202 protein-coding genes (1 of these 202 cut by a window edge) are annotated in these 230686 nt (G+C 42.0%); 109 read left to right on the top strand and 93 right to left on the bottom strand.

All coding sequences use genetic code 11. From position 1 onward, the window contains the following. The 5 genes from BM378_RS09425 to BM378_RS09405 form a co-directional block, all read right to left on the bottom strand. Window positions 1-335: the 5' portion of an aspartate carbamoyltransferase gene (locus tag BM378_RS09425; RefSeq protein ID WP_036966441.1), read on the bottom strand. Its footprint begins 682 nt before the window's first position; 335 of the gene's 1017 nt are visible here — the first part of the coding sequence; its start codon is at window positions 333-335; the stop codon falls past the left edge of the window. A 105-nt stretch (window positions 336-440) separates the two neighbouring features. Beyond that, window positions 441-875: a CopD family protein gene (locus tag BM378_RS09420; RefSeq protein ID WP_036966443.1), complete on the bottom strand. Its 435-nt coding sequence runs from the start codon at window positions 873-875 to the stop codon at window positions 441-443. Between the two features lie 20 nt (window positions 876-895). Then, on the bottom strand, window positions 896-2578 hold the full coding sequence (locus BM378_RS09415) for a chloride channel protein (protein ID WP_036966445.1): 1683 nt from the start codon (window positions 2576-2578) through the stop codon (window positions 896-898). A 79-nt stretch (window positions 2579-2657) separates the two neighbouring features. Then, entirely contained in the window at window positions 2658-3887 is a 1230-nt protein-coding gene (locus BM378_RS09410) for a transporter substrate-binding domain-containing protein (protein WP_177222582.1), read from the bottom strand. Between the two features lie 205 nt (window positions 3888-4092). Continuing rightward, window positions 4093-6465, bottom strand: coding sequence for a diguanylate cyclase domain-containing protein (locus tag BM378_RS09405; protein WP_083422896.1), 2373 nt, complete (start codon window positions 6463-6465; stop codon window positions 4093-4095). A 179-nt stretch (window positions 6466-6644) separates the two neighbouring features. Here BM378_RS09405 and erpA point away from each other — a divergent pair, with 179 nt between their 5' ends. The 4 genes from erpA (at window position 6645) to BM378_RS09385 (ending at window position 12004) form a co-directional block, all read left to right on the top strand. Then, window positions 6645-6983 (top strand): iron-sulfur cluster insertion protein ErpA, encoded by a 339-nt coding sequence (erpA, locus tag BM378_RS09400; RefSeq protein ID WP_036966451.1) that lies wholly within the window; start codon window positions 6645-6647, stop codon window positions 6981-6983. A gap of 103 nt (window positions 6984-7086) precedes the next feature. Beyond that, window positions 7087-8184, top strand: a complete 1098-nt coding sequence (locus BM378_RS09395; RefSeq protein ID WP_074989044.1) for an efflux RND transporter periplasmic adaptor subunit — start codon at window positions 7087-7089, stop codon at window positions 8182-8184. A gap of 2 nt (window positions 8185-8186) precedes the next feature. Beyond that, complete coding sequence (locus BM378_RS09390; protein ID WP_065978657.1) at window positions 8187-11261, top strand: efflux RND transporter permease subunit; 3075 nt, start codon at window positions 8187-8189, stop codon at window positions 11259-11261. A 503-nt stretch (window positions 11262-11764) separates the two neighbouring features. After that, complete coding sequence (locus tag BM378_RS09385; RefSeq protein ID WP_036966461.1) at window positions 11765-12004, top strand: helix-turn-helix domain-containing protein; 240 nt, start codon at window positions 11765-11767, stop codon at window positions 12002-12004. Between the two features lie 117 nt (window positions 12005-12121). Here the strand turns inward: BM378_RS09385 and BM378_RS09380 are convergent, their stop codons facing one another. The 4 genes from BM378_RS09380 to BM378_RS09365 are packed head-to-tail and all read right to left on the bottom strand — an operon-like array spanning window position 12122 to window position 15860. Then, entirely contained in the window at window positions 12122-13501 is a 1380-nt protein-coding gene (locus tag BM378_RS09380) for an AmpG family muropeptide MFS transporter (protein WP_036966464.1), read from the bottom strand. Window positions 13502-13541: 40 nt separating this feature from the next. Continuing rightward, window positions 13542-14159 carry a peptidylprolyl isomerase gene (locus BM378_RS09375; protein WP_036966468.1) on the bottom strand — a complete coding sequence of 206 codons (618 nt, stop codon included), beginning with the start codon at window positions 14157-14159 and terminating at the stop codon, window positions 13542-13544. Between the two features lie 2 nt (window positions 14160-14161). Next, window positions 14162-14713, bottom strand: coding sequence for a YajG family lipoprotein (locus BM378_RS09370; protein ID WP_036966471.1), 552 nt, complete (start codon window positions 14711-14713; stop codon window positions 14162-14164). A 13-nt stretch (window positions 14714-14726) separates the two neighbouring features. After that, complete coding sequence (locus BM378_RS09365) at window positions 14727-15860, bottom strand: methyltransferase (RefSeq protein ID WP_074989066.1); 1134 nt, start codon at window positions 15858-15860, stop codon at window positions 14727-14729. Between the two features lie 42 nt (window positions 15861-15902). On the opposite strand from BM378_RS09365, the gene BM378_RS09360 reads away from it, so the two are divergent. From BM378_RS09360 to nqrM, 11 genes are all read left to right on the top strand, one after another. Further along, window positions 15903-16490 (top strand): alpha-ketoglutarate-dependent dioxygenase AlkB family protein, encoded by a 588-nt coding sequence (locus BM378_RS09360; protein ID WP_036966474.1) that lies wholly within the window; start codon window positions 15903-15905, stop codon window positions 16488-16490. Between the two features lie 71 nt (window positions 16491-16561). Then, complete coding sequence (locus BM378_RS09355; RefSeq protein WP_074989043.1) at window positions 16562-16873, top strand: BolA family protein; 312 nt, start codon at window positions 16562-16564, stop codon at window positions 16871-16873. Between the two features lie 109 nt (window positions 16874-16982). Continuing rightward, complete coding sequence (fabV, locus tag BM378_RS09350; RefSeq protein WP_065978656.1) at window positions 16983-18176, top strand: enoyl-ACP reductase FabV; 1194 nt, start codon at window positions 16983-16985, stop codon at window positions 18174-18176. Between the two features lie 349 nt (window positions 18177-18525). Continuing rightward, the gene (locus BM378_RS09345; protein WP_036969071.1) at window positions 18526-19869 is read left to right on the top strand and encodes a Na(+)-translocating NADH-quinone reductase subunit A; all 1344 of its coding nucleotides are present in this window, start codon (window positions 18526-18528) and stop codon (window positions 19867-19869) included. 4 nt (window positions 19870-19873) lie between these two features. Beyond that, window positions 19874-21076 (top strand): NADH:ubiquinone reductase (Na(+)-transporting) subunit B, encoded by a 1203-nt coding sequence (locus BM378_RS09340; RefSeq protein ID WP_036966483.1) that lies wholly within the window; start codon window positions 19874-19876, stop codon window positions 21074-21076. Continuing rightward, window positions 21069-21821: a Na(+)-translocating NADH-quinone reductase subunit C gene (locus tag BM378_RS09335; protein WP_036966485.1), complete on the top strand. Its 753-nt coding sequence runs from the start codon at window positions 21069-21071 to the stop codon at window positions 21819-21821. The genes BM378_RS09340 and BM378_RS09335 overlap by 8 nt, the downstream gene beginning before the upstream one ends. Further along, window positions 21821-22453 carry an NADH:ubiquinone reductase (Na(+)-transporting) subunit D gene (locus tag BM378_RS09330; protein ID WP_036966488.1) on the top strand — a complete coding sequence of 211 codons (633 nt, stop codon included), beginning with the start codon at window positions 21821-21823 and terminating at the stop codon, window positions 22451-22453. The genes BM378_RS09335 and BM378_RS09330 overlap by 1 nt, the downstream gene beginning before the upstream one ends. A 10-nt stretch (window positions 22454-22463) precedes the next feature. Further along, window positions 22464-23072, top strand: coding sequence for an NADH:ubiquinone reductase (Na(+)-transporting) subunit E (gene nqrE / locus BM378_RS09325; protein ID WP_016708692.1), 609 nt, complete (start codon window positions 22464-22466; stop codon window positions 23070-23072). A gap of 17 nt (window positions 23073-23089) precedes the next feature. After that, window positions 23090-24316, top strand: a complete 1227-nt coding sequence (gene nqrF, locus BM378_RS09320) for an NADH:ubiquinone reductase (Na(+)-transporting) subunit F (RefSeq protein WP_036966491.1) — start codon at window positions 23090-23092, stop codon at window positions 24314-24316. Between the two features lie 115 nt (window positions 24317-24431). After that, the gene (locus BM378_RS09315) at window positions 24432-25463 is read left to right on the top strand and encodes an FAD:protein FMN transferase (protein WP_036966495.1); all 1032 of its coding nucleotides are present in this window, start codon (window positions 24432-24434) and stop codon (window positions 25461-25463) included. A gap of 78 nt (window positions 25464-25541) precedes the next feature. Next, window positions 25542-25754 (top strand): (Na+)-NQR maturation NqrM, encoded by a 213-nt coding sequence (gene nqrM / locus BM378_RS09310; RefSeq protein WP_036966498.1) that lies wholly within the window; start codon window positions 25542-25544, stop codon window positions 25752-25754. A 66-nt stretch (window positions 25755-25820) separates the two neighbouring features. Here the strand turns inward: nqrM and BM378_RS09305 are convergent, their stop codons facing one another. Then, the gene (locus BM378_RS09305; RefSeq protein ID WP_074989042.1) at window positions 25821-27176 is read right to left on the bottom strand and encodes a M14 family zinc carboxypeptidase; all 1356 of its coding nucleotides are present in this window, start codon (window positions 27174-27176) and stop codon (window positions 25821-25823) included. Between the two features lie 415 nt (window positions 27177-27591). Between BM378_RS09305 and BM378_RS09300 the strand changes: the two genes are divergently transcribed. The 6 genes from BM378_RS09300 to cyoE all read left to right on the top strand — a co-directional run bounded on the left by BM378_RS09300 (window position 27592) and on the right by cyoE (window position 33175). Continuing rightward, window positions 27592-28011 carry a hypothetical protein gene (locus tag BM378_RS09300; protein ID WP_036966501.1) on the top strand — a complete coding sequence of 140 codons (420 nt, stop codon included), beginning with the start codon at window positions 27592-27594 and terminating at the stop codon, window positions 28009-28011. Window positions 28012-28247: 236 nt separating this feature from the next. Next, window positions 28248-29162: a ubiquinol oxidase subunit II gene (cyoA, locus tag BM378_RS09295; protein ID WP_065978653.1), complete on the top strand. Its 915-nt coding sequence runs from the start codon at window positions 28248-28250 to the stop codon at window positions 29160-29162. Between the two features lie 2 nt (window positions 29163-29164). After that, a complete protein-coding gene (gene cyoB / locus BM378_RS09290; RefSeq protein ID WP_036966505.1) occupies window positions 29165-31153 on the top strand; it encodes a cytochrome o ubiquinol oxidase subunit I in 1989 nt (662 codons plus the stop codon). Continuing rightward, window positions 31150-31785 carry a cytochrome o ubiquinol oxidase subunit III gene (gene cyoC / locus BM378_RS09285; RefSeq protein WP_036966507.1) on the top strand — a complete coding sequence of 212 codons (636 nt, stop codon included), beginning with the start codon at window positions 31150-31152 and terminating at the stop codon, window positions 31783-31785. Before cyoB ends, cyoC begins: the two co-directional genes overlap by 4 nt. Beyond that, window positions 31785-32144, top strand: coding sequence for a cytochrome o ubiquinol oxidase subunit IV (gene cyoD / locus BM378_RS09280; protein ID WP_065978652.1), 360 nt, complete (start codon window positions 31785-31787; stop codon window positions 32142-32144). Before cyoC ends, cyoD begins: the two co-directional genes overlap by 1 nt. A 146-nt stretch (window positions 32145-32290) precedes the next feature. Continuing rightward, window positions 32291-33175 carry a heme o synthase gene (cyoE, locus tag BM378_RS09275; RefSeq protein WP_065978651.1) on the top strand — a complete coding sequence of 295 codons (885 nt, stop codon included), beginning with the start codon at window positions 32291-32293 and terminating at the stop codon, window positions 33173-33175. A 152-nt stretch (window positions 33176-33327) separates the two neighbouring features. On the opposite strand, the gene BM378_RS09270 is transcribed toward cyoE, so the two are convergent. The 3 genes from BM378_RS09270 to ettA all read right to left on the bottom strand — a co-directional run bounded on the left by BM378_RS09270 (window position 33328) and on the right by ettA (window position 36478). Then, on the bottom strand, window positions 33328-34236 hold the full coding sequence (locus BM378_RS09270; RefSeq protein ID WP_036966517.1) for a histone deacetylase family protein: 909 nt from the start codon (window positions 34234-34236) through the stop codon (window positions 33328-33330). 53 nt (window positions 34237-34289) lie between these two features. After that, window positions 34290-34655, bottom strand: a complete 366-nt coding sequence (locus tag BM378_RS09265; RefSeq protein WP_036966520.1) for a PilZ domain-containing protein — start codon at window positions 34653-34655, stop codon at window positions 34290-34292. Window positions 34656-34804: 149 nt separating this feature from the next. Continuing rightward, complete coding sequence (gene ettA, locus BM378_RS09260) at window positions 34805-36478, bottom strand: energy-dependent translational throttle protein EttA (RefSeq protein ID WP_036966523.1); 1674 nt, start codon at window positions 36476-36478, stop codon at window positions 34805-34807. Window positions 36479-36930: 452 nt separating this feature from the next. Between ettA and metA the strand changes: the two genes are divergently transcribed. The 4 genes from metA to BM378_RS09240 all read left to right on the top strand — a co-directional run bounded on the left by metA (window position 36931) and on the right by BM378_RS09240 (window position 42842). Further along, complete coding sequence (gene metA, locus BM378_RS09255) at window positions 36931-37878, top strand: homoserine O-acetyltransferase MetA (RefSeq protein WP_036966526.1); 948 nt, start codon at window positions 36931-36933, stop codon at window positions 37876-37878. After that, a complete protein-coding gene (locus BM378_RS09250; RefSeq protein ID WP_065978650.1) occupies window positions 37868-38935 on the top strand; it encodes a homocysteine S-methyltransferase family protein in 1068 nt (355 codons plus the stop codon). Before metA ends, BM378_RS09250 begins: the two co-directional genes overlap by 11 nt. A gap of 10 nt (window positions 38936-38945) precedes the next feature. Further along, window positions 38946-41576, top strand: coding sequence for a methionine synthase (metH, locus tag BM378_RS09245; RefSeq protein WP_036966532.1), 2631 nt, complete (start codon window positions 38946-38948; stop codon window positions 41574-41576). A 225-nt stretch (window positions 41577-41801) separates the two neighbouring features. Further along, the gene (locus BM378_RS09240; protein WP_083422895.1) at window positions 41802-42842 is read left to right on the top strand and encodes a GGDEF domain-containing protein; all 1041 of its coding nucleotides are present in this window, start codon (window positions 41802-41804) and stop codon (window positions 42840-42842) included. A 78-nt stretch (window positions 42843-42920) separates the two neighbouring features. Here the strand turns inward: BM378_RS09240 and BM378_RS09235 are convergent, their stop codons facing one another. Next, on the bottom strand, window positions 42921-43118 hold the full coding sequence (locus BM378_RS09235; protein WP_036966535.1) for a CsbD family protein: 198 nt from the start codon (window positions 43116-43118) through the stop codon (window positions 42921-42923). Window positions 43119-43355: 237 nt separating this feature from the next. Between BM378_RS09235 and hrpB the strand changes: the two genes are divergently transcribed. The 8 genes from hrpB (at window position 43356) to BM378_RS09195 (ending at window position 53048) form a co-directional block, all read left to right on the top strand. Continuing rightward, the gene (hrpB, locus tag BM378_RS09230; RefSeq protein WP_074989064.1) at window positions 43356-45776 is read left to right on the top strand and encodes an ATP-dependent helicase HrpB; all 2421 of its coding nucleotides are present in this window, start codon (window positions 43356-43358) and stop codon (window positions 45774-45776) included. 157 nt (window positions 45777-45933) lie between these two features. Beyond that, entirely contained in the window at window positions 45934-46371 is a 438-nt protein-coding gene (locus BM378_RS09225) for an acyltransferase (RefSeq protein WP_074989063.1), read from the top strand. Window positions 46372-46496: 125 nt separating this feature from the next. Next, complete coding sequence (locus BM378_RS09220; protein WP_074989041.1) at window positions 46497-46964, top strand: nuclear transport factor 2 family protein; 468 nt, start codon at window positions 46497-46499, stop codon at window positions 46962-46964. A gap of 291 nt (window positions 46965-47255) precedes the next feature. Continuing rightward, entirely contained in the window at window positions 47256-47846 is a 591-nt protein-coding gene (gene betI, locus BM378_RS09215; protein ID WP_036966541.1) for a transcriptional regulator BetI, read from the top strand. A gap of 1 nt (window position 47847) precedes the next feature. Next, entirely contained in the window at window positions 47848-49311 is a 1464-nt protein-coding gene (gene betB / locus BM378_RS09210) for a betaine-aldehyde dehydrogenase (protein ID WP_074989040.1), read from the top strand. Then, window positions 49311-50981: a choline dehydrogenase gene (betA, locus tag BM378_RS09205; protein WP_036966546.1), complete on the top strand. Its 1671-nt coding sequence runs from the start codon at window positions 49311-49313 to the stop codon at window positions 50979-50981. The genes betB and betA overlap by 1 nt, the downstream gene beginning before the upstream one ends. A gap of 130 nt (window positions 50982-51111) precedes the next feature. Beyond that, window positions 51112-52329 carry a choline transporter gene (locus BM378_RS09200; protein WP_036966549.1) on the top strand — a complete coding sequence of 406 codons (1218 nt, stop codon included), beginning with the start codon at window positions 51112-51114 and terminating at the stop codon, window positions 52327-52329. A gap of 11 nt (window positions 52330-52340) precedes the next feature. Then, window positions 52341-53048: a TorF family putative porin gene (locus tag BM378_RS09195; protein ID WP_036966552.1), complete on the top strand. Its 708-nt coding sequence runs from the start codon at window positions 52341-52343 to the stop codon at window positions 53046-53048. Window positions 53049-53109: 61 nt separating this feature from the next. Here the strand turns inward: BM378_RS09195 and BM378_RS09190 are convergent, their stop codons facing one another. From BM378_RS09190 to BM378_RS09180, 3 genes are read right to left on the bottom strand one after another with little or no spacing between them, the layout of a single operon-like run. After that, the gene (locus tag BM378_RS09190) at window positions 53110-53325 is read right to left on the bottom strand and encodes a hypothetical protein (RefSeq protein ID WP_036966555.1); all 216 of its coding nucleotides are present in this window, start codon (window positions 53323-53325) and stop codon (window positions 53110-53112) included. A 49-nt stretch (window positions 53326-53374) separates the two neighbouring features. After that, the gene (locus tag BM378_RS09185; protein WP_036966557.1) at window positions 53375-54265 is read right to left on the bottom strand and encodes a dienelactone hydrolase family protein; all 891 of its coding nucleotides are present in this window, start codon (window positions 54263-54265) and stop codon (window positions 53375-53377) included. A 48-nt stretch (window positions 54266-54313) separates the two neighbouring features. Further along, complete coding sequence (locus BM378_RS09180; RefSeq protein WP_051501726.1) at window positions 54314-55465, bottom strand: hypothetical protein; 1152 nt, start codon at window positions 55463-55465, stop codon at window positions 54314-54316. Window positions 55466-55591: 126 nt separating this feature from the next. Between BM378_RS09180 and BM378_RS09175 the strand changes: the two genes are divergently transcribed. Continuing rightward, entirely contained in the window at window positions 55592-56056 is a 465-nt protein-coding gene (locus BM378_RS09175; protein ID WP_036966560.1) for a MarR family winged helix-turn-helix transcriptional regulator, read from the top strand. Between the two features lie 86 nt (window positions 56057-56142). Then, entirely contained in the window at window positions 56143-56892 is a 750-nt protein-coding gene (locus BM378_RS09170) for an RIO1 family regulatory kinase/ATPase domain-containing protein (protein ID WP_036966563.1), read from the top strand. A gap of 33 nt (window positions 56893-56925) precedes the next feature. On the opposite strand, the gene BM378_RS09165 is transcribed toward BM378_RS09170, so the two are convergent. From BM378_RS09165 to BM378_RS09135, 7 genes are all read right to left on the bottom strand, one after another. Then, window positions 56926-58338: a family 43 glycosylhydrolase gene (locus BM378_RS09165; RefSeq protein ID WP_036966567.1), complete on the bottom strand. Its 1413-nt coding sequence runs from the start codon at window positions 58336-58338 to the stop codon at window positions 56926-56928. Window positions 58339-58540: 202 nt separating this feature from the next. After that, the gene (locus tag BM378_RS09160) at window positions 58541-59011 is read right to left on the bottom strand and encodes a PA2404 family protein (protein ID WP_036966570.1); all 471 of its coding nucleotides are present in this window, start codon (window positions 59009-59011) and stop codon (window positions 58541-58543) included. After that, a complete protein-coding gene (locus BM378_RS09155; protein WP_036966573.1) occupies window positions 59011-60153 on the bottom strand; it encodes a PepSY-associated TM helix domain-containing protein in 1143 nt (380 codons plus the stop codon). Before BM378_RS09155 ends, BM378_RS09160 begins: the two co-directional genes overlap by 1 nt. A 106-nt stretch (window positions 60154-60259) precedes the next feature. Then, window positions 60260-61102, bottom strand: coding sequence for a mechanosensitive ion channel family protein (locus BM378_RS09150; protein ID WP_036966575.1), 843 nt, complete (start codon window positions 61100-61102; stop codon window positions 60260-60262). Between the two features lie 33 nt (window positions 61103-61135). Further along, complete coding sequence (locus BM378_RS09145; protein WP_036966578.1) at window positions 61136-61846, bottom strand: LrgB family protein; 711 nt, start codon at window positions 61844-61846, stop codon at window positions 61136-61138. After that, window positions 61836-62189 (bottom strand): CidA/LrgA family protein, encoded by a 354-nt coding sequence (locus BM378_RS09140; protein ID WP_036966581.1) that lies wholly within the window; start codon window positions 62187-62189, stop codon window positions 61836-61838. The genes BM378_RS09145 and BM378_RS09140 overlap by 11 nt, the downstream gene beginning before the upstream one ends. Before the next feature lie 71 nt (window positions 62190-62260). After that, entirely contained in the window at window positions 62261-63052 is a 792-nt protein-coding gene (locus BM378_RS09135) for a crotonase/enoyl-CoA hydratase family protein (protein WP_036966584.1), read from the bottom strand. A gap of 268 nt (window positions 63053-63320) precedes the next feature. Here BM378_RS09135 and BM378_RS09130 point away from each other — a divergent pair, with 268 nt between their 5' ends. The 5 genes from BM378_RS09130 (at window position 63321) to BM378_RS09110 (ending at window position 69434) form a co-directional block, all read left to right on the top strand. Then, on the top strand, window positions 63321-64520 hold the full coding sequence (locus BM378_RS09130) for an efflux RND transporter periplasmic adaptor subunit (protein ID WP_227006806.1): 1200 nt from the start codon (window positions 63321-63323) through the stop codon (window positions 64518-64520). A gap of 9 nt (window positions 64521-64529) precedes the next feature. Continuing rightward, a complete protein-coding gene (locus BM378_RS09125) occupies window positions 64530-67643 on the top strand; it encodes an efflux RND transporter permease subunit (RefSeq protein WP_036966587.1) in 3114 nt (1037 codons plus the stop codon). Between the two features lie 119 nt (window positions 67644-67762). After that, window positions 67763-68083, top strand: coding sequence for an HI1450 family dsDNA-mimic protein (locus BM378_RS09120; RefSeq protein WP_036966590.1), 321 nt, complete (start codon window positions 67763-67765; stop codon window positions 68081-68083). A gap of 11 nt (window positions 68084-68094) precedes the next feature. Then, on the top strand, window positions 68095-68937 hold the full coding sequence (locus BM378_RS09115) for a DUF481 domain-containing protein (RefSeq protein WP_118844560.1): 843 nt from the start codon (window positions 68095-68097) through the stop codon (window positions 68935-68937). 14 nt (window positions 68938-68951) lie between these two features. After that, window positions 68952-69434 (top strand): hypothetical protein, encoded by a 483-nt coding sequence (locus tag BM378_RS09110; RefSeq protein ID WP_074989039.1) that lies wholly within the window; start codon window positions 68952-68954, stop codon window positions 69432-69434. A gap of 54 nt (window positions 69435-69488) precedes the next feature. Here the strand turns inward: BM378_RS09110 and BM378_RS09105 are convergent, their stop codons facing one another. Both BM378_RS09105 and ygfZ read right to left on the bottom strand, forming a co-directional pair. Further along, window positions 69489-69974, bottom strand: coding sequence for an FKBP-type peptidyl-prolyl cis-trans isomerase (locus BM378_RS09105; RefSeq protein WP_036966596.1), 486 nt, complete (start codon window positions 69972-69974; stop codon window positions 69489-69491). A 12-nt stretch (window positions 69975-69986) separates the two neighbouring features. Then, a complete protein-coding gene (ygfZ, locus tag BM378_RS09100; RefSeq protein WP_074989038.1) occupies window positions 69987-70898 on the bottom strand; it encodes a tRNA-modifying protein YgfZ in 912 nt (303 codons plus the stop codon). 120 nt (window positions 70899-71018) lie between these two features. Between ygfZ and BM378_RS09095 the strand changes: the two genes are divergently transcribed. Both BM378_RS09095 and BM378_RS09090 read left to right on the top strand, forming a co-directional pair. Then, on the top strand, window positions 71019-71270 hold the full coding sequence (locus BM378_RS09095) for an FAD assembly factor SdhE (RefSeq protein WP_036966599.1): 252 nt from the start codon (window positions 71019-71021) through the stop codon (window positions 71268-71270). Beyond that, window positions 71263-71676, top strand: coding sequence for a hypothetical protein (locus BM378_RS09090; RefSeq protein WP_083422894.1), 414 nt, complete (start codon window positions 71263-71265; stop codon window positions 71674-71676). Before BM378_RS09095 ends, BM378_RS09090 begins: the two co-directional genes overlap by 8 nt. Here BM378_RS09090 and nadB read toward each other — a convergent pair. Then, window positions 71645-73267, bottom strand: coding sequence for an L-aspartate oxidase (nadB, locus tag BM378_RS09085; protein WP_036966601.1), 1623 nt, complete (start codon window positions 73265-73267; stop codon window positions 71645-71647). The genes BM378_RS09090 and nadB overlap by 32 nt on opposite strands. 404 nt (window positions 73268-73671) lie before the next feature. Here nadB and rpoE point away from each other — a divergent pair, with 404 nt between their 5' ends. The 10 genes from rpoE to pdxJ all read left to right on the top strand — a co-directional run bounded on the left by rpoE (window position 73672) and on the right by pdxJ (window position 82196). Beyond that, on the top strand, window positions 73672-74253 hold the full coding sequence (rpoE, locus tag BM378_RS09080; protein WP_036969086.1) for an RNA polymerase sigma factor RpoE: 582 nt from the start codon (window positions 73672-73674) through the stop codon (window positions 74251-74253). A 1-nt stretch (window position 74254) separates the two neighbouring features. After that, window positions 74255-74881 (top strand): sigma-E factor negative regulatory protein, encoded by a 627-nt coding sequence (locus tag BM378_RS09075; RefSeq protein WP_036966603.1) that lies wholly within the window; start codon window positions 74255-74257, stop codon window positions 74879-74881. A gap of 4 nt (window positions 74882-74885) precedes the next feature. Continuing rightward, complete coding sequence (locus tag BM378_RS09070) at window positions 74886-75842, top strand: MucB/RseB C-terminal domain-containing protein (RefSeq protein WP_036966604.1); 957 nt, start codon at window positions 74886-74888, stop codon at window positions 75840-75842. 3 nt (window positions 75843-75845) lie between these two features. After that, window positions 75846-76295: a SoxR reducing system RseC family protein gene (locus BM378_RS09065; protein WP_036966606.1), complete on the top strand. Its 450-nt coding sequence runs from the start codon at window positions 75846-75848 to the stop codon at window positions 76293-76295. A gap of 70 nt (window positions 76296-76365) precedes the next feature. Beyond that, a complete protein-coding gene (lepA, locus tag BM378_RS09060; protein WP_036966608.1) occupies window positions 76366-78153 on the top strand; it encodes a translation elongation factor 4 in 1788 nt (595 codons plus the stop codon). Window positions 78154-78179: 26 nt separating this feature from the next. Further along, the gene (gene lepB / locus BM378_RS09055; protein ID WP_036966610.1) at window positions 78180-79115 is read left to right on the top strand and encodes a signal peptidase I; all 936 of its coding nucleotides are present in this window, start codon (window positions 78180-78182) and stop codon (window positions 79113-79115) included. 2 nt (window positions 79116-79117) lie between these two features. Beyond that, the gene (rnc, locus tag BM378_RS09050; protein WP_036966612.1) at window positions 79118-79795 is read left to right on the top strand and encodes a ribonuclease III; all 678 of its coding nucleotides are present in this window, start codon (window positions 79118-79120) and stop codon (window positions 79793-79795) included. Beyond that, window positions 79785-80717 carry a GTPase Era gene (gene era / locus BM378_RS09045; protein WP_036966614.1) on the top strand — a complete coding sequence of 311 codons (933 nt, stop codon included), beginning with the start codon at window positions 79785-79787 and terminating at the stop codon, window positions 80715-80717. Before rnc ends, era begins: the two co-directional genes overlap by 11 nt. 17 nt (window positions 80718-80734) lie before the next feature. Then, the gene (gene recO, locus BM378_RS09040) at window positions 80735-81421 is read left to right on the top strand and encodes a DNA repair protein RecO (protein ID WP_074989037.1); all 687 of its coding nucleotides are present in this window, start codon (window positions 80735-80737) and stop codon (window positions 81419-81421) included. A 43-nt stretch (window positions 81422-81464) separates the two neighbouring features. Then, window positions 81465-82196 carry a pyridoxine 5'-phosphate synthase gene (gene pdxJ, locus BM378_RS09035; protein ID WP_036966619.1) on the top strand — a complete coding sequence of 244 codons (732 nt, stop codon included), beginning with the start codon at window positions 81465-81467 and terminating at the stop codon, window positions 82194-82196. A 71-nt stretch (window positions 82197-82267) separates the two neighbouring features. Here the strand turns inward: pdxJ and BM378_RS09030 are convergent, their stop codons facing one another. Genes BM378_RS09030 through barA form a run of 3 tightly spaced genes read right to left on the bottom strand, consistent with a single transcriptional unit; the run spans window position 82268 to window position 85888 of the window. Next, window positions 82268-82594 (bottom strand): hypothetical protein, encoded by a 327-nt coding sequence (locus BM378_RS09030; protein WP_074989036.1) that lies wholly within the window; start codon window positions 82592-82594, stop codon window positions 82268-82270. Between the two features lie 12 nt (window positions 82595-82606). Continuing rightward, the gene (locus BM378_RS09025; protein WP_074989035.1) at window positions 82607-83083 is read right to left on the bottom strand and encodes an energy transducer TonB; all 477 of its coding nucleotides are present in this window, start codon (window positions 83081-83083) and stop codon (window positions 82607-82609) included. Between the two features lie 36 nt (window positions 83084-83119). Beyond that, complete coding sequence (gene barA, locus BM378_RS09020) at window positions 83120-85888, bottom strand: two-component sensor histidine kinase BarA (protein WP_036969088.1); 2769 nt, start codon at window positions 85886-85888, stop codon at window positions 83120-83122. An 80-nt stretch (window positions 85889-85968) separates the two neighbouring features. Between barA and rlmD the strand changes: the two genes are divergently transcribed. From rlmD to eno, 5 genes are all read left to right on the top strand, one after another. After that, complete coding sequence (rlmD, locus tag BM378_RS09015; RefSeq protein ID WP_065978638.1) at window positions 85969-87294, top strand: 23S rRNA (uracil(1939)-C(5))-methyltransferase RlmD; 1326 nt, start codon at window positions 85969-85971, stop codon at window positions 87292-87294. 8 nt (window positions 87295-87302) lie between these two features. Beyond that, window positions 87303-89462 carry a GTP diphosphokinase gene (gene relA / locus BM378_RS09010; RefSeq protein ID WP_036966631.1) on the top strand — a complete coding sequence of 720 codons (2160 nt, stop codon included), beginning with the start codon at window positions 87303-87305 and terminating at the stop codon, window positions 89460-89462. Continuing rightward, window positions 89462-90262: a nucleoside triphosphate pyrophosphohydrolase gene (gene mazG, locus BM378_RS09005; protein ID WP_036966634.1), complete on the top strand. Its 801-nt coding sequence runs from the start codon at window positions 89462-89464 to the stop codon at window positions 90260-90262. Before relA ends, mazG begins: the two co-directional genes overlap by 1 nt. Before the next feature lie 146 nt (window positions 90263-90408). Beyond that, window positions 90409-92043: a CTP synthase gene (gene pyrG / locus BM378_RS09000; RefSeq protein WP_036966637.1), complete on the top strand. Its 1635-nt coding sequence runs from the start codon at window positions 90409-90411 to the stop codon at window positions 92041-92043. A gap of 102 nt (window positions 92044-92145) precedes the next feature. Beyond that, entirely contained in the window at window positions 92146-93444 is a 1299-nt protein-coding gene (gene eno / locus BM378_RS08995; protein ID WP_036966640.1) for a phosphopyruvate hydratase, read from the top strand. Window positions 93445-93582: 138 nt separating this feature from the next. Here eno and BM378_RS08990 read toward each other — a convergent pair whose 3' ends face one another. Both BM378_RS08990 and BM378_RS08985 read right to left on the bottom strand, forming a co-directional pair. Further along, on the bottom strand, window positions 93583-95733 hold the full coding sequence (locus BM378_RS08990; protein WP_036966643.1) for a TonB-dependent receptor family protein: 2151 nt from the start codon (window positions 95731-95733) through the stop codon (window positions 93583-93585). Between the two features lie 461 nt (window positions 95734-96194). Next, complete coding sequence (locus BM378_RS08985) at window positions 96195-97040, bottom strand: LysR family transcriptional regulator (RefSeq protein ID WP_036966646.1); 846 nt, start codon at window positions 97038-97040, stop codon at window positions 96195-96197. A 124-nt stretch (window positions 97041-97164) separates the two neighbouring features. Between BM378_RS08985 and BM378_RS08980 the strand changes: the two genes are divergently transcribed. From BM378_RS08980 to BM378_RS08945, 8 genes are all read left to right on the top strand, one after another. Beyond that, a complete protein-coding gene (locus BM378_RS08980; protein ID WP_036966649.1) occupies window positions 97165-97764 on the top strand; it encodes a hypothetical protein in 600 nt (199 codons plus the stop codon). 177 nt (window positions 97765-97941) lie between these two features. Then, the gene (gcvT, locus tag BM378_RS08975; RefSeq protein WP_036966652.1) at window positions 97942-99024 is read left to right on the top strand and encodes a glycine cleavage system aminomethyltransferase GcvT; all 1083 of its coding nucleotides are present in this window, start codon (window positions 97942-97944) and stop codon (window positions 99022-99024) included. 53 nt (window positions 99025-99077) lie between these two features. Further along, entirely contained in the window at window positions 99078-99467 is a 390-nt protein-coding gene (gcvH, locus tag BM378_RS08970; protein WP_036966655.1) for a glycine cleavage system protein GcvH, read from the top strand. A 199-nt stretch (window positions 99468-99666) separates the two neighbouring features. Further along, window positions 99667-102555 carry an aminomethyl-transferring glycine dehydrogenase gene (gene gcvP / locus BM378_RS08965; RefSeq protein WP_074989034.1) on the top strand — a complete coding sequence of 963 codons (2889 nt, stop codon included), beginning with the start codon at window positions 99667-99669 and terminating at the stop codon, window positions 102553-102555. A 585-nt stretch (window positions 102556-103140) separates the two neighbouring features. Beyond that, entirely contained in the window at window positions 103141-103506 is a 366-nt protein-coding gene (locus BM378_RS08960; protein ID WP_074989033.1) for a hypothetical protein, read from the top strand. Window positions 103507-103532: 26 nt separating this feature from the next. Further along, on the top strand, window positions 103533-104222 hold the full coding sequence (locus tag BM378_RS08955) for a hypothetical protein (protein WP_074989032.1): 690 nt from the start codon (window positions 103533-103535) through the stop codon (window positions 104220-104222). Between the two features lie 106 nt (window positions 104223-104328). Further along, a complete protein-coding gene (locus tag BM378_RS08950; RefSeq protein ID WP_074989031.1) occupies window positions 104329-104541 on the top strand; it encodes a hypothetical protein in 213 nt (70 codons plus the stop codon). Between the two features lie 22 nt (window positions 104542-104563). Next, entirely contained in the window at window positions 104564-104767 is a 204-nt protein-coding gene (locus BM378_RS08945) for an MbcA/ParS/Xre antitoxin family protein (RefSeq protein WP_074989030.1), read from the top strand. 365 nt (window positions 104768-105132) lie between these two features. On the opposite strand, the gene BM378_RS08940 is transcribed toward BM378_RS08945, so the two are convergent. Continuing rightward, complete coding sequence (locus tag BM378_RS08940) at window positions 105133-106614, bottom strand: hypothetical protein (protein WP_074989029.1); 1482 nt, start codon at window positions 106612-106614, stop codon at window positions 105133-105135. Further along, window positions 106607-107521 carry a hypothetical protein gene (locus BM378_RS08935; protein ID WP_074989028.1) on the bottom strand — a complete coding sequence of 305 codons (915 nt, stop codon included), beginning with the start codon at window positions 107519-107521 and terminating at the stop codon, window positions 106607-106609. Before BM378_RS08935 ends, BM378_RS08940 begins: the two co-directional genes overlap by 8 nt. A gap of 561 nt (window positions 107522-108082) precedes the next feature. Here BM378_RS08935 and BM378_RS08930 point away from each other — a divergent pair. Together BM378_RS08930 and BM378_RS08925 are read left to right on the top strand one after the other, a co-directional pair. Next, window positions 108083-108310, top strand: coding sequence for a TetR-like C-terminal domain-containing protein (locus BM378_RS08930; protein ID WP_074989027.1), 228 nt, complete (start codon window positions 108083-108085; stop codon window positions 108308-108310). A gap of 630 nt (window positions 108311-108940) precedes the next feature. Continuing rightward, window positions 108941-110530: a Na/Pi cotransporter family protein gene (locus tag BM378_RS08925; protein ID WP_074989026.1), complete on the top strand. Its 1590-nt coding sequence runs from the start codon at window positions 108941-108943 to the stop codon at window positions 110528-110530. A 148-nt stretch (window positions 110531-110678) separates the two neighbouring features. On the opposite strand, the gene BM378_RS08920 is transcribed toward BM378_RS08925, so the two are convergent. Then, window positions 110679-111368 carry an alpha/beta fold hydrolase gene (locus BM378_RS08920; protein WP_036966687.1) on the bottom strand — a complete coding sequence of 230 codons (690 nt, stop codon included), beginning with the start codon at window positions 111366-111368 and terminating at the stop codon, window positions 110679-110681. A gap of 319 nt (window positions 111369-111687) precedes the next feature. Between BM378_RS08920 and BM378_RS08915 the strand changes: the two genes are divergently transcribed. From BM378_RS08915 to BM378_RS08895, 5 genes are all read left to right on the top strand, one after another. Next, complete coding sequence (locus BM378_RS08915) at window positions 111688-112554, top strand: hypothetical protein (protein ID WP_074989025.1); 867 nt, start codon at window positions 111688-111690, stop codon at window positions 112552-112554. A gap of 10 nt (window positions 112555-112564) precedes the next feature. Then, the gene (locus BM378_RS08910) at window positions 112565-113650 is read left to right on the top strand and encodes a DUF4785 domain-containing protein (protein ID WP_074989024.1); all 1086 of its coding nucleotides are present in this window, start codon (window positions 112565-112567) and stop codon (window positions 113648-113650) included. Between the two features lie 272 nt (window positions 113651-113922). Beyond that, a complete protein-coding gene (locus tag BM378_RS08905; RefSeq protein WP_065978630.1) occupies window positions 113923-114669 on the top strand; it encodes a CPBP family glutamic-type intramembrane protease in 747 nt (248 codons plus the stop codon). Window positions 114670-114900: 231 nt separating this feature from the next. Next, window positions 114901-115488, top strand: coding sequence for an acyl carrier protein phosphodiesterase (locus BM378_RS08900; RefSeq protein ID WP_074989023.1), 588 nt, complete (start codon window positions 114901-114903; stop codon window positions 115486-115488). A gap of 370 nt (window positions 115489-115858) precedes the next feature. Beyond that, window positions 115859-117967, top strand: a complete 2109-nt coding sequence (locus BM378_RS08895) for a TonB-dependent siderophore receptor (protein WP_074989022.1) — start codon at window positions 115859-115861, stop codon at window positions 117965-117967. Between the two features lie 147 nt (window positions 117968-118114). Here the strand turns inward: BM378_RS08895 and BM378_RS08890 are convergent, their stop codons facing one another. Then, on the bottom strand, window positions 118115-118423 hold the full coding sequence (locus BM378_RS08890; protein ID WP_036966705.1) for a hypothetical protein: 309 nt from the start codon (window positions 118421-118423) through the stop codon (window positions 118115-118117). A 313-nt stretch (window positions 118424-118736) separates the two neighbouring features. Here BM378_RS08890 and BM378_RS08885 point away from each other — a divergent pair, with 313 nt between their 5' ends. Then, window positions 118737-119738: a family 43 glycosylhydrolase gene (locus tag BM378_RS08885; RefSeq protein ID WP_074989021.1), complete on the top strand. Its 1002-nt coding sequence runs from the start codon at window positions 118737-118739 to the stop codon at window positions 119736-119738. A gap of 55 nt (window positions 119739-119793) precedes the next feature. Here BM378_RS08885 and BM378_RS08880 read toward each other — a convergent pair whose 3' ends face one another. Further along, window positions 119794-120606: a DUF2306 domain-containing protein gene (locus BM378_RS08880; RefSeq protein WP_081759701.1), complete on the bottom strand. Its 813-nt coding sequence runs from the start codon at window positions 120604-120606 to the stop codon at window positions 119794-119796. A gap of 230 nt (window positions 120607-120836) precedes the next feature. On the opposite strand from BM378_RS08880, the gene BM378_RS08875 reads away from it, so the two are divergent. From BM378_RS08875 to BM378_RS08865, 3 genes are all read left to right on the top strand, one after another. Next, window positions 120837-121967 carry a helix-turn-helix domain-containing protein gene (locus BM378_RS08875; protein WP_227006805.1) on the top strand — a complete coding sequence of 377 codons (1131 nt, stop codon included), beginning with the start codon at window positions 120837-120839 and terminating at the stop codon, window positions 121965-121967. Window positions 121968-122391: 424 nt separating this feature from the next. Then, window positions 122392-123999, top strand: a complete 1608-nt coding sequence (locus BM378_RS08870; RefSeq protein WP_051501728.1) for a sensor domain-containing diguanylate cyclase — start codon at window positions 122392-122394, stop codon at window positions 123997-123999. A gap of 92 nt (window positions 124000-124091) precedes the next feature. Further along, a complete protein-coding gene (locus BM378_RS08865; protein ID WP_036966712.1) occupies window positions 124092-124457 on the top strand; it encodes a pectate lyase family protein in 366 nt (121 codons plus the stop codon). A 57-nt stretch (window positions 124458-124514) separates the two neighbouring features. Here the strand turns inward: BM378_RS08865 and BM378_RS08860 are convergent, their stop codons facing one another. From BM378_RS08860 to BM378_RS08850, 3 genes are all read right to left on the bottom strand, one after another. Continuing rightward, a complete protein-coding gene (locus BM378_RS08860; protein WP_036966715.1) occupies window positions 124515-125663 on the bottom strand; it encodes a PA0049 C-terminal domain-containing protein in 1149 nt (382 codons plus the stop codon). A gap of 126 nt (window positions 125664-125789) precedes the next feature. Beyond that, the gene (locus tag BM378_RS08855; protein ID WP_036969095.1) at window positions 125790-126560 is read right to left on the bottom strand and encodes an AraC family transcriptional regulator; all 771 of its coding nucleotides are present in this window, start codon (window positions 126558-126560) and stop codon (window positions 125790-125792) included. Next, entirely contained in the window at window positions 126553-126999 is a 447-nt protein-coding gene (locus tag BM378_RS08850) for a carboxymuconolactone decarboxylase family protein (protein WP_036966718.1), read from the bottom strand. Before BM378_RS08850 ends, BM378_RS08855 begins: the two co-directional genes overlap by 8 nt. A gap of 159 nt (window positions 127000-127158) precedes the next feature. On the opposite strand from BM378_RS08850, the gene BM378_RS08845 reads away from it, so the two are divergent. Further along, window positions 127159-127407 carry a hypothetical protein gene (locus tag BM378_RS08845; RefSeq protein ID WP_036966721.1) on the top strand — a complete coding sequence of 83 codons (249 nt, stop codon included), beginning with the start codon at window positions 127159-127161 and terminating at the stop codon, window positions 127405-127407. 95 nt (window positions 127408-127502) lie between these two features. Further along, window positions 127503-127733 (top strand): hypothetical protein, encoded by a 231-nt coding sequence (locus BM378_RS08840; RefSeq protein ID WP_036966724.1) that lies wholly within the window; start codon window positions 127503-127505, stop codon window positions 127731-127733. A gap of 66 nt (window positions 127734-127799) precedes the next feature. Here the strand turns inward: BM378_RS08840 and BM378_RS08835 are convergent, their stop codons facing one another. After that, entirely contained in the window at window positions 127800-130070 is a 2271-nt protein-coding gene (locus tag BM378_RS08835; protein WP_036966727.1) for a TonB-dependent receptor, read from the bottom strand. A gap of 396 nt (window positions 130071-130466) precedes the next feature. Between BM378_RS08835 and BM378_RS08830 the strand changes: the two genes are divergently transcribed. Both BM378_RS08830 and corA read left to right on the top strand, forming a co-directional pair. Next, the gene (locus BM378_RS08830) at window positions 130467-130853 is read left to right on the top strand and encodes a hypothetical protein (RefSeq protein WP_051501730.1); all 387 of its coding nucleotides are present in this window, start codon (window positions 130467-130469) and stop codon (window positions 130851-130853) included. Window positions 130854-131145: 292 nt separating this feature from the next. Then, complete coding sequence (gene corA, locus BM378_RS08825) at window positions 131146-132102, top strand: magnesium/cobalt transporter CorA (protein WP_036966730.1); 957 nt, start codon at window positions 131146-131148, stop codon at window positions 132100-132102. A gap of 67 nt (window positions 132103-132169) precedes the next feature. On the opposite strand, the gene dps is transcribed toward corA, so the two are convergent. Then, window positions 132170-132688 carry a DNA starvation/stationary phase protection protein Dps gene (gene dps, locus BM378_RS08820; protein ID WP_036966733.1) on the bottom strand — a complete coding sequence of 173 codons (519 nt, stop codon included), beginning with the start codon at window positions 132686-132688 and terminating at the stop codon, window positions 132170-132172. A gap of 248 nt (window positions 132689-132936) precedes the next feature. Then, window positions 132937-133356: a CBS domain-containing protein gene (locus BM378_RS08815; protein ID WP_036966736.1), complete on the bottom strand. Its 420-nt coding sequence runs from the start codon at window positions 133354-133356 to the stop codon at window positions 132937-132939. A 218-nt stretch (window positions 133357-133574) separates the two neighbouring features. Between BM378_RS08815 and BM378_RS08810 the strand changes: the two genes are divergently transcribed. Then, window positions 133575-134390, top strand: coding sequence for a LytR/AlgR family response regulator transcription factor (locus BM378_RS08810; protein ID WP_074989019.1), 816 nt, complete (start codon window positions 133575-133577; stop codon window positions 134388-134390). Between the two features lie 84 nt (window positions 134391-134474). Continuing rightward, a complete protein-coding gene (locus tag BM378_RS08805; protein WP_074989018.1) occupies window positions 134475-134996 on the top strand; it encodes a cytochrome b in 522 nt (173 codons plus the stop codon). Here the strand turns inward: BM378_RS08805 and BM378_RS08800 are convergent. From BM378_RS08800 to BM378_RS08785, 4 genes are all read right to left on the bottom strand, one after another. Further along, window positions 134993-136132, bottom strand: coding sequence for a GGDEF domain-containing protein (locus tag BM378_RS08800; protein ID WP_065978617.1), 1140 nt, complete (start codon window positions 136130-136132; stop codon window positions 134993-134995). The genes BM378_RS08805 and BM378_RS08800 overlap by 4 nt on opposite strands. A 76-nt stretch (window positions 136133-136208) precedes the next feature. After that, window positions 136209-136685, bottom strand: a complete 477-nt coding sequence (locus BM378_RS08795; RefSeq protein WP_074989016.1) for a CC0125/CC1285 family lipoprotein — start codon at window positions 136683-136685, stop codon at window positions 136209-136211. A gap of 11 nt (window positions 136686-136696) precedes the next feature. Beyond that, complete coding sequence (locus BM378_RS08790) at window positions 136697-137392, bottom strand: RT0821/Lpp0805 family surface protein (RefSeq protein WP_074989015.1); 696 nt, start codon at window positions 137390-137392, stop codon at window positions 136697-136699. Continuing rightward, window positions 137392-137883, bottom strand: a complete 492-nt coding sequence (locus BM378_RS08785) for an RNA polymerase sigma factor (protein WP_065978614.1) — start codon at window positions 137881-137883, stop codon at window positions 137392-137394. The genes BM378_RS08790 and BM378_RS08785 overlap by 1 nt, the downstream gene beginning before the upstream one ends. 174 nt (window positions 137884-138057) lie before the next feature. Between BM378_RS08785 and BM378_RS08780 the strand changes: the two genes are divergently transcribed. Beyond that, window positions 138058-139347: a S8 family serine peptidase gene (locus tag BM378_RS08780; protein ID WP_074989014.1), complete on the top strand. Its 1290-nt coding sequence runs from the start codon at window positions 138058-138060 to the stop codon at window positions 139345-139347. 3 nt (window positions 139348-139350) lie between these two features. Here BM378_RS08780 and BM378_RS08775 read toward each other — a convergent pair whose 3' ends face one another. The 7 genes from BM378_RS08775 to BM378_RS08745 form a co-directional block, all read right to left on the bottom strand. Beyond that, complete coding sequence (locus BM378_RS08775) at window positions 139351-140265, bottom strand: hypothetical protein (protein WP_074989013.1); 915 nt, start codon at window positions 140263-140265, stop codon at window positions 139351-139353. Window positions 140266-140314: 49 nt separating this feature from the next. After that, a complete protein-coding gene (locus tag BM378_RS08770; RefSeq protein ID WP_036966755.1) occupies window positions 140315-141076 on the bottom strand; it encodes a hypothetical protein in 762 nt (253 codons plus the stop codon). Between the two features lie 236 nt (window positions 141077-141312). Next, window positions 141313-143889, bottom strand: a complete 2577-nt coding sequence (locus BM378_RS08765) for a TonB-dependent receptor (protein ID WP_074989012.1) — start codon at window positions 143887-143889, stop codon at window positions 141313-141315. A gap of 109 nt (window positions 143890-143998) precedes the next feature. Beyond that, complete coding sequence (locus tag BM378_RS08760; protein WP_074989011.1) at window positions 143999-145597, bottom strand: glycoside hydrolase family 3 protein; 1599 nt, start codon at window positions 145595-145597, stop codon at window positions 143999-144001. Window positions 145598-145609: 12 nt separating this feature from the next. Next, window positions 145610-146383 carry an ATP-binding cassette domain-containing protein gene (locus BM378_RS08755; RefSeq protein WP_074989010.1) on the bottom strand — a complete coding sequence of 258 codons (774 nt, stop codon included), beginning with the start codon at window positions 146381-146383 and terminating at the stop codon, window positions 145610-145612. Then, a complete protein-coding gene (locus tag BM378_RS08750) occupies window positions 146376-147344 on the bottom strand; it encodes an ABC transporter permease (RefSeq protein ID WP_074989009.1) in 969 nt (322 codons plus the stop codon). The genes BM378_RS08755 and BM378_RS08750 overlap by 8 nt, the downstream gene beginning before the upstream one ends. Before the next feature lie 8 nt (window positions 147345-147352). After that, window positions 147353-148453 (bottom strand): substrate-binding domain-containing protein, encoded by a 1101-nt coding sequence (locus BM378_RS08745; RefSeq protein ID WP_074989008.1) that lies wholly within the window; start codon window positions 148451-148453, stop codon window positions 147353-147355. Between the two features lie 269 nt (window positions 148454-148722). Here BM378_RS08745 and BM378_RS08740 point away from each other — a divergent pair, with 269 nt between their 5' ends. Both BM378_RS08740 and BM378_RS08735 read left to right on the top strand, forming a co-directional pair. Continuing rightward, window positions 148723-149913, top strand: a complete 1191-nt coding sequence (locus BM378_RS08740) for an ROK family transcriptional regulator (protein ID WP_074989007.1) — start codon at window positions 148723-148725, stop codon at window positions 149911-149913. Window positions 149914-149946: 33 nt separating this feature from the next. Continuing rightward, window positions 149947-151128 carry a hypothetical protein gene (locus BM378_RS08735; protein WP_074989006.1) on the top strand — a complete coding sequence of 394 codons (1182 nt, stop codon included), beginning with the start codon at window positions 149947-149949 and terminating at the stop codon, window positions 151126-151128. Window positions 151129-151159: 31 nt separating this feature from the next. Here the strand turns inward: BM378_RS08735 and BM378_RS08730 are convergent, their stop codons facing one another. Continuing rightward, window positions 151160-151750, bottom strand: a complete 591-nt coding sequence (locus BM378_RS08730) for a LysE family translocator (protein ID WP_074989061.1) — start codon at window positions 151748-151750, stop codon at window positions 151160-151162. Window positions 151751-151848: 98 nt separating this feature from the next. Here BM378_RS08730 and BM378_RS08725 point away from each other — a divergent pair, with 98 nt between their 5' ends. From BM378_RS08725 to BM378_RS08710, 3 genes are all read left to right on the top strand, one after another. Then, window positions 151849-152298, top strand: coding sequence for an Lrp/AsnC family transcriptional regulator (locus BM378_RS08725; protein WP_036969104.1), 450 nt, complete (start codon window positions 151849-151851; stop codon window positions 152296-152298). A 456-nt stretch (window positions 152299-152754) separates the two neighbouring features. After that, entirely contained in the window at window positions 152755-153921 is a 1167-nt protein-coding gene (locus BM378_RS08715) for a GGDEF domain-containing protein (RefSeq protein WP_074989004.1), read from the top strand. Window positions 153922-154246: 325 nt separating this feature from the next. Next, the gene (locus BM378_RS08710) at window positions 154247-155614 is read left to right on the top strand and encodes an alkaline phosphatase PhoX (protein ID WP_074989003.1); all 1368 of its coding nucleotides are present in this window, start codon (window positions 154247-154249) and stop codon (window positions 155612-155614) included. Between the two features lie 47 nt (window positions 155615-155661). On the opposite strand, the gene BM378_RS08705 is transcribed toward BM378_RS08710, so the two are convergent. From BM378_RS08705 to BM378_RS08695, 3 genes are all read right to left on the bottom strand, one after another. Continuing rightward, a complete protein-coding gene (locus tag BM378_RS08705; protein WP_074989002.1) occupies window positions 155662-156570 on the bottom strand; it encodes an alpha/beta fold hydrolase in 909 nt (302 codons plus the stop codon). 131 nt (window positions 156571-156701) lie between these two features. After that, window positions 156702-159071 carry a TonB-dependent receptor domain-containing protein gene (locus tag BM378_RS08700; RefSeq protein ID WP_036966763.1) on the bottom strand — a complete coding sequence of 790 codons (2370 nt, stop codon included), beginning with the start codon at window positions 159069-159071 and terminating at the stop codon, window positions 156702-156704. Between the two features lie 461 nt (window positions 159072-159532). Continuing rightward, window positions 159533-160357 carry an alpha/beta hydrolase gene (locus BM378_RS08695; RefSeq protein WP_074989001.1) on the bottom strand — a complete coding sequence of 275 codons (825 nt, stop codon included), beginning with the start codon at window positions 160355-160357 and terminating at the stop codon, window positions 159533-159535. A gap of 223 nt (window positions 160358-160580) precedes the next feature. Here BM378_RS08695 and BM378_RS08690 point away from each other — a divergent pair, with 223 nt between their 5' ends. Continuing rightward, complete coding sequence (locus BM378_RS08690) at window positions 160581-164141, top strand: ImpA family metalloprotease (RefSeq protein ID WP_074989000.1); 3561 nt, start codon at window positions 160581-160583, stop codon at window positions 164139-164141. 124 nt (window positions 164142-164265) lie between these two features. Then, window positions 164266-164739, top strand: coding sequence for a VOC family protein (locus BM378_RS08685; RefSeq protein ID WP_074988999.1), 474 nt, complete (start codon window positions 164266-164268; stop codon window positions 164737-164739). Here the strand turns inward: BM378_RS08685 and BM378_RS08680 are convergent. After that, window positions 164736-166373 carry a BamA/TamA family outer membrane protein gene (locus BM378_RS08680; protein ID WP_074988998.1) on the bottom strand — a complete coding sequence of 546 codons (1638 nt, stop codon included), beginning with the start codon at window positions 166371-166373 and terminating at the stop codon, window positions 164736-164738. The genes BM378_RS08685 and BM378_RS08680 overlap by 4 nt on opposite strands. Window positions 166374-166617: 244 nt before the next feature. Between BM378_RS08680 and BM378_RS08675 the strand changes: the two genes are divergently transcribed. Both BM378_RS08675 and BM378_RS08670 read left to right on the top strand, forming a co-directional pair. Then, entirely contained in the window at window positions 166618-167934 is a 1317-nt protein-coding gene (locus BM378_RS08675; RefSeq protein ID WP_074988997.1) for a DASH family cryptochrome, read from the top strand. 112 nt (window positions 167935-168046) lie between these two features. Further along, on the top strand, window positions 168047-169729 hold the full coding sequence (locus BM378_RS08670) for a sensor domain-containing diguanylate cyclase (protein ID WP_074988996.1): 1683 nt from the start codon (window positions 168047-168049) through the stop codon (window positions 169727-169729). Here BM378_RS08670 and BM378_RS08665 read toward each other — a convergent pair. The 5 genes from BM378_RS08665 to fucP form a co-directional block, all read right to left on the bottom strand. Beyond that, window positions 169715-170284, bottom strand: coding sequence for a DUF2799 domain-containing protein (locus tag BM378_RS08665; RefSeq protein WP_083422892.1), 570 nt, complete (start codon window positions 170282-170284; stop codon window positions 169715-169717). The two genes, BM378_RS08670 and BM378_RS08665, sit on opposite strands and share 15 nt — an antisense overlap. A gap of 182 nt (window positions 170285-170466) precedes the next feature. After that, on the bottom strand, window positions 170467-172371 hold the full coding sequence (locus tag BM378_RS08660) for a propionyl-CoA synthetase (protein WP_256213656.1): 1905 nt from the start codon (window positions 172369-172371) through the stop codon (window positions 170467-170469). A 257-nt stretch (window positions 172372-172628) separates the two neighbouring features. Beyond that, on the bottom strand, window positions 172629-173009 hold the full coding sequence (locus tag BM378_RS08655; protein ID WP_074988994.1) for a hypothetical protein: 381 nt from the start codon (window positions 173007-173009) through the stop codon (window positions 172629-172631). Then, window positions 173006-173407 (bottom strand): hypothetical protein, encoded by a 402-nt coding sequence (locus BM378_RS08650; protein ID WP_051501736.1) that lies wholly within the window; start codon window positions 173405-173407, stop codon window positions 173006-173008. Before BM378_RS08650 ends, BM378_RS08655 begins: the two co-directional genes overlap by 4 nt. 151 nt (window positions 173408-173558) lie before the next feature. Then, window positions 173559-174839 carry an L-fucose:H+ symporter permease gene (fucP, locus tag BM378_RS08645; protein WP_036969114.1) on the bottom strand — a complete coding sequence of 427 codons (1281 nt, stop codon included), beginning with the start codon at window positions 174837-174839 and terminating at the stop codon, window positions 173559-173561. 153 nt (window positions 174840-174992) lie between these two features. On the opposite strand from fucP, the gene BM378_RS08640 reads away from it, so the two are divergent. After that, window positions 174993-176123, top strand: a complete 1131-nt coding sequence (locus BM378_RS08640; protein WP_036966807.1) for an ROK family transcriptional regulator — start codon at window positions 174993-174995, stop codon at window positions 176121-176123. Window positions 176124-176158: 35 nt separating this feature from the next. Here BM378_RS08640 and BM378_RS08635 read toward each other — a convergent pair whose 3' ends face one another. Beyond that, window positions 176159-178198, bottom strand: a complete 2040-nt coding sequence (locus tag BM378_RS08635) for a S9 family peptidase (protein ID WP_065978598.1) — start codon at window positions 178196-178198, stop codon at window positions 176159-176161. Window positions 178199-178278: 80 nt separating this feature from the next. Then, window positions 178279-179511, bottom strand: coding sequence for a TMEM143 family protein (locus tag BM378_RS08630; protein ID WP_074988993.1), 1233 nt, complete (start codon window positions 179509-179511; stop codon window positions 178279-178281). A 235-nt stretch (window positions 179512-179746) separates the two neighbouring features. Between BM378_RS08630 and BM378_RS08625 the strand changes: the two genes are divergently transcribed. The 3 genes from BM378_RS08625 (at window position 179747) to BM378_RS08615 (ending at window position 182958) form a co-directional block, all read left to right on the top strand. Next, window positions 179747-180655: a GGDEF domain-containing protein gene (locus BM378_RS08625; RefSeq protein WP_177222581.1), complete on the top strand. Its 909-nt coding sequence runs from the start codon at window positions 179747-179749 to the stop codon at window positions 180653-180655. Window positions 180656-180714: 59 nt separating this feature from the next. Then, on the top strand, window positions 180715-181299 hold the full coding sequence (locus BM378_RS08620; RefSeq protein ID WP_036966814.1) for a YqaA family protein: 585 nt from the start codon (window positions 180715-180717) through the stop codon (window positions 181297-181299). A 78-nt stretch (window positions 181300-181377) separates the two neighbouring features. Continuing rightward, the gene (locus BM378_RS08615; RefSeq protein WP_206770716.1) at window positions 181378-182958 is read left to right on the top strand and encodes an L-lactate permease; all 1581 of its coding nucleotides are present in this window, start codon (window positions 181378-181380) and stop codon (window positions 182956-182958) included. 78 nt (window positions 182959-183036) lie between these two features. Here BM378_RS08615 and BM378_RS08610 read toward each other — a convergent pair whose 3' ends face one another. Both BM378_RS08610 and BM378_RS08605 read right to left on the bottom strand, forming a co-directional pair. Further along, the gene (locus tag BM378_RS08610) at window positions 183037-184962 is read right to left on the bottom strand and encodes a phytase (RefSeq protein WP_074988991.1); all 1926 of its coding nucleotides are present in this window, start codon (window positions 184960-184962) and stop codon (window positions 183037-183039) included. Between the two features lie 58 nt (window positions 184963-185020). Next, entirely contained in the window at window positions 185021-187321 is a 2301-nt protein-coding gene (locus tag BM378_RS08605) for a TonB-dependent receptor plug domain-containing protein (protein ID WP_074988990.1), read from the bottom strand. Window positions 187322-187605: 284 nt separating this feature from the next. On the opposite strand from BM378_RS08605, the gene BM378_RS08600 reads away from it, so the two are divergent. The 4 genes from BM378_RS08600 (at window position 187606) to BM378_RS08585 (ending at window position 192202) form a co-directional block, all read left to right on the top strand. Next, the gene (locus BM378_RS08600; RefSeq protein ID WP_036966826.1) at window positions 187606-188523 is read left to right on the top strand and encodes a GGDEF domain-containing protein; all 918 of its coding nucleotides are present in this window, start codon (window positions 187606-187608) and stop codon (window positions 188521-188523) included. Further along, entirely contained in the window at window positions 188507-189505 is a 999-nt protein-coding gene (locus tag BM378_RS08595) for a helix-turn-helix transcriptional regulator (RefSeq protein WP_074988989.1), read from the top strand. The genes BM378_RS08600 and BM378_RS08595 overlap by 17 nt, the downstream gene beginning before the upstream one ends. 155 nt (window positions 189506-189660) lie before the next feature. Further along, the gene (locus BM378_RS08590) at window positions 189661-191013 is read left to right on the top strand and encodes a magnesium transporter (RefSeq protein ID WP_074988988.1); all 1353 of its coding nucleotides are present in this window, start codon (window positions 189661-189663) and stop codon (window positions 191011-191013) included. A gap of 286 nt (window positions 191014-191299) precedes the next feature. Continuing rightward, on the top strand, window positions 191300-192202 hold the full coding sequence (locus BM378_RS08585) for a tetratricopeptide repeat protein (RefSeq protein WP_074988987.1): 903 nt from the start codon (window positions 191300-191302) through the stop codon (window positions 192200-192202). Window positions 192203-192205: 3 nt separating this feature from the next. Here BM378_RS08585 and BM378_RS08580 read toward each other — a convergent pair whose 3' ends face one another. From BM378_RS08580 to BM378_RS08555, 6 genes are all read right to left on the bottom strand, one after another. After that, window positions 192206-192754 carry a hypothetical protein gene (locus tag BM378_RS08580; protein WP_074988986.1) on the bottom strand — a complete coding sequence of 183 codons (549 nt, stop codon included), beginning with the start codon at window positions 192752-192754 and terminating at the stop codon, window positions 192206-192208. Between the two features lie 139 nt (window positions 192755-192893). Next, a complete protein-coding gene (locus BM378_RS08575; RefSeq protein ID WP_074988985.1) occupies window positions 192894-195413 on the bottom strand; it encodes a TonB-dependent receptor plug domain-containing protein in 2520 nt (839 codons plus the stop codon). A 136-nt stretch (window positions 195414-195549) separates the two neighbouring features. Then, window positions 195550-196530 carry a GGDEF domain-containing protein gene (locus BM378_RS08570; RefSeq protein ID WP_074988984.1) on the bottom strand — a complete coding sequence of 327 codons (981 nt, stop codon included), beginning with the start codon at window positions 196528-196530 and terminating at the stop codon, window positions 195550-195552. Window positions 196531-196679: 149 nt separating this feature from the next. Next, window positions 196680-197057, bottom strand: a complete 378-nt coding sequence (locus BM378_RS08565) for a DP-EP family protein (protein WP_065978591.1) — start codon at window positions 197055-197057, stop codon at window positions 196680-196682. Between the two features lie 17 nt (window positions 197058-197074). Further along, the gene (locus BM378_RS08560) at window positions 197075-200329 is read right to left on the bottom strand and encodes an nSTAND1 domain-containing NTPase (protein WP_074988983.1); all 3255 of its coding nucleotides are present in this window, start codon (window positions 200327-200329) and stop codon (window positions 197075-197077) included. A 316-nt stretch (window positions 200330-200645) separates the two neighbouring features. Beyond that, complete coding sequence (locus BM378_RS08555) at window positions 200646-201836, bottom strand: MFS transporter (protein ID WP_065978589.1); 1191 nt, start codon at window positions 201834-201836, stop codon at window positions 200646-200648. 250 nt (window positions 201837-202086) lie between these two features. On the opposite strand from BM378_RS08555, the gene BM378_RS08550 reads away from it, so the two are divergent. Further along, on the top strand, window positions 202087-202938 hold the full coding sequence (locus BM378_RS08550) for a universal stress protein (protein ID WP_074988982.1): 852 nt from the start codon (window positions 202087-202089) through the stop codon (window positions 202936-202938). Window positions 202939-203065: 127 nt separating this feature from the next. Then, window positions 203066-205198, top strand: coding sequence for a TonB-dependent receptor plug domain-containing protein (locus BM378_RS08545; RefSeq protein WP_074988981.1), 2133 nt, complete (start codon window positions 203066-203068; stop codon window positions 205196-205198). Window positions 205199-205264: 66 nt separating this feature from the next. Here the strand turns inward: BM378_RS08545 and BM378_RS08540 are convergent, their stop codons facing one another. Then, window positions 205265-206122 (bottom strand): AraC family transcriptional regulator, encoded by an 858-nt coding sequence (locus tag BM378_RS08540; protein ID WP_065978586.1) that lies wholly within the window; start codon window positions 206120-206122, stop codon window positions 205265-205267. A gap of 231 nt (window positions 206123-206353) precedes the next feature. Next, the gene (locus BM378_RS08535) at window positions 206354-206494 is read right to left on the bottom strand and encodes a DUF2986 domain-containing protein (RefSeq protein WP_074988980.1); all 141 of its coding nucleotides are present in this window, start codon (window positions 206492-206494) and stop codon (window positions 206354-206356) included. Window positions 206495-206708: 214 nt separating this feature from the next. Here BM378_RS08535 and BM378_RS08530 point away from each other — a divergent pair, with 214 nt between their 5' ends. Beyond that, window positions 206709-208142 carry a dipeptidase gene (locus tag BM378_RS08530; RefSeq protein WP_230235588.1) on the top strand — a complete coding sequence of 478 codons (1434 nt, stop codon included), beginning with the start codon at window positions 206709-206711 and terminating at the stop codon, window positions 208140-208142. 51 nt (window positions 208143-208193) lie between these two features. Here the strand turns inward: BM378_RS08530 and BM378_RS08525 are convergent, their stop codons facing one another. From BM378_RS08525 to BM378_RS08505, 5 genes are all read right to left on the bottom strand, one after another. Beyond that, window positions 208194-208622, bottom strand: a complete 429-nt coding sequence (locus BM378_RS08525) for an OsmC family protein (RefSeq protein WP_074988979.1) — start codon at window positions 208620-208622, stop codon at window positions 208194-208196. A gap of 241 nt (window positions 208623-208863) precedes the next feature. Beyond that, the gene (locus BM378_RS08520; RefSeq protein WP_074988978.1) at window positions 208864-210006 is read right to left on the bottom strand and encodes a N(5)-(carboxyethyl)ornithine synthase; all 1143 of its coding nucleotides are present in this window, start codon (window positions 210004-210006) and stop codon (window positions 208864-208866) included. 253 nt (window positions 210007-210259) lie between these two features. Then, window positions 210260-210406 (bottom strand): DUF2256 domain-containing protein, encoded by a 147-nt coding sequence (locus tag BM378_RS08515; protein WP_074988977.1) that lies wholly within the window; start codon window positions 210404-210406, stop codon window positions 210260-210262. Continuing rightward, window positions 210396-211892: a cryptochrome/deoxyribodipyrimidine photo-lyase family protein gene (locus BM378_RS08510; RefSeq protein WP_074988976.1), complete on the bottom strand. Its 1497-nt coding sequence runs from the start codon at window positions 211890-211892 to the stop codon at window positions 210396-210398. Before BM378_RS08510 ends, BM378_RS08515 begins: the two co-directional genes overlap by 11 nt. A gap of 156 nt (window positions 211893-212048) precedes the next feature. Continuing rightward, window positions 212049-212648, bottom strand: a complete 600-nt coding sequence (locus BM378_RS08505; protein WP_036966872.1) for an FMN-dependent NADH-azoreductase — start codon at window positions 212646-212648, stop codon at window positions 212049-212051. A 187-nt stretch (window positions 212649-212835) separates the two neighbouring features. Here BM378_RS08505 and BM378_RS08500 point away from each other — a divergent pair, with 187 nt between their 5' ends. Next, a complete protein-coding gene (locus tag BM378_RS08500) occupies window positions 212836-214761 on the top strand; it encodes an alpha/beta hydrolase family protein (protein WP_074988975.1) in 1926 nt (641 codons plus the stop codon). A gap of 26 nt (window positions 214762-214787) precedes the next feature. Here BM378_RS08500 and BM378_RS08495 read toward each other — a convergent pair whose 3' ends face one another. The 3 genes from BM378_RS08495 to yghU are packed head-to-tail and all read right to left on the bottom strand — an operon-like array spanning window position 214788 to window position 217424. Further along, window positions 214788-215171: a putative periplasmic lipoprotein gene (locus tag BM378_RS08495; RefSeq protein WP_036966879.1), complete on the bottom strand. Its 384-nt coding sequence runs from the start codon at window positions 215169-215171 to the stop codon at window positions 214788-214790. Between the two features lie 59 nt (window positions 215172-215230). Continuing rightward, complete coding sequence (locus BM378_RS08490; RefSeq protein ID WP_036966882.1) at window positions 215231-216529, bottom strand: MFS transporter; 1299 nt, start codon at window positions 216527-216529, stop codon at window positions 215231-215233. Window positions 216530-216584: 55 nt separating this feature from the next. Continuing rightward, window positions 216585-217424: a glutathione-dependent disulfide-bond oxidoreductase gene (gene yghU, locus BM378_RS08485; protein ID WP_074988974.1), complete on the bottom strand. Its 840-nt coding sequence runs from the start codon at window positions 217422-217424 to the stop codon at window positions 216585-216587. Between the two features lie 178 nt (window positions 217425-217602). On the opposite strand from yghU, the gene BM378_RS08480 reads away from it, so the two are divergent. Together BM378_RS08480 and BM378_RS08475 are read left to right on the top strand one after the other, a co-directional pair. Further along, on the top strand, window positions 217603-217998 hold the full coding sequence (locus BM378_RS08480) for a SpoIIAA family protein (protein ID WP_036966888.1): 396 nt from the start codon (window positions 217603-217605) through the stop codon (window positions 217996-217998). Next, a complete protein-coding gene (locus BM378_RS08475; RefSeq protein WP_036966891.1) occupies window positions 217985-219004 on the top strand; it encodes an endonuclease/exonuclease/phosphatase family protein in 1020 nt (339 codons plus the stop codon). Before BM378_RS08480 ends, BM378_RS08475 begins: the two co-directional genes overlap by 14 nt. Window positions 219005-219022: 18 nt before the next feature. Here BM378_RS08475 and BM378_RS08470 read toward each other — a convergent pair whose 3' ends face one another. Both BM378_RS08470 and BM378_RS08465 read right to left on the bottom strand, forming a co-directional pair. Then, entirely contained in the window at window positions 219023-219607 is a 585-nt protein-coding gene (locus BM378_RS08470) for a rhomboid family intramembrane serine protease (protein ID WP_036966894.1), read from the bottom strand. A gap of 104 nt (window positions 219608-219711) precedes the next feature. After that, window positions 219712-220398 (bottom strand): type 1 glutamine amidotransferase domain-containing protein, encoded by a 687-nt coding sequence (locus tag BM378_RS08465; RefSeq protein ID WP_074988973.1) that lies wholly within the window; start codon window positions 220396-220398, stop codon window positions 219712-219714. Window positions 220399-220534: 136 nt separating this feature from the next. Here BM378_RS08465 and BM378_RS08460 point away from each other — a divergent pair, with 136 nt between their 5' ends. Next, window positions 220535-221446, top strand: coding sequence for a LysR family transcriptional regulator (locus BM378_RS08460; RefSeq protein ID WP_074988972.1), 912 nt, complete (start codon window positions 220535-220537; stop codon window positions 221444-221446). A gap of 10 nt (window positions 221447-221456) precedes the next feature. On the opposite strand, the gene BM378_RS08455 is transcribed toward BM378_RS08460, so the two are convergent. The 6 genes from BM378_RS08455 to BM378_RS08430 form a co-directional block, all read right to left on the bottom strand. Continuing rightward, entirely contained in the window at window positions 221457-222194 is a 738-nt protein-coding gene (locus BM378_RS08455; protein ID WP_074988971.1) for a dienelactone hydrolase family protein, read from the bottom strand. A gap of 87 nt (window positions 222195-222281) precedes the next feature. Continuing rightward, window positions 222282-223511 (bottom strand): glycerophosphodiester phosphodiesterase family protein, encoded by a 1230-nt coding sequence (locus tag BM378_RS08450; RefSeq protein WP_074988970.1) that lies wholly within the window; start codon window positions 223509-223511, stop codon window positions 222282-222284. Between the two features lie 38 nt (window positions 223512-223549). Beyond that, entirely contained in the window at window positions 223550-224404 is an 855-nt protein-coding gene (locus tag BM378_RS08445; protein WP_074988969.1) for a carboxylate/amino acid/amine transporter, read from the bottom strand. Window positions 224405-224502: 98 nt separating this feature from the next. Continuing rightward, a complete protein-coding gene (locus tag BM378_RS08440; RefSeq protein WP_074988968.1) occupies window positions 224503-225930 on the bottom strand; it encodes an amidohydrolase family protein in 1428 nt (475 codons plus the stop codon). Window positions 225931-226077: 147 nt separating this feature from the next. Then, the gene (locus tag BM378_RS08435; RefSeq protein ID WP_074988967.1) at window positions 226078-228216 is read right to left on the bottom strand and encodes a M3 family metallopeptidase; all 2139 of its coding nucleotides are present in this window, start codon (window positions 228214-228216) and stop codon (window positions 226078-226080) included. Between the two features lie 215 nt (window positions 228217-228431). Further along, the gene (locus BM378_RS08430) at window positions 228432-228641 is read right to left on the bottom strand and encodes a hypothetical protein (RefSeq protein WP_036966917.1); all 210 of its coding nucleotides are present in this window, start codon (window positions 228639-228641) and stop codon (window positions 228432-228434) included. A gap of 183 nt (window positions 228642-228824) precedes the next feature. On the opposite strand from BM378_RS08430, the gene BM378_RS08425 reads away from it, so the two are divergent. Further along, complete coding sequence (locus BM378_RS08425) at window positions 228825-229694, top strand: mechanosensitive ion channel family protein (RefSeq protein WP_036966919.1); 870 nt, start codon at window positions 228825-228827, stop codon at window positions 229692-229694. A 30-nt stretch (window positions 229695-229724) separates the two neighbouring features. On the opposite strand, the gene BM378_RS08420 is transcribed toward BM378_RS08425, so the two are convergent. After that, window positions 229725-230273, bottom strand: a complete 549-nt coding sequence (locus BM378_RS08420) for an HdeD family acid-resistance protein (protein ID WP_036966921.1) — start codon at window positions 230271-230273, stop codon at window positions 229725-229727. Window positions 230274-230471: 198 nt separating this feature from the next. Between BM378_RS08420 and BM378_RS08415 the strand changes: the two genes are divergently transcribed. Further along, window positions 230472-230686 (top strand): transposase family protein (locus BM378_RS08415; RefSeq protein WP_143104577.1); only part of this gene is annotated, 215 nt, incomplete at its 3' end.

Below are 230686 nucleotides of genomic sequence, written 5' to 3'. Positions count from 1 at the left end.
GCATCTGGGTGACGCATTGCAACGGCATCAGCATAAGCTGAAATAACACGTGCTGTGTCGTACAGTGATTCACCTTTGGCTAACGCTGAGCTTTGCATGCCCGTAGTTTCACGCACTAAACCACCGAGTAGATTAAAGGCGGTGCCAAAGCTGACACGTGTTCGCGTGCTTGGCTCGAAGAATAAATTAGCTAATATAGCGCCTTCTAACACATTGGTGCGCTTTTGCTTTTTAGCATAGGGCTCCATTTTCTTAGCAACTGCAAAAATACGTTCAATACAATCGCGATCAAGTTGATTGACCGACAGGATATTTTCACCTTGGAAACTTAACATGGGGCTTGTTCCTAATCACATTTATAAAGGCGCTGACACTCTGTATGGGAGGTCGCATAAATTTGCGCCGTACTATAGCAAATTTTTAGCGTACACAGCAGCAAATTATAAGCTAGGTTTAATAATTGCTAATGCGACAATCGCCAATAGAATCAGCACCGGAATTTCATTAAAAATGCGATAAAAACGATCGCTACGTGTGTTGCGATCATGCTTAAAATCAGCCAATAACTTAAAACAGTAGGCATGGTAGATATATAAGATAATAACGAGCACTAACTTATAGTGAAGCCACATGCTGTATTTGAACCATTCACGGCCATATTCAACAATTGTCAGTACCCCAAAAACCAGTGTTAATACCGCAAAAGGGGTAACGAATAACAGTAAGCGTCGCTCCATTACTTTTAACATTGAGTTACAGGCTTTTTCTTCGCTCATGGCGTGGTAAACAAATAATCGTGGTAAGTAGAAAATACCAGCGAACCAAGCAATCATAAAAAATACATGAAACGTTTTGTAAATTAATAGCGCACTCATTTATTGATCCATTTTAATTGTTATAACAGGCTATTGCGTATGGTCAGAATATGTCTAATTTGGTCCCAACGCAAAAGCCCCATAATTTGCTGATTATCAAGTAAGTTATATATATACACCGCACCGCTTCGTTTATCTTTAAGCAAGTCAAAGGCATCCGCGAGTGTGGCTTGGCTACTTAAACCTGCGAGACTGACATATTTAATATTACTGTTTTGATCTGACATCAAGCTCAAGTCATATTCTGCTAGGCGATAGCCATTTTCGTCATCGTGAACAATTAATGGTGTTTGACTGTCAATGGCATCGAGAGATGCTTTTATTTGTTCTTTATCATCGCTGTATAGCAGTTTGAAATGCTCATCCATTTCTTCCATCACACCCACTTTTTGCAACGCCTCGGTTGCTGGCGAAATTTGATATTCAAGTCCTTGGAAATCCAGTTGTTGCATAAAGATAGAGCGGTTACCAAAGAATTGCAGCGCGGTAACATACGCTGTTGAGATAACGAGCATGGCAGGCACAATAATCTCAGGACTTGAAGTTAGCTCCATCACGGTTGTAAGTGCGGCAAGCGGCGCATGTAAGGTGGCCGCAAGTAAGCCTGCCATTCCAAGCATGCTGTAAGTACCTGCAATATCAACCCCAGGGCTAATAAACTGCGCAAAAAATGCCATTAACGTGCCCATAAGTACGCCTAATCCAATCACGGGGCCAATAATACCACCGGGTATCCCCAAGCCAATAGCAAATAAAGTTGCTAATAGCTTGGCAATTAAAATGGTCGTCAAAAACTGCACATCATCGGGTGATTCAATGGCAATGGTAATTGCACTCATACCAGAGCCCATCGCATGCGGCACCATGTAGGCAATTAAACCTGCAATTAACCCTGCAAGTAATAAACGTGGAAACATGCTTAATGGTTTAAAAGTGCGAATGATCAACATTAAGTTTTGATTAAACGCATACGCAACTGCTCCCAGCGCCATACCAAATAAGATTAAAAATGGGTAATGCCAGCCACTGAGTGGGTTCATGGTAATAAGCGCCAGTTCAGATGCATCACCAAACACAAATTGGGTGGCGAGTGCGCCTGTCACCGCGGCAAGCATAATTGGCACAAATATGTGTACTTTGTATTCCCTAAGTACGACTTCCATTACAAAGATTACCGCAGCAAGTGGGGTATTGAATGAGGCTGCGATACCCGCTGCAACACCGCAGCCAGTCAGGGTTCTCATGGCATTGTGGGGTAAATGCAATTTATCGGCAAGCAAACTTGCACCCGTTGCTCCCATGTGGACAGAAGGACCTTCACGACCCACCGAAAAACCACTAATTAACGCCAACGCTCCACCAACAAATTGGTTAACGGTGTTGTACAGTGGCATTTGGCCATAATGCTTTTTGATTCGGTGAATTACAAAGGGGATCCCTAAACGGTAGTGTTTAAAACCCGTTAATGCGGCAAATAAAGCAATTAATAAGGCGGCGCCGACAGGGAGTAATACACGTTCAAGTGTGGGAAGAGTCGTAAAGTCGTCAGGTTTTTCTAAAAATAAGCTTTGGAAAAACATGATCGTGAGGCGAAATAATATGATCAACACTGCCGCAATTAGTCCCGCACTTACACCAAGTAAGCACAATTGCACAGATGTTTTAGGCTTTGCTAATCGACGCCTTAGCCTTTCAAGCCACATGCATTCTTCCTCACAGCACTTTTGAGCCTGAAGTTTAGCAAATCAAACTCGCTAAGTCGTTGGGATTTTATAAATTTATCTAGTTTTTGGGTAAATTTGACTGTTTTATGTTGTCTTTGTCTAGCTGCCTTTTTAATTCGGGTAGCCGTGCTTTAATTGCTTTTGAGAGTTCAGGTATCAGCGCTGCGTGTTTTTTATTTATCACGGTATTGACTGCTAACTGACGTAATACGATTACGTGAAATTCTTTTTTTAAAGAGGCAAGTTCATTTTCAAGTGCGGGATACAGAATATAATTTATTCGTTTTTTTCTTAATAAATCAAGGCTGTGATTGAGCGCTTCGTTGTGCGTAATACGCGCTTTAATATCAAACTCACTTAAAAGCTCAGTATTGCCAGTGGTGCTGATAATATTCTTGCTAGGATCGTACAATATTTCTCGACTGCAAGGTAACGTTTGTCGGCATAATAATACAATGTTTATCACGCTGAGACTTGGCTCTACGACAACGACATTTTCAAACTCTTTAATAATACTTTTAGCTCTGACAACGTCTGCATCAATGATCCCCGCGTTGAGCAACAAAAGCCCTCTTCGTGCTGGGGTTGCTTGTATTTGGGTTTTAATGCCAATGTCATCATATATTTGGCTAATGAACTCATTAAACGGTGAGATACTCGGTATGTCTATATAGGTTAATAGCAGCTTTTTTGGTTTTGTGTAGACCATCGTTTCGAGGTTATTGATGCTAAATAACGATTGTAACCGCGTGGCTTTTTCGCGGTTTTCAGGCGCATTACGAATGCCTATCACTAAAGGGGAATCGACAAACTGGCTAACAATATGGGGTTTAGACACATTTTTCTGCGTGGCAAAGTAGTTGAATACTTCAGGGGCTGCAATGGCAAAGTTTATTTGGTTTGTCTGAAGTAAGTGAAAAAGCTCTTCATCATTTGCGGCACGAATAATACTGCTTTCGTAAGCTTGAATGACTTTTTCAACTTCATCAGGGTAAATATAAGCACCAACGATACCCACTTTACTTTCATTAAAAAGTTGCTCAATGCTTTCAAAGTGTTGCACGCTACTTTGGCTGGTCATCACAGCAAGTTGTGAAGTTAAAATGGGGGATGAAGCAATAAACCCTGCTTGTATCTCAGAAAGCCACGCGGGATAGTAACCTAGATACCCCGGTTGCTCTGCTTTTTTTAGTGCATCTTGCCACGGTAAATATTCCACGCTTAGCGCTATCCCTTCTGCGGCAAGTGAGTCTCTTAATAAGGCGATTGCATCTCCGCCATTGGCCATTTTACTGCTCGCATAAGGTGGCCATTCTAACGAGATTATTTTCCATGTTTGTTGCTCATTAGCGCTCGTGAAAGCAGCATGAAATATGCAAAGCAGAAATAGAATGACAGATAAATAGGGTGCGCGCATGGAAAATATTTATTATTAATCGTTTAATAAGTATACGCAAAAAAACACGTTGCAGACATTTTATCTTTTTAATTATTCATTTGTACTGGGGTATGCTTTCATGGCTACTGCGTTTTTGTTTATACATGCGCTCATCGGCTTTATGAAGTAGTTCATCAAGTGATTTAGCATCATCAGGATAGATGGCATAGCCAACGCTCGTGGCAATATTTAAATAGCCAACTTCAGAGGCGATAGGAGCCGAAATAGCATTGATAAACCGTGTAAGTGCCCGTTTCACTTGGCTAAGGTTTTCGATATCGGTTATGACAACAACAAACTCATCGCCACCAATACGCGCGACACAATCTGTTTTACGAGCCGTATCTTGTAATCGTTTGGCTACTTCAACAAGAACAAAGTCACCCATTAAATGGCCGTGGGTATCATTAATAGGTTTAAACTTATCTAAGTCAAAGTATAAACATCCCACCTTTGCCCCGGTGCGTTCACTGCGATCAAATTCGTGTTTTATGAACTTACTGAGAGCATTTCGATTAGCAAGGCCTGTTAAATGATCTGTTTGTGCTAACTGCCTTATTTTCTTCTCTGCCATGACCCGTTTAGTAATGTCAAAGTTAACCCCAATCATACGGTTGCCATAAATACGTCCATCGGCATTTAGGTAACGAGTTTGCCCAGAGGGTAATACTATTTGAAACTCAGCATGAAACTCTTCGTTGTTTAATAGAGCAAGCTTGAGTTTATTGGTAACTCGCTCATATTCATCAGGGTGCAGAGTATTAGCCCATGTTGCGTAATCGCCTTTAAACTGTGACTTGGGTATTTCGAACAGGGTATGCATCCAGTCATCCCAAATTAATTCGTTGCTTTCAAAGTTCCACTCCCAAATACCAATGTGCGCTGCATCGGCAGCCATCGACATGCGTTGATGCAAGTTTTCAAGTTCTGTTTTGGCTTGTTTTAGCTCTGTCACGTCTTCTGACACATCGAGTAAATATCGTGCTTTTCCATTACTGTCTTTAATAGCCAGTTTACGAGTACGTAAGTAATGTGTTTTACCGTCAACCGTTACTGGCTTTTCATCTAATGTGATTATTCCGTCTTTATTAAGCACGTCTCGGTCTGTTTGGGCAAAGTTTGCAGCTTCGTCATTACTAAAAATATCAAAATCATTCAGACCTATTAATTGCTCTTTACGTCTGCCAAGCAGTTCTTCGCCAGCTTTATTTACATGGCTAAAACTTAAATGCTCAGCTTCTTTTACAAACAGCATGATGGGCAAGTTATCAAAAATGGTTTGTGTGAATGCTTCCTGATTTTGGATGTCACTTAAATCTTTAATCGTGGCGACATAAGGGCCTTTTTCTTGTTTGCCTATCGAGCTGATTGTGAGTGTGATGGGAAACAACTGTTTATTTGCTCTTTGTCCTTTTAACAGTCGACTTTTACTTTTTTTTGCGTTTGGTATGTTAAGTTGAGAGCCGTTAAATATATCGCTGAGTTCAGCTGATTTTTCAGGGATAAGAAGGTGAATATGTTTACCAATTAAATCATCGGACCGGTAGCCAAATACAGGTAACACGGCTGGATTCGCAAATTCTATAATTCCCGTGCTATTAAAGCTTATAACGACATCTTGAACAGTGTTAAGCACGGCTTTGAGTTTGGCGGATAATAAACTTCGGGCTCTTAATTCAACAATCCCCAGCACAAAAAGACTCAACGCTAATAAAACAGTCATCACAAGTTGTGCAAGGGTGGAGTTGTCGTGTGTGTTTATATATACGGTGTGCTCTGTTTCAAATACAGACATCGAAATCATACCAATATAATGCATGCCCGAAATAGCACTGCCCATTATAATTGCGCCAAGCAGATTAATGCGGGTGTGATGAATGCCTCGAGATTGTCTCAAATCGTTAATTTTTAAAGCAATACCCGAAAGAACAATGGCAACCAAAATAGACAAAGAGAATAACCAAGGCTCATAAGCCATATGAGCTGGCATCATCATGGCCATCATGCCAACAAAATGCATACAGCCGATCCCAGCCCCCATTAAAATACTTCTGAATATGAGTCTTCGACCGTGGCTAAGTGCTGGTGACAATACAATGTAGCTTGCAAATACACTGGGTAGTACCGAGAGTAAAGTAATGGTGGTGTTGTATTCAATGGCAATGGGGAGGGTATAAGCCAGCATACCAACAAAGTGCATGCCCCAAATGCCAATCCCTAAAAAGCAGGAAGCCAGTATTGTCCATATTAAGCTTTCGTTTTTTAAGTGTGAGCTTTTAATGCGACTAGATAGTAAAAAAGACACATACGATGCGAACACCGCAGTAAGTATCGAGGCAAAAACCAATAAACCATCATAGCTTGCGGGGATAACCGGTGCGCTATCTATATTGGCATTAATAAAATGGAGCCTTAAATGATCTATCACTATGATGATCCCTCATCGTTAAACTTTGCTTAATTCAAAAGTAGTACAAATAAACATTAGCTCAATGCTAATGGGTTGGCCAATTCGGTCTCGTAAAATATGATGACTTTGTGGCGATACTTGATTAAAACACTCGGGTATTAGATAATCGTCATATCATAGGTTTTGAGGGTTTTGGTATGTCAGATGAGTTGCCAATAAAGTTCAGCGATGCAGCAGCTGTTCGTGTTAAACAGTTAATCGAAGAAGAAGAGAATCCAGATCTAAAATTACGTGTTTATGTAACAGGTGGTGGTTGTTCGGGTTTCCAATATGGTTTTACTTTTGATGAAAAAGCCAACCCTGGCGATTTAGAAATTGTAAAAAACGGGGTGACCTTAGTTGTTGATCCAATGAGTATTCAATACCTTGTTGATGGCACAGTGGATTACACTGAAGGCCTTGAGGGAGCACGCTTTTTTGTCAACAACCCCAACGCAACAACAACCTGCGGTTGCGGCGCTAGCTTCAGCGTTTAAAAAATAATTTGAAAAAAGCCACTTGATGTGGCTTTTTTATTGCTTACACTTCCTAATTACCCCAGCCTAACTATACTTACGCATCATTAGAAGGAATTTTGCGTTGCTAAATCTAAGAACAGCACTCGAAAAGAAACCTTATATTTTAGCTATTTTTATTGTACTTGTGATTGTACTTTGGATGCTTTCTGGCATGACTGAGTCACCGGAAGTCGATGATGAAAATAATCACCAAGTTACAAATTCAGACCGAATTGCCAAAGTACAGGTGGTGCGGTTAACCGCACAAAATATAAATAAAAACCTTACTTTTTATGGTAAATCAGAGCCAGATAAAACTGCCAATATTAGTGCCAGACAAGCAGGCCAAGTAACTGAAATTTTGGTTGAAGAGGGGCAGTTTGTAAAACAAAATGAGATTATCTTACGGCTTGATAAATCAGATTTAAAAGCTCAAATAACCTCGGCCAAAGCGCTGGTTGCTCAATATGAAACTGAATATGAAGGCGCATTAAAACTGAATCAGCAAGGGCTGCAAAATAAAGTACAAACGATGCGTGCTCAAGCATTATTGCAACAAGCTAAAGCGGCGCTTGCGAGTTTAGAGCTGATGTATCAGCGCACAGATATTCGAGCGGCATTTGATGGTGTGATCAACAAACGCTTAGTGCAAATCGGTGATTATGTTGGCATTGGTGACCCAATTCTGCAATTGGTTGACCTAGACCCTCTGATAGTGAGAGCCGATGCGACACAAAAAGAAATTCAAGGTTTACAGGTCGGTCAAGCCACGTTTGCTCATGTTCTTAATGATAAAACCTACCCAGGAAAAATTCGTTATATCGCCTCCGTCGCAGATGAAAGCACAAATACATTCAGAGTGGAGGCTGCATTTGCGAACCCAGGTATGCACTACAAAGCCGGGTTTTCAACACAATTAAATATCGAGTTACCCGCAGAACCTGCCATGCTTTTAAGCCCTGCTTTTATGGCATTGGATGAGCAAGGCAATATCGGGGTAAAAATAGTCAATGATGATACTAGGGTAGAATTTAAATCGGTAAATTTAGCAAAAACTACCGAAGAAGGTGTGTGGTTGTGGGGCCTAGGTGAGCAAGCAAATGTGATAACTTTAGGGCAGGGCTTTGTCAGAGCAGGAGATAAAGTTGAGCCAGTATTTGCTGAGGTAGCGAGCAAGTAAGTATGAAAAACTTAATTGAGGCGTCGTTAACTCATACCCGCACGGTATTATCTATTTTTATTCTATTGTTGATATCGGGATGGGTGACTTATCAAACCATTCCAAAAGAAGCCAATCCAGATGTCACCATTCCTTTTATATATGTTTCGATTATTCATGATGGCATTTCGCCAGAAGATGCCGAGCGTCTGCTTGTAAGGCCTATGGAGATAGAGCTTCGCTCAATCGAAGGGGTTAAAGAGATGACAGCCGTGGCAAGCGAAGGCCATGCTTCGGTCACACTTGAGTTTCTTGCCGGTATGGACCCTAAAGAAGCGTTGGCAGATGTACGCGATAAAGTGAGTTTGGCAAAAGCGAAGTTACCCTCTGAATCAGAAGAGCCAGAAGTACATGAAATACTGATGGAAGATCAGCAACCAACCATTACTTTAACGTTGTCAGGTAATTCGCCAGAGCGAGGGTTACTCACATTAGCGCGAAACCTTAAAGATGAGCTTGAAAGTATTTCTAGTGTCCTTGAGGTCGATGTCGGTGGTGACCGAGAAGACATGGTTGAAATTGAAGTTGACCCATTAGCCATGATTTCATATGGGCTAGAACCAAGCGATATAATTCAACTGCTGTCGAATAATAACCGTTTGGTCGCAGCAGGAACCCTCGATACAGGCAAAGGTCGTTTTGCGGTAAAAATACCGTCGGTTTTCGAAACGATTCAAGATGTAATGGAGCAACCTGTCAAAGTCGTGGGTGACCGCGTTGTGCGCTTTATGGATGTCGCAAAAATTCGCAGAGCCTATAAAGATCCAACCTCAATAGCGCGGATTAATGGTCAACAGGCTGTTTCGTTAGAAGTTAAAAAGCGCGCAGGTGAAAATATTATTGATACCGTTGAGCAAGTTAAACATGTGGTTAATGAAGCTCAAAAGCGTTGGCCTGAGCATGTTCGTGTGGACTACACCGGTGATATGTCGAAAGACGTTAAAATGATGCTGTCAGATTTGCAAAACAACGTGCTTTCGGCCGTTTTGCTGGTGGTGATTGTTATTGTGGCTGTACTAGGTGCTCGTACCGCTTTTTTAGTTGGCATTGCTATCCCCGGTTCATTCCTCACCGGGATTTTGGTTATCTCCATGTTTGGCTTAACGGTAAATATTGTGGTGCTATTTGCACTTATTATGGCCGTGGGGATGCTGGTTGATGGTGCGATTGTGGTTAGTGAGTTTGCTGATCGGGAAATGAGTGAAGGAAAACCTCGCAAAATAGCCTACCGTCATGCAGCCGAGCGAATGGCTTGGCCTATTATCGCGTCAACAGCCACAACCTTAGCTGCATTTGCGCCATTGATTTTCTGGCCGGGAATGATGGGCGAGTTTATGAAATACTTACCAATTACATTAATTGCTACGTTATCGGCATCACTGTTAATGGCCCTTGTATTTGTTCCTACTATTGGCGGCTTAATTGGTAAAACGAGGCCATTATCTGCACAGCAAAAACTTGACTTGGCACTGGCTGAATCGGGCGATTTAACGCAAATAAAAGGGTTGCTTGGGCGTTATATCCGAATGCTTGACTTTGCTACGCAGCGACCGTGGTGGAGCTTAACTGCTGCGATTATATTCTCTGTTTTGGTGTTTTTTACTTTTGCCGTATCAAAATTAGGGGTTGAGTTTTTCCCCGATGTTGAACCTAATGGCGTCAATATTAAGGTGCGTTCGTACAGCGATTTATCTATTTATGAAAAAGATGTGATCATGAAAGAGATAGAATCAAGGATCTTAGAAGTCCCAGGTATAAAAACCTTGTATGCAAGGACTGGGGGCAAAGATCAGGTGGGGACGTTCAGAATGAATCTTAAAGAGTGGGATGAACGACCGCCAGCCGAGAATATTATTAGCCAAGTAACGGAAATAACAGCCGGTTTCGCAGGTGTTGAAATTGAACTACGCAAGGATGAAAACGGGCCCGGTGGCGGCAAAGCACTGAGTATTGAGCTAAGTTCAAAGTTTGTAGACGTATTAAATAGCGAGGCAAAAAGAGTGCGGCAAGCGATTGAAGATGACGGGGCGTTTCGTAATGTAGACGATACAGCGTCTAAGCCGGGGATTGAGTGGCAGCTTAAGCTCAATCGCTCAGATGCAGCGCGCTTTGGTGCCGATGCAAGTATGTTAGGTGCGAATGTGCAGCTTATTACAAATGGTTTGAAGCTCGGCGAGTACCGACCAGATGATGTCGATGATGAAATTGATATTCGAGTTCGTTTTCCTCACGATAAACGAGATTTAGGCCGCTTAGAAACGTTACGTGTCAAAACCATACACGGACAAGTGCCGATTAGTCATTTTGTTGAGCGCCAAGCCGCTCCTAAAGTTGATACAATTCGCCGAGTTGATTCACAGCGAGTAGTTACCGTTAATGCCGACATGAAGCCAGGTGAGCAGCTTGCCAAAGCGCTGCCACGCTTACAGGCGCAATTAGAAGAGCAAGGTCTCGACCCGCGAGTAAAAATTAAAGTGCGGGGTGAAACTGAAGATCAAGATGAGTCAGAGCTTTTTCTTGAGCAAGCATTTGTAGTTGCTTTGTTCGTGATGGGGATTATTTTAGTTACTCAGTTCAATAGTTTCTATCAGGCATTTTTAATTTTAAGTGCCGTGTTATTCTCAACTGTTGGTGTATTCTTAGGTTTAATTGTACTTCAACAGCCCTTTGGTATTGTTATGTCGGGTATTGGTGTAATTTCACTGGCAGGGATTGTCGTTAATAATAATATTGTGCTGATTGACACTTATAACGTGTTGCGTCAGCAGGGCTTGGCTGCAAAAGATGCAATCCTCAGAACAGGGGCACAGCGTTTACGGCCCGTACTGCTTACTACCGTTACGACAATTCTTGGCTTAATGCCGATGGTGCTACAGGTCAACATTGACTTATTTAATCGCCAAATCGACTTTGGGGCACCTTCTACGCAGTGGTGGGTGCAATTAGCAACGGCCGTAGCGGGCGGGTTAACATTTGCAACAGTTTTAACGCTGGTGTTAACACCCTGCTTGCTTATGCTACGAGATCGCGCGCGCTAGTTAATAGAAAGTGACCCTAGTGTTGGGTCACTTTAATCATTAGTAAGAAAAAGCCTAAAACCACTCCAGATATGATCAAAATATAGACGAACCCTTTTTTGCCTTGCTTAATTGGTACACGATTTTGTTTTAAAAAAAGGTACCACGCTACACAGAGTACAATTGGCAACAAAAATAATATACGAAACATTTCCTAGCCTTTTTCAGTATTTACATACACTTTAAGCATAAGTATGCAATTTTTAAAGTTATATTTTCAATTTTACAAGGTTCCAATTGAACGATTTTTTGGTACAGTTAAGCAACTAATAATAGAGCTTGTGCTTTAATTTTAGCTTAAACTTAGACTTGTTAACAAAAACGGTCTATACCTAAAAAGTGGACATTTGTATAATTAACCGTTCACAGAAAAAGTTATTAGTATATAATGTATCCAAGAGTGAGACGGGCAAAATTTCGCTCTAAATTTATTAACTTGAATCATCTAGTAGGAGATGTATTTTATGATGGGTAAAACAGTTTCTTCTGAAGAAAACTCAAAATTAACAAAATGGTTAAAAACTAAACGCCATGAGAAAGGCCATACAATGCGCAGCCTAGCACAGGTTTTAGGTACGCCGCATTCGTTCATTGGTAAAATTGAAAACCAAGAACGTCGTTTAGATGTAATCGAATTTATGCGCTATTGTGATGCGCTAGAAGTGGACCCATACGAAGGTCTTAACTTACTTAAAGAAGCTTAATTATTCATTACACGCAGGCAGCCCTTAGCGTGCGTGGTAATGCAAATAGTGCATGGATGCACTATTTAAGACCCCTCTAAATACAGGTTACATTTAATCACATACGTTCTTATTTTGTTAATTGCTCTTATGATAGTTGCTTTCTAATGCATAAAGTTTATGGCGTATTAAGAATAAAAATACCAGCGACGGAATAACCATAACGGCAGTAAGCACAAAAAACAGTGCCCAATTCCCTGATAACCAGTCATCAATCACCACACCACTGTAGCTTGAGAGTAGAGTTCGGCCTAAATTTCCTAATGAGGCAAGCAAGGCGTAGTGCGTTGCACTGAAGGCTCGGTCACAGAGCATTGATATAAACGCCACCATGGCAACGAGTGACCAAGCTTGTGTAAAGCCATCAACAATAATAGCAAACGCGTATAGGCTTAATTTAGGGCCTGCCACGGCAATCCACGCAAAGGCTAGGTTAGAAGCAGCCATTGCAATACCACTGATAAATAAGCCTTTTACAATGCCGTAGCGCTGATTGAATAGACTACCCACGAAAGTAAAAGCGATGGTAAGAAAAGCGGTACCCACTTTTGAGAAGGTAGCGATGTCGCTATTGCTAAAACCAATCTCTTTGTAAAACACGATAGACATGCGCCCTAAAAATGCTTCCCCTATTTTAAATAAGAAGATAAACGCTAGTAGCGCGAGCGCGGTTTTTACCCCGTTGCGTGCAAAGAAGGTTCTAAATGGATCAAAAACGGTTACCGCTAACCATGCAAGTACTTTGGCAAATCGCGTTTGCTGTCCCCCAGCGAGTTTTTGCTGGTAGGTGTGCTCAAGTTCAGCTTGGACAACTTCACGGTTTGATTCAGGCTCTTTTGCCCAAAACACACTGCTCATTAATAGCAGCATGACAACGGATAAGAAAAAATAAACTTGGGGCCAGTCAATGGATGGAATATCTGCCATATAAAAGGGCAGGGCACCTAACAGTGCGTAGCCACTCCACCAACCTGATGTCGCCATAGCGGCGGCTGCGGTCGCTTTATGGCTTTCATTTTCGCTTAACGTATCAATACGAAACGCATCAATGGCTATATCTTGAGTGGCAGAGGCAATGGCGATAACTAAACACAGTGCAGCAGCAAACCAAAGGTTCGCTTTGATATCTAGTCCTGCCAGTGAAAAGGTGCCTATAAAAATCACTGACTGACAAAGCAAAATCCAGCTGCGACGCTGGCCAAGCCATTTAAATAATACTGGCAACTTTACGCGGTCGACCAACGGAGACCATAAAAAGTTAATACTGTATGCACCAAACACAATGCCAAATAAGCCAATCATGCTGCGGCTTAACCCTTCATCTTTCAGCCATGCTGACATCACCGAGCCAATCAGTACCCAAGGAAAGCCACTGCTAATGCCGAAGATAAAAATATTGATCAGACGTTTGTCTTTGAAGTACGAAAAGTACTCTGAAATTGAAAGGGTTTTTGTCATAGTGTTGCCGTGTTTGTGGGGGCGCCAAGCCCCCTAATTATTATTGATTAGCTTCGAGTACTTTTACATTTAAAATAACGACAGGGGTTTTAGGCACAAAGCTGTAACCTATTTTTTCATTGAATGCAGTTTCAACACGCATGATTTTGTCTAAGGTCTCATAACCATCCATAACCATACCAAACACAGCAAATCCCCAATCACGGCCCGGATTCAAGTGATCGTTGTCATCCATGTTAAAGAAGAATTGACGTGTACCTGAGTGCGGTTTACGGTCTTGATAGGCCATGGCGATACTGTACATGTCATTTTTTAGACCGTTACCGCTCTCGTTGAAGATAGGGTCGTTCTCGTGCAGACCGTCGTAGTCTTTATCGTAACCCCCCCCTTGAATTACAAAGTCGCGTTCATTATCTTCATCACGTTCAACGCGATGAAACACGCTTCCTTGATAGCTGCCGTCGGCCACATAAGTTAAGAAGTTATTGACCGTTATAGGGGCGCGAGAGCGATCCATTTCAACAACAATACTTCCCAACGTGGTCACTATTTCGACCCGTGGAAACATGTTGTCTTTTTGAATAAATTTACCTTCAGTTGCCGCGAATGAACTGTGAGCAAATAATAAAATAAAACTAAGTAATAAAATGCGCTTCATAGTTAACCTTCTAAATAGGCGATTAATTCTGGGTCAGATACAATGCGGGTAATTAATTGTTCAGTCAACTTATTCAGCTGACTCTCAATTTTGGCTCGGTCATGGCTTAGAGGGCCTTCAAGGTTCGCATTGCCATGGTAGACTTTACTGAAGCTACTGTCGTTTCTGATAACTCGCACACCAAACTCGATGCTTGCGGCGCTGGTGTGAGTCATCATTTTTTCAGTGACCACTGCTTGTAATTTATGGATATCAATTTCGAAACGCGTGGTGGCAAGATTAGAAATACTGACACCATTGCGGCTCAACGCGCTATCAAGTGCACTTTTAACAGAGTCGGTAATACCTGGGCTTGCAAGCGTTTTGGTTTTATCTGATTCAATAATTTTTAACGTCACATTGTCACCACGTAAATCAATGACACTGGTGCTCACATTACTATTAATTTGAGTGATTTTACCGCTTTGATATACGGGGTTTAAAATTAACTGATTTGGTTGATTGCTGCACGCAGCCAGCAAAAGCACCGCACATAAAGGAAGTATTTTTCTCATTTATATTGCTCCATTAATTATTTTTAATCGCACTAAGCACGACAAACTTTTTATTAGAACCTAATAACTTACAGTTGCCGAACATACGCTTTAATTTTTCATGATAGTCTAAATGACGATTACCAATTATTCTTAACTCGCCGCCAGGTTTAAGCGTCTGTTTAGCTTGTTTAAACATCTGCCAAGCAATGTGGTCTGTGACAGCTTGTGCCTGATGAAAAGGTGGGTTGCATAACACCAGGTCAACACTATTCGCTGCAAAATCGGTTAAGCAGTCGTTTTGCACGAACTCACAGTGTGCTAGTTGTTCGGGTAAATTAGTTTCAACATTGAGTCGTGCTGACTCAACCGCCATATACGATTCATCAACAAACGTAAGCTGTGCTTTAGGGCAACGTTTTAAAGCCATTAAACCCACCACACCATTGCCACAACCTAAATCGATGATACTGCGCGCTTTACTGGTTTGTGGTAAATAGTTAAAGAAAAAGCGGGCGCCGATATCTAATGAATCGCGCGAGAAAACATTTGCGTGATTTTGAATTTCAAATTCGCTGCCCTCCAGTGGCCAGCTAACCGGAAATGCAGCGTGTTTATCTAATCCACTTGTTTTACTTATGACTAAGCGTGATTTTTTTACGGCTAAGCTGGTTGTTGTTTCACCGATAAACTGGCTAAACGCTTTAATTGTCGAGTTATGAATCTCTTTAGTTTTTCCCGCGGCTATTACATCAATACCAGCAGGTAATGCTGCACTAATCGCTGCTAATTGATGTTGCAAATAGCCTAAATTTCGTGGCACTTTTAAGATCACTAAATCAACGTGGTTTGGTAAACTCTCAAGTGAGTTTAAGCGCGTTAACGAATCCGCTTTTAACTCATTGGCGTTTAAATTATAAAGGGTGGCCTGATGGGCAATATACGAATCATTAACTGAATAAACGGTTAACTGGTTAAATGCACATGCCAATGCCCCAAAGCTGTCATTGAGAATAAGGACAGAATTTGCGTGTGAATGGTGTTCATGTACATAATCAATTAGGTACTCATCAGCAGAGTCCCAGGCCTGGAGGCTACGATTTTTTTGATCTAAAGGAAAACGTTCAAGGGTATAGGTGCTATCACCGAGCTGTGCTTGGGTGGTCATCATGTTTTTACGATAAGTATTTAAGTATAGGTAAATTCTAACATGCAACAGCCAAACGCCAACCCTAATCATCTACCAAATGGCTTTTCTTATCAGGCCCAAGCTCTTAGTGCCCAAAAAAGCCTCGACTTATTTTATTACTTAGAGCAAAACCTACATTGGCAACAGCCCGAAATTACGGTGTATGGCAAACGTCATGTTATCCCACGCTTGCAATGTTTTATTGCTGATGAAAACGTTAATTACGCTTACTCAGGATCAAAATTGATTGTTGAACCTTGGCCTGATGTACTGGATGCTATGCGAAAACGTTTAACGGCGCAGTTACAGATACCTTTTAATGCTTTATTGGTTAATTTGTATCGAGATGGCCACGACTGTATGGGGTGGCACAGTGATGATGAACCCGAACTTGGCAAGCAACCGACGATTGCGTCAATTTCGCTGGGGGCTGAGCGTGTGTTCAAAATAAAACATAAACACACCAATGAGCAACAGAGTATCGTGCTACAAAGTGGCAGTTGCTTAGTAATGAATGGCACAAGCCAACGGGATTATCTGCATAGTTTACCTAAGCAGCAAAAGCTTAAGCACCCACGAATTAACCTGACCTTTAGATCAATAATGTAAAATCATTGGAAAAATGAACCATCCCCTTGATATAGTAACGCTCAATTATTTTGCTAAAAGGTTTATGACAGATGTCAATGCAACAACAAATTGAGCAAAAGCTCGCCGCGGGTATTCAGTGCAAGCACCTGAATGTTGTTAATGAAAGTCATATGCATAGTCGCGGCACTGATTCACATTTTAAAGTGATTGTAGTGAGTGAAGAGTTCGCAGGTAAGCGCTTACTAGCCCGTCATCGTCAAATAAATGAGTTATTAAAAGATGAGCTTGCTAATCATATTCATGCTTTAGCGATACACACGTTTACGCCTGATGAATTTGCACAACATCAAGGGCAAGCGCCTGAATCACCTGCGTGTATGGGCGGTTCTAAGTTTGATTAATTGGATGGTGTGATCAGTTATATATTTTATATGACTGATCAGACCTGTATTTTTACTATTAGCCTTTAAACTAGCGCTAATTTTTATTGTGATAGATATAGGATGATCAATGGTCATTAAGCCTAAAATTCGTGGATTTATCTGCACTAACGCGCATCCAGTAGGGTGTGCTGAGCACGTACAAGAACAAATTAATTATGTGAAAGCGCAAGGACCACTAAGCAATGCACCTAAAAATGTATTAGTCATTGGTGCGTCAACAGGTTACGGCCTAGCATCACGTATTACGGCTGCATTTGGTGGCGGCGCAAACACCTTAGGTATCTTCTTCGAAAAAGAAGGGGCAGAACGTAAAACAGGGTCTGCTGGCTGGTACAACACCGCTGCATTTCAAGCCGCTGCGGAAGAAGCTGGTCTGTGGTCTAAAAACATCAATGGCGATGCGTTTTCAAATGAAATCAAGCAAAAAGCAATTGAGACTATCAAAGCAGACTTAGGTAAAGTTGATTTAGTTATCTACAGCTTAGCGTCACCACGTCGTACAGACCCAAATACGGGTGAGACATATTCGTCTACATTAAAGCCAATCGGTTCAGATATCACGACTAAAAACTTAAATACGTCTAAGCGTGTGATTGATGAAGTAACGGTTGAAGCGGCAAGCCAAGAAGACATCGACAATACAATTAAAGTAATGGGCGGTGAAGATTGGGAAATGTGGATTGATGCATTAAAAGAAGCCGATGTACTTGCTGATAACTTCAAAACAACAGCGTATACCTATATTGGTAAAGAGTTAACGTGGCCAATTTACGGTCATGCGACAATTGGTAAAGCAAAAGAAGACCTTGACCGTGCAACGCAAGCGATTAAAGAGTCAACAAAAGACTTAAATGGCGAAGCGTATGTGTCTTCTTTAAATGCTGTGGTAACGCAGGCAAGCTCGGCAATTCCAATTATGCCACTTTATATCTCTGCATTATTCAAAGTAATGAAAGCAGATGGTACGTACGAAGGCACCATTGAGCAAATTCACGCGCTATTTACTGAAAACCTTTACGGCGACACGCCTCGTTTTGATGACGGTGGTCATTTATTCCAAAACTACAAAGAGTTGGAAGACGATGTGCAAGCACGTGTACAACATGTTTGGGATACCGTTGATACAGAAACGATTGACGAATTAACCGATTACGTGGGTTACCATAATGAGTTTTTACGTTTATTCGGTTTTGGTATCGACAGCGTTGATTACGAGCAAGATGTGAATCCTGTTGTTGAAATTTCTCAGTTGATCGATTAATCGATAAAAAACGTTAAATTTATAAAAGTCGCTTTTTTAAGCGACTTTTTTGTTTTTTCTCTAAAATAAAACGGCATCAATAGCACTTTGGTCTATATTGAATTTTATTCAAATGGATTTTGTAGTCTAAATAATCACATCAGTCGTATAAATTTAATATTTGCTCTCGCATAGTCACCCTGATTGATGTTAAAATTCGGGCAATATATGTGAGGAGTTTACTGCGTTGCTTGTTTGGGGTGTTAAACAAGCTGTTCTTAGATACTAAGAATTTGACTTGAGCATATCAAAGAGCGACGTAGTTGGTACGATTTTTCAGTTTCTTTCCGTTAATGTAATGCAAGTGCGTATGATCAACATAAAAAAAGGTCTGGATTTACCGATAGAGGGCGCACCTCAGCAAGTTATTCATGATGGCTCTGCCGTCAAACGTGTAGCTGTGCTAGGTGAAGAATATATTGGTATGCGTCCAACCATGCATGTCCGCGTGGATGACCAAGTCAAAAAAGGCCAGGTACTTTTTGAAGACAAAAAGAACCCAGGCGTATTATTTACTGCACCAGCTTCTGGGGTAGTTAAAGAAATTAATCGTGGTGCTAAACGTGTGCTGCAATCTGTTGTTATTGAAGTTAATGGCAGTGAGCAAATCACCTTTGACTCTTTCAAGGCCGACGAGCTTTCGAGCTTAGACCGTGAAAAAGTGAAAGAAGTACTTGTTCAGTCAGGCCAATGGACAGCACTTCGTGCTCGCCCATTCAGCAGAATAGCTGCGTTGGATGCAAATCCTAGCTCTATTTTTGTAACGGCTATCGACACTAACCCGTTAGCTGCAGATCCTGCAGTTATTATTGCTGAGAATTCTGCAGCATTTGAAGCGGGTTTAGCGGTGGTATCTCGTTTAACTGACGGCAAAGTATTTGTTTGTAAACACGCTGGTAGCCAAGTGCCTAGTTCATCAATCCCTCAAGTAGAAGTACATGAGTTTGGTGGCAAACACCCGGCAGGCCTAGTGGGTACACACATTCATCACTTAGACCCAGTTTCTGCTAGCAAGCAGGTTTGGCACTTAGGTTACCAAGACGTTATTGCCTTTGGTAATTTATTCCTAACAGGTGAAATCTTCACAGATCGTGTTGTTTCGCTTGCAGGTCCTCGTGTTAAAAACCCACGCTTAGTGAAAACTCAGTTAGGTGCTTCTTTAGATGATTTAGTCGCTGGTGAATTAGAAGACGGTGATAACCGTGTTATTTCTGGTTCTGTTTTATCAGGTTCTATTTCACAAGGTCCACATGCGTTCTTAGGTCGTTACCATGTTCAAGTATCTGTATTACTTGAAGGTCGCGAAAAAGAATTGTTTGGTTGGATTGCGCCAGGTTCTGACAAGTTCTCAGTAACACGTACCTTCTTATCTCACCTAACGCCAAGCCGTCTATTCAACATGACGACTTCGACAGGTGGTTCTAAGCGTGCCATGGTTCCAATTGGTAGCTATGAGCGTGTTATGCCTTTAGACATCTTACCTACATTATTACTACGTGACTTAATTGCACGTGACCTTGATAGTGCTATAACGTTAGGTGCTCTAGAGCTTGATGAAGAAGATTTAGCGTTATGTACCTTCGTTTGTCCAGGTAAATACGAGTACGGTTCAATCCTACGCGATTGCTTGACTACGATCGAGAAGGAAGGCTAGAGAGATGGGTTTAAAGAAATTTCTAGAAGATATTGAGCCGCATTTTGAACCGGGTGGTAAACACGAAAAATGGTATGCGCTTTACGAAGCTGCAGCGACTATTTTTTACACGCCTGGTTACGTAAATAAAGGCAAAACACACGTTCGCGATAACATCGACCTAAAACGTATGATGATTTTAGTGTGGATGGCGACGTTCCCTGCTATGTTCTTTGGTATGTTCAACATCGGTCATCAGGCCGCAGGTGCGCTTGCACAAGGTTTTGAACTAGCAAACTCATGGCAAGTTGGTCTGTTCCAATTGTTTGGCGGTGAATTATCTGCTGAATCAGGTTGGGGCGCGAAAATGTTTTACGGTGCCTGCTTCTTCCTACCAATCTACGCGACAACATTTATTGTCGGTGGTTTCTGGGAAGTATTATTTGCTTCAGTGCGTAAGCACGAAGTAAATGAAGGTTTCTTCGTAACGTCTGTATTATTTGCACTAATCCTGCCTGCAACGATTCCACTATGGCAAGTTGCGCTAGGTATTACGTTTGGTGTTGTAATCGCTAAAGAGATCTTTGGTGGTACAGGTCGTAACTTCCTAAACCCTGCGCTTGCTGGTCGTGCGTTCTTATTCTTCGCATACCCTGCACAAATTTCAGGTGACACAGTATGGACAGCAGTAGATTCATTCTCTGGTGCAACTATGCTAGGTCAGGCAGTTGTTGGCTCACTTGATTACAGCAACATGGAACTATGGTGGAATGCATTCTACGGTTTCATTCAAGGTTCTGTTGGTGAAACATCAACACTTGCACTATTAATCGGTGGTTTATTCCTGATTTATGTGCGTATTGCTTCATGGCGTATCGTGCTAGGTGTTTTCCTAGGTATGGTTGCAACGTCATTCTTACTAAACACGGTTGGTTCTGAAACGAACGCTGTATTTGCTATGCCTTGGCACTGGCACTTAGTATTGGGTGGTTTTGCATTTGGTATGTTCTTCATGGCAACAGACCCAGTATCTGCATCATTCACAGACAAAGGTAAGTTCGCTTACGGTGCGTTAATCGGCTTTATGGTTGTAATGATCCGTGTTGTTAACCCGGCATTCCCAGAAGGTATGATGCTAGCAATCTTATTTGCTAACTTATTTGCGCCATTATTCGATCACTTTGTAGTGCAAGCTAATATCAAGCGGAGGTTGGCACGTAATGTCTAGTAATAACGAATCAATCGGCAAAACGCTAACCGTTGTTGTTGCACTATGTTTAGTGTGTGCAATCATCGTATCGTTTGCTTCAGTTCAGCTTCGTCCTTTACAGCAAGCTAACAAAACACAAGATATTCAGCGTAATATCTTAGCGGCTGCAGACATTGAAGTTTCGGGTACTGTTTCAGATACCTTCAACTCAAAAATTGAAGCACGCGTAGTAGACATGAGCACAGGTGAGTTTGTTGAAGGTGTTGATCCTAACTCATTTGATTTCGAGAAATCTAAATTCGACCAAGCGCGTAGCTTTGCGTTGAAAGCAGAAGGAATTAAAGACATCGCGGGTATCCAGCGTATGACGAAAAATTCACCTGTTTATATCTCGAAAAAAGCAGATGGTTCTACAGATGCAATCATTCTTCCTATCCAAGGTTACGGCCTTTGGGGTGTAATGTATGGCTTCTTAGCGCTTGAGAGCGATGGTGAAACTGTTAAGAACATCAATTTCTTCAAGCACAATGAAACGCCTGGTCTTGGTGGTGAGATTCAAAACCCACAATGGACTGCTAAATGGCAAGGTAAAGAGTTACCAATCAATATCATGAAGAGCGGTGCGAGCAATGAACATCAAATCGATGGTCTTTCAGGTGCAACGTTAACGTCAAACGGTGTTGATCATACAGTTGACTTCTGGACTGGCGAGCATGGCTTTGGTCCATTCCTTGCGAAAGTACGTGAAGGAGCGTTGAAATAATGGCTGATACTAAAGAAATGAAGTCGGTCCTATTTGGCCCGGTATTCGCAAATAACCCAATCGCACTTCAAGTACTTGGTATTTGTTCTGCGCTAGCGGTTACATCAAGCTTAAAAAATGCACTAATCATGTCAATCGCATTGACACTTGTAACTGCGTTTTCTAGCTTCTTTATCTCATGTATTCGTAACCAGATCCCATCATCTGTACGTATTATCGTGCAAATGACGATCATTGCGTCACTGGTAATCGTTGTTGACCAAGTTTTACAGGCATTCTCTTACGCAACTGCAAAAGAGCTATCTGTATTCGTTGGTCTAATCATTACTAACTGTATCGTAATGGGTCGTGCGGAAGCATACGCAATGAAATCACCACCACTGATGTCTTTCTTAGACGGTATCGGTAATGGTTTAGGCTACTCAGTCGTGCTATTAACGGTTGGTTTCATCCGTGAGTTATTCGGTAAAGGTTCACTATTCGGTGTTGATATTATCCCACTTGTACAAAATGGTGGCTGGTATCAACCAATGGGTCTATTGATTTTACCACCGAGTGCATTCTTCATTATTGGTTTATTCATTTGGGTACTTCGTACCGTTAAGAAAGACCAAGTAGAAGCAAAAGCGTAAGGGGCGAGCAGTGGAACATTATATTAGTTTATTTGTAAAAGCGGTTTTCATTGAAAACTTAGCTTTAGCCTTCTTCCTAGGTATGTGTACTTTCCTTGCAGTATCAAAGAAAGTAACTACATCAATCGGCCTAGGTGTGGCAGTTATCGTGGTATTGGGTATTTCAGTACCAGTAAATAACTTGGTTTACCACGCTGTTCTTGCACCGGGTGCATTAGAGTGGCTTGGCTACCCAGAAGCAGACCTTAGCTTCTTACGTTTCTTGACATTTATCGGTGTTATTGCAGCACTTGTACAAATTCTTGAAATGGCATTAGATAAGTTCTTCCCTGCACTATACAACGCGTTAGGTATCTTCTTACCTTTGATCACAGTTAACTGTGCAATCTTCGGTGCGGTATCTTTCATGGTTGAGCGTAACTATAACTTCGGCGAGTCTGTTGTTTATGGTATCGGTTCAGGTGTGGGCTGGGCACTAGCAATTACATTACTTGCTGGTATCCGTGAAAAAATGAAGTACTCAGACGTTCCTGATGGCTTACGTGGTTTAGGTATTACTTTCATCACTGTTGGTCTTATGGGTCTTGGCTTTATGTCATTCTCTGGTATTTCACTTTAAGGTAGCGAGGATAAATCATGAATGAGATTTTCTTAGGTGTTGGTGTTTTCATCGCTATCGTTGTACTACTAGTTTTAGTCATCATTGGTGCTAAATCTAAGTTAGTTGCAAGCGGCGATATCATCATCGGTATTAATGGCGACCCAGAAAAAGCTATTAAAACATCTGCAGGTAGCAAGCTATTAGGCGCGCTGTCTGATTCAGGTATTTTCGTATCATCTGCATGTGGTGGCGGTGGCTCATGTGGCCAGTGTCGTGTACACATTAAAGAAGGTGGCGGCGATATCTTACCAACAGAACTTGATCACATCTCTAAAGGTGAAGCCCGTGAAGGCTGCCGTTTAGCGTGTCAGGTTAATGTTAAAAACGACATGGAAATTGAACTTGAAGAGTCAATTTTCGGTGTTAAGAAGTGGGATTGTGAAGTTATCTCAAACGATAACAAAGCAACGTTTATCAAGGAACTTAAGTTACAAATTCCTGATGGCGAATCAGTTCCGTTCCGTGCCGGTGGTTATATTCAAATCGAAGCCCCTGCGCACCACGTTAAATACGCTGACTTCGATATTCCTGAAGAATATCGTGGCGACTGGAACCACTTTGGTTTCTTCGATCTGGAGTCTAAAGTAGACGACGAAACAATTCGTGCTTACTCAATGGCTAACTACCCAGAAGAAGAAGGCATTATTATGCTTAACGTGCGTATCGCTACGCCGCCGCCAAGAGACCTAAGCCTTCCATGTGGTAAAATGTCGTCGTACATTTGGTCACTTAAAGCAGGCGATAAGGTTACTATTTCTGGTCCATTCGGTGAATTCTTCGCGAAAGACACTGATGCAGAAATGGTATTCGTAGGTGGTGGTGCAGGTATGGCACCAATGCGTTCACATATCTTTGACCAACTTAAGCGCTTAAAATCTAAGCGTAAGATGAGTTTCTGGTATGGTGCGCGTTCTAAGCGTGAAATGTTCTATGTTGAAGATTTCGACGGCTTAGCAGCAGAAAATGATAACTTTGTATGGCATACAGCACTGTCTGATCCACAACCAGAAGATAACTGGGAAGGTTACACAGGCTTCATCCATAACGTACTTTATGAAAACTACTTGAAAGATCATGAAGCGCCAGAAGATTGTGAGTTCTACATGTGTGGTCCTCCAATGATGAATGCAGCTGTTATCAACATGCTTAAAGACTTAGGTGTAGAAGACGAAAACATCTTATTAGATGACTTCGGTGGCTAACACCCATACACAAAACAATTAGTTTTGGTTAGAATACAAGCCTCGTAGCACACCGTGTTACGAGGCTTTTTTATTTCTATACCACTGTCGATTGGTATCCAAAAGGTGAGTTGCTATGAATAAAGTGTTTTATCGCCAAGGCTTTGTGGCCTTTTTCCTACTAACTGTTACTTTACTCATGGCTGGTTGCAGCCAAGCAGATAAAGCCCAAGAGCTCTATCTTGAAGGTAAGACCATGGGAACGACATACCACATTAAAGTATTTGCTGAACCTTCTAAGCTAGAAGGGATTGATTTGCACCCTGAAATTAAGCAAGTGCTGAAAGAGGTTAATCAATCTATGTCGACGTATATTCCAGACTCAGAAATTAATCAATTTAATCGTTTGCCTGCAGGGCAGGTTATGCCGATCAGTGATGATTTTCGTCAGGTCGTTGCGGAGTCTATTCGTTTGGGTGAATCTACAAAAACCCTTGATGTGACGATGGGTCCACTAATTGATTTATGGGGCTTTGGTCCAGATAAGAAACCGACTAAACGCCCAAGCGATGAAGCGCTGGCTGATATGGTCGCGAAAATTGGTGTTGATAAGCTTCAGTTAAGCGATGCTGGTCTTCTGAAGACGGTGGATGGCTTAGAATTGTCATTTTCAGCAACAGCAAAAGGCTACGGTATTGATAAGGTTGCGCAAGTAATTGAAAGCCATGGCTTAGAAAATTATATGGTCGAAATTGGCGGCGAGCTTCGTGTGTCAGGTATCAAGCCAGATAATATCACCTGGAAAATCGCTATCGAACAACCCGACGCTGAGCCGGGTGTGCGCAAAGTACATAAAGTGATTGAGCCGGGCACGAATGGCATTGCAACGTCGGGTGATTATCGCATTTTCTACGAGATGGATGGGGTAACCTATAGCCACTTAATCGACCCTGTGACGGGGATGCCAAGCCGCCATGATTTGGTGTCTGTTACCGTATTGCACCCTTCGGCAATGACGGCTGATGGTTTAGCAACAGCACTGACGGTAATGGGAATGGAGCGGGCACAAAAATACGCTGAACAACATGACCTGCCAGTGTATTTAATTGCTAAGTCAGACAATGGCTTGGTCACTTATTCTAGCCCTGCCTTTAAACCATATTTGTAGCAGAGCAAGAAGCAGTTTATAATACGTGCAGCCCAGTCGACTGGGCTTGATTTAATTGCTGACGATAGGGGCAAAGCAATGTCACTTTTTCTTCTTACTTTTGGTCTACTTATTTTAATTGTGGCAGCGATGGCTGTGGGCATGATTGTGCAAAAGAAATCAATGGCCAGTAGCTGTGGTGGCTTAGGTGCCGTGGGTATCGATAAAGCCTGTGACTGTGATGATCCATGTGACAAGCGTAAAAAGCGCATGGCAAAAGAACAAGCGTGGAAAGAGAATCAAATTCTGTAACCACACAAAAAAGCGCCTAAGGGGCGCTTTTTTAATGCCCGCGATTTTTTATTCTCGAATAGGCACCTAGTTCAACCCAATTAATTTAGCACCCAGGACTGCATATTGATTTGCATGGTTTGCTGTTAGCAAAAAGGCTGCAGGAGCATGAAGTGTTGGAATCGAGGTGAACACTCTTGGACACGTATATATAGGCCATTGTGAGTTATTCGTGAGTTTATGCACCTGACCTGAGAAACAGCTATAGCCTTCTTTTAATAACGCCTTATAAGTGCTGTCAGTCAATGTGATTGGTTTCGTAATAATGTAGCTGTTGCCTATATTAAAGCTCAATTTGCTGGCATCTAATGTCTGGTAACCTTGGCGAATACTACTTATATCGCCGAGTTCTTTGATGGTAGGCAATCTACCCTTATCATTTATGGCAATATCAATCTGATAGTCACCCATCTCACTGTTTACCATCACATCATCAATGAGTAGGTCGACCCAATTATCTTTAGCATTAAATGGGATTGCATGATACTGCGCTACAGTGGCTTTTTTCCAATCACCCGTTACTAAAGAATCAATCGCCTTTTTATAAAGAACACGGTTAACTTTTCGCGCTACTTGACGGTTTGGATCCTGAGGGTAAGCACCCGATTCAATTAAAATAGTGCGAATCCCTTTTTCAGAAAACGTATCACCAAAACTGCGGTATGAGTAGCTGTCGTTGTATTTGCCTAAGTGGCCGGGGATCATGTTTTCTACCGTGGCTGCTAAATGGGCCGTAAACTGCATCGCTTCTGCACGCGTGGTATTAATTTCACGAGCTTCATTATAAGCCGGTGCGAGCACAGAGATGGTTGCTTGTTTGCCTTTTTTGCCAGCCCCATAATAGGCATTTTGATCGTGTAAGTTAAAGCCAAAATCAGGCTTAAATTGCGTTGCAGCCGTCATTAAAATTTGCCCTTCTTGGGTGCGCAGAGCTTTCGCATCACGATTAAGATCGATCCCTTGTGCATTGTGGCGCGTTTGAATGGCGGCACCGTCAGGGTTAACCATAGGAATAATGCGCAGTGTAAGCTTTGTTTGCCACTCTTTTAACCATGCCGCGTTTTCAGGCGCTGTGATAAAGGTTAAAAAATCCATTAGTGCTGCTGTTGCGGTGTTTTCGTCGCCATGCATTTGGCTCCACATCATTACTTTAATAGCGCCAGAGCCAATATCAAGTGCATTTATTGGTTGCCCTTGGTATGAGCTACCTAGCTGTTGCAAAGTAATTGCAGGGTGCATAGCAGCTTTTTTTAGTTGGGGTTCTATATCGCTGTAATAAATTGCTGGCTTATCGAATCCATGAACTCTGGTGTCTTCAATGCTGTTTGCAAATGCATGTGAACTGCTAAGTAATAGGGCGGTGGTAAGTGCATACTGGTACATATATAACTCTATTATTCTTAATCGTGTTTTAATAAAGAATATTATATTTTAGCTCTCTTGGCTAATCCTTGTTCAGTAACACAATACAAGTAGATACTGAGTAGGTATGTGTTTAAACGCCATTTTTATGCAATTTTCTTTTTAGGCATTGCTTTTTGCTATATTAAATACTCTAGCTTTTTTAAATGCTTAGCTTCATATTTTGGGTTTGTTTACATTTATTTATCAGTTGAATAAACGATGCTTAACGCAGTGCTGTTAAATTCTACTTGTACCGTACGTTGACTTTGTTATACTCCACATCGAAATTTCAGTAATTACTGAAACTTTATTGATGAAGATCAAGTTGCCGCGCTTAATTATAGGGTAGAGCGTCTACCTTTATTGCGGCCAAAGTTATAAAAAGGCATGTGTTTTGCGAGTAATTAATCCGTCACAAGGTGTTAAACAATCTAGTTTCGCTAGATTGCAATTAGCTGCGCGTGCGTTTTTTGCTGGCAAAGAACTGTTGTCTGTTTTAGCCTTGCTGATCATTAATTCAGCCATGCTAATTAACGGTGCGGTAGAAGATGCACATGAGTTAAGAAGTTTATTAAGCGAAGGTGCTTTGTATGAAACACCGTTACTTAATGTATTGAGCTTTTTAGCTTACCCAGTGGTGTCTTGCCAATTATTAATTGGCTTATGCTGGTTGGTCTTCCATTTCTTTCCTGCGCGTCGTGCAGGTGTCATTTTACGTAAAGCGGCCTTCGCTGCACGTGAAACGATAAAGTCTTTAGTAGTACACAGCGCACATGGCTGTCGTGCTCCTCCTCGTGTAAGTGGTTGTCTGTAAATAAGCTTTGCTGCTTAAGTTCAGCCATTTTAGTCGTTTTCTAAGTTGTCTTTACTAAGCACCTAGTGGGCTTTCTACGTCCAAATTTCAGTCAGCTAACCTAACTATTCCCTCTCTTAACGTGGCGATAAATTGTGCTCGTTATGTGGCTAGGGATATCTGTGGCCGTTCGTTGCTACAGAAAAGCGTCGTGTACTTATCGACAAGTGTTAACTTTTAGGTTGTAGGATATTCCTTTGTCAATTCGTAACCTTTGTAATATTGCTCTAGCGTCTTTAGTGCTGGCTTTGACTGGCTGTGAAGGCGGGGTACTTGATCCAAAAGGTCAAATTGGGGCCGACGAAAAGTATTTAATCATCGTAGCAACGGTATTAATGCTGATTGTTGTAATCCCAGTGATTGCCATGACAATTTATTTTGCATGGAAATACCGTGATGGACGAGACCAAGAAATTTATGCTCCTAAGTGGGCTCACTCTAACAAGATTGAAGCGGTGGTGTGGGCTATTCCTATTATCATCGTGGTTATTTTAGGTGTGATCACCTGGCAGTCAACGCAAGAGCTTGACCCTTATAAACCGCTAGAAGGGAAAGGTGAGCATCTCACTGTTGAAGTGGTGTCTTTAAATTGGAAATGGTTATTTATCTACCCTGAGCAAGGCATTGCGACAGTCAACGAGTTGGTGTTTCCCGCTAACGTGCCTGTTCAATACAAGATTACCTCAGAAAGCACCATGAACTCGTTTTTCATACCTCAGCTTGGTAGCCAAATTTATTCAATGGCAGGCATGGAAACCAAACTGCATCTAATAGCTGATGAACCGGGTACTTTTAAAGGTTTCTCTGCTAACTACAGTGGGGCAGGTTTCACAGGCATGAAGTTTAATGCCATCGCCACGCCAACCCAAGCAGACTTTGATGCATGGGTAAATAAGGTGAAAAATTCAGGGTCTGCGCTTACTAAAAAGACCTATGTTGAACTAGCTAAGCCAAGTGAATACGACCCAGTTAAATACTATGCCAGTGTAGACAAAGATATGTTTCATTCAATTGTAATGAAGTATATGCAAGCGCATGGCTCACACGGTGCAATGCAACACGCAATGCCTGAGCACTCTGCTCATAAAGGGCACGGCGAGGACGAGGAATAATCATGTCGTTGTTAGGTAAATTAACATTAGACGCAATCCCGTTTCATGAACCAATTATCATGGTTACCATGACGGTGGTTGCTGTCTTAGGCTTGCTAGTTGCAGGCTTAGTAACAAAATATAAAAAATGGGGCGTGCTTTGGCACGACTGGATCACGTCAATTGATCATAAGCGCTTAGGGGTTATGTACATCATTCTTGCGCTTATTATGTTATTCCGCGGCTTTGCTGATGCCATTATGATGCGATTACAATTAGCAATGGCTACGGGCGGTGCAAGTGGTTACTTACCACCTGAACATTACGACCAAATTTTTACGGCGCATGGGGTGATCATGATCATCTTTATGGCGATGCCGTTCATGATTGGTCTAATGAACATTATTTTGCCACTGCAAATTGGTGCGCGTGATGTTGCTTTCCCATTCTTAAATAATTTAAGTTTTTGGCTAACTGCTGGCGGTGCGATATTAATTAATATTTCACTGTTTTTCGGTGAGTTTGCAAAAACAGGCTGGGTTGCCTATCCACCATTATCCGAGTTGTCGTTTAGTCCGGGCGTGGGGGTCGATTATTATATCTGGGCCTTGCAAATATCCGGCTTAGGTACCTTGCTAACTTCGGTTAACTTCTTAGTGACAGTTTTCAAGATGCGTGCACCCGGCATGACCTTAATGAAAATGCCTATTTTTACGTGGGCATGTACGTGGGCAAATATCTTAATTGCAGCCTCGTTCCCAATTTTGACTGCTGTGCTTGCAATGCTGACACTTGACCGTTATCTCGATTTCCACTTTTTCACCAATGAATTAGGTGGTAACGCGATGATGTACATCAACTTATTCTGGGCGTGGGGTCACCCTGAAGTTTACATTCTCATTTTACCTGCGTTTGGTATTTTCTCAGAGGTTATCTCTACTTTCGCTGGTAAACGTTTGTTTGGCTACAAGTCGATGGTTTATGCAAGTGGTGCGATTTCTATTTTAGGTTTCATCGTATGGCTTCACCACTTCTTCACTATGGGGTCAAGTGCGAACGTTAATGCCTTCTTTGGTGTCATGACCATGGTGATTGCAGTGCCGACGGGTGTAAAACTCTTTAATTGGTTATTCACTATGTACCGTGGTCGTTTACGAATCACAGTGCCCGTACTTTGGACTCTGGGTTTCATGGTGACATTCACCATTGGTGGTATGACCGGTGTATTACTTGCAATCCCTGGTGCTGACTATGTATTACACAACAGCTTATTTTTAATCGCTCACTTTCATAACACCATTATTGGTGGTGCAGTGTTCGGTTACTTAGCAGGTTTCGCATTTTGGTTCCCTAAAGCAATGGGCTTCAAACTTGACGAACGCTGGGGAAGAAGATCTTTCTGGTGCTGGTTAATTGGTTTCTTTGTGGCATTCATGCCGTTATACGTGCTTGGTTTCTTAGGTATGACTCGTCGTTTAAACCACACAAATAACCCAGATTGGAACATGTGGTTATACATTGCAGCAGGCGGTGCGGTGATCATCATGTTCGGTATCTTGTTCCAAGTAGTACAACTTGTTGTGAGTTTTAAAAACCGCGAGCAATTAGATGATACAACAGGTGATCCATGGAATGGTCATACGCTTGAATGGGCGTCTGCATCACCTCCGCAGTACTACAACTTTGCAAAAATTCCCCATGTTGATGACATTGATGCATGGACTGACATGAAAGAAAAAGGCTTAGCTTACAAACAAGAAGCATCTTATAGCCCAATTCACATGCCAAAAAATACGCCAGCGGGTGTATTGATGAGCGGTGCATTAACAACGTTCTGTTTTGCCATGATTTGGCATATATGGTGGCTTGCAGCCTTCGGTTTACTGGGTGCTATCGCGATATTTATTAAACGTTGTTATACAACTGATGTTGATTATTACGTGCAACCAGATGAAATTGTTGAACTTGAAACGGCGCACAATACCGCCGCGACTAAAGGGGTGAATGCATGAGTACTATCACTGCAGATTTAAACACCTTAAGTAATGCTCAAGGTCATGTTGAAGCACATGATAGTGAGCATCACGACACAGGTGGCAACACGGTATTCGGTTTTTGGCTTTACTTAATGACCGACTGCTTATTATTTGCTTCTTTCTTTGCAACTTATGCCGTGCTGTTTATGAACACAGCCGGCGGCGTGTCAGGCAAAGACATTTTTGAACTTGATTTTGTCGCGGTTGAAACCGCGGCACTCCTACTAAGTAGTATTACATTTGGCTTTGCGATGATTTCTGCACATTCGCAGAAAAAGGCAGCAACATTGACCTGGTTACTTGTCACTTTTGCTTTTGGTGCTGTGTTTATTGGTATGGAAGTGTATGAGTTTCATCACCTAATTGCGCACGGTAATGGCCCGCAACACAGTGCCTTTTTAACGTCGTTTTTCTCTTTAGTCGGTTTACATGGTCTGCATGTAACAGCGGGTTTAATTTGGATGACAATCATGATGATCGAAGTTGTTCGTCGTGGTTTAAACCCGCAAACAGTGACACGCTTAAGTTGTTTAAGTTTGTTCTGGCACTTTTTAGATGTGGTGTGGATCTGTGTGTTTACCGTTGTTTATTTAATGGGAGCAATGTAATGAGTCACAGTGAATCGCATGTCATTAATAACTTAGAAGTACACGCACACGACACACAATCACATGGCAGTATGAAAGACTATTTTATTGGCTTTGTGTTGTCAGTGATTTTAACGGCTATTCCATTTTGGGCTGTGATGAGTGGGTCGTTTTCAAAACCAGCCACCGTCTGGTGCATTGTGACGATGGCGGTTGTGCAAATTTGGGTGCATTTAAAGTACTTCTTGCATTTAAGCTTTAAAACTGAAGACGGCAAAGCCAGCTCATTGTCATTTATCTTCAGCGCCATAATTATCGTGATGGTGGTTGGTTTGTCGGTGTGGATCATCTACGAATCGAACGCCATGATGATGTATTAAATAACAATTATTTTTATGTAATTGATATAAAGATTTACGAAAGGAGCTGGTTAGTTTGAGATTGTGTCTCCAGTTCTTACAGTCTGTTATTAGCTAGTTTCTTTCGTAATTTTGCGTTTGTGCAGAATATTAGAGGAGTCGAGGAAGTGTTTCGACGTTATTTAAATGTCACTAAACCTGGCATTATCATGGGCAATTTAATCTCTGTTGCGGGGGGATTCTTGCTAGCCTCTCGTGGCGATGTTGACCCATGGTTAATGGTCGCAACTTTGCTTGGGTTATCTTTAGTTGTGGCATCTGGATGCGCTATCAATAATGTGATTGATCGTGATATTGATGTTGCAATGGCGCGCACTCGCAAACGCGTCACAGTCACTGGCGAAATGTCAGCAAAGGCCGCTATGGCACATGGCATCGTGCTGGGTGTTTTTGGTTTCACATTATTAGCCGTTTATACCAACGTGGTGGCACTCTTATTTGCTACGTTTGGTTACGTCATTTACGTCGGTGTATACAGCTTATATATGAAACGTCGTTCTGTGTATGGCACCTTTGTCGGTAGTTTATCGGGCGCAGTTCCACCTGTGGTGGGCTATTGTGCGGTAACGGGACAGTTTGATGCCGGTGCTGTGATTTTATTGGTAATGTTTAGTTTATGGCAAATGCCTCATTCATATGCAATTGCAATCTTTCGTTATAACGACTACCAAGCGGCCAGAATTCCCGTGTTACCCGTAGCGCAAGGGATCGAAAAGGCAAAGCATCACATTGTTTTATATATCGCCGTGTATGCGTTGGTTGTGATGTTATTAACCATTAGTGGTTATACAGGTGTAGCTTTCATGGCTGTAGCTTGTACAACGAGTTTTTGGTGGTTGCTTATGGCGCTCAGAGGTTATCGTCGCAATATTGATGTAAGCGGTTGGGCGCGCCAAGTGTTTGCTTTTTCGATAGTAAATATTACGGTTTTGAGCATAGCGATGGCTTTAGATTACCACTCAGTAGCTCCTCAGCTACTGGTTTTAACTTAGAAAAAAGTTGCTAACATATCCCAATGTTACAGTAGCAAAGGCCCGGTTTTTTCTCCACCGGGCCTTTTTTCGTTTCGTTAGTTAATAAAACGAGTTAGACCAATTTTTTAACTAATCCCTCACTATCTTTCGTGTGACTACAAGTGATATCACTAAAACTGTGCAGCTTGCTCTACCACTATGCCATGACGAGCGGCTAAGCGGCGATGATCTTTATCATAGCCACCACCAATGACCGTTGCGACAGGCACATTGTGTTCAAGGCAACGCTTAAGGACTAAATGGTCGCGTTGTTCAATGCCTTGCCAGCTTATATCAAGTTTTCCTAAGCCATCTTGCTGCCATACATCAACACCTGCATCGTAAAGTACTAAATCTGGATTAAGGGTTTTTAGTAAGTAACTTAGCGTCTCATCAACGATGCCAACGTATTCTTTATCGCTAACACCTGGGTTTAAGCCAATATCGAGATCACTGGCTGATTTGCGAAATGGAAAGTTCTTCTCACAATGAATCGAGCACGTATACGCATAGGGTTGATGGGTGAGCATGGCTGCAGTGCCATCGCCTTGGTGAACATCTAAGTCAAAAATCAGCACATTGGTCACTTCGCCACTCTTTATCAGTGTTTCACTGGTGAACGCTAAATCGTTTACCATGCAATAACCCGAACCAAAATCATAATGGGCATGATGAGTGCCGCCAGCTAAGTGGCAGGCAAGCCCATGCTTTAAAGCGAGGCGAGCGGTTTGTAAGGTGCCAAGTGGGGCTGTGAATGTTCGTGCCATCAATTGTTCAGACCAAGGTAAACCAATTCGGCGCATGGCTTTTTCATCCAAGCGGTTATGCCACAGGTCATTAATGTAGTCATCGCAATGCACCAGTTCTAGTGGTGCGGGGCTGCCTAATATCGGCTGTACTAAATTATCACTGATCAGGCCAAGGCTTTGAACATGGTCATATAAATAAGCAAATTTACTCATTACAAAGCGATGGTTAGGATCGAAGCTAAAGGAATAATTAGGGTGATATACCAAGGGTAAGTGGGGGTTTAAGTACATAACTCATTTAATAACGGGATTTGCTACAGCATAGCGAATTTATTCGCCGTTGTTTACTCTGGCACGTGAATTAAGTGTGCTAACTCACGATGTAATAGGCCTTCATCGCCTAAGTTCAGCTCAATCAGGCGCTTCAAATGACTGATACTGTCGATATCAATATGTTCGCAAATAAGTCCAGCATGCTGCTGTTCTACATGGCACAACTCGACTTGCATTTTAATCTCTACAGTTGAGTCGGGTAGGGTAAACGATAAAACGGCTTTACTGTGGATAGGAACTAAAAATGAATCGCTTTTGGTTATAAGCGCACCATGCAAGGATAAATCAAGCAGTTGACATTGATACTTATACTCATCAATACAAAGCGTTGCAGGGCAAGAAAATAATACCCGAGAAAACTGTCTACGCTCATTCATGGTGTGATCCCCAAGTCATTGTCGTTTCATTAACTTAATTCGCTAAAATCATTATAGTTCAATATGCAAGGTGTGAGTGAAACGATTGCTGGTAAACCTTATCGGCTACAAAAAAGCCCCAAGAAGGGGCTTTTGAATAAGACGGTAAATTAACCAATCTTTTTATATTTAATACGCTTAGGCTGTGCGGCTTCTGCGCCTAAGGTTTTCTTCAACCACTCTTCGTATTCTGTGTAGTTACCATCGAAGAAGTTAATTTGGCCTTCGTCACGGTAATCAAGAATATGTGTAGCGATACGGTCAAGGAACCAACGGTCATGCGAGATACACATTACACAACCTGGGAACTCTAGAATTGCGTTCTCAAGTGCACGAAGTGTTTCAACATCAAGATCGTTAGTCGGCTCATCCAGTAGTAATACGTTACCACCCGCTTTTAATAGTTTTGCAAGGTGTAAACGGTTGCGCTCACCGCCTGATAAGTCTTTAACGAATTTTTGTTGGTCGTTACCTTTGAAGTTAAAGCGACCAACATAGGCGCGGCTTTGGAATTCAAAGTTACCAATTTTTAATACGTCTTGACCGTTAGAGATCTCTTGGAAAACGGTGTTGCTTTCATCCATGTCGCCACGGAACTGATCAACGGTAGCAAGCTCAACAGTTTCACCCACAAGGATTTCACCACTGTCTGGCTTTTCTTCACCGCTTAACATTTTGAATAAGGTTGATTTACCCGCACCATTGGCACCGATAATACCTACGATTGCACCTTTTGGCATAGCAAAGTTTAAGTCGTCGATTAAAACACGATCGCCAAAGCTCTTCTTAAGACCTTTTACTTCAATAACTTGGTCGCCTAAGCGTGGACCCGGTGGAATGAATAGCTCATTCGTTTCGTTACGTTTTTGGTAATCGTTCTGTTGTAGCTCAGAGAACTGTGCCATACGCGCTTTAGACTTAGCTTGACGGCCTTTCGGGTTTGAACGAACCCATTCAAGTTCTTGTGCAATTGATTTTTGACGAGCTTTTTCAGATTTTTGTTCTTGTTGTAAACGTAAATCTTTTTGCTCAAGCCATGATGAGTAGTTACCTTCCCACGGAATACCTTCACCACGGTCAAGTTCTAAAATCCACCCAGCAACGTTATCTAAGAAGTAACGGTCGTGGGTTACAGCGACCACAGTACCTTCGTAGTCGTGTAAGAAACGCTCTAACCATGCCACAGACTCTGCGTCTAAGTGGTTGGTTGGTTCGTCAAGAATCAGCATGTCTGGTTTTTCAAGCAGTAAACGACAGATGGCAACACGGCGACGCTCACCACCCGAAAGGTGTTCAATTTTAGCATCCCACGGTGGTAAACGAAGAGCATCTGCTGCGCGCTCTAATACGTTATCGATATTGTGACCGTCGTGTGCTTGGATAATTGCTTCAAGCTCGCCTTGCTCTTTTGCAAGTGCATCAAAGTCAGCATCTTCCATAGCATACTCGTTGTATACTTCATCAAGACGGTTTAGCGCATTTTTAACTTCGCTTACGGCTTCTTCAACGGTTTCGCGTACTGTTTTGTTTTCGTCTAAAACAGGCTCTTGCGGTAAGTAACCTATTTTTGTGCCAGGTTGTGGACGAGCTTCACCTTCAAAGTCTTGGTCAACACCTGCCATAATGCGAAGTAACGTCGATTTACCTGCGCCATTTAGACCAAGCACACCAATTTTTGCGCCCGGGAAAAAGTGTAAAGAGATATCTTTTAAGATAGTGCGCTTAGGCGGCACAACTTTAGAAACTCGACTCATCGAGAATATAAACTTATCTGGTAACACCATGAAAAGAGCCTTCAATTTATAAGAAAAATTAACAGCCACTATTGTATACCCAAACCACCTCAAAATACAGAATTCAGCGTTTATCAGGGGCTTAATATCATGGCACTGCTTTGCAAAAATAGCGCATGCATTTAAGGAGCATAAATGCAGAGTAAGCGCCTTATAAGCATTGCACAAAGGCTTAAAAGTCATTTTTACAGCGGTGTTGGCTTAAACACAGTAACAAGCCACTTTTTGAGATGCTTGCTCTTTTATCGTGATTAAACACAACCGTCATTCGTAGAGGCACTGCTTTTGGCAATTTAAGGGCCTGCGCATCAACGAAACTGGCTTCCTAAGAGATTGCTTTAGCACAAATAAAAAAATCATTTGGACATCTAAACATCTAGAGGTTGAAATTTCTAACTATCCGTTCATAATTAGCAGTCTAATAAGTATGCTCGGAGCCCACTATGCCCATTACAGTCAAAGATGAATTGCCCGCAATTGTAAAATTACGTCAAGAGAACGTATTTGTAATGCCTAAAAGTCGTGCGAAAACGCAAGAAATTCGTCCAATGCGTTTGGCCATCTTAAACTTAATGCCGAATAAAGTGGAAACCGAAGTGCAGTTTATTCGGTTGTTGGCTAATTCACCGTTGCAAGTGAATGTTGAGCTGCTGCGTTTAGACACACACCGAAGTAGCAGTACCTCAGAGCAACACCTCGATACGTTTTATCGTTATTTTTCTGAAGTAAAAGACAATAACTACGATGCCATGATCATCACAGGCGCGCCGCTTGCACATTTAGAGTATGACGATGTTGCTTACTGGGATGAGTTAAAAGTGATTTTAGACTGGGCTGAGCACCACGTTACGTCAACATTATTTTCATGTTGGGCGGCTCACGCAGGGCTTTATCATCACTATGGTTTAAAACGAGAGTTAATGCCTAATAAGCTCAGTGGCGTGTTTACGCACAAAAGTTATTTTGAGCATGCCGCGTTAACGCGCGGTTTTGATGATACCTTTTTAGTTCCGCACTCGCGCTATGGCCACATTGATATTGAAAAAATTAACAGCTGTGATGATTTAGTAGTATTAGCAGGGTCTGAGCGTGTTGGGGCGTATTTAATTAAGAATAAATCAGGCAGCCAAGTATATATAACGGGCCATCCTGAGTATGATGCGCATACATTAAAAGGGGAATATTTACGCGACTGCGAAAAGTCAGACGACGCGCCAAAACCAGAAAACTATTTCCCTGACGATAACCCAGATAACGAACCGTCGAAAACATGGCAAAGTCACGCCTTTTTATTGTTTTCGAATTGGTTAAACTACTACGTGTACCAAACAACACCGTATGATATTAACCTAGTTAGCCAAGACGTAAGGACTAACAACTATGCCGAGTAATGCAGTGAATAAACGCGAACAATTAACCGAGGCGCTCAAGCAGCGAATTTTGATCCTCGATGGCGCGATGGGCACCATGATCCAAGAACATAAATTAGAAGAACAAGACTATCGCGGTGAGCGTTTTAAAGACTGGCATGTCCTTATAAAAGGCAATAATGATTTATTAAGCCTTACTCAGCCAAAGATTATTGCTGATATTCACCGCGCATACCTTAATGCAGGTGCCGACATTATCGAAACCAATACGTTTAATGCCACCACTATTTCGATGGAAGATTACGACATGGCGAATTTAAGCCGTGAGATCAACCTAGAATCAGCCAAGCTTGCTCGAAGTGTCTGCGATGAATTTGAAGCAAAAGATCCAAGTAAACCTCGTTATGTGGCGGGGGTATTAGGGCCAACGTCAAAAACTTGTTCTATTTCGCCTGATGTCAATGACCCCGGTTATCGTAACATTAGCTTTGATAAGTTGGTGACAGCATACGTTGAATCAACCTTGGCACTGATGGAAGGGGGAGTTGATTTAATCTTAATCGAGACCATATTCGATACCTTAAATGCAAAAGCGGCCTCGTTCGCGGTAGAAGAAGCCTTTGAGCAAGCAGGGCGCACGTTGCCTGTCATGATCTCAGGCACCATTACTGATGCCTCAGGGCGAACTTTATCGGGGCAAACGACCGAAGCTTTTTATAATTCGATTCGTCATATTAAGCCGTTATCTATTGGTCTTAACTGCGCACTGGGTCCGGATTTATTACGCCAATATGTCGAAGAGTTATCACGCGTTTGTGAAACTTTTACCTCGGTTCACCCTAATGCAGGTTTACCCAATGAGTTTGGTGAGTACGATTTAGAAGCACCTGAAATGGCAGAAGAAATAATCGATTGGGGCAAGTCAGGCTTTATTAATATTGTTGGTGGTTGCTGTGGTACAACCCCTGCACACATTAAAGCCTTTGCCAAAGGCCTTGCAGGAGTTAAGCCTCGTCCATTGCCTGAGCTTGAAGTGCGTATGCGCTTATCGGGCCTTGAAGCGTGTAACTTAAACTAAGGTAGCCGAAATGACACAACAAATAGCAGTATTTACTAACGTCGGCGAACGTACCAATGTGACCGGTTCAGCCATGTTCAAGCGATTGATCATGGAAGAAGATTACGAAACCGCCCTTAATGTTGCCCGTGAACAAGTCGAAAATGGTGCACAGATCATTGATATCAACATGGATGAAGCCATGTTGGATTCAAAAGCCGCGATGGTGAAGTTTCTGAACTTGATTGCCTCTGAGCCAGATATTTCTAAAGTACCGATCATGATCGACTCATCAAAATGGGAAGTCATTGAAGCCGGCTTAAAATGTATTCAAGGCAAGGCGATTGTAAACTCAATTTCACTGAAAGAAGGTGAAGAGCCCTTTATTCGTCAGGCAAAGTTAATTAAACGTTTTGGTGCTGCCGCAGTCGTCATGGCGTTTGACACCGACGGACAAGCAGAAACCGCAGATCGTAAATTTGAAATTTGTGAGCGGAGTTACCGTATTCTAGTGGACGAGATTGGTTTTCCACCAGAAGACATTATCTTCGATCCGAATATATTTGCAGTAGCAACTGGGATTGAAGAGCACGACAACTATGCTGTTGAATTTATTGAAGGCACGCGCCGAATAAAGCAAAACCTACCGTACTGTAAAGTGTCGGGCGGGGTGTCAAACGTGTCGTTCTCGTTTCGTGGTAACAACCCCGTACGTGAAGCGATCCACTCAGTATTTTTATACCATGCCATTAAAGCGGGCATGGATATGGGGATTGTGAATGCAGGCCAGTTGGCTGTGTATGATGATATTCCGGCTGAGCTTAGAAAAGCCGTTGAAGACGTTATACTGAATACCGACCCCGGTGCGGGTGAGCGCCTTGTAGAGCTGGCTCCAAAATACTCAGGGATGGCGCAAGCTGAGCGAGTTGAAGATTTAGAGTGGCGTACATGGCCCGTTGAAAAGCGCCTAGAACATGCGCTTGTAAAAGGCATTACTGAGTATATCGACGAAGACACTGAAGAGTGCCGAGCTGCAGCTGATAAGCCTATTCATGTGATTGAAGGCCCGCTGATGGATGGCATGAATGTGGTGGGTGATTTATTTGGTGCAGGTAAAATGTTCTTACCGCAGGTGGTTAAATCGGCGCGCGTAATGAAACGCGCAGTGGCTTACCTAGACCCCTTTATCGAAGCAGAAAAAGAAGAAGGTGCCACGAACGGAAAAGTGGTTATGGCGACCGTTAAAGGCGATGTACACGACATTGGTAAAAACATTGTTGGCGTAGTACTGCAATGTAATAACTACGACGTGATCGATTTAGGTGTGATGGTGCCTGCGGAAAAAATTCTACAAACCGCGATTGACGAAAAAGCCGATATCATCGGTTTATCAGGCCTTATTACGCCGTCATTAGATGAAATGGTGCATGTTGCTAAAGAAATGACCCGTCGTGGTTTCGACTTACCCTTATTAATAGGGGGTGCTACTACTTCGAAAGCCCATACCGCAGTGAAAATTGAGCCACAGTACGATAAAGGTGTGGTGTATGTAAATAATGCCAGTCGTGCTGTTGGTGTGGTCTCTAACCTATTGTCTAAAGAGTTAAAACCTGCGTTTTTAGAAAAAACCAAAGCGGAGTACGAAAAAGTACGTGAACAGCAATCGCGTAAAAAACCACGCTCGAAGCCTGTCACCATTCAACGTGCTCGCGATAATGCCGCACAACTTGACTGGGATAACTACACCCCACCCGTGCCTAAAAAGCTCGGAGTGACAGAGTTTAAAAATGTCTCGATTGCCACGTTAAGACAGTACATCGATTGGACACCGTATTTCATGACATGGTCAATCGCAGGGAAGTATCCGCGTATTCTTAACGATGAAATTGTGGGTGAGCAAGCGCAAAGCTTATTTGCTGATGCCAATGCGATGCTCGACGATTTAGAGCAGTCAGGTGCGCTTCAACCACTGGGCGTGATAGGTTTATTCCCGGCAAACCGAGTGGGTGATGACATTGAAATTTACACCGATGAAACGCGTACAGACGTGTTAACAACCTCGTGCCATCTGCGTCAGCAAACAGAAAAAACCGATTTTGCGAATTATTGTTTAGCGGATTACATCGCACCCAAAGGAACCCCCGACTACTTTGGTGCCTTTGCCGTAACGGGAGGGCTTGAAGAAGACGACCTTGCTGATGCCTTCGATGCGAAACAAGATGACTATAACAAAATTATGGTTAAAGCCGTTGCAGACCGTTTAGCAGAGGCTTTTGCGGAATATTTGCATGAGCAGGTACGTAAAGAGTATTGGGGCTATGCAAGCGATGAAAACTTATCGAATGATGAGCTTATTCGCGAAAATTACCAAGGTATTCGTCCCGCACCGGGTTACCCTGCGTGCCCTGAGCACACAGAGAAAAAGAAAATCTGGCAGCTACTCGATACTGAAAATCGCATAGGTATGAAGTTGACGAGCTCTTACGCAATGTGGCCGGGAGCGGCGGTGTCTGGTTGGTATTTTTCTCACCCGGATTCTAAATACTATGCCGTGGCGCAGATTCAAAAAGATCAGGTTGAAGACTACGCTAAGCGCACCAACATGACGCTTGAAGAAGCAGAGCGCTGGTTATCGCCTAATTTAGGCTATGAGCCAGAGTAAAAAGCAATAACGTGCTATTCAAAATCACCGTAAGTACTTAACTTACGGTGCTTTTTTGTTTTTATTTAAGGTAAATTGCATTTCTACCTCCGTTAAAACGCGCTTTAAAATCATACTTTCTTCCTTTTAATCAGCATTTAGCATGTGAAATGAGGCCAATATCCTTCAAATTTAAATATTTGTGTTAAAGTTATTAGTGTAAAGCAAGGAAATTAGGGTAAAGGTGTGATTGATTCAAGCAGCGCAAGTGACAAAGATAAAGCGCTATTTTTACGCGTATTTGCATTTATTGGTGCCATTACTTCTTTTGTAATGTCGGTTACAAGTTACCAAGATGGCTACATAACGCTCAGTTTTTTACTGGTTATTGGCGGCTTTGTTTTTGTATCGCCCTTTGTCCTTAAAAATCGCGACCGAACTATTGCTGTGTTAATGCTTTATGCCTTGTACTCGATGATGTGCTTTTTGATAGTGTCTGGTGGTAATAATGGAACTGGGCCTTTGTGGTTATTTATTGTATCGCCTGTTACCTTTTTTATACGAGGTTTAAAACGCGGCGCATTAGACTTAATCATACTGGCTATTGTGATTTCAGTGCTGTTTTACTTCACCGATAAGCTTGGGTATTACAGCTATCCGAATCATTATTTTACGACCCGTGTCATGCTGTGTTTTTCGATTCTTTGTATTCTTGGTGGTTTCTACGAGTATTACCGTAATAAGTACAGTCGAGAGCTTATTGAGCAACTAAAAATAAATCAAAAATTAGCCCGTATTGATGCCATGACCGATTTGTTTAATCGCCGTTATGCTACGGAATGCTTGCAAGATGCGCGTTTTAACGAAGGGGCTGTCTTTTTGTTGATTGATGTAGATAACTTTAAACAAGTGAATGACACCTATGGTCATCAAATTGGTGATGATGTGCTCACTTTCATTGCTTCAATCCTCAAAAGTGTGAGTAGCGAAGAAGACATTGTTGCTCGCTGGGGCGGAGAAGAGTTCCTTATTGTGACCCCGCAAGGACATGAGCGTAGAGCAAGACAATTAGCTGAAAACATTCACCAGCAATTGGCGCAACATGCATTTCAACAAGGGGTTCATAATTTTAAAGTGACGCTGAGCATAGGGCTTCATCAGCGGGCTTCTAACGAGAGCATTGATCACTGTTTAAGTGTGGCAGATAAGTGTTTATACCTTGCTAAATCACACGGTAAAAACCAAACCGTTGCTGAGCTAGATAGTGAAACACATTCACCTGCTTAGGTAATAAAAAACCGCCAAAATGAAGTGACCCCCAATAGTTGGACATTCCAATTACTGGGGGTCTTTTTATGTGCAAAATTAGTGACTATTTTCAAAGTCACTAACTTCGCTCTCAGCTTCTTCTTTCGATTTGCCGTATTTTTGTTGGATTTTACCAACAAGCTCTTTACGGCTACCTTCAATTTTATCTAAATCGCCATCGGTAAGTTCACCCCATTTACGTTGTGCTTTACCTTTTAACTCTTTCCAATTGCCTTCTAAACGATCGCTGTTCATCATAATCTCCTTACTTTGTTAAACATTCACTTTAATAAGAGCAATCGTTATGCCATTCATGGTTTATATATAACCAACTGAATTACATCGTTTTTATTATTATGATTAGACATAGAGTGTTACATGCCTGCAATTTGTACTGGGTTTTAAGGAAAACCTTGTAATTCTTTCATTCAATGAGAGGCTGTTCATCGTTTTTTGATACAATGGGCAAAAAGAAAGTAAGAGATGCCAGACGTGCTGCCAGTTGAAGATATTTATCAATCCCTGCTAACAACAATAAAAAATAACCCTATGGCCTTATTACAAGCACCACCGGGCGCAGGTAAATCAACATGGCTGCCACTCACATTAATGCGTGAAGGGCACTTTAAACACATTGTCATGTTAGAGCCAAGACGTCTGGCTGCACGTAATATTGCCCAGTATTTGGCGAGCCAACAAAACGAAAAAGTCGGTGAAAGTGTCGGTTTGCGTATTCGAGGGGAGTCAAAAGTGAGCCCCGCCACTCGGCTTGAGATTGTCACCGAAGGTATGCTGACCCGTATGCTGCAAAACGATCCTGAGCTAAGTGGCGTTGATTTACTTATTTTTGATGAGTTTCATGAGCGTTCAATTGCTGCAGATACCGCGCTTGCCTTTGCCCTTGAAACGCAAGCGGCATTGAGAGACGACTTAACAATATTACTGATGTCGGCCACCTTAGACGGTGAGCGGTACAGTGAGTTTTTTGACTGCCCAATAATATCCTCTGAAGGGCGAAGTTACCCGATTGATGAAGTGTATATTCCACTCAAAGACGAAAGCCGATGGCTCGATGATATACCCGCAATTATTAAACAAGCGCTCAATGAGCAAGCTGGCAGCGCATTAGTTTTTTTACCCGGACAGCGCGAAATATTACGGGTGCAGCAAGCACTAAGCGACCTTGCAGATCAGTGCGAGGTGTTTACTTTATTTGGTGAACAAAACAAAGCAGAACAACAAGCTGCAATCGCCCCTGCAACGAAAGGGAAGCGTAAAGTTGTGTTGACCACCAATGTAGCTGAAACCAGTTTAACCATCGAAGGTATACGTATTGTAATTGACAGTGGTAAGCGCCGTGCAGCCAGCTTTAATTTAAAAACCGGTGTTACAGAGCTTATAACGCAAAATATTTCGCGCTCATCGGCGGTGCAGCGAGCCGGTCGCGCAGGGCGTATTGAACCGGGCGTGGTGTATCGCTTAGGGAGTAAGCAAACCTTTGAGCGTCGCAATAATCACGACGCACCAGACATTCTCACCAGTGATATTAGCCAGTTATTACTTGAGGCAAAGCAATGGGGCGCTTCACTTGAAGAGCTAAGCCTGCTTGATGTACCAAGCAAGCAACAAATTAAGCAAGCAACAGCGCTGTTGAAAATGCTGGAAGCCATAGATGAAAATGACAAGCTGACACCGCTTGGCAGTCAAATGCTCAGCTTTGGTGCCGATATTCGGTTGTCACATATGCTGATTAAAGCACAAAAATTACAAGTAACGATGCCAGGTATATATGAGCTAGCGGCGTATTTAATCGCCTTACTCGAAAGCCGCATAACGATGCCTGCAGATCTTAATTTGGCGCTGCATAGCCAGCATACAAAGCCGCATCCCGTGTTTAAACAGCAATTAAACTATTGGTTATCACGTTTGCAATTGAAAGCAGCCTTTGAGCTTAAAACGCAATACCTTGCCTTGCTGGTGGCGTTTGCATTTCCTGATCGATTGGCGAAAAAACGCGGTAATGGTTACTTACTTGCCAATGGCGCAGGTGCTGATTTAAGTGAAGAGTTTTGGCATAACGATGACTACATTGCCATTGCCAGCATGGGCGGCCATAAAGGGAGTCGCGTATTTGCTGGCGTGGCGTTTGTGCCCAGTGAACTTGAAGATGAACTCGGCCATTTATTCACATCGCAGACGCGATGTGAATACGACGAAAAAACAGGACGTTTCATCCATCAAGATGAAGTAAAACTAGGGGCTATCACAGTATCAAGTCAGCCAAGTAAACAGCCGCTTGATAAAGCTCAGCGCACTCAGGCGTGGTTAAACTTATTTAGCAAGCATGGTTTTCAGTTATTTAATGAGCAAACTGACAATGAACAGTTACTCACTCGTATGAGTTTGGCAAGCACGCTGTTGCCAGAGTCATTCCCGACCATTAATCGAGATGAACTACGTGCACATAGCCAATGGTTAGCGCCTTACCTGAGTGATATTAAAAATCTTGAGCAGTTAAAAAAGTTTAATTACGGCGAAGCACTAAAAAATTGTTTTGATTGGCAACAACAAAGTGCATTAAATGAGTTACTGCCATTGCGTTTAACTGTGCCAAGTGGCTCTAATGTAAGAATTACCTACCAGCTCGATGGCCCTGCAAAGCTGAGTGTGCGTATGCAAGAAGTGTATGGCATGACCAGCACACCTTTGCTTGCACAAGGTAAGTTACCGTTATTAATGGAGCTTTTATCACCTGCAAAACGGCCTCTGCAGCTTACTCAAGATTTAGCGAATTTTTGGCAAACCAGTTACCGCGACGTACAAAAAGAGATGAAAGGGCGTTACCCAAAACACTTTTGGCCAGACAACCCAGCCACGAGCCAAGCAACAAATAAAGTAAAAAGTAAAATGTAAAGTAAATAGCAAGCCAAGCGAGTAGCCGGGCTTTATAGTGACCCATCTAATTAAGTTTGCCACGGTCATAACCCGTTACAATTTCCTGCATTGTATAGGTTTCGTTTTTACTGTCTCTTTAGTAGTCTGATAAGGTCAATAGCAAAAGAGAATGCCAGTGTCTACGCCTATAACCCTTGCTCAATACGTTAAAAAACGCACCGGTGTGCCGCTGGGGCATAAAGACTCGATGCGTAATATGCTGAGTCGTTCGTTAGGTGCAAGTTCGTTTTATTTATTTTGGCGTTATTGGAATCCCATTTGGAGCTACTACTTATCGCGCTACGTGATGAAACCCAGTAATGAGGTGCTGCCAGTTTGGTGTGCTGTACTGGTAACCTTTGCCGTTAGCGGCGCTTTACATGATTTAGTGGTGAGTATAGTAAAGTTAAAACCGGTGTTCTTTTTTACTCCCTGGTTTAGTGTCATGGCTGTGGTGGTGCTTATTACTCAATTTAGTCAATTACAGTTTAGCTTTGCCCCCTGGTGGGTAAGGGCGCTCGCCAACATCAGTTTTATCGTGCTGAGCTATTGGTTGACGAGCTTACTGTTTTAAATGCTTTAAATATAATGTGGTTATTTTAATACTCAGCCGCAGTGTCTTTACTAAGTAATTGCTAATTACAGTCTTTGTCGTTATTTTAGGTTTAAGATTAATAGAATAACGAACAAGGAATAACAATGAAGCATCTTTATTTTTTAGCTATTTGCCTGCTTAGCGCATTTAGCAGCCAAGCAAAGCAAGCTAACCCGGAGCTCGCAGTGCTGGCACAGCAATACTTTAATACCATGGTCGCAACGCAAGCGCCTAACGCCACTAAAAAAGAATTAGAGGCCTTTTTAGCTTTATTAACAGACGATGTAGCAAACCAACATTTACCTTATCAAACTGATGATTCAAGAGAGCCAGATGGTAAAGCGATGATGCGCAAAGGGATGACTTTTTACCTTGGTGCACACACTGAATATCAAGCCAACTTACTAGATACCTTCATTTTTAATGACTCAGCCATTGCGTTGCGTTACACCCATCACGCAAAAGGTATCCACCCGCAAAATCAGCAAGCCATTGAGTACACGCAAACCATCATGGATGTACTCGAAATAGAAAATGGCAAGATAGCCGTTATTCGAAAATACCATGAATGATCTTAGCTGTACTTTTAACGTATCGTGAGCGCTTGAATAAGCGCTTTTTTAAAAAAACAGCCCGCAAAAAATAACCTCCGTTTCCTACTTATTTGCCTAAATTCATACTTTTTAGACTTTATTTTGCATAAATTTAAAACTTTTTTATATCTCGAATAATAAACTGAATAACAGAGGCTTAGCTAAACTTTAGTGGGTCGGTTTTCGGGTGTTTACAATTTGTCAACCTTGAATTGGCAAATTGATTACCTTACCATTTATTTTAATTGAACGTTCAATCAATAAAAAATTATGCCGAAAGTTGGAATGGAACCTGTTCGCCGTCAGCAGTTAATTGACGCCACAATTGAGTCGGTTGCAGAGCTTGGTTTGCAAGGCACCACCATAAATAGCATTAGTAAAAAGGCCGGCTTATCGTCGGGCATTATCAGTCATTATTTTGGTGGTAAGCAGGGCTTGATTGAAGCCACTGTGCGTTATTTATTGTCGAGCTTAAAGAGTGCTTTATTGAATCGAGTAACGCAACAAACCAGCCCTGAGCAACGACTGATGTTTATCGTTGAAGCAAACTTTTCGCGTACTCAGCAGCAAAGCAATAACACCAAAACCTGGTTGAGCTTTTGGGCGCATTCAATGCACGACGCTCAATTGCATCGCTTACAAAACGTTAATAGTAAACGTTTGTTTAGTAATTTATTGAGCTCATTCAAACAGTTAATGAGCGATAGCGATGCTAATTTAGCTGCTGAGTTAAGTGCAGCCATGATCGATGGTTTATGGTTAAGAGCCGTATTAAGTAAGTCAGACCAAGATCAATTTGAACATTGTGAGCAATTAGTAAAAGACTACATTCGTTCACTAATAAAACAGTATGGAGCCTAAAATGACCACACCTGTTTACGAAAATTTTATAAATGGCCACTTTTTGAAGAATCAAAGTGGCGATACCTTTGCGGTAAAGAACCCAGCGACAGACGAGGTGATTTATCACGTTGAAGTGGCCGATGAGTTTATTCAAAACGCCGCTATTGAAAGTGCGAAGCAAGGCTTTGCTGCTTGGTCTGCAATGACCCCGATTGAGCGTAGTCGCATTTTATTAAAAGCGGTGTCTATTTTGCGTGAACGTAATGATGAACTAGCAAAAGTTGAAGTGCTTGATACGGGTAAACCATGGCAAGAAGCTGAGTGTGTTGATGTAGAAACTGGCGCAGACGTGATTGAGTATTTTGCTGGCCTTGCGCCTGCTCAAGTAGGTCAGCAGCAAATGGTCGGTAATGACTTTTATTACACGCGTAAAGAACCTTTAGGTATTTGTGCGGGCATTGGCGCATGGAACTACCCACTGCAAATTGCGTGTTGGAAATCAGGCCCCGCACTCGCTGCAGGTAATGCGGTGATTTTTAAACCATCAGAAGAAACCCCACTGGGTGCCATTAAACTTGCTGAAATATTTATCGAAGCAGGTGTACCAGCAGGTGTATTCAACGTTGTACAAGGGGCTGGTGAAGTAGGTCAATGGCTAACAGCAAACCCAGACATCGAAAAAGTGTCGTTTACGGGTGAAGTAGGCACAGGTAAAAAAGTGATGGCAAGTGCTGCGGGTTCACTAAAAGACTTGACCATGGAGCTTGGCGGTAAGTCACCGCTGTTAGTGTTTGATGATGCCGATGTTTCACAAGCGGTAAGTGCCGCAATGCTAGGTAACTTTTATACTCAAGGCGAAGTTTGTACTAACTGTACACGAATTTATGTGCACAAAAATGTGTATCAGCAGTTTATTGATGAGCTGAAAACACGCACTGAGCAAAATATTATTGCTGGCGACCCAATGGATCCTGAGGTGAATTTAGGGGCGCTGATCTCTAAAAAACACCAAGAGTTGGTGCTTAGCTATATCGATAAAGGTATTTCAGAAGGGGCGACGTTATTAACCGGTGGTAAGGCTTTATCACCTGCCTCAGCACCGAACGGCTATTTTGTAGAACCGACCATTTTCGTTGATTGTAAAGACGACATGACCATTGTTAAAGAAGAAATCTTTGGTCCGGTAATGAGCGTATTAGTCTTTGATGACGAAGACGATGTGATTCGCCGTGCGAACGATACTCACCTCGGTTTAGCTGCGGGCGTGTTTACGAAAGATATCCAACGTGCCCACCGTGTTATTCACCAATTACAAGCGGGTATTTGTTGGATTAATAGCTATGGTAACTCACCAGCAGAAATGCCTGTAGGCGGTTATAAGCAATCGGGAATTGGTCGCGAAAACGGCATTGAAACACTTGATCACTACACCCAAACAAAATCGATTTACGTGGGTATGAGCAATATAGAGAGTCCATTTTAATGAGTACACAGAACTATGATTACATCATAGTCGGTGCAGGCTCAGCAGGCTGCGTGTTGGCTAACCGACTATCAGCAGACCCTTCAAACAAGGTGTTATTACTTGAAACGGGTGGTAGCGATAAAAGCATCTTTATTAAGATGCCTACAGCGCTGTCAATTCCAATGAATACTGATAAATATGCATGGCAGTTTCACACTGAGCCAGAGCCTTATTTAGATAACCGCCAAATGCACTGTCCTCGCGGGAAAGTACTAGGTGGTTCGTCATCTATTAACGGCATGGTGTATGTCCGAGGCCATGCAAAAGATTTTGATGAGTGGCAGCAGCATGGCGCTGAAGGTTGGGATTACCAAGCCTGTTTGCCTTACTTTAAACGCGCTGAATCGTTTTATTTAGGGGGAGATAGTTACCGTGGTGATAACGGCCCATTAGGGGTTAATAACGGTAATGAAATGGCGAACCCTTTATACAAAGCGTTTATCAAAGCGGGCCAACAAGCAGGGTATGCTCACACCGATGATTATAACGGTGCACAGCAAGAAGGTTTTGGGCCAATGCACATGACTGTGAAAAATGGTGTGCGCAGTTCGGCAAGTCGTGAGTATTTAGACCCCGTTAAGTCACGTAAAAACTTAACCGTGGTAACCGGCGCATTAGCTGAAAAAGTATTGCTTGAAGGTAAAAAAGCAACCGGTGTTGAATTTTCTTTATCGGGTACTAAACAGCAAGCGTTTGCCACAAAAGACGTTATTTTAAGTGCCGGTCCAATTGGCTCGCCGCATATTCTTCAGTTGTCTGGCATTGGCGATAAAGAGGCACTCGCTAAAGCGGGTGTAGAGGTTAAACACCACTTACCAGGTGTGGGCAAAAACTTACAAGATCATTTGGAGTTTTACTTTCAATATAAGTGTAAGCAGCCAATTACTTTAAATGGCAAGTTAGGGCTTATTTCGAAAGGACTCATTGGTGCGCGTTGGTTATTAAACCGCTCAGGTTTAGGGGCGACGAACCACTTTGAATCGTGTGCGTTTATTCGCTCAAAACCCGGTGTCGAATGGCCAGATATTCAATATCACTTTTTACCAGCAGCGATTCGCTACGATGGTAAAAGTGCCTTTGATGGGCATGGCTTCCAAGTGCATGTTGGTCATAACAAACCTAAAAGCCGTGGTGAGGTGACGATTAAGTCGGCTGATCCTAGGGTTGCACCTAAAATACAATTTAATTATTTACAACACAAAGATGACATTGAAGGCTTTAGAGCTTGTGTTCGATTAACCCGTGAAATCATTGAACAAAACGCTTTTGACGCGTATCGCGATGATGAAATTCAACCGGGTAAAAATGTGCAAAGCGACGAAGAAATCGATGCATTTGTTCGTCAAGCGGTCGAAAGTGCTTATCATCCTTCGTGTTCGTGCAAGATGGGTGAAGACGAGATGGCAGTCGTTAACTCGCAAACTCAAGTACACGGCATTGAAGGTTTAAGGGTTGTAGATTCGTCTATCTTCCCAACCGTTCCAAACGGAAATTTAAATGCGCCTACCATTATGGTGGCAGAAAAAGCGGCAGATCTAATTTTAGGTAAGCCTTTATTAACGGCATCAAGCGCAGATGTTGCTATGGAAAAACAATGGCAATCAACGCAGCGTAGTTCGGAGATTTAATAAGGCCACCCGCAGTGTCGGCTGTGGGGCTTGCAGTGGCGCGCATCATAAGTTGTTTGTGATGCGTTAATGCGAGGGAAAAAAATGGGAGAAACAATGAAGTATTATTACTTATTTTGGGGGGGTAACTATGACCTTATGGCTTAGTGCTGGCATCATTTTTACCCTATTAGCAATTGCGGTTATTTTATTTAAATGGGGTACTGTAAGGTGTGTAGGTGTCACACCGGTGAGAACATTTACGTTCATAGCAATTTTATTTACATCAGGCCTAGACGTTGGCTTGATTATGTTTCCACTGACAGAGTTTGCAGGTTATGCAGACATAAAAGCAAGCCCAGAGTATGCGTTTGCCAATCCATTAGCCATTGAGTTTGGTTTTTGGGGCTTCTTGATCTGGGGATTTTATTTCCTTACGTGCTTTTATTTCTGTGTAATAGAACCCAAAGTGAAGTTTTTTGAAATCGCTTGGGTAAAACTAATTAATAACATCGTTATTATTGGTACATGCGCATTTACTGCATTTTTACTACTGTCGAACTTACCGTGGTATTTACCTTCATTAGGTGATGGTGAGTCAATTATTCCGACTTTCTACTTACTGGTGTTTGCAGCAATCTGTTTTGCGGTGTACTCAAGTACTGACATTAAATATGTCCGCTTTTTAAGTATTTCTACAACGTGGTTATTTATCGCATTAATTGCGTTTATGTGGGTCGGTGCATTTGTTGGCTCAGAAGCGCAAACATCTGCGTTTGTCGATAACTTAACCCTCATAGGTGGCTATTTTGGCAACATCGATGAGTTTGTATTACCCCTAAATGATTACCATGCTTTTTATCTATTTTGGTGGTTTGCGTGGAGCATAATGATTGGTCAATTTACGTCGCGTTTTGTGGGCGGGTTAAAAACTTATCACGTGCTGGCAGCCATGTTAATTTTTCCGTCTATTCCTATTGCTATTTGGTTTAGTGTTTTATACCAGTACCACGAAGCGGGTATTGCCACTGCGGGCCTTAAAAACATAGCGATGGTATTTGTTGGTGTGGTGTTTGTGATTAACTCACTCGATTCTTTGATCCGTTTATACACAGATAATCTAAACTTAACGGTGAAGCGTTTAGGCAAACTTAATTATATTGCCTTAAATGTGGTTGCGCTTTCATTACTGACTCTGCTGTTTAAGTTCGACTTTTTACAGATCCAATGGGTTGGTGCGTTAGTTATCGCGTTATTTTTCGGCTGCGCCGTGTTTATTGGCTACAGCAAATATAAAACCGTGAAAAACATCGAAGGCTCGCCTAAAGACAACAAATTAGATTTTACAAAAATAGAAACAGTTAGCTAAGGGAAACCAACATGACAACAAGACAAACAGTATTAGCAACAGCGTTGCCATTGGCACTACTTTCGACATCAGCGATGGCTGACTTATCTACCACCGTTACACTTGCATCTGACTATACCTTTAACGGTGTTAGTCAAACGATGAACGACCCTGCCATTCAGGGCAGCCTAGATTATGCCTTTGCAGATTCAGGCATGTATGTCGGTACGTGGGCCTCAAATGTTGATTTTGGTGAAGGCACTGACATTGAATGGGATGCTTACTTAGGTCATTTTGTTGAGCTCAATGAGGCCCTCAGTGTTGATTATGGTATTGCATATTACTCGTACCACGGTGAAGATTATTCTAGCGATGGTAACTACTTTGAAACCTACGCTAAATTTGGTTATACCAACAGCTTAGGTTTCACAGAGTTGAACTTTTGGTATGCATGGGATTATTTTGGTACCGATGCAGGCCATGTGATTTCTATGATTGCCCACACGGTTGAAATTGCGCCGAATCATGCGATACGCGCAAGCTTTGATATTTCTAACTCGTTAGATGGTAATAAATTTGCGTGGGATGGCAACGATAAATCTTATAACCATTATCGTTTGGCGTACCAAACTAGTTTTGCAGGTTTTGACTTTGAGCTTGCAGGTGAAAACACCAGTCTAGACTGGGATACTGCCGATGAGCGTATCGTCGCGTCTATTTCGCGCAGTTTTGATCTGTAAAAAGAAACCCTCTATTTATCAAAACGGCTAACCTAGGTTAGCCGTTTTTTAATGCTGAAAATTAAAACTCTATGCCTTCGTGTTGCATGGCCAAGTCATCAAGCTCGGCTAAGGTATAATCAAACCCTGAGTTATCCGCTTCATAGCGAATCTTCACGCCAAAACCGCCTTGGCATAGGCTGGCTTTAACATTAGCCACAGACCAGTGTCTGAGTTTATTTAAAAAGCGGTTAGCGGTTTGTTGAGAGTCAAAGCGATAACGAACCTCTGATTCCATGTACTTATTAGCCTTTAAATTTTTTCGAGAGTGTATGTAATTGCTCCGCTTAAATCAATTGCTCGTTAAAAAATGCGAGTGTGCGTTGCCAAGAAAGCTCTGCCTGCTTTTCATCATAGCGTGATGTTGAATCGTTATGAAAACCATGGTTTGCCTTCTCGTACATATGCATCGTGTAGGGGACTTGGTGAGCTTTTAAATCAGCCTCATAATCTGGCCAAGTCTCATTCACACGTGTATCGAATTCAGCTAAATGTACCAATAACGGTGCTTTGATGTTTTTTCTAAGCTCTTTAACCGCGGGAGTACCATAGTAAGGCACGCCTGCATTAATTAACGTGCTATCGACGGCGGCTAAGTAATTCACCATATAACCCCCAAAGCAAAAGCCCACAGCGCCAAGTTTGCCATTGCTGTTTGGGTGTTGTTTTAAGTACTCTGCTGCGGCGACAAAGTCTTGCTGAATTTTTTCTTTATCCATTGAACGCTGCATTGCGCGGCCTTCATCATCGTTACCAGGGTAGCCACCTAACGGGTGCAACGCATCTGGGGCAAACGCAATAAATCCTGCTTTGGCAAGGCGGCGAGCGACATCTTTAATATAAGGATTAAGCCCACGATTTTCGTGAATAACGAGTACAATAGGGCGCTTAGAGGTTAAATTTGTCGGTTCGACTAAATAGCCTTTACCCTCGCCATGCCCTTTAAAGGAGTCGAAGGTTTTATAGCTGGCTTTTATGTCTGGGTCGTTAAAGGATACTTGCTCTGCTAAGGCGTAATTAGGCAGTAGAGCACTACTTAATACTGCCATCGAATAACCAAGAGCAACAAGACCACCGAGTTTTTTCATAAAAGTACGACGGTCTATCAAGCCATGGGCATATTCGTCGTACCAATCGAAGGCTTCTTGGGGAATGTGGTTGTGGCGTTGCTCAGTCATAGTTATATCCTTTAAAAATGAATTCAGTTTATAACTTTAGACTAATTATCAGTGATTAAAAGCCTGTTCTTTTGTTTGCTTTATGACATCGATAAAACGGCGCTGCCAAATAGCGTTGAATGCTTTATTGAACAAGTATAAGAATATTAAAGGCATTAATAGCAGCTTTAAAATAAGCAACGACAAAATATTTAAAAAGTCGATAAACAAGTCTTCAACGGTGGCCACCATATTACTAATGCCCGAGGTGACGGTGTCGATAATTTTACTCACTTGTGATGATGAATCGTGGTTAAGCGACGCATTCAGGGTATCAAGTTGCTCGTTTAAGGCGTCTTTTTCTTGATTAAGCGCCATTTGTTGTTCAAGCACAGCATTAAACTTGCCGGTGAGTTGCTGCTTTTGATCGAGTAATGGTTTTGCTTTGGCTAGTTCTTTAAAAGTGATTACCTCAGATAAACTGCGAGTGGCTTGAATCGCTTCTATTTTTTTGTCGAGTTCAGCCATTTGTAGTTTGAGCTCGGTCGCTTGCTGGTGGTTTTTAATTTGTTGATCATTAAGTAACGATAGCTTGTCGAAAAGGGTCTGTTTTTGACTGTCTACTTCGGCTTTTAGCTTTGCTGACAGTGCCGACGTTGTGCTGGCATTATTATTTACGGTAGCCACTTTTTCGCTGACTTGTTCACTTTGTTGGTTTATTTGCTCGTCTAAAAATACTTGGCTTACCAACCCCGTCGTTAGCACCACCGCAGGAACTAAAAAGCGAATAAGGATCAGGCTCGCCATTAATTTATGGCGAAGCGTTGGGTAAAAATCACGCCACTCACAAATAAGGTATGCAATTACTGATACTGTAAAAACACTGCTAAATATGACGCCGGATGAAATCGTGTATAAAATTCGCTGTAAAAATAGTGAGCCAATGGCAAGACGCATCGCATCCGACATGTACTCCGCTAAATCGTTGACGGGGTCAAGTAGCTGAGCTGGTTGAATACTGGCTATACCAATACCGACTTCGGCGGATTGTAATAAAGAAATTGCTGCATTGACGGTACGTGAAGACGCATACACAAGAGTCGATTGCAGCAGGGCGCTGTCAATAAAGCTCATAATATACTGTTGAAACTGTTCTAACCAACACAGTAGTAACAGTACTATGAGGCTTAAATACTTGATAATATGTTGTTTACTTAGCATAACGCCCTCTGAAATTTGTACGCTTACCTACGCTACACTAATCATAGGCGTTGAAGCAATGAACTCAGATTGAATTATTTTAGTGGTTAACGGTCTATGAATGACGATTAACTGCGGTGAGGAACTATGAAAGAACCTGTATCTATTGGGCAATGCCGTATTGAAGACTTAGATCCCGTTCAAGATCTCGGGCGATTGGTGTCGTATTTGCGCTCTAATTTAGTGACTCACCTAGACTGTGCTCTAAAAAGTAAAGAACTGACTTCGGCACAATACATTGTGGTGGTACTGCTTGCTCGAGGAAAAGTAACAACGTTGGCTGAACTGTGCGAGCACATGGTGTATGACCGTGGTGCCATGAGTCGCCTATTAAGCCGTTTAGAAGATAAAGGGTTAGTGGCTAAACAGCAGTCAATAGAAGATCGCCGTTCAACCATTTTATGCCTTACAGAAAAGGGCAAACAGCTTTATCCTGAGATACTGCCCACCGTTAATGATATTTACCGTGAGGCACTAGCGGGCTTTTCTGAGGATGAGAAAAACCAACTTGCCAGCTTACTCTTTAGAGCGATTCATAATTTAAAAGCATAAATTTCTCTAAGCGGTACATTGTCGCTGCCGTGTCGTTTTGATAATATAGTTGCCTAGGCATTTAATTTAATAAATACCGGGTTGTTATGTTTGAATCATCGTTACTCGCTCAGCTTCAAGCTCAGTTTCCATCACATCAATTTAGTCGTGAAGGCTTGTCTGTATTGCACACAGGGCGCTTTGCCAATGCAATTGTGTATCGTTATAAAGACGCACAACACGATTTAATCATTAAAGATTTTCAGCATAGCCCGTGGTGGGTTAGAAAAACCATTGCTCCACTGTTTATAAATCAAGAGTACAAGGGATTGTCACGGCTTAAAGGTGTTGACGGTGTGGTAGACCACTTTTGTCGTTTATCGCCTATTGCCATTGCCTATGATTTTATTGAAGGTACACCACTAAGGGAGCTTGCATTGCAACAGCAGCAATTACCGCGCGACTTTTTTAAAGAGTTTGAGCGTTTAGTCGCAAAAATGCATCGCCACGGTGTGGTGCACTTAGACCTGCGTAATCTGGGTAATGTGATTTGTTCACAAGATGGTAAGCCTTATATCATTGATTTTCAGTCGGCAATTCGGTTTGCTCGTTTTCCACGTTGGTTGCAGCGCTTTATGCGAGGGGCTGATATGAGTGGGGTTTATAAAGCATGGCAAAAACTAGCAAACGACTCATTACCGCAAGCAAAAGCGGCGTATTTGCATGACTTTAATCATGTTCGTAAACGCTGGATTTTTAAAGGATACCCGTTACAGCGAGCATATGTGTGGGGCAGTGGCGTTGTCACACAAATTTTAAACTCTGACTTTATTCGCAGTATTTTTGAAAGGTTCTAAAAAGCGCGTTTGCACGCGCTTCATGAAAGAAAACTAGTATTTAGGCCACCCATTCGCATCCCAATTAAGTGTGCTAATAAGCAGCTTTGGTCTGCCATTGTCACCCGCATCATATGCATGGCGCACAATCACATCGGTATTAAGGATATCTTGTCCACCTGGACCGACCCACTGGCTGTTACCTGCATCAAGGATACTACCGCCCCCTGATAGCATGTTGTTGCCATTTTTATCAAGGTAAGGGCCACGGATATCAGTTGAACGACCGTATGCAATTCGATAGGTACTGTTAGTGCCTTCACAACACTTACCCATAGAAACGAATAAGTAGTAGTAACCTTGGCGATAGATAATAGTAGGGGCTTCAATACCACCAGAGCGACTCGCTAATGAGTAAATTTCGCCAAAGGGTTTCATGGTCATTGGGTTAATGCGCGTAAGCTTGATCCCTGAATTCCATGAGCCAAATGTAAGCCAAGGCGCACCATCTTTAGCCACGATTAAATCGGGATCAATCGCGTTGTAATTATTGCTATTTGTGGTGTTGATCACTAAGCCATCATCACGCCAATTGCCTGCGGCCACGCTACTGGCTGATGCTAAACCGATGGCACTGACTCGTGAACCAAATGTCGAAATAGCGTAGTATAACCAGCTGCGATTATTGTAACGTTTTAATTCAGGCGCCCACACATCTATTCCATCATGATCAGGTACATAGTTGCCCCACCAAGCAAGTCCGTTTGGAAAAACAGGTAAAGCATCATTCCAATCTACGCCATCACTTGAGTATTTGCCGTAAATACCGGGACCTGTTTGAAAAATCCACCATGTGCCATTTTCGTAACCAATCGTCGGATCATGGGTCACTAAACTGCCTGTTAATGGCCAGTGATTGGCTGCACCATTGGTGGTCGATGGGTCAAAAGGAGTGGATTCTACATTGGCGAGTTTAGTAAGTTGCCATTGCTGAGCATCACTGCCGTTGTAACTCCACTGACTAATATTCGCGCCATCATTACCATTAAATTCATATAAGTCGAGTGCTTTACCGCTGTGATCATTGATAAAGCTATAATAGCCGCTGCCTTCTTCATTGATTTGCCAGTGCTGACTGGCAATGTTTGCATACTCATATTGTACAACGTTGCCTCCATCGTCAGTCGAGAAATCAAATACTTCGAGAGCTTTACCACTGTTCAAGTTAATGACCGAATAATTACTGCCGCCAATGTTGGTAATTAGCCAGCGCTGTGTATCGTGGTTCGTATTCCCCCATTGACTCACGTTTGCGCCATCATTGGTTTGGGCGTTAGCAACTTCGACAAGTTTTTCACTGTATTTCGATTTAATCGTATAGACGCCGTTATCAATGGCATAGGCACTCGGTAACAGCAAACTGGCGGCTAATCCGATAACGCCGACTGTATTTTTAGAAAGTATCATTGTGTCTCCAAATCATTGTTTTTGAGCTTTCCTTGGTGTGTTCTGATCCTTGGATTAGTTTGAAGAAATCAAACTATTTATAATACTTTATTATATTATTATTTTTGTAAAGGTTTTGGTGAAATAAATTAACAAATAATTTACTTGGTGGCGGTTAGAGAGAGAAGTTATAAAAAAGCCACTCAGTGAGTGGCTTTAAAAATTATTGACTAATAAACTGATTAGGAATGTCCCATTGTAGGGTGTGTAATTGACCCTGCCATGTCTGAATTGTGACCCACAATTTGTCATCGGCCGAAATAGCTTTCGGGGCTATTGCATGTGCGTGTTGACCATGTGCCGTTCCATGCATAAGGCCTTCTTCATCTTTTGCAAATTCAGTGAGTGGCAGCGGCGCTTCACCTATATTTAAATAGGCTTGACGTATATTGCTAATATCACCTTGGTTAAAGGCGATAAAGAAATCTTTTACATACTCGTTATGATGCGAATAGGGGGCATCTTCATTAAGTGGCATGGGCGCAATTTTAAACTCACCAGCTTGTTGCTCTTGCCAAAGAGCAGGGAATTGTGGGTTGAGCGATTGGTAAATAAACCACACCGGTAAGGCGAGCACAATTGCATGTAACAGGTACTTTTTACGTTGCCACCACGTTGCGTTTAAACGTGCCATTAGTTTGCCTCCTGAATGTTATTAACGGGCGCAGCTTGGCGTGCTTTTTCAGGTTTATTTTTTACCAATTTAGAGGTGTACATCATAAACCCTGTGACCGACATACCACTTAAAATTAAGCCAAAGATAAACCAGATAACTTTGGTCCAAAGGCCACCAATATTACCGTAATGAAGGGGGTCGGTAATGTGCGATAGAGTTTGTAATCCTGTCATTGTTTCTGGACTTTTGCTGGCTGCAATCTCACCGGTCCATGGATTAACAGAGGTTGAGTACGCATAGTTATCATAAAAAATCGTATCACCACTGCCCATAATGTTGAACATACCGCGATTATGCTCTGGTAGCATCACATAGCTCGGTTTAAAGTCGGGATACTTTGCTTTTGTGGCTGCTAATGCGGCTTTTAAATCAGTTGGTGGTGTTTGTTTTGTGGCGGGCAATGTCGACACCGCCACTAACGGGGCGTGCTCTTCAATATCAATTTCGTTGTGCCACATAAAGGCTTGTACAAAATACCATAAGCCAGTCAACGCCATGATTGCCATAAACCAAATTGACCATACTCCGCTGAGTGTATGTAAGTCCTTGAGGAAGGTTTTACGGCCTTGATTAAAGCGCAATTTTGGTTGCGTGAATGCACGCCAGAAATTCTTATAAATTACTAAGCCAGTGATTAGAGCACCCAGAATAACAAATGCCATTGCGCTTACTAAGTAATAACCAATGCTGTAGCCTTCTTGCCAAGGGAAAAATAACCAACCATGCAGGGTACGCATAAACTCAATAAACGAAATGGTGCTGTTTACAGCTTGCACTTCGCCAGTGTATTGATTGACGTAAGCAACAGCATAAGGTTTGTCTGTGTCGGTAAAAATGACTGCGTTTACAAGGTAAGGCTCATAAGTAAGTACACTCATAACATCGGCACTTGGGTAAGCACTTTCTACGCTTTCAATAACCTGATCAACAGGCATCGCCGGTAAATTATTAGGGTTAGTTGCGCGTGCTTCGCTGTTGGTTAACCACGTCAGTTCATGGCTTATTACTGAAATTGTGCCCGTAACACAGATAAAGCAGAATAACACCCAGATAGGCAGCGAAAACCAACCGTGTAGCTGGAACCAAAGACGTTTACTCATGAAAAATAGCCCGACATTTAATTGATGATAGTAATTGTTATCATTCAAATTGTACTACAAAGCTTTAATGAAACACAATCTCTGTCGTCGCGAGGTAAAAAAGGTGCTATTCAGCACCTTTCTCATGTGTATGATTAAGTGTAACGATCCGCTGTGGGAAGGGAATGTCGATATCTGCACCCTGAATAGCGCTGAATACTTTGCGGTTAACCGAGAGCTTGGTTTCAATAATTTTGGTCGTCGGCACCCAATAACGATAACTTAATGTCACGCCGTTGTCTGCAAAGCGCTCGATACCCACTTGTGAATGAGGCTCGTCGGCAACTAATTCGTGCTCTTTTAATACTGTTTCGATGAGTTCAATTGCTAAGTCTGCGTTGGCATCGTAGGCAATATCAATTTCACCTTTTACCAGTGAATAACTAAACGAATTATGTAAAATTTCACCAACAATGTGTTTGTTTGGGATAGTGATTTCGACTTTTTCTTCGTTAATCAAAATAGTATACCCAAGTTCAATAGTTTTAACTTGTCCGCTAACGCCCTTTACTTCAATCGTGTCGCCAACAACAAAAGGGCGCGTGGCAATGATTGCAAGACCAGCCCCATAATTTGACAGCATACCTTGCAGTGCTAAACCAGCCCCTAACGATGCAGCACCGATTGCTGCAACAAATGGTGTAACACTGATGCCTATTTTACCCAGTGCGATAACCAAAAACATAATAATAAGCAGTACTTTAACAACGTTACTGACAAAGTTAGTTAAGGTTATGTCAATGTTGTGCCGTTGCATTAATCCAGCAATCATTTTTGATACTTTTTGTGCGACCCATAAACCAAAGAACAGGATTAAGATGGCACCAAAAATTTGCATGCTGTAGGTAACGAGGTATTCGGTAATCAAGTGGTAGTATTTTTCAACTTGTTGTAATTCAGAATCGATCATGTGTTTTCCTAACAAGGTTACTGCTTGCCCTGACTATACCAGAGCATGTTGTAAAACAGGATAGAGTAAGGGCACTATTATAGCGCTTAAAAGCGCACTCAGTGCCATTGCGACCGATGCAAATGCGCCGGCTTTTGCCTCTTCAGTAATAAGTGAGGCGGTGCCAATAGCATGACACGCGGTGCCGATGGCAACACCTTTAGCTTGTGCATTACGGATGTTTAATAGCGAAAAAATTAAATTGCCAAAAATCCCACCCAGTACACCAATAAAAATAACCATTGCAGCAGCAAGAGAAGGAATACCGCCCAGTGCATCCGTGACAATTAACGTGATGGGCGTTGTAACAGAAAGGCTGGCAAGCGATGCACTAAGCTCAGCGGGGGCAGCAAAAAAATAGCAAATGAGTGAGGCAACAACAGTGGCGTTAATCACCCCTAAGCTACAGCTAATCACGATGAGTAATAGGTTTCTTCTTACGTGCACAAACTGCTGATACAGCGGCAAAGCGAGGGCGACTATCGCCGGTTCTAATAACCAGCTGAGTATTTTGCTGTGCTCAGCAAACGGCGCATAAGGTAAGTCGAGTGTTACAAGTAACGCAGCAATAATCAAAATAGCCCAGCAAACAGGGTTGCTAAGTGCTTTAGAAACACCGTGAGTTGTTTTGTTGTTGAGGACTCTTAGTAACAAAAAAAGGCAAATAATGACTGGAACGCTTAACCACCATAAATTAGTCGTCATTTTCACGCCCCTTAAAATAGGCGATAACGCCACCAATGAGCAATACGCTGCTCAAAGGCACAATAATAAATACAGTGAGCAGAAGCGACCAATGTTGACCAATTAAACCAAGGTGCTCAACGATGCCAACGCCCGCTGGAATAAAAAATAATGGCATGTAATTTAACAGAGGGCTGGCTGTCGGTTTTAGCTGATGCTCTTTAACAACCCCCGTTAATAGCAGTAAAAGTAACATGACCATAGCGAGCAATGGCGCAGGAAAAGAGCTGTTAAGTAACAGGCTTAAATACTTAGCGACCGCTAAGCACGCAAGAATAATGGCACTACTGAACAGGTATTTCATGATAGATGGAAAATGGCTTGTGAAAGTTCAACTACATCATACCCTTGTCAGTAGTACTATGCGACTTTAGCTTACCATGACTTGGCGTTGTTAAACTCAATATCATCTGCTCCTTTTGCTTTAGCAATGGCTTTTTTGGTATTTGGGTTCATTAATAAGCGAATTTGGCTCCAGGTTTCTTTTGCTAAGATTTTACGTTGCTGCGAGCGATAGCTCTGTTGAGTAAGCCGCTTAATTGCTGCCAATGTATCTGGTGAACGCGCCATGAGGGTTTCGAGCATTGCCGCGGTGTGTTTATCAACATCATCTGTAAGCTGGGTAACAAGTCCATAGTCTTTAGCGTCTTCAGCAGATACGGGACCGGCATGACTTGCCAGCCAGAGTGCTTGGTCACGTTTCATTAATCCTGCAAGCACCACATTTGCTCCCATATCGGGGCATAACCCCCAGCGTGCTTCCATAATCGCCAGTTTGGCGTGTTTATCTACAATTCGGTAATCGGCACCGAGTGCTATTTGCATCCCTCCGCCAAAGCAATGCCCCGAAATTTTTGCGATTACAGGAATACTTAAATCTTGCCAGCCTAAGACCACTTTTTGCGCAAGGTTCTGATTGCCCGGCAGCCACTTAAAAAGCAGCTTCATGATGTTACTGGGCTTTTTCATAACGGCTGCGACATCGAGCCCAGAGCAAAAGTGTTCACCTTCACCACTAATCACCACAGCGCGTAAGCGAGGGTCACGTTTAATTTTTTTGATGACGCGTGACAGCTCGACAAACATATCAAAACTAAGCGCATTTTGCTTTTCTGGACGAGCAAGGTAAACCCAAGCGACGTGTTGTTTTATTTCTAGCTTTATCATGGCAACTCCTCTGACCTGTGTGTTAGAGCTTACGAGCTAATGACAAGTATGTAAAGAAATGCTGATGTGTCGCAAAGAAACGTTATTTTTTTCAAAAAACGGTAACTCTGTCATATGCTTGATTACAAATTGATGTATATTTTTAAAACAAAGAAGCAGGTTTTCAACTAGCTCAATTTTGCTATCGGTAAGATACTGGCTCAAACTTTCGCAAAATACCACGACACGACTAGACTTAGCGTTAAGTCGCGCTACAAGGAGTATACATATGCTGATGCGCAAAACAGCTCGCATAAAGAATCAATCATCATCTTTTATAACAACCGCCTTATTTACCGTGGCTTTTAGCTCGGCTTTAGTAGGCTGTTCCGATGATAAATCAACGAAACAGGCTACGCCGCCACCGGCGGTATCTGTTTTTAATGTTGTTACCCAAGAAGTCGGAGATTATCGAGAGTTTGTCGCCCGCACTGAAGCGTTTCAAGAAGTTAAAATTAGAGCCCGTGTTGAGGGGGAGCTCATTGAGCGTCACTTTGACGAAGGATCTGCGGTTGAAAAAGATCAGTTATTATTGCGTATAGACCCGTCTGAATACCGCTCCACGGTGGCCGAGGTTGAAGCCGATCTTAAAAGTAAAAAGGCTGCTGCAAGTGCTGCTCAAAGAGACTTAAAACGGGGTCGAGATGTTGCCTCTCAAGGGTTTATTTCGCAGTCCGATTTAGACAAGTTATTAACTAACTTTGAACAAGCGACAGCCGCGGTGAAAGCGGCCGAAGCTGAGCTTGAAAAGGCAAAGTTGAATTTAAGCTACACTGAAATTCGAGCCCCATTCGCGGGTCGTATAGGTAAAGTGAACTACGATGTGGGCAACATTATTGGGCCCTCATCGGATGAACTGGCAGAGCTGACTGATGTAGACCCCATTTATGTGAGCTTTCAAGTTGAAGAGGCTGACTACATAAGCTACCGACAGCAACATCAAACCCCAGATCGTGACCCACGTGATGTACCTATTGATTTAAGTTTACGATTACCAAATAACTCCGTTTTTCCAGGCAAGGGAGTCCTTGATTTTGCGGATACTAAAATAAATCGAAACACGGGGACCGTTGAATTAAGGGCTTCGTTCGACAACCCCGATGGCATGGTTATGCCAGGCTTGTTTGTTACATTAATAGTCGAGAGCACCAACAAAAAAGAATTAGCCTTGATTCCACAAGTTGCAGTACAAGAAAATCAACAAGGTAAGTTTGTACTTGTTGTTAATGATGAAAACACAGTATCGATGCGCGTTGTGAAACTTGGTCGCCGTATTAACGCGATGTGGGTGGTTGAGTCAGGCCTTGAAGCAGGCGAAAAGGTGATTATTGAAGGCTTACAAAAAGTCCGCCAAGGTGCAGAAGTCAAAGCCGTTGAAAAAAATGTTGATGCAACAACGGGCACTATTACTAGCAAAGCCAACTCTTAGGGGGCAGAGATGATTAGTAAAACGTTTATATCTCGCCCTAAATTTGCGCTGGTAATATCGATAGTCATTACGATTGCGGGTTTAATCTCAATGACATTATTGCCGGTGAATATGTACCCGCAGATCACGCCACCGCAAGTACAAATTTCGACAAGTTACCCCGGAGCCAGTGCTCAAATAGTTGAAGAGTCGGTGATCAGGCCCATTGAAGAGCAAGTCAATGGGGTTGAAGACATGATGTACATAGAATCGACTTCGACAAATAACGGCACGGCAAATATTACTGTTTATTTTAAGGTTGGTACTGACACAGACATAGCACAAGTGAACGTGCAAAATCGTGTTGCGCTCGCTGAAGCGGGATTACCTGAAGAAGTAAAGCGCCAAGGGGTATCGGTTAAGAAAAAGTCGAGCTCTATGTTGTTAGGGATTAACCTTTACTCAAGTAAAGATAATATCGACGCTATTTTTCTAAGTAACTATGCAACAAACTATTTAACGGAGCCACTTGGTCGTATAAATGGGGTTGCCTCTGCGGAGGTGATGGGTGAGCAAACCTATTCGATGCGTTTATGGCTTCGCCCAGATCGAATGGCATCATTAGGCTTAACGGTGGCCGATGTTCGAAGCGCATTGCAAGAGCAAAATACCATTGTTGCAGCAGGTAAGTTAGGCGCGGCTCCTACGGGGCCCAGTCAGCAATTTGAATATTCGATTCAAGCAAAAGGGCGCTTAAAAACCCCAGAGGAATTTGGCCAAACCATTATTCGTTCGAGTAAAGACGGTAACTTTGTTCGTTTACATGATATTGCCCGTATCGAAATGGGGGCGGCAAGCTACAGCACCTCCGCTAAATTGAATCAGCAAGATACAGCATTTATCGTTATTTATCAGTTAACAGAAGCCAATGCCACACAGGTTGCAGAGGATGTTAAAGCCCGTATGGCTGAGCTGGCAAAGCAGTTACCCGATGGCATCGAGTATTCTATTCCTTACGATACAACCGAATTCATTAACCGTTCTATTGAAGAAGTCGTGGTAACCCTTTTACAAGCGGTTGGTTTGGTTATTTTAGTGGTATTTTTGTTTTTACAAAATTGGCGCGCAACCCTGATTCCCACCGTTGCTATTCCGGTGTCTTTGGTGGGGACGTTTGCTTTTATGATGATGATGGATTACTCCATCAACTTAATCACCTTATTTGGTTTAGTACTGGCAATCGGTATTGTGGTGGATGATGCGATTATCGTTATAGAAAATGTTGAGCGTATTTTAAAAGAAGAGAAACTACCAATAAAAGAAGCCGTTACTAAAGCAATGGAACAAGTGTCTGGGCCTATTGTTGCAACCACACTGGTGTTGCTAGCGGTGTTTGTACCGGTTGGATTTATGCCTGGCATCACCGGAGAGTTATATAAACAGTTCTCGGTGACTATTTCATTTGCAGTGCTAATTTCCTCGGTGAATGCATTAACCTTGAGTCCGGCGCTTTGTACGCTATTACTCAATGAAAAAGCGATGAAACCGATTAAGTGGCTAGCCCCATTTGAAAATATTATTACGCGCTCGACCAGTGGCTACAGTAAAGTCGTTAACTTTATTCTAAAGCGTAGCGCACGAATGGCGCTGTTTGCGGTTATCATTTTTGCGGCCGCGGGATGGTTAGTTAAAGCAGTCCCCACCGGATTCGTGCCAGCCGAAGACCAAGGTTTTCTATTTGTTGATGTGCAACTGCCAGATGCTGCTGCAAGTAACCGCACCAAAGAAGTCATGCATAAATTGGGTGATATTATTAAAAATGAACCCGCAGCAACTGATTTTATCGCCGTTTCAGGTTTTTCATTATTAGGCGGTGCAGGTTCAAATAATGCCTTGGGTATTGTGGTACTAAAAGATTGGGAAGAGCGCACAGACGCTAATTTAGGTCTGCGAGCGGTGTTAGGTCGTTTGATGGGGCAGTTTTGGGCGATGCCAGACGCACAGATAATGGCATTTAACCCGCCATCAATACCGGGGCTTGGCACCAGTGCCGGTTTTGAATTTAGACTGCAAGACAGTGAAGGGCGTGAACCCGCTGCGCTTTCTCAGGTGCTTAACGGCTTAGTATACGAGGCTAATCAACGGCCTGAACTGTCAAATGTGTACAGTACATTCAGAGCAAATGTTCCGCAGTACTTTTTAGAAATTGACCGTAATAAAGCCAAAGCACAAGGTGTGGCGTTGAGTGATATCTTCTTAACGCTGCAAGCACAGCTAGGTTCTTTGTACGTTAATGACTTTAATCAATTTAGCCGAACGTACCGGGTCATAATGCAAGCAGAAAGTCAGTATCGTCAAAACCCCGCAGACCTACAGTACTATTACGTGCGTAACGACGAAGGGGTAATGGTTCCTTTAACAACACTGGCCAAACTTGAACCGATTCTTGGCCCGACAAGTTTAACGCACTTTAATTTGTACCGAAGTGCCAGTATCAGTGGCCAGCCAGCGCAAGGGTATTCAAGTGGGGATGCGATTGCTGTTATGCAAGAATTGGCCGCTAAGCTACCCTCTGGGTACGTGTATGAGTGGGCAGGGCAATCTAAGCAAGAAATTGAAGCGGGCAACGTCGCGCCAATTTTATTTGGTTTAGCGGTCGTATTTGTTTACTTGTTCTTAGTTGCGCAGTACGAAAGCTGGACGATTCCATTTTCAGTTATTGCAGCTGTTCCTTTAGCTTTGTTTGGTGCCATGCTTGCACTGTACGTGATTGGGATGGAAAACAATATTTATGCGCAAGTTGGTTTAGTGTTGCTGATAGGTCTGTCGACGAAAACGGCCATATTAATTGTTGAATTTGCGATGGAAGAGCGTGCCGCCGGAAAAGGCATCGTTGAGGCAGCACTCAACGCAGCAAAATTGCGTTTTAGAGCGGTATTAATGACGGCCTTGTCATTCGTGCTTGGCGTATTACCGCTTGTGTTTGCGAGTGGGGCAGGGGCAGGCAGCCGAATATCATTAGGTGTGACTGTGCTCTTTGGTATGCTAGCGGCCACTATTTTTGGCACGTTGCTTGTTCCGCTATTTTATACATTAGTGCAAGCTATGCGTGAAAAAGTGAAAGGCCAAAGGGTCGAAAACTAAAAAAGAGACACTAACGATAAAAAAGTCAGGGTAACCTGGCTTTTTTTTTGGCAAAACAGAAAAGAGGTTTGTTATCATACCTAAAATAACGCAGTTTGCATGTGCAGAGGGTTTAAGGAATGGCTGGTCCACGCTTATATAGTGAAGAAGAAGTAACACATCAGGCGTATGATATCTTTTTAGAGTTAGCACCCGATAACTTAAGCGAACAAGATATTAATGATTTTAACGAGCACAGAGAAGAGTTAGGTTTTATCGAAGAAAGTGAGCCTGACGATCAATGGCAAGATTTTGTTGCATTAGAAATTGAACCTGAGCTGTTTGTACAAGTCTTAGTAGGGCTTGAGTTTGATAACCAAGATATTTTATTTGCCAAGATTTTAATTAGCCGAGATAAAGATGCACCGTTTTGCCACATTCTCTGGAAAGATAGCGAATAACTCTCCAGCCGATGTTTGACTCTACTTTTTGTTGTCTTAGTACAATTAAACGTGTTTTTTTAGCCGCCTTACTGCTTAGCAGTTGGCAGGCTATTGCTGTTGATCCATTTGAAGATTTTCATGAATACGGGCAGTTGTCAGAAGAAGAAATCCATAAAATCCATAAAGGCGAAATGCTGTATGGTGATATGGAGTTCGGTTTTATGGTAAGTAGAGGCAATACCAATTCAACGAGTTTCAAGTTCAAAGGTAACCTTTATCAAGACTTTGAAAAGTGGCGTAATCAATTCAAAATAGACACGCTTTACAAACGCGATCGCAATGAAGAAACCGGCGATGAAGAAGTATCAGCAGATCGTATTTTTGTCTCGGGGCAAGGAAACTATAAGCTGAACGTGAAAAATGAGTCTTTTTTCATTTACGGAGATTACGAAGAAGATAAATTTAGTGGTCTTGAGTTTAAGAGTACGGTTGCAACAGGGTATGGCAATCGTATTTATCAAGGCAGTAAAAATAAAGTCGATATAGACGTTGGACCGGGCCTTTATCGTTCAGTTGCCGATCAAGAAATTGCAACGGAAGAAGACGAAACAAAAACCGGTTATCTGCTCCGTTTAGCGTTGCAATGGGAGCGTACCGTTTCTGAGCGCACACGCTTTAATCAAGATGTGAGTTACGAGCAATCTTTGTCAGGTCTTAACTCGCGATTAAAGTCAGAAACATCATTGATCAGTAAGATTATGGGCGATGTGTCACTTAAATTTACCTATATGTATCGCTACAACTCAAAACCAGAGGAAGACAAGCTTAAGTATGACTCAGAGCTAAGTGCGACCTTTGTTTATAGCTTCTAATTAGAGAATTCTTTATGTATCAACATAAGCAATACGCAGTGTTTATTTTTGTTGTTTTGGGCTGGATAGGTGGTTTTCTTGCCTTGGCGTGGAACTTAATCGGCGCAGATGTGCCATTAATGGGGTTTTGCGCCATTTTAGTGTTAGTGGCTTTTTTATTTCATAGCTTAACCATCAAAGTAACCGATAAAACAGTGAGCTGGGCATTTGGGCCGGGTGTATTTGGTAAAACGGTGAGCTTTGACGACATTGAATCAGTCAGAGCGGTCAGTAATTCATTTCGCCATGGAATTGGTTTACGTATAACTCACGATGGCTGGGTTTACAGTGTATCAGGGTTTAAAGCTGTAGAATTAGCAATGAAAGATGGCACTCACTATCGTTTAGGCACCAACGACCAAGAAGGCTTGCTAGCGGCATTGCAGGCACACATAACTGAACCTGAATCTAAGCCAGAGCCGGAACATAAACCAGAACCAGAGCAAGTGGATGATTAATTAAGCGAATTGGTATAAAAAAAGCGCCTCAGGCGCTTTTTTTATACTGCGGGTTTAGTGGCTGTGACCACAACCGCCTTCACCGTGCACATGACCATGTGCTAACTCTTCTTCTGTTGCATCACGTACTTCAAGTACTTCAACATCAAAGTGTAAAGTAATCCCTGATAATGGGTGATTACCATCAACAATCACTTCTTCATCTTGGATATCGATGATCATCACTGATTGATCGCCTGCATCGGTTGTTGCACGAAACTGCATACCCACTTCAATGTCCATCCCTTCAAACATTGACTTAGGCACAGCTTGCATTAAGTCGTCGTGACGCTCGCCATAGCCTTGGTCTGGTTCAACGGTAACACTGAAAGTATCGCCAGCTTCTTTACCTAGTAGTGCGTTTTCTAGGCCTGGGATCAAGTAACCTGTGCCAACGATAAACACCAGTGGTTCACCATCAAACGAGTTGTCGATGGTGTTTTTGTTATTATCCAATACTGAATAATGCATTTTTACCACTTTGTTTTCTGCTGCGATCATAGTCATTCCTATTTATTCATCTTCGAGAGAGTAAGGCAGAGCTTGAATCGATAGCTCAACCTGAGGGAGGTGTTTAGCACGTAATAATTGGCCTGTTTCATTGTCATTCGGTAACACAACGAGTCCCATTAAAGTGCGCGTTTGTTGATTATAACTTTGACTGATAAGCTTGCCAGCGCGACGCCAGTTTTCACCCATTTGTGTTTCGAGTTCAAGCTCATCGAGTAAACCATCTGCTTCACCCGCAACGATATACATGGCGCGCTTGTTTTTGCCAAGATACTTCATACGGGCAACGGTTTCTTGGCCTGTGTAACAGCCTTTTCTAAAGCTGATACCACCAATCGCGTGTAGGTTAACCATTTGTGGCACATATTCGCCAATGGCCTCACTGTTAAGTGAAGGCTCACCCGCGGCAATCGCTGCTTGTTGCCATTGGGCATCGTTATCGAGTGCAATAACGTTTTCGGGTAAACTAAAGTCACTATTGACCATGAGTAACACGCGGTTTTCTGCAAGCTTAAGGGCTTTACCGTCGGCAAAATCGACAGCCGTTTGCTCATCATTAAATTGAATATTAAGTGCCTCTAGCACCTCTGAGAGGTCATCACCCATCAAACCAATTAATGGCTTTTCACAGGGTTCTATTTCAACAGCAGAAAAGACCGCATATTTTTTTAACTCAACCAGAGACTGCTCAACTTCGGCTTTAGAACCAACAAGGTAGTAACTGTCTTGGTAGGTAAACAAGCGAAAAACGCCCCAAAGCTTACCTTTGGCATTACAGTGACCTGCCCACAAGAACGTATCGTTAGTGAGCTTATTGATATCCTGTGTAATTTGTCCGTGAAGGTAAGACAACTTATCTTTACCAGTCAGGCTGATAAGCGTATGAGATAATGGACTTGCGTAAACAGTCGACATAAAAACCTTCTTTACGATATAAATGAGTGCTAATGATAACTTAGTTAGGGTGGCAATTTAAATAGCTGTTTATTCGATAGCAATTTGTTAAACTGCTGACAAATAAGTACGAGGTTTAAAATGACTGAAATTCACAGTAAAGAACGTATTCGTTGGGCATGCCGTCGTGGCATGTTAGAACTTGATGTTTTATTTATGCCATTCGTTGAAGAAGCGTTTGACTCGTTAAGCAAAGAGCAACATGCCACATTTCAACGCTTACTAGAATGCGATGATCCAGACTTGTTTGCATGGTTCATGGGTCACGAAACGTGTAAAGATCCCGAGCTTAATAGCATGGTCTCATTAATTTTAGACCGAGTTCGTGTATAGATTTAGCGTTGAACAGAACACACCAGACCACAAACCCTTTGTGGTCTTTTTTTGCTTTGTAGCCATCATACTTAGCTTTGCGTATCAGCAACTCTTTTCTCAATGTCTTGTTTTCGTCTCAAGCTTTATTATTGGGGTGATTAGCTATAAAAAAGTAACGCAATTACAGCCAACACATGGCGCTATTATTTTAGAACAGTCACAGCTTCGTTTTTTAAATAATCGTGTGCAAATGCAAGGTGCGATAAGCCCTAAGAGTAAGATCTTTTCGAATTTTGTGGTTATAAAACTAGCGGGATTTTATAAATCACACTGGCTGATTATAACGGCAGCCAGTGTTGATGAGGTAAGCTTTTCACGCTTAAAACGGGCAATTATTGCTGTGCAGCAACCGACTTCGGTGTAAGTACCGTAGGCGTTGGGTTTTCATTTTGCGCTGGGTAATCAATGGTGTAATGCAAGCCTCGGCTTTCTTTACGTTCCAGCGCACTGCGAATAATCAGTTCAGCGACTTGCACTAAGTTACGTAGCTCTAATAAGTTGTTAGAAACTCTAAAGTTAGCGTAGTAGTCGTGAATTTCCTGTTGCAGTAATTCAACACGATGCAATGCACGTTCTAAACGTTTAGTTGAACGCACGATGCCAACGTAATCCCACATAAATAACCGTAGTTCATGCCAGTTATGCGTGATAACAATTTCTTCGTCAGAGTTCGTAACGCGGCTTTCATCCCACAGCGGTAGTGTTTCAAGTGCAGGACTTGCATCAATTTTACTCAGAATATCCTGTGCTGCTGCGTGGGCAAAAACAATGCATTCGAGCAATGAGTTGCTTGCCATTCGGTTTGCACCATGCAGACCTGTATAAGCAACTTCACCAACTGCATACAAGTTATCTAAATCAGTACGTCCATTAAAGTCAGTCATGACACCCCCACAAGTATAATGGGCTGCAGGGACGACAGGAATAGCTTCTTTGGTGATATCTAAACCAACACTTAAGCATTTTGCGTAAATTGTCGGGAAATGCTCAATAATAAAATCTTTATCTTTGTGGCTAATATCTAAATAAACACAATTAGCGCCTAAGCGTTTCATTTCAAAATCAATCGCGCGGGCAACAATATCGCGGGGAGCCAGTTCTTCACGTTCATCAAAGTCTTTCATAAAGCGTGTGCCATCGGGGCGTTTTAAGTACGCACCTTCACCACGCATTGCTTCGGTAATTAAAAAGTTTTGCAGTTCAGGGTGGTACAAGCTCGTAGGGTGGAATTGGTTAAATTCCATATTGGCAACACGGCAGCCCGCTCGCCATGCCATGGCAATACCATCGCCACTCGATACATCGGGGTTAGAGGTATATAAATACACTTTACTCGCACCGCCTGTCGCCAGCGCAACAAACTTGGCTGCAATTGTTTCTACTTTTTTGTCTTCACAATTCCACACATACAGACCGTGGATGTGTTTACCTTTTCGGCCTAAGCTTTTATCACCAATTAAATCAATGGCATTGTAGTTTTCTAATAAAGTGATATTTGGGTGGGCTTGCACTTGGCTGATAAGCGTAGTTTGAACGGCGCGACCTGTCGCATCGGCAGCATGCAAAATGCGGCGATGACTGTGACCACCTTCGCGCGTTAAATGAAAACGTTCTTTACCTTTTGAATCAAACTCCATATCAAAAGGTACACCTTGCTCAATCAACCATTTTAAACATTTTTTGGCATTACTGGCAGTGTAGTGCACAGCGTCGCGGTCACATAAACCACCGCCAGCATCGAGCGTATCTTGAACATGTGACTCAATACTGTCATTTTTTTTATCAAAAACTGCGGCAATACCACCTTGTGCATATAAAGTAGAGCCTTCAGTTAATGCGCCTTTGCTAAGCACGGTTACGTTACAGTGATTAGCAAGTGATAAAGCAAGCGAGAGGCCAGCGGCGCCGCTGCCGATAATAGCGACATCAGTAATGTGATGTTTATTTTGGTTCATGTCTGTGGTCTTTGCAGTTACAATGCTCTGGAAATAGTGCTAAAAGTATGAGCAAAAAAAATTGTATATGATATACGTATATGTACCATATTTGCCGTAACACTATTAGTCATTTTAATACGTTATACCAATATTATTAGGTTTATCGTCACTTAAACAGCGAATTTTTAACTGTTTAACATTGTGAATCAAACTGACTTTGAATAGAGATAACCGTTGAATTATCAGCAGTTACTAGGATTGTCGAGTAATAAGATTGGTATAACTCACATTATTTGCGTGCTATTTTATAAAAAAATTATTTTAAACTGAACTTTTATATTCATGGTGCAGTCATAGTTTGTGTAAACAATGGCGAGTATATGAATAGCAAGCAAGAATCAAACAGAGGAGTACCGGCTCGAATGAGCGAGCAGGATTTGGATTTAGCGCTAGTAAAAAGGGTCCAGCAAGGAGATAAAAACGCCTTCAACCTATTAGTTAGAAAATATCAGAATAAAATTGCAGGTTTGATCTCACGTTATGTTTCAAACCAAGGTGATGTTGCTGATGTCGCACAAGAAGCCTTTATTAAAGCTTATCGTGCTTTGCCTAACTTTAGAGGTGATAGCGCCTTTTATACTTGGTTGTACCGTATCGCCGTAAATTGTGCTAAAAATTACTTAGTTGCTCAGGGGCGTAAGCCGCCAGCTAACGATGTTGATGCCGAAGAAGCAGAGTTTTATGACAGTGCAGACGCAATGCGTTCAAACGCATCGCCAGAAAACCTGTTATTAAGTGACGAAGTACGTGCTGTAATTTTTAATACGATTGATAGTTTGCCTGAAGATCTTAAAACTGCGATTACCCTTCGTGAAATCGAAGGTATGAGCTATGAAGAAATAGCCGTGGTTATGGATTGCCCCGTGGGGACGGTACGTTCGCGTATTTTCCGTGCCCGTGAAGCGATTGACAATAAATTAAATCCATTAATAGGTGAGTCTTAGTATGACAAAAGCAGACGTTAACAAGTTGGATAATGAGCAGTTATCCGCATTACTTGACGGCGAGCAGCAGTTAACTGATGAAGCGATTACAAACGACGATGTAACAACATTTGGTCGTTATGCAATGATCGGTGACGTAATGCGTGCTGAGGCAAATAACAGCGCCTTCAATTTTGACATTGCTGATGCAGTGGCAGATGCACTCGAACATGAACCTGTGTACGCAGATTTCGCGAATAAAACAACGGCACCAAAAAGCGAAGAAATCGTGGCGGCAACAGGCACCGACAATGTCGTTGCATTTAATTGGCGTCGACCCTTTGCCCAAGTAGCGATTGCTGCAAGTGTGGCTATGTTTGCGATTGTTGGTGTACAAACACTGCCGCAAAACAGCGAATCACCGCAGAGCGAAATTCCTTTATTACAAACAACACCACTAACCGGTGTGGCATCACCTGTCAGTTACTCATCTGAGCAACCTGCACTTGAAAATGCCCAACAAGGTTTACGCGAATTACAACAGCAACGTATTGGTGCGCTTGTACTTGAACACCAACGCCAAGCACGTGTTGCATATTCGCTTGAAAAGTCACAAACTGCGGCTAACGCAGATGAGGAAAAAAACTAATTAAATGAAAGTGTTTACTTTTATTTTGTCGCTGGTGTTAATAGCTCCCGCTTTTGCCAGCGACGAAAACCCCGCCAAAGCATTATTACTCGATATGGCTGAAGCCGTTCATACCCGCAATTTCGACGCATCGTTTGTCGTCGTTAAAGGCCAAGCAATGGAACCTTATCGCTGGCTGCATGCCAAGCAAGGTAATGTAGAGCTTGAACATTTAAGTTTACTGAATGGCGCAGGGCTTGAAATGGCTCGCGTAAACGATCAAGTGACTTATTTTGAGCCCCATTCAGAGCCATATTCTGTACAAACTGATTCAATTGCAGGGCCTATTCCTGAAGTGCTTTTTAAAGATATAGAGCGTTTAAGTGCGCAGTACGATTTTGTACTAGGCGGAAAAGGTCGTATAGCAGGGCGCTCAGCGCAGCTTGTGCGTATTGAGTCAAAAGATGAGTACAAATTCAATTATTGGATATGGTTAGATTTAGAATCATCACTGTTATTGAAATCAGCGTATGTGAACCACAAAGGTGAAATGCTTGAGCAATTACAGTTGACCCACATTAGTGTGACAGAGCAACCTGCACAGATGCTGTTAGAAATGCAAAATCGTGATTTTCCTCCTCCGCTTCCGGTCAGTGAAATTGATAACGAAAGCACAGGCAGTGCGGTTAATAATTGGAAAATTGGCTGGTTGCCAGCAGGCTTTAAATTATTAAAGTCAGACCGTCACAAGTTAGATTTAAATAACGAACTAACCGATTACTACTTGTACTCTGATGGTTTTGTTGAGGTTTCTGTGTTCGTACAAAGACCACTGCCTGGTAAACGACCCAGTGGGGCGCTGTCATCGGGTGCGACAACCGTGTATGTTCACAATGGTGGTAGCTTTGACGTGTCGGTTGTTGGTAATATCCCCGCTATGACAGCCAAAGCCATTGCAGAGTCGGTAGCGCGACCTCTTTAAATAATGATAGAACAAACACTCACTGTCGTGTCGGTAAAAGGCACGACAGCCGATTTAGAAGCCGAGCAAAAACAAGCCTGCGCAGGATGCAATGGCCGTTGTGGCTCGCAAATCTTTGCCAAGTTATTTGGTACTGCCAAAAAAACATTCCCATACACTTTCGACAGTGAGCTAAAAGTCGGACAAAAAGTCACCTTAGCACTAGACGATAGCCACCTTGTAAAACACGCAATGGCCGTGTACATGTTGCCGTTATTATTTAGTTTAGGGTTTGCTTTGGCTGCTTTTTCAGTGTTTTCGCTTGCTGAGGGGTGGCAAATTTTAGCTGCTGTATTAGGGGGCTTAACTGGCTATGCGATAGCTAAATCAAGGGTTAAGAGCCTAAAACATGATATTAAAGTAATAAAAATTCACCCAATTACTATTCCTTTCACTCAAATAGATGGTGATTAAAGCCAATTAAATGTAAAATTGCCGCTTTATACACTTAGTCCATTTTATATAGAAGTTTAGAATCCAGTTTATGAAGCATATCCGTAATTTTTCGATCATCGCCCATATCGACCATGGTAAATCGACTCTCTCTGACCGTCTTATCCAAGTTTGTGGTGGTTTAACAGACCGTGAAATGCAGCAGCAGGTGTTAGACTCAATGGACATCGAGCGTGAGCGTGGTATTACCATCAAAGCGCAAAGTGTAACACTTAATTATACAGCCAAAGATGGCGAGACCTACCAATTAAACTTTATCGACACACCAGGACACGTTGACTTCACTTACGAAGTATCACGTTCGCTTGCTGCCTGTGAAGGTGCGCTTTTAGTTGTTGATGCTGGTCAAGGTGTAGAAGCGCAAACACTTGCTAACTGCTACACAGCAATTGAAATGGATTTAGAAGTTATTCCAGTACTGAATAAAATCGACTTACCGCAAGCGGACCCACTTCGTGTTGCAGAAGAAATCGAAGACATTATTGGTATTGATGCGCTTGAAGCCGTGCGTTGCAGTGCAAAAACAGGCGTGGGTATTGAAGACGTACTCGAAGTTATTGTTAAAGATATTCCGCCACCAGTTGGCGACAAAGATAAGCCATTACAAGCGCTTATTATTGATTCATGGTTTGACCCATACCAAGGCGTTGTGTCACTTGTGCGTATTAAGCACGGTGAATTACGCGCGGGCGATAAAATTAAGATCATGTCGAACGAACAAGTTCATATTGCAGATAAAGTGGGTATTTTCACACCAAAGCAAACTAACACAGGTTTATTAAAAACCGGTGAAGTAGGCTTTGTTATTGCTGGTATTAAAGAGATTCATGGTGCCCCTGTTGGCGATACAATTACGTTACAGCGCAACTCTGCACCAGAGCGTCTACCGGGTTTTCAACGCATTAAACCACAGGTTTACGCGGGTATGTTCCCAATTTCATCGGATGATTATGAATCATTCCGTGATGCGCTAGATAAACTTAGCTTGAACGATGCATCGTTATTCTTCGAACCAGAAAACTCAACTGCACTTGGTTTTGGTTTCCGTTGTGGCTTCTTAGGTATGCTACACATGGAGATTATTCAAGAGCGTCTTGAGCGTGAATACGACATTGATCTTATTACTACGGCACCTACGGTAATCTACGAAGTAGAAACCAAAGAGGGCGTTAAACAGATTGATAATCCATCTGATCTTCCGCCGGTAAACAACATTCTTGAAATCCGTGAGCCAATTGTTGAAGCTAACATATTAGTTCCGCAAGAGTTTTTAGGTAACGTTATTACGCTTTGTGTTGAAAAGCGTGGTGTACAAACTAAAATGAACTATCACGGCAAGCAAGTTGCGGTAACGTATGAATTACCGATGGCTGAAGTGGTTATGGATTTCTTTGATAAGTTAAAATCAACAAGCCGCGGTTTTGCTTCGCTTGATTATAACTTTAAGCATTTCCAAGCATCAGACATGGTACGTGTTGACGTACTTATTAATGGTGAGCGTGTAGATGCATTAGCAATTATTGTACACCGTGATATTGCACAATCGCGTGGTCGTCAGTTAGCTGAAGCGCTTAGAGAGCTAATTCCGCGTCAACAATTTGATATTGCAATTCAAGCGGCAATTGGTCAGCATGTTATAGCGCGTACAACGGTTAAACAATTACGTAAAAACGTAATTGCAAAATGTTACGGTGGTGACGTGAGCCGTAAGAAAAAGCTTCTTCAGAAGCAAAAAGAAGGTAAAAAGCGAATGAAGCAACTAGGTAACGTTGAAGTACCGCAAGATGCATTCTTAGCTATCCTCAAAGTTGGTAAATAATTAGAAGTAAATAAAGGAATTAATGCATGGCGGGTTACTTTTCGATTTTTTTAGTGTTGTTAACGCTAGGCTCAGGCTTAATCTGGTTAATTGACCACTTTATGTTTGCGCCTAAACGTCAACAGCGTATCGCCCTTGCTCAAAACGCGGCGGGCGGTGAATTAGACGAAGAAACCGCTGCATTAATTGCACCAGAGCCAAGTATTACTGAAACGGCTAAATCAATCTTTCCGATGATTGCGGCTATTACTATTTTCCGTTCATTTATTTTTGAACCGTTTCAAATTCCATCAGGCTCAATGATGCCAACATTACTTGTTGGTGACTTTATTTTGGTACAAAAGTACTCATACGGCATTAAAGACCCAATTTGGCGCACCCAACTAGTGGATGTGGATGAGCCAGAACGCGGTGATATTGTGGTATTTAAATACCCATTAGATGAGCGTATTGATTACATTAAACGTGCCATTGGTTTACCTGGCGATAAAATTGTTTATCGCAATAAGCACCTTTATATTCAGCCAAAATGTGAAGAAGGTGTCGAACAGCAAGGTGATTTGCTGTGTAATGAATACAATAAAATAGATATGGAAATTCTCAATAGTGACGAGTTCAAGCAAGGGTCAATGAATTTAGTGCGTTTAGAAGAAAACCTAAGCCCATTGAATCACAACATTTTGATTAACCCAGAGGCGCTTGAAATGAAAGGCCGTTATTATCAACAACCGGGTACACGCTCTGACGAGTGGGTTGTTCCTGCCGATCATTATTTTATGATGGGTGATAACCGTGATAACAGCCAAGACAGTCGCTTTTGGGGCTTTGTGCCAAAAGAAAACTTGGTAGGTAAAGCCGTCTTTATATGGATGAGTTTTGAATTTGAAAATGGCCCAGATGACTTTTTACCAGGCTGGGTTCCAACTGGTGTTCGTTTTGAACGCCTAGGTAATATTCAGTAACGATGAAAAAAAACGTAACAGAGTTATACAACAAAATAGGTTATACATTTACTGATCAAGCTTTGCTTGAACAGGCAATGACGCACCGCAGCCACAAAGGTCAACATAACGAGCGTTTAGAGTTTTTAGGCGATTCGATTTTGAGCTTCGTGATTGCGAATGCGCTTTATACTAAATTTCCAAAAGCACGTGAAGGCGACTTAAGCCGCATGCGCTCAACCTTAGTACGTGGTCAAACACTGGCTGAGTTTGGCCTTGAATTTGGTCTGGGCGATTACTTACGCTTAGGGCCTGGCGAGCTGAAAAGTGGTGGCTTCCGTCGTGAATCGACTCTTGCCGATGCAGTAGAAGCCATTATTGGTGCCGTGTTCCTAGACTCAAGCATTGAACAATGTGGTGAGTTAATCTTAAATTGGTATGAATCACGCCTTGATGCAATTTCTCCTGGCTTAAACCAAAAAGATCCAAAAACATTACTTCAAGAGTACTTACAAGCGCGCAAATTATCGTTACCGGGCTACACTGTCATTGATACAAAAGGCCAAGCGCACAATCAAACATTCACGGTTGAATGTATTGTTGAAGGGATGGATAGCATTATCTCAGTAGGGAGCTCGCGTCGTAAAGCCGAGCAAAAAGCTGCTGAAAAAGCCTTAAAGATACTTAAAAATGAATCTTGATGATTTAATTAGCAAAGAACCTGCAGAGCTTGATACGCACTGTGGGATGGTGGCCATTGTTGGTCGTCCAAATGTGGGTAAATCGACCTTACTTAACTACATTGTTGAGCAAAAGGTGAGTATTACCTCGCGCAAACCACAGACCACGCGTCACCGTATTATGGGTATTCATACCGAAGGTAAATACCAAGCAGTCTACGTTGATACACCGGGTCTACATGTTGAAGAAAAGCGTGCTATTAACCGTTTAATGAACCGTGCTGCATCCAGTTCGATTGGTGATGTAGAGCTGATTATTTTTGTGGTTGAAGGCACTCACTGGAATGAAGATGATGAGATGGTACTGAATAAAGTCCGTCAAAGTGGTCGTCCAGTGTTATTGGTTATGAATAAAATTGACCAAGTAAAAGACCGCGACTTAGTGCTTCCGCACATGCAGTTTTTAGGCAATAAATTTGATTTTGTTGGCATTATTCCTGTCTCAGCAAAACAGGGTAAAAACATTGAGCTTATAAAAGCAGAAGTAACCAAGCGTCTTCCGCTGTGTGAGTTTTACTTCCCTGAAGATTATGTGACAGACCGTTCGATGCGTTTTATGTCGGCAGAGGTTATCCGTGAAAAGCTAATGCGTTTTATGGGTGATGAATTACCGTATTCTGTTACCGTTGAAATAGAGCAGTTTAAATGGCTCGATAACGGCGTGTGGCAAATTAATGGCCTGATCTTAGTTGAGCGTGAAACGCAAAAACGCATGGTTATTGGCAATAAAGGCGAAAAGCTAAAAGTTATTGGCCGTGAAGCACGTAAAGACCTTGAAGAGATGCTTGATAACAAAGTATTTTTAGAACTTTGGGTTAAAGTGAAGTCTGGCTGGGCTGATGATGAGCGTGCGCTACGCAGCTTAGGCTATGGTGAAGATTAAGCTTAGCTTGAGACGCCATGGATAGCGATTTCTACACAGCATACTTGTTGCACCGACGTCCATTTAGTGACTCACAAGTAATGCTTGATATGCTGGTAGAAGGCGTGGGTCAGCTTAGAATGCTGGCCCGAATTAGTGGTCGCCAGGCCACTAAACATAAAGCGCAACTGCAACCTTTCCAATCACTGCTGGTACAATACAGCGGTAAATCAGATTTAAAATACATTAATCGTTTTGAACCCCATGGCACGCAAACCATGCTCACGGGGACTGAGTTGTATTGTGGATTTTATTTAAACGAATTAACGAATCGTATCGTACCTATCAATGAACCCATGGAAAGTGTTTACCATTTGTATAAACAGCACTTGAGTGATTTATCGGGTACTCAACATTTGCAAGCAGTGTTACGTTCGTATGAATTTCAGTTACTCGAATTGCTCGGTTATGGGGTTGATTTTAGTGTCGACGCGAACGGTGATGAGATCATTGGCAGTGCCAGTTACCAGTACTTTGCTGAATATGGCTTTTTGCTGCATGACGACCCGCACAGTGGTTTTTCAGGTGCGCAATTAAATGCCATTGCTGCCCATGACTTCAGCGCGCCTGATGTGTTATATATGGCAAAGCAGTTAAGTCGTTACTTACTCAAGCCTTTACTCGGTAAAAAGCCATTAAAAAGTCGTGAGTTATTTATTAAGTAGGCTGAATAGCAGCCGTTAATCGTTGTTTTAAACAGGTAAAAAAATGAAAGATATTCTTCTTGGTGTAAACGTTGATCATATTGCCACTTTACGCCAAGCGCGTGGCACAAGTTACCCAGATCCTGCTCATGCAGCCAGTGTTGCAGAGCATGCCGGTGCAGATGGTATCACCATTCATTTGCGTGAAGACCGTCGTCATATTCAAGACCGTGACGTGTATGTAATGGCTAAAACCATTCAAACGCGTATGAATCTTGAGGTTGCCGTGACTGATGAAATGATTGATATTGCGCTTGAAGTAAAACCCGCTTATGTGTGTTTAGTGCCTGAAAAACGCGAAGAGCTAACAACAGAAGGCGGCCTAGACGTAGTGGGTAACTTTGAAAAAGTAAAAGCGGCGACTGAAAAATTAACGGCAGCGGGTATTAAAGTATCGTTATTTATTGATGCTGATAACGCGCAACTTGATGCTGCTAAAGCCTGTAACGCACCGTATGTAGAAATTCATACTGGCGCGTATGCAGATGCAGAAAACGACGAAGAGCTACATACAGAGCTTGAGCGTATTCGCAGCGGTGTACAATACGCCCACGGGCTTGGTTTAATTGTAAATGCTGGTCATGGCCTGCACTACCACAACGTAAAACCAATTGCTGCAATGCCAGAAATTTACGAGTTAAACATTGGTCATGCGATTATTGCGCGTGCCGCGATTGACGGCCTAGACAAAGCAGTACGTGATATGAAACGCCTGATGATTGAGGCGCGTTTGTAAATATAAGCTTCAAGCACTTTTAAGCAAGTATTGAATTGAGAGCGCGGTGGATGTTGTATCCAGCGCGCTTTTTATTTCATCAAATACGCAATAAATTGTGCAAGCAATGATGATAACAAAGGTGAAATACAGAGTAGAGTGACTATGTACTGATGCTTTTTCTTAAAGCTTTTTAAAACACCATCATTAATGGCCGACAATTCGCCTTGTTTAATTGAATGAAACACAATTGAGTTGGGTGTTGCTCTCATTAAGCGGGCTTTACTTTCGTATGTTTGCCACTGCTCAGCGTAATTGATTTTTACGTAGTTATTAGCTTCTTTACTTAGTTTTTTATAGCGAAGGAAAAACCACGTGAGTGAAATAGCGCTAAAGAGAATAAGTAAGATAAAATACAAAGCAGGCTCCCTTTAATACTTCACAATTCGTGTACCCGTAGAATAAATAATATCGCGACTAGGGCATGAATAATTAGGTTTTAGTGTTCTACAAGATTGCTCGGGTGTGTCAAAACAAAAATCAAAACGAGTTTGGGTTTTCACCGCTTTATCAGTAATATTCTGCGGCAGCTCATTCCAGTGCCAATGCGTGATTACTTCTTTTGCTGCATCGGCAAATACAGGGTGAGTAGAGGCAACTACCTGAATATCTTTAATCTCATTGTGTGGCGTAATAACATACTCAATGGTCGTGCACCCTTCTGTTGCTTGGATAACTGCTTTTTTTGGGTATCTGGCAGGAAAGCGCTCAAGTTGCTGCCATTTTGGTGTTTTCAATTCATCATAGCTAACTGATAAATCCGCATACTCTAGTGTCATCGGTTTATCTGCAGTTGAAGCACAGCCAAAGGCAAGTAAACTGCCCGCTAGAATTAAATAACTTTTCATTTATATATTCCTTTATATCGTTTTATTGAGCGGCTTTTATCGTTGCTGCTCTACCATGCCTGCATCACTTAACAAATTATTCAGCTCGTCAATAAGCTCAAATAATTCAGGTTCAATATAATTTAAATCACAATCACCTTTTAGTGACGTTTCAAGGGTTTCGGCAAGCGATTTTAGCTTTGGTACGCCGGTGTAACAACATGCGCCATGGAACTTATGCACGATGCTAAGTACATGCTCACAATCTTCATTTTCTATTGCTTCATTGAGTAGACGCAAGGTCTCAGGCACGCTGAGTAACAGCATATTGAGCATTTCAAGAGCGAGTTCTTCTTTGCCGCCTGCGCGCTGTAGCGCAAGCTGCCAATCTAGGCGTGTGCTCTCGAATGGAGGTTCAGATTGAACGGCAACTGTTTTGCTTCGCTCTCGGTTAATAGGGGATTGTGGGCTATGATCACTAATGATCTGCTTTAGCATATCTTCGTCAATCGGTTTGGTTAAATAACCTTTAAAGCCATCTTTTAGCAGCTGCTCTTTTTCACCAGCCAACGCATGCGCTGTTACCGCAATAATTGGGGTGTCTTCATTAAGTGATGACTCACGAATAAGCTTACACGCTGTAATGCCATCCATAATAGGCATTTGAATATCCATAAATATTAAGTCGTATTTATGGCTTTTACTTAAGCTATAGGCTTGTGAACCATTATGGGCGGTATCAATAAGCTCAATTTGTTCATCTAATAGAGTACAAATAAGTTTTAGATTTGCGTCATTATCATCAACAACCAGCACTTTTAATGGCAGTAGTTTTTCATCGCCTTGCTCAATATTGTGTACCGGATGGTCAAGGCGATACGGGGCTGCTAATACTTCACATAATTTACGATGATTAAGTGGTTTACTTAAACAGGCATCAGCACCACTACCCACAAAGGCTTCACGCATATTATGCGACACCGTATTGAGCATAATGTATAAATAGTCAGTGACGGGTCTTACCGCTTTAACGTAGCCTTTAAGCTGCTGCATATCATCGATTGTTGCGGTGTGACCGATAATACAAATATCGTAACTAAAGTCTTTGTTTATCTCGTTTAAGAAACTTTCTTCATCGGTACAGGCGGTAACTTGTGTTTGCCACTCATTCAACAATGACAAGGTTGCTTGGTGCGTATGTTCGTGCGGTTCTAAGTATAGAATGCGTTTATTAATCAGTGATTGAGTTGGTAAGTCACTGGTGATTGAATTAGACGGCGTTCTAAACACCGCATTAAACGTAAAGCAGGTGCCATTACCGGGGGCTGAGTTTAAGGTAATGCGGCCGTTCATGGCTTCAACAATATGCTTGGTAATAATTAACCCTAAGCCTGTGCCGCCAAATTTGCGGGTAATACTTGAATCGGCTTGGCCAAATGGTGTGAATAAAGCATCTTGCTTATCCATAGGAATACCCACACCGGTATCGGTTACCGACACCAAAATAGAGGCTCGCTCTTCATCAAGCAAACGATAACCGACATCGACTTTAATAGACCCTTTTTCGGTGAACTTTATCGCATTACTGAGTAAGTTAATTAAAATTTGCTTAAAGCGAGTCGGGTCGCCAGTTAAGTTATCGGGCACTTGCGGGTGAATAAATATAGATAGCTCGAGTTGTTTTTCGTGGGCGCTAGGAGCAAGCAATGTTAATACTTCATTGATGGTATCGCGCAGTTGAAACTGCATCGATTCGAGTTCCATCGCACCGGCTTCTAATTTCGAGAAATCTAAAATATCGCTGATAATGGTCATTAAGCTGTTAGCAGACAACTCAATCGTATCGAGGTAATCCTTTTGGTGTTTATTCAGAGGCGTTTTATATAGCTGACGCGTAAAGCCAATAACCCCATTTAAAGGAGTACGTAATTCGTGACTCATTTTCGCTAAGAAATCTGATTTAACACGGTTGGCATCTTGAGCATCTTTTTTTGCAATACTCAGCTGAATATTTTGTGTTTCGTACTGTTCGAGTGTTTCTCGGTAATCTGCAGTGGCTTGGTCAATGTGCTTTTGCATTTCATCGCGTTGCATCACCATGGTGTCTGAAATCGTATTAAGTCCTTCACGAAGGAGCTCAAATTCGCCAAACATTTTTTGATCAAGGCCTGTATCGACTTTACCCTCATTAAGTTTATCTGTAGCAAGTACCAACTTATTAAGAGGTTGAATAAACATACGCGATAATCTAAACGCCAGCACGGTTGCTAAAACAAGCGCCAGTAAAATAACCACACCACTCACTAATAACGCACGTTGTTGACCAATGATGGCTTGCTGTTTATTGAGCATGATCACCACTGTGCCTAAAGAAGCCTGATAACTATGGTGATTCCATATCATGTCTTGGCGGCTATGATTAATAATAGCCGTTGAAAAGGTTAAGTAATGTTCTGAGCTTTGCATATGAACACCGTCTAATATCGGTTTGTTCGTGTTCATCAGCTCTCTAAATTCACTTTGGTATTTACTGAAAATAACCAGCTCGTTATTTTCATCAAAAATAGCAATAGACTGAATAGCAGGCGAGTGTTTGTTGTGAGTATGACTAACTAAACGAGTTAACAGCGCTTTATTTCGTTTAAGTAAAGGTTGCTCTACAGCGATAGCAAGGGGCTCAATGATGGTCTCGCCTTGTTGATACAAAATTTCATCGAGCTCAATGTAACGATTTATTGTAAAATAACCGCCCAGCAACAAGCCTATGATCACAGTCGGTATAAGTGTGAGGGTTAAGACTGAGTCACGTAAGCCAAATTTAGTCATAAAAGATGTTGTTATCATTATTATCGTAGTTTAAGAGTATATACTTACTCCCGCTTTATCAATAATTAAGGTGTTGCCCGATGGCACAGATTTTCAAAGCTAAAAAGAAATCCGTCTCACAAAAAATGCTCACACTCACCGTTTCGGCCATGGATCACCAAGGACGAGGTGTTGCAAAGCAAGGCAGTAAAGTGTGCTTTGTGAATGGTGCGCTGCCCGGCGAGGAAGTTAAAGCACAGCTCATTGACGATAAGGCACGCTTTGCCAGTGCTGATTGCAAAAAAGTATTGCGCGCGTCAGCGCATCGAGTAACGCCTTTTTGTCAGCATTATCAAGTATGTGGTGGTTGTCAGTTACAACACCTCGATGCATCGCAGCAATTAGTTGAAAAGCAAGCAGCCGTGAGCCAGCTATTCAGTAAATTTGCCAAAGCAGAGTATTTAAATTGGCAAGCGCCGCTTGTTAGTGAAGCGCGTCATTACAGACGATCGGCACGTGTTGCCGTAATGCATGATAAAGCCGCGAAAAAAATGCGCGTAGGTTATCGTGCTCAAGGGTCAAAGCAGCTCGTGAGTATTGAGCGTTGTGACGTGCTTTCAACTAAATTTAGCGCGTTATTTACGGTCTTTGATGAACTGATAAATAACCATGCAGGGCTAAGCTGTATTAGTCACTTACAACTGTGCGAGGCAGACAATGCCGCTTATGTTGTCATTCGCCATACAAAACCAATTAGCAATGCGCTTAAAACGGTTGTTGAGAAAGCCTGTGATGAGTATCAATGGTGCCTAGTATGGCAATCACACAGCGGTGAGATTGATCACACTCATCATCCAATGCCGTACTACACTATACCAGAGTACGACTTAACCTTTGAGTTTGGCTTAGAGAACTTTGTGCAAGTAAATCCGCATGTTAATCAAGCCATGTTACATCAAGCAAAAGAGTGGCTTGATTTACAGGGTCATGAACAGGTATTAGATTTATTTTGCGGTATTGGTAATTTTTCATTATTGATTGCAAAGTATGCAAAACACGTTATTGGTGTCGAAGGAGTGGATTCTGCGGTTGCATTAGCGAAACAAAATGCGCAAACTAACTCATTATCGAATACCGATTTTTATTGCTTTGATTTAACTCAATCAATGCAATCAGCTGCGTGGTTCAGCAAAGACATTGATGTATTGGTGCTTGACCCGTCACGAACTGGCGCTATGGCTATTTTAGAGCAGTTACCACTTACTCAGTTTAAAACGATTTTATATGTCTCTTGTGATCCTGTTACTTTAGCCCGTGACAGTGCAATTATTTTACAAGCAGGCTTCAGCATTGAAAAAATTGGGCTTATGAATATGTTCCCGCATACAGGGCATATTGAAACGATGGCGTTATTTCACAGGAGGTAAAGCGCACTATGGTAGCCACTAGACAGTCACATCAGCTTACTAAGCCGAGTGATTTTACCAGCCGTATAGAGCTGTTAGCGCTAACAGAAGATAAATCTACCTTATTAGAACAGGCGCATCAATTGTGCCTGCATTGCGATGATGTTAAACGCCAGAATATGGCCATTGAAATGGTGGAGATTTTAGCTGAGCTAAATTTAGATGCTGATTCATTGGCAACCGCCTTTTTAACGCCGTATTTTTTAGCTGAAAAAATTTCTATCGACACAGTAACAGATAAGCTTGGTAACCACGTTGCCTTGCTGCTTACTGGTGTGAGCCAAATGGCAACCATCAGCACCTTAGCACATCAAGGTAAAGGCACCGTTCAAATTGATAATATTCGCCGTATGCTTTTGGCAATGGTTGAAGATGTGCGTGCGGTGGTTATTAAACTGGCTGAACAAGTGTGTTACCTACGCGAAGTGAAAAATGGCAGTGAAGAAGAGCGCGTAATAGCAGCAAAAGAAACGCGCGATATTTTTGCGCCACTCGCCAATCGTTTAGGGATAGGTCAGCTCAAGTGGGAGCTAGAAGACTTATCTTTTCGTTATTTGCACCCAGACACCTACAAAAATATTGCCAAGCAATTAGACGATAAACGGCTTGCCCGCGAAGCCTACATGGAAAATATGGTGGCACTGGTTAAAGCACGCCTCCAAGAAGCGGGTATTGCTGGCGAGGTGTATGGTCGCCCGAAACATATTTTCAGCATTTATAAAAAAATGGCGCAGAAGAACTACGAGTTCGATCAATTATTTGATATTCGTGCCATGCGTATTGTGGTTGAGCGTTTGCAAGATTGCTACGCGGCCTTGGGGATTGTTCACACAAACTGGCGTCATTTAAATAAAGAGTTTGATGACTACATTGCAACGCCAAAACAAAATGGTTATCAATCGATTCATACCGTGGTGTTTGGTCCTGAAGGTAAAACTGTCGAAATTCAAATTCGTACCAGCGAGATGCACCAAGATGCCGAGCTCGGTGTCGCGGCTCACTGGATGTACAAAGAAGGCGCATTACCGGGGCGTGGCTCAGGTTATGAGCAAAAAATTAGCTGGTTGCGTAAGTTACTGCAATGGCAAGAAGAAGTTGTTGATGGCAGCGACTTAGCCGAAGAGCTTAAAAATCAGGTGGTGGAAGACCGTGTTTACGTGTTTACCCCGAAAGGCGATATTTTTGATTTACCACTCGGTGCGACGCCGCTCGATTTTGCCTACTACATCCACTCTAATGTAGGGCACCGGTGTATTGGCGCAAAAGTATTTGGCAAAATTGTGCCTTTTACGTACCAACTAAGTACGGGCGATCAGGTTGAGATTTTAACGCAAAAGCAAGCGAACCCGAGCCGAGATTGGTTAAATCCGTCGTTAGGCTATATTAAATCGTCGCGAGCACGTTCGAAAATTCATCATTGGTTTAAGCAGCTCGACCGCGATAAAAACTTAAGTGCCGGTAAAGAAATTCTAGAAACAGAACTACACAAGCTCGATCTTACAACCAAAGATCTTACCCCCGCGATAGAGCGCTTTAACTTGCGGGGTCTTGAAGATTTAATGGTTGCTGTTGGCGCAGGTGATGTGCGTCTTAATCAGTTGCTTAACTTTATTAGCGACCGTGATGACGACGAGCCACAAATCAGGTTTAAAAAACCAAAAAGTGTCAACGGTGATAAAAATGGCATTGTAGTTGATGGCGTCGGCAGTTTATTGAGCCACGTGGCTAAATGTTGTCGCCCTGTTCCCGGCGATGAAATTATTGGTTATATCACGCAAGGGCGGGGGATTGCCGTTCACCGTGAAGACTGTGATTCATTTGAAAAACTGCGAGAAAAGCACCCAGAGCGTGTGATCTCAGTAAGTTGGTCAGACGATGTAAATGGCTCATACACGCTAACCATTAAAGTAGAGGCAACGGATAGATCAGGGCTTATTCGTGATATTAGCTCTGTACTTGCCAATGAAAAAGTAAATGTGCTGAACATGAACGTCAACACAGTCGAAGACAAGCAATTAGCTCTTTTCTCAATGCAGGTAGAAGTTCACGACTTATCAAGCACAAACCGCTTGTTATCTAAACTTCACCAAATTGAAGGGGTCCATGAAGCAAAACGTGGGCATGCGTAATGACAGATAAACACAGTATTGATGACTCATTAGCGATCATGGAAAAACTACGGGACCCAGATACTGGGTGCCCGTGGGATTTAAAACAAAATTTTAAATCGATAGTGCCTCATACCATTGAAGAGGCTTACGAAGTTGCTGACTGCATTGAAAAGGGCGAGCTGAGTGAGCTTAAAAGTGAACTGGGTGACTTACTCTTTCAAGTTGTGTTTTACGCGCAGCTTGCAAAAGAGCAGGGGCTATTTGATTTTAATGACGTTGTCAGCACATTAAACGAAAAACTAGTGCGCAGGCACCCTCATGTGTTCGCTGAAAAAACAACACTCACAGAGGCCGAATTATCACAGCAGTGGCAAGCAATAAAAGCACAAGAGCGGGCGCAAAAAGCACCCACACAGCAACTGAGTTTATGGCAAGACATTCCCGATGCGATGCCGGGGCTTACTAAGGCGAAAAAGATTCAGCAGCGGGTGGCAAGTCTTGGCTTCGATTGGCCAAGCTATCAGGGGGCACTTGATAAAGTGGCCGAAGAAGTCGGGGAAGTGAAAGAAGCGCTTGCACATGATCCGTACTCAGAACACAGCGCAGAAGAGCTGGGCGATTTGTTATTTGCAACGGTCAATGTGGCCCGTCATATTAAGCGCGACCCTGAGCAACTATTACGCAGTGCTAACGCTAAGTTTATGGCACGCTTTGAAAAAGTGGCCGCTTATTTAAGTGAGCGCGGGCAATGTTTAGAGACCGCCAGTTTAGAAGAGATGGACAGCGCGTGGGAAGCCATTAAAAAGCACCCACAATGACACAGCATAGGGACAGGAATGCCGCGCTCGTTTTTTGTGCACTTATTTGCTAATTTTATCTGGATTGATAGCAGTGCCTTTGCTATAATATCGCCCCGTCTTGATTCTATATTATTCCTTTTAATTCCTGATATTCTAGGGTTCGCATGAGTACAAAATTTATCTTCGTTACTGGCGGGGTTGTTTCTTCGTTGGGTAAAGGTATTGCAGCAGCGTCGTTAGCCGCAATTTTAGAAGCACGTGGTTTAAACGTGACTATTTTAAAGCTGGATCCTTACATCAACGTTGACCCAGGCACTATGAGCCCAATTCAGCACGGTGAAGTATATGTTACTGAAGACGGTGCAGAAACTGACCTTGATTTAGGTCACTATGAGCGTTTCATCCGTACTAAGATGAGTAGCCGCAACAACTTCACACAAGGCCGTGTTTATGAAGATGTTTTACGACGTGAGCGTCGCGGTGAATACCTTGGTGCAACAATTCAGGTTATTCCACATATCACAAACGACATTAAGCAACGTGTATACGACGGTGCCGAAGGTCGCGATGTAGCCATCGTTGAAATTGGCGGTACAGTGGGTGACATTGAGTCACAACCGTTCTTAGAAGCAATTCGTCAGCTTGGCACAGAAATCGGCCGTGAGCGCGCATTGTTTATTCACCTAACGCTTGTGCCATTCTTAGGCCCTGCAGGTGAAGTTAAAACGAAACCAACACAACATTCAGTAAAAGAATTACGTTCGATTGGTATCCAACCAGATATCTTAATTTGTCGTTCTGATCGTAAATTACCTAATAACGAGCGCGCGAAAATCGCACTTTTCACTAACGTGGAAGAAAAAGCCGTTATTTCATTACCAGACGTAGAAAGCATCTACAAGATCCCAGCGTTACTTAAGTCACAAGAACTTGATAACTTTGTGTGTCGTCGTTTTTACCTTGAGTGCCCAGAAGCAGATTTATCTGAGTGGGAGCAAGTATTATATCAAGAGTCTAACCCAACGGGTGAAGTGACAATTGGTATGGTAGGTAAGTACATTGAACTACCAGACGCTTACAAGTCAGTAAACGAAGCATTAAAGCATGCGGGTCTTAAAAACCGTTTAACAGTGAACATCGAATACGTTGATTCACAAGACTTAGAAAGCAAAGGCACTGAGATGCTTTCTCACCTTGACGCTATTTTAGTACCAGGTGGTTTTGGTGGTCGTGGTGTTGAAGGTAAGATTTTAGCGGCTAAATACGCACGTGAAAACAAAGTACCTTACCTAGGCATTTGTTTAGGTATGCAAGTGGCACTTATTGAGTATGCGCGTAACGTTGCAGGCCTTGCAGATGCAAACTCAACGGAATTCAATGCAAAATCAGCACACCCAGTGGTTGGCTTAATCACCGAGTGGCAAGATGCCGACGGTAACGTTGAAGTACGTGATGAGCAGTCTGACCTTGGTGGCACAATGCGTTTAGGCGCACAAAAATGTCACTTAACGCCAGGCTCTAAAGTAAGTGAAGTATACGGTAGTGACGAAATTGTTGAACGTCACCGTCATCGCTACGAAGTAAATAACCACTACGTAGAACAGCTTGAAAAAGCAGGTTTAAGTTTCACTGGTTTATCTGAAGATAAGAAACTAGTCGAAATTATCGAAAATAAAGATCACCCTTGGTTTATTGCCGCGCAATTCCACCCGGAATTCACGTCAACACCACGTGATGGTCATCCGCTATTTGAAGGGTTTGTTGCAGCTGCACACACTCACCAAAAAGCGTCATCGTAATTTAAATAGGCCGTGCTATATGCACGGCTTATTTGTTTTAAAAAGCCAACGAATTAACAAAGTTGGCATAAACTCACCATTTTCGGGAAAAGAGGAATCAAGATGTCAGAAATCGTAAAAGTGATTGGTCGCGAAATCATGGACTCGCGTGGTAACCCAACTGTTGAAGCTGATGTACATTTAGCTGATGGTTCATGGGGCCGTGCTGCAGCACCTTCTGGTGCATCAACAGGTACTCGCGAAGCGCTTGAATTACGTGATGGTGATAAAGCACGTTACTTAGGTAAAGGTGTTTTAAAAGCGGTAGGTTATATCAATAACGAAATCGCAGCGGCTCTTAAAGGCCAAAGCGCACTTGATCAACAAGCTGTTGACCAAGTAATGCTAGATTTAGACGGCACTGAAAATAAAGAAAAATTAGGTGCTAACGCAATCTTAGCGGTATCTTTAGCAACAGCGAAAGCAGCTGCAAACTCTAAAGGCGTTGAGCTTTATGAGCACATCGCTGACTTAAATGGTACGCCGGGCGTTTACTCTATGCCATTACCAATGATGAACATCATCAACGGTGGTGAGCACGCAGATAACTCTGTTGATATCCAAGAGTTCATGATCCAGCCAGTTGGCGCTGCAAACTTCCGTGAAGCACTGCGCATGGGCGCAGAAGTATTCCACAGTCTTGCAAAAGTACTTAAAGCAGACGGTCACTCTACATCAGTAGGTGATGAAGGTGGTTTTGCACCAAACCTTGAATCAAATGAAGCGGCACTTGCTGCAATTAAAGTGGCTGTTGCAAATGCAGGTTACGAGCTAGGTAAAGACATTACTTTAGCGCTAGACTGTGCTGCATCTGAGTTCTACGACAAAGAAGCAAACATCTACGACCTGAAAGGCGAAGGTAAAAAATTCACGTCAGAAGAATTTAACTATTTCCTTAAAGACCTAACAGAGCAGTACCCAATTGTTTCAATTGAAGACGGCCTAGATGAGTCTGATTGGGACGGTTTCGCACACCAAACAAAACTAATTGGCGATAAAGTTCAATTAGTAGGTGACGACCTTTTCGTAACAAACACGAAAATCTTAAAGCGTGGTATTGATAACGGTATTGCTAACTCAATCCTAATCAAGTTCAACCAAATCGGTTCATTAACTGAAACGCTTGCTGCGATTAAAATGGCAAAAGATGCTGGTTTCACTGCTGTTATCTCTCACCGTTCAGGTGAAACAGAAGATGCAACAATTGCAGATCTTGCTGTTGGTACGGCGGCTGGTCAAATTAAAACAGGTTCATTAAGCCGTTCTGACCGTGTTGCTAAATACAACCAACTTCTTCGTATTGAAGAAGCGTTAGGTGAAAAAGCACCTTTCAATGGTCTTAAAGAAGTGAAAGGTCAATAATAAACACACCGTTTATTTAGACTGATAAAAACCTCCTGCGGGAGGTTTTTTTATGTGTGAAAAGTTAAGCTTGAAAAAAGCAAAATAAAAAGCCGCGTGACTTTCATCACGCGGCTATCTTACTAATACGCTTCGGTATTAAAAAGAGTAGCTGTAACCTACTTGAAGGGTACGTGGCTTACCAGGTTGAATACCTCCGTTTGCACGGTTTGCGACGTAGGTTTTGTCAAACAGGTTGTCGACCGTTAGGTATACTTTTTGTTTGTCGTCGATAAGGTATTTAGCGGCTAAATCCCACACTACACGGCTGTCAATTGCGTTACGGCCTGAAGTTGATAAGTCTGCGTGTGCATCAGACACATAACGCATTTGCGTATCAAACACAAAGCTTGAGAACTCGGCACCAAACGAAAGCGCTAGCTGGTTTTCTGGTACATATGGCATAGCATCACCACTTTTAACGCTGCCCCAAAGATCTGATTCAAAGTCATTTTCAAACTCAGAGTTTGTGTAGGTATACGTTAAACGCACAGGGAATGAGGCTGTATCTGTTGCAAACACTTTACCGGCGCTCACTTCAAAACCAGATACCGACACTTCACCGTAGTTGTACTGGTCGCCAATGTTATTGTCGTTACAGCCTACAGCAGCAGTACAGTTACCGTGCATGTTTGTGTAGTCAGAGTTAAAGTAAATCACTTCACCATTAAAGCCTGCATAGTCGTAGCGACCCCCAAGCTCAATGTTAACACTCTCTTCTTCTTCTTGATCCGCATTACCTGGTGCTGCTGGCGCATACCCTTTTTGAATACCGGCAAGTAGCGTTAAGCTATCGCTAACAGTGTATGTTGCGCCCAGTGACGGCACTAAAATTTCAGTGTCGTTGCTGATATTTTTAGTTAAACCGTTTGCACGTGTTGGATCTGATTTTGCCCATTCTTCACGTTTAATCGTGATATCTTCATAACGCAGACCCGCGCTAATTACTAATGCGTCTAATGACCACTCATCTTGAATGAATAGCGTTGTAGCTTCAGCGCTATCTACACGGTTGCTATCTGAACCTGGTACGCCTTTTTCAGTTAGCGTCATTGAAAGGTCTTGATTAAGCGTGTACTTGTCTTGCCATTGGAAGCGATCCATTTCGTCTTCGTGGTAACGCGCACCCACTGTAATGTAGTGGTTACCCGCAGGAATATGGAACTCTGTTTGTAAACCTTTCGCTTGGTAGTCACGGTTATTTGCTTTAACAGCAACCCCTTCGATACCTTCGCTGGTTGGGTTTGCTTCAAATTCGCTGTACTGTTCAAGGTAGCTTGAGCTTACTTTGCTCGCTTTATACCAGTTACGGTGGAAGTCATTTAAGTAAGCAGTTGCAAGTAACTCGTAACCTTTACCAAAGCGATATGCATAGTTAACTTGGTATGCATTGTGTTGTGTGTTCATTTCATCATTTTGCGAGGCTGCATAACGACGATATGGGTTTTCTTGGTAGTCTGCATCGGTTAAGCCCATGTAAGTTTCATCAGAGCGCTCGTCTGAGTATTTAACTTTCATTTCAAGGCTGTGAGCTTCGTTATCACCAAAATCAAAACCAAACTTTAATAAGAAGTCGTTCTTTTCAAAACCAGAGTTATCGCTACCAACCGGTAATTCTTTAAAGCCATCTGCGCCGTAAGTGAATACTTCAACTAAGCCTGCTGCATTGTTTTTCTTTTTACCGAAGTATGCGTGGCCTTTGTAAAAACCATCGCTACCTAGTTCAGCGTTTAATAAACCTTTAGAACCTTCGGTCGGTAAGCTGCGTGATACTAAGTTTAAAACACCGCCCGTTGTACGTGGACCATATTTAACCGATGCAGCACCTTTAAGTACTTCGATAGACTCCATGCGGCCCATAGTAGGGAAGTAGTAAGCCGATGGTGCAGAGTAAGGAGCAGGAGCAACAAGAACGCCGTCTTCCATTACAGAGATTTTATCGTTACGGCCAGTACCTGTACCACGCATACCAATGTTAGGGCGTAGACCATAGCCATCTTCTTCTTGAACGTATACACCGGGCACCGCACTTAAAACACGTGAGATGTCGGTGTATTCAAACTTTTCAAGATCTTGCTCGCTGATGAAAGTAGCAGAACCCGGAATATCGTTAATAGCAGATGCAGAGCCAATGACAGTAATTTGCTCGAAGTTCTTTTCTTCTTTAGTTACATCTTTAGCAAAAGCATTAGCGCTAAGTGATAACGCTATGGCAGTAGAAAGAGTTGAAACAATAAACGTAGGTTTCATTGTGCGTCCTGTGTATGTTTAGATTTTTTTAACCGGCGCAATTTAAACATGTAAAGTAATACGAATCAATCCTATTTGTAATAAAATTGATATAAAGCATAAGTTCATGAATTAAAATGAAAATAATAAATACAGTAGTATTGTAGTATTATTTGTGTGCGAGACCTCGTTAAGTAATACTTAACGATGTGCTAATTGGGTGAGTATGATGCAAAGGTAATATGTGTTGCTGCATAACACGCTAAACCCTTGCAGGTTATAAGTTTAAACCTGCACGGCGAAACCGTGCCCACAAGTAGGGTATTGCAGAGGGGGGGATTAGCTGTCGGCGTGCAATTTATTTTGCGAGAAACGGCTCAATACGAAACATAGAAGGCGTTTTAATGCCGAAAAAAGACTTTAAAGGTGAAATAAAACAACACTCATCGAAATACTCAATTAATGAATTAATCGCCACTCGCTTACGTTAGACGCAGCGCAATAAACTCGGCAAGTTTATCAACCGCATTGCCCGGTTCATCAGCCCGCTTAATTAAACTAATTCCTATTTGGCCTAACTCCGGCAGATCCTTGGTGTGTAGTTGATAGTTTAGCTCATTCGGTACGGTGCTTTTTGCTAAAACAGTAATACCTAACCCTTCTTTTAATGCCGCAGTAAGGCCCGTTAAATCGGCATTACTGTACGCAATACGGTATTTAATCCCTGCGTGCTGCAATGCCTCAATCGCGCGGCGACGATAAATACAGCCCTCGGGAGCGGTAACAAGGGTAACTACATCGTTTTGTGCTAGGTTTAAATCGCCTACCCACACCAGTTGATCTTGCATAAAAATAGGGAACTTGGCCGACTCGAGTTCTTCATTTAGAGCAAGCACCAGATCAAACTGATCTTGGCGCGATACCGACAATAAATGTTTACTTAAGCGCGAGCGAACCTCTAGCGATACATCAGGGTAGAGCGCCACAAAGTCGCCAATAATAGAAGGCAAGATACGCGCAGCAAATTCGCTGGGAATACCTAAGCGCACTTTACCGGTTACGTTTTCGCTGGTGAACTGCTGCAAAATGGCATCGTTTTGTTGCAACATTTGTTTTGCCAAAGGCAGCAATAACTCACCGTATTGATTGAGTACTTGGCGTTGCCCTTGCTTTTTAAATAGCTTGTGGCCAAGCATATCTTCAAGCCGTTTTATTTGCAGACTAACCGCCGGTTGCGACAGCCCTAATAACTCGCCAGCTTTGGCAAAGCCACCTACTTCAACAACCGCAACGAGGGTGCGTAAACTATCGGTAGAAATATTCTTCATTTAAAAATTCTATTTATAGGGCTGCATATATAAGTATTATTTATCAATTGATAAATAATTACAATTTGTTGTTGCAAGCACGGGGCAATATACTTCAAGCATTAAAGATTGATAGGTGTCACATATGACTTTTACGCCAATAATGTTTGCTCGTCACAGCCAAGCTAATACGCCAGCAAACAACGTGCTACAAGCAAATAGCGATACTGCCATTATGGATTTTAGTGGCACTGAAGCAATCCCATTTTTAACGACTATTTTAGGTCTTGATATTAATAAGCTAACCGCCAGCGGTTTAGGCTTACGCAGCTCATTAGACGATGACCTAACAAGCAGCTACGCTTATGCGTTGTATTACTTTAACGAGACCGCTTTTCGTTTTGTACTCGCCAAAGACGCCAGCGTGCAGCTACAGTCGCTAATAAACGAGCAACAACTGCGTTACGATATTGATTATGTTATGCGTAACGACTTAAGCGCGTTAACCTTAAGTGGTGAGCAAGCGTTTGATGCCTTGGTAGATAACTTTAAGCTAACACCAGGCCTGCGTTTATCTGACATGCGCAGCTGTTATGGTGCACAAAGCGGTGAGGTATTTATTACCGCGATTGATAACCAAGATCAGCAGCAGTTTCAACTGGTAGCGCGCCAAGCAGAGCTTGATAAATGGCAAGCGCACTTACAGCAGCTCGGGTTTGATTTAACCTTAGCGGATGTTGCTTAAAGTATAAATTTTAAAAACAGCTACACACTTGGGTGTTTAGCTGTTTTTTGTAGTTACAAATCGCAATTTGGGTGTGACAACTGTGCAACTAATGTATAATCGCCGCCCATGTTATTCCCCCTCATTAAATTGAGGCCACGCCCACTCAGTGGGTTAATTTAAAAGTGAAGGAATATTATGACTTCTAAAACAGTTTTACATGCTAAGCACCTTGAAGCTGGCGCAAAAATGGTTGATTTTCACGGCTGGGAAATGCCAATCAACTACGGCTCACAAATCGAAGAGCATAATGCGGTTCGCACAGATGCAGGTATGTTTGACGTATCGCACATGACAATTGTTGATGTGCAAGGCGAACAAGCACAAGCGTTCTTACGTAAGCTAGTAGCAAACGACGTTGCTAAGTTAACGGTACCGGGTAAAGCACTTTACACAGGTATGCTTAACGAAGAAGGCGGCGTAATCGACGACCTTATCATCTACTTCTTCTCAGAAACTGACTACCGTTTAGTTGTTAACTCAGCAACCCGTGAAAAAGATTTAGCGCATTTAGCTAAAGTTTCGGCTGATTTCGCCGTAACGGTTACTGAGCGTCCTGAATTTGCAATGATTGCCGTTCAAGGCCCTAATGCACGTGCTAAAACGGCCACTGTACTTACTGCAGAGCAACAAGCTGCTGTTGAAGGTATGAAGCCGTTTTTTGGTGTGCAAGCTGGTGATTTATTTATTGCAACAACAGGCTATACTGGCGAAGATGGTTATGAGATCGTAGTACCTAACGATCAAGCTGCTGATTTGTGGCAACAACTTCTAGATGCAGGCGTAGCGCCAGCGGGTCTAGGAGCACGTGACACACTTCGTCTAGAAGCAGGTATGAACCTTTACGGCCTAGATATGGACGAAAGCGTATCACCACTTGCTGCTAACATGGCGTGGACGATTGCGTGGGAGCCAGAAGATCGTAAGTTTATCGGTCGTGAAGTATTAGAACAGCAACGCGCTGACAAAAGCACAGACAAACTAGTTGGTTTAGTGCTTGAAGAAAAAGGCGTATTGCGTAGCGGTTTAAAAGTCATCGTTGAAGGTGGTGAAGGGGTGATTACCTCTGGTACATTCTCACCAACACTTGGTCACAGTGTCGCTCTTGCACGCGTTCCGCGTTCAACTGGCGAAACAGCTCAAGTAGAGATGCGTAAAAAACTGGTTAACGTTAAGGTTGTTAAACCTTGCTTTGTACGTAACGGTAAATCAGTTATCTAAGTAATATAAAAAATTTGGTGTTATCACCCAATATAAACCAAAGGAACAAAAAAATGAGCAATATCCCAAGCGAATTAAAATATGCTACTTCACACGAGTGGGTTCGCGACGAAGGTGACGGTACGTTTACTGTAGGTATCACTGAGCACGCACAAGAACTTCTTGGCGACATGGTATTCGTAGAATTACCAGAAGTTGGTGATGAAGTTGACGCGGGTGAAGACTGCGCAGTAGCAGAGTCTGTTAAAGCAGCATCTGACATCTACGCACCAATCAGCGGTGAAATCGTTGCAATCAACGAAGATCTTGAAGATTCGCCTGAAACAGTAAATAACGACCCGTACATCGACGGTTGGTTATTCCGTATCAAAGCATCTGACACATCAGAGCTTGATAACCTGTTAGACGCTGAAGGCTACGCTAACACGATCGACGAAGACTAATTAATTAGTCACGCCGACTAAAAGCCCCGTCTAGATCCCCAGCTAATTAAATGCGTAGCTTGGGTTTCATAGGGGCTTTTATGATTTTATAGCTTACCTTTCCATACGCTGTAAGTTATTGAATCACACTGTTTTTAAGTTATTGCCAGTTACCCATTGGCAGTAACCACTTTTTTTTGGATCATAGGAATCTGGACAAATGTCAAACGCCAAATCTCTTGAACAATTAGAGCAGAAGCAAGATTTTATTCGCCGTCACATTGGGCCAAGCCCAGCGCAAGTAAGCGACATGCTGAGCGCTCTTGGAGTATCGAGTGTTGAAGAGCTGATCGGTCAAACGGTACCTGCAAGCATTCGCTTAGAGCAAGGTTTATCAATTGGCGAAAGCCGCACTGAAGTTGAAACACTAAGCTACTTAAAATCTGTAGCAAGCAAAAATAAAGTGTTCAAATCTTACATTGGTCAAGGCTACCACCCAACTCACGTACCACACGTAATTTTACGTAACGTACTAGAGAACCCAGGCTGGTACACGGCGTATACACCATACCAACCAGAGATTGCACAAGGTCGTTTAGAATCATTATTAAACTTCCAGACTATGACCCTAGACCTAACTGGTCTTGACCTTGCAAGCGCATCGTTACTTGACGAATCAACAGCTGCGGCTGAAGCAATGGGCCTTGCAAAGCGTGTTGCTAAATCAAAATCAAATGCATTCTTCATCGCTGATGACGTACACACACAAACAATCGACGTTGTTGCGACACGTGCAGAGCAGTTCGGTTTTGACGTTATCGTAGGTAAAGCGGCAGAAGCGCTAGACCACGACATTTTTGGTGCGTTATTCCAATACCCATCAACAACGGGTGAAATTACAGACGTAACTGATTTAATCGCTGGCGTTCAAAGCAAAAAAGCAATTGCCTGTGTTGCCGCAGACATCATGAGCTTATTACTACTTAAAGCACCGGGTAAACTTGGCGCAGACGTAGTACTTGGTTCAGCACAGCGTTTTGGTGTACCTATGGGTTACGGTGGTCCACACGCTGCATTCTTTGCAACACGCGACAAGTACAAGCGTTCATTACCGGGTCGTATTATCGGTGTATCTAAAGACCGTTTAGGTAACGACGCACTGCGTATGGCAATGCAAACACGTGAACAACACATTCGTCGTGAAAAAGCCAACTCAAACATTTGTACAGCGCAAGTATTACTCGCGAACATGGCTGCGTTCTACGCGGTTTACCATGGTCCAGAAGGCCTTAAAACAATCGCTCAGCGTATTCACCGTTTTGCTGATATTTTAGCGACTGGCTTAAAAGCGAAAGGCGTAAAACTTAAGCACGACACATGGTTCGACACCATTACCGTTGTTGCAGACAACAAAGACGACGTTGTTGCACGCGCAGTAGCAAATGGCGTTAACTTTGCGTCAAACCGTGCGGGTGAATACTCAATTTCTGTATCAGAAACAACAACGCGTGCAGACGTAGCAGAGCTATTCGACATCATTTTAGGTGACGACCACGGCCTAAGCGTTGACGCACTTGCGAACGAAATCGAAGTAAACGGCAGCAACTCAATTCCTGCAAGCCTTGTACGCGATGACGAAATTCTAACGCACCCTAACTTCAACTCGTACCACAGCGAGACTGAAATGTTGCGTTATATCAAGCGTCTAGAAAACAAAGATTTAGCGCTTAACCACTCAATGATCTCATTAGGTTCATGTACCATGAAACTTAATGCGACAGCAGAGATGATCCCAATCACTTGGCCTGAGTTTGCAAACCTACACCCATTCTGCCCACTTGATCAGGCAGCGGGTTACCAAATCATGATGACTGAATTACATGATTGGTTAGTAAACATCACAGGTTACGATGCCGTTTCACTGCAACCTAACTCAGGTGCACAAGGTGAATACGCAGGCTTAATCGCTATTCGTAAATACCACGAGTCACGCGGTGAAGGTCACCGTAACGTATGTTTGATCCCAAGTTCAGCGCACGGTACAAACCCAGCGTCTGCACAAATGGCAAGCATGAAAATCGTGGTTGTTGACTGTGATAAAAACGGTAACGTTGATATGGCAGACCTTAAAGCGAAAGCCGAAGAGGTATCTGAAAACCTATCGTGTATCATGATCACATACCCATCTACACACGGCGTTTACGAAGAAACAATTCGTGAAATCTGTGACATCGTGCACCAGCACGGCGGTCAAGTGTACATGGACGGCGCAAACATGAACGCGCAAGTAGGTGTTACAAGCCCAGGTTCAATCGGTTCTGACGTATCGCACCTTAACCTACACAAAACATTCTGTATTCCACACGGTGGTGGTGGTCCAGGTGTTGGCCCTATCGGTGTTAAATCTCACCTAGCGCCATTTATGCCTAACCACAGCGTAATTAACGTTGCTGGCACAAACATTGGTAACGGCGCGGTTTCTGCTGCTCCTTACGGCTCAGCGGCTATTTTACCAATCTCGTGGGCATACATTGCCATGATGGGCTCTGAAGGCTTAAAACAAGCAACAGAAATGGCTATCGTGAACGCTAACTACTTATCTGAGAAGCTAAGCGAACACTACCCAATTTTATACCGTGGCCGTAACAACCGCGTTGCGCACGAGTGTATTGTTGACCTACGCCCACTTAAAGAGCAAACAGGCGTGACAGAAATGGACGTAGCTAAACGTCTTCAAGACTACGGCTTCCATTCACCAACTATGTCATTCCCAGTAGCTGGCACACTGATGATTGAGCCAACTGAGTCTGAGTCTAAAGTTGAAATTGACCGTTTCATCGAAGCCATGGTGTCAATCAAGTCAGAAATCGACCGTATCGCATCTGGCGAATGGTCAATTGAAAACAACCCGCTAGTGTTTGCACCGCACACACAAGCAGACGTACTAGGCAATGAGTGGGACCGTGCATACGACCGTTTCTACGCAGCATTCCCAGTACCAAGCGTAGCAAAAGACAAATTCTGGCCTACAGTAACGCGTATCGATGACGTATACGGCGACCGTAACCTAGTTTGTTCATGCCCAGCGGTTGAGACATACCGTGACTAAGGTTTGATTAAATTCAAATGCCAAAAAGCCGTTGCAGCAATGCAACGGCTTTTTTGTTGGAGAAAGTTAGCGAGTTGCGAGGGGAAAGTTACGAGGAACGAGTTTCGAGATGTGAGTTGTAGGAGGCGTTTTAACGCCGAAAAAAGAGTTATTAGATATCAGTCGTCAGAAGTCTGATTAAGAATACAAGTTAGCGAGGGGAAAGCGTAAAGAAGCTTGTTTGTGCCTGCACATAGCTTAGGCTAAACACGATACCGTAGGCGTGAAATTTATTTCGCGCGAAATGTTGTTTTGTAGGAGCTGGCTTTAGCCGCGATTATTTCTACATTAAAAACTTTATTCAAGGTTTGTTGCGCTGGCGACGGCAGCCAAAGATGGGCTGCCGCTGACCCCTCTCTGGACTCTCCCAGCGCCACCCGAGCATCACGCTATTTCCTTCAAAACACAATTGATATGAACGTAAGCGGCGAAGATAGGCCATCCATGGCCTAGTTTCGCCTAATCGCACATCCATGCGCGATATTACTCATCAATTGCATTTTTCAGGGCGTGATAAAGGGGGAAAGGCTGTTAAACGTAAGATTTGTGTTTGGTCTTGGCAAAACTCAAGACCTGATCCCTTTGGTTGTTACTGATGCGAATAAATATAATGTAAAACAAGGTGATGTAGAGCAAGTTTTGAGCGGCCAGCCTGTCATTAAAGAGCTTCGACGCAGAATTCGTTTTTATCGTCATCGCCAGCAAGCAAGACGCGCACTCATTGCAACATTGTATACACTTAAAACGCCTACAATAACATTGTTACGCTACAGCACTGACAAAGAATACGTGTGGTTATTTAAGCACGATAAGGCGTGGTTGAATGCTTTTAAAGAGAGCTTTTTAAAAAAAATTAGACTATTAAGGGTTCTAAAGCTAGTTAAATCGAGTATGTCGTGGAGTGGTAAATAATACGATAACGATAGGTGGAATAAAGTATGTTAAATATTGGAAATAGTTTATTTGAAGGATTAAATAGTGAGCAGGGTATCTTAATCTGTGGCTATGAATGGGGTAACAGTAAAAAAGACCAGGAGTTAGTTGCAGCAGGTGCGCGTGTTTACCATGGGGATGACGCAGTGACAACGTTTTCAAATAAGTCGCCAAAATATGGTGATAGAGCGTTCGTTTGGCCTTACGACAATCGAGTTGTTAAGTGGTTTTCGTTATGGGAGCATCCATTGTCACGGGAAGGATTAGGTGAAGACTTTGAAAAGCTCATTGTGCAATCAAATTGGTGTAACTCTGAAGCACATAAACTTGAAAAGGGATTTTGGAAAAGAATGGTAACACCTGAGCAGGTTGATAACTTCATTTTACACATCACTGAGCTTCGGCCAGCTTTGATACTTTTTATGGGCTCAAAGTTAATGACAGCCTTAAACAGTGAAGATATAAAATCTAGGTTTATGTCAGTCATGGGGGCTGAAACGCAACCTAAAACGGTGAAGCAAAAAGCTTTTTCAGGGCGTCGATTTAGAGTGGGCTTTCAATCTTTTGAACACTGCGAAATTGTTTCATTACCTCATCCAAGTAGTTCAAGAGGGTTGAGAGATGATTACATTGCACTTTTTAAGGACGAGATCGGCCCTCTCATTGAGCAAGTTAGAGCAGATAAGAGTTGTTAAAACAAGTGTTGGCAGAGGCATTGGAATGAATTGCTGATGATGAGACTTGAAGTTATGAATACGGCTCACTAAAGTTAATATTAGACATCAAATGAGTGAGCGGAACATGGCTGAGCTTCTAGCTAGCAACACAAGTAAATATGACTTTTTATCAGTCGTATCACAAGGTGAGTTAACAGCGTTTTCAAACCTACTTGCCGAGATTGATTTTACGAATACAGGCGTTATAAAGGACGGTATGTGCTCACTCGTTGAATTGGAGCGTATAAGTTATCGCTCAGAGCCTAAACACAACATCAGGCATGTTGATACGACATAAGTCGAAAAGGCTAAATAAGCAATTGAGTGACAACGTCCTAGACATTGCAAAGCTAGGTCAGTTTTGTGTTAAGTACTTCGGTAATATTGAGAACTTCAATGGCTGGCTAGATACCCCAGTTTTACTGTTTAATGGCGAGCCTCCCCGTCGTTATATGAACTCTATTCGCGGCCGCGAATTGATAAAGCAAGCAGTTAATAAACTAAAATATAGCCACACAGCGTAATAGAATACTCAACTTCAAGTGCCCGAAGAGTGGATACTAAATATTATACAGTAACTTTGACGGGCAGCTAAGAGTGAGAAGCAGACGGCCAGATAAACTCGTTTTTTGGACATAAATGTTTTAGAGCCTGAGGACGGCTCTGAGCCATTTACAGTTTTTGTCTTTTAAATTTTAAAAATCAACTGACGAATGATATGAAGACATTTACACGGCTTAAATTTTCCATACGTTGTAGGCTGTGGTAAACCTGAGATGCACCCGAATTTGTGGTATCTTTATCACAAGTGTTGGGATTCACTCTACTCGCATCAACCTACACGGGCTTGAGAACCCTAAATATTCCTCTTTTTCGCTGTAGGCTACCATTAATTAGAAGAATTATATTTTCCACAAAAAAAACTAGTTGTACCTCTACAAGCATACTCCATTCCAGTCATAACTTTTGATGACTTGCATTCCCTTACAGTTGGAGTAACGTCATTAACGTTAAAAGTGTCGTCATGGAAAACTGTAGTATACCCTTCTGCTTTACACGTTTTTTGAGCTTTAAAGAGCAGCTTACTGCGGAGCAATGATATTGCGCTATCCTCAACAGATGTGCTGTCTAAACCCCATCTAAAACCATCTTCTTGGAAGGAGTATTCGGCTGTACGAGTGTAATCAGAGAGGACATAGTTGCAATAACCCTTAGCAACTTTTGGCAAGAGACTTCCGCTTTCTGTTTTAGCTATACACTCATTTTCTTTGGGTGAATCTTTAGAACTAACGCGTTTACTAACTATATTTGTTGAAGAGTTCAACGATTGGTCATGCTTATTGAGATCATACGCATCATTCATGTTGATCGCTATTGATGTAGACTCCGTTACCTTCTGAGTATCCTTATATTTATTTTGTAACGCTCGCAAATTTCTGGTATCGCCCGATATAACGTCTTTAACGTAACTCTCAAGAAACTCCTGCCTTTGCTGTACATTTAAATCGCTTTTATTTGCCAGAGTAACTCCAGCGGCAACTGATATCGCTTTATTAAAATCAACATCACTGACCACTTTTACAAAGCCATCAAATACATCACCTATAAAAGAAAAAAAACTTTCAGCCCCTTTGTGTAAGTTTTTATTGAGTGAGCTCTTAATTTTTGCCGAAATAGGGATTACATCACGTTGCTCTTCCTCAGAGTACTTTTGTATAAATTGTTTATGACGTAATAGTTCTTTGTTGTAATTATCCTTTAACTCGTAAAGCCTATCTTCATAAACAGCTACAAAATACAAATTGGGTTTTTCTGCAAATGATCTTATATTTTCGTAAACACCATACTCCGACTCACCCATAAATGAAATTTCACCAATAAAAATGGTGTTTACGAATGACAACGGAAGTTTTGGGGGCGGCATGATCTCTTCAGGTTCATCATATGTAATCGAACCGTCATTATTTAGTATATCGTAACCTTTTAAACGCCATGTCTTTTTGGGCACAACTTCATATTCTTCGGGGTTTGCTCCTCTTGTAGGGAAGTGATAGAACTCCCCATCTATTGTAACTTGACCATCGTTTATCGAATATCGGCCTTTCCTTGGAAGAAGCATAATTTTTTGATTAAAGGGATTTAGAACCTTGTTCATTTCGCCAGAGAAAAGCACAACTCCATCAATCAAAGCCAAGCTAGATCTCGAACTATTGCCATCATGAATAAGTCTATTTTCCACAAATATCATCGTATCATGTATTTCGTTAGTGGATTTTTCTGAACTGCTTTGAGTAGGTAATGATAAAATAACGCCAGCTATCGAAAAAAAATAAAAAATTCCCTTTCTTAAATAACACGTGAGTCTATTCATTACATTCACTTAGCGGTCTTCTTACGCCTAAAACATTACACTCCTTTTCGATGCCGCTACCACCATCCCATTTCAGCCAGATTCCGGATCTTTTTCCTTCTTTAAGGTATCCTGAATACATCACTCTAACCATATCTTCAATTAATGAGTACTTAAAACTACCTAGGTATTTGACTCCTTCTTCAACAGGTATAGTCACGCTCAAATCTAGGTTATTTAATGCTACCTTCATAGTCGTGCTAGTCCATTGCTCATCTCGCCCCCTATAAATATTTAGTTCAAAGTGATCAACCGGATTGTCCTGAGCATGGTTCCAAATAATTCTAGTAAATTTCACTTTTTCAGAGTGAAGGCCACTTAAAGTTACAAAAAGTTCTCTATTTTGTTCTGCATAATTATCATTAATAGATTTTTTAATGAACAAAGCTTTACCACTATATTTAAAAAAGTCACCCTTACAGTTTAGTTCGTTTGTATATAACACTATATCTTTCGTTTGCTCTTTAATCGTAGTTTTTTGTTTCTCTAAAAATGCTTTACTCTGAGCGTATTGAATTTTTTGAGTGATGCCTACTTTGTTGTTTGCGTAATATTCATCTAATTTTTCAGACGGATCTTCGTTCAGTTCTGAAAACAGAAATTTTAAGTACAAAGACACAGTTTCTTCGAACGGAAGTTTACATTCATATAGTTCTTTTTCTGAAGTTTCATTTTCAGGGGAATTAACTAATGACATCAAACGACTTTTGTATATTTCATACTCATTCTGAGCAAGTTCATTTGGAAATTGTATGTTATTGTAAGAGGGTTTTTTAGATTGTTCAGTTTGAGTATTCAACGAAGTGGATTGACAACCAGAAATAATAAAGCATGCGCCTATTACTATCTTTAAATGTTTAGTAATCAATGTTAATTTTCCATTTTTTTTAGATTAAATCAAAGTGTAGACAAGCCAATTTGTTTTGACCAACTGCAACCGAACACTTTTTTAAATGGATTTCAAATTCCATCGATGACTGAACAGTCTTATGCCGTGTAAAGTCGTTCCACATTGAAATATTTCATATATTTAGCTACGTCATCACGTATATGTTGTCGAGTTGGGGGTAGTACTTTTAGCAACCAATCATGGTTTAAACAAGCGCGTTTAATTGGGTGAGAAATGCTTATTTTATGACGCTGATCATTATTTGTTCTCAGGTGTTCATTTACTTGTAGTAGCCCAACGGATGCTAGTGAAGAGCATCCTTATCTTGGGCTTAAACTGACCTTCGACTATCAAGAAATCATGCAGTTAATGGTTATCAGTCAGTTACCCCATCTAAAGGGCAGTGCTCGGAGCGAGGAATGGCTACTGGTAAAATAACGTTAGCACTTCTCAGTGCAAACATTCTAATGCTCGCCCCCATGATAAGGCGAGAACTTTGAATACATCGCAGACAATGTCAAAGTTTTTAAAACATTACTTATGAATAAAGGTGCCACATCATTCAAAGAGACGTTACAGGAAATTGTATTTTCAGGCTTAACAAAAGCAAATCGAGACCAACACGATGAAGATTCAATTCCGCAAAAAATAAAGTATCATTTTGTCGCTTCTGCTTTGACTGGAACCATTGAATGGTGGGTTAAAAGTTCTATGTGTTACGAGCCAGAGGTTATGGTTGAACACATTTTGCACCAACTTCACAAGTGACAGTGACCGCTAACTGACATTTTTCTCGCAGTAGGTGATTAGATTAAGTTGGGGACAGTTGAGCTTTTAATGGCTCATTATCGCCGTTCGAAACACACTTTGGGACAGAAATGAGATAGGTCTAAAGGTCTGATTTTGGCACATATATGACGGTTAAGAAGTTGTTGAAAACGCCTTAAATTTTTTGCAGAGTATTATAATTCGAGGGAATAGCTTTATTCCCAAATTTTAATAGCGGCTAACAATGAAGATCTAATTTTTGGCAAATAGATTCCCAATCTATAAATTAAAATTGGACAAAGAAAAATTAGGTATTGGAGGCTACATTTTCCCAAACTTAAATAACTGTATGTCCAGACACTGATGTCTCGTAGTACAACGTTTAAAAATCACTAAAAAGCCGTTGCAGCAATGCAACGGCTTTTTTGTTAGTGAAAAGAATAAAAGCTATCAGATATCTAATATCTCCTTTTTTGTTCGGCGTTAAAACGCCTCCTACCCTCGAATCTCGTTCCTTGCAACTCGCCCCTAAAACCAGTTAGTTTGTTTTCGATCATTGCGCTATAAGGTACTCAAATCTATACTTTTTTGTATCGATGTTGATTAATAATATCAGTACTTTATAAGCGAATGGAAAATCTTACTATAGCCATGGCTGGGCTTACCGCCATTATTCTTTTTATTTTTGGTCTCGAGAACTTTTCTCGGGAGATCGAGAATATATCTGGCGAGCACTTTCGTAAGTCGTTAAGTCGCGCAACGAATATTCCCATTTTAGGGGTGTTAATTGGTGCGGTGGTGACGGCTTTTATTCAATCGAGCTCTGCAACTTCGGTGATCACTATTAGCCTGGTAAATGCCGGGGTGTTAACGTTTAAAAACAGTGTTGGTATTATCTTCGGTTCGAACGTGGGCACCACCATCACGGCTCAGCTGGTGGCTTTTAAGCTAACTGTGTTTGCCCCTGTGATCATTATTATTGGCTTTTTTCTGTCGCTGACTCGTAACCGTTTTTCAATATTTGGAAAGGCTATTTTCTATTTCGGCTTTGTGTTTTTTAGCCTTAATCTGATTTCTTCGTCACTTGCGCCGCTGCAAAATAACCCCGCATTAATTGAAATTTTAACGCAGCCGCAAAATCCGCTTATCGCGATTTTAGTGGGCTGTGTATTTACTGCTATGGTGCAGTCGAGCTCGGTAACAACGGGGTTGGCAATCGTATTTACACAACAAGGTATTTTGGGGCTTGAGAATGCCGTGCCACTTATTATGGGCGCGAACATTGGCACCACGGCTACAGCCATGATTGCGGTGTTTGGCATGGATATCGCCGCGAAAAAAGCCGCGCTTAGTCACTTTTTGTTTAATGTGGGTGGGGTGCTGTTGTTTCTGCCTTTCATTTTACTGTTTGGTAATAAGTTAAGTGAAATCACCATGGAGCCAGCAATTGCGTTGGCGAATATTCATTTTATTTTTAATGTGGTTGCCAGCTTGGTTTTTATTCTTTTTCTTAATCCTTTTACGCGATTTGTGGATTTTCTGCTTGGCGAAGGCAAAATGGATTTTGAACGTCTTGAGTTACCTACCTACCAAGAAGATGAAGAGTTTCAGCACGTTGTTGATAAACTGGAGTCGGGGAACCAACAACTGCTTAAGTTTTTGAAAGAGAATTACAACCAAGTCACGCTTAGCCTTGAGACAAACTTTAAGGGTATTCAAGACACCGCGCAAAAGCGCTTGGAATATGCCAGTTTTGTTGAAAAGGAATACATTACTTATTTCACGACTATTGTTAGTAAAATCAATGATGAAGAGCAGTCACGAGAATTAATGCTGCAAATTAATCGCTTTGATTATTTGTTTCAAATTCACGACTCCATCATCGATCTGTTTGAAAGCAAACGCATTATGAATGAGCAATTTATTGAGCTAAAAAGCGATATATTGATTTTGATCCGCGAACTTTCGAGCGATACGCTTACCCTGTTTACCCATACGAGTGAGCACCTTGATCAACCTAAAAATGATGAAATAGAAAAAGCAGCGAAGTCACTGCAATTGCACCTTAATCAAGCGCAGCGAAAGTTGTTAATGCTGCTCGCCGATACCAATAGAAAAGACGCTGGCGCGCTGACAAATTTTGTGACTTACTCGCAACGACTTAAAGATAAACTATTGAACTTACATAAAATGTATTCACATAAAAATGCCGAATTATAGTGTAAACATGACTCAAGCAGTGTTGAGTGAATTGATAAATGACATATGTTTGGGTATGTATTAATTGCTTTAGGTGTTTTGATCAGTAAGCTGATAGTGCGGGTATTCAAGCGTACGGAGCGCATATTCTGTACGCTTGAATCTGGCTTTATTGAATTAAGCTTACTTGTTTTACATAGGTGTCGGTTTGCAAACCAAAATGCCCTAAAACATAAGTGTAGGTGGCGTTTTCATTCCATAAACGGCTGCTGTGTATACCGTACACATAACATGTGCCCGTTGAGCATACGATTTGATCAGAGTAACTCTTTATAGAATACACTTTGTCGCCCAATGCCTCGCCATAAATACTGTTGAGTAAGGGGCTACCCACCGACAAACCATAGTAACCACATGTACTATTCCACACGTTGTACGGGTAAACGCCGCAGCTTAATAAGCCGCGAGCTGCACCGGCTACACCAACGAATGTATCAACGTATGCTGCCATGCCTAATTTATAAATTTGTTGTGCGGCCAGTGTGACCCCCATTGAATGGCCAATAATATCAATCTGACCTGTGCATGATTGGTTAATAGCCGTAAGAATGGCGTTGCGTACTGGTGTTTCTTCACTGCCATTGTGATCATTGCAACTAGCGCAAGATTTTGAGCCCCAATCTGGGGTGAAAATTTCACTACTAGCATACCCTTTTCGTTTTAATTCATTGATGGTGTTGTTCCAGCTAGAGGGGGATGCAGTGTTGCCATGCACCAGTACCACATTATCTCGACATGCTGCAAAAGCAGTTGTACACATACCCAAGCAGAGGGTAAATAAAGTGAGTAGGCGTTTCATTGAGTGTTCTCCTGTTTAACAATTATTTTACAACGTATGAAATTTAAACAGGGCTGGATATAGTACTTTCGTGCAGCAGTACTATTTCGTAATATGCAATGCATGATTTTTTATTTTGCTAACCGCTAACCGCTAACCGCTAACCGCTAACCGCTAACCGCTAACCTCCCTCCCAAAACCTAATAATTTGTACTTAAAAACAACACTAAAGTTAAATAATTGTAAATATTTTCTTGCAATCGTACCTGTTTAGTCTATTTTCTGATCGGAGGTCACTCCTCCAACCTGATAGATATAATTACAATCAACAGGAACACACATGAAAATAAAAACACTCTCACTAGTGCCGGCATTAGTACTGGCCGCGGGTATGAGCCACAGCGCGTTTGCGGCGCAAGGGGTTGCATTTGTTCACGGCACAGGCCAGCAAACAGATGCATATAACGACTATTGGACAGGCAGTTTTGTTAATACGGTACGCCAAGGTTTACCAAACACCAGTAACTACACGGTGATCAATTGTGACTTTGAGCAGTATATGTGGGCCGATGGAGCCGCGGGCTGTTTAGCTGGGCAGCTAACCACATTTATAAATAATAAAAATATTACTGACTTAACACTGATCACTCATTCTAACGGTGGCAATGTGGTGCGTTGGATTTTATCGAACCCGACATGGGACAGCCGTTTTCCAAATATTATTAATAAAGTAACGCGCACCATTGCACTGGCTCCATCAAGTGGTGGCACGCCGTTGGCTGATGCGGTTGTTGCGGGCAACTCGTTTGAGCAAAGCTTAGGGTGGTTACTGGGCTATGGCAACGATGCAGTAAAACAACAACAAGTATCGTGGATGGCATCGTATAACGCTCAGTGGTTGTACGGCACACCAAACCGCCCAAGTTTACCATCTCGTTTTGAAACCGTGGTGGGTAGTGATGTTGATTCGGCTGTGTGGGATAGCGATAGTTATTGCGGCGGATACCAAAATCAAGTGGCACTTGAGGTGACACAAAATTGGTTAGACAGCTGTTCAGATGGTTTTTTAAATTGTAGCTCTCAGTCGCTAGCGGGGACGGTGTGGTTTACAGATAAATCACGCACGAAAGGCAGTGAGCCTTTAAGCCACCAGCAAAGTCGTCGCAATTGTTTTGGCTTGCCAGACATGATTAAAAATCGAATTTAGGAGCCAGACAATGATCAATAATTTAAGCAAAATATGTGCTGCAATACTGCTTGTGAGCTCTGCGGCAAATGCAAATGAGCAAACCGTTTATCAATTTCCTGAGGTTCAATCGGCGTCTGTAGCGCAGTTACACATGCTTGAAAAAGACAGCGTAGAGTATTGGCAACGCGTGTCAGGCAAAGAGCTAAAGCGCGGTGTACCGGTGTTTGTGAACCAAGCGGAACATTTTATTCGTATCGCCCCTAAAGCGCGTTTTGAGAGCGGTGAAGTGTTTAAACCTCGCGACTTGCAGCTCGATAAGTTTTCAGTGAGTGATGCCAATGCGCAACAGCTGCCAATGCACGCTATTGCAGCGCGTGAGCAAATGCAAAATGCCGGTTTTACTGATGGCAGTGTTGGCCTTAAGCTTGGCCAAGTTAACGCTAAGGCAATGTTAAAAACAAGCCAAGCGCTTAACGACAACGACACCTACTTAGTACATGTTAATGAAAAAGGCTCGCGTAACGCCTTACATGCCAAAACGCAATTTAAAGTAAACGACCAGCAGCAGCGCGTAGGCATGCAGTTGAGTATGGGGCAAAAGCGCGTTAAAGATAACGAGGTGCAACTTAGCTTATACAGCCCTGAAGGCGAGCAACTTGATGTACGCTATGAAAATGGTGAGGCAGTTTTCACATACCCGCTTGAAACCCTCGGTGCAGCAAATGGCTATTATGAGCTTGAGGCGAATGTCGAAACAAAAGTAAATGGGCAAACTGTAAAACGCTCTATAAAAATGCCGTTTGTGAACAGTTCGCAAACCATTACTATGGATAATGCTAAAGTTACGGCACTTGGCAACAACCAGTACCAAGCATGGGTGCCTGTGCAAGTTACTGACTCTGGGCGTTACGCTATTCGTGCCACTTTAACCGGTAAAGGCGATAAGGGCGAACGCGTAAAACTAGCAACAGTAGAAGTGGCTAAGCAAATAGACAACTATGATCAATTTATGATGCCATTTTCTGTTTCAAAAGCTGCTAAAGCCCCGTTTGAGCTGGTGGATATTGAACTTACCGACCAAACGCGAATGTTAAAGTTTGCACAGGGGCAATAAACACAACTAACCAATTTGTAAGCCGGTGCATAAACCGGCTTTTTTGTGCCTTAAGGCTGAGCTATAAAGCAAATGACCCCCCTAAGTAAGTTGATTACACCCCTTAATCACTAAAGCCATTTCAGCTGTATCAAAGTATTTTAAGTTACTTGAAGTCGTGAAATTTATTTCGCACTAAAGGGCTAAATATCTGTTTAATAATGCGCCTTTTATGTTTAAGATAAAATTTGGACATAAAAATGTGGGACTGACAATTTTACTAAGGAAAGGGAATGCCAGGTATTTATTTAGCAGTATTGGCCAATATTGGCTTTATAGCTTTCATTGTTTTGCTCTTAACGTTACTTAAAAAAGTGACCATTAGCCCTCGTTGGTTATGCATATCATTAGTCATTTTTATCTGTTATTGCTTCGCCTTATTTAATGGTAAAGCGATTATTCCACTCGACGTATTGTTCTCAGATCTTAGGTGGAATTGGTCAGGAAAAATAGCCGCCATTATCCTATGGGGGTGTGTATTACTTGCTTTAATTCGCTTTAAAAAAGACTTTAAAATTAAAGAGGCTGGTTTTACCTTTAAGCAAAATGAAGGCTCTATTGAACCTGCGTTTATGATGATGGGTTTGTTTATCATTTTGCAGGTAGTTATCACCCTGATTTTAGGAAGCGATCCTAACTATGATCTTGAAACATTACTGTATCAAGCTGTCATCCCCGGATTTGATGAAGAGCCTATGTTTAGAGGGGTATTATTGTTTTGTTTTTCTTTAGCAGTCATATCTACGCGTTTTAATTTGCTGGGTGCGCCAATAAATGTTGCTGGTTTACTGTTGGTTTTACTATTTGGTTTAGCACATGGGGTCATGTATAGCGAGGGAGAATGGTTTTTTTCTACCTTTAGAATCGCATTAACGAGCACCTATGGTTTTATTTTACTGTGGTTAAGAGAGCGTACAGGCAGCCTTGTATTTCCTATTTTGGCGCATAATTCGGTGAACTTAGTTGGGCAGTTAGTGTAGCCGCAACGAGATTACTGTGTTTATAGGCGCTGGGCGCGTTACTTTAACCATTCACGGTTAAGCCTCTTTTAGGGTTAACCGTGATTTGGGATGCTTTTTGTAGCCGTGAAATTTATTTAGCGCCAAAGAGTCTTAATCCGCATTTTGTGGCTTTAACGTTTAGCCTTCACCCTAGATTCTACAGCCTGTTATCTTTTAAACTGTCATAAACACATTATCTTAGAGAATACGTTGAATTACTTGGCTCATCTTTATTTAGCAAAACCAACGGCTGATTCGCATTTTGGCAATCTGTTGGGAGATTTTGGTGGGCGTAGGCATTTGGCACAGTTACCTAAGCCCGTTAAGTTTGGCCTTGAAAATCACTACCTCGTTGATAAATTTACTGATACGCATCCACTCGTTAAAGAGGCCAAACAGTACTTTTCACCTGCACGTAAACGCTTTGCCAGTGTTGCAATTGATGTGGCGTTTGATCATTTTTTAATTCAACATTGGTCGCGTTTTAATAGCCAACCATTGCATGACTTTAAACACATGAGTTATTCGCTTTTAAATGCGCGACGCGCCATGATGCCTTTGCGTATGCAGCATGTTGTAAAAAGCATGACTGAAAACGACTGGTTTAAAGAGTACGAAACTCTCGATGGAGTAGGTCTTGCGCTCGATAACATTGCACGACGCATTCGCTTTGCTAATAACTTTGCGGGCGCAGCTGAAGACATTGCCCGTCATTACCATGATTTAGACGCCGTGTTTTTAGCTTTCTTCCCTGAATTGGTTGAACATGTGAAACAGCAGGCGATTGAAAAGCTGTAAGCAACTATAAATACCGAATTAAAACCCCCACGACGAAAGCCAGTTATGCCAAGATTACAATGGCCTGTTGCTTAATCGTTGCTGTAAAATTGCGATGTGCGAAAGGTTTTTAAAAATTCACTCGTTAGTCCTCACAACCCCCTTAATTTAGTCATTCAATACTTTTGTAATATTTATATGGAAGGGGGTGGCGCTTTTTATTATGTTTAGTTATTATCTATCTAAATGATAATGGTTGTTGTTTTCATGCTCATAAACATACCTTTGCCTGTAAGTTTACCTTCACTCAACGCAGTATCTTATGGGTTCTATTGACACTATTTGAGTAAGAACCTAACCGATTAAGCTGTATTTATACCCAAGAGATAGAATGACTATAATTAACCGATACCACTTGTCAGCCCTTTCAGTTGCTATTAGCACTCTTTTAACTCCTACTGTTTATGCAACAACAGCGTCACCGAATATAGAGAAAATATCTGTATCGGGTGTTAGGCAAGCGTTCCGTGGGGACATTCCTCTGAACGAACAACCACAAAGTGTTGAATTTATTTCTACTGAAAGTCTTGATGATGCGGGTGTGAACACGCTCACCGATATCTTTGATTTAACCCCAAGTATTGCTGAGCAAAATGATTTTGGCGGTTTATGGGAAAGCTTTGCTATTCGTGGATTAGTCGGTGATGAGAGTATTCCGTCAGGCTTTTTAATTAATGGTTATTCATCTGGGAGAAGCTTCAGCGGTACGCGTGATACGAGCAATATTGATTACGTAGAAGTAATGAAAGGACCGGGTTCTGCGCTTTATGGTCGTTCTGAGCCTGGCGGTACAATTAATATTATTACTAAAAAGCCACAGTTTGCACAGCAGGGTTATGTAAAAGTAACGGGGGGAAGCTGGCAAAATTACCGTGCAGAAGCCGACTATACTAACGCGCTTTCAGAGCACGTTGCTTTTAGAATAAACGGGGCTGTCGAAGATGGTGAAAGTTTCCGAGACTACCATGAGTCAAGTAAAAGGGTGGTTACTCCTTCAATATTATGGTTAATTTCAGACACATCAAAGTTAAATTATGAACTTGAGTATGTCGATCAAAGCACAACCTTTGACCGCGGTATTGTTGCCATTGATGGAAAAATTGATTCATTACCCATTGAGACTTTTTTAGGTGAACCCAGTGACAAGCCAACAGAGGTCGATGCTATTTCTCATCAACTTACTTTTGAACACCAAATTGGACAATGGTCTCTTTTGAATGGCTTTAGTTACAGTGATTCGAAATTTTTAAGTGAATCAAGTGATGCCGAACTGGCACCCAGTAGACAAGTTTATTTTAAAGATGGCGAAACATTAAGTCGGCAACATAATCAACGCGACTTTCAAACAGCGTATCTTTCTGCGCGAACAGAGCTTAGCGGGAGTGTTGAGCTCGCTGGTTTTACACACCATTTATTAATTGGCGCAGATGCCAGCAAGTTCGACTTTGATAAACTGTGGTATCGATACCGTCCTACACTGGAAGATACCCGTTATGCCATTAACATGTACAACCCTGTGTATGGAAAAACAGCGCCAGAAGGGTCACTTTTATATAACAGCACTGAAGTACAGCATAGCTATGGGGTTTATATTCAAGATCAAATAGATGTCAGTGAGCAATGGAAAGTACAAGTGGGTGGTCGTTTTGATTGGTTTGATCAGCAAATAGATAATCATATTAATCTAAAGCAGTCTAAAAGTGATCAAAGTACATTTAGCCCGCGTGTAGGTTTAGTGTATGCCCACTCAGACAACCTGCAGTACTACACAAGTTATTCTGAAGGCTTCAGACCCAACAGTGGTTACGACAGTAACGGCGATGCATTTGAGCCTGAAGAAACCGCTTCTTTCGAGGCCGGTATCAAGTTTAATACCGACAGTGTCAGTGGTAGTTTTACAGTATTTAGTGCTGAAAAAAGCAATATGTTAACAACAGACTTGCAAGCAGGTGTATCAACGGCGTTAGGTGAAGTGACAAGTGATGGCGTTGAGCTTGATTTACATGGTGACATGACAGACAGTATGTCATTCGATTTTGCCTATACCTACACAGATGCCAAAACAGCAAACGACACTGTTAATCCTGATTGGTGGGTAAAACTGCCAAAGGGGAGTCCGTTACTTAATATTCCTAAACACAGCGCTAATGCTCAAATAAAAAGAGATTTAAACGACTTAGTCGATTTAAATGCAACGGTTGGACTCGCTGTACAATATGTTGGTGAAAGGCTAGGTGAAACTATTGATCCTACTTATTATTTACCTTCTTACACTTTAGTAAATATGTTTGCAAAATATCATGTGAACAATGATGTAAGCATACAATTTAATGTAAATAACTTATTGGATAAAAAATATTACGCCAACTCTTATTCTGCTATTTGGACTCAGCCAGGCGAGCCAATAAATTATAAATTAAGCTTAAAATATACCTTTTAACGAGGTTGGCGCTAAGCTAAGCCCTTTATGGCTACAGTCATGCCTACGATTATTGCAACACGTTGCTATTTAATCGTAGGCGTGAATTTACTCTGCTTACAAGGACTAATAGGCTAGCCCCTTGTAACCGGTATTATATTTTAACGATTAATCATCAGGCCCTTTTAGGGTAAATACTAAGTGCCTGCGCATGTCTTTTAAAATCACGCCTTTTTTTAGCATTGCGCCACTTAGGCGCTTTTGCCACGTTAATAATTCTGGGGTTGCAGCATCGAGTGTTTGTTGGTTTTCGAACTGAAAACAAAGCAATAATGAGCCAGGAAATAAGTGATATTCAACATCAAACCAGCATTGCACCATACCTTCAAGCTCTGCGCGGCCTTGAATTTCAAGGGCATCGGCAACGTTTAATACAAGCGCTTGTTGTTTTTGTTGTACTTTAGAAAGCTTTTTCATTTAAAAACCAAAATTCAGTCGAAAAAGAGATTATACCTAAGCTTTAACGAGGCCAACAATATTTTGCAGGATTAATTCGTTTTCAGAATAAGTGCGACTAATGGTTTGTTACTTATTCAGCAAAGAAGTTACTATGCTATTTATGTCGTTTAAGGTGGGCGCAGAGTCGAGAGTCGGTCATGCTTGTATCATTTATGAGGTCGGTCGCTTATCGACAATTCTTTTCACTGTTTGTTAAAAATGATGTTATATTTGTTTTCTTACTTAAAAGTAATAAAATAATACAAATTAAATTTAACGATCAGGTTTCAAGATGACATTAAAAACAAATAGCCCGTTAGTCGAGCAGCGTGCCGACCCGTTTGTACATAAGCACAATGATGGTTTTTATTATTTTACTGGCTCTGTACCAACCTACGACCGTATTGAACTTAGAAAATCACAGACTCTTGAAGGGTTAAAAGACGCAGAAACGTTTGATATTTGGTTCAAGCACGACAGCGGCCCTATGAGCCGTCATATTTGGGCACCTGAAATCCATTATCTTGATGGTAAATGGTATATCTATTTTGCAGCCAGCCAAGAAGACGATATTTGGGCATTACGTCCTTATGTTCTTGAGTGTAAAGGCCAAGATCCATTAAATGATGAATGGGTTGAGCTAGGTATGATGCAAGCAGCCGATGGCGACGATAAGTCATTTACCGATTTTTCATTAGATGCCACAATTTTTGAAAACAACGGCAAGCGTTACTGCTGTTGGGCAGAAAAAACGGGTGGTCAATTTGCTGCATCAAACTTGTATTTAGCGGAAATGGAATCGCCAATAAAACTAAAAACAACACAGTTTATGCTGACCACGCCTGACTATGATTGGGAACGTGTTGATTTTTGGGTTAACGAAGGTCCTGCCGTACTTAAGAATAACGGTAAAATCTTCATTGCTTTTTCTGCAAGTGCAACAGGTGCATGCTACTGCATGGGTTACATGGAAGCCGATGAAAACAGCGATCTGTTAGACCGCAATTCATGGACAAAAACGCGTATGCCGGTGTTTGAGACAAGTGTTGAAAAGAAAATATTTGGTCCGGGTCATAACTGTTTTACGGTGGCCGAAGACGATAAAACACCTCTGTGTATTTACCATGCTCGTGACTACGAACACGCAGTGGGTGAACCAAGTGTTGTGCCAAAAACCGACACGCGTCCGCTTGAAGAGATTGTTAAAGATCCACTCTATGATCCAAATCGACATGCTCGTGTTATGGAAGTTAACTATGACGAAAATGGCAGACCGTTATTTGCGTTGTATTAATGAGCATTACACTAAATTCAAAGCCACCTAATTAGGTGGCTTTGTTGTATTTATATTAAGCAACGATAGCGGGATACCAGCTTGCAAGGACTACGCCGAATAAACCGGTCAAAAATATCGCAGATATCAGTAACATTAAGCAGGCACAAGTGAGTGTTATTAATCTATGTGAGGTTTTTTTAGCTGCATATCTCACTAACTCGGCAATTAAAATAGGGAACACGTAGGAGCATAAACTAATAAAGATGACCGTCGGTCCGGTGAAAGTGGCGGTATCTATTCCCAGTGAACCAAATACGATAAACCATGCAAAAATCATCAGCCTAAAAAATAACACGCCGTTAGCAGCAAGGTATAAACGAATAGCCCATATTTGATGAGCATGGATATTACGCGCTCTAGCCGATTTTACTGCAAATATGCTCGATACAATGACCAATAAGCCTCCAAACATGGTGAGCGCATGCATCAGTGTATTACCAACAGTTCCCCTTACTATAATTAAGTACAATCCTGCGAGTGAAATACAACACGCCAATATAACAAACACATAGCCATTATAGCGGTGAAATGTTTTATATTTTGCTCTTAATGTGGGGATTAATTGCAAACTCCCGCCGATGATCATAATAACAGCCAGTAAAACATGAGCAGCGTACATGACGTTACCGGTCATATCATTTGCTATGTACGCTGTATTATTCAGGCGAGTCCACTGTGATATACCATGAGTAATACCTGTTACTGCATAACCGAGGATGAGGTAAGTCACAAAGCAGGTTTGCGCAAGGAGTAAGCAAATAAACCAGAGCTTTTTACTTGTTTCGAGTAGGTTAATAGGGGGGGGTGTTGTTGTATGGGGAGCCATGTCTCTTTCCATTTCACTTTTATAATGCCTCAAATATAAAGGGCTGCAGCTTAATTTCTTCTCAAATTCGAAATTTGAGCAATGAAATCGTGTTAATTTTTGCCTGTGTGTTGAATTAATTAGACACATTCACTAACAAAGTCTTTTTGCTAAGATGAAAGTTAGTTTGTAAGATACGTGTAACGCTCGATAATTGAATAAGCACACTCTTTTTAAAGGCATAAATGGCTATGCAAAATAATTCCTCCTATTACTTCCTTGTGATTGTTTGTATGGTGCTCATGCTGGTTAATGCATTAAAAAACGATAAGCAGCTTATTCATTATTTATTTGCGATATTTTGCGGCTCGCTGTGTATGGTGGGGGTGCAAAAGCTCAGCGCTCCTACGATTGGCGTCTATCACTATTTAATTGGATTATTTACGTGTGCAACGTGTAATGTTTCTTGGCTAGTATCACGAACATTATTTCGTAAAAGTAAGCCTATATCAGGTGTTCATATTGCAGTTGCAGTGTCTATTGCAGGGCTGATTATGTTCAACCAAACGTGGCATTACTTAGTCAGTATCGACGCTTTACCTTTCCCCGATAGCCAGCAAATGTGGCGTTTAAAGCAAGGCATGAATGAAATAACAGTTTTACTGTCATCCAGTATTCTTGTGCTGTCATTTTGGGAAGCATTGAGGGGCTATAAACAAAAAAATGAAAGCCAAAAATTACAGGCAATTATTTTTGCTAGTAGTTACGCTTTTGCGGTTTTTAATGCCAGCATTCTGCCTAAATTCCTGTTTAGTGAAGCCGATATCCAAGCATACGAGCCGTTTATCATTACTTCTTCTGCCTTATTAATTGTGTTAGCAATGCAGGTTGTCATGGTTTTACAAAGTAGAGATAAAACGCATTGCAGTAATCAAATTGAAAGCGAAACAAGCGATGAAGTGAATCGTGCTAAAGTTGATGAGCCATTTGAGCAAATGGATATATCACCAAAGCTCATTAAAGGGATAAACCAATTGATTAATGAGCAGCAATTATACCTACAAAGTAACTTAAAAATTTCAGATCTTGCGCAAGCCCTTTCAGTGCCAGAGTACAAAATAAGTCGCGCAATTCGACATTATTACAAAGTAGCTAACTTTAATTTATTTATAAATCAGTATCGGGTTAAGCATGCTCAGGCCTTATTACTAAAAGATGAAGTACGGCACTGGAGCATTTTGAGTATTGCATTGGAAAGTGGTTTTTCTTCTTTGGCTACGTTTAATCGTGTGTTCAAAAGCATCGTGGGCGTGATCCCAAACGAGTTTAGAAAACAAAATGATAAGGTGCAAAATTCAAGTTTACCTGAGCTTGCTGAGTAGATGAGTGAGTTTTTCCTCCTTTTATTTTTGTTGATTTTTTTTGCAATTATTTAATGCAAACGTGTTTATTCATTTAAAAAATACCCCCGAGTGTTCACCCAAAGGGCACTCATACAAGGCACTCATACAAGGCACTCATACAGGGCTTTTTAGTGCATTTAACGACGCCTTTTTCAGTGTATTTAACTACGTCTATTACAGTGTATTAACAGCTTTACGACGATTGTTTTTGTATGTTTAAGGCCAAAAAACTCCACGATTGATTACCTAATTTCAATTGTTACGTTCCCTTTTTCAAGGTCAAACCTTGATGGTTTGAACGCGTTTAATTTACTGATTTATTGCAACTTGATAAGCAAACACACGAAACAGCGTTATACTTTTTAATACTAATTTCGTTTTTTACAATTTGGCATACTATTTTATGGTGATAGGCACAAAACTCAGAAAGCAATTATTACTGGCTTTTACAGCAGCCTGCATCGCTATTCTTAGTGCGCAAACGATTATTCGGCATTTTTGGATATTGCCTACCTTTGAAATGATGGCTAAACAAAATGATCGGATAGACATCCAGCGAGTTGAATCTCAGCTTCAACAGCAAATAGATGCGTTATCGAAAATGGTATTCGATAGTGCAGCATGGGATAGCATGTACGATGCAGCCAAAAACCGCCGTACAGCGTGGTTCAACAATGATTATGTAATAGCGGATGCACTTGAGCGTTTAGACGTTAATGGCTGGTATCTTTACGACACCAACGCGACGATCATTGGCGGAGGAAGCTTTGATAATAATTATCAACCTTACTCACCAGACATACTCGAAGTACCCCAACACCTTTTAGACAATGATTTAATTATTTTACCTGAAGAGATCATCGCAGAGTCAAAAGCCATGACCTCTAAAATTCACTTTTTAAAAATTAATGAATTACCTGCGGTGACGGTTGCTTATAACGTGACTAAATCAGATGGAACAGGTTCTCCTGTTGGAACGCTATTATTGTGGAGCTTTATTGATAAAGAATTTATTGAAAACCTCACCCCTGGCTTAGCTGACGATATTACGTATTACCAAGGTGAAAAAGCACAGGCTTTAAATGCGTACATCACGTCGTTTTTTGGCCATGAAAATACCGTTAATACGCCGATAGAGCATGACAAAAAGCTTTATATAGGAGTGCAAGATAAACACGCTAACTTGCTATTTGTTTTGTCTATTCCAATGCGTGAACGCACCTATGATAGAAGTTTATTTGACAGTTCTTTGATCACGGGGCTGCTTATATCGGGCTCGGTATTTATGTTGTTTTATTTATATATTAATCAGCAGTTACTGCGGCCATTGTCAGAAATGTTTGTGTCGGTGAGCAGTGCGCTTAATCATAAAGATTTCACTGTGCGTGCAGAATATAAAGGCGACAATGAGCTTCATCAGTTAGGTCGGGGGATGAATGAGCTATTTATGCTAATTGAAACTCAGCGAGCAGAAATTAAAGAGCGACACGAAAAGTTAAGGCATATAAGCAACACCGATGCGATGACAAGCTTGGCAAATCGTCGTGCGCTGGATACTCACTTAGAAACGCTTGCGAATGACCCTGAGAATATAAACGAAAACGTGTCGTTGATCGTTGCTGATATCGATCACTTTAAACTTTATAATGATTATTACGGCCATGACCAAGGTGATAAAGCGCTTTGTAAAGTGGCTCAAGTTCTAAAAGCATTTACAAAACGAGGAACTGACTTTGTTGCACGTTATGGCGGCGAAGAGTTTGTTATTGTGCTTAGTAACACTGATGCGCAAGCAGCACTCGCTGTCGCTGAAACACTTCGTAAAGCAGTAGAGTCTGCTGCCATTGTGCATGAGGGGCGAAAGGACGTTAAATGTGTAACATTATCGATTGGCATTGCTAGTAAACCTGTATCACAGCAGTTTGACTCAAATACACTGTTTAAGCAGGCTGATGAAGCGCTATACCAGGCAAAAGCCCAAGGCCGAAATTGTTGTGTGTTAAGTCGCTAATTCTATAATCTTTATTGCTTTAATATAATTATAATAACACCCAAGTTTGCGCTAATCAGCATTGGTACACTCATTTATTCAGAAACTCTCATGTGACTGCTCATCACAATTTTTGGGATACAGCAGCAGGGCGAAACCCTAAAATAGATGGCTATAATTCACGCGTTCATATGTTTAATAATTACTGGAAAAACATTACTTATTTTGCAATAAGTGCGAGTGATGGCGCCGAAGTACTTGTTGAGAACAATTATTTTGAAAACTCAGCAAAGCCTCATTGGAATCAAGGCTCTGGATATTTTAGTGCCTCAGGAAACATTTACACAGGACGTTCAGCAACAGATCAATATCGTGATAGTGGTGCAACGGCCTTTAGTGATGTGCAGCTTTACCCATATCGATTAGACAGTGCAAATACTTTGGGTAGCCAAGTAGATGGAGGAACGGGCCCTCAATAGATTAAGAGCCCGTTATATTGCTCAGCGAATGTTTTTAACATGCGCTGAGCAAGTTTATTACAGTGCGACTAAGCTCTGTTCAAGCATGGCTTTTATTTGTGCAACGATTTTGGCTTCTGTTTCGGGCTCAAATTGTGCAATACGTGGCGTATGAATATGACCCGTTGGAATGTCTGAATTAAGCTCATCGCGTAGGCGAATACTCCGGTACGAAATTTCGTTTGATAGGTAGCCACCACCGCCACCTTTAACCGCAATTGCACCTTCAAGCTCTTTCAGTGATTGTGGTTCAAATGCTTTTTCAAGAGTGACCACTTTATGATTGTCGTTGATTGTGAATGGGCCTTTCGCTTTTTGCATATGCTCTACAGGTAGGCTGAAAGTCACAAATTCATTACCCGGCAATGGGCGGTCGTGAAGGTGTGATATTTTTGGTGCAGTTGCAGTACCGCCATACACTATATTCGCATTGTCTGGCGCAGTGACGCTACGGCGTTTACCCGGAAAGCGTTCAAGATCAAAATCTTTACTGCCCATGCTGATCGTAGCAATCATATCAACATTATTCAGCGCATAATATGGTGCAAGTAATGATTCAATAATACCTTGATCAAAGTCTTCATAGCGTACCGGCACCATTACCGTGTTTATTTCGGCACTAATACCTTGATAGCTAATCACTTGACCATCTAACATAAGCGCTGCCACACCCGATGGGTTACTTTGGTTAATGTTTTTATCAAGTAAAAAGGGATCAAAGCCGGTAATTAAGATCTTTTTGTCGGTTTTTTTGCTGTAATCAAGATCGGTGCGACCACGGCTGCCATTTTCAAGCATGATTAATAATGCGGTTTGTTCGCTGTCTGTGATGGCAAACTGTGGTTTGCTGGTACGCATCACTTTGCTTGAAAGGAGGCGTGCCCAATATAGTTCGCGGTCATCAAAGCTATTTGTTTTGCTGATACGTGCTTTTGTATTGCGCCAAAGTTGTTTTGAATAATCATCGATAAGATCACTTGCTTGCTGGTAGCTCGACACCGCCTGCCAGTCTTTTTCAAATTGCGCGACCTCTTTCGAAAAAGCAGCTAACACTGTTGGCATGGCTTTTGTCGCTTTTTCGATACGAAGCTCTTCAACAGTTAGCTCTGCTGCAAACGCAGTAAATGATGAGGCAATAAGGCTGGTAGCAAGTAAAACGTTTTTCATAGTTATCCTGTTAAGTTACAGCAAGTTTTTAGACTAAGTTAACTATCCTATGGATAAAAGCCCAGCGCAAATAAAATCGTTCAGTGCCGGTATTGCCTACATTCAGACAAAAAAGCGTGCGTGCAACTATCTTAGGATCAGTTTTGTTTGTTTACTCTGTGAGTCTGAAAGCAGCTTTCGGTACTTGGCAGGTGTAATGTGCATAATCGCTTTGAACTCTTTAATAAAATGCGGCTGATCGGTAAAGCCACACGCTTGCGCTATATCGGCAAAACTCATAAAAGGGTGATCTTTTATGGCTTGTTTGGCCATTTTTACGCGATAAATGCGTTCAAAATACTTAGGTGTTACTCCGCACTGGTTTTTAACTTGTCGTTCAAGTTGTCTTTGACTGAGTGGTGCTCGCTGATAGGCGGTTTCGAGTGGGGTTAAATTAATTAGGTTACGAATTAAGTGCTTAGAGTGCTCAGTTCCGCGATTAATCACTTTGGGTAGGGTTAAGTACTCGCTTAAAAGAGCCACAAAAGCACTAAGGCTTGGGTCTTTTTTAAGGCCTGTTGCTATTGTATTGAGTGACTCAACGTTAACTAAAGAATGTGTTGTGGCGTGCAGCTGCGGCAGTATTGTGGGATTAAAACGTATGCCGCAAAATCGTGCCTCTTTTGAAAAACTCAATTTTGATGCATGTGTCGATGTTTGCTGAAAAGCATAGGGTGGGGCGACTGGCTGATCATCAAGAAAAAGCTCACCAGCCACAGGAAAAATAACCCCAGTTGCCCCATCGCACGCGAGCCATTGGTCACCCTCTGAATGCGCCGAAGCACACCAGATAGCTTGAATAATTTCGGCTATGTCACCTTGTGGCGTCATGAGCTCAAGTGTTAAATGATTATTCATTAAACTCGACATCAGGTTTAAATGTTTTCACTATACGATTCCAGCTATTAATTGCATTAATGGCAACTGTTAATGCAACAAGCCCTTGCGCTGAAAATGCGTCAGTCAGTGTTTGATAGAAAGTATCATCAATTGGTTGTGCTTGTGTCAATTTTTCGCACAGTTTTAACGCAAGGCGCTCATGCTCAGTATAAAGCGGCATGTCTTGCCAAGCACTTAAACCAATAATGCGATTAGGTAATTCGCCATACTCGCGTGCTTGTTTAGTATGCATTGCAATACAAAAAGCACATTGATTAAGCTGCGATACCCTCAGTTTTATTAGCTCCCATATTGTTAAGCCGAAAGTCGCTTCGGCAGCATTTTTAATTAATGATTCTTGGTTAATAAGGTGCTTTATAAGCACGGGGCATGAAGAAAGATAATTAGCACGTTTCATAACGGTTCCTTAAATAACAATTTAGGGCCAGTTTAGAAAACGCATAGATTTAAATATTGCAAAAAAACGACATGTTTGAATGTTATTTGTCTACAGTCATTCGCACCCGATTTTTAATCCTGTTATGCTAGCTTTATTAGCAATCACTGAGTGTTTAAGATGATTAATGATAATGATGTAATCGAAACATTAGATGAATTAGAGACATTTTTACGTCTTGTCGAAAATGGTGGCTTAGGCCTTGAAAATGTAGCAGGGGTCGCCTTGGCTACAAATAACAGTGATGGTCGCCCATTTGTCGCTGTTCTTGATGATAATCATCAACTATTACTGGGTCGGTATGTTAGTCATGACGTATACGAGAACGGTAAAGATATGGTGCGATATGGCGTGAAAAAACCGCATTAAAAACGGGTTTTGTACCTATAATGTTGTGCTTTTATGCCTGTAGTATAATAATATGTTCTTATCGAGCGCTAAATTAATTAAAAAAAGGGAAGTATATGAAGTTTTTAAGTGTTGCTCTTTTAGCCGTGTTAATGACCGGTTGTGCGAGTTCAAGTGATGAACAAGCAAGTAATGATGGTTTAATTTGTAAAATGGAAAAGCCAACGGGTAGCAATATACCTAAGCGTGTTTGTCGTACTCCGGAACAAATTGCAGCAATGGAAAAAGAAGGCCGAGATGGCATTCGTGATATTCAACGAAATAGCACAAATACAGTGAGACTATAATCGCTGAATAGATTGTTTCTGAATCGAATTTATAAGGGCCACGTGTAAATACGTGGCCCTTTTTTGTTATAGTGCGGTGCGTATACCGAGGGCAATACTGCGACCTGGCTGCGGGGCTAAATATCGTAAATAGCTTTGATGTGGGCGTATTTCTTGGTTTGTTAGGTTGTCTATAGTTATAAACAGCTCATTATCAAATCCCAAAAGTGAATTTGCGTAACGCATGTTCATGCCCATACTGTAGTAGCTTGGTGATGCGTGTTCAAACTTTGCAAGCTGCTCTTGCGCTTTGCTGTGTTGGTAATCAATCGTGGTTTTTATATTTTCAAATTGCCAATGAATTGCTGCGCCATAGCTGTCGGCAGGCGTGCGAGGAATGCTATCTCCTTCGAGTCGACGGCGAAAATACTCTGCCTCTTGGGCTTCATCAGGGTTAAAAAAAGCCTCTGGTGTAAAAGGGTCATAGCTTCCGTCAAATTGATATACCGGTGTGTTTTTTGTTTCGTCAGCATACGCAGTAAAGGTGAAATCGCCTAAATTTTGCGTGTTGAGTGTATAGTTGAGCTCAACTTCGAAGCCTTTATTTAAGGTATCTGCTTGACGCCATTCTTTAACATACACACCTCCTCTGTATACTCCTGTGCTGCCTAGGTAAATATAATTATCGTAGTTATTTTTGTACCAACTCGCAGTCAGGCTTAGGTTGTCGAAGTGAAAACCTGTGCCAATTTCGTGCGCTTTATTCACTTCTTTTTCGAGGCTTGAATTACCTTGCTCTTCAATTAACAGTGCATAATGTGGGTTACTTGCATACAGTTCATTGATATCGGGGGCGCGCTCGGCATGGGTCGTACTTGCATCGACATACCAAAACGAAGAAATATCCCAATTTGCAGACAATGAATGATTAAACAGCTCAAACTCATTATCTTTTATGGCTGCTCCTTGACCTCGTCCGGGCTGATAGTGGTCGTTAATAGTTGGCGTGTAATTGACTTTTTCGTAACGTGCTCCAATTTGCAACGAAACAGGCCCAAGTGCTGCATCTTGCAGTATGTATGCACCTTGGCGTTTAGCGTTAATGTCGGGTAGGTAATTGTTTTTGCCACTGCCTTGTTTTTCACTCCTATCGACAACGAGTCCGAATGCACCAGCGAATTGTTCTGTAAATTGATAATTTAACGTTGGACTAAGTTGCCAGTTTTTTAAAACGAATGTGTTCACGCTGCTCTCGTCGAGATTTTCGTCGTCTAGCTGTTTTGAGTACACCGCTTTTATATTGAACTCATTTAAGTATGGATTAGCTGAAAAATGTTTTTGGTAAAGTGCATCAATACGATATTGAGATGAGTAAATACGAATATTTCCCGACTGTTCAGTCTGTTGTGCATCGTGTGAATGCACTGCTGGACGGGCTATGTGAACAAACCCCGGTATTGCCCTATTTGCGGAGTTGTAATTCACAGACATGCCAAATAACTGCTCATCGTCAAATCGCTGACTGCCACCAAAAGTTAAGTTTGTTTGGTAATAACTTGAATTGACTACTTTATTTTTAGAGTTAGCGAGTTGATGAGTAATTATTTGCTGCTCAATAGGGGTGACATCAACAAACTGAGTGCCATCATGCTCCCATGTCGGTCTTGCCAAAGAAACTTGGCATTGGCTTACCTGTTGGCTATTTAAAACCAACGAGTCCCAATTTGAGCAGTCTGCTGCTTTGCTAGTATGAGGAACTTTATAATCACTCTGCTCGCGATAAAGAAGGTTAACGTTATACGCAAAGTCGTGTTCTTGACCGCTTGCGGTGCCAAGCACAGAGGACGGGGCATTGTAGCCCGTTTGAATTTCAAGTTTGTCTTCTTTTTTAATACCTTGTTGTAAGGGAATACGGCCATCATTTATATCAACAATCCCAGCCATGGCTTCACCACCAAAAGGAATTGTTGCACGAGCGCCTTTAAGTACCGTGATCGATTCTGCAAAAAAAGGCTCAATAGGTATGAGTTGATCGTCGCTCACCGCTGACATATCACGAATAGGCATGCCATTACTGGTGATCAGTACTCGTTGGCCTCCTTGACCACGAATTTGTGGCCGACTTGCCGAAGAGCCGAAAAAACTGGCACTAACACTGGGTATTTGTGAAAGCGTATCACCCAATGTTGTTGCTTTTTGTTGCTCTAAAAGATCACCAGATAATACAGACTTACCTACAGCAACCTGGTTTATGGGGGAATAGTCTTTTATGTCGCTTTTTATCTCTATGTGTTCGATTTCATTTGCGTGCATAGATGAAGAGATACCTAAGCATAAAAGGGAGATTTTAAATTTCATTACTTTCTCTTTGTTATGTTACATCATAACAATTGTATTCTGTATCTAAATACGGTTCAAACAATTACGTTCATTATTAACTTAATTTTTAAGGGGCTTAAGTATAAGTGGGCTTAAGTAGGGGCGGTTAGAGTGCTCCACTTACTAGGGAGCACTGCGACGCTGAAAAACCTTGCTAAGCAACTGTTGATGGATATTTTCTACGAGCTTTTTTGCAAAGCACGATTGATTCGCTAATGCTTTTAAGTAAAGCACAGAGAATCAGATAAATGGTACAAAACACACCACGTCGCTATTAATTTAAGTCGACTTTTGCTTGCTTAAAATATCGTCATTACTATAAATTAAAGTGCCGATTAGTTTTACTATAAGTTGTCTTAAAATAAGGATAATCATATGACAGATAATTACACACCACCTGAAGCAAGCCTTGAAATTCCCACAGAGAATAACTCAGGACAAGGTAAGGTGGGCGAGTTACCAGAAGGCGTAAAGGGGTTTAGTTGGGGAGCGTTCTTTTTAAGCTGGATTTGGGCAATTGGCAACAGTACGTGGATAGGCCTATTAGCTTTAGTTCCTTATATTGGTTTTATTGTGTCTATTTACTTGGGCTTTAAAGGCCGAGAGATGGCGTGGCAAAACAAACGATGGGACAGTGTTGAGCATTTCCAACGTGTGCAAAAACAATGGTCATTTTGGGGTGTACTGATTGTTGGTGGCTTATTTATACTGGGTATCGTGGCAGCTATTTTACTTCCTGCGATGCAATCAAGTAGCTATTAAGCTTTATACTGACAAGTTTTGTTAATGCCAGCTTTTACTGGCTCAATATACCATTAGGATATTCGCTTTTTATAAAATAACACAGTGAACGGCGTCGATAATATTGAAGACTTTGTCAGTGCAAATAAAAATGAAGTAGAACAAATGCAACAGCTCGGTGCATAGCAATACTGCCATTATAAAGTTTAAAGCCCCTTTGTTGGGGTTTTTTTTAGCCTTAACAAATTGAGCATTGTTCATTATGACGAACAACTATAGTATTTCAGTAATTTGATTAATTAGGGCAGGGCGTATGTTACGATTTTTTTCTATTAACCAAGGTGTGATCACCGAAACTGAGCCAGCCCCCGATACACCTTTAGCAACCGCTATTAAAAATGCGCATTGGATAGACACCATTAATCCAAGTGAAGAAGAGCGCCAAGCACTTGCAAGCACATTAAATATTACGCTTCCTGCGGCGGATGATGTAGACGAAATTGAAGCATCATCGCGGTGTTTTATCGACCACGAAGGCTTGCATGTGCATGCATTGTTTATGTCGCCTAACGAAGGGCGTTTTAATACGGTGACGGTCGCATGTTTACTGCAAGATAACTGCTTACTAACGATTCGCGATGATGAATTAGCCGATTTTCGTTTATTGCGTTTACGTGCTCGCAAAGGGCAAGTTGCGTGCGATAACCCAAAGCAATTACTCGTGACTTTATTCGATCAAAAGGTCGAAAACCATGCAGATATGCTTGAAGATATGCATCATCAACTCGAAAAACTCAGTGCGTATGTGCTCGAAGAGGATGACTCAGATCTTGAGGAAGCAGTGAGCCGAATTTCTCGCCTTGAGGACAACAACGGTAAAGTACGTTTATGTTTAATGGATACGCGTCGCAACATTTCTTTTTTACTGCGTAATTTGGGAGTGCCCAGCGAAGACCGCGAGTCTCTGCGCGAAATTGTCCTCGATATCGATACCTTGATGTCTCACTGCACCTTTTTGTTTGATAAGGTGAACTTTTTAATGGATTCGACTCAGGGCTTTATTAATATCGAGCAAAACCAAATAATTAAGACTTTCTCAATCGCCTCAGTGGTGTTTTTACCTCCCACCGTGGTTGCCAGTATTTATGGTATGAACTTTAACTCTATGCCTGAGCTTAACTGGGCATGGGGATACCCGTTCGCGATTGGCGTGATGTTGTTGTCGGGTTTTGCCCCTTATTTATTTTTTAAACACAAAGGCTGGTTATAACGTTGTTTTAAAAAATAAAAAAGCCCAGCAGATGCTGGGCAAGGGGTCTTCGGATAGAAGGGAGGGTTTAACTTTTCAGTTCGCCCGTTGACGATTCGATGTGCGCACGAACAAACCACTGAAATTGCTCTAAGTCTGCTAATTGACCTGTGATCATATCTTCAGAAACTGGGTCAAGCTCGGCTAACTTTTCAATGGCTTGGCGGTGATCTTTATTCACCCCGTTATACACTTTATCAAGGGCTGACAAGTGGTCGGTTACGAGCCCTTTGCCAATTGAATAATCTTTCCAATTACGACGGTCGACAATCGATTGCGGTGTGCCTACGGGCACGCCACCCATAGTTGCAATACGCTCTGCGATAGTGTCGGTCATTTCTTGTACGGCACTTACTTGTGGATCAAGCATTTCGTGCACACCAATAAAGTTAGGGCCGACTACATTCCAATGAATGTGTTTTAAAGTGAGGTGTAAATCGATTAAAGCGACCATACGTTGGTCTAAAATAGCAATCGTGTCAGCGGCTGATTGGTTATTAACACCGGGTGCTGTGAATTCTGCGACTTTCGATGATGTGTTACTCATTACTCCTCCGAGTTTCTTTAAAAAGTTGTTCCATGATGCTTTCTGTAATGACCAGAAAGCGAAGTTATTTAAAGAGGAGCAAGCGTTGTACCAAAATTAATGATATTTATAAGTTTTTGTTTTTATTTATTTATTTTTTGTTTTGAGGTGGGTCGTGAGGTATGTGGGTTTAGCTTATTATGAAAACTCTGCACACTGAATGTAAAAAATTCAGTGTGCAGTGGAAGAAATAATTACTCGTTTATATATCAAGATAACAATGCAGCCGCTAAACGAACAAAGTCAGACGAGGTTAAAATACCTACTAGGTTATTGTCTTCGTCGACAACGGGCATACAACCATGACGATTCTCGACAAAGAATTTAGCCACCTCATGCAGTGGCTGCTTTGCAGAAATACTAGTGAAATCGGTTGCCATGATATCGGCTACTTTGGTTTGCTTTTCTTTTCGCTCGAGTGCGCTGGCGCTAAAGTTGGCCATAATGTTCATTACTTGGGCAATCATTATTTTCTGCGTGAGCATGCCTACTAAGCCACCGTGCTCGTTAATAACGGGAATGTGGCGGATGTTTTTTTCTTTCATTAAATTGTGGGCATCATGCAAGGTGTTGTGCGCACTAATCGCAAATGGGTCTGGAGTCATTAAGTCGGCGACGAGGTGTGTCATGGTTTATTCCCTACAAAGTAATTAATAAGGTATAAGTTTAGCTTTAATTGGGCTGAATACACTTTGTTCAGATCAAAGTTTTATTGATTGATGAAATTTTTTAGATCAGCAGTGACAGCCTGCCATTGTTACTTTCATTGCTTTTTAAATATAACTAAAAGTACTTTTTAACACGGCTGTATATTTGCTACTTTCTTAGAGCTTAAAAGGAGAAAGTTATGGCAATAAATAAATTATGGCGGCATCTCACTGAGCCTTGGCAGCGCGCAGCAGGTGCGTGGTTTGCTTTTTTTCTGTTATTCAATGCCTATTGCTTTTTTTGGCGTCACTATATTGGTGGCGGTCATTACCAATTTTTTGATTCACAATTATTTTGGTTAAAAGAGTGGGGAAGCTTATGTGTGCTTAGCATAGGAGTTGTTGCATTTTTTAATTTAAAAGCGCGCGTTAAAAGTAGAATTTACTTTTATCCTACGATGTTATTGATGAGCATCTCATTGATCATTAGCTTACGTATTTTAATAGATTTTGATTTTTATGGTTATGCGCTCGCAGCCTCGGTTACTCAGCTTTTTCCAAAATACTTCATTGCGAGTACTCTAGTATTAATACTGTGGCATGTTTTCACGGTACAAGCAGAGTCAACACCTGCGACGGTCCGACCTGAACACACTGAGCATTTTGAAAAGGCTGATTATATTGAAGTGAACCATAAAGGAGTCGCTAAAAAGCTGCCGTTAGCGTCAGTGGTTTTTATAAAGTCAGCAGGTAATTACTTAGAGATACAGACCGTTGAGAATCGTTACTTAAAGCGAGATACCATTAAACACCTATATTCTGAACTACCGTCTGACACATTTTGCCAAGTACACCGTAGTTATATTGTTAATGTTGCCCAGATTGCTGATTTTAATCTAGCGCTCAATAAGTGCAAATTGACGATGGCTGCAGGTTTTAGTGTGCCAGTGAGTAAGTCGTTTAAAGCCCGTGTATCTGATTTGCTCAGTGTCGAAGATTCATTCATCACAAAATAGGTGATTTCGTCACAGTTCTATATAAATCATAAGGTTAATCATTATTCTTGAACACATGAAAATCATTGTTTAAGGATTAATTAAATGAAAAACACCAAGCAAACTACGCATAAGTTCTTGCACTGGTTGAGTGCGCTATTGGTTTTGACTGTGATTGTAATGGGTTACTACATGACCTGGGCTACCGATTACAGCTTATACCACTGGCATAAGTCGATAGCGGTTATGATTGCGATGCTATGGGTAGCCAGAATTATCTATCGAATACGAAATCCGTTTCAATCAGCAGTGCAAAATCGCCTTACCAAATGGTTGCATGTTTATCATTGGGGGCTGTTAACTTTATTAGCTATCATGCTTGTTTCTGGCGCATTTTATAGTGGGTTTGGCGGCTTTGGTATTGGCTTGTTTTCGTGGCAACTCATTGCTAGTAACTACAATGAGGCAGGCGAGGCGGTTGCCTCTATTGCTTGGTTAAGTGAGGCAGGATGGCAAGTTCACATTTTGTGTGGTTATCTATTATCAGCCGCGCTGTCGTTACATATCTTAGCGGCACTTAAGCATCACTTTATTGATAAAGATATGACTTTAAAAGCCATGCTTTAAAGGTTTATTTCAACCCGGTTTCTGCCCTTATTTTTAGCCGAGTAGAGCGCTTTATCTGCTCGGTTAATTAGGTTATCGAATGTGTCATCTTGTTGCCAACGGGTTAGTCCAAAACTGGCAGTGAGTGTGATGTTATTTTCATGAAAAACAATTTCGCTGGTTTCAACAATAGTCCGAAGCGTCTCTAGCTTTTGTTGGGCTGCATTTTCGCTGGGCTCAAAACTCAAAATGAGGAATTCCTCTCCGCCCAAACGACAACATAAGTCTTGTTTGGCTAAATGGTGATTTAACAGTTCAGAGAATACTTCAAGTACGAGATCTCCCCCTTCATGGCCATAACTATCATTGATACGTTTAAAGTAGTCTATATCTACCACGCTGGCATACAGTTTTGAGTTGTGTTTTGAGGTTAATAAACGCTGTTGTTCAAGTATAAACTGTAACCCTCGGCGGTTGTATAAATTGGTGAGGGGATCTTTTAAAGAAAGGTCTAAGTAACGTTTTTTCTCGTCGATAAGTAACGTTGTTATGAGGCCTAGTCCTATCATCACAAACACAGTGGCATGCCCAACAACCGTTAGCGAATAAAGCACCGCAACAGTTAGGTTCCCAGAGACTACAATGGCTAATTGGCTTATTGCGATGATCAATAAAATACACAGGGCAGTGGCGAGTACCCCATTGCCTATATTACTTTTTAGTATGGCGCGTTTGAAACTGACATAAATAAGAACGGGCAGAGTTATAAATGTATAACTTAGCTGCGCGATAGCTAATTGGTTTATGGTTTTCATAAAAAATATAAACACGGCGCATACGAGACTAAAGGCTATTACTTGCAGGTTGAAGCGAGACTTTTCGTCGTAATTAAAAATAGCTAACTGAAGCAACATAATAGAGAGCACGTACATGGCGACACCTGAGCGAAAGTCAGGTGTGAGCTCAAAAATATTCTGTATCCATAACCACGAAAAGCCCGCCATTCCTAAATAGAAATACAGGTTAAATAGTGAGATTGATCGACTGTTAAACCCACTGGTCATTAATTTTGTGGCAATAACCGAGCAGGTAATAACGGTGATCATTAAGAAAATATAGAACCCGTGATAAAAATAGTTCTCGATGCTACCAGTCATGAGTCACACTGAAATGCGCTGTATTAGTAAAGAGTAGCACAGAAAGTTTCCCCGCGAGAAAGAGATATATCCCTGATTATTCAGGGTGATGAATATGTGAATAAGCATCTATTGCATCAATACTGGGTTTGATCCCCTTTCCCAAAACAATGATTAACTGTGTTGTAATTTCACGCTTTGCAATGTGGGGTGGCGACTCACTAGGGTAAGGTGAAGCTTGCCTTGAACAGGTAAGTAAACCACAGCGTGTTGTATAAGTTGCAGTTTGTCTGTGCGAGTTAAGCGCTGTATTGTTGTGCGATATGTGTGTATCTTGCGTGGTGACAACGAACCAGTCGTAACCTTGTTTTAGAGTTAGTTTGGCGGCGTGATGCAAACTAGCATCAAGCACGCCTTGCTTTGATAGCCTATTACTTTTATAGCGAAGCACATATTGGTTTTCTGCGAGCGGCTTAATTGTCAGTCCAACATGATTATCAATGTCATTATGTTGATTTGTGCTGCTGCAGCCACTGAGAATAAGGGTTATTAATAGTGTGATTAAAAACTTCATGGTTATTTTACCTATTGCCACTTATTCTCGCGTGCTTGCTGTTCTAGAGTGCGGTCGAGCGGCTGCCCCTTAATTGTATTATCGATAAAGGTGTCGAGCGCTGACGTGTTACTCGCGAGGCTATATGTTTGTCGATCATAGGGCTTTTGCTCAGTAGAGACTTTAAGTTGCCAAGTACCGTGTTCTTTACAGGCAATATGAGACTGCTGTGTTTGTTGTTGGTAAAGGGTGTACTGTCGACAAAAGTCCCCCGTCGAATTAATAAAACTTAATTGTGCTGTAAGTGAGCGTGCACTATCTATATTTGTTTTGTCACCGCTTAGTTGCTGCTCTAATGCATTTGCTATGGGCTGTTCAATATTTAATTGCTTTTGTTGCGTTAAACTGGCAACGCCCACAGTAAATAGCACAGCAATACCTGCTGCGACAGCGAGTTGCTTACGGCTGGCTTGTTTTATTTTTTGCCACTTCGACAGTGAAACAACCGTGTCGTTTGTTTGCTTGCCAAGGGTTTTTTCTAGCGATTTAGACAGTGGCATTGCATCAATTTGCTCAGCATGTTGTTTCACTAGTAAATCAACTTCGCTTAATTCGGCAAGGCGTATGGCAAGGTCTTCATTTTGCGCTATGGCGCTGCGAACTCGCTCCATTTCTTGCGCTGATAATTCATTGTCTAAAAAGGCACTGAGAGTTTGGTCGTCAATCATTAGGCGTTTTCCTTAGTGAAGTCAGGCTTTATTAATTGATACAAGGCACTTCGAGCTCGCGATAACTTACTCATAACGGTTCCAACAGGAATATCTAGCGTGTGTGCAACGTCTTTATAAGCCATGCCTTGTACTGCAACTAACGAGATGATTGCACGCTGCTCATCGGGCAGAGTAGTTAAAGCGTGGTTGACGCGTTTAAGAGTTTGCGAGGTCGCCAGGTGTTGCTGCCCATCATCGCATGTGGGTTCTTGTAAATCGGTATTTTGAACCGCTTTTAACCTTACTTTTTGCGAGCGATATTCATCAATCCATACATTACGGCATACTTTAAACGCCCACTTTAGTGGCTCAATATCGTCAGGAATTCCTTTTACCAACAGCTTTTCGATGGTAATTTGCACAACGTCATCTGCATCAGCTTGGTTGCCAGTTAGCGAAAATGCAAAGCGCCTAAGTGCAGGTAATAAACTGGTTAGTGTATTAGTCATGTTTTCCCTTATTTGTTAGGGCGTGTGGCCTTATAAATTAAGTGACTCATGAATGATTCAGCCTACACGCACTACTATAACGAGTAGAAACTGTTTTTATTCCCTAAATATGCAATTTATTTTTATTTCAAACGTTATACCTTTAACCTTAGTCAAAAGAGAAGTGACTGTAACATGAAAATAAAAGATGTTGCCTTTGGCACGTTATTGCTCATGTCGAGTAATTTATATGCCGCGGTTATAAAACCGATCAGCCCTATTATAGAGCAGATAGACCCAGCCATTGAACGTATTGAAGATAGGCTCGATATTCCACGTCGCGCATTGCCTAGCATTGATTCTATTCAACAACTTGCGACTGATATAAGCGCATTACCCAGCCGGTTGGCCATTTTGAATACGGTAGGAAAACCAGCATTCATAGAAATCGAAACAGAGCAGGGTTTTAGAGCCGTCGAACGGCAATGGATTTTGTTAGCTAATGAGCAGCATAGAGCGAAGCTAGAGCACATTGGTGCACAGATAGTCAGTCGTCAATCATACGATGCTTTGGGAATGGTTTTACTACGATTTGTGGTGCCTGAACAGTTTGATTCAAAAGCTCAATTACAACGTCTTTTGTCGATAGATGATGCGGCCTTATTAGGACGTAATCACATTTATCAAGCGCAGCAAGGTCCTTTGCAAGGTGTTAACACACATAAAAACCTGCCCGTTTGCGACTTGCCTGTGCGGGTAGGCATGATCGACAGCGCACTTAACTTGGCGCACCCTGGTTTTGTGGGGAGCACCATTGAGACTCGGTCATTTCTGCCCAATTCCGTGGCATCACCTGACTTACATGGCACTGCGGTCGCCGGTGTTATGATTGGTAAAACGACCAAGTTATCGCCATTATTAAACCAAGCAACGTTATACAGCGCGGCGGTTTTTTATCGTCAATCAGATTTGTCACAGGGTGCCACATTGGCTGCTATTGTTGATGCCTTAAATTGGCTGGTGGCTGCGCAAGTTCCAGTGATTAACCTGAGTTTTACTGGGCCAGATAATGCTATTTTAGCGGCAGCAATTAAGGCGACAATTGCGCAGCAAGTGACTCTTGTTGCAGCAGCCGGTAATGATGGCCCCGCTGCATTGCCGCTTTATCCCGCGGCGTATGAAAATGTTATTGCAGTGAGTGCGGTTGATAAAAATGGGCAAATATACCGTTGGTCAAATAAAGGTGACTACATTGATTTTGCAGCCTTAGGTGTCAACGTATTAACACTAAACTCGGGCGGTGGTGTAGGGGTTGAATCAGGGACTTCAATGGCGGCGCCGCAGGTGACTGCGGCTGCGGCATGTTTGGCGGCGAACCCCGATTACACACCCCATTCTATCTATAATAAGTTAGTTGAGCGTGCAGTCGATAAAGGAAAACCCGGAAAAGATAGCGTGTTTGGGCATGGCTCAATCACTTATTAAGGCTTAAAATTCAGCACGCAAAGAAATGGATGCAATGCTTTGTGTGTATGTATTTGCCTCTAATTGAGATTGATAATCCCCATACTCAGCCTCGGTAATTAAACTTAACGAATCAAGCAGCGATAGTTGCCAATGCGCGGTTAAGACATGGCGGCTTTCATCACGTGATGGAGTTGGCTCAGTGAGTATATCGTTTGGATTCTCTTGATAGTCTTTATCTTGATATCGCCAACCAATGCTCGCTTTATTTGTGTTGCCGAAAGCGGTGAACGTGTGTGAAACGCGCGTATTTAAAGTCCAGCCAGAAAAGTCATATTGTTGCTCAGTTGCCTCTTCTTTGTCGAGACTCGCACCCAGTAGCAACATGGTATTACCTTGATTTATAAAATAAAAAAGACTGGTGTCAAGGCCAAGGCTTTGTGCATCACGTGCAGGTTGAGTGGTAAATTGTTTTTCACCCGCTTTCAATGCTGCTCTTAAATATGTGGTGTTATTGACAAAGTGACCTATGTAAAGACTTCCTTGGTCGAGCGTTAAAAATGTTTTGTTTGCCACTTGGGCTGTTGCACCATCATAACGAAAGCCAATGTCAGTGTGTGTTAGCTTATAATTTGTGTCTAACCCGTATTGATGGAGCGATAAGTCGTATTGATCCAAGGTATGGTAATTGGTGTTTTCATAACGATAACTGGGTGTGAACTTGAGTGCATCGGTTGCTTTAAATTCTGCACTTAGACCCGCAGACAGCAAGGTGCCAGTGTCACTTTGCGATGAAATGACATCGAGCTCTTTTATTGCTAAATCTGAGTTGCTCGTTAAACCAATCTGAGCATGTGTATTAAACGTTGCATCGGCTGCGGTTGCATGAATGCTTAACGTCATTGCACTCATTACAGCAAGTGTTGTTAGTGTACGCATAGCGACCTCCTTAAAAGTGCGCCGGGTAATAACCCGGCACAACACGACTTTAAAGGCCTAAATTAAGGCTATTTTGGATACTGTTAACCACTTCTGTTGTTGTGGTCGCGGTGACTTGGTCAGCAACTTGTTGGCTGACACTATTACTCACAGTAGAAGTTACCGTTTGCTCAACACTACTTTGCACAGAGTCGATAGCGGCTTGTTGCACATTCCCTGACAGGCTTGATTGTAGGTTGTTGCTAATGGCAGATACTTGGTTCACATCAAGCAGTGGGAGCTCGGTTATGTTCGCTTGAGTTAATGAACTTGTTTGCTGATCTAGCTGGTTTTGCAAGGTCAGTGCAGTAGGGTTAATTGCATTACTTGTGGTCATTGCATTAACCATCGATACGCTGTTATCAATAGTTGCACCTGCTTGGTTTGATATCGCTGTTACACTCACTGAGTTGGCAGACTCATTAATGCTATTAAGTGAGCTTGCGGTAGTTGCAGTAGGCGTTTGTTCAGCATTTTGAGCCGTGTTTGTTGTGTTTGTTTCAGTACTGGTTTGTGCACTGTTGCTCGTAGTCGTGTTTGTTTCTGTGGCTGAGTTTTGAGTTGTCGCAGAGCCTGAAACTTGGCTATTTTGCATCAATGATGTCGTGCTTGTTTGGCTTGCATTAGCCGGTGCAAGAGATGTTTGCATATTACTTGAAGCTTGTTGGTCGGTTGATACCGATAATTGCACATCTGCTGCGTAGCTCGCCGTTGTTAAACCTGCTGAAGTTACTACACACATTGCGATTAAAGTTTGTTTAAAGTGAGTCATTGTCTCGTCCTCTTTTTTACGAATTGACATAGAGGTAACGAACAGACGAGATATTTATTCCCAATTTTTTTATAAGCAGGTGTGAAAGTAAGGCAAGCTGGGCAACTTGCCTTATGGTAGAGCATGGAGCTCTGTGTTAGCTAAAAGAGCTAGATAAGGAAAAACGTAAGCCTTACCTGTTGTGCAAGCAGCCGATGGCTGCTTACAATTATGCAAAAATATGCATAATTAGGTGTCTAGAATCGTATACTTGCACCAACAAAGTAACGGGTGCCAAATTCATCTACGCTGTGCACAATGTTGCCTGCTTTTGGTTGGCGTAAGACGAGGGCTTCGTTCAATAAGTTAGCTGCCTCAAGGGTGATATCTAGATAATCAGTCGCATGCCAAACAATCGATGCATCTAATTGATCATACGGGTCGTTCATGCTGTCTAAACTACTTCCGTTATACTGGCGAACCCAGTCATCGCGGTAGTTATAGGCTAGTCGTGCACTGAAAATTTCATTTTCATAGTAACCAGATAGGTTAAATGAGTTTTGTGATACTTCTTCAATAGGAACTTCTTCGCCCGCTGAATTTGTGCGGCTGCTGTCTGTATAGGTGTAGTTTGCTTGAATACCAAAGCCATTATCAAAGTCTTGTTGGTATTGTAATTCAAGGCCTCGTACATCGGCTGTACCGACGTTTCTTGAACGTGTTACAAGACATTCAGGACCGCAACCAGGGTAGTTTTCTTTAACGGTGGTTTGCTCAATGTAGTCGCTAATGTTCTTAATAAAGAATGTAGCACCGATAATAGATGATGGGCTGAAATACCACTCTATACCCATGTCATATTGGTCTGACTTATAGGGGTCAAGCTCGGGGCTGCCGACATTGGCTGTTTGAAAGCTTTCTGAGATGATATCTGCCACTTTCATATCGTCATAATCAGGGCGTGAAATTGCAGAACCTGCGGCGAAACGAAAAATCATCTCTTCAGATAAATCAACAGCTAAGTTAAAGCTTGGTAAGTAGTTACTGTAACTTTTGTTGATTTTATCTGGCTCGCCATTAATGCTGCCGGTTGAGAGAATATCAGTGTCGACATAGCGTAAGCCGATGTTACCTCTAAAGCCTTCACCCGAAAAATTACTTTTCACGTAGGCAGCAGTGATATCTTCTTCAATCGAAAAAGCATCTTTTACGGTGATTTCAGAAGGCTTATTTTTGTGTGCGTAATCCCATATTGCGGTGCTTGCAACAGGGAATGCTGACAAACTGCCTGCACGACCTTCAGCACTGTGTAAGCCTGATACAAAGCCACCATTGAAATCGGCGAGGGTTAAGTTATCTGCTTGAGCTGCCGCGACATCTAAATCTTGGAAATCACCTTGTGATGAAAAAACTTGCTCTTGCACTTTCAAGCCTGCTTGTATCGATGTAAACAAGCCTGACTCGAGCTGGAAAGTAAAATCAGCTTGGGCGTAATCAATTGTATTATCGCGTTTGTAGTTAATAAATGTGAACTCTTGAAATAGCGCAAAGTTACTGTGATCGCTCATATAATCAGGGTTTGTTGGAATTAACTCCAAAGGTCCTGCAACGTCAAAACTAAAGCTTGAGTTTGCAGTGTCGGTAATATCACCCCACCACGTACTTGACTGTAAAGTACGGCCTTCGGCATTAGAGCGACCAACTACAAAGTCTGCTGACCATGTGTCTGCATTGTAATTAACCGAAAAATTCAGTGCATCGGTTTGCATTTTGGGTGTTCGTAATACGGTATTATTGAAAAGGGGAGCAAGCCCAGGACCCGACGCAAGTGATGTTGCAGCTGTGACAATACCTTGATCATTGACAACAACAGAGTCACCTTGCATTTGCCCAAAGCCGACAATCGCAAATTGTGCTGAGTTTACATGGCTATTTTCAAGTTCAAATAAGTTGTAGTTTAAATCCATGCTTAAGGCGTCGCTAGGTGCGTATTGTAGCGTGATTTGTGAGCTGCTTCGCTCTCTGTCTTCATCAAATAAAATGGATGACATTGCACCATATGATTGGCGCTCTACACCATTTGTATCGACAAATGTGGTGTTACCAGCGGGACCAAAGTTTGATAGCGTTTCGCGGTATACTTTTGACTCTTCATTAGAGTAGGCAACTAAAACACCAAAGTTTTCATCGTCGTTTTTCCAACTTACAAGGCCTGAGTAAGCGGGTGACCATGTTTTAGCATTGGCGTGATAGCTGTTTTCAACAGAAGCGTAAACGGTGCCACTTTCTAAGTTAAGTGGTTTTCTTGTTCTGAGGTTAACTGTGCCTCCCATTGCGCCTTCGTTGATATCGGCCTCGGCTGATTTGTATAAATCCATTCCAGAAATTTGTTCTGCTGCCAGCATTTCAAAATTAAAACTTCGATTCATTCCACCTAAATCAAACCAACCGACACTGGCAACATTTTGGCCATTCAGTAATACCATGCTTTGTTCTGGTGCTGTGCCACGTACGGTTACACCCGCTACTTCGCCAAATGTACGTACGACAGTCACACCAGGAATACGTTGCATGGCATCACCGATATTTTTGTCTGGGAATTTGCCAATATCTTCAGCTGAAATAGAATCAACAACAGAATCTGCAAAGCGCTTAGTGTTTAATGCTTCGGTCAGGCTGCGACGAATACCACGCACTTCAATGGTCTCCATTTCCTTGTTTTCTTGTGCCTGTGATTCACTTTGCTGAGCATAAGTTGACAGCGATACGCTTGATAGCGCTGTCATTATGCATAGCGTTAAATAATGGGTTTTTAAAGCAGCGGTTGTTTTCATTAGGTTATCCTTTTTTGTTATCGTTATAATTAATAAAATTGATTTACTAATTATTTATTAAATCATTTTGACTAATTGTCAAGTTTAATTTGGTTGTTTTATGAACGCTCTATAACAGCTTTGCTATAACTTCTGCACTAATCGCTCTGCTTGAGTAGGCGCAAATATACGTTTTTAACTGCGGGTGGTTTTCGAGTTCGTAGTCAGAGCGCATGGCAATAACGATAAGCTGATCGGGCCATTTATCGATTGCCTTTTTGAGTATTTTTTGTTGCTCAGAAACATCAAATGACTCGCCGGGCAAAGGGTAATCTTCGGTTACTAGCACAAGGGGGGTGTTGAGTTCGAAGTCGTCGCTGTTCAGAGCCGCTAACAGTTGCTGATAGCTAAGCAGTGTGTGGGGCGTACTGCGTTGTTGCAGCGTACTTACAATGACATGTTGAGCCGATAAAGGATCATTGGGGCCTATGCCTCTGTCGTTAGTTATTTTTTCGTAACCTTGCGGGTTTGCAGCAAATGCTAAGGTAAATGGGCGAGTGTTGAGTGGCCAAAGTCCTTGTTCATTTCTTAATACTTTTATGGCTTTCTCTGCTGCAAGTTTTGCAATGTCAGAGGCTTTATTAAGCAGACTGTTCGTTGGTGTCGGCGAATCTGCAAAGTGCCTATATTTGAACACGAGTACCTGTTGAAGCCGGTCATTAATGACTTTTTCATCCAGAACGTTATTTTTTACAGCGTCGATAACCCCTAGAATAGTCGCCGCTTGAATTTCTTTGTAGGGGGTTGTGCTGTTTTCGTAATGCTCCTCACTTAACATGACAATATGAGCACCTGCTTCAAGCGCTTTAATAGCGGCTTCGGCAGGCTCATAATTATGCCTCATTGACCACATATTCATGCTGTCGGTAATAATTAGCCCTTTAAAACCCAATTGTTTTTGTAAAATGTCCTGCAATATGATCTTCGATAGAGTTGCGGGGTTTTTAGGGTCTATTTGCGGATAGCAAATGTGGCTTGTCATAATAAGCCCTGCGCCTTGCTCAATAGCGGCTTTAAACGGAACTAAATCTTGTTGCATGAGTGCGGTAAAAGATTTATCTACAATGGGGAGGGTTTGATGTGAATCACTCTGTGTATCACCATGACCAGGAAAATGTTTTGCACAACACAGGTTTCCCGACTTATTTGCTCCCTCGACTGCAGCGCTGACATGATGGGCAACTCCAACCGTTTCTTCACCAAAAGCACGTAAGCCAATAATCGGGTTATTAGGGTTTGCGTTGACATCAGCACAAGGCGAAAGCAGGGTGTTGTAACCAATTTGCTGCATTTGCTCACCATAAACTTGGTACATGTCTGCGGTAAGTGCGCGATCATTTGCTTGGCCCAGCGCCAGATTACCGGGACCTAAATCGGTATGGTGTGTGAGTATTCCCCAAGCGCCTTCTTGATCTACTGCGAGTAATAAAGGGACATCACATGCTCTTAAAGCGGCTTCCTGTTGTAGCATAGTCGCCAAATTCGTTGCCTCTTTAGGATTGGCAGCGTTGTCATCTGTGATATAAAAACCACCCACATGGTAGTATTTGACTAATGCTTTTGCGTATTCGTAATCATTACCTGCAAAAGCGAGTAAGAACAGTTGACCCACTTTTTCGGCTAAGGGCAAGGTGTCGATTAATTGGGCTACTTTTTTTTCTATGCTCATGATTATACTTCCTTATGCTGCTGTTTTAGCGCCTGTGATGAGGCTAACTAAGTCTTCTTTGCTTACCTCGGATACAGCAACATCGGCAACCGATCTACCTTGGTAAAGTACAACCGCTCTGTCGCATGTTTCTACGACATGCTGCATATTATGGCTGATCAATAATACGGCAACGCCTTGAGAGCTGATAAGGTTGATTAGCTCATTGACTTGGGCGCTTTGCTCAACACCTAAAGCGGCTGTTGGTTCGTCCATAATAACGATATCAGCTCCCCAGTTTACAGCGCGGGCAATGGCCACAGCTTGGCGCTGTCCGCCCGATAAACGGTAAATCTGTTCTTCAAAACTAGGAATACGGCTGTTAAGTCGGTTTAATGCTTTTTTGGCTTTTTTCTCCATGGCTTTTTTATCAAGCCAGCCTAGTCGACGAAGAATAGGGTTTTTGTGTTTTATTTCACGGTTCAGAAATAAATTTTCTGTAATGTTGAACTCTGGCACCATGGCGAGGTCTTGAAAAACTGTTTCGATCCCAACATTGCGTGCATCTAAAGGGGAGTCAATATTGACCACTTGACCATTCACGATTATTTCGCCTTCGTCTGGGCTATGAATGCCTGAAACACAGCGAACTAAGGTTGATTTCCCAGCGCCATTGTCGCCGAGTAAGCCAACAACTTCGCCTTTGTTAATGGTAAAGTTAACCCCTTGAAGTGCGTGAACACCGCCAAAACTTTTTTGTATATTTCGGACTTCTAAGGCCACTTGGTCGAGTGCTGTTCTAACCATTTTTTAACTCCTTGACGCCAATAGCAACGGCAATCACTAAAATTACACCGCGCGCAATCATTTGTTCATTGGTGGAAAAACCAGAAAGGATTAACCCGTTATTGATCATACCCATTAACCACGAGCCTAAAATTGCGCCAATAATGCAAGCGCGACCACCAAAAAGACTGGTTCCACCAATGGCAACAGCCGCAATCACAGTTAATAAGTCTGCTTCGCCGAGTGTGTAGCGTGCACCATGTAAACGACCGGCATACAACAAGCCTGCAAGCGCCGCTGCTAAAGAAGAAATAACCAATGCATAAAGTCTAATGCGTGTCACTTTAATGCCCATGGCGAGGGCTGCTTTTGGACTGCCTCCCACGGCGAGTAAATGACGGCCAAAAGAAAGCTTTGTTAGAACAATGTAGGCAATTGCTGCTACCACAACAGTCCAAATAAGTAAGGAAGGCACACCAAAAAGCTCGCCCGCTCCAAATAAAGCAGTGAAAGTTTGGTCGATAATTGGCACAGATTCTAAATTAGTAATTTGTCGTGCAACGCCTGTAATTACGCCCATTGTACCTAAGGTGATAAGCAATGAAGACACTTGCAAGCGCTCGATTAGTAAGCCGTTAATAAGGCCCACAATGAGTCCCACGCTCAAGGCGCCAACAACAGCAAGAGGAATGCCTACATGCTGTAGCAAAATCGCGCCGACTAACGCCGAAAGTGCAACAACGGCACCAATTGACAAGTCAATATGCCCAACGGCTAATGCAAACGTAAGTCCAATAGCCATAATAGTGACGGGCGCTGTTTGTCTTACGATATTCATGAAATTGGTGAGGCTAAAGAAGCCACTGTCATGGAGCGTAATGGTAAATAGCAGCATCACGGTCAGAAAAATATAGTAAATAAAGAACTCTCGCTTCAACGCGAGACCCTTTATTTGGTTTAGTGTTAGTTGATTTATGCTCATGTCGTTCCTTATTGTTTTAATGCTAAATCAAGTAATTTAGGCAGCGGTGCTTTAAATGCTTTTTGCCAAATAGGGGCAATATTTTCGTGGGTCACTGAGTCGAAAGGGACCAGTGTAAATTCAGGTGCTTGAATACCTATTTCAGCCCCAGCTGCAATGCGAGCCATGGTTTTACCAATGTCGTAGGGTCTGTCTGAAATGGTGCCGTATACATTGCCATTCATCGCCATATCAAGCAGGTTATTTACCCCTAAATCATGGGTAATAACTTTTATATCTTTACGGCCAATCGAGCGTAGCGTTTCAATAACGCCTTCTGCTGCAGCATCCCATGATACATAAAGAGTATCTATTTCAGGGTGTTGTAAGAGCATTGCTGCAGCGATATTGCTTGTTTCATGTTCTTTTACGAAGCCTTTTTCGCTGATCACTTTAATATTGCTGTAGCGCGCTAAGGCCTTTCGAAAAGCCTGATCGCGATTATTGGTAATAAAATAGTTAGCGTCATGGAAAATAAGCCCTACTTTGCCCGCATTATTTGATGCTTGCGCGACTAATTCTGCGGCTGCTTCTCCCATACCAAACATGTCATCAGTCACAATACCGACATAGTCTTGGTTATGTTTAAATCCTGGAATCGGGTTACTTAATAAAACCAGTCTGGCGCCGACGGCAAGTATTTTTTGATAGCTTAATTTAGTGCTTATGCCATCAATGCTCAGAGATAAAACGAGGTCGGGTTCTAGAGTTGAAATATTCTCTAAATCAGCCACTTGTTTTGCAGGGTCGTATTGCGCATCGGTTTGTGCAATCACTTTGATACCAAGCTTTTTAAACTCATCTTCTGCTCCGCGGCTAACGGCATTGATCCACGGGCTTGCGCCATGCCAAGCGAGTGCTGCGGTAAGGTGTTTATTTTTTATAGTCTTTATTTGTTCTGAAGAGAGCGCTATGTCGCTGGCATTCGCTGCTTTTGACCAGTCTATTGTTTGGCTATCTTGTGCCGATAAAGCAAAGCTGTAAAAGCATAACGAGCATAATACGTGTAAAAAGTAGCGGTTTGCTGATTTGAGTATGCTTTGCTTGCTGTTTTTTTTAGTCGATGACATGTTAAACAATCCTGTTTAATGCACGTACTTTGACTTAATTATCATAGCCTACTGTAACTAATTGTAATTTATAGGTAAGCTTGTTTTGTAATGTGAAATTAAAGTAAAAGTAACGTTTCTAAGTTGTTTTATTTATAATCATATTTATGCATGAGTATAAATATGTCAAATGTTTTTACTAATTAATTTTTGTTCGGTTTCCTGTTACGATAGCTTAAACTGCGTAAGACGTTGTAAACGAAGAAAGATGTAAAAAAGGTGGGCTTACAGTGAAAGGATCTAACGCAAAGCAAAATAAAGCGATAAATTTGCGTCTTGTACTCTCGCAAATTGTTACTCAAGGCCCTGTTTCGCGTGTGGAAATTGCGCGAAATACTCAGCTTACAAAGCAAACAATCACCAATATGGTTGAAGAGCTGCTAGCGGCAAAACTAGTAGAAGAAGTCGGGATTAAAAAAGCAGAAGGTGCAGGAAAACCGTCTAAAATGCTCGTGTTAAATAAGAAAGCAGCCTATAGCATTGCGATAAGAGTGTTGAATAACGAACTAGAAGTGGGACTTTTCTACTTAAATGGTGAGCAAATAAACCGACTGCATACCTTGGTTGAACCTGATGCGCTGTTAGATAAAGCGGCGTATTTAGTCGACACGCTAGTGCAAATCGATAATATTGATAAGTCATTAATTTTAGGCGTTGGGTTATCACTCGAAGTCAGTGATGATACGGCGATTAATCGTTTTACATTTAACAAGCAATGGCAGCAACGTTTAGCCAATAAGTTGCAATTACCCGTGGCGCTTGAAACCTCAGCTTCGGCGTGTGCTGCTTTTCAAATGTTATTTGGAGAAGCACAGCAACTTCACAACTTTATTTTTGTACACTTAGGCTCAAGAGTTGAATCAGCGGTGGTGTATGATAGGCAAATTTTGCTTGGTCAAAATGGCCTAACGGGCGCGTTAGGTGATATTTTTGTAACACCAGAAACAGATGAAAGCACAGCCGAATTAGGACGGTTAAACGACTTTGCATCGATAACATCCTTAAAAGCGATGCTTAATTTAAATGATTTAACGCAAGAAGAAGTTATTACCCAATCAGCTGTAAGTAAACATTTAGATAGGTGGGTAGACCAAGCCGCCGAGCCTCTGCGCATTGCTATTCATACGCTTGAATCACTTTTGAATACGCAAACAATCATCATTGGTGGTGATGTCAGTGATATTTTATTAGAGAAACTAATTAAGCAATTACGGCCTTTTATACCTTCTATCTCTCAATATGGTGACAGAGAGGTTGTTAGGTTAATTAAAACCCCTGATGTTGCCAACATCACCATTAAGGGGCTAGCCACTTTACCACTTCATGCCGCATTGAGTCGTAAGAATATGCAAACGCTTTACATGCCACTTGAGCTTCAATGCTCCCAAATTCAACACTTAGTGTATGCTTCTGAAAGCTAAAATAATAATTAAAATAGTTAGTTAGGTTTAAAAATGAGAAAAATAGCAAGCTTTTTTGCCATCATTATGTTGGCTTCATCACTTGTTGGCTGTGTAGCAACATACAACCCGATCCCTAAAAACTACCAAGGCAACACGGCTAAACTTGATGATACTTACAAGGTGGGGAGCACTAGTTCTGGGCAGTTTTTTTATTTAAGCAAAGTTGATGGAAAGCAGGTTAATAATTCTATTCGGGCTACGCATCAGGCATCATATGGGCAAGGAATGCTACTTACTCCGGTTGGATTTAGCCGTGAAGTACCGACAGAGCCAATGACATTAACTTTAGTTGCACAAGTACACCATGCCGCCCCCATCAATTATATGTTCAATGCGGGAAGCAATTTTATCGTGTCTGGTGATGTGTCTTTTACACCCGAAGCTAATCAACATTATGTTGTCAAAGGGTATTTAAGCCCCGATTTTTCATCTGTATGGATTGAAAATATGTCAGGAAAGCAAGTTTCAGATGCCATTGTACTTGAAGGTGACCCTGACGAAAGTAAAACAAAAATTGCGATGTTATCTGATGGGGAAGTCAAATTACCAGAGCCTGAAAAAAATCAAGCTACACCTAAAAAGTCAATCTTAATTACCAATCAACCATTTGATAACCCATTATTTTTTCTAGAGAGAGAGTTGAGTGTCGATGCTGTAGTTACAAAGTTAGGAAAGCCTGATCATATCCGTGTAATTGAAAAAGGCTTTTTTAATAATAGCCCCGAAATACAGTTATATCATTATAAAGATATTGGGGCTGTTGAAATGGTTAAGTCACAGACAGACCAGCAGTTTTACTCTAGACGTACTCATAACGTAAGTAGTCAAGAGCATTATCAGTTTATTGATGTGGTTAACCAAGCCGATGGAATGGATACGCAACGTATTGGTCGGAAATATGACAGGATAGGTGTCTATGATGAGCAATATTTAGATGCTTTAGCCAGTAAAATATGGCTCAATAAGCAAACTACAGATGGTAATATGCTCGATGGTATCGCTTACTATTGTAAAATTTTTGCCAATGCTCAAACTGCACGATATCAATCACTGCTTAAAAGCATTATTGACAATAAAGATGTGCCATCTAAGTTACGTCGCCATTGTAAAAACGCTAAAAAAGAAATTGAAAAGTTAAAACTTACACAAGTAGAACAGTTTCAATTTCTGTAATCTTGGTCTCATTTTTAAATAAGGCCCGTTACTAAAGCAAACTAAACAAGACCGACACGACTAAAAGTAGTGCCATTAAGTAGTTAAATAGTTTTAAACGAGTGGGGCTTGAAAGCCAGTGTTGTAGTTTTTCGCCTACTAAGGTCCACGAGCTCACGCAAGGTAAATTAATTAAACCAAATACGGCACTGACGATTAATACCGCTGATACGTTTTTGTTTGGAGCGTATAAGCTTATCGCACTAAGCGCCATTGCCCATGCTTTAGGGTTCACCCATTGGAAAAGGGCCGCTTGAATAAAAGTAAAAGGCTTACCTTTATTTTGTGTGTGTTGTTGTCCGTTGCTGGTGGCTATTTTATAAGCGAGATATAACAAATAAACAACACAAAACACTTTTAGAATGAGGTAGCTTAGCGGAAATAAGTCAAACAGCTGCATAATGCCGAGGCCAACTAAAAAGAGCATCAACATAAAGCCTAACGTTACCCCAAACATATGCGGTGTGGTCCTTTTAAAACCAAAATTGGCACCTGAGCTCATCAACATTAAGTTATTGGGCCCAGGGGTAATTGACGAAACGAGGGCGAATAACGCCAGTGCTGTCATCATCTCAAAACTCATCATAGTCTCTCCCTGTTTGTTAAGTTGCAATTATAGATTGAAATGCACGCAATTATCGCGCTTAATGTTGTTTTGGTAGTTTGAAATCACAATTTAAAATGAAGAAAGATAGAATTAACGACAGAATATTGCATGAGTTAAGGCGTGATGGCCGTTTAGCAAATACTGAGCTAGCAGAGAAAGTGGGGTTGTCGCCATCGGCATGCCTAAGAAGGGTTCAAGAACTTGAGCGGCTCGGGGTGATTTCGGGGTACCGCGCAGTGATTAATCATCACGCTGTTGGTTTAGGTTTTATCGCTTATGTAGGCGTGGGTTTAAACGACCACTCAACAAGCTCGCAGCTCGCATTTGAGCAAGCACTCGCGTTTATTGATGAAGTTAAAGAGTGTCATAACGTGACCGGTGCGTTTGAATATTTACTGCGGGTAGAAACGGCAGATTTAAAATCATATAAAGCATTTCATGCTGATGTGCTCGGTTCAATTCCTCAGGTAAGAACCATTACGTCACATGTGGTGATGGGGTCTCCTAAAGATGAGCGAGCATAATAGGAGAGATTAAAAGAGTGATAAATGACTCTTAAGCATTTTAATAATCATGTTAATCACTCTATGAATACAGCAGACTGCTCATACGTTTAATCAATACGTTGAGAATGTACCTGTTAAATAAGGTTACTTATAAAGTCCAGAAATCCCCTGTTTTGTTAGGCATTGTTTAGCCGATACAGCATGGCGTTACTTTCTAAACTCATTTTTTTTCAATGTGTTAAATGTAAAGTTGCTGTTTTTATAGAGGCGGTTTTTATGAGAGGGCTTTTGTCTATAGGTAAAAATAACAAGTTATTTTTAAGTTATGGAAAAATATATTCAATTTTATATCTTTACGCTATAGAACAAATAATAGTCAATTCGAGGATTATATTCTAAGTTTGGCTATTGAACTTGCCTTAATTGTTGGTTTATTATCCACCCCCTAATTCTAATTAAGGGATAATAATAAGAATGGATCTCCACACATTGCTCGTTTGTACGGCACTGGTTAGCTTTATAATGATGTTAACAATGGCTGCTTTGTACATTGCGAGTCGTAACGAAAGTTATTTAATTGATTGGCTGGTGTGTGGTGCATTATTTTTCGCTTCCAATTTATCGGGTATTCTCGCGACTAATGTCGATTTTCCTTCGTTTTTCCATCCTGCTTTTGCGAATGCTTGCTATTTAGCTGGGCATGCAGCGCTTTTCAGTGGCGTATCTAAATGCTTATATAATCGTTCGATGTGGGGGGTTGTGCTGATCGTTTTTGTTGGCATTTTTGTTATGCATTTTGTGCCAGCAATGAATGAGTCAATTGAACTGCGTATTGTTGTTTTGTACCCGATGATCGCTGCACTTGATATTTCGGCGATGTTAGCACTTTGGAAGCACCGAAATGAAGAAGCGGGCAAAGCGTATTACTTGCTCATTATTTTGTTGTTTATTTTCTCGGCGCAACAGTTATTTAGAGGCTATTTGTTACTGACAGGTATTGAAAATACGCCATGGATTGAAAAGCATCAACTTTTAAACATAGGTAGTTTAGCGGTTATCGCTTTTTACTTTTTACTGACGATAGCATTTTCTGTTGTGGTGACTTGGCGTAAAGAACTCGCGTTAAGAGAGTATTCTTTAACGGATCATTTAACAGGGTGGTATAACCGTAAAGCGCTTGAGGTATTTGCTAATAAAGAGCTAAAGCGATGTATACGCAATGACACCCAGTTAGCCTTTATAGTGTTTGATATTGACCACTTTAAATCAGTGAACGATCAGTTTGGACATATACTTGGCGATAAAGCCATCGCACATGTAACCGCAATTGCTAAACAGCAACTCAGGGAATATGACCAATATTTTCGCTTAGGAGGCGAAGAGTTTGCTGTGTTAGTGAGCCACATAAGCGGCCAAGACGTTGAGTTATTGGCACAGCGTATTCGAAAATCAGTTGCAAAAACACCGCTTATTTTAGACGATGAAACTGTGTATCTGACAGTAAGTGTCGGAGTTGCAATGTTGAACCCACAAGAAACAAGTTGGCAAACAGTACTAAAACGTGCAGATGATGCGTTGTATCGTTCAAAGCATCAAGGTCGTAATCAAGTAACGAGTTGTGGCGACTTAGCAAAAATATAAGCATCTCGAAAATAATTGCTTATTCCGAGTTTGAAACACTCCACTAGAGAGAACATTAACTTTTCACAATACTGTGATGATGACTTTTAAGCGCATTCATAAAATGGCTAGTCTGGTTATGTGAATGGTTAGTTTTGCAGTTTGGAATATCACCGTTATTTAGTTTTATTGTGTCTAATCAACAACTCGCAGTGATTAAAGCGTCGTTATTAGGTGCTTTATGACATTTTCGTGAAGATTGTGATACTGTAACTTTTTATGATTTCTTTGCTTTATAATGCTCTTTTTATTTGTATGATAAAGCTGGTTTCAGCTCGGAGTTAGCATGGTTTCACGTCGAGAATTTTTGGTAGGGGCGGGTACGTTAGCCTTTTTAGGGTTATCAAAAAGTGCCATTGGCAAAGTGTCGCTTAATGATTTGCAAACAACGATCAAAGGGTTTGGTCCTTTATTGCCTGACCCTGATGCGCTATTAGATTTACCCGCAGGTTTTAGTTATCAGATTATTTCGAGCTTAGGTGAGAAAATGTCAGATGGCTTCACTGTTCCCGACAAAGCCGATGGTATGGGCTGTCTTGCCCTTGGCAATGACCGTGTTGCTTTGGTGCGTAACCACGAATTAAAACCAACAGATTTAACTAAAGCCGAAGCCAGTATCGCACAGCATAAAACACCATTCGCCTTCGATACTAACCGCGAAGGTGTCGCACTTCCTGGTGGTACTAGCCACATTATTTATAATTTAAAAACCCATCAAAAAGAGCAAGAGTATCTTTCGTTAGTGGGCACTATTCGTAACTGTTCTGGTGGTATTACGCCTTGGGGCTCGTGGCTGACTTGTGAAGAAACAACCGACACCAAAGCCGATGGATTCAATCAAGATCATGGTTATATTTTTGAGGTGCCTGCCAATAGTAAAGGCCTCATTAAACCTGAGCCATTGAAAGCCATGGGACGCTTTAATCATGAAGCGGCCGCTGTCGACCCTCGCACTGGTATTGTGTATTTAACCGAAGATAAGGGTGACAGCGTTTTTTACCGTTTCATTCCTAACGAATATGGCAAGCTGCACAAAGGCGGCCAATTACAAGCAATGGTCGTTAAAGGGAAACCACAGTTCGATAGCCGTAACTGGCATAGTAAGACCATGCCACTGCATCAAGAGTTGGATGTTGAGTGGATTGACTTAGATAACCCTGAAAGCCCGAAAGATGACTTACGCTTACGTGGCTTTAAGCAAGGCGCTGCTTTATTTGCGCGAGGTGAAGGCATTCACTGGGGTGATAAAGAGCTTTATTTTTGTTGTACTAATGGCGGTAAAAAGCAACTTGGTCAGGTAATGAAATACCAGCCATCAGAATTTGAAGGCACTAATAAAGAAGCTGAGAAACCTGGCAAGATATCGTTGTTTGTTGAGAGTACCAGCAAAACACTCTATAACTTTGGCGATAACTTAACAGTGTCACCAAATGGCCATTTAATTGTTTGTGAAGATCAATACACCGATGTGGTTGATAATCACTTACGTGGCGTGACTCCTGAAGGACAGGTTTATAATTTTGCGCGTTTGGTTGCGCAAACAGAACTTGCCGGAGCCTGTTTTTCGCCCGATGGCAGTACCTTGTTTGTAAATGTTTACTCACCAGCAAAAACACTCGTCATAACAGGTCCTTGGCATCAGTTTAGTGGTTGATTAAAGCGCGCTCATAACGTTTTTCATTCGTAATGAGTATGCGTTATTTAACGGAGCTTTTTTGATGCTCTACGGGCATGCTTTGCTATCCATTTAGTCATCTTTTTCATTAAAGCGGGTGGAAAATCATGCCCCATGCCGGGCACCACTTTTAATTTACTGCGTTTGATTATAAGTGCGGTATTAATGCCAGCTTCAAGAGGGATGACAGGGTCGGCACTGCCGTGAATAATCAAGGTCGGGGCTTTAATTTTTTTCAATAGTTTTTCGCGATAAGGGGTTGCTGCAATGGCTGCTAGTTGGCGTTTGAAACCCTGTTGATTATGAGCGGCACGCTTACTATAACGGTTTGCGTTTTCATACAAAGCGCATTCATCTTGCGGGTAAGCAGGGCTGCCAATTAATTGATTAAGGCGTACGTTGTATTTTATTTCGGCTTCTTTAGTTCGGTTTCGTGGCTGTATTTTAGCTAGTTTTATGAGTAAATTAATATTCGAGCCTGAAAACGACCAAGGTGAACTACTCGACATAATGGTGGTTAAACTGAGTACGCGCTTTTTGTATTTTGCAGCAGCTATTTGTGCAATCATGCCCCCCATTGATGCCCCCACTAAATGCGCTTGTTTGATAGAAAGTGCATTCATCAACTCTTTTACATCACGGGCCATGTCATCTAATGAATAGGGGAGGTGGGTGCGTAGCGGTAAACGGCGGCTCAGCCAATGTTTTATAAGGCTTGGTTTGCCTAATTCATCGAGCGATGATGACAGCCCTGCATCGCGATTATCAAAGCGAATTACTCTAAACCCTTTTTCTACTAAACCACTATACAAGGCCTCTGGCCACACGGTAAATTGTGCGCCTAAGCCAATAATCAATATGATCACAGGTGCATCAAGGTCACCTTTATCTTGGTAACTAATAGATATACCGCTGGCTGTGAGAATATTTTGCATTATTTAACTAACAGGCTTACGCAGGTTAATGAAGTATAAATGGCATTGTTGGCAGTTTAGTGACAGTCGGACGACCTGCTCGAAGTAGGCAGCACAACAGTGAGTGCTGCCTATATTCAGGGAGAAAAATATTAGAAGTAAGCGGTAACGCCAATCCAGAAATTACGGCTTTTATCTTTTACGTTGTAGTCATCAGTGAAAGTGACTTCACTTACTACGCCACGACCTGTTAGGTACTCGTACTCTCCATCCCCATTTAAGTCGGTATAGCTCGTACTATAAGAGGTGAAATCTTCGTCGAGTAGGTTGTTTACGCGAGCGTTAATTTGCACGTACTCATTAACATAGAACTGTGCACCTAGATTAAGTAGGTTGTAGTTTTTGTAATACAGCGCTTTATCGTGCACGTTATCCCAGCCACGGTAACGATCTGAGCGATACACACCTTGTAAATAAAGGTTGATTGAGTCGGTGGCTTCCCAGTTTAGCGTTAAGTTGGCCATGTGCTCAGCACTGTTAGTTAATGGTTTGCCTTGTTCTGGTCCGCTCTTTTGTTCGCTGTCAGTCCATGTGTAGTTACCATTGATTGACACCGTGTTGGTTAGTGTATATTGACCTGCAATTTCAACACCTTGTAGATCAACTTCATCAATATTAATTTTTTGGCTGTAGCTGTCATAGCCCAGTTGATCGTATTGGCCTAAGTTAACACACGGGCGCACACCATTGGTTTGCTCACAGCTTAAAATGGTATCGCCGCGGGCTATTTTATCTTCGAACTTAGTGTTGTAATAAGTGACATTGATGTTGTGATCACCTTCAAGTGATGTCCAATAAAGCGCGATTTCTGAGTTAACACTGGTTTCTGGTTCTAAGTCTGGGTTACCAGCAAATGGGCTGGTGCCTTGACCACCAAAACCAGTAATACCGTCGTATAGGTCGGTTGTTTGTGGGGTTTTATAACCTGTGCTAACACCGCCTTTTAAAGTCCAAGTGTCAGATAAGTTGTACACAGCGTACACGCGGGGTGATACTTGGCTGCCAAATACATCATGGTCGTCGTAACGGGCACCCAAAGTGAAAGTAAAGTTATCGGTTGCCATCCAGTTATCTTCGGCAAATACCGAGTACATGTTTTGTTCTTGAACTTGACCGGCTTGGTCACTTTCAAGACCAAATACACCATCTTTTAACTCACCATCAATTAACTGACCACCAATCGCTAAATTGTGGCTGCCAAAACCGCCAGTGATTGGAATATCAAAGCGTAAATCATACGTGTACTGACTGCTTTCGAGTGGGCGAGCTGGGCGGGGTAAGAAGGTGTCTTCGGCTAAATCTTTTCGTGCTTGCTCATCCATACCTTCATATTCGCCAGTGCCATCGTACATAGCTTGCAGCTCTATACGCTCACTAACGCTTAGAGGCAAAGTACGGCCGTTATTTTGCGTATCAACATACGATACCGACGCTTTAATGGTGGCCCATTCAAGCTCACCATCATAACTAAATGACCACCACTCACGGTCAAACTCTTGATCGGCGGCATAACCTGCACGTGGATTAACCTGACCGCGGCTGTCTTGCCAAATAGATTCAATATTATCTTTAGTGCCTAAAGGGTAAGTGATAGTGCCTGATTCAATATCGTAGCTTGGCGTGTTGTCATACACTTGGCTTGAGTTGTCATAATCAAACCGTAAATGATGAGAATCAAAAGGTGTGTAAGTTAAAGTAAAGCCGTATTGTTCGTTGGTATTATCAACAGTACGACCACCACTACCAAAGCCAAGTGAGCGAGTATGGACTACGCCATTAGGATCGACCGCAGGTTCAAATGTTGGCGAGGAGGCTTGTTGCTCATAAATACTGCCGCGCACACCTAAGCTTAAAACATCTTTGATAAGCGGACCCATCACGCTAAAGTCGGTGGTAATGTCATCACCAAAGTCGTCGTTTTGCTGTAATGAACGGCTAAATGACACTGCACCGCTCCAGTTATCAGTGTGCTTTTTAGTGATGATATTAATAACACCACCGAGTGCGTCTGCTCCATAAAGTGTCGATGCAGGGCCGCGAATAACCTCAACACGTTCAATAGCGTCAACCGGCGGCACGTGATTAAAGGCGTTACCACCAAAGTTATTAGGGTATATATCACCGTGGTTGTTTTGACGTTTACCATCGATCAATAGCAGGGTGTATTCACCTGTTAAACCACGCATACTCACACTGCCTTGGCCTGTTTTGTCGCGGGTTGTACCAATGTCGATGCCTTCTAAATACTGCACTGCATCGAGCACTGAAGTAAAGGCGTGAGATTTAATATCTTCATTTGTGATAATTGAAATACTTGCAGGTGCTTCAGTTACTTTTTGCTCAAAACCAGTGGCGGTAATAACTAAATGTTCCATGTCTTGCTTAGGCTTTGCATCATCTGCTATTGCTGAAAATTGTGCGGTAATTGCCAGAGTTAATAAGCTAAGTCTTATTGATTTCATTGTTGATCCCAATTTTTTTTGTTAGTCCATATAAGATGGCGGTTATAGTATATAAAACACAAATAAGATCAAGAATAATTCGCATTTGAGTGTTTGTTTTAAAGCCAGCTTTCCACGCGCTTATTTAAAAAGGGGCTGACAGCGGGTAATTAACTATCATTACTTTTATTGCAGAAAAGGAATGGCAGAAAAGTAATTGAAAAAGTGAAGTGGGGGAATAAGCTTACGAAACGCTGTTTAAACGTTTAAATTTTAATGAGTTATAAATTCCTTTATAAATTGTTTTATAAAAACATGGGATGCCAAAGCCTGGCAAAAACATACTGAACTCGGCACGTGCTTGCGCTTAAACAAACAACCGAGAGCCATATTTGCATGGTAATGCTTTTAGCCGCTTTGTTTTAAGTGGCTTAAATTATAAGTTCAAGTGGTCAGGTATTATTGCTGATTATAGCGATGACTCAACGCGCGTAGTCGATGTCTTTGAAGGCATCATAAACCGCTAAATGCAATGTGTCGCCGTGCTCATGTTCGGAGAAAAACTGGAATTTCACTTGGCTTTTGTCTTTAAGTGAATGAGCAAGTTGTTTGTATAATTCTTTCGCAACTCGCTCCATTACATGACCTTCTTTGCCCACTGCAATGTACACCGATTTAGGAGGGTGATTTGGTTTAAATTGGCTTTTTAATAACGCCTCATCGTCCCACCACAAGCTTGGGCTTATGATTAGGTAATGATCGAATAACGCACTGTGATTATACAATATTTCAGTTGCAAGCAAGCCCCCTAAAGATTGACCTATTAGGGTCTCTGTGCCGTTAGTACGGTACTCTTTGGCGATTAATGGTTTTAATTCATGCTGTAAAAAATGGATAAATTGTTCAGCCCCCCCATGGCTTGGAAGTTCTTGCTGGTCAAAGTGGTTGTTACTTTTTGTGGTGAAGTCGTGCTTTCTATCAATATTACTTATCCCGACAACAATGGTGTCGGGGATCATTTTGATCCATGAAAAATTCGCAAATTGCACCAGGCCCGCTATATGAATAAAGTCTTCATTTTTAGAACCATCTAATAAGTAAATGACCGGATAATATTTGCCTGTATTTTTTTCATAGCTTTGCGGCAAATACACATTTATAGAGCGAACTTGATGCAACACTTCAGAGTTAAAGCTTAGGGTTGTGGCAAAGTCAAAAGGGGTGGCGTTTATAGCAATGTCAGCTTTTGTGGGATAGCTGGTTATTAAAAAGAATAAAGTGATACATATCACGCTAATAGATTTCATGGTTTTCCAAATTCAAATTGCTCGTTTATTCCTTCATTAATACTAGCCCTAGTAAGGTTATTTTAATACATGACGCACACTCAGAAAATTCAGAACTTACTTGAGTCGGCTATTTTTTGAAAATGTTTTGATAGCGTTGTCAATTTACGTCTTTCGTGCGAGTTAATAGTGTGGCTCATCCCCTTATAATGTTAAAAAAATGTATACATCGAATATAAGATTAATGAGCAAACCTTTTTCTTCATACCAGCATGCGCTTTTAAGCACAGCAATACTCGCTTTAGTAACGGCGTGTGGCGGTGGTTCAGAGCCACAAGAAACGCCCGTTACACCTCCGGTCACTGAAACACCGCAAAATCAAGCACCTCAAATCAGTGGGCAGTCACAAACGTTAAAGGTCGGCGATACGCTAAACTTTAACCCACAAGTGTCTGATCCAGATAATGATCCACTCACAGTTTCGGTGAGCAACTTACCTAATTGGGTCAATTTTGATAAAGCAACGGGGGCGATAAGCGGTATACCTGAGCAGGCAGGCGTGTTTTCAAACATAGAGTTTAGTGTATCGGATGGGCAGTTATCAGCACAGCTGTTGATTGATATTACGGTGGAGAAAGCGCGGGAAGAAAACACATCGCCAATGCTTACTTCAACGCCAGCTAATGCGAATGAAGGCCAAGCCTACGCTTATCAGCTCACATTTAGCGACGCACAAAACGATACGATTATAGTGAGTGACGTTGCACAGCCTGATTGGTTAATTTTTGATAATAACACTCAGCGCTTTTCGGGAACGCCTGTATTTACTGACCGTGGCGAGCAGCTCATTCGTTTTCGTTATTCAGATGGCGAAGTATCGCAGCTTGCTGAGCAAATATTTACTGTGACTCCTCGCGCTAATTCATTGCCTAGCATCAGCCCACTCGCCGCAGAGGCGCGTGCAGAAAACGCATTTAGTTTAACGCTTACCCATAATGACACTGACAATGATGAGGTAAGCCTAACGGTGGCAGGTTTACCGGCATGGCTTAGCTTTAATGCGCAAACAAATACCTTATCGGGCACGCCTAGCGATGAGGATGTAGGTGAACTTCGGTTCACTATCACAGCCAGTGACTCACGTGAACACGCGAACTATGAATTTGTGTTAAACATAGTGCAAAGTTATGTGGCACAAGCTCTTGCATCGGGAAACGCCCTTGATGTGCCAAACAGTGATTTATTACTTGATGCGGCACTGAATGAAATTGACACTCACAAAGCGCGCTTTCAAACGATTAAAAATCGTTTATTTGGTTTAGACACACAGTCACCCTTGGATGCACTAAGCTGGTATCCAACATGGGATGCAACGCTGTTAAGGGCCACTTATCCATTTAATGAGCCCGTACTGTTAACCAATAATAGTTGGCAAGAAGGTTATGAAGCAAAAGTAAGAAACCTCGCCGTGGTGGGTAGCAGTGATGCACAGCGCGGCCGCTACCTCGTATTCGGCAGTAACCCGTATCGCAACACGATTAATGAGCAAATGCTCAGCTTTTTGAAAAACAGCCATAGCTGGCTTGCAGGCAGAGAAGTAACTGAAGAGCAGCCTCTTAACCTTGTAATGGCACAGCTTGATCAGAGCTATTATTTTCAAGACCGCATTCTCACTAGAGAATGGTTCGATACGCATTACAAGGACCGAGTTCGGTATAACGAGAAAGCCAGCTGTGATAACGATGCCTTAGCGGGGTGTTTAACTGATGACACCGATATATTAATTATCTCTCAGCATGAACGCGAAGGATTAAATATTGATAATGTGGTTGCAGCAGTAAAGCAGGCGCTAGCGAATGATATTGCCGTGATTTATGTTCAGCGCGATGGTAGTCAAACAGCGTTGGGTAACGCCTTGTTTGAGTTATTCCATGTCAGTGTTGCTGGTGATAACTATTGGCACCGATTAGAACTCGCAGAATGGAACCCAAGTGTAATCAGCAACAGCCTACCGAGTGATGTGCTCACCATTAAAGCCCTATTGAACCGCTTTAAAACAGGTGAATTCACTGTAGATTTAAGCACCTGTGATAACCGTAGTTGTCCGAGTGATAGTCAATACCAGCAACAATTCAGCGATGCAGCCACTAAAGTGAACTCATTATTTAGAGGCTTTGACCAAGCAAAAACCGATATTTTTGCAGAGCAAGGCTATCGCTTTTATCAATTATTAGCGCTGCTTGGCGATCATTATCGCCAAGATGTGCGTTTTCCGATGGATAAGCTCAGTACTGATAATAATGCTTTTTTTCGTTCGTTATTTGCTGATCATGCGGTATTAAATGTGCGTAAAGTGAACCCAACCCAAAGTGATATGGGAAATTTTAGCCGCAGTGACTTTAGCCATGTAACGCCAAAAAGCGTGACAGTAAACATGCAAAGTAAAGCGCATTTTCGCTCAACAGGTGTGTATGCGCTGCCCGGGCAAACATTCTCGATAAAGCGCACCGACAACCAAGCCGTTAACACCAAGGTGTTTGTAAATACCTTACGTGATGGCGCAACGCACTATATGAGCAGTAATGGTTATAATCGTCCTGCTAAATTGCAGTCGGTGCATGTGCCAGTGACAAGCAATGAAACCGTGTACTTTACCTCACCCTATGGTGGGCCAATTCAAATTGCGTTCGATCAAAATGATTTAGACGTCAGCTTTGAATTTAACAATGTTGGTGAGCATCCGTATTGGCGAAGCAGCAGCGATGATACACGTTTTGCTGAGCTACTTGAAAAAGGCGACTACGATTGGGCCGAAGTAGCAACAGGCGGTTTTGAAGTACACTCAAAGCTTGAGAAAATGCGTATTTCGATCAACGAAGGTTACTGGCCAATTGCCTCTGACTTTGCCCATGCCGTGGAGCGTTATACTCATAACTACCCGCATGTATTAGCGGGTTTTAAAGGCCCTGGTATTGATGTAGTTACCGAAATTCATGACTTTGCCAGCGCACGCAACCTTGAAATACAGACCATTGATATTGTTAAGCACATGAATGCCGACCAACCCACATGCGGCTGGGGCTGCTCGGGTAACCCGTATGACGCAGGGTGGAATTTTAATCCGACTGGGCATGGCGATATTCATGAGTTAGGCCATGGTCTTGAAAAAGACCGATTCCGTATCGAAGGCTTTGGTGGTCACTCCAATACCAATTTTTACTCTTACTACAGTAAGTCTAAATTTGAAGATGAAACGGGATTCTCGGCGTCGTGTCAAAACTTGCCATTTGAAGGTTTATTTAATCACTTACAGGCCAGTCAGCAAACGGCTAACCCCTATGCTTATATGCAAGAGTTAGCGATGTCAGAGTGGTCACAAAGCCATGCAATTTACTTACAAATTATGATGGCGGCACAGGCATACAATAAGCTTGAAAACGGCTGGCATTTATACCCTCGCTTACACATTATTGAACGGGCTTTTAATCTAGCTGATAACAGTGATGCTAATTGGCAGGCACAAAAAGATGGGCTTGGTTTTTCGAACTACAGTCTGTCGGAGGCACAGAGCATAGGTAACAATGATTGGCTATTAATAGCGTTGTCAGAAGTAACAGAGCTCGATTTGAGCGACTACTTCAGCATGTGGGGCATGGCAACCTCAGATAAAGCACAGCAGCAAGTGAAATCCAAAGGCTACACGGTGTTGGGCGATGTTTATTTTGCTTCTTCTGCGACAGGCTATTGCACAACGCTTAGTCATCCTATGCTTACTGTTGACGGGGAGCAAAGCTGGCCTGAATAACCAATAAACCTTGCTAAAAAGCGCCTGCGATCATGAATGTTCGTGGGCGTTTTTGTATATAAGTTAGTGATTTTGTGAACAACTGCTACCTTTAGAGAAGACACGTTCCAACACGAGGTTCAATATGGCTATATCTGCAATACCTAAAGGTTACCATGCGGTAACGCCTTATTTGATTATTGAAGGTGCCACGAAGGCAATAGAGTTCTATAAGCAAGCGTTTGCTGCTGAACTGGTGATGCAAATGCCTTTACCAGACGGTGGCGTGGCACATGCCGAAATTAAAATTGCCGATTCCCACATCATGCTTTCAGATATGTGCCCCGATGTGCAGTTTAAGTCTCCACATCAGCTCGGTGGTACACCTGTGAGTATTATGCTGTATGTTGAAGACGTTGATGCTGTATTTGCCAACGCGTTGTCGCTGGGTGCAAAAGAGCTGCGCCCAGTTCACGATCAGTTTTATGGCGACAGAGCTGGGACCTTAGAAGACCCTTTTGGTCATATTTGGACTATAGGCACACACAAAGAAGACCTCACTGAGCAAGAGTTGATGCAGCGAATGAGCGAGTTGATGAGTAAAGAGCAGGATGCTTAAAAAGTTGTTTCAACCGACATTCCTATTTGCCATGAATCAACGTCTTGGTAACTGCCAAGAGGCGTACTAAAGTCAATATGTATAACGTTGTCGTTACTTGAGCGCGATGAATATAGGCGAATACCAAGACCCGCACTGGTTAGCATTGAATCTGATATATTCGCAGTTTCAGTGCTGCCAAATGCTTGGCCTACATCAACAAAGCCAACAAAGCCTACATCTACAAACTGATACAGATTGATATTTGGGTACATTCTTAGCTCAGCGGTTGCTTGTACGCTTGAAGTACCATGTTGGTAACTTTCAGGGAAGCCACGCATGCCTTCTTCACCGCCTACAGCCAGCGGTTTATCTGCAAACTCATGGTTTTGCCAATGACCATTTAAATGCGCATAAAAGGCAAATGAATCTGACCAGCGATAGTTCATTTGCGCTTTTGAGTAAATAGCTAAGCGGTCATCAAGCTCTGTACCAATATTGCCTTTGACCCCTGTGGCAAACCGATACAAGGCATTATTGTTAAACCACGCTTTGGTGAGGTTAGTATCAAATAAAAAGCCTTGCCCCAAATTAACCGTATCGATGGCAAACTTTGAGTTTAACTCCCAGCCTAGGTTAACGTCTTCATTGTGGTTTATTAGGTCAATATCGTGCAACACAGCGTAATTGTCTTCTAACCAATGCAATCCTAGCCAAGGTGCAGCAATGCTGTAATCGTTGAGACCTGCAAGTAAAGGTTCTGTTTGAAAAGGGCGGTAGCTGACATCTTGGTAGTCAATCCCTGCAAGCCAGTGGAAGGTTTGCTGACTGTCTTGCGATAAAATACCACCATAGGCAAACTGGGCGATTAATTCATCAGTAAAAAACTCTGAACGAGTTATACCATTTTGATAGATATAACTTTTTTGCTTTTGAGATTGTGCAAAGTAGCGCATTAGTGCGTCACTGCTGCGTTGATAAAAAGGCTGATGATAATCCACTAAAAAGACTTGCCCGTCATCGTAATCATCAGCTTGTAAAGTGAGGGTCGCATGAGGCTGCCAAGGTACTGGCATTTGCAGTACTGAATGGAAGCCCGAGCGTTCGTGATCAGATTTATACTTTAATGATGCGCGAATACCGTACCCTAAAAAGTTTTCTTCTTTAAAGCCCAAGCTGTATTTATTGTTGCCACTACTTCGCCCAAAATTAACGGTTGGTAATAAACTCCAGGTATCCCAGGTATCTATTTGTACAACTTTAGGCTCATCCACAAGGCAATCTTTTGTATAGCTAACTTTGGCATCTCTTAAGTATTTTTTATTGCGCAGAATACGCTCTGCTTCTTGTAACTGACGCTCACTTACTTGCTCACCTTCTTTAAAGGTAATTTGCTCACTGATAACTTTGTTTTTGGTATCTATGTGTAACCAGTTAATAAAGCGGTGTAGGGCGGTCGTTTCAGGATCGTTTGGATCAAAAATAGTATGTGTATCAATGTTGAGTTTATCAACAGTGATGTCTTTGTCTTCGCTTAACTCAGCAGTGGGTTTGCTTTTTACCTCACAGACGACATCTAAGCTTAAAGGCTCGTTTGCATAAGCTGTCCCTGTAGCAGTGCATGTGAATAATAAAACAGGTGTTATTTTATACATTTGGAACTATGCCTACTTAATACTTAGCGATGAGGTTGTCATGCTACATCAACCTAAGTCGTTAAAAACGCTTCATTTTGAAAGCATAAAAGAACTAACTTAAGAAAAACTTAACTAAAACTGAAACTTAGTTGAAGATTGTAAGAGCTTGATAACTTTTGATTTAGATAATGCGTTAGCGTGAAATTAATCGGTAAAAGGCTGGCTTGCGTATGATTTATTAAGATTTCTAATAGAGTAAACAATGAAAAAGCGCGTTTTATATTGGCTGCAAAATGACTTAAGAATTAGTGATAACGTCATACTATCTGAACTTGAACACTTTAACGGTGAACTTGACCTTATTTATGTGATTGAGCCTAGGTGGTTTAAACAAAGCAATTATCAGCAACGGCCTGTTGGTAAGCATCGATATCGTTTTTTAATACAGAGCCTACAGGCTTTTTCTAACGCTGTGGAGGCGCTTGGGCAAACCTTACATGTGGTCACAGGTGAGCCCGAAGTGGTTATTCACGAACGTATAAAAAAACATGGTATTTCAACGCTTGTCTGTACAGAGCAAGTGGGCTATTACGAGCAAAAACAGCTTAAAAAAATAACTGAGTTATGCCCAGAACTTGACATTAAAACCTACCAGCAAGACACTTTATTTACAGCACCTGATTTACCGTTCTCAGTTGCAGATTTACCAAAAAATTTCACGGCTTTTCGTAAAAAAGTTGAAGCAGAACCTGCGGCTATTGCTGCACCGCGTGATGCGGTTTCGCGTTTGCCACACCCAGTGCAGCTTTGCCCAGCTCAACCAATCCCAGATGCAGTGACAGAGCCTGAAAGTGTGTCTGGTGGCTTGTTTGCTGCTCAACAACATTGCCAGCACTATTTTTCATCGCCCGCACCGGCCTGCTACAAAGAAACACGTAATGAATTAGACGGCTTCAGTAACACGACTAAGTTTAGTTTGTGGCTTGCGGGTGGGTCTATTAGTGCAAAACAAGTGTATGCTGAGGTTGAACATTATGAGCATATAAATGGTGCGAATGAGTCAACGTATTGGATTAAATTTGAATTACTCTGGCGTGAGTATTTTAAGTGGCATGCTAAGCATGTTGGCAGACAGCTATATCGCTTTAAAGGGCAGAAAAAAACGGCGCCGCTAACAACATTTAATAGTCAACGTTTTGCATCTTGGTGCCAAGGAACCACTCCTTTTCCACTGGTAAATGCAATAATGCATGAGCTCAATGAGACGGGCTATATTTCGAATCGTTCGCGGCAAATTGCAGCCAGTTGTTTGGTCAATGAGTTAGCGGTTGACTGGCGTTTTGGAGCGGCTTACTTTGAGCAACAGCTCATTGACTATGATGTCGCTGCGAACTGGGGTAACTGGCAATATATTGCAGGAGTTGGCGTGGATCCGCGAGGTGGGCGTCATTTCCACATTAACAAGCAAACGGCATTATATGACCCAACAGGGTGTTATATTCGCAAATGGCAAGGTGATAAAACAGTGAGTCGTGTTGTTGATATATACGATGCTGCAGATTGGCCCTTAAATGAGTAATTTTAATTTAAATCAAAAATCTAAATGTCATTTTTAGTCTTTTTTTATTTTGTTATCTAAAATAGAAATAAAGGCTTACTTTTTCACCGTGATCCAACTCAAAAGGTTAACTATGGCATTTAGTAAAGGATACGAGGGGATCCAGTCGAAGCTCGGAATAGACATCGCCCAGCTTATACTTGATAGTAGCGATGCGGGGATATGGCTATGGAATATAAAAACAGGTGAAACCATTTTTAATGAAAAGTGGGCGACAATTATTGGTTATAGTTTAGCTGACTTACAGCCGGTCTCTATTGATACGTGGCTTGAGCATGCACACCCTGATGATCTCGAAAAATCGCATCGACACCTTCAAGCCCATTTTAGTGGCGAAACTGAGCGCTATATATGCGAAGTCAGAATGAAGCACAAAAAAGGGCACTGGATTAAAGTACTCGATAAAGGCCAAGTGCAAACATGGGATGAAGAGGGGGAGCCTGAATGGATGTTTGGCGTTCATATAGATATAACCAATCAGTGGCGAAAAGAGTGCGAAATAGAGTCTTTACATAACAAACTGCAAAAATTTACTGATAACTTACCGGGCCTTGTTTTTCAGTATGTAATAGATAAAAAAGGTCACGGTTCATTTCCTTTCACAACGTCAAAAGTAATAGAAATTTATGGTTGTACGTCAGATCAATTGAAAGAGTCTGATGCTTTTGCCATGCAGGTAATACACCCCGATGATCTGCCTCGTGTGTTGACAAGTATTGAGCGTTCGCGAGTTGAATTATGTGACTGGCATCAAATCTATCGGGTAAATCACCCAAAAAAAGGGCTCATATGGGTTGAAGGTAAATCGTCGCCTATTGCGCGCCATGATGGTTGTTTTGAGTGGAATGGTTACTTAGAAGATGTCAGTGAAGAAGTGACGAGTAATGAAAAAATAAAATTGTTAACCGCCGTCTTTTCAACCACCAGTCGAGGAATTTTAATTACAACCCCAGAGCCACGCATTGTCGATGTTAACCCCGCATTTGAACAAATAACCGGATACAGTAAATCTGAAGTGGTAGGCCAAAGTCCAGCGATACTTTCAGCTAAAAAACAAGGAAAAGAAGTGTACCAACAAATGTGGGCAACACTACTGAGTAAAGGTCGCTGGCAGGGGGAGGTGTGGAATAAGCGTAAATCGGGCGAAATTTTCCCAGAGCTGCTTTCTATCGATGCTTTATATGATGAAAAAGGATGTGTAAGTCATTACATAGGTGCTTTTGATGATATTTCGCTGGCAGTTGAAAAACGTCAATTATTAACTGAGCTGGTAAATCAAGACCCGCTTACTAAGTTACTTAATCGACGAGGGTTAGATATTCAGTTACGTGCAATCACGCAAAGTACAACGGCAAATAACCCTAAGTTTGCGTTAATTTACCTTGATCTTGATAACTTTAAATTGGTTAACGACACCTTTGGGCATGAACAAGGCGATAGTTTATTGCTTACGATTAGCCAGCAGATAGCGTTACAGCTACGTGAGCAAGATATTCTTGCACGCATAGGGGGTGATGAATTTGTGATTGTACTACCTAGTTTAGTAAAGCCTGAAGTATGCGAAGAAATTGCATTGCGTTGTCAAAAAGCGGTGGAAGTAATTGCAAAAAACTATGCCACTGCCCAGCCTGTCAGTGCAAGTTTTGGTATTGCGCTGTATCCGCATCATGGCAAAAATGTGAAAGAGTTGCTTACCATGGCTGATAAGCAAATGTATAAGATGAAATCGATACCAAAATCGTTACCATTCGGTTGATATTTCAACACTGGGCAGTTTATTGAGTAGCGGCAATAGCGCCCGTTCTTTGCGCAAGTCATTACGTTCATCTTCTAAACTTTTACGCTCATGGTAGAGGTTTTTACGCTGTTGATTATCGAGCTGATTACTGTTTAGTTCAGCACGAATAGTATGTAGCCGACGATCAATTTCTTCTATACGATCATCGATATCAATAAGTCGTTGCTGTACTTGGTAACGGTCGTTACCTTCTTGCCATGCTTTACGAAACGCAGTGCTGTTACACACGCCGTTATAAGGCATGCCTTGCATGGCCAACGTAAAGCCGTTTTCGGGTTCACAATACACATTGAGACCTTGATCATAACCCGATTTATATTCGTTTATGTCTGCACGCACGCCAAACTCACTGCATTGTGCTAACGCATTTACGCCATCTTGGTATTGGGTGCCATTAACACCATGTTGATAGCCAATGCCATACCAATTTGCTTGCAAACATTCATCTTTACTCAGTGATGTACAACCCGTTAAAACAACCAAAGGCAAAAGAGGGTAAAGCCATTTTTTCATGTGTTTAAGGCTCATAAAAATACGAAATAAGTTCAATAAGTTTAGCGTGTTATTCGTTTTTTGGGTACGTTTAGTTTTATTTTAAAGCAGCTTATTGTCGGTAGGGTAAATAATACATAGCGTGGCTTTTAATAGAGTATAAAGGCCTTATTAAAAGGCCTTTGGTAACATTACAAAAGCATTTAGCGATTGTTTAGTTGTTGGTTGATTTCGTCAAAAATAGAGGCGTCATCAATCGTAGATGGAATGTTTAATTCTTCCCCATCGACTAATTGACGAAGGTTTTTTCTAAGAATTTTCCCTGAACGTGTTTTAGGTAATCGTTCAACATGCAGAATATTTTTCAAACAGGCGATTGCGCCAATTTGATGCCTAACAGCGTGGATTAACTCTTTTTCAACCTCTTTGCTATCACCGAGGTAATCATCTTTTAGAACGATCATCGCCATTGGCAATTGCCCTTTTAGTGAATCACTTACACCAAAAACGGCACATTCAGCGACGGCAGGGTGAGCCGCGACAATTTCTTCCATTTCCCCAGTGGATAGGCGATGACCCGCAACATTAATCACATCATCGGTTCGGCCCATAATGAATAAATAGCCATCGTCATCAATATAACCCCCATCACCAGAGAGGTAATAACCAGGGTACTCACTCAAGTAACCCGCGTTAAAACGCGCGTCATTTTGCCAGATAGTGGGTAAACAACCCGGAGGTAAAGGCAGTTTTATTACAACCGCGCCGTTTTCATTTGGTGCGCAACGCTCACCATTCATATCTAAAATTTGCACATCGAAGCCCGGTGTGGGCACCGTTGAACTGCCAGGTTTTGTGCCTAGCTGCTCAATGCCAATTGGATTACAAGCAATGGCCCAGCCTGTTTCTGTTTGCCACCAATGATCTAGCACCGGTAATCCCGTGTGCTCTTTAAGCCACTCATACGTCGGAGGGTCAAGGCGTTCACCGGCTAAAAATAAGCGTTCTAACGAGGAGGTATCGTATTTTTTAAAGCCTTCGGCTGTCGGATCTTCTTTTTTGATAGCCCTAAATGCGGTAGGTGCACTGAATAACGCGGTTACCTTGTGCTCTTCTACCACCCGCCAAAATGCGCTGGCATCGGGCGTTCTAATGGGTTTGCCTTCATATAAAACGGTGGTACAGCGATAAATAAGAGGTGCATAGACGATGTATGAATGACCGACTACCCACCCGATATCGGAAGCCGCCCAAAAGACCTCGCCCGGCTTCATGCCATAAACCGTCTCCATGCTGTAATGCATTGCAACTGCATGCCCCCCGTTTTCTCTCACCACGCCTTTTGGCGTGCCTGTGGTACCTGAGGTATAAAGGATATAAAGTGGGTCATCCCCATTTACTGCGACAGGCTCTATAGGAGCGGCTGCATCGCTGGCTGATTGCCAGTCAATATCGCGACCTGCTTGCATATCGGCTTTTGCTTGTTCACGCTGGTAAATAATGCAGTGTTCAACGTGATGCTTTGCGGTTTCAAGGGCTTCATCAAGCAGTGGCTTATATTCAATGACATGATTGATTTCGACCCCACATGATGCGCTAAGCACAAGTTTAGGCTTTGCATCATCGATACGCACGGCAAGTTCGTGGGGTGCAAAACCACCAAAAACCACCGAGTGAATAGCTCCTAGTCGTGCACACGCTAACATGCCAATAACCGCTTCGGGGATCATCGGCATATAAATAACCACGCGATCGCCCTTACTCACGCCCAATGAATGCATTAGGCCTGCAAATGTTGCAACGCGATTTTGCAATTCTGAGTAGCTGATTTTTTGTTTTGTGTTTGTAACGGGTGAGTCGTAAATTAATGCTGTTTGTTCGCCGAAACCGGCATCTACATGCTGATCAAGTGCTAAATAACAGGTATTAAGCGTGCCATCGGCAAACCAATGATAAAAATTGTTTTCATCGTTTTGATACGGTGCGCTGGGGGCTTTAAACCACGCAATACGTTTACTTTGCTCAAGCCAAAACTGACCGGGATCGCGCTGAAACTGTTGATATTGTTGTTGATATTCGCCCGACATAAAGAGGCTCCTATACTTTATTTGTGAGAGATTTATATCCGCTCCCCTTGAAGATGCAATGTTAAGTGCTATCACGTGGGAGCGTGGATATTTAAAATGTAGGCGCTTTTTTGGTTAAATAATATGCGACCTTGGTCTGCACTTAATCAAGGCCTGAGAGGCGATAACAGGGTTGTTAGCAGTGTTTTAATCTTAATAATTTTTTAATTAATAAGGTTAAAGTGTTGGTGTTAATGCGTGTAAGAATAAGCGTGCTTGTTGCAGCATAAAGTGAAAAACTAATGTGGTTTTTTACTGCGTGGAGCACCCAGCAATATACCAATATGGCATAGACACACGGCGAGAAATGCACTGATCCCCAAAGCCCCACCATAGCCATTTAAAAGTGGCACAAGATACTCAAAAAGAAGAGAAAAAAGTAAGGCTGCAATGGTAATGGTAAAAATACCAAAGCGTTTAGGGGCACTCATGCCAATAAAAGTGCCGCCAAAAAACGCCACACTGTATAAATCAGCGTGAGGGGTGATATAAACCATCACACAGTAAGCAATAATTGTTAACGAGGCTGATGCACGAATGCCGTCAAAGCGATTTTGTTGTGCAAGAAGATAGGTGCCAAATGCGGCAAATATTGACAGTAAAATAATCGCGAGGTTCATAAAAACGCACTTTTCGTAAACATGTAAAGGGCCACACTGGCAAATGCGACACTGCCTAAGCGACCACCAAAACCAGCAAAAAGATTCATTGTCATGACATATAAGCTCGCACCAAAAAATGAAATTAAACCCAGTTCCCAGTAATTATTAATTAAACTTGATGAGCACATACCCGCAAAGCTGCCCGCATAAATAGCTGCATAGGGGTGAGATTTATACACGCGTGAAAAAGGAATAAAGGTGCCAATTAACCCAGTCCCAGCTGCGGCCACTACAATGGGAACAGTGAATTTATCGTGCAAAATGAAGCTTAAAAAGCAGCCACAAAAGAAACAAATATACTTAACTAAAAAAAAGCTGAAGTGATATGAAATGCGCTGAGTGCACAGTTTAGACATGTGGGGTTGTAAAGCGGACTTAAGCGATTTCATACTTACTTTTAGGTAGTTATAAAGGCGCTAATTTTCACATTTTATACTCATAAAGTACAATACGATAAGGCACTGATTTACGCTCAGCGCCTTATTTTTTATATCGTATTGTTACTACTTATTCGTGTTTATGTGTATTTTTGGTGCCCCGAGTATGGTGGCCATAAAGAGAGACAATTAAAAAGCACAGAAGAGGAATAATAAATGAGCTGGCCGTATCCAATGTATCAATTAATGTTGCTTGGAGTAACGGTAAAAATGCGCCCCCTAGAATCGCCATTACTAATCCTGCAGCGCCAATTTTTGCATCATCGCCGAGTCCCTCGAGTGCCGTGCCATAAATAGTCGGAAACATAAGCGATAAGCAGCCAGAAATACTCACAAGTGCCACCACTCCCAGTAAATTAACTTGAGTGATAACCAAAACACACAGTGCAGCTGCGACTAAAGCCATAATCCGCAGTAATTTAGCGCCACTCAAAAAACGCATGAGCCACGTCATAATAAACCTAGAAATTAAAAAGACGAGCATCGAATACTGTAGCACTTGACCCCCAGTGACTTCATTTGTTGTGAGTGCCTCCATGGTGTAACCAATAGTGTAGGTCCAGACACATGTTTGCGCTCCAACGTTAAAAAACTGCGCAACAACACCAAAACGATAATGCTTATTTTGATATAAGGTTTTAAAAGCGCTTGTTAAATTACGTGATGGAGTGTGGGTGTGCGTTATTGTTTTAGGAGATTTACTAAAAAAGATACACAGCCATAATAAGATTAAACAGCCCGCCATCCCCACGTAAGGCACCATTACTGCACTGAGCTCACTGCTCACAATCGCCTTTAATTGGCTTTCACTCATGAGTGCTCGGTGTGCGTTATCGGCCTGATTTAAACTGGGTAAAATTAACGTGGCGGCCAGAAATACACCGATATTGGTGCCCACTGGGTTGAATGCTTGCGCCAAATTTAGGCGGCGAGTGGCCGATTTTTCGCACCCTAGCTGCATTACATAAGGATTTGCAGAGGTTTCTAAAATAGATAATCCGCCAGCCAGAATAAATAAAGCAAGTAAAAAGTGGCTGTATAGCATTGTTTGGCTCGCCGGATAAAACAACAACGCGCCACATGCGGCCATGGCTAAACCAACCAGCAGACCTGTTTTGTAATTAAAACGACGATTAATTAGAGCCGCAGGCAACGCTAAGCAAAAATAAGCGCCATAGTAACTAAATTGCACCAATGCTGATTGCAGCGCACTCATCGAAAACGTTTTACTGAAAACCTTTACTAAAGGATCGGTCATGTTTGCTGCTGTACCCCATGCAGCGAAACAGGTGGCGAGCAAGATAAATGGCCATAGCATTTGGCGCGATACAATAGCTGATTGTGTTGGCATAGATCACCAGATTGTTGTGTTCATATTGTTGTGGCCGATAGTATTCACGACTCCAGATAATAAATCAACATAGTTGATTTATTATTTTAACTAGCGGATAGTATGGCAAAAAGGTCTAATAGGTGGGTCTTTAACCGTATTAAGAAGGATGCTATGAAGCGTAGTTTATTGCCGACAAGGCGAAGTAATAATGAACGAGCTATTTTGAGCTTGATTAGGCAATGTGAAACGCTGCCCAAAGCACAAATAGCGAAAGCGCTCTCGTTATCTGCACAAGCTGCTACGGTGAATATTAATAAGTTGGAAGAAGATAAATTATTGCTTCGTGATGCCCCTGTAAAAGGGCGAGTAGGGCAGCCAAGTGTGCCTTTTCGACTGAATCCTGATGGCGCTTTTAGCTTTGGTTTAAAGATTGGACGCCGACGTTTTGATTTGATTCTAATTGATTTACAAAGCACGCAAAGAGCCAGTGTATCCGTTGAGGTCAATGTGCCTAACATTGACGAACTCAAGGCTTTTTTGAAAACCAATATCCCACGGCTATTGCGAGAGTTAGGCTGTGACTTAAGCACGCGAGTATGTGGTTTAGGAGTGGCAATGCCTTTTGATATTTGGCATTGGCATGCTGAAAATCCTGAGCAACAAGCGCAATTACTTGAATGGCAACATTTCGATTTAAAAACGTATCTAGAAACTGAATTTGAGCTACCTGTTTACATCAGTAATGACAATAATGCGGCGTGCTGCGCAGAGCTCAGCCTAGGTAATCGTCAAAATTACAGTGATTTTTTATATGTTTATTTGGGCGCGTTTTTAGGTGGCGCGGTCGTGATTAACCGCCAGCTTCTTGAGGGGAAAAGTGGCAACGCGGGCGCAATTGGTTCAATGTTAAATGCTCAGCATGAACAGTTGCTTACGTTATGCTCGTTGCTAGAATTACAAAAACAGTTTGACGCTGCACAGTTAAATTTATCGGTGTATCAGCTTACAGATAGTCAATTTAAAGAACATTATGCCCTGATACTACCTTGGCTTAAAAAGGCGGCTGAGGCGATAAGTGTGGCAATGCATCACAGTTTAAGTTTATTAGATATGCAGGCTGTTGTTATCGACTCACCGTTACCAAAAGACGCATTGGATGTTGTAAGGCAATTAACACTTGAAGCATTTGCACGCTTAGACAGCAGAGGGCTGCGTCTGTGTGACGTTAGTGTTGGGGTCTGTGGTGAAAAAGCGCAGTCAATAGGCAGTGCTCAACTTGCGCTTAGTCATCATTATTTTTGAGCAGCAATGAGTCACCCCATTACTGCTCAAAATGATTATTTCTTATATTGATTAAACCACGCGAGCGTGTATTCAATTTTAGAAATCATGCGTGATGGACGACCCGCAATACCATGCGGTGAACCCGGAACACGTATTAGCACAGTATCGACCTTGCGTAGTTTTAAAGCTTGATAGAATTGCTCCGATTCAGAAATCGGTGTACGGCGGTCTTCTTCGCCAGTCATGATCAGTGAAGGTGTTGTCACATTTCCCACTAAAGACAGAGGCGAGCGTTGCCAATAGTGTTCAACATTATCCCACGGCATTCCTGGGAATTGGTTACGAATTTGACCAATGTAGCTGTCGGCTGTTAGCGTTTTACTTAACCAGTTGATAACCGGTTTTGTGATAGCAGCCGCATTAAAGCGATTTGTTAAACCCACCGCATACGCCGTTGCAATGCCGCCTGCTGAACCACCAGCAATGAACAAGTTGTCTTTATCAATAAAGCCTTTTTCAATCATGGCATCCACGGCGGTATTATGATCGGCAAAGTCTTCTTTTGAGCTGTATTTACCATCAAGAAGTAAGGCAAAGTCTTTACCGTAACTAGTTGAACCACGGTAATTTACATACACAACCACATAACCTTCAGCAGCATAGCGTTGCAGTTCGGCTGTAAAACTTGGGCCATAGGCTAAATGAGGACCACCGTGAATTTCAACCATCAGTGGGTACTGTTTGCTTTCGTCAAAGTCGGGCGGTGTGATGTACCAGCCTTGAATTGCTTGACCATCAAATTGTGATTTCACATTCAGTTCGTGCACTTTGCCCAGTTTTTTGTGGCCTAAAACGTCTTCGTTTAACGAGGTTAACGTTTTGTTTTTGCCTTTGTACAAGTAACCTAAATCAGCAGGGCGGTATTCACTGCCGGTCGTGTAGGCAATGGCACCATTGCGTGCCATGCTAAAGCTACCACTGACATATGGGCGACCTATTGAGGTGCCTGAGACCGTGTCGGTTAAATCGGTGACTTTACCGCGGCTTGATACTTTAGCAAGCTTGCGCTTACCGAAGTCATCATACTGAATAACAAAATCGCCATCACCAAACCATTTGAAGTCGGCCACTGAACGATCCAGCTTTTCTGTTAGGTGTTTTACTGACTTATCATCTAAGTCAAGCACCGACAGTGTCGAGTTTATGTAAGGCACGGGGGCGTTATCGCGGGCAATAAAGGCCAGCTCGTCTGCATCTTTAGCGTAATGAGGGTTACTTTCACGACCAGGAAGGTCTGTTAATTGCGTAAGTTCACCCGTTTTTACATTTATTTCGTATAAATCTGATTCAGTGGTGCGGTACTCCCACTCGTCATGGCGGTCTGAAGAAAAGACGACTTTGGTATTGGTTGGATCCCATGCTAATGGACCGCGGTGTTGGTAATTGCCCGACGTTAATTGGCGGGGTGTGCCACCCGAAACAGGAATCACAAATACATGGCGATAAGCGGGTTCTAAGAAACCGGCACCGTCGGCTTGGTAACGCGCTTTTTCAATTACTTTGACCGGTTTTGACCAATCGGCCCCTTTCGGTTTTTTTGGTAACTTAACCGATTTCGCAAACGCCGATTTACCTTCAGGAATGCTCATTGTAAAAGCAATGTGCTCAGCGTCATGTGACCACGTTAAGTCGCCTACTGATTTTGGTAATTGCGTTAACAGTGCTTGTTTGTCTTGTGCTAACCAGTAAACGTGTAATTGGTTTGAGCCACTTTTATTACTGGTGAACGCAATTTTTTGGCTGTCTGGCGACCACGTTGGCTGACTGTAATTGTGCTCATCAGAAAAAAGTGGAGTGTGTTGCCCTGATTTTAAATCGTAAAGCCAAAAGCTGCGTTTGTTACCATCTTTCATGATGTCGTAGCCACTTCGCACATAAACGATTTTTTTACCGTCAGGGCTTATTTGCGGGTCGCCCGCGTATTCAAGTTGGAAAATATCCTCAGAAACAAATTTGTCGTTCGCGTAAACCTGCGCTGTTGTTGCAGCACACAGCAAACTGGCCCCAATAATGATGTGTTTTTTTAATTGCATGTTAGCGTCTTTTTTTAGCCGTAAAATTTCATCCTAAAAGCTGACCATAAATCACGCAAGGACAATGAGATAAAGCAGCACTAACTGAAGTTGAAAAACGCATCCCAGCGTTTATCTAAGCGTTGTTTTGCTGTTTTTAAATCAACGGCAAGGTATTGACCCTTGTTTTCACTGACCAATTCAAGATTGACTAGTTTATTAATTGCATCGTCTATTTCAAAATCAACAGTGCAGTGGTGATTGTTGCTAAACCAAGTTTCAATGGTGTCATCGAGTTGCTTGGCAGTCATGGCTGCGTTTGCGTGCAGTAAAAAGGTGTAGGCTAGGAGTGCTTCTTTTACGTCTTCTTCTTCGGCCGCATCGACCAAGGTATGAAACACGCCTGCATTATTATCGAGGTTTTTAAAGTACAGGTTATCGGCTAAGGCTTTCATAAAGCGAATTTTACGGTTTTTAAATTTACTCCACTCTTTAAAGATAAAACTGCCGAACACCCCCATACCAATGGCAAAGGTGATAAAGTGCTGTTGGCTCATATGCACTTCTTCGCTGCGCCAGCCACCCCAAAATGCAAGCATGGCAATTAACAGTAAAATTGATGCGCCAAGCTTAGTAACAAGCACCACCGCTCCCCCGATAAGGGCTGATGAGCCAATAATGAGTTTATCAATGGGGCGCATTTTTACTTCGCTGTTTGGAAACAGCATTTCTAAATCGGCTTTGGGGACGTTTTGAAACAATTTGACGATTGTTGAACTAGGCTCAAAACCCACCGGCATGCGGCCTTTATCGATAAAGTATTGTTGGTCTTTAAAGCGGATGAAAACCGCAACCCGATCGTAATTAGTAAACGATATGTGCTTTTTCTTCAGCCCCGACCAGGTGCGTAACGTTTCGGTTTTTTGTGATTCGCCTCGGCGATAAAACACCACTTCAGCGAAGTCATCAAACTCGACTTCTAAACGCACTTTAAACAAAGACTCTTCGGTTAATGCCTCTTGTAAGTCTTGAGTCGTGATGGTTTCAAAATTAGCGGCATTGAGTACTGTGGCAAAGTGCTTAGCAAATTCGTTTTGGTACTTTCTGCGCGCCTCTTCATTAATCGACGTGAGTGAGCGAGTGTCTGAGTTAGGATCAAATGGCGCATAGCTATTTTTTAATGACTCAAGTAAGCCGTGATACTGATAATGAATAACACTTTGCAATAAGCTGCAAAACTCTAGAAATGAGGCACGGTGTTGCGCATCTAAATAATCATTGCATAAGGTGATAATGTCGTGCTTTCGAAAGGGAATAAAACGTGCGTTAGTCATTACATTGGGTATGAGTCGTTAGTGATGGCACAGATAATAAGAAAATATCGACTTGAATGCGACACATTATATCCTATGGTACTAATTTGGGTAATTTTATTACCCCTTATGTCTTGTTTTTAGATTAATTACTCCAGCCCAAATGCTGGTTTTTAGGTGAACAGGTGTAATTTTCTGTACATCTATTTACCCTTTGATACTGTTTGTTCACTTGCTGTAAATTGTAGTTATGCCTATGAATGAGACGATGATTCCTCTTGAGGGGAGTGCTAATTCTGCTCCTGCCCCGATATTTTTGAAGCAATTATTTATTAGCTTCTTTATTGTAACTCTGTTGTGTATTGTGGTGGGTTATTTATCAATTTTTAATCGTCTAGAAGTCAATATTTATATAAATGGCGTACTCTCTGATGTGATTAATTTATTGATCCTAATTTTTATCTTTTCATTTGTACAAACGTCGGCGGTTGCTAAGTTAAGTTACTTATTTTTGAGCAGTGGGATCTATTTATGGAGTATTGGCTTAACCTTCGACTTTCTTGATGAGCTGGTTTATCAACCGGTATGGATTGGTATTTATATCGAAGACATGTTTAGAACAATTGGCATGTTAGTCACCAGCTTTGGGTTGTTTTTGGCTTTGTCAGACTTAGCAAAAGCGCACAAAAACTTAGCCGAAGAGCTTAAAACAGATGTACTCACCAAAGCCTATAACCGCCGCTATTTTTACCATTTTGTTCAGTTAAACCAAACCAAAACACACAGCTTAGTTATTATCGATATTGATCACTTTAAAGCTATTAATGATGAACACGGTCATGATGTGGGCGATCAAGTCTTGATCGACTTTGTTTATCAGTGCCGACAACAGCTTGATCCGAGCATTTTATTTGCCCGCATAGGGGGAGAAGAGTTTGCGCTTTATATTCCCACAGATGATCTAAATGTGGTGCAAACGATATGTGAGCAGTTATTAGGTTTAGCAAATAATGTGATGATTTCACCCGGTAAAACGCTCAGTGTCAGTGCGGGATCAGCGATAAAAAGAGCAACCGAAACCTTTAGCAGCACCATGAAACGAGCCGATCAGGCGTTGTATCAAGCTAAAAATCAAGGACGTAGCCGCTATATCCACGCACCGTAAGCGACGGTTAATCATTTTTGCTGTAACCTTAAAAGCAACACGATTGTTAAGGATAAATGATGGGTATAGCAAAAAAGCTTAAGCAAAAAACACGGCAGTTTGTTGATTCTAAACATATGCTGAGATCAATCACGATCGCCTCGTTTTTAGAATCGACTATTGTGCCCATACCTCTAGAAGCGGTGCTTGTGCCACTTATGCAAGCGCGCCGCGAAAAGTTGTGGTTAATTGCGCTGATGGCGACAGTCGGGTGTATTATCGGTGCTGTATTTGGCTATGCGTTAGGGTATTACTTATTTGATGTAGTTGGGGATTGGGTTATCAATACCTTTTCAAACCCTGAGCAATTCGAGCAAGTGAAACAAAAGATGCAAGGTCAAGGATTTTGGTTTGTGTTGAGTCTTGGCATTATCCCCATTCCGTTTCAAATTGCGATGTTAGCCGCGGGGGCAACGAAGTTTTCGTTGGTGCTGTTTTTACTTGCGACCGTGATAGCACGCTCTATTCGATATTTTGGTTTAGCGCTTGTGGTGTATTACGCAGGTAATCATGCTGAACGCATTATTCAAAAGCATAAAACCAAAGCATTGGTAGGGCTGTCGATTTTAGTGTTACTACTTTGGTGGTTAAGTACGCTGATTTAATTTATTTCGTGCCTATAAATTTAGTTATTCTGTCTATACTTAGCGGGTAATGGACGCTAATTATAGACAGGATATATCATGAATACCTTTGTGGCTGCGTTGCCCATTTTTTTACTCATATGGATGATGGTTAAGCGCAGTCCCGTGCCTTCTTATGTTGCACTCCCTGTGTCGGCATTGGCTGGTGTGCTGCTTCAGTTATTTTATTTTCAAGCCGACCCTCGTTTACTTCTCGCCAACTCCTTTATGGGCATGTTGTCGGTACTGACCCCTATTTCAATTATCGCCGGGGCAATTTTACTTAATCGGATGTTAGCGGTGTCGGGTGGTGAAACCACGATTAAGCATTGGTTAGAGTCGATTAGCGGTAATCACGTTGCGCAGTTAATGATTATAGGGTGGGCGTTTGCATTTATGCTCGAAGGCGCGTCGGGGTTTGGCACCCCCGCGGCAATTGCGGCACCTATTTTAGTCGGGCTTGGCTTTTCGCCTTTTAAAGTGATTGTGTTTACGCTTATTTTAAACTCGATTCCTGTGTCGTTTGGGGCTGTGGGAACGCCAACGTGGTTTGGTTTTTCGGCACTTTCGTTAAACGAGCAACAGGTGTTGGCTATCTCTCAGTGGACAGCGCTGTGTCATGTGGTTGCCGCTTTGGTGATACCCATGATTGCGCTGTGTTTAGTATTGCCTTTTCACACGGTGCGCAAAAACAGCGTTTTTGTTTATTTAAGTGTGCTGTCATGTGTTTTACCTTATTGGTTGTTTGCGCAGTGGAATTACGAGTTTCCATCACTCATTGGCGGAGCAGTGGGGTTATTGGTGACTATATTTTTGGCAAAAAAGGGCATTGGACTGGTTAAGTCACAACAGCCCCCCGTCTCTAATAAGCCAATAGATGGCAAGGCGTTATTCTTGGCTTTTTTTCCGCTTGTGTTATTGATTTTGGTGCTTGTGCTGACGCGTATTCATCAGTTAGGTATTAAAGCACTTTTAAATGATGAAACCGTTTGGTTGAGTATTCATTTAGGATTTGCCCAATTTGAGCTCAGTAAAGCACTGATAATATCGTTGCATGAGCTGTTCGGTACAGCCGTTAGTTGGTCATATAAAACCTTGTTTGTGCCAGCACTGATCCCGTTTGTGTTGGTGGTATTGGTGAGTGTTCCGCTGCTTAAGATGAATAAAAAGCAGGTGTCGCACATGGTTCATGACACCTTAAGCCGAATTGCATTGCCTTGTGTGGCATTAATTGGCGCGTTAGTGATGGTGAATGTGTTAATGCAAGGAGGGCATAAGGCGCCGATATTTTATATCGCCAATACGTTTGCTAATTTAACCGGTGAGCATTGGGTGTTATTTGCATCATACCTTGGTGCGCTAGGTACGTTTTTTTCGGGGTCTGCGACAGTTTCTAATCTTACTTTTGGGGGGATTCAATATGGTATTGCCCAACAGGTTGGGTTATCAGAAACCTTAGTGCTGGCTCTTCAATCGACAGGAGCGGCAATGGGCAACATGATTTGTATCAGCAACATTATTGCTGTGGCCAGTATTGTTGGGGTGAACAATCAAGAAGGCCCCGTGCTTAAAAAAACCTTTTTCCCAATGCTGATTTATGGGGCGCTGGTGGGCTGTTTTAGTTACCTGTTTTATCGCTAAGGTAATGCCACAGGTCGCCTTACTTAATAAAAAAGGTGTTGAGATAAGCCCAACACCTTAGCGGAGTCACTTTAGCGGTTATTTCAGCGCTTTTTTCACTTCACGCCAGTCAATAATCTTAAAGTTTTGCGGTGCTTGTGGCATGCGGTTATAGCCATCTTGCACAATTAACACTCCTTCAGGATAGCCCGGCAGAGGGGTTGCTGTGACCGTTAATCCGTCGGTTTCTGAAACGCCGTCAATGGCACGTTCAAGGTTATTACTAATTGCGAATTTACCAGCAAATTCAAGGCGTGGCACGTTGCCGTCGATGATTTTATACAGCACATAGCTGTTATCTCCTTGACTAGACACGACTAAATAACGCGTATCTGTGGCGTGATAAATTTCCATGCCTTCTATGTCATCAACCAACATGTCGTTGATTGTTTGTAACATCACGGGCTGTGTGCCTGCTGTTGGTTCAGCGCCAATAAACCAAATACCTTCGTCTTCTTCACCTAAAAAGAGTTCCCCGGTTTTATCATCCGCGCTGCAACCCTCTGGTTGGCTCGGTACATTAAATTCTCGCACCAGCTTGGCATTAACTGAGGTGGCGTTACCGGTTAATTTGTACTGTTGAAATAGCCCCGATTTATCATTCATGAACACGTAGTTACCCGTGGATGATGAATACATACACATACCGTAAATCTCAGTCAGTGTGGTTGGCAATTCGGCTAAGTGTTGCACCTTGTTTTGTGTATCAACGGTATACACACTGATACTGTTATGAGTGCGGTTACTGCCGGTGATCCACGTATGGGCTGGGTTATCAATGCTATTATTCTGGCGTACATCAACGTTATTTAAACGGCCCGTTTCTAATGCTTGAAGCTCGTTCCCTGCAAGGTTATACACCATTAAACCGCGGCGTTTATCAGTGCCAAGAATTAAGCTGTGCGCTTTATCATGTGTGTTGATCCATATTGCAGGATCGTCAGCGGCGTCTCCAAAAGCTCGCACAGCATCTGTTTGCGCTTGTGCGGTAATGTAAGTGACCGCCTGTTTGGTAGGTTTTACCTGTTCTTGATACGGCGTGTTGATGAAGCCTTTTACATAATGCCCCGATTCATCATCGTAAAAAACAATATCAGCTTTGGTGTTGTTAAAGTGGACCGCTGCTGATTCGAGTGCTAAGTCACCTGCAAATTGCCAGCTGCTGAAGCGTTTATCTTTGCTCTCATAGCGATGTAGCGTGTTATCTTCAGTGGTTGTAAACCACAGGCTGCCATCGCTTGTCGTGCTTAAGCCGCCAATCTCAGGAACCAAGTTGCCAAATGGGGCCATAAGTGCGACAGGCGTTTTATCTGCACGCGACTCGGCATCGGCATTAATTCGCCAAATACCCACCTCTCCCTCACTTAAGTAAAGGGTTTTATTGTGATCGTCGACCGCACAGCCAGATGTGTCACTTATTCCTGCAAATTCACGTAATTCAAGGTTTAAAGGGTGATTGTTTTTGACATCATAAACCAAGGTTTCGCGAATAAGGCCGCGCGCATCACTCACAAACGCCGACACCGCGTGTGTGGTTGAGTTTGAAAATAAACACACCGCTTCGGGTTTCGCTTTTGGTGGCGTAATTCTGCTTAACGTTTTTAATTGCCATTGGGCATCTTTTTGAAGTTTAAATATAACGGCTTGGTCTGTTTCATTGTCAATACTTGCGACAAGGTAGTGGCCGTTATCAAGCGCCTTCACCGACAAGGTTTCAAAGTTACCGCTTTGTAAAGTATGGCTGTTGCCCATTTCATCAATGAGTTGTAACCCTTGGCTTTCTGAGCTTATTAACCATGTGTTATTGGTGAGTGCTGCTGCTTGTGAACCTTGTACATTTTCAGTGGGTCCAAATGCGCGAACCTGATTAGCACTGTCGACAGGGGCGTTTGTTTGGCTACAAGCCGCCACTGTACTGAGCAAAATAGCACTGGCGATAAGGTTAAATGATTGTGTGATATTCATGTGATTTCCCAAGATAAAACAAGGCAGCAATGAGCTGCCTTAAAACGGTCTATTAAAATTAAAATGCGTAACGCAGCATTAATTGAATAACAGGCCCTGCTTCTTCAGACTCCAGCTCATACTCGTCAAAGTCACGGTTGACTTGATCATCAAGCGTATCGAATTTGTTGAACGTTTCGTCTTTGCTTGCATCGAGCAAATTTGAGCCGACTAATCGTAGGGTGATGTCTTGCCAGCGTTTTTCTACGAATACCTCAAGGTCGGCTCCGTAGTGTGTTGTTACTTCTTCACCCACTATGCGGCCATACGCATCGCCTTGTTTACGGTATGTGGCACCAAATGAAGCGCCCAGATCTGGTAAGTCTTGAATAAAGCCAACGTTAAATACGTAGTCAGATTGGTCATTAAACTTACGTGAACCAAAATTGTCATTAACGTCAGAGTCAAGCCATGAATAGTTAAAGAAAATCCCTGTATTTGGCATACTTAAGGCTGTTAAAGGTGTTGATAAATCAAGCTCAATCCCTTTTACATTACCATCACCGGTGTTGCGCGGTTGCAAAATATAGGTGCCTTCGCCTTCAGAACCTTGTTGGCTGGTATTGGCAACTTCAATTAAGTCACTTACATCACGGTAGAACACGTTAACACCCACTACACCGCTTTTACCTAACCGGTATTCGTAGCCAAGATCCATCCCCCACGATGATTCGGGTTGTAGGTCTGGATTACCTAAAAAGTCGTTATCACCCAGCTCTTTTTCAAGCAGAGCAGGGGTAATGTAGTCAAAATCTGGGCGACGTAAGCTACGAGCCACAGAGGCGCTAACACGGCCGTTTTCAGAAACGTTGTAGCGTAAGTGGGCCGATGGTAAGAAAAAATCGTAATCATTCTTCGCCGTCACATCATTGACATTATCCGTGATGGTTGAGTCGGTTGTTTCGTAGCGTACCCCCATTTCCCACGAGAAATCTTGGTCTTCGTGTTTGATGAGTGCGAATACATCTAGACGGTCTTCTTTAAGCTTATTTACACCCCCCGCGGCGGCTTCAAATTCATTGTTAAAGCCGGCAAGTGACAGTGGGTTTTGACTAAATTGATCCCAACTTGCAAAACTTTGCTCATTTTCATCTTCTGCTTGATAAACCGCTGTATCACGCTCTTTACCTTGCACAAATGCACCAAACTGAATGGTTTTATTTTCACCAGCAAATAGGCTATGTTGCCATTGCAGTGACCACTCTTTATCGTCGATATCAACGGTTTCTTCCTCTTCTTCGAACACCATTGGGAGTTCTGAGGTATCAATTTCGACCTCTTGCTCGTAGACCGACTCTTCGAAGCGGGCATAACCTACTTTAAATTTACTGGTGCCACCAAATAGCGGTAACTCGTACCCAGAGTTAATGTTGTAGTTAGTTTGATCAATGAAAGACACATTGGCGTTATCGGTTTCGAGGTTTCCGCCTTCTACAATTGCGTTACTTGTTGCTGTTGGGTCATCGTATTCAAATGAGCGTTCATCTTCAGTCCGGTCGGTATCAACCCAAATGGCACTGATGTCAAACTTGCTGCCATTATCAAAGGCAATTTCGTAACTGGCATTCAGTGACGTGTCGTCGCCATCGCGAATATCAGATTGATCTTCGCGGTTATCAAATTCTTCAGTTTTGTAATTTTCGTTGTTTTCAGGGCTGTCGCCATACCGCAAGCTAGATTTTTGTTTTGGGTTATAGCGTCCTTGTAAGTTTGCGCCAAGTAACAAACGCCCACCGGCAAATTCAGTACCGTACACACCTGCAAAGCTTTCTTTTAATTCGCCGTCGTCGTAACGCAGGCCGCCAGCACGAATATAACCACCGTCTAAGCTGTAGCCATCACGCAGAACAATATTAAGCGTTCCTGCAATTGCATCGGCAGAACGATTAGCACTTGAAGCGCGAATGATTTCTACACGCTCGATCAGTTCAGCAGGAATGCGGTCAACAAAGAATGAGCGATCAGCGCCTGCCCCTGGTACTTCTTCACCATTAATAAGTACTTTAGTGTAAGCAGGGCTCAAGCCACGCATACGGGCGCCATCTGACTCTAATACGTCAGATAAAAATGTCACACTAGGAACACGTTTTAAAGCATCACCAGCGGTAAGAGGCTCAAAACGTTGAAAATACTCTTGTGAGTATTCAAGGGTTGGGGCCAGCTCTTGTGAACGGTTGCGATAACCTATTTCACCATACACAACGAGCTCTTCTGATACTTTTACTTTCTTTTCATTGTTGGTGTCTGACTCTTGTGCAAAGGCACCGAATTGACATAAGGCGAGGGCGCTTACAAGTGCCTTCGTTTTAAACTGTTTCATGGATTTGCTCCTACTTGTCCTTGGTTTGGTGAGCAAAGTACCCAGCTTAAATGACGCAAATGTGACAGAAAACCGCTGGCAGCCTTTAAAAACAAGCTATTAGAGGCGTTTATAAAGCATTTTGAGCTGTAATCACCCCGCTTAATCAAGGTAAATACAGTGATTAAAGTCATCAAAAAGGGGGGAGTGTCGTTTTGCTGTCACATCATTGAGCTAATATGACCCTGCTGCTAAAAATGCGAACGGGTTAGCATGGCAGCATGATTCATAGTTAGGTGTCTTTCATGCGATTTAATCCTTTTATTCATCATCGGTTTTTAACAAATGCGGTTATAGCGCTATTTGTGAGCGCTTTTATCCTCAGTGCATATGACGGAGAGCGAAAAGCGCTGGCCGACATATCATGGCTGGATATTGTCGGCGAGGGCGGCATTGTGATGATGACGCTAACATGGATATTTGCACTGCTCATTTCGAGACCCCCCGGAAAAGTCACCTGCTTTTTAGTGTTAGGGCTTGGTCTTTTTATGTTTTCGGCCTCGCTGGACTTATTTGATGAATGGTTACATCAGCCAACAAATACGTGGCTAAGTCTGATTGAGTCTTTACCTGCCCCCATTGGTATGGTTTTCACAAGCCTAGGTTTGTATCAATGGCATCAAGAGCAGTTTGTGCTTAATCGTCAGTTAAAGCGCCGTGAAGCAATGCACCGTGAGCATGAATTAGTGTGCTCAATTACTGGGCTTTATAAAGCCGATTACTTACAAACGGTGTTAAAAGAGCAGTTGAATGAGTCGCAGCCGTTGCAACTTGCGGCTATTGATATTCGTGGATTTGCCGATTTTAATGCCGAGTTTGGTTTTATCGAAGGTGACAGGTTACTGCGAGAAGTCAGTGAGCTTATGATAATGAATTGTCGTCTTACGGATGTGGTATGTCGCTATGCGGGTGATTGTTTTATGGTGCTAATGCCAAACACCACCGCGTTACAAGGCAAAGAGCTGGTGGCACAAATATCTTCGGCACTGAGTCACTGCGCATTTAAGGTTGAGGGCGAAAAACACGCGAAGTTTCAGCATGCAACCGTTGCGTTAGTGGGCAGTGAGCAAGGAGATACAGCACACTGTTTGAGCGCGCGTTTACACGCCGCATTACAACAACAAAAACAACACAGAGTCAGCCATTGTGAAGCAGTATCTTAATCAAGATGATAAGTATCTAACCGCGCAAGGTCTGATTACGACTCTGGTAGAGCTTGCTCTAAGTCGCGGTATTGGTTTACATAAATTACTCAGAGGCACGGGGGTATTTGAGCAAGACTTAATGAGTGTACAGCATCAGTTTAGTCTCTCTCAGCAATTGCGTTTATTGATGCAGTTTAAGCTGTTAATGAAATCGGCCGACAGTGGCTTTTTGTTAGGTAGCCAACTTGCTAATGACACCTCGGTTGTGGCGCAAGGTGTTTTGCAAAGTTTGAGCATTGGTCAAGCTCTAAAGCAACTAGACGCCTTGCGTATGCAACTTGCTCCGCTGTTATTTAGCCACAGTTATGTGCATAACGAGCAGTATTATATTGAGTTGCAAAATGCTGTGGGTCTTGATGATGAAATGAGCCAATATGTGCTCGAAATTTACAGTGCTGCATTTTATCAAACGCTTAAAAAAGTGGCTGGCGAGCGGGTGCCATGTCAGTTTGATTTCGCTTATAAACGGGCAAGGCACAGCCAAGAGTATGAGCAACATTTAGGGCTAAACGTTGCGTTTGAACAGCCCATTACTCGCTGGGTATTAAGCAAACAAGCATTAAGGCTTACAAACCCTACCTTTAGTAGTTTTCGCTTTTCACAAGTTAACTCTCAATTGGCAACATTAAACACAGCAAACAGCACCTTTGTTGAAGCGGTGAGCAGAGTCATTTATCAAAACCCAGCGCTTAATTTAGAACAAGTCGCAAGCCAGTTTGCAATGAGCTCAGCGACGTTTAAGCGAAAGTTAAAAGCTCACGGTGTACGTTTTTCAGCGTTGTATGAAGAACAAAGTAAACGCAAAGCCATATACTTACTGACTATGCGTGAACAATGTAATGAGCAGGTCGCAATGCGCTTATCGTTTTATGATATTGCTAATTTCAGGCGCGCGTTTAAGCGCTGGACTGGGCTTACCCCAAGTCAGTTGAAGGTATAAGCCGGTATTTCGTTATAAAGATTAATAAGGTATACAGCGAAAAGTTAATGCACATGACTGAGATGATACAAGGAAAAATAAATCAATGATGGGGCAGTTATTTTAATAAAGCTGCGTTAGACTGTTGTTATTGATGTATTTAACCGAGCTCTTAGATGATTGAGTATCCTGTTGATCAACTTCCACAACTCATTGATGAGTTGCTTCAGTGTGACACCACAACGCGAAAAAATAAGTTACTTGCCGACGCCAAAGAAAAACTGTCGACAGAACATCTCTCGCTGCTGTTTGAAGCATTACCCAAAGAACAACGATTAGAAATTTGGCAACTGCTTGACGAAGACACACAGCATGAAATCTTCATTAATTTGGGGGGAGACAGCTGTCGGTGGTTATTACAAAGTTTAGACGAAGCGCAAGGGTTTAAATTACTTGATGAAGTGAGCGTAGAAGAGCTACTCGAACTTGAAGAAATTATTCCAGAGCGTTTTGTTGATTATGCGCGTCGCCAGCTTGATGAAGTACAAACAAAGCGTTACGAACTTGCTCAGCAGTATAACCCTGAGCAACTAGGACACTGGTTAGACTTTGATGCGTTAAAAGTGTCAGAAAAGCAGACGGTGGCGGGCGCTCGTAAAATTTTGCAAAAAGGCTTGCCGCAATACACCGAAGTAATTTATTTGGTAAGTCGTAAAGGCACGTTGATTGGTGAAGTGCCTGTAAATGCCTTATTTAAAGCCAATGATTCCGATACCTTATTAGAGCATGCAAATCTAGATACATCAGCATTACATGCTGATGATGACTTATATGAAGCGGCAGAGGTGGTGATCCACAGTGAAAAAATGGCGATGCCAGTGGTGAATGCCGACAATAAGTTATTAGGGCGTCTAGCGGTGTCATCGGCCTATGAATTACGCCAAGAAGTGACCGACGAAGCCGCTGCGAAAGCGGGTGGTCTACGTGAAGACGAAGACCTGTTCTCAAGTGTCACTAAATCAGCGAAAAACCGCGGTATTTGGTTAGGCATTAACTTAGCGACTGCATTTTTAGCATCTTGGTTTATTGGTTTGTTTGGTGCCACGATTGAGCAAGTCGTGGCACTTGCGGTATTGATGCCAGTGGTTGCGTCGATGGGAGGCATTGCAGGTAGCCAAACATTGACCGTGATTGTGCGCGGTTTAGCGCTTGGACAGGTTACCGACTCTAACCGCAGAGCTTTATTGCAAAAGGAGCTTAGGGTAGGGGCATTAAATGGCTGTGTATGGGCATTGGTGATTGGTGTACTCACTTATTTTTGGTTTAACGACGGGATGTTAAGTGTGACTATCACTATTGCCATTTTACTTAATTTAGTGGCTGCCTCGCTGTCTGGCGTTGTGATACCGTCTATTCTAGATAAGCTTAAAATTGATCCTGCATTGTCTGGTTCTGTAATTTTAACCACGGTGACAGATATTGTTGGTTTTGTGACCTTTCTCGGGTTAGGAAGCCTGTTGCTACTATAAATCACAGTGAAGCCAGTAGTTCTTCATACTTATTGGCTTCTATTTAACGGTATCAGTGGATACGTTGTTTACTTATCTTGTGTAAAACTGAAAATTGATACTAATAATTTTTGTATATAAAACGGATACTTAGGGTTAGAGCAGTCTACAATAATACGCAATTTAGCCAATGGGTATAATAAACACGCGATTGCACGTTAAAATTATCAAACACGTCAAAAAGAACTGTCATAAAGTATTACTTTTTGTTATTTTTTTGGTTGTGTTCTCACTGAGATGTTAGTGAATGAAGAAAACGTTAACCTTATTGTTAGGCTTCGGCTGTTTTTATGCAGCCGCGTCTGAAAATTTTAGCGATCACGAGGTATATTGCGCTCAGCAGTCGCAGGTAAGCTGCTTAGACTTCATTGATCAGCAATTAGCCAGTGCGCAGCTTTATTCTGATAAATGGTATGAGATAAAGTCATACCAATTTGATTATTATTACGACAAACTGGCTTATCAAACGTTAAAAGACAGTACCGAACCTTTTATTGAAAAATCCGATTTACCCATCGTATTTCAAGTCCAAGTGTATTTTTACTATGCTAAATCAATGCACTATTTAGGTGACTATGAAACGGGTCGTAAATACGCAACGAAAGCCTTTGATAAACTACAAGCCATTTATGACTCGTTTGGTAACCCTATGCGTATGGTCGAATTGGCTAACTTACAGCATGTGTTTGGCAACAAAGAAACTGCTTTGCATATTCTTGATAGAGCTGAGCGTCGTTTTGGTAAAAGTAAAGATCCTATTTTTCATTTTGAGCTGGCGTCAAACAAAGCAAATGTGTTCCATTCGTTAGGCGATATTGAGCGCGCTTTGGTTAGTCGGGTTTCTGCGGTTGAATGGATTTTGAAAACTGACCATAGCCGAAAAATATCAGTGGCAATGGGGAATCTAGCCCGCACTCATCAATTATTGTCACAATACGATAAAGCAAATCACTTTTATGTCGAGTCGCTAAACTACATGGACGCGAAGTCAGACCGACTTGTAATAGCAATCTATAAACTTCGTTTGGCACAAATTCACTGGCAAGCGGGTAACCGAGCTCAAGCTGCACATTGGTTTAAGCAAGTGCATAAAGAAGACATTCGCCCATCTCATGCCAAACTTTATACACAGCTCAAAACGCAGCTTTAGGCTTTATATAGTGTAAAAACACCCCGGTTTTTCAGTTTCACCCGGCGCTAAAATTTGCAAATGGGTCGTCTCATTTTGCTCCATCATTGGTTTCATAGCCTCATCAAATAACGTGGCAGCTTTTTCCATGTGCTTAGCTTGTTCATCTAACGCTTTGAAATCGGCATCATGCGAGGCGATTAATTCATCAAGCTGTTTAGTTAGTTTATCTTGTTCTTTTAACAGACTTTTATTTATTCTAAGGTGGTTTTCATCTTCGACCACAGCTTTATTTGTAATCGCTTCTATTTGCTGTGAATAGGCCGTGACTTGCTCTTCCATGTCGCTTAGTGGCAACTCCAGTGATTCAAGCTTTTCTTGTTCACGTTTTAATTGTTGATAGGCGGCAATTTGCTCGTTGTTTAACGTGCCTTCATGAACTTTTTTACAGTCTTTAAACGTGATAACACGGTAGTTGTTATCGTCAATAGTCGTGCTTGCGCTTGAAAGGCCAATACAGGCTGTGGTGGCTGCGGCTAATAGAGCTGATGTCGTAATGCGTACTAAATTCATGATGCTGTCCTAATGGGTTAAGTTATTAAGTTAGTCGCAGCAGGTCTGAAAAAAGTTGGTTACAAGCGAGATATTTTTACTCGCGGGCTTTACTTACAAAGTAGGACGCGGTGCCAGCCTAAGCCAGCACCGCTTATTTTTAGAAGCTATAGGTGATGTTTCCGTAGATAAAACGGCCATCTAAGCTATAAGGTGTGAATGCACTGTAGGTGAAAATTTGATTAAAGTCGCTGTAGCCTATATTGCTAACAGTATCTTGTGGATACTGATCAAATAAGTTGTTTGCGCCAACAGCAAATTTCCACTGTTCAGATGGGCGGTACGCGACTTCTAAGTCCGTGATCCATTTTGCATCAATGACTTCATCACCTTCTGGTGTGCTTGATGTATCCACAACTTCACCATAACGCGTAGCACGTAATGTTGTTTGAAAGTTTTCAAAGTCCCAGGTTGCCGACAAGTTCCACTTATCTGCTGGCGTACCATCTTCAAAGCGGGTGATTTCACGGCGTGCAAAGTACTCGTAGCTGTCACCAAGCGCTTCCAGCTCAGCGGGGTTTTCTTTAACATGAGTCACTTCAGTATCATTAAAGTTAACAGCCGCACTTAAGCGTAAATCGCCGTAGCTTTCTAAGCCTAATGAATAGGTTGCAACAATATCGACACCTTGCGTACGTGAATCAATGGCATTGGTAAAGTAGCGAACACTTTGAGTATTAACTTCGCCAGCTTCGGCTAAAATAGCTTCTACTTCTGGGCCGCTTAAATTTTCAGACAAGACGATACGGTCATCAATGTCAATGCGATACGCATCAAGTGTTAAACTAAAACCGCCTTGCGTAAAGATAAAGCCTGCAGTCATGTTGACTGATTCTTCTGCATCAAGGTCACGAGCACCCAGTGCTTTTGCGGCAGGTTCATCAACAGGGAACAAACCAACTTCACTTGGAATACCATTTTCAAACACTGTGCTTACCGATTTGTAAGACGTTTGTGCAAGTGATGGTGCTCTAAATCCTGTGCTGATTGCACCGCGTAGCGACAGTGATTCATTAATGCTGTAACGCGAAGCCAGTTTCGATGTAAAGGTACTGCCAAAGTCACTGTAATCTTCAAAGCGACCCGCAAGAACCACATTCCAGTCGGTTGTTAGGTACGTATCAAACTCAGCAAATACCGCGACATTATGGCGGCTCTTGTCGGTGGCACTTTCTGGTGAAAAGCCCGCTAAAACTTGTGCGCCACCCGCCGCAACAGGGTTGCCTTCTTCATCAAGTACAGTGATGTAAGAGGCTTTTTCACCTGCTTTGATTCGGTAGTTTTCGTGGCGGTATTCAGCGCCAATTGTCACAAATACATCGTCGGGTAAACCTAAATCAAGGGTATTGCTGGCATCCATGTTAACGAGGTATTGCTCGTAGACAAGCGCACCGTTATCAAACTCAGTTGGGCTATTTACACCCATTGAGGTGTTCAAGCTATTGCTTACCCCTAACGCAAAGTCATTACGACCATAATTGCTGCTTATATCCCATGCCCAGTCATTGGTTTCGCCGTTAAGGCCAATAGCAAATGAGTAGTCATCTACGTCGGTATCAATTTCTGGTAAGAAACCGTCTGGGTAAACCTCAGTTAAGTTACGAGAGTCTTTGGCACGACGGTAAAAACCCGCTGAGTTACCTTTACGGTTTGAGTAACTGGCAAATGAGTAAAGTGATAGCGAGTTATCAAACTCGTAACCTAGGTTATAAAACACAGCAATATCTTCGATATCAGCTTTACCAAAACGGTGGTTGTAGCGGTCAAAGTCAAACTCACGTGGGTCTAGGTTACCGTTTGCATCGCGGCTATATTGCTCTCGCTGGTCAATACCTGAGCGGTTGGTTGGCTCGTTATTGCGCGATTCAACTGAAATATTAATAAAGCCATTATCTGCAAATGAAAAACCCGCATTAGCGCTTGCGGTGCGTGAAATACCATCGTTTAATTTACGGTCAGCGCCTTTTGCAAAGCTTAAGTTGCCTTCGCTGTCTGTGCCTGTGCTTAATAACTGTGGCGAGCCTGCCATTTGCGTGTCGTACTCACCATAGGTGTAGCTTACACTACCGCCTTCATCGGCATCTTTTAGTACAATGTTAATTACACCAGCAATGGCATCGGAGCCATACTGTGCCGCTGCGCCATCACGCAGTACTTCTACGCGCTTAATCGCAGAGGTAGGAATATTATTTAAATCAACTGCCGTTGAACCACGACCCACTGTGCCACCTAAATTTAATAGTGCACCCGCATGACGGCGTTTACCGTTGACTAATACCAGTGTGTGATCAGGTGCAAGGCCACGTAATACAGCAGGTTTAGCGTGGTCTGTACCATCAGCAAGGGTCGCACTTGGGTAGTTGAAGCTTGGTAATTGAGAGGCCAGTACTTGGCTAATTTCAAGCTGACCTGTGCTTGCTAAGTCGCGGCTTGTTAATAAATCAACCGGTACTGTACTTTCAGACAGGCTACGTAAACTACGACGTGTGCCCGTCACTGAAATAACTTCAATGTCTTTTGCTGTATTTTCAGCAGGTTGCTCAGCAGCGATTGCAGTCACTGATGCAGCAAGCGTACTTGCAATTGCAAGTTGCAAAGGTAATTTGTTGAATAATGCCATTGTTGATTCCCATCTGACTTATCTATTTTAGCGCAGTGTAAAATGCAAAGTGGGAACAAACAAATAATATTAAAGTATAGTATATGCGTAACTAATACGACTTGTTAACTAGGTTTTTAGTTTGTTAATTAAGTGTTTATAGGCTCGTGCTAATTTTATTTCTGCCTTCTGTCTTTGCACGATATAACGCGGTGTCGGCTGCACAAATAAGCGCTTCTGATGTGCGATATTGATTATTATATTCACATGCAATACCTTGGCTTACACTTATTCTAAAGTCGCTCGGTAAACCAATGTCGGTAAATAGCGTATTATTTATTTTAATTTGAATATGTTTAGCGATGGCCTCTGCGGTGTCTTTTTGGCAGCGAGGTAATATAATGGCGAATTCTTCGCCACCATAACGCGCAGCTAAACAATCGCGAGAAGGCAATGATTCGGCAATTATACTCGCGACTTTTTGTAAGCATTTATCGCCTTTAACATGACCGAATCGGTCATTAAATAATTTAAAATAATCAATGTCGATTAATATAGTACTAATCGCTTGATTAGTTTGTACGCTTTCTTGCCAATGTTTTTTTAATGACTCTTCTAATGTAAGGCGGTTTGCAAGACCGGTTAAATGGTCAGTGGTGGCTTGTTTAACTAAGCGATTATATTGCTCTTTGTGTGATGATAAATCATGTAATACACAAATAAATAAGTTTTCTGCAATAGCTATATTTTTTGGCAAGCTTGAAATACATAAATCCGCTTCAAGGGTTTTACTATCGGCACGGTTAATTTTAACTTCGTTTGGCCCAAGGCTAATGGGCGAGTCTTTATGGTCTAACCAACTGAGTAGGGTATACATGTATTTGTCACGGTCGGTGTCGTGTAGGTAATGTAACAGGTTTTGACCGATTAACGCTTCTTGGTTATCACCTAAAAGTTGTGCCGCCATCGGGTTTGCAAATTCAAACGTGCCTTGACCATTAATGATAAACACTCCCTCAGGAATGTTCTGAAACATTTGTACAATTAGTGCAAGTTGCTCTGAATTGATAGACTGCGACAGTGCATTTTTCACTTCTGATTTAGCAGTGCTTGGTTGTTCATTTTTGTTAGTAGACACGTTCGTTTCCTTTTTGCCGATGCAAACGATTTTGGTGTCTATAAAGTTACTTAAAAAAGTGCAAATTAACCTTCCGGTAATCTTCTGGTTTTAAGTTATTGTTTATAAGTAGTAAAAGGCTCCTTGATGGAGCCTTATGTGGGTGTTGTTTAGTTTTCTTTTTCATTGTTTACTTGCGGATCGGCACTTTCATAACTTATGCCATTGCACTCTACAGTGAAAACCATACATGCTTTACCGCTATTCTCATCAGAATCTGAAATCTGAATCGTTTGGCCATTATCAGTAACAGAGTGGCTAAAGTCTTGCGCACATTCGCCCTCAATATTTGAAAAGTTAGCACCTGTAAATACAAATCCTGCTGCACTCGTTGCTTCATCTAATGTATAGATACCTAGGCTGTTTCTTTGGTTAACAGTACCGCCACCAGAAACTTGCTGACCGTCTTGGAAGTATGTAAATACAGCTTCATTTTCAGTGTTAAGTGAAACATTCACTGTAAAATTGTAAGTTTGATTTTCGCTCATGTTTTTCCCTTTATTTTTTATAGTTCAAAGTTAGTGATACCTAACTCAATCAGTTTGTTTTTTAGTGTATTGATTTCACTTTCTTTATTTAAGCAAGTATATGCTTGAATTAGGGGGTAGGTCATTTTAATGCTTTTACTACCATTATTGTTTTCTTCGATTGTATTAATAGTTTCTTGGCATGCTTGTTGTTTTGATATTTTGTCTTTAGCGAGCTTTGCTTTAATTAAATTAGCTTTTATTAGTGCAGAGTTGTTTTCTATTTTGCTAGTGTCAGATATTCTCTCAATAAAATCTGAGTTGCTTTCTAGTTTTAATAGTAGCTCTTCAGCTTCATTTAAAAGGTTTCGATTTATTAAATAATGAATCACACCTATTTGAACGTTTATTAAAGTCGTATCTGAAAATCCCTGTTCATCAATGTAACTTAAAACTTCTGGTACTCTGTCACTTGTTTTACTTTTATCTAATAGCATTAATTGATATGCAAGCGTTCTATAAAAAGTGCGTTGAAACTTTTGATTTTTTGGATCTTGGATCCTAGCTCTATTAATCGCATTAGTTGCTTTTTCTGCTTTTAAAAATGCCGCTCTCTTATTTGGGAAGTAGCTCAATAAAAAGCTTTGTTGCATATAAGTGTTTGCTAAATAATTATGTAAGCTTGCATCATTCGGTGACGTTTCAAGCATGTTGACTAGTTCTTGAGTGGCTTGTTCAAGCAGTTCGAGAGCTGCGTTCAAATTACCTAGCCTTTCTTCTGTGGTTGCAATCCAACTAATGGTGTCTGTTTTATCGCGTAATAAATTTTTGTTATTAGGTTTTAGCTCAAGGGCTTGGTTTTTAAGTTTTAAAGACTCAGTAAAGCTCTGCTTTGCGAGTGCGTAATTAAACTGCTTTAAATACAGTGAACCCAGTGAATTGTGTGAGTAAGATAGCTCCATAATCGAATTAAAGTCATTAGGGGCAAGCTGATACATTTTTTCGCTGTAAGCCAAGTAACGTTTAAACATTGGTTCAGTAGCTAGGTAATTACTTTGCTCATAAGTTAAGTTACCAAGCCAAAAAGCATTAGCCCCTGCAAGCATTAAAACATCAAGGTTGTTGGGTTGAATTTTTAGTAAAGATTCTAGGCGCGTTCGCGCATTTTCAAAGGCGGTGAAGGCTTCGTCGGTTTTGCCGCGCGAATAGGCGACTTCGCCCATGGCCTCTAAGGTTTGAGCGTATTGAAAGCGGTTATTAAACTGAGCTTGTTTATCGCTAAAGTCAAACAACGAGGCAGCTTCTTCGTCTTGATTGGAAAAATACTCAAGAGCCTTATTGCTAATACCATCCAGTAAATCCATACGATTAACGCTTCTGAGTTTGTCGGCAAATTCACCGACCATAAAACCCAATAAACTCTCAGCTTCTTGGCGTTTTTGTTTTGCTACTTGCTCTGCATGGTAGCTGCGCACGCTCATAAATGTGGCAATAAAGGTTAAGCAAACAAGTGCAGCCACCGTTATTTGTAACACGCGTTTTTTACGTTTCGCTTTATTGCTAGAAGCTTTAATTAACGCTTGTTCGTCGCTTGATAAGCTAAACATAGGGTTTTTAACTAGGCTGTGTGCTTCTTGCAGCGGTTTGCCTTGGGCTAATAAAAAGTCGCTGTGTTTTTGTTCAAGCAGCCAACGCTCGGTAGCTAGTTGCACGCGGCTCTTTATTGCTAAGCTTTGTTGGTGTTCTTGCACCCAATCGATAGCGCGTTGCCAATGGCGCAGCAACGCTTCGTGGGCAAGACTAAAGCAGGCTTGCTCATTTTTAAGGTGCGATACAAACAAGCGGCTGTCGACCATAGCCTGAACAAGTTTGGTTGCAGCTGGGCTGGTTAATTCGCTCCAACGTGCTGCGCGGCTGGTGAGTGTTTCGCCATCTGGGTTTAGCGTGATCAGCTTTGAAAGGACTGCGGCAAGTTCAGTTTGTTGTTCTTTGGGTAATTGGCAAAATACCTGTTCGGCTTTTTGACCGATGGCTCCTTCGATGGTGCCTAGGGCTTGGTATTCAGTAAACAGCAGTTCGTTGTCTGGGCTGCGCTGCAAGTAAAGCTGTTGCAACGTGTATTGCAGCATTGGCAATGCATCTGGGTTATTGGCGGTGTCGTTACAAAGTTGTTCATCAAGCGGTGTGTGATGCTCTGGGTGATGTTGCCAACTTAAGCCTGCTGCAAGTGCTGGCAAACGGATCATTTGCTTAAGCTCAGAGCGCGTTGGCGCTAATAAGTCAAAATGTGCGCCATTGGCTTTACCTGCCATTAAACTTGGTTGACTCACTACTTGTGGGTAAAAGTCATTACGACAGGCACTAAAAATGATCATGCAGCCACTTGTCGCTAAGCATTCTATGAGTTTTAAAAACTGACTGCGCTCGTCGTCGCTAAATACCGGTGATGACAATAGCACTTCGAGCCTGTCGATAAATAAAAATAAATAGGGCGTAGTGTGCTCTGTATTTAGCGTTGCAAGGGCTGCTTTACAGCGGGTAATAACCTGTTCTGGATCTGTTAATAACAATTCAGCCAGTGTATCGGCGCTTATATCGCGAAGTACAGGTGCGTCGTTTATTTCTAAATCGAGCAAGGTTGAGGCTAAATCAAGGAGTAAGCGCTCTTTACTCACATCGGCAAAGTCGAGTTGGCAGTAACTGTGTACTCTAATGCCATCGTAGCCATTACTCGACATTAAAGCGGGCAATACACCTGCGTTAACTAACGACGATTTACCTGAACCACTGGCCCCCAATATTAAGCAAAACGCGCGACCAAACTCTATTTGAGCCGATACCCTGTGTAATAAGGTTTCTATTTGTTTATTACGGCCAAAAAACACATCGGCTTGCTCAGGTGCAAACGCACTTAAGCCAACAAAAGGCGAATCACCTTGCCAACTGGTTTGGCTGGCTTTTTGTTCTTCGTTGAGCACAAAGTTGATTTCGGCAATAACGCGGTAACCGCGTTTACGAATGGTTTCGATGTACTGCGGATCACTGGCTTTATCGTCAAATGCTTTGCGTAGCTGCGTGATCACTTTATGTAGCGGGTTATCGCCAAGCGCTACATTTGGCCAACAGTGATTGATAATTTCATCGCTGGTTAACAGTTCACCTTGTTTTTCGCATAGCAGCAATAATACATCCATTGCTTTTGGCTCGATGTGTTTTACTTGCTCGCCACGTCGTATTGAATTTGTGCTGGGGGTAACTTGCCACTCACCAACGAAAAACAGCGCCGTACTCATAGTGTTATCTTCTTTTTATTAAAATTAATCGCCTGGACCGATTTTGTTCATGCCACGCACACTCTTGATTAATACTATATTATGAGATTGACGGCAAGTGTGTTGCCTTTTTTGAAACAAAAAAGTCAACATATCGAGTGTATATACGTTTTTATAAAGTGTATTTAACGTAAGAATCGAAGAGGTATTTCGGGATGAATAAAAAGAGAGTAGCAAGTTGAAGGAGGCGTTTTAACGCCGAATGGTAAGCCATTCTTGATTAAACGCCACTCCTTCTACGCGATATGAAATCGCGGCTACAAATTTGACTAACTGGTTAACTTTCAACGCGTAATTTTTTCATTTGTATTGCGCTTAATGACCACATCATAAAGCCGCCTAAAAAAAGGGCTGCCGAGACATAACCCGTTTGACTGGGCAATGCACCTTGGGCAATGGCCATACCACCAAGCCAAGGGCCAATGGCATTGGCTGTATTAAATGCGCATTGTACGAGTGCACCTATCATGGCATGGCCTTGTGGTGATACATCCATTAATAGTGATTGAATAACAGTACCCAAACCAACACTAAAACCAATAAAGAAAATCACCGCATAAAGTAGCCAAATATTGTGGCTGGCACTGACATAACTTGCTGCAAATACGACGGCACCTATAAGTGCTGCCCCTGTGGTTTTTAGTGGTGAATGGTCGGCTGCCTTTCCTAACACATAGTTGCCTAAGGTGCAGCCAATACCAAACATGATCATAGCGATTGATATAGTGTAAGCGGGCGTATGAGTCACAATTAAAATAGTGTCGGCAATGTAAGTGTAAACACAAAATACGCCGCCAAAACCAATAATAATGATGCCTAAAATAGTCCATACTAGCTTGTTTTTCAGCACACTTAATTCATCTAGAATTGAAGTGGGTGATGAGTTCTTAACGTTTGGTACGTATTTTACAATTAGCACTAAGGCAACAAGAGCAAGCACTGCGGTGCCAGCTAAACAATAGCGCCAACTAAAGTTTTGTCCCACTAACGTCACCATTGGTACACCCACGATGGTCGCCACGGTTAAGCCCATAAATACTTTTGACATAAAGCTGGCTCGTTTGTCGGCAGGGGCAATGTCGGCGGCCAGTAAAATAGCGGCGGCAAAATAGGCTCCATGGGGCAAGCCACTTAAAAAGCGAAATAAAATCAATTGCTCAAGAGAATGTGAAAAAGCACTTAAGCCATTGAATAAAAACATCATAGTAACAAACATAAGTAGGGCATTACGTTTTCGCATATTGGCTGTGGTGATCATAAAAAGTGGCGCACCCACCACCACACCAATAGCATAGGCGCTAATGGCATACCCACTTTGTGCCGGAGTTGATGAAAATGTTTCGCTAATAAGCGGCAGCATTGGCATCATTGAAAACTCAGAGAGGCCAAGAATAAATGTTCCTAAGGCTAATACGATTAAGATTGTAAAGGTGCTTTCGCGGCCTTGAGTTTTGGTGACGTTAGTCATGTAACTCCTTTAAAACATGTTTTAAGAGAAATAGAAAATGCCAGAACCATGTTGCGTTCTGATGATAAGAGGTGCTATGCGCTATTGTAATACAAATAAAATAGAGTAAACCAGCACTTTTTGGAACGTTCTATATTAGTTTGCTATAACGAATAAAGTTGAACTTCTTAAGGCTGAGCATTTCAAAATAAATACAAATATAAATCCCAACTATACTGTGTATATAGACTTGGCTTTGGAGGGAGTGGCAATGGAAAAGATATTCGCCTGTATTGATGGTTCAACTATCACCAGTGCAGTGACAGAGGCTGCTATTTGGATAGCCAAACGTACTTCGCACCCCATACGTTTTTTACATGCGCTAGAGCCTCCTTTGCAACAGGGTAGTGATGACCTTACGGCGATTATTGGCTTAGGTTCGCAAACATCATTACTTGAACAGCTTGCCAAACTTGAACAAGAGCGCAATAAAGTCGCTGCTCAACATGGCCATTTACTGTTAGAGGAAGCTGTAAAGAAAGCTGAGCATGCAGGGCTGACCGCTGTTGAAAAACAACAGCTTTCAATGAATTTAGTCGATGCGTTACTGACACACGAAGACAGTGCCAGAGTAATGATTATTGGCCGCGCAGGAAAAGGACACGGTGATAATTTTAAGATGCTAGGGTCGCATATCGAAACCTTAATTCGTCAAGTTCATACTCCTGTGGCAATTGTGCCGCCGCAGTTTCATGCTCCCACTAATTTTATGCTGGCTTACGATGGCAGTGACAGTACTGACCAAGCAATAAGCCAAATTATTAAAGGGGGGATTTTAAAAGGCTTAGGTTGTCATTTAGTCATGGTCGATAAGCATGATGGTCATTGCCAAGATAAGCTGGACATCGCATCGGCACGCTTAGCAGAGCATGGGTTTAATGTGAGAGCACGCATGCTCGATGGCGATGTATATGAGGCGTTATGGCGTTATAAAAGCGACCATGCCGTTGATCTTATGGTGATGGGGGCATTTGGTCACTCTAAATGGCGACAATTCTTTTTGGGCAGCACCACATTAAAAATGCTTGAAGATAGCCGTATTCCGTTGGTGGTATTACGCTAGTATTTTACGTATTTTTTGTATTCTGTAAGTTTTGACTGCGCAGCGGGTGCGACAATATGTCACGTGTTCAGCCAAATTAATGCGTTTTATAATCGGTTTATAAATTAACTTTTTGTTTTATAGACTTATGAACACGCATTTAACTCCCCCTCGTTTTTTAGTTACTAAAGTTGCTGCATTGATTTGCGCTATTTTAAGTGTCTCTGCTGTTGCTGATGATTCGATTGAAGTGATCGAAGTGCAAGGTCATGCCCAAAATAGTCATCAATTGCTTGGCTCTGCCGATTCACTGTTATCTGATTTAGGCGTTGATTTTTCAGCGGCGGGTGGTGTATCAAGCTTACCTGTATTAAATGGCATGATGGGAGACAGGGTTAAAGTATTAGTGGATGGTGCGGATGTCACTGCGGCGTGCGCTAATCAAATGAACCCACCCTTGTCCTATGTCTCTGCTAATCAAGTAACATCGTACAGTGTTGTTGCGGGGGTATCACCGGTTAGCAGCGGGGGCGATAATATTGCCGGGGTTATTCGTGTGAATACTATTGCGCCCGAGTTTAGCGATTCGGAACAGCTCACTTGGCGCTCAGGTTATACCACCGCACAATATAAAAGCGTTAGCGACAGCCAAGCCTATGGGCTAGGTATGGGTATTGCGAGCAACAATGTAAGCGTGTCTTATCAAGGCAGCTTTGAAGAGGCTAACAGTTATAACGATGGTCATGGGGAGCGTGTACTCGACACGTTATATCGTGTGCAAAATCATGCATTAACAGGTGCTATTCGTGATGATAAACAGCAGGTTATAGTAAAATTTAGTCATCAAAAAATTCCCTATCAGGGTTTTCCAAATCAATACATGGATATGACCGATAACACCAGCTATGGCTTAGTTGCTCAGTATAAACGAGAGCTTGAAAATGGTGATTTGCAGGTGCAAGTGAATGCGCATGATGTAAAACACAAAATGGGTTTTTTTAGTACAGAGAAACCCGGCATGATGCCTATGAATACCGACGCACAAGACTACAGTTATCAGTTGCACTGGCGTTTAGACTTATCTGCAGAATCGTCACTTTTGTTTGGGCACGAATATTACAGTTATCGTATCGATGATTGGTGGCCTGCTGTTGAAGGGTCAATGATGATGGGGCCGAACGAATACGTAAATATTAATGATGGTAAACGTAATCGTCTGGGTGCATTCGCAGAGTATGAAAGTCAAGTTAATCAAGCATGGTGGCTGTCGGCAGGCATGCGTATTGAACAGGTAACAACAAATACAGGCGACGTACAAGCCTATAACAAAGGGGCTATGGGCGGTGTGGGTCATATGAACTCAATGATGGACATGTCAAAAACCGATGCACAGGCTGCGATGGAATTTAATCAGCGGGATCGCAAACGTGACGATACTTTAGTTGATATTAGTCTGCTTGCACGCTACCAAATAAGTCGCAATGATGAGCTGCAATTTGGTTTTGCTCGTAAAAACCGAGCCCCTAATTTATATGAGCGTTACAGCTGGGGTGTTGGCACTATGGCAAGTACCATGATTGGCTGGTTTGGTGATGGTAATGGCTACATTGGTAATCCTGATTTAAAAGCCGAAACCGCTCATACGCTAAGCGCTAGCTACACTAAGCTGGCAAAAGATGATAGCTGGCAAATAACGGCGAATGCCTGGTACACGCAGGTAAATGACTATATTGATGCTGAAGTGACGCAAAGCTTTAACCGCACTGACAGTGCTCATACCAAGCGACATATTCTTACTTTTACTAATTTAGATGCGACGTTGTATGGGCTAAAATTAGCAGGCCTTATTGAGCTGTATAATTCGAAGCAAGCAGGTAAATGGCAGTTAAAAGGAGCGTTTACCAGCAATTATGGCGAGCGCGATGACAGCCACGAAGATTTATACCAAATTATGCCATGGCACACAGAGCTAAGCCTTGAACACGCATACAAAGGCTGGGAAAGTACCCTGAGTTGGCAATGGGTTGACAGTAAAGACAAGGTGGATGAGCGCCGATTAGAAAATCAAACCGATAGCTACAATTTATTAGCTATCTCAAGTAAAAAAACATGGCAAAATTTAACCTTTAAGTTAGCAATTACCAACTTACTTGATGCGTATTATCAGCAGCCACTTGGCGGAGTGAATATTGCTAATTATAAGCACGATATGCGCACTGGCTTTGAGCAGCTAGCAGGACAAGGTCGCTCCTATAATGCCAGTATCAGTTATCGGTTTTAGGCAAGGGGTTTTGTATTTGTAGGCGCGATGTCAAATCGCGCCTACAACCTGCTTACACGCTTCGTGTCACTTAATCGGCAAATAAATATCAGTTTGCAAATCACATTCATCCACCTCATGAATTAAATTGAGGTAATGAAAGAAACACGGAAAATCACGCACTTCTTCACCACTTTGTGGTAGCCACTCGCGGTATAAATAATACACTGTATCGCTAATCGTATCGTGTGAACCATTATGGCGCACTACGGCACAGCGTCCCGCTGGGATCTCGCCATTTCTGACTCCTTGTGGGTTATCAGGAATTGGCTTTGTAATGCTGCCGGCAAAGTCAAAACGAAAGGCATGATCTTCAGTTGTTGCAGGGTCACTGTATGGAATACCATAGGTGTTGCTGGTTTTAACCGGTGATAATCCTGAGCTTTTTCGCCAATCAATAAAATGTGCGGCGGTATTCATAAGGGTATTTGCAGCGCCTTGATGGGTTAATAAAGCAACGGGCTGGGCTTTTAAGTCGACAATGTTTACATTCATAAAACAGTCCTTTTTATCAGGTAAAGAAAATTCAAACTGAGAGTGCCAGTTAGGCCAGTTTGGTTTGCTTCTGAATTCACTAGGAGACTGTGTAAAAGTGCGTTTAAAGGCGCGGCTAAATGCCTCTGGGCTATCAAACTGTGCTTCGAGTGCAATATCAATCACTTTGACTTGATGCTCAAATGCTAGTCGAAATGATGCACGTTTTAAGCGAGCAAGTTGCGTGTACTTAGTCACACTGACTCCCACTGAAGCGGCAAATAAACGGTGAAAATGATATTTTGAACAACAGGCTACATCACTCAAGGTGTCGAGTGATAAAGAGTCATTGAGATGCTGACTAATATAATCACAAACATGCTCAATACGTTGTTGTTGCTTCGTTTTCATGATGACTCGTTAATGCTTATTCAGAAGTGTGTTAAGTGTGTCATGACCCTTAAATGGTTACCTGATTGAAATTGCGCATTTTGAGTTTAATTGATATTGAGTAAATAGGTAGCGTGCTAGCAGGTGTTGCTTTAGGGCAAAATAAAGACGCGCTAAAGCACGACCTAAAAATAGCGGGGATGAGATGTGCCCCAGGTTTATGCTAAAAAATTATGTGATGTAAAATCGCGGCTACATCTCATTTTCTTGTTGCGCTAGTTTTTCACGCTCAGCTTTTGAAACATACGCAGGCTTACTGCTTTTGTGTAATTTAGCATTGGCGCGTTTGTCTTTTTGTTTCAGTTTAGTGAAGATCTTTTTTCTACGGTTCATGGTACTTTGTAAGTTATGGGATAGGCCAGTCAGTATTGTACAGAGCAATTGCTCAGAAGCCGAGCAGTTTTCGTCGCACAAGAGATATCATGTCGCGATTATAACCGTTACAATCAAGGTCTACTTGCGAAAACCTTCTAAAACTCTGGAGCTTATCTTGAAACATTCATTACTTGCTGCATTCTTATTTAGTGCCTTTTCTGGTCAGGCTGCCATCGCTGAACAAAGTGAACAACTGGCTAACTATGCGGTCGAGCGCTATCAACAAGCACAAATTCATACCCTCGAAAATCTAGTTTCGTATCCAACGGTCAATAAAGAGGGCCTAGCTACGCCCGATAATCCAGACTTTATTGGCTTTAAATCATTTTTAAAAATGAAAGCGGCGCAGTTTGGTTTTGATTATCAAGATTTAGGCTACACAGTATTAATAGGCATGGGCAACCAAGCTGAGAAAGTAACGATTGTTACGCACGGGGATGTTCAACCTGCTGATGCCAGTAAATGGCAACAAAGCCCGTTTAAAATGGATAAAACCTCTGAACCTGGAAAGCTGATTGCCCGTGGTACTGAGGATGATAAAGGCGCAATTGCCACAGCACTCCATGCAATGAAAGCCATTAAAGATAAAGGGGTTACTCTAAATAACCGTATTGAACTGATGGTATACCTTGCTGAAGAGTCGGATTGGGCGCCACTTAAAGAGTTTATGAAAACCTACCAGCAACCTAAGTATGCGGTGACGATTGATGCGTCGTATCCGGTCGTAGTGGCAGAAAAAGGCTGGAGTTTAATTGCGCCAACATTTTCAGCCACTTCAGCGCAAACAGGCTTATATGTCACTGATTTAAAAGGCGGTGCTTTTGTAAGTCAAATACCAGAAGATGCCAGTGTGTTAGTGCATAATGCGGATGCCGCGACTGTGGCAAAATTACACGATAACGTTGGTAAACTTAAAAACGTGAAAGTGGCGATAAAAGAACAAGAAGAAGGTTTATTGGTGCAAGTAAAAGGGACCTCAGCTCACTCGTCTGAGCCGGAGTCGGGCGAAAATGCCATAGCGCATCTTGCTGAAATATTTAAAGGACTAGACCTTGAAAACAACAGCGACGGTCAAGCAATCGAGTTTATTAACCAGTTAATTGGCCTTGACTTATATGGCGCTCAGTTTGGTGAAATTGCTTATCAACATGATTTTATGGGGCCTATGACTGTGTCGCCAACATTGTTATCACGTGATGGGAATGAAATTAAGCTGTCGGTTAATATGCGTCGCCCTGTCGGAAAGCAAGAAGACGTATTAAAGCAGCAAATTAATAATGCGCTGACTGCGTGGCAAACACGTAATAACGTGACATTAAAAGACACTGATATTGTTATTGGCACGCCTATGCTGTTAGACAGCGCACCGCATGCACAAGCTTTATTGGATATTTTTAAGCACTTTACGGGTGATGAAGACGCGGGGTTTGTGTCGATTGGCGGGGGCACAAATGCAAAGCTGTTTGATAATGCTGTATCGTTTGGGCCATCAATGCCAGGTAAAAAATACACGGGTCACTCAGAACATGAGTTTATTACTGAACAGCAATTAGCGCTGAATTTAAAAATGTACACCGCGATGATGATAAAGCTCGGAAATATGTAATCATTTGCAAACGTAAAAACGCCACTTCAATGAAGTGGCGTTTTTGTTTAGTTAATTTAATTTTTGGCTAAGGGAAATTTCTGCATTCATGAGTTTTGATATAGGGCAACCTTGTTTAGTTTGCTGGCACAGCTCGTTAAACGTCTCTTCAGAGATATCAGCTATTTTTGCTGTTACCTCAAGAGCGATGTGGCTGACCTCAAAACCATCATCGACTTCATCAAGACTGACGGTGGCTTTGGTTGTAATGTCATCGGCAGTATACCCTGCTTCTGTTAATGCCAGCGACAGTGCCATACTGAAGCAACCACTGTGTGCTGCTGCAACTAATTCTTCGGGGTTCGTACCAGCCTTGCCCTCAAAGCGGGTATTAAACCCATACGGTTGTTTATCTAAAGCACCGCTTTGGGTACTAATACTTCCTTTACCTGATTTAATGTCGCCAGACCAGCTTGAATGTGCGGTTTTTTTAATCGTCATAGTCATCTCCTTTGTAATTATTTCGGCGAGTGTGAAATGCTTTCATGGTTTTCGCCAAAAAAAGTGTCACTTACACGATACGTTGCAACTTAAAGGCCAAGGTGACTGTGCACAAGCCGTTTGCTATGAACAAGTTAGTATGGCGTTAGCTGATTGGTAAGACGTTATTTTGCTGTTTGCGTTCAACTTAAGTTGGGGCAATTAACACCACATAAAAATAACGTCGATTTATTTTGTAAATTTAGAGGACCTGATAGGGCGATGTTAACTGGCGGTTTTGGAATGACAAAATAGCCTTATTTTTTACTATTCCGTTTTCAATATTGATGGCGCGTCGAATTGTTTCATCTTTTTGCCATTGCGCTCTTCCCGCTAACACGCTGGGTAAATAAACAATTAACGCAGCAGAGATTGAACGTGTTGCACTTTCCCATAAATAGCTAGGCGTGTGGTCAACAGCGTAATAATCAATGGTTTTATAACGAAACATTGGTTCGGCAAATGACGTGGGTTTAGCAAAAAAGAACCCCATACCTTCATCGCAACTTACATCTATAATTAAGCTATTCGGTTTAAGGCAGTCAGCCTCTGACTCAATCACAAAATGCACTGGGTTCGCTGTTTCTTGAAAAGTGCCATTAACAATAATATCGGCTTCACTAATGAGGTCGATTAAGGGTCTGTGTGTTCCGTCGTGTTCTACGACCATCATCCGGGCTTCTCCCTCAGAGCCTTGACGTACTTTAACGTAATGACAGTTTAAAACCTCTTCACGAACTTCATGATCAGGGCGTTGAATACAAATTGTAATGTCTCTAAAACCATGAGCTTGTAACGCATAAATTGCGCCACGACTAACAGCACCAAAACTAAAAATAACGGTTTTGCGTTGATTTCCGTAATGACCGTCAACCCCTTTTAATTGCAATGCATGGATAACGGCGCAGTAACCAGCCATTTCGTTGTTTTTATAAAAAGTGTGACGACCCGCATGCCCATTTGGTGACCAAACAAACATATCTTCAAAGGCTATTAAGGTTAATCTTCTATCTAATGCTGCTTGGGTAATATCGCGTTGTTGAACACAGTGAGCATACCCCCACAGAGTCCCGCCTTCTTTTAATTCGTTTAAATCGGCAATAACGGGTTTAGCGATAATCACTGTACCAAGGTCTTTTAAAAGTGCGCTGCGAGAGGCGATACCGCCTGTAAGCGCTGCGATTTCATCATCTGTTATATTAAAGTCTTTTCCGTAGCCTTGTTCAAAAATAAGCTGCTTTCTGTGTTCTTCAGGAATCCGTTTTAAGTGCTCTGGGTGAATAGGGTAACGTCGTTCATCTGTTTTGCGTGAAGTGCCAATGACGCCGATCTTTAATTTATTCATGCTACAACCTTGATTATATGTTCATTAACGCATGTGTTAATAAACTCGAAAAGGACTCACAGGCAAGCGAAAGCCTACGCTGTAAAGTGATGCATAGTAAAAGGTGTTAATAAGTGCTGAATGTTAAGCAGTGATAAATCAGGATTTTAACGTGCTATGAGTAACACGTTGGTTGTGCTGTAGTGTGCGCACACCGTGAGTATAACAGGATAACTGTTTGCTTTGTGAGCTTTAAGCCTCCTTTTAAATTGTTTTATTCCGCTTTGTTTTTAGTGTATTTACAACGTTCTGAGCAGTATTTAACGTGTTGCCAGTCTCGTTGCCATTTTTTACGCCATGCAAAAGGGCGCTGGCATACAGGGCATATTTTTGTCGGTAAGTTCACTTTTTTATGTGCCATTGTGTTGCCTTTGTAAACTGAGGATGTGCTTTTTGAGTACCGCTCTGGCACCATGTTTTACATCATCACGCTCTCTAAACGCCCACAACCTTTCGCGGGCTTCCTTTGCTGCTTGCGTTAAATCAACCATGGGCTCAGGGTAATCTTCACCCAATTTAAAATTATTAAATAACGCTTCCATTGGTGGCTGTTGCCATGGCTGGTGGATATATTCGATGGGTAAATTACTAAGCTCTGGGCACCATGTTTTAATAAATATGCCGTCTGCGTCTTTATCTTCAGATTGTTTTATGGGGTTGTACAGTCGAATCGTATTAGTGCCAGTGACAGAGGCTTGCATTTGTATTTGAGGATAGTGAATCCCGGGCTCAAAATCTAAAAAGTAGCGCGACAATATAAGACTGACACAATGCCAGTGAATATTTAAATGATGGGTCATAAAGCTGACTAACATCGCCCGCATTCTAAAGTTAATATAGCCTGTAGCTGCAAGACATCGCATACAGGCGTCAATAAGCGGGATGCCTGTGTTGCCGTGTTCAAACCGTGATAGGTGCTCGCTAACCTTGTCGTCATTTCGATAGGGGTAGTGTTGATACGCAGGATTTTGCGGTGCGAACTCCATGCTGCATTGAGTTTCAAACTTTTGCATAAAATGACAGTGCCAATGCAATCGTGATTCGAATGCATGCAGCGAACGGCGCCAACTCGAAGGGCGTTTGGGTAAGTAGTATCTGAGAGTTTGATACACTTGACGAAGGCTTAAGTTTCCCCATGCTAAATAGGGTGAAAGACGTGAGCACGACTCTTTGCTTTTTGATGGGCTCGAAATACCTTGTTGATAGCTCTGAGCTCTTGTCTCTATAAAGCTTTTTAATACGGCTCTGGCTGCGTGGGGTCCTCCGTGCTGAAACTGCTCATCATTTGTTTGATACTGTTTTACATGCTCGCAAGCACTGTAGCCCGAAGGTAAAATAGCATTAAAAGAATGCCAGTTAGGCGTGATTAAAGGTTGCTGCATCACGGTTTGCCAATGCTGCTGCCAATCAAATTGTGCTGGTCGTGCCCTTACGACTGCGCCTAAGGGCGTTTCATGCCAAACAATAGCTTTTTCTTTGAGCCATTTATGCACTGCTTTATCACGTTCAAAGGTATTGAGTAAGCCAATTTCTTGATGACTGTATATGGCCTTAATATCAAACTCATTAGATAAAGATTCAAGCAAGGCGATCATGTCTTGATTGTAAATTGCAATTTCGGCTTGTTGTTTTTTTAGCTGTGCATTGAGATCACATAATGACTGATAAACAAATCGCCAGTGACGGTGGCTATAATGAGGATCATCTAACAAAATTGGCTCAAAATTATAGATAAGCAAACAGGGTAAAGGTGAATCGGCGGCCTGTGCGAGTGGTGCATGATCAGAAAGCCGTAAATCACGTTTAAACCATACTATATTGATTTTTTGTTTCCCTGCAGTGGGCATAGCTTGATAGTTAATTGCTTGAACACGTGATTGATACGTATGAGAACGCAGATATGATTATTCAAGGAGAGAAATAGTTGATTATGGCGATGTGTACGATTGAATGGCGAGTATCTAAAAGTAAAAGCGGCCACTGTCATCGTGGCCGCCTCATTTTTACAGGTTATCTGTAAATGAACTAATTTGTTGCTCTGCAGCTTGCAAGCTTTGCTCTGCTCCCGGCATTGCTAAGCCTTCGGCATAGATAAAGTTAATATCTGAGATACCCACAAAACCAAGTACATCTTTTAAGTATTTAGTTTGTGTATCCATGTCGGTGCCTTGGTATATACCGCCACGAGCAGCGAGTACAACGACTTTTTTGTTTTCAAGCAAACCGACAGCGCCTTGCTCTGTGTATTTAAACGTAATACCAGCGCGTGCGATACGGTCAATCCATGCTTTGAATGTTGATGGAATACCAAAGTTATACATAGGCATACCAATAACAATTAATTCGTTATCAGTAAGTTCTGCAATTAACTCGTCAGAGATAGCCGCCAGTGCTTTTTGCTCGTCGCTACGTTCGTTAGCGTCAGTCATCCATGCTGCCATTTCTGTTTGCGTTAAGTGAGCAATAGCATCGTTGCTTAAATCGCGAGTGGTGACAGCAATTTGTTGTTTGCTTGATAGTTGCTCAACAAATAGCTGGCTAAGTTTAGTCGAATTACCTTGTTCACCATTTAAAGATGAATTTAACACAAGTACTTTTTTCATCATGTCACCTAAGAAACTGAATTGATGTAACGATTATAATGAGGGTATGAATGAAATAATAATGGTAAAAATTGAGTGATACGTTCGCTTTAATAGAACGGTTGCAACGCTGCTATAATTTCTGTTCGCATTTTTTAAATGCTTAATGTTATGCTCATTTAACAATTTTAAAAAAAAGGACTTTTATATGAAATACTTAATGCTAAGTATTTTTGTAGTACTGTGCTTGACTGCTCGCGCAGAAGAAAAGCCGTCACTGTCTGTTGAATCATTTGCTTCATTAAGATCTACCAGCCAGGTTAAATTGTCACCAAGTGGCACGCACTTATCCTTTATTCGTAATATAAAAGGTGAGCTGGTGTTAATGGTGTACAACCGCAAAACACAAGAAGCTGTTCCCATTATTCGCGCTGATAATCATACGATTTTCTTTGATTGGTATACGTGGGCAAACGATGAGGTATTACTTCTCGGTGCACGCTATATACAACGTCAAATTGGCGGCCCTAAATATTCATCTACTCGCCTTTATGCGTACAATATTAATGATAAAGGCAAAGCAAAGCTTGCCATTAAGCCTAACTATGGACGTGATGAGCGCCAACCCCAGTTTGCTGATCAAGTTATAAGTTTTTTACCTGACAAAAAAGATAAAATCTTGATTCAAGGCGACTTTGAAATAGCAAATACACCAGGAGTCTATGAGCTCGATCTTAACACGCTAAGAAAGAAAAGAGTTCAACGCGAGCGCAGCAAAGTGACCGATTGGATAGCTGACCGTCAAGGTAATGTGCGTATTGCTCGAAAAATGGATGAAGATGAATTTGAATATTTCCTGTATGACGAAGGTTCATTAGACCGCCGCTCATTATTCAAATTTAAAGCATTTAGCCAAGAGAGTGTGACAATATTAGGCTTTGATAAAGACCCCAATATTATCTATTTTAAAGCGCTTCAAAATGGCTATGACGCATTATTTAAAATGGATTTAACCACGAAAAAGCAAGAGCTCGTTTTTAGTGATGATAATTACGACTTTGATGGAGGGATTTTTTACTCTCCTCTGACGGGCGAAGTTGCAGGGTTTACTCATTCAAATATTGAAGAAGGGATCCGTTATTGGGATGACGATTTAAATAAGCTGTATACATCACTGCGTGCGGTGTTACCGGCTGATAAGTTTGATATTGATATAATCGATACCAGTGAAAACCAGCGCCAATATGTACTTTACCTGACAGGTGATGGAAGCACAGGAACATATATGCTTGGTAACCGTGACACCAATGAACTCACCGTGTTTGCCAGCGCGTACCCAGATATTGATGACAGTGTTTATTCAGGGAAAGAAAAAATTAGTTATAAGGCACGTGATGGTTTAACGATTGAAGGGTACTTAACCTTGCCCGTGGGCTATAAAGAAGGGGATACGTTACCAACAATTATATTCCCTCATGGGGGACCTATGGCGCGTGACTACTCAGGTTTTGATTATTGGACTGCTTTACTTGCATACAATGGGTATGCCGTTTTACAACCGAATTTTAGAGGCTCAAGTGGGTATGGCCATGAATTTGAAATGGCAGCAGTGCAAGGGTTTGGTAAAAAAATGCAAGATGATTTGCAAGATGCCGCTCTTTGGTTAGTTTCACAAGGTATCGCTAATAAAGATAAAATTTGCATCGGCGGTGCAAGTTATGGTGGTTACGCCGCGTTGATGGCTGTTGTTAAGCATCCTGAAACATTTACATGTGCCGCGAGTTTTGCGGGTGTCACCGATTTAGAACGCATTGTGAGTAAAGCGCGTTACTTTACAAATAAAGAAATTGTGCGTAAGCAATTTGGTACCGACGACGATGAGTTGGCAAAATACTCACCGGTTAATTTTGCAAAGCAAATTAACCGTCCAGTTTTGCTCGTGCATGGTTCAGACGATAACGTTGTGCCTGTTTATCATAGCCGTGAAATGGAAGATGAGCTGAGCGATGAAGGAAAAAATGTCACGTATATTGAACTCGAAGAGGGAGATCATTATCTGTCACATCAGCCTTATCGTATTACAACATTAAAAGCGTTTTTAGATTTCTTTGATGAACATTTAAAAAGCGACTAAAAAAGGCGACTTAGGTCGCCTTTTTATTAATAAGCTAATTCTGCATCAATATTTCTGACTAAGTTTGAAACCCAGTTAATGTATTGGCGGTGAATTTTATCGCCATCATAATCTAAGTTGATTGAGTCTTTGTAATCAATTGAGTACTCAGTGGCGTTGTAGTTAATATCAACACGCAGCTGGTGCTTTCTAATATCAAGCTTTCCTAATATTTTACCGTCTTCGCTCGCGCGACATGTCCAGCCAAGTTTCATACATGCTTTGAGAATATTTGTTTTAACGCTGTCAGCAGTGTGTGTTTTATTGGCGGTTTGTGGGACAGGGTTACTGTCGAAGTTACGAATAGGTACACTTGTACTGCACGCTGATAAAACAAGTGTAGCCGCAAGTACTAAGCAGAGCTTTTTCATGATAAATCCTTTTTATGTAATAAAAACGGCATGATTATGCGTTTTTTTTGAGGCGGGGTCTAGGCATCAGGTAAAAACCAAGCACTGATAGCGCCAGCAATACCCAGCACACTGTAAAATAGAATCAGCTCTGCGGTGCTTAAATACGCATTTAATAAGCCAACACTCCCAAGTGCCAATAATATAAGACCGATCACCGTATTACTCACCGATACATAATCGGTTCGTTTGTTGCCTTCAGCCATATCTACCAAGTACGTTTTACGACCAAGACGAACTCCCTGATGAGCAACAGTGAGCAAAAAATAACATAACGGGAGAAGCCAAAACTCACGGAGGGTTGCAGGGCTAAAGTGTGCGATTAAATAAACGGCTAAGCCATTGAGAGTGACTAACATGGCTGCAAAAATTAAAACGCGTCGACTTGATAGGTCACTCAACCTACCCCAAATGGGTGCTGACACGAGACTTGCAAGCCCAGAAAGGGCCATAAAAGTAGCAAGCAAAGAAAAATCAAAAGCTTGTTCGCTGGCTAAAACAATATAAAAAGGAGCGCTAAGTGCAGAGCAAAGCAATAAAGCACGCGTAACAATGAAGTGGGCAAATTGTTTATCTTCGTACAGTAGCTTTAGTTTCTTAAACGCATGCAATAAACCATTTTTAGCTCCTTCAGTCGCTCCTTCATATTCTTTGATGCGACTGTAGCTCAGGGCAGCAAATATCCACATGAGGGCTGCCAGCATCAACGCAACATAAACACCATTTTCGTAGCCTAACGTTTGTAAATACCATAAGCCTAAACCAAACGTAAGTGTCGCAAAGCCTGCAAAACTGGCGGCAAGACCACTAATGTTGCCACGTTGCTGTTTGGGAATCACTTTTCCAAGTACATCTTTAGCGGCGATAGAGTTAAAGCCCCGAGCAAGGCTAAACACAACTAAAAGAGTGAGAATGGCATACCCGGCACTGCTTCCTGTTAGGGTTAATGCGGTAATGAGCATTGCTACAATGCATAATGCTTGCACAATGGCGCCGACAACCCACACCCACTTGCGTACTTTAAGTTGGCGGATAACGTTGGCAATAGCAAGTTGCGGCAACATTGAGCCAGACTCTCTAATAGGAACCAGCCACGCAATGAAGCTGCTGGGCACATTAATGCTGTGTAATAACCAAGGCAAGGTTACTTTTGGGTTGAGCAGAGCATCGGCAAATTTACTAAAAAGTTGACTCACTAAAAGGGTAATAAAGTTACCTGGCACAACCTTACACGCGGCCTCATCAATGGCCTTGCAGGCGCGCGCGTCTTCGGTATTGCTGAGTCTTTGATAGATGTCTTCTTTACTGAGCTTTTTCATCTTTGAATCGGATAGAGGAATTTATGTAGCAAAGGGCTGCTTAGCAGCCCCACTGTTAAAAATCGTTCTTACTGTGGCGTTCTACAAGTTGCTCAGCTTCATCACCCCACGTACGATTTACACGGCGACCTCGTTTAACTGCAGGGCGACGTTCAATTTGTTTTGCCCAGCGTAATACATGGCTGTATGACTCAACATCTAAAAACTCAGCAGCGTCGTATAAATAACCCAGTACCAAACTGCCGTACCATGGCCAAATAGCAATATCGGCAATGGAGTATTCGCTACCAGCCATGTAATCATGATCACTTAAGTGACGATTTAATACATCTAACTGGCGCTTTACTTCCATGGTGAAACGGTCAATAGGGTATTGCATTTTAAACGGTGCATAACTGTAAAAATGGCCAAAACCACCGCCTAAGTAGGGTGCTGAACCCATTTGCCAAAATAACCAATTACGACACTCTGTTTTACTGGTATGGTCGCTGGGAATAAGCGCATCAAACTTTTCTGCTAAATACTGTAAAATAGCGCCCGATTCAAATACGCGGGTAACTGGCGTGGTGCTATGATCCATTAAGGCTGGAATTTTTGAATTCGGGTTGACACTAACAAAGCCAGAAGAGAATTGATCGCCATCCGCTATTTTAATTAAGAACGCATCATAATCAGCGTCGTCGATACCAAGCTCTAATAGCTCTTCGAGCATAATTGTCACTTTTTGACCGTTTGGTGTCGCAAGTGAGTACAGCTGCAAAGCATGCTTACCAACAGGTAAGTCTTGTTCATGGGTTGCACCCGCTACAGGACGGTTTGTTTTAGCCCATTCACCCCCATTTTCAGCGTCCCATTGCCACACTTTAGGTGGCGTATAACTGTCGATATTACTCATTGAAACTCCCTAAATTGTGCTTTAATGAATGTTGTTACGAGATTACCATCCTAGTTGATCAACCTAGTCAAGGGAAGTAGAGTTAGAAAATAGCATTATTACTGAGTGTAATAAGTACCTAAGTAATTAAATTGAAAGTAATTTAATACCGAAGTCGACGACTGTTAAGGAGCATGAGATGAAAAAACATGGTTTGGCCATTGGTTTAGAGCGCATAGGTAGTACCTTTTACCTTACTTTTAAAGTCGTTGGTAAGCTTACCCACGCTGATTACGAAACGCTCACCCCTTTAGTGGATAATGCACTTAAAGCAGTGCCTCGCGCAAAAATTAGAGCATATGTAGATATTACAGAACTGGAAGGGTGGGAATTACAAGCGGCTTGGGATGACTTTAAATTAGGGCTGAAACACAACAAGGAATTTTGTCGTGTTGCGGTACTGGGTAATAAAAAGTGGCAAAAAGTAGCCAGCAAAGTGGGTAATTGGTTCACAACGGGTGAAGTGAAGTATTTTGAAGATGCAATAATTGCAACCGAATGGTTGCACGAAAAGGTAATCAGTGACAGCAACTAATCAATTAAAGGTAGCGACATTTAATTTATACAATTATTTAGCACCCCCCGATGCGTTTTATGATTTTCAGCGTATTTATAGTGCTGAGCAATGGGCTAAGAAGCAGCGTTGGTTGGCTGATTATCTTCACAATCAGCAACCGGATATTATTGGCTTTCAAGAAGTGTTTAGTATTGATGCATTAAAACAGCAAGTGAACGATGCAGGCTATGCGCACTTTGCGGTGGTTGATGAGCCGAGCGTTATCGATGAATTTATATATCGAGACCCGGTTGTTGCAATTGCTTCTCGCTATAAAATTATGGCTTTAACTGAGGTTGAACCCGACCCTCACTATGCACAGCAAATGGGGCTTGTTGGGGAGTTTTGTTACAGTCGTCGGATTATTCGCGCCACGATAGATGTGCCACATATTGGTTATGTCGATTGTTATGTTGTGCATTTTAAATCAAAGCGTAGCCTGCTTAATAGCGTTGAAGATAACAGCAAAACCGAGGAGCAAAATCTGCTTTTGCAGCTAAAAGACCAAGTAGCAGGGCGCTGGGCGTCAAGCATACAAAGGGGCAGTGAAGCGGCGTTATTATTAATTGAAATTATCAATCGCAGATCACAGACAGACAATCCTGTTATTGTGATGGGAGATTTTAATAATGAACTGCATGATGGCGTGCTGAACCATTTAATTACTGACTCATTGCGATTCACCGCTAGTCGACATAGCAAGGCGTTTACCGCCAAGTATGCGCTGCAAGATAGTTGGCAACTTTATCAACGCCATGTTGTAACGGACAATGAGAGAGAGGCAACCCATTACTTTGGTAGCAGCAGTTCGGTGTTTGATTACATTTTGCTTTCTAGAGAATTTGATGCAGGCTTTCAAGGTAGCTTCTACGAAGTCATTGACTATCACACCTATGATCAGCACTTAATCAATCCACAATTTGCCTATGACGACCAAAGCACCGACCATGGTGTGGTAATGGTTACATTAGCATTAAGGAGTTAAATTCATAACTCCTCAAAATTATCGAAGATGCTGTTTGTCTCGCTTTGCAAAGAGATAACCGATAAATGCACCGCTAATAGCGCCGAACAAGTGGCTTTCGAACGAGATATGAATACGCTGCGGGAATACACCCCAAATTAAGCCACTATAAAGTATGACGACAGCAATACTGATGAGAATCGCTTTGAATGAGCGATGCATAATACCATAGCAAATTAAGTAGCCCCACAAGCCATAAATTACGCCACTTAAGCCCACATGTATATTGCTGCGGCCAAATATCCACACTAACAATCCTCCAAGCAATGCAGTACTGACAAATACCAGCCAAAAGCGTTTTACACTGTATTGACATACTAACCATGCGAGAATCGCAAAGGGCACTAAATTACTAAAAAGGTGTGCCCAGCCACCGTGTAAAAAGGGGGCAAAAAATATGCCTGAAAGGCCCGATAGTTGGCGAGGCAAGATACCTAAGTCATTAAGGTTTATACCGGGCAGTGTATTGATAATTTGTAGTACAAGACACAGTAGCATTATGCCCAGAATAGCGAACCGTTTACTGCTGATAGGGGGAAGTTTAGTAGCTGATTTTTCAGTCATGGTTGAAGGCTCTTAAATCAATTCGACTGAATCAGTATAACGTATTAAGAGTGAAGGTAAACACCTTGTTTTGCAAGGTGTTTACTGGTTGTTATCTCGCGTTTTTAGCCAAGTTTAGTAAGTAGTTTTTTAGCTGCAAGTTCTGAGCTTGCTGGGTTTTGACCGGTGATCAATAACCCATCTTCGATAGCCAGCACGCCCCAGTCATCGGTTTTTTGGTACTGACCACCTTGTTTAATGAGTTCATCTTCAACAAGAAGTGGTACAACATTCGTTAGTTGTACAGCCTCTTCTTCAGAGTTACTGAACCCCGTCACTTTTTTGTCAAACACTACCGACTTACCCTCGGCATTTTTGGCATTTAATAAGACGGCACTGGCATGGCATACCGCACCAACAGGCTTATTAGAGTTTAAAAACTGTTCAATTAAACGAATAGAGTCTTGGTTATCAACTAAATCCCACAGCGGACCATGGCCGCCTGGGTAAAATACAGCGTCGAATTCATCGGCATTCATTTCGCTCAACGGTTTGCTGTTTGCCATTAAGGTTTTTGCGGCACTGTCTTCTTCAAAACGTTTAGTTGCCTCTGTTGCAGCATCAGGAGCGGCACTATTTGGGTCTACAGGCGGTTGCCCCCCTTTCACTGATGCTAATGTAACGTCAACGCCTGCATCAATAAAGGCATAATAAGGGGCTGCAAATTCTTCTACCCAAAACCCTGTTTTATGACCCGTGTCACCTAATTCATCGTGTGAAGTAAGTACCATTAAGATTTTCTTCGCTGACATAATTAATCCTCGTTAATTGTTTAATGAATAGCGTTGATATCACTATAGGGGTTAAAGCTAAGTTTAACAACGCAGATAAAATTGACTTCATTGGTTTAATTATTGATACAATCGAGCGAGATTTTAGGAGAATGCCATGAATGTATCGTTTGAACAGTTAAAAAGTATGGTGGTATTTGCACATATTGTGCAGCAGGGGAGTTTAACGAAGGCAGCTGAGCAACTGGGTCTTTCGCGCGCTGTGGTGAGTTATCATTTAAAGAAACTAGAGCAGCAATTACAGCTTACCTTATTAAACCGCTCAACGCGTACAATGACCTTAACAGAAGCGGGTAAAGTTTATTATGAGCGTTGCCACGCAATTGCTGAACATGCCCAAGCGGCTAATTTGCATCTAGAAAACTTAAAAAATGAGCCTGTCGGGGTGATCAAGCTCAGTTGCCCAGTGAATGCTGGTTTGCAGCTTATTGTGCCTGCGCTTGCACAATTTAAACGCTTGTATCCAAAAATCGATATTGATCTGCAACTAAGCGATGACGTTGTCGATATTATTAAAGAGGGGATAGATTTAGCGATCCGAGGTATTGCGCTTACTGATTCAAGTTTACAAGCAACTAAATTGGCAACAATGAAAACGTGTATATGTGGCTCTGTTGATTATTTTGCCAAGCACCCAGTGCCCGAAAGCGTAGATGATTTAGCGAACCATACTTGGGTTGTTTATCAGCGAAGTAGCGCCACACTGAGCCTAGAAAAAGATAAGCGTCGCTTTGATGTTTCCCTTAAAGGCGGGATTAGCACTAATAATGCCGCAGCGCGCACAGCATTTGTTGAAGCGGGGCATGGTCTTGCAAAAATCCCTGTTTACGACGCGTGGCCTAAAGTAAAAGCTGGGCTTTTACGTACCGTGCTTGATGAGTATAAATCGGCTGATATTGAATTGTATGGTGTCTTCCCGCCGGGGGCTGCGGGAAGCAAAAAATTGCGAGTATTGCTTGATTTCTTAAAGGATTATTTTGCTAATCAAGTTGCCACGATGGGTATTTAAGCAAGCAGGGTTAACGCAAAGTACGATTAAACAATGCAACAGCTTGTTGGTACATAGTTAAAGCGAGAGCTGGGTCGTAACGATCTCCCTCATCGCGCATAAATGCATGTTGTGCTTTAACTTCTTGCCACTGGTAATTAATTCCGGTAGCAACGGCTTGTTGGTAAATTTTAAGGCGGCCTTCTTTAGGTACATGTGGGTCTTGTTTGCCCCAAATAAAGTGAATTTCTCCTTGTATATCTGCCATGCGCTCAAACGAGTTATTGCCTGATTGTGCGGGCAATGTGTCACTGTGTATGTCTGTTGCATATAAACAAAATGCGGCTTTGATATCAGGATTGAGTGCGGCACGATAAGCAAGGTGACCACCAATACATACACCCATCGCTCCCACATAGCCTGTGCAATACGCTTGCGCGCGGGCAAATGCGATAAGGGCTGTGGTATCCGTATCGTGGCTTTCAAGTGGTTTAGCCCATTTGTCGGCATTGCCTTTATCTTTGCCTTCATCATCGTAGGCAAGTACCGTGCCGAGCGGGTTTAACTCATGAAAAACCTCAGGCACTAATACGATAAAACCATGGCCTGCGAGCATAGCGGCAGAGCGTGCAATGGGGGCTGTTTCTTGAAAAATTTCAGAGTAGAAAATAATACATGGAAATTGGCCTTCGACAGCTGGGCGGTAAATGCTGGTTCGCATCAGACCTGTTGGGGTATCTATGTCGTGGCTATGGTGTTGAATAATCATGTTAATCCTCTAAAAACGGTTTAACCAATAATACCTCAGCCCCACCTTTTGGACGAGTAAAAGCCCTTGAAATTTATTGATGCTCAGCTAATTCTCTGAGGCAGGGTACTGCATACAGCTTGCGTAATAGGTAAGAGTAGCAGGCCAATCAGAGAAAATAGCCATCACTCCCACTTGCTTAGCAAGGACGTCTATCACAGTCATCATTTGCCCATCTTGTTTAATCACAGGGGCAATCGACTGGTAATAATATCCACCACCATTATTTAATGGGCCTGAGCGCTCTAAACTCCAAGTAATGATGTTCAGTCCGGCTTGTTTAGCTTTAGTAGCATACAGCGATGGCACGATTTTACCTGACTGATCAAGGCTTAAAAGCATCCACATTGGTGGTGCAATAATGCGTACACCATCGTCATACAGAGCCTGCATTGATGGCTGCCAGCTTGTTTCATCCATAGCATTAAAGTGTGCTTGCTCATCTCGGCCATCAAGGTAAATACTGTTGTTTGCAAATTCAGGGTGATTGTTTAGCCAATACTTCACATCGTTAAGATTAAATGATTGCGGATAAACATCTTGGCTATTCACGCCTAAGGCCTGATATTCATCTAGCAATTTTTGCGCATAATCTTGCTGGCTAAAACCATCAAAGGGCATGCTAACTGCTGGGCTTTTTAGCTCAGGGGTCATTTTCACACCGAGTTCTTTAAACAGCGTAATACTTTGCTGGTGGGTCATTACAGTACCACTGTTTGCATATAAATCAGTGCGCCAGTTTGGCGTCCCTTGCAAATACTCTGCAACCGTTTTTGCGTTTGGATTGGCGCCATCCATTTTTGCTTTTAACGTTAAGAATTCAGCTTGGGTGATATCGCTGGTACAGCATTTAGCCTGAGCAGGTTGGCCATCTTTGGCCGGGGTAAAGGGCTGGCTGCATTTTGCAGCGAGTTCTGGAATAGATAAAATGTTGGTAGTGGTGTGTAAATCACATTGTGAATGACGACACACGAGTTGCTTATCTTTGGTGAAGGCAACGTCACATTCAAGTACGCCAGCCCCCATTCTTGCTGCGGCTAAATATGACTCTTTACTATGCTCAGGAAACTGCATGGGGGCGCCGCGATGACCAATGACAAAATCAGTTTTGTAAAAAGGGCCATTACCGCATGCCGCAAGTTGCTGCTTTAACGGCCCATCAGGCATATTGTCGATTAAATAGTAAGGCCTAGCGCCAACTTGCACTGCCTGCTCCTCTGGCAGACTCTTACAACCTTGAATAATAAAAACTAAACAACATAAAACCAGTGCGCGCATAACAGCATTCCTCTAATCGAATAGAGTTTAGCCTATCATTACTCCATGGCAGTTTTATTAAGTTTCTGATTTATAATAAGTGCTAATAAGATAATCGCCGCGCCGATGGCAAGCTTGGTGATATCGGCATCACGATTCCAAATAACAATATTAACGATGATCCCCGCGGGGATCAGTAAGTTATTCATTACTGCCAGCGCACCAACATTGACGATGGTCGCGCCCTTGTTCCAAGCGAAATAACCAAGCCCTGAAGCAATCGTGCCTAAGTAAATGAGTACGCCCCATTGCATCGTTGTGGTGGGCAGCTTGCTGGTATCGCCAAACAAACCGTAACAAATCAGTGCAACAATTAGGGCACCAATAAAGAACCAAGCAAATACCCGAGAGTGCGGTAGCTGCTCATCTTGCATCAAACGTTTGTAGGTAACTTGCCCGGTAGCAAAACAGATATTGGCAGCCTGAACCATTAACATACCAATGAGGTAGTTCTCATCAACGCCCTCGTAACGTATAGCGACGGCTCCCAAAATAGCCAGCATTGCGGCGAATAAAAATTTGGCATTAAAACGTTTTTCAAGCAAATCGTTTAACAGGGTGATGTAAAGTGGCGTCATAACAGTAAATAGTAGTACCTCGGGCACACTAAGGTACAAAAACGAATGGTAATAAAAGCTGTACATGACACCAAGCTGTACCGCGCCTATTGCCATGAGCTTTAGTGCTAAGGCTTTAGGGGTTTTTCGCCATTGTAAAAAGGGCAAAAACACGCAAGTTGCTAAGCCAATACGCATTAACACACTAAACCATGCATCTACTTGGCCTGCTAAATAAACACCAATAAGACTAAACGAAAAGGCCCAAAGCAGGGTTACAGCAAATAAGTAGGTCATGTTATTCGAGTTATGTGCAAAAAGGGCAGTGTATATGAGATGGCTGAAAATTAAAATTGCCCATGACGGATAATACGCGGTCATGGGCAATGGGGGGGTTAGGGTTGGCTGGCAACAAAGGCTTTTGCTTGTTGCTTTAATAGCTCGAGTGCGTTGCTATCGTAAAACGTGCTGTGCGAGACAACACCACTTAGTGTTTGTGTGTTACGAATATCAATAAGTGGGTTTTCTGAAAGTAAAATGAGATCGGCTACTTTGCCTTCGGTAAGTGCACCGTATTGCTGTTGTTTATTTAAAAACTTAGGCCCCGCAAGAGTTGCAGCTTGCAGTGTTTGCAGCGGTGTTAGGCCATATTCAGTAAAAATACTCAGTTCTTGGTGTAAAGAAAGCCCCGGATAAATATACGAATTTAAAAAGCCTGCATCTGTGCCTGCAATAATACTCACACCTGCTTGCTGCGCGATAGGGAGTAACTGTGCGGTTTTAACAAAACGCTCTTTTCGCTGTTTGATTTGTGCGGGCGTGTCTTTGTTAGCTCTATCGACTCGCCACTGGTAAGTTGCTTTTAAACCCTTACCCAAATAATCTAAAAAAACATCGTCTTGATGATTATCTTCATCAATGTAAGCCGTTATTTTGCCACCAATCAAGGTGGGCACCACTGCGGTGTTATTGTTGGCAAGAACTGTAAATTTCTCAATGGCTGTTGGTTTATCAAACTGCGCGGTGATAATGGGCAGTGCAGTGCTATAACTTAGCTCTTTTGAGGCAACCTTTGCGGAAATATCCGCTTCGTTTTTAGCTGCAGCTTTAAGCATATAGGTCATATGCTCAATCGCATCAAGACCTGCCTTGGAGACATCAGTCACAGACAACGAAAACGGGATATGACCAGAAATTTGATAACCCCGTTTTTTAACCTCTTTTACTGCCTTTAGATAAAGTTCAGGCGTTAAAGCGCTGTCGGTAATTTTGATAAAATCGACGTCCATGCTGTCTAGCAGAACCATTGCAGCATGCATTTCTTCAGTCGTCTCAACTTCTAAGTCGCCGGGCCAAATAGAGCCTTTTCCTTCAAGTTTGGGGCCTGATGTAAAAATAGTCGGGCCGACTAACTGACCTTGTTTGACTTGTTCACGCCAGCTAAGTACAGATTCACTCAAATCAGCCGCAGCATCACGAACGGTTGTTACGCCATAGGCTAAATACAGTGGCAGTAGCTGTTTATTCTCTTCAATAAGCTCATCACCACCGCCAAAATGGACATGCATATCCCAAAGACCCGGCATGACATACTGACCTTTTGCATTTATAAGCGTTGAACTTTGATATTGGGCACTCAGTGGCTGGTTACTGCGTTGTATGATAATGCCATCACGAATAGCCAGTGATTGGTTTGCTGCGATTTCTCCAGTGTGCATATCAATGATCTGAGCGTTATCGATAACAATGTCGGCGTGCTCATCCGGGATTGATGAACATGCAGCTAAAGCTGAGCAAAGTCCTAAAAGTAAAGCGTTTTTCATGTGTGAACTTATGTTTTTCTTTGAGATTAGCAAAAACGAGTTAACTGACAATTGCTTTGAGGTGAATAGGAGTAAAAGCGGGGTGGAAAATCAATTAATACTTAAAAAGTATGAGGGTTACCCCTCATACTCTAAACAACATTGTGATTATTCAACTAAACCACGACGCTTTAATAACGCGTCTGTAGTTGGTTTTTGACCACGGAACTCAATATAGCTTTGCATTAAGTCGCGGCTGTTACCTTTAGATAAAATCTCTTTACGGAAATTGTCACCATTTTCGCGCGTTAAACCACCTTGTTTAGTCATGTGCGCAAACGCATCTGCTGCGAATACTTCAGTCCAAAGATAAGCATAGTAACCTGCTGAGTAACCACCGGCAAAAGTGTGGCTGAAGTAGCAAGATTTATAGCGCGGCGGCACGGGGTAGTACGCAATACCATGTTTGTCTAACGCATCATGTTCAAACTTTTGTACGTCTGTGATATCGGCATCAACACCGAATGAGTGCCATTCCATATCAAGGAGTGCCGCCGCTAAATACTCAGTTGTATCGAAGCCTTGGTTGAACTTTTGTGACTCAAGTACTTTTGCAAGTAACTCTTTTGGAATTGGCTCACCTGTTTTGTAGTGCTTGGCGTAGTTTGCAAGTACTGTCGGTTCAATATTCCAGTCTTCGTTTGCTTGTGAAGGGAATTCAACAAAGTCACGTGCAGTCGCTGTACCCGCTAAGCTTGGGTATTTAACATCAGAGAATAAACCGTGCACAGCATGACCAAATTCGTGGAACATCGTTGTTACTTCAGAGAAAGTCATTAGTGTTGGTTGACCTTCAGCTGGCTTAGGAATGTTCTGTGCGTTGTAGATCACAGGCTTGGTGCCTTTTAAGCCGCTTTGGCTAACATAGGCACTCATCCATGCACCCCCTCGTTTACCTTCACGTGCATAAGGGTCCATATAGAACAGACCGATAGCGCTACCGTCTTCATTGAATACTTCAAACACCATGACGTCTTCGTGATATACAGGCAAATCTTTACGCTCTTTAAACGTAATGCCGTAAAGTTTATTCATCGCAAAGAATAGGCCGTCATGGATCACTGACTGCATTTCAAAGTAAGGCTTAACTAAAGCTGGGTCTAAGTCGTACTTCTGTTGACGAACTTTTTCAGCATAAAACGCCCAGTCCCATGGCTGTAGTGCAAACGTTTCACCTGATTTTTTGATTACTTGCTGGATTTGTTCTGCCTCTGCTTCTGCTTTAGCAACCGCTTTTGGCGCTAAGTCATCAAGGATGCCGTAAACGTTTTCAGTTGTTTGTGCCATACGGTTAGTCATCACATATGAAGCCCAATCTTTATAGCCAAGTAATGCAGCTTTTTCTGCACGTAGCTTGGTTTCTTTAATGATAATAGGGCCGTTTGTTGCTTGCGCACGCGTTGCAGATGTAGTCCAAATTTTTTCACGCAGTTTACGATTTTCAAGGCTTTGTAAGATAGGTTGGCGAGTCGTGTTCACTAGTGTGATCATGTAGCCTTCTTTACCAGCTTTTTTGGCTGCTGCTGCAAGGCTTGCGATTTCGCCTTCTGATAAACCTGCTAACTCGCTTTTATCTTTAACTAAAATCACATCTTCTTTAAATGATTTTAAGATGTTTTGCGAAAACTCAGTTGAAAGCTTGGCAAGCTCTGCGTTTATTTCACGCATTTTTGCTTTTTCAGCTTCAGTTAGTTTTGCACCCGCGTTAACGAATTTTTTGTAGTAGTAATCAACAAGGCGTTGATCTTCTGCATTTAAAGATGTTTTGTTGTCATAAACACTTTGCACACGGGTGAATAGCGCTTTGTTTAAGTAAATGTCATCAGTGTGAGCTGACATAATCGGCGCCATTTTCGCGTCGATACGTTGGTACTCACTATCAGAGATTAAACCCGATAAATTAAAAAATGCCGCAGAAGCGCGGTCTAATAATTCACCCGAGTATTCCATTGCAACAAGGGTATTTTCGAATGTTGCTGGCTCTGGGTTGTTTGCAATCTTTACAATTTCAGCTTTTTGTTGTGCGATCCCTGCTTCAAACGCTGGCTCATAGTCTTTAGCCGAAAGCTTATCAAACTCTGGAGCCATGTACTGTAAAGGGCTTGGCTTAAAAAGAATGTTTTCAACATTAGCTGTTTGTGTTTCAGCGGCTGTTTCAATTTGAGTTTGAGTGTCAGCTTGTTGTGAACTACAAGCAGATAATAAAAGAACACTAGCAATGGTGGTTGCTACTAAGGTTTTACGCATGAGAGCTCCAAAAATGTGGATAAATCTTCTCTAACTTATCAAATTTATAAGTAGAAAGAAGCAAGTTTGTCGCTTTAATAGGTAAGTATGCCGCAAAAAAGAGTGATTCAGGGATGAAGTGTTTAAAAAGCCATCAAATAAAGGTGATGGCTAGCTTAAATTGAAAATGGCGCTGATTGCCAAATTAGATTTTTGTTAGAGTTTACTGGCATTGATCAGTTGTAACCCAAGACAAACTTTTTCTCTGAACCAAAATTTTCTGGCATGGCGTTGCCGAACTCTTTGTTAATTAATGCTAATGAGTGTTCTTGTTCGGCAAGTAAGTTCAAAATGCGGTTACGATACTCTAGACTTGATTCAAAAAGGTTTAAGTCAACGAGTGGCTGTAATGTTGCAAGTTTTTGTGTAAGTGTCATTTGTGACATTGTGCTCTCCTCATGCTATTAAAAGCTTTCACTATGTATATAGCACTTATGGTCTAAAAGAGTTAATAAATAGCGCTTTTTGCGCATAAAGATCTTAGAATTTACTAAGATTTCATCTATTATGCCGTGTTAAACTTAGTGACAACTGAATCAAACACGACTTTTTACTAGGAATGTTCATTTATGACCCTTGCTGATTTGCAATCTGCATTATCGTTTGTTTTGTTTACATATAACGATGTACAAATCACTGTGCTAAAAGTTATTCAAGTACCTTTGGTGCTGTTTTTAATGTGGTTTGTGGTCACATGGATAGGTCGATTAATTAAAAAAGCACTGTTGGCAAAAAACCTAGGGCCAGACACAGTTCATTTATTCACCCGTATTTACCTTGTTGTTACCATCGCAGTGCTTGTGTTTACTTCACTTGAGGTACTGAATATTCCGTTAACGGCATTTGCATTTGTCTCTGGTGCGATAGCCATTGGCGTCGGTTTTGGTGCACAAAATATCATTAACAACTTTATTAGTGGCTGGATACTCATGTGGGAACGCCCGATTAGAATCGGTGACTTCTTAGAAGTGGGTGATGCAAAAGGCGTGGTTGAGACAATTAATACACGTTCAACTCGTATTCGTCGCAATGATGGCGTGCATATGTTGGTACCAAATAGTCAATTGCTCGAAAACACAGTCACTAACTGGACGTTGATTGACCGTAATGCGCGTTCATCGGTAAACGTGGGTGTTGCATATGGCTCTGATGTGGTGTTAGTTGAAAGGCTGATTAAGCAAGTGCTAGATGAGCATCCTGCTATTTTAAAAAAACCAGCCTCGTCAGTATTGTTCGATGATTTTGCTGACAGTTCACTCACGTTTAGTGCAATATTTTGGGTGTGTGCTGAGTCTGAAGCACCGCTTCGTCAGGTACGCAGTGAATTACGCTTTAGCATTTATAAAATTTTTGCTGAGCATAATGTAACGATAGCTTTCCCACAGCGCGATATTCATATTGATGGGCAGATAGCCTTGAAAAGAACACATTCAAAATAACAATAAGAAAAGCGGCATTTGCCGCTTTTTTTACGTTGCCTCATGCAGTTTTTTAAGTTTAAACGACAGAAGCACCATGATGAGTCCAAACACAATTGCATAGCTTGCAACGAGCCATAGTAATGTAATGATGCCGGCACCCGGATTAAACATAAGGTAGCCACCAAAAACAATTGAGATAACCCCACTGCCAATCAAAAGCCATTCATTGCTTATTTCTTTACGTAGCTTACTTGCAATGACAATTTCAATGACACCAATAGCGATAGCCCAAGCTGCAATAAAATAAAGCATTAGAATCGCAGTGACATTAGGGGCAAATAAGGTCACTAAAGCTGCTGCAATAGAAATTAGACCGCCTATGAGGAGCATCCACCATAGCGGGTTATCTTTTTTAGAAGCAAACGCTAACCAGGCTCTAATCGAGCCATCAACAAAAAAGTATGCAGCAAAAATAAACATCAATACGGCGAGGGATGCTTCAGGCGCAAGCCAGCCGCATAAACCAAAAATAATAGCGATAACACCGTGAATGAATAAGGAGGACCAATGTGGAACCAGCGAATTTGAAATGTGCATGATAATTTTCCTTTGCTTAAGTCTCTCTATAACTAACATTTCAGATACAGCTTGCAAAGAAATTTAATTATTTTTTGTACAGTTAATCAGGGCAAGATCGTACTTTTGTTAAATTACTCTGATATCTGATCGATTTAATTCGTTATATTTATCATCATTAGTGTGATCAAATAGTTTTTTTGATGACACGAGTTAATTATGAGTTTTCTAAGCCATTTTTCAGAAGTTACCGATCCCCGCACGCAAATTAATGTTCAACATGACTTTATTGATGTGATATTTCTGACTGTGAGTGCAGTCCTTTCTGGAGCAGAGGGTTGGAGCGATATAGAAGTGTTTGGTCGAGATAAACTTGATTGGTTGCGCCAATACCGTCCCTTTGAAAACGGCATTCCTGTTGACGATACCATTGC

This window comes from Pseudoalteromonas lipolytica (genome assembly GCF_900116435.1).
GTDB classification, from domain to species: Bacteria; Pseudomonadota; Gammaproteobacteria; order Enterobacterales; family Alteromonadaceae; genus Pseudoalteromonas; species Pseudoalteromonas lipolytica.
This window is presented reverse-complemented; position numbering and strand designations above follow the sequence as displayed.

What these genes read in the sequence shown, in the direction of transcription:
- BM378_RS09420 (WP_036966443.1), bottom strand. Translation starts at nt 875, where the DNA reads ATGAGTGCGCTATTAATTTACAAAACGTTTCATGTATTTTTTATGATT.
- BM378_RS09415 (WP_036966445.1), bottom strand. Translation starts at nt 2,578, where the DNA reads ATGTGGCTTGAAAGGCTAAGGCGTCGATTAGCAAAGCCTAAAACATCT.
- BM378_RS09410 (WP_177222582.1), bottom strand. Translation starts at nt 3,887, where the DNA reads ATGGCCAATGGCGGAGATGCAATCGCCTTATTAAGAGACTCACTTGCC.
- erpA (WP_036966451.1), top strand. Translation starts at nt 6,645, where the DNA reads ATGTCAGATGAGTTGCCAATAAAGTTCAGCGATGCAGCAGCTGTTCGT.
- BM378_RS09390 (WP_065978657.1), top strand. Translation starts at nt 8,187, where the DNA reads ATGAAAAACTTAATTGAGGCGTCGTTAACTCATACCCGCACGGTATTA.
- BM378_RS09385 (WP_036966461.1), top strand. Translation starts at nt 11,765, where the DNA reads ATGATGGGTAAAACAGTTTCTTCTGAAGAAAACTCAAAATTAACAAAA.
- BM378_RS09380 (WP_036966464.1), bottom strand. Translation starts at nt 13,501, where the DNA reads ATGACAAAAACCCTTTCAATTTCAGAGTACTTTTCGTACTTCAAAGAC.
- BM378_RS09375 (WP_036966468.1), bottom strand. Translation starts at nt 14,159, where the DNA reads ATGAAGCGCATTTTATTACTTAGTTTTATTTTATTATTTGCTCACAGT.
- BM378_RS09370 (WP_036966471.1), bottom strand. Translation starts at nt 14,713, where the DNA reads ATGAGAAAAATACTTCCTTTATGTGCGGTGCTTTTGCTGGCTGCGTGC.
- BM378_RS09365 (WP_074989066.1), bottom strand. Translation starts at nt 15,860, where the DNA reads ATGACCACCCAAGCACAGCTCGGTGATAGCACCTATACCCTTGAACGT.
- BM378_RS09360 (WP_036966474.1), top strand. Translation starts at nt 15,903, where the DNA reads ATGCAACAGCCAAACGCCAACCCTAATCATCTACCAAATGGCTTTTCT.
- BM378_RS09355 (WP_074989043.1), top strand. Translation starts at nt 16,562, where the DNA reads ATGTCAATGCAACAACAAATTGAGCAAAAGCTCGCCGCGGGTATTCAG.
- fabV (WP_065978656.1), top strand. Translation starts at nt 16,983, where the DNA reads ATGGTCATTAAGCCTAAAATTCGTGGATTTATCTGCACTAACGCGCAT.
- BM378_RS09345 (WP_036969071.1), top strand. Translation starts at nt 18,526, where the DNA reads ATGATCAACATAAAAAAAGGTCTGGATTTACCGATAGAGGGCGCACCT.
- BM378_RS09340 (WP_036966483.1), top strand. Translation starts at nt 19,874, where the DNA reads ATGGGTTTAAAGAAATTTCTAGAAGATATTGAGCCGCATTTTGAACCG.
- BM378_RS09335 (WP_036966485.1), top strand. Translation starts at nt 21,069, where the DNA reads ATGTCTAGTAATAACGAATCAATCGGCAAAACGCTAACCGTTGTTGTT.
- BM378_RS09330 (WP_036966488.1), top strand. Translation starts at nt 21,821, where the DNA reads ATGGCTGATACTAAAGAAATGAAGTCGGTCCTATTTGGCCCGGTATTC.
- nqrF (WP_036966491.1), top strand. Translation starts at nt 23,090, where the DNA reads ATGAATGAGATTTTCTTAGGTGTTGGTGTTTTCATCGCTATCGTTGTA.
- BM378_RS09315 (WP_036966495.1), top strand. Translation starts at nt 24,432, where the DNA reads ATGAATAAAGTGTTTTATCGCCAAGGCTTTGTGGCCTTTTTCCTACTA.
- nqrM (WP_036966498.1), top strand. Translation starts at nt 25,542, where the DNA reads ATGTCACTTTTTCTTCTTACTTTTGGTCTACTTATTTTAATTGTGGCA.
- BM378_RS09305 (WP_074989042.1), bottom strand. Translation starts at nt 27,176, where the DNA reads ATGTACCAGTATGCACTTACCACCGCCCTATTACTTAGCAGTTCACAT.
- cyoB (WP_036966505.1), top strand. Translation starts at nt 29,165, where the DNA reads ATGTCGTTGTTAGGTAAATTAACATTAGACGCAATCCCGTTTCATGAA.
- cyoC (WP_036966507.1), top strand. Translation starts at nt 31,150, where the DNA reads ATGAGTACTATCACTGCAGATTTAAACACCTTAAGTAATGCTCAAGGT.
- cyoD (WP_065978652.1), top strand. Translation starts at nt 31,785, where the DNA reads ATGAGTCACAGTGAATCGCATGTCATTAATAACTTAGAAGTACACGCA.
- BM378_RS09270 (WP_036966517.1), bottom strand. Translation starts at nt 34,236, where the DNA reads ATGTACTTAAACCCCCACTTACCCTTGGTATATCACCCTAATTATTCC.
- BM378_RS09265 (WP_036966520.1), bottom strand. Translation starts at nt 34,655, where the DNA reads ATGAATGAGCGTAGACAGTTTTCTCGGGTATTATTTTCTTGCCCTGCA.
- ettA (WP_036966523.1), bottom strand. Translation starts at nt 36,478, where the DNA reads ATGGTGTTACCAGATAAGTTTATATTCTCGATGAGTCGAGTTTCTAAA.
- metA (WP_036966526.1), top strand. Translation starts at nt 36,931, where the DNA reads ATGCCCATTACAGTCAAAGATGAATTGCCCGCAATTGTAAAATTACGT.
- BM378_RS09250 (WP_065978650.1), top strand. Translation starts at nt 37,868, where the DNA reads ATGCCGAGTAATGCAGTGAATAAACGCGAACAATTAACCGAGGCGCTC.
- metH (WP_036966532.1), top strand. Translation starts at nt 38,946, where the DNA reads ATGACACAACAAATAGCAGTATTTACTAACGTCGGCGAACGTACCAAT.
- BM378_RS09235 (WP_036966535.1), bottom strand. Translation starts at nt 43,118, where the DNA reads ATGAACAGCGATCGTTTAGAAGGCAATTGGAAAGAGTTAAAAGGTAAA.
- BM378_RS09220 (WP_074989041.1), top strand. Translation starts at nt 46,497, where the DNA reads ATGAAGCATCTTTATTTTTTAGCTATTTGCCTGCTTAGCGCATTTAGC.
- betI (WP_036966541.1), top strand. Translation starts at nt 47,256, where the DNA reads ATGCCGAAAGTTGGAATGGAACCTGTTCGCCGTCAGCAGTTAATTGAC.
- betB (WP_074989040.1), top strand. Translation starts at nt 47,848, where the DNA reads ATGACCACACCTGTTTACGAAAATTTTATAAATGGCCACTTTTTGAAG.
- betA (WP_036966546.1), top strand. Translation starts at nt 49,311, where the DNA reads ATGAGTACACAGAACTATGATTACATCATAGTCGGTGCAGGCTCAGCA.
- BM378_RS09200 (WP_036966549.1), top strand. Translation starts at nt 51,112, where the DNA reads ATGACCTTATGGCTTAGTGCTGGCATCATTTTTACCCTATTAGCAATT.
- BM378_RS09195 (WP_036966552.1), top strand. Translation starts at nt 52,341, where the DNA reads ATGACAACAAGACAAACAGTATTAGCAACAGCGTTGCCATTGGCACTA.
- BM378_RS09190 (WP_036966555.1), bottom strand. Translation starts at nt 53,325, where the DNA reads ATGGAATCAGAGGTTCGTTATCGCTTTGACTCTCAACAAACCGCTAAC.
- BM378_RS09185 (WP_036966557.1), bottom strand. Translation starts at nt 54,265, where the DNA reads ATGACTGAGCAACGCCACAACCACATTCCCCAAGAAGCCTTCGATTGG.
- BM378_RS09180 (WP_051501726.1), bottom strand. Translation starts at nt 55,465, where the DNA reads ATGCTAAGTAAACAACATATTATCAAGTATTTAAGCCTCATAGTACTG.
- BM378_RS09175 (WP_036966560.1), top strand. Translation starts at nt 55,592, where the DNA reads ATGAAAGAACCTGTATCTATTGGGCAATGCCGTATTGAAGACTTAGAT.
- BM378_RS09170 (WP_036966563.1), top strand. Translation starts at nt 56,143, where the DNA reads ATGTTTGAATCATCGTTACTCGCTCAGCTTCAAGCTCAGTTTCCATCA.
- BM378_RS09165 (WP_036966567.1), bottom strand. Translation starts at nt 58,338, where the DNA reads ATGATACTTTCTAAAAATACAGTCGGCGTTATCGGATTAGCCGCCAGT.
- BM378_RS09160 (WP_036966570.1), bottom strand. Translation starts at nt 59,011, where the DNA reads ATGGCACGTTTAAACGCAACGTGGTGGCAACGTAAAAAGTACCTGTTA.
- BM378_RS09155 (WP_036966573.1), bottom strand. Translation starts at nt 60,153, where the DNA reads ATGAGTAAACGTCTTTGGTTCCAGCTACACGGTTGGTTTTCGCTGCCT.
- BM378_RS09150 (WP_036966575.1), bottom strand. Translation starts at nt 61,102, where the DNA reads ATGATCGATTCTGAATTACAACAAGTTGAAAAATACTACCACTTGATT.
- BM378_RS09145 (WP_036966578.1), bottom strand. Translation starts at nt 61,846, where the DNA reads ATGACGACTAATTTATGGTGGTTAAGCGTTCCAGTCATTATTTGCCTT.
- BM378_RS09140 (WP_036966581.1), bottom strand. Translation starts at nt 62,189, where the DNA reads ATGAAATACCTGTTCAGTAGTGCCATTATTCTTGCGTGCTTAGCGGTC.
- BM378_RS09135 (WP_036966584.1), bottom strand. Translation starts at nt 63,052, where the DNA reads ATGATAAAGCTAGAAATAAAACAACACGTCGCTTGGGTTTACCTTGCT.
- BM378_RS09130 (WP_227006806.1), top strand. Translation starts at nt 63,321, where the DNA reads ATGCTGATGCGCAAAACAGCTCGCATAAAGAATCAATCATCATCTTTT.
- BM378_RS09125 (WP_036966587.1), top strand. Translation starts at nt 64,530, where the DNA reads ATGATTAGTAAAACGTTTATATCTCGCCCTAAATTTGCGCTGGTAATA.
- BM378_RS09120 (WP_036966590.1), top strand. Translation starts at nt 67,763, where the DNA reads ATGGCTGGTCCACGCTTATATAGTGAAGAAGAAGTAACACATCAGGCG.
- BM378_RS09115 (WP_118844560.1), top strand. Translation starts at nt 68,095, where the DNA reads ATGTTTGACTCTACTTTTTGTTGTCTTAGTACAATTAAACGTGTTTTT.
- BM378_RS09110 (WP_074989039.1), top strand. Translation starts at nt 68,952, where the DNA reads ATGTATCAACATAAGCAATACGCAGTGTTTATTTTTGTTGTTTTGGGC.
- BM378_RS09105 (WP_036966596.1), bottom strand. Translation starts at nt 69,974, where the DNA reads ATGATCGCAGCAGAAAACAAAGTGGTAAAAATGCATTATTCAGTATTG.
- ygfZ (WP_074989038.1), bottom strand. Translation starts at nt 70,898, where the DNA reads ATGTCGACTGTTTACGCAAGTCCATTATCTCATACGCTTATCAGCCTG.
- BM378_RS09095 (WP_036966599.1), top strand. Translation starts at nt 71,019, where the DNA reads ATGACTGAAATTCACAGTAAAGAACGTATTCGTTGGGCATGCCGTCGT.
- nadB (WP_036966601.1), bottom strand. Translation starts at nt 73,267, where the DNA reads ATGAACCAAAATAAACATCACATTACTGATGTCGCTATTATCGGCAGC.
- rpoE (WP_036969086.1), top strand. Translation starts at nt 73,672, where the DNA reads ATGAGCGAGCAGGATTTGGATTTAGCGCTAGTAAAAAGGGTCCAGCAA.
- BM378_RS09075 (WP_036966603.1), top strand. Translation starts at nt 74,255, where the DNA reads ATGACAAAAGCAGACGTTAACAAGTTGGATAATGAGCAGTTATCCGCA.
- BM378_RS09070 (WP_036966604.1), top strand. Translation starts at nt 74,886, where the DNA reads ATGAAAGTGTTTACTTTTATTTTGTCGCTGGTGTTAATAGCTCCCGCT.
- BM378_RS09065 (WP_036966606.1), top strand. Translation starts at nt 75,846, where the DNA reads ATGATAGAACAAACACTCACTGTCGTGTCGGTAAAAGGCACGACAGCC.
- lepA (WP_036966608.1), top strand. Translation starts at nt 76,366, where the DNA reads ATGAAGCATATCCGTAATTTTTCGATCATCGCCCATATCGACCATGGT.
- lepB (WP_036966610.1), top strand. Translation starts at nt 78,180, where the DNA reads ATGGCGGGTTACTTTTCGATTTTTTTAGTGTTGTTAACGCTAGGCTCA.
- rnc (WP_036966612.1), top strand. Translation starts at nt 79,118, where the DNA reads ATGAAAAAAAACGTAACAGAGTTATACAACAAAATAGGTTATACATTT.
- era (WP_036966614.1), top strand. Translation starts at nt 79,785, where the DNA reads ATGAATCTTGATGATTTAATTAGCAAAGAACCTGCAGAGCTTGATACG.
- recO (WP_074989037.1), top strand. Translation starts at nt 80,735, where the DNA reads ATGGATAGCGATTTCTACACAGCATACTTGTTGCACCGACGTCCATTT.
- pdxJ (WP_036966619.1), top strand. Translation starts at nt 81,465, where the DNA reads ATGAAAGATATTCTTCTTGGTGTAAACGTTGATCATATTGCCACTTTA.
- BM378_RS09025 (WP_074989035.1), bottom strand. Translation starts at nt 83,083, where the DNA reads ATGAAAAGTTATTTAATTCTAGCGGGCAGTTTACTTGCCTTTGGCTGT.
- barA (WP_036969088.1), bottom strand. Translation starts at nt 85,888, where the DNA reads ATGACTAAATTTGGCTTACGTGACTCAGTCTTAACCCTCACACTTATA.
- rlmD (WP_065978638.1), top strand. Translation starts at nt 85,969, where the DNA reads ATGGCACAGATTTTCAAAGCTAAAAAGAAATCCGTCTCACAAAAAATG.
- relA (WP_036966631.1), top strand. Translation starts at nt 87,303, where the DNA reads ATGGTAGCCACTAGACAGTCACATCAGCTTACTAAGCCGAGTGATTTT.
- mazG (WP_036966634.1), top strand. Translation starts at nt 89,462, where the DNA reads ATGACAGATAAACACAGTATTGATGACTCATTAGCGATCATGGAAAAA.
- pyrG (WP_036966637.1), top strand. Translation starts at nt 90,409, where the DNA reads ATGAGTACAAAATTTATCTTCGTTACTGGCGGGGTTGTTTCTTCGTTG.
- eno (WP_036966640.1), top strand. Translation starts at nt 92,146, where the DNA reads ATGTCAGAAATCGTAAAAGTGATTGGTCGCGAAATCATGGACTCGCGT.
- BM378_RS08990 (WP_036966643.1), bottom strand. Translation starts at nt 95,733, where the DNA reads ATGAAACCTACGTTTATTGTTTCAACTCTTTCTACTGCCATAGCGTTA.
- BM378_RS08985 (WP_036966646.1), bottom strand. Translation starts at nt 97,040, where the DNA reads ATGAAGAATATTTCTACCGATAGTTTACGCACCCTCGTTGCGGTTGTT.
- BM378_RS08980 (WP_036966649.1), top strand. Translation starts at nt 97,165, where the DNA reads ATGACTTTTACGCCAATAATGTTTGCTCGTCACAGCCAAGCTAATACG.
- gcvT (WP_036966652.1), top strand. Translation starts at nt 97,942, where the DNA reads ATGACTTCTAAAACAGTTTTACATGCTAAGCACCTTGAAGCTGGCGCA.
- gcvH (WP_036966655.1), top strand. Translation starts at nt 99,078, where the DNA reads ATGAGCAATATCCCAAGCGAATTAAAATATGCTACTTCACACGAGTGG.
- gcvP (WP_074989034.1), top strand. Translation starts at nt 99,667, where the DNA reads ATGTCAAACGCCAAATCTCTTGAACAATTAGAGCAGAAGCAAGATTTT.
- BM378_RS08955 (WP_074989032.1), top strand. Translation starts at nt 103,533, where the DNA reads ATGTTAAATATTGGAAATAGTTTATTTGAAGGATTAAATAGTGAGCAG.
- BM378_RS08950 (WP_074989031.1), top strand. Translation starts at nt 104,329, where the DNA reads ATGGCTGAGCTTCTAGCTAGCAACACAAGTAAATATGACTTTTTATCA.
- BM378_RS08940 (WP_074989029.1), bottom strand. Translation starts at nt 106,614, where the DNA reads ATGAATAGACTCACGTGTTATTTAAGAAAGGGAATTTTTTATTTTTTT.
- BM378_RS08930 (WP_074989027.1), top strand. Translation starts at nt 108,083, where the DNA reads ATGAATAAAGGTGCCACATCATTCAAAGAGACGTTACAGGAAATTGTA.
- BM378_RS08925 (WP_074989026.1), top strand. Translation starts at nt 108,941, where the DNA reads ATGGAAAATCTTACTATAGCCATGGCTGGGCTTACCGCCATTATTCTT.
- BM378_RS08920 (WP_036966687.1), bottom strand. Translation starts at nt 111,368, where the DNA reads ATGAAACGCCTACTCACTTTATTTACCCTCTGCTTGGGTATGTGTACA.
- BM378_RS08915 (WP_074989025.1), top strand. Translation starts at nt 111,688, where the DNA reads ATGAAAATAAAAACACTCTCACTAGTGCCGGCATTAGTACTGGCCGCG.
- BM378_RS08910 (WP_074989024.1), top strand. Translation starts at nt 112,565, where the DNA reads ATGATCAATAATTTAAGCAAAATATGTGCTGCAATACTGCTTGTGAGC.
- BM378_RS08905 (WP_065978630.1), top strand. Translation starts at nt 113,923, where the DNA reads ATGCCAGGTATTTATTTAGCAGTATTGGCCAATATTGGCTTTATAGCT.
- BM378_RS08895 (WP_074989022.1), top strand. Translation starts at nt 115,859, where the DNA reads ATGACTATAATTAACCGATACCACTTGTCAGCCCTTTCAGTTGCTATT.
- BM378_RS08890 (WP_036966705.1), bottom strand. Translation starts at nt 118,423, where the DNA reads ATGAAAAAGCTTTCTAAAGTACAACAAAAACAACAAGCGCTTGTATTA.
- BM378_RS08885 (WP_074989021.1), top strand. Translation starts at nt 118,737, where the DNA reads ATGACATTAAAAACAAATAGCCCGTTAGTCGAGCAGCGTGCCGACCCG.
- BM378_RS08880 (WP_081759701.1), bottom strand. Translation starts at nt 120,606, where the DNA reads ATGGCTCCCCATACAACAACACCCCCCCCTATTAACCTACTCGAAACA.
- BM378_RS08875 (WP_227006805.1), top strand. Translation starts at nt 120,837, where the DNA reads ATGCAAAATAATTCCTCCTATTACTTCCTTGTGATTGTTTGTATGGTG.
- BM378_RS08870 (WP_051501728.1), top strand. Translation starts at nt 122,392, where the DNA reads ATGGTGATAGGCACAAAACTCAGAAAGCAATTATTACTGGCTTTTACA.
- BM378_RS08860 (WP_036966715.1), bottom strand. Translation starts at nt 125,663, where the DNA reads ATGAAAAACGTTTTACTTGCTACCAGCCTTATTGCCTCATCATTTACT.
- BM378_RS08855 (WP_036969095.1), bottom strand. Translation starts at nt 126,560, where the DNA reads ATGAATAATCATTTAACACTTGAGCTCATGACGCCACAAGGTGACATA.
- BM378_RS08850 (WP_036966718.1), bottom strand. Translation starts at nt 126,999, where the DNA reads ATGAAACGTGCTAATTATCTTTCTTCATGCCCCGTGCTTATAAAGCAC.
- BM378_RS08845 (WP_036966721.1), top strand. Translation starts at nt 127,159, where the DNA reads ATGATTAATGATAATGATGTAATCGAAACATTAGATGAATTAGAGACA.
- BM378_RS08840 (WP_036966724.1), top strand. Translation starts at nt 127,503, where the DNA reads ATGAAGTTTTTAAGTGTTGCTCTTTTAGCCGTGTTAATGACCGGTTGT.
- BM378_RS08835 (WP_036966727.1), bottom strand. Translation starts at nt 130,070, where the DNA reads ATGAAATTTAAAATCTCCCTTTTATGCTTAGGTATCTCTTCATCTATG.
- BM378_RS08830 (WP_051501730.1), top strand. Translation starts at nt 130,467, where the DNA reads ATGACAGATAATTACACACCACCTGAAGCAAGCCTTGAAATTCCCACA.
- corA (WP_036966730.1), top strand. Translation starts at nt 131,146, where the DNA reads ATGTTACGATTTTTTTCTATTAACCAAGGTGTGATCACCGAAACTGAG.
- dps (WP_036966733.1), bottom strand. Translation starts at nt 132,688, where the DNA reads ATGAGTAACACATCATCGAAAGTCGCAGAATTCACAGCACCCGGTGTT.
- BM378_RS08815 (WP_036966736.1), bottom strand. Translation starts at nt 133,356, where the DNA reads ATGACACACCTCGTCGCCGACTTAATGACTCCAGACCCATTTGCGATT.
- BM378_RS08810 (WP_074989019.1), top strand. Translation starts at nt 133,575, where the DNA reads ATGGCAATAAATAAATTATGGCGGCATCTCACTGAGCCTTGGCAGCGC.
- BM378_RS08805 (WP_074989018.1), top strand. Translation starts at nt 134,475, where the DNA reads ATGAAAAACACCAAGCAAACTACGCATAAGTTCTTGCACTGGTTGAGT.
- BM378_RS08800 (WP_065978617.1), bottom strand. Translation starts at nt 136,132, where the DNA reads ATGACTGGTAGCATCGAGAACTATTTTTATCACGGGTTCTATATTTTC.
- BM378_RS08795 (WP_074989016.1), bottom strand. Translation starts at nt 136,685, where the DNA reads ATGAAGTTTTTAATCACACTATTAATAACCCTTATTCTCAGTGGCTGC.
- BM378_RS08790 (WP_074989015.1), bottom strand. Translation starts at nt 137,392, where the DNA reads ATGATTGACGACCAAACTCTCAGTGCCTTTTTAGACAATGAATTATCA.
- BM378_RS08785 (WP_065978614.1), bottom strand. Translation starts at nt 137,883, where the DNA reads ATGACTAATACACTAACCAGTTTATTACCTGCACTTAGGCGCTTTGCA.
- BM378_RS08780 (WP_074989014.1), top strand. Translation starts at nt 138,058, where the DNA reads ATGAAAATAAAAGATGTTGCCTTTGGCACGTTATTGCTCATGTCGAGT.
- BM378_RS08775 (WP_074989013.1), bottom strand. Translation starts at nt 140,265, where the DNA reads ATGCGTACACTAACAACACTTGCTGTAATGAGTGCAATGACGTTAAGC.
- BM378_RS08770 (WP_036966755.1), bottom strand. Translation starts at nt 141,076, where the DNA reads ATGACTCACTTTAAACAAACTTTAATCGCAATGTGTGTAGTAACTTCA.
- BM378_RS08765 (WP_074989012.1), bottom strand. Translation starts at nt 143,889, where the DNA reads ATGAAAACAACCGCTGCTTTAAAAACCCATTATTTAACGCTATGCATA.
- BM378_RS08760 (WP_074989011.1), bottom strand. Translation starts at nt 145,597, where the DNA reads ATGAGCATAGAAAAAAAAGTAGCCCAATTAATCGACACCTTGCCCTTA.
- BM378_RS08755 (WP_074989010.1), bottom strand. Translation starts at nt 146,383, where the DNA reads ATGGTTAGAACAGCACTCGACCAAGTGGCCTTAGAAGTCCGAAATATA.
- BM378_RS08750 (WP_074989009.1), bottom strand. Translation starts at nt 147,344, where the DNA reads ATGAGCATAAATCAACTAACACTAAACCAAATAAAGGGTCTCGCGTTG.
- BM378_RS08745 (WP_074989008.1), bottom strand. Translation starts at nt 148,453, where the DNA reads ATGTCATCGACTAAAAAAAACAGCAAGCAAAGCATACTCAAATCAGCA.
- BM378_RS08735 (WP_074989006.1), top strand. Translation starts at nt 149,947, where the DNA reads ATGAGAAAAATAGCAAGCTTTTTTGCCATCATTATGTTGGCTTCATCA.
- BM378_RS08730 (WP_074989061.1), bottom strand. Translation starts at nt 151,750, where the DNA reads ATGAGTTTTGAGATGATGACAGCACTGGCGTTATTCGCCCTCGTTTCG.
- BM378_RS08725 (WP_036969104.1), top strand. Translation starts at nt 151,849, where the DNA reads ATGAAGAAAGATAGAATTAACGACAGAATATTGCATGAGTTAAGGCGT.
- BM378_RS08715 (WP_074989004.1), top strand. Translation starts at nt 152,755, where the DNA reads ATGGATCTCCACACATTGCTCGTTTGTACGGCACTGGTTAGCTTTATA.
- BM378_RS08710 (WP_074989003.1), top strand. Translation starts at nt 154,247, where the DNA reads ATGGTTTCACGTCGAGAATTTTTGGTAGGGGCGGGTACGTTAGCCTTT.
- BM378_RS08705 (WP_074989002.1), bottom strand. Translation starts at nt 156,570, where the DNA reads ATGCAAAATATTCTCACAGCCAGCGGTATATCTATTAGTTACCAAGAT.
- BM378_RS08700 (WP_036966763.1), bottom strand. Translation starts at nt 159,071, where the DNA reads ATGAAATCAATAAGACTTAGCTTATTAACTCTGGCAATTACCGCACAA.
- BM378_RS08695 (WP_074989001.1), bottom strand. Translation starts at nt 160,357, where the DNA reads ATGAAATCTATTAGCGTGATATGTATCACTTTATTCTTTTTAATAACC.
- BM378_RS08690 (WP_074989000.1), top strand. Translation starts at nt 160,581, where the DNA reads ATGAGCAAACCTTTTTCTTCATACCAGCATGCGCTTTTAAGCACAGCA.
- BM378_RS08685 (WP_074988999.1), top strand. Translation starts at nt 164,266, where the DNA reads ATGGCTATATCTGCAATACCTAAAGGTTACCATGCGGTAACGCCTTAT.
- BM378_RS08680 (WP_074988998.1), bottom strand. Translation starts at nt 166,373, where the DNA reads ATGTATAAAATAACACCTGTTTTATTATTCACATGCACTGCTACAGGG.
- BM378_RS08675 (WP_074988997.1), top strand. Translation starts at nt 166,618, where the DNA reads ATGAAAAAGCGCGTTTTATATTGGCTGCAAAATGACTTAAGAATTAGT.
- BM378_RS08670 (WP_074988996.1), top strand. Translation starts at nt 168,047, where the DNA reads ATGGCATTTAGTAAAGGATACGAGGGGATCCAGTCGAAGCTCGGAATA.
- BM378_RS08665 (WP_083422892.1), bottom strand. Translation starts at nt 170,284, where the DNA reads ATGAAAAAATGGCTTTACCCTCTTTTGCCTTTGGTTGTTTTAACGGGT.
- BM378_RS08655 (WP_074988994.1), bottom strand. Translation starts at nt 173,009, where the DNA reads ATGAACCTCGCGATTATTTTACTGTCAATATTTGCCGCATTTGGCACC.
- BM378_RS08650 (WP_051501736.1), bottom strand. Translation starts at nt 173,407, where the DNA reads ATGTCTAAACTGTGCACTCAGCGCATTTCATATCACTTCAGCTTTTTT.
- fucP (WP_036969114.1), bottom strand. Translation starts at nt 174,839, where the DNA reads ATGCCAACACAATCAGCTATTGTATCGCGCCAAATGCTATGGCCATTT.
- BM378_RS08640 (WP_036966807.1), top strand. Translation starts at nt 174,993, where the DNA reads ATGAAGCGTAGTTTATTGCCGACAAGGCGAAGTAATAATGAACGAGCT.
- BM378_RS08635 (WP_065978598.1), bottom strand. Translation starts at nt 178,198, where the DNA reads ATGCAATTAAAAAAACACATCATTATTGGGGCCAGTTTGCTGTGTGCT.
- BM378_RS08630 (WP_074988993.1), bottom strand. Translation starts at nt 179,511, where the DNA reads ATGACTAACGCACGTTTTATTCCCTTTCGAAAGCACGACATTATCACC.
- BM378_RS08625 (WP_177222581.1), top strand. Translation starts at nt 179,747, where the DNA reads ATGAATGAGACGATGATTCCTCTTGAGGGGAGTGCTAATTCTGCTCCT.
- BM378_RS08620 (WP_036966814.1), top strand. Translation starts at nt 180,715, where the DNA reads ATGGGTATAGCAAAAAAGCTTAAGCAAAAAACACGGCAGTTTGTTGAT.
- BM378_RS08615 (WP_206770716.1), top strand. Translation starts at nt 181,378, where the DNA reads ATGAATACCTTTGTGGCTGCGTTGCCCATTTTTTTACTCATATGGATG.
- BM378_RS08610 (WP_074988991.1), bottom strand. Translation starts at nt 184,962, where the DNA reads ATGAATATCACACAATCATTTAACCTTATCGCCAGTGCTATTTTGCTC.
- BM378_RS08605 (WP_074988990.1), bottom strand. Translation starts at nt 187,321, where the DNA reads ATGAAACAGTTTAAAACGAAGGCACTTGTAAGCGCCCTCGCCTTATGT.
- BM378_RS08600 (WP_036966826.1), top strand. Translation starts at nt 187,606, where the DNA reads ATGCGATTTAATCCTTTTATTCATCATCGGTTTTTAACAAATGCGGTT.
- BM378_RS08590 (WP_074988988.1), top strand. Translation starts at nt 189,661, where the DNA reads ATGATTGAGTATCCTGTTGATCAACTTCCACAACTCATTGATGAGTTG.
- BM378_RS08585 (WP_074988987.1), top strand. Translation starts at nt 191,300, where the DNA reads ATGAAGAAAACGTTAACCTTATTGTTAGGCTTCGGCTGTTTTTATGCA.
- BM378_RS08580 (WP_074988986.1), bottom strand. Translation starts at nt 192,754, where the DNA reads ATGAATTTAGTACGCATTACGACATCAGCTCTATTAGCCGCAGCCACC.
- BM378_RS08575 (WP_074988985.1), bottom strand. Translation starts at nt 195,413, where the DNA reads ATGGCATTATTCAACAAATTACCTTTGCAACTTGCAATTGCAAGTACG.
- BM378_RS08565 (WP_065978591.1), bottom strand. Translation starts at nt 197,057, where the DNA reads ATGAGCGAAAATCAAACTTACAATTTTACAGTGAATGTTTCACTTAAC.
- BM378_RS08560 (WP_074988983.1), bottom strand. Translation starts at nt 200,329, where the DNA reads ATGAGTACGGCGCTGTTTTTCGTTGGTGAGTGGCAAGTTACCCCCAGC.
- BM378_RS08555 (WP_065978589.1), bottom strand. Translation starts at nt 201,836, where the DNA reads ATGACTAACGTCACCAAAACTCAAGGCCGCGAAAGCACCTTTACAATC.
- BM378_RS08550 (WP_074988982.1), top strand. Translation starts at nt 202,087, where the DNA reads ATGGAAAAGATATTCGCCTGTATTGATGGTTCAACTATCACCAGTGCA.
- BM378_RS08545 (WP_074988981.1), top strand. Translation starts at nt 203,066, where the DNA reads ATGAACACGCATTTAACTCCCCCTCGTTTTTTAGTTACTAAAGTTGCT.
- BM378_RS08540 (WP_065978586.1), bottom strand. Translation starts at nt 206,122, where the DNA reads ATGAAAACGAAGCAACAACAACGTATTGAGCATGTTTGTGATTATATT.
- BM378_RS08535 (WP_074988980.1), bottom strand. Translation starts at nt 206,494, where the DNA reads ATGAACCGTAGAAAAAAGATCTTCACTAAACTGAAACAAAAAGACAAA.
- BM378_RS08525 (WP_074988979.1), bottom strand. Translation starts at nt 208,622, where the DNA reads ATGACGATTAAAAAAACCGCACATTCAAGCTGGTCTGGCGACATTAAA.
- BM378_RS08520 (WP_074988978.1), bottom strand. Translation starts at nt 210,006, where the DNA reads ATGAATAAATTAAAGATCGGCGTCATTGGCACTTCACGCAAAACAGAT.
- BM378_RS08515 (WP_074988977.1), bottom strand. Translation starts at nt 210,406, where the DNA reads ATGGCACATAAAAAAGTGAACTTACCGACAAAAATATGCCCTGTATGC.
- BM378_RS08510 (WP_074988976.1), bottom strand. Translation starts at nt 211,892, where the DNA reads ATGCCCACTGCAGGGAAACAAAAAATCAATATAGTATGGTTTAAACGT.
- BM378_RS08505 (WP_036966872.1), bottom strand. Translation starts at nt 212,648, where the DNA reads ATGAAAAAAGTACTTGTGTTAAATTCATCTTTAAATGGTGAACAAGGT.
- BM378_RS08500 (WP_074988975.1), top strand. Translation starts at nt 212,836, where the DNA reads ATGAAATACTTAATGCTAAGTATTTTTGTAGTACTGTGCTTGACTGCT.
- BM378_RS08495 (WP_036966879.1), bottom strand. Translation starts at nt 215,171, where the DNA reads ATGAAAAAGCTCTGCTTAGTACTTGCGGCTACACTTGTTTTATCAGCG.
- BM378_RS08490 (WP_036966882.1), bottom strand. Translation starts at nt 216,529, where the DNA reads ATGAAAAAGCTCAGTAAAGAAGACATCTATCAAAGACTCAGCAATACC.
- yghU (WP_074988974.1), bottom strand. Translation starts at nt 217,424, where the DNA reads ATGAGTAATATCGACAGTTATACGCCACCTAAAGTGTGGCAATGGGAC.
- BM378_RS08480 (WP_036966888.1), top strand. Translation starts at nt 217,603, where the DNA reads ATGAAAAAACATGGTTTGGCCATTGGTTTAGAGCGCATAGGTAGTACC.
- BM378_RS08470 (WP_036966894.1), bottom strand. Translation starts at nt 219,607, where the DNA reads ATGACTGAAAAATCAGCTACTAAACTTCCCCCTATCAGCAGTAAACGG.
- BM378_RS08465 (WP_074988973.1), bottom strand. Translation starts at nt 220,398, where the DNA reads ATGTCAGCGAAGAAAATCTTAATGGTACTTACTTCACACGATGAATTA.
- BM378_RS08460 (WP_074988972.1), top strand. Translation starts at nt 220,535, where the DNA reads ATGAATGTATCGTTTGAACAGTTAAAAAGTATGGTGGTATTTGCACAT.
- BM378_RS08455 (WP_074988971.1), bottom strand. Translation starts at nt 222,194, where the DNA reads ATGATTATTCAACACCATAGCCACGACATAGATACCCCAACAGGTCTG.
- BM378_RS08450 (WP_074988970.1), bottom strand. Translation starts at nt 223,511, where the DNA reads ATGCGCGCACTGGTTTTATGTTGTTTAGTTTTTATTATTCAAGGTTGT.
- BM378_RS08445 (WP_074988969.1), bottom strand. Translation starts at nt 224,404, where the DNA reads ATGACCTACTTATTTGCTGTAACCCTGCTTTGGGCCTTTTCGTTTAGT.
- BM378_RS08440 (WP_074988968.1), bottom strand. Translation starts at nt 225,930, where the DNA reads ATGAAAAACGCTTTACTTTTAGGACTTTGCTCAGCTTTAGCTGCATGT.
- BM378_RS08435 (WP_074988967.1), bottom strand. Translation starts at nt 228,216, where the DNA reads ATGCGTAAAACCTTAGTAGCAACCACCATTGCTAGTGTTCTTTTATTA.
- BM378_RS08430 (WP_036966917.1), bottom strand. Translation starts at nt 228,641, where the DNA reads ATGTCACAAATGACACTTACACAAAAACTTGCAACATTACAGCCACTC.
- BM378_RS08425 (WP_036966919.1), top strand. Translation starts at nt 228,825, where the DNA reads ATGACCCTTGCTGATTTGCAATCTGCATTATCGTTTGTTTTGTTTACA.
- BM378_RS08420 (WP_036966921.1), bottom strand. Translation starts at nt 230,273, where the DNA reads ATGCACATTTCAAATTCGCTGGTTCCACATTGGTCCTCCTTATTCATT.